The 166565-nt window shown below is 63.2% G+C and carries 116 protein-coding genes and 1 tRNA gene (1 of these 117 cut by a window edge); 62 read left to right on the plus strand and 55 right to left on the minus strand.

Features of this window, described 5'->3' with window-relative positions; translation table 11 throughout:
- The 5 genes in view from OKA05_RS12520 to OKA05_RS12540 are tightly spaced (at most 11 nt apart) and all read right to left on the minus strand, a layout consistent with a single transcriptional unit that may run on beyond the window.
- A protein-coding gene (locus tag OKA05_RS12520; RefSeq protein ID WP_264487485.1) for a cbb3-type cytochrome c oxidase subunit II crosses the window boundary here: on the minus strand, positions 1 to 2149 show its 5' portion. It extends 1223 nt beyond the left edge of the window; 2149 of the gene's 3372 nt are visible here — the first part of the coding sequence; its start codon is at positions 2147 to 2149; the stop codon falls past the left edge of the window.
- On the minus strand, positions 2150 to 2827 hold the full coding sequence (locus OKA05_RS12525; RefSeq protein ID WP_264487486.1) for an ABC transporter ATP-binding protein: 678 nt from the start codon (positions 2825 to 2827) through the stop codon (positions 2150 to 2152).
- Positions 2824 to 3930, minus strand: a complete 1107-nt coding sequence (locus OKA05_RS12530; RefSeq protein ID WP_264487487.1) for an ABC transporter permease — start codon at positions 3928 to 3930, stop codon at positions 2824 to 2826. Before OKA05_RS12530 ends, OKA05_RS12525 begins: the two co-directional genes overlap by 4 nt.
- A gap of 11 nt (positions 3931 to 3941) precedes the next feature.
- Positions 3942 to 4868, minus strand: coding sequence for a polyprenyl synthetase family protein (locus OKA05_RS12535; protein ID WP_264487488.1), 927 nt, complete (start codon positions 4866 to 4868; stop codon positions 3942 to 3944).
- A gap of 4 nt (positions 4869 to 4872) precedes the next feature.
- On the minus strand, positions 4873 to 5406 hold the full coding sequence (locus OKA05_RS12540) for a YceI family protein (RefSeq protein ID WP_264487489.1): 534 nt from the start codon (positions 5404 to 5406) through the stop codon (positions 4873 to 4875).
- Between the two features lie 102 nt (positions 5407 to 5508).
- Between OKA05_RS12540 and OKA05_RS12545 the strand changes: the two genes are divergently transcribed.
- Positions 5509 to 5994 (plus strand): hypothetical protein, encoded by a 486-nt coding sequence (locus OKA05_RS12545; protein WP_264487490.1) that lies wholly within the window; start codon positions 5509 to 5511, stop codon positions 5992 to 5994.
- Between the two features lie 40 nt (positions 5995 to 6034).
- On the opposite strand, the gene OKA05_RS12550 is transcribed toward OKA05_RS12545, so the two are convergent.
- The 4 genes from OKA05_RS12550 to OKA05_RS12565 form a co-directional block, all read right to left on the minus strand.
- Entirely contained in the window at positions 6035 to 8440 is a 2406-nt protein-coding gene (locus tag OKA05_RS12550; protein WP_264487491.1) for an InlB B-repeat-containing protein, read from the minus strand.
- 141 nt (positions 8441 to 8581) lie between these two features.
- Entirely contained in the window at positions 8582 to 9385 is an 804-nt protein-coding gene (locus OKA05_RS12555) for an MBL fold metallo-hydrolase (RefSeq protein ID WP_264487492.1), read from the minus strand.
- Between the two features lie 264 nt (positions 9386 to 9649).
- Complete coding sequence (locus tag OKA05_RS12560) at positions 9650 to 11074, minus strand: hypothetical protein (protein ID WP_264487493.1); 1425 nt, start codon at positions 11072 to 11074, stop codon at positions 9650 to 9652.
- Positions 11075 to 11185: 111 nt separating this feature from the next.
- Positions 11186 to 13822, minus strand: coding sequence for a choice-of-anchor tandem repeat GloVer-containing protein (locus tag OKA05_RS12565; RefSeq protein WP_264487494.1), 2637 nt, complete (start codon positions 13820 to 13822; stop codon positions 11186 to 11188).
- 157 nt (positions 13823 to 13979) lie between these two features.
- On the opposite strand from OKA05_RS12565, the gene OKA05_RS12570 reads away from it, so the two are divergent.
- Positions 13980 to 15422, plus strand: a complete 1443-nt coding sequence (locus tag OKA05_RS12570) for a hypothetical protein (protein WP_264487495.1) — start codon at positions 13980 to 13982, stop codon at positions 15420 to 15422.
- Between the two features lie 24 nt (positions 15423 to 15446).
- On the opposite strand, the gene OKA05_RS12575 is transcribed toward OKA05_RS12570, so the two are convergent.
- The 4 genes from OKA05_RS12575 to OKA05_RS12590 form a co-directional block, all read right to left on the minus strand.
- On the minus strand, positions 15447 to 16799 hold the full coding sequence (locus OKA05_RS12575; RefSeq protein ID WP_264487496.1) for a HAMP domain-containing sensor histidine kinase: 1353 nt from the start codon (positions 16797 to 16799) through the stop codon (positions 15447 to 15449).
- Positions 16796 to 17479 carry a response regulator transcription factor gene (locus OKA05_RS12580; RefSeq protein WP_264487497.1) on the minus strand — a complete coding sequence of 228 codons (684 nt, stop codon included), beginning with the start codon at positions 17477 to 17479 and terminating at the stop codon, positions 16796 to 16798. Before OKA05_RS12580 ends, OKA05_RS12575 begins: the two co-directional genes overlap by 4 nt.
- A 253-nt stretch (positions 17480 to 17732) precedes the next feature.
- Entirely contained in the window at positions 17733 to 19637 is a 1905-nt protein-coding gene (locus OKA05_RS12585) for a PAS domain-containing hybrid sensor histidine kinase/response regulator (protein WP_264487498.1), read from the minus strand.
- A gap of 225 nt (positions 19638 to 19862) precedes the next feature.
- A complete protein-coding gene (locus OKA05_RS12590) occupies positions 19863 to 21242 on the minus strand; it encodes an aldehyde dehydrogenase family protein (protein WP_264487499.1) in 1380 nt (459 codons plus the stop codon).
- Between the two features lie 117 nt (positions 21243 to 21359).
- On the opposite strand from OKA05_RS12590, the gene OKA05_RS12595 reads away from it, so the two are divergent.
- The 3 genes from OKA05_RS12595 to OKA05_RS12605 are packed head-to-tail and all read left to right on the plus strand — an operon-like array spanning position 21360 to position 24341.
- Positions 21360 to 22838, plus strand: coding sequence for a phytoene desaturase family protein (locus tag OKA05_RS12595; RefSeq protein ID WP_264487500.1), 1479 nt, complete (start codon positions 21360 to 21362; stop codon positions 22836 to 22838).
- The gene (locus OKA05_RS12600; RefSeq protein ID WP_264487501.1) at positions 22823 to 23869 is read left to right on the plus strand and encodes a glycosyltransferase family 2 protein; all 1047 of its coding nucleotides are present in this window, start codon (positions 22823 to 22825) and stop codon (positions 23867 to 23869) included. Before OKA05_RS12595 ends, OKA05_RS12600 begins: the two co-directional genes overlap by 16 nt.
- Positions 23859 to 24341: a glycosyl-4,4'-diaponeurosporenoate acyltransferase CrtO family protein gene (locus tag OKA05_RS12605; RefSeq protein WP_264487502.1), complete on the plus strand. Its 483-nt coding sequence runs from the start codon at positions 23859 to 23861 to the stop codon at positions 24339 to 24341. Before OKA05_RS12600 ends, OKA05_RS12605 begins: the two co-directional genes overlap by 11 nt.
- Here OKA05_RS12605 and OKA05_RS12610 read toward each other — a convergent pair.
- The 15 genes from OKA05_RS12610 to OKA05_RS12680 all read right to left on the minus strand — a co-directional run bounded on the left by OKA05_RS12610 (position 24322) and on the right by OKA05_RS12680 (position 51702).
- Positions 24322 to 25839: a phytoene desaturase family protein gene (locus tag OKA05_RS12610; protein ID WP_264487503.1), complete on the minus strand. Its 1518-nt coding sequence runs from the start codon at positions 25837 to 25839 to the stop codon at positions 24322 to 24324. The genes OKA05_RS12605 and OKA05_RS12610 overlap by 20 nt on opposite strands.
- A 176-nt stretch (positions 25840 to 26015) precedes the next feature.
- Positions 26016 to 26912 carry a ribokinase gene (locus OKA05_RS12615; protein WP_264487504.1) on the minus strand — a complete coding sequence of 299 codons (897 nt, stop codon included), beginning with the start codon at positions 26910 to 26912 and terminating at the stop codon, positions 26016 to 26018.
- Positions 26909 to 27592, minus strand: a complete 684-nt coding sequence (locus OKA05_RS12620) for a transaldolase family protein (RefSeq protein ID WP_264487505.1) — start codon at positions 27590 to 27592, stop codon at positions 26909 to 26911. The genes OKA05_RS12615 and OKA05_RS12620 overlap by 4 nt, the downstream gene beginning before the upstream one ends.
- 4 nt (positions 27593 to 27596) lie before the next feature.
- Positions 27597 to 29171, minus strand: coding sequence for a sialidase family protein (locus OKA05_RS12625; RefSeq protein WP_264487506.1), 1575 nt, complete (start codon positions 29169 to 29171; stop codon positions 27597 to 27599).
- An 85-nt stretch (positions 29172 to 29256) separates the two neighbouring features.
- A complete protein-coding gene (locus OKA05_RS12630) occupies positions 29257 to 30741 on the minus strand; it encodes a sulfatase (RefSeq protein ID WP_264487507.1) in 1485 nt (494 codons plus the stop codon).
- Positions 30738 to 32312 carry a ribulokinase gene (locus OKA05_RS12635; RefSeq protein ID WP_264487508.1) on the minus strand — a complete coding sequence of 525 codons (1575 nt, stop codon included), beginning with the start codon at positions 32310 to 32312 and terminating at the stop codon, positions 30738 to 30740. The genes OKA05_RS12630 and OKA05_RS12635 overlap by 4 nt, the downstream gene beginning before the upstream one ends.
- The gene (locus OKA05_RS12640) at positions 32309 to 34813 is read right to left on the minus strand and encodes a sialidase family protein (protein WP_264487509.1); all 2505 of its coding nucleotides are present in this window, start codon (positions 34811 to 34813) and stop codon (positions 32309 to 32311) included. The genes OKA05_RS12635 and OKA05_RS12640 overlap by 4 nt, the downstream gene beginning before the upstream one ends.
- Positions 34814 to 34820: 7 nt before the next feature.
- Positions 34821 to 36605, minus strand: a complete 1785-nt coding sequence (locus OKA05_RS12645; protein WP_264487510.1) for a sialate O-acetylesterase — start codon at positions 36603 to 36605, stop codon at positions 34821 to 34823.
- Between the two features lie 113 nt (positions 36606 to 36718).
- A complete protein-coding gene (locus OKA05_RS12650; protein ID WP_264487511.1) occupies positions 36719 to 40384 on the minus strand; it encodes a LamG domain-containing protein in 3666 nt (1221 codons plus the stop codon).
- Between the two features lie 134 nt (positions 40385 to 40518).
- A complete protein-coding gene (locus OKA05_RS12655) occupies positions 40519 to 41877 on the minus strand; it encodes a DUF3748 domain-containing protein (protein ID WP_264487512.1) in 1359 nt (452 codons plus the stop codon).
- Positions 41874 to 42815: a dihydrodipicolinate synthase family protein gene (locus OKA05_RS12660; RefSeq protein ID WP_264487513.1), complete on the minus strand. Its 942-nt coding sequence runs from the start codon at positions 42813 to 42815 to the stop codon at positions 41874 to 41876. The genes OKA05_RS12655 and OKA05_RS12660 overlap by 4 nt, the downstream gene beginning before the upstream one ends.
- Positions 42812 to 44410, minus strand: a complete 1599-nt coding sequence (locus OKA05_RS12665) for a sodium:solute symporter family protein (RefSeq protein WP_264487514.1) — start codon at positions 44408 to 44410, stop codon at positions 42812 to 42814. Before OKA05_RS12665 ends, OKA05_RS12660 begins: the two co-directional genes overlap by 4 nt.
- A 135-nt stretch (positions 44411 to 44545) precedes the next feature.
- The gene (locus OKA05_RS12670; protein WP_264487515.1) at positions 44546 to 45232 is read right to left on the minus strand and encodes a GntR family transcriptional regulator; all 687 of its coding nucleotides are present in this window, start codon (positions 45230 to 45232) and stop codon (positions 44546 to 44548) included.
- A 593-nt stretch (positions 45233 to 45825) separates the two neighbouring features.
- Entirely contained in the window at positions 45826 to 47724 is a 1899-nt protein-coding gene (locus OKA05_RS12675) for an alpha/beta fold hydrolase (RefSeq protein ID WP_264487516.1), read from the minus strand.
- Positions 47725 to 47775: 51 nt separating this feature from the next.
- Positions 47776 to 51702: a hypothetical protein gene (locus OKA05_RS12680; protein WP_264487517.1), complete on the minus strand. Its 3927-nt coding sequence runs from the start codon at positions 51700 to 51702 to the stop codon at positions 47776 to 47778.
- 801 nt (positions 51703 to 52503) lie between these two features.
- Here OKA05_RS12680 and OKA05_RS12685 point away from each other — a divergent pair.
- From OKA05_RS12685 to OKA05_RS12700, 4 genes are all read left to right on the plus strand, one after another.
- Positions 52504 to 57543, plus strand: coding sequence for a glycoside hydrolase family 98 domain-containing protein (locus OKA05_RS12685; protein WP_264487518.1), 5040 nt, complete (start codon positions 52504 to 52506; stop codon positions 57541 to 57543).
- Between the two features lie 79 nt (positions 57544 to 57622).
- Complete coding sequence (locus OKA05_RS12690) at positions 57623 to 58822, plus strand: alpha/beta hydrolase (protein ID WP_264487519.1); 1200 nt, start codon at positions 57623 to 57625, stop codon at positions 58820 to 58822.
- A 29-nt stretch (positions 58823 to 58851) separates the two neighbouring features.
- Complete coding sequence (locus OKA05_RS12695) at positions 58852 to 59985, plus strand: endo-1,4-beta-xylanase (protein ID WP_264487520.1); 1134 nt, start codon at positions 58852 to 58854, stop codon at positions 59983 to 59985.
- A gap of 139 nt (positions 59986 to 60124) precedes the next feature.
- Positions 60125 to 62056, plus strand: a complete 1932-nt coding sequence (locus OKA05_RS12700; protein WP_264487521.1) for a sialate O-acetylesterase — start codon at positions 60125 to 60127, stop codon at positions 62054 to 62056.
- 448 nt (positions 62057 to 62504) lie between these two features.
- On the opposite strand, the gene OKA05_RS12705 is transcribed toward OKA05_RS12700, so the two are convergent.
- From OKA05_RS12705 to OKA05_RS12720, 4 genes are all read right to left on the minus strand, one after another.
- Entirely contained in the window at positions 62505 to 64106 is a 1602-nt protein-coding gene (locus OKA05_RS12705; RefSeq protein ID WP_264487522.1) for a glycoside hydrolase family 43 protein, read from the minus strand.
- A gap of 42 nt (positions 64107 to 64148) precedes the next feature.
- Complete coding sequence (locus tag OKA05_RS12710; protein ID WP_264487523.1) at positions 64149 to 65192, minus strand: LacI family DNA-binding transcriptional regulator; 1044 nt, start codon at positions 65190 to 65192, stop codon at positions 64149 to 64151.
- 75 nt (positions 65193 to 65267) lie between these two features.
- Entirely contained in the window at positions 65268 to 66788 is a 1521-nt protein-coding gene (locus tag OKA05_RS12715; protein WP_264487524.1) for an MFS transporter, read from the minus strand.
- Positions 66789 to 66905: 117 nt separating this feature from the next.
- Positions 66906 to 70379: a PVC-type heme-binding CxxCH protein gene (locus OKA05_RS12720; RefSeq protein ID WP_264487525.1), complete on the minus strand. Its 3474-nt coding sequence runs from the start codon at positions 70377 to 70379 to the stop codon at positions 66906 to 66908.
- 179 nt (positions 70380 to 70558) lie between these two features.
- Here OKA05_RS12720 and OKA05_RS12725 point away from each other — a divergent pair, with 179 nt between their 5' ends.
- Both OKA05_RS12725 and OKA05_RS12730 read left to right on the plus strand, forming a co-directional pair.
- The gene (locus OKA05_RS12725) at positions 70559 to 71842 is read left to right on the plus strand and encodes a Gfo/Idh/MocA family protein (RefSeq protein ID WP_264487526.1); all 1284 of its coding nucleotides are present in this window, start codon (positions 70559 to 70561) and stop codon (positions 71840 to 71842) included.
- A gap of 86 nt (positions 71843 to 71928) precedes the next feature.
- Positions 71929 to 72690, plus strand: coding sequence for a type 1 glutamine amidotransferase domain-containing protein (locus OKA05_RS12730; RefSeq protein ID WP_264487527.1), 762 nt, complete (start codon positions 71929 to 71931; stop codon positions 72688 to 72690).
- A gap of 200 nt (positions 72691 to 72890) precedes the next feature.
- Here OKA05_RS12730 and OKA05_RS12735 read toward each other — a convergent pair.
- Both OKA05_RS12735 and OKA05_RS12740 read right to left on the minus strand, forming a co-directional pair.
- Positions 72891 to 72963: transfer RNA gene (locus tag OKA05_RS12735), tRNA-Lys, on the minus strand.
- Positions 72964 to 73042: 79 nt separating this feature from the next.
- Positions 73043 to 73723 (minus strand): HAD-IA family hydrolase, encoded by a 681-nt coding sequence (locus OKA05_RS12740; protein WP_264487528.1) that lies wholly within the window; start codon positions 73721 to 73723, stop codon positions 73043 to 73045.
- Between the two features lie 238 nt (positions 73724 to 73961).
- Between OKA05_RS12740 and OKA05_RS12745 the strand changes: the two genes are divergently transcribed.
- The 10 genes from OKA05_RS12745 to OKA05_RS12790 all read left to right on the plus strand — a co-directional run bounded on the left by OKA05_RS12745 (position 73962) and on the right by OKA05_RS12790 (position 89116).
- Complete coding sequence (locus OKA05_RS12745) at positions 73962 to 80195, plus strand: PA14 domain-containing protein (RefSeq protein WP_264487529.1); 6234 nt, start codon at positions 73962 to 73964, stop codon at positions 80193 to 80195.
- Positions 80196 to 80391: 196 nt separating this feature from the next.
- The gene (locus OKA05_RS12750) at positions 80392 to 81036 is read left to right on the plus strand and encodes a 3-keto-alpha-glucoside-1,2-lyase-like domain-containing protein (RefSeq protein ID WP_264487530.1); all 645 of its coding nucleotides are present in this window, start codon (positions 80392 to 80394) and stop codon (positions 81034 to 81036) included.
- Positions 81037 to 81181: 145 nt separating this feature from the next.
- Entirely contained in the window at positions 81182 to 82447 is a 1266-nt protein-coding gene (nusA, locus tag OKA05_RS12755; RefSeq protein WP_264487531.1) for a transcription termination factor NusA, read from the plus strand.
- 53 nt (positions 82448 to 82500) lie between these two features.
- Entirely contained in the window at positions 82501 to 84660 is a 2160-nt protein-coding gene (gene infB / locus OKA05_RS12760) for a translation initiation factor IF-2 (RefSeq protein WP_264487532.1), read from the plus strand.
- Positions 84661 to 84759: 99 nt separating this feature from the next.
- Entirely contained in the window at positions 84760 to 85128 is a 369-nt protein-coding gene (gene rbfA / locus OKA05_RS12765) for a 30S ribosome-binding factor RbfA (RefSeq protein ID WP_264487533.1), read from the plus strand.
- Between the two features lie 57 nt (positions 85129 to 85185).
- Positions 85186 to 85560, plus strand: a complete 375-nt coding sequence (locus OKA05_RS12770) for a hypothetical protein (protein WP_264487534.1) — start codon at positions 85186 to 85188, stop codon at positions 85558 to 85560.
- A gap of 53 nt (positions 85561 to 85613) precedes the next feature.
- Positions 85614 to 86051, plus strand: a complete 438-nt coding sequence (locus tag OKA05_RS12775) for a hypothetical protein (RefSeq protein ID WP_264487535.1) — start codon at positions 85614 to 85616, stop codon at positions 86049 to 86051.
- Positions 86048 to 87061: a chorismate-binding protein gene (locus OKA05_RS12780; protein ID WP_264487536.1), complete on the plus strand. Its 1014-nt coding sequence runs from the start codon at positions 86048 to 86050 to the stop codon at positions 87059 to 87061. The genes OKA05_RS12775 and OKA05_RS12780 overlap by 4 nt, the downstream gene beginning before the upstream one ends.
- A gap of 47 nt (positions 87062 to 87108) precedes the next feature.
- On the plus strand, positions 87109 to 88575 hold the full coding sequence (locus OKA05_RS12785; protein ID WP_264487537.1) for a carboxypeptidase M32: 1467 nt from the start codon (positions 87109 to 87111) through the stop codon (positions 88573 to 88575).
- Between the two features lie 22 nt (positions 88576 to 88597).
- Positions 88598 to 89116 (plus strand): hypothetical protein, encoded by a 519-nt coding sequence (locus OKA05_RS12790; RefSeq protein ID WP_264487538.1) that lies wholly within the window; start codon positions 88598 to 88600, stop codon positions 89114 to 89116.
- A 100-nt stretch (positions 89117 to 89216) separates the two neighbouring features.
- Here the strand turns inward: OKA05_RS12790 and OKA05_RS12795 are convergent, their stop codons facing one another.
- On the minus strand, positions 89217 to 89828 hold the full coding sequence (locus tag OKA05_RS12795; RefSeq protein ID WP_264487539.1) for a hypothetical protein: 612 nt from the start codon (positions 89826 to 89828) through the stop codon (positions 89217 to 89219).
- A gap of 135 nt (positions 89829 to 89963) precedes the next feature.
- Here OKA05_RS12795 and polA point away from each other — a divergent pair, with 135 nt between their 5' ends.
- Positions 89964 to 92750, plus strand: a complete 2787-nt coding sequence (gene polA, locus OKA05_RS12800; RefSeq protein ID WP_264487540.1) for a DNA polymerase I — start codon at positions 89964 to 89966, stop codon at positions 92748 to 92750.
- Between the two features lie 474 nt (positions 92751 to 93224).
- On the opposite strand, the gene OKA05_RS12805 is transcribed toward polA, so the two are convergent.
- From OKA05_RS12805 to OKA05_RS12815, 3 genes are read right to left on the minus strand one after another with little or no spacing between them, the layout of a single operon-like run.
- A complete protein-coding gene (locus tag OKA05_RS12805) occupies positions 93225 to 96848 on the minus strand; it encodes a hydantoinase B/oxoprolinase family protein (RefSeq protein WP_264487541.1) in 3624 nt (1207 codons plus the stop codon).
- A 46-nt stretch (positions 96849 to 96894) separates the two neighbouring features.
- Positions 96895 to 98136, minus strand: coding sequence for an FAD-dependent oxidoreductase (locus tag OKA05_RS12810; protein ID WP_319800652.1), 1242 nt, complete (start codon positions 98134 to 98136; stop codon positions 96895 to 96897).
- Positions 98133 to 98381: an acyl carrier protein gene (locus tag OKA05_RS12815; RefSeq protein ID WP_264487542.1), complete on the minus strand. Its 249-nt coding sequence runs from the start codon at positions 98379 to 98381 to the stop codon at positions 98133 to 98135. The genes OKA05_RS12810 and OKA05_RS12815 overlap by 4 nt, the downstream gene beginning before the upstream one ends.
- A gap of 217 nt (positions 98382 to 98598) precedes the next feature.
- Here OKA05_RS12815 and OKA05_RS12820 point away from each other — a divergent pair, with 217 nt between their 5' ends.
- The 5 genes from OKA05_RS12820 to OKA05_RS12840 all read left to right on the plus strand — a co-directional run bounded on the left by OKA05_RS12820 (position 98599) and on the right by OKA05_RS12840 (position 104259).
- Positions 98599 to 98952, plus strand: coding sequence for a hypothetical protein (locus OKA05_RS12820; protein ID WP_264487543.1), 354 nt, complete (start codon positions 98599 to 98601; stop codon positions 98950 to 98952).
- A 270-nt stretch (positions 98953 to 99222) separates the two neighbouring features.
- Positions 99223 to 100425 carry a glycosyltransferase family 4 protein gene (locus tag OKA05_RS12825; RefSeq protein ID WP_264487544.1) on the plus strand — a complete coding sequence of 401 codons (1203 nt, stop codon included), beginning with the start codon at positions 99223 to 99225 and terminating at the stop codon, positions 100423 to 100425.
- Positions 100426 to 100454: 29 nt separating this feature from the next.
- On the plus strand, positions 100455 to 101633 hold the full coding sequence (locus OKA05_RS12830; RefSeq protein ID WP_264487545.1) for a glycosyltransferase: 1179 nt from the start codon (positions 100455 to 100457) through the stop codon (positions 101631 to 101633).
- The gene (locus OKA05_RS12835) at positions 101630 to 103003 is read left to right on the plus strand and encodes a hypothetical protein (RefSeq protein ID WP_264487546.1); all 1374 of its coding nucleotides are present in this window, start codon (positions 101630 to 101632) and stop codon (positions 103001 to 103003) included. The genes OKA05_RS12830 and OKA05_RS12835 overlap by 4 nt, the downstream gene beginning before the upstream one ends.
- Complete coding sequence (locus OKA05_RS12840; RefSeq protein WP_264487547.1) at positions 103000 to 104259, plus strand: glycosyltransferase; 1260 nt, start codon at positions 103000 to 103002, stop codon at positions 104257 to 104259. Before OKA05_RS12835 ends, OKA05_RS12840 begins: the two co-directional genes overlap by 4 nt.
- Here the strand turns inward: OKA05_RS12840 and OKA05_RS12845 are convergent.
- Positions 104246 to 104932 carry an MBL fold metallo-hydrolase gene (locus OKA05_RS12845; protein ID WP_264487548.1) on the minus strand — a complete coding sequence of 229 codons (687 nt, stop codon included), beginning with the start codon at positions 104930 to 104932 and terminating at the stop codon, positions 104246 to 104248. The genes OKA05_RS12840 and OKA05_RS12845 overlap by 14 nt on opposite strands.
- A 117-nt stretch (positions 104933 to 105049) precedes the next feature.
- On the opposite strand from OKA05_RS12845, the gene OKA05_RS12850 reads away from it, so the two are divergent.
- The 4 genes from OKA05_RS12850 (at position 105050) to OKA05_RS12865 (ending at position 114126) form a co-directional block, all read left to right on the plus strand.
- Entirely contained in the window at positions 105050 to 108523 is a 3474-nt protein-coding gene (locus OKA05_RS12850) for a PQQ-dependent sugar dehydrogenase (protein ID WP_264487549.1), read from the plus strand.
- 129 nt (positions 108524 to 108652) lie between these two features.
- Complete coding sequence (locus OKA05_RS12855) at positions 108653 to 109183, plus strand: hypothetical protein (RefSeq protein WP_264487550.1); 531 nt, start codon at positions 108653 to 108655, stop codon at positions 109181 to 109183.
- 146 nt (positions 109184 to 109329) lie between these two features.
- Positions 109330 to 112713 (plus strand): 1,3-beta-D-glucan phosphorylase, GH149 family, encoded by a 3384-nt coding sequence (locus OKA05_RS12860; protein WP_264487551.1) that lies wholly within the window; start codon positions 109330 to 109332, stop codon positions 112711 to 112713.
- Between the two features lie 15 nt (positions 112714 to 112728).
- Positions 112729 to 114126: an MFS transporter gene (locus tag OKA05_RS12865; protein ID WP_264487552.1), complete on the plus strand. Its 1398-nt coding sequence runs from the start codon at positions 112729 to 112731 to the stop codon at positions 114124 to 114126.
- A gap of 266 nt (positions 114127 to 114392) precedes the next feature.
- Here OKA05_RS12865 and OKA05_RS12870 read toward each other — a convergent pair whose 3' ends face one another.
- Complete coding sequence (locus tag OKA05_RS12870; RefSeq protein WP_264487553.1) at positions 114393 to 115439, minus strand: LacI family DNA-binding transcriptional regulator; 1047 nt, start codon at positions 115437 to 115439, stop codon at positions 114393 to 114395.
- A gap of 168 nt (positions 115440 to 115607) precedes the next feature.
- Between OKA05_RS12870 and OKA05_RS12875 the strand changes: the two genes are divergently transcribed.
- Positions 115608 to 116888 (plus strand): PKD domain-containing protein, encoded by a 1281-nt coding sequence (locus tag OKA05_RS12875; protein ID WP_264487554.1) that lies wholly within the window; start codon positions 115608 to 115610, stop codon positions 116886 to 116888.
- A gap of 25 nt (positions 116889 to 116913) precedes the next feature.
- Here OKA05_RS12875 and OKA05_RS12880 read toward each other — a convergent pair whose 3' ends face one another.
- Positions 116914 to 117201, minus strand: a complete 288-nt coding sequence (locus tag OKA05_RS12880) for a hypothetical protein (RefSeq protein ID WP_264487555.1) — start codon at positions 117199 to 117201, stop codon at positions 116914 to 116916.
- 175 nt (positions 117202 to 117376) lie between these two features.
- Between OKA05_RS12880 and OKA05_RS12885 the strand changes: the two genes are divergently transcribed.
- The 3 genes from OKA05_RS12885 (at position 117377) to OKA05_RS12895 (ending at position 128206) form a co-directional block, all read left to right on the plus strand.
- Complete coding sequence (locus tag OKA05_RS12885) at positions 117377 to 119212, plus strand: SLC13 family permease (RefSeq protein ID WP_264487556.1); 1836 nt, start codon at positions 117377 to 117379, stop codon at positions 119210 to 119212.
- Positions 119213 to 119386: 174 nt separating this feature from the next.
- Positions 119387 to 123793 (plus strand): DUF11 domain-containing protein, encoded by a 4407-nt coding sequence (locus OKA05_RS12890; RefSeq protein WP_264487557.1) that lies wholly within the window; start codon positions 119387 to 119389, stop codon positions 123791 to 123793.
- Positions 123794 to 123808: 15 nt separating this feature from the next.
- Positions 123809 to 128206, plus strand: a complete 4398-nt coding sequence (locus tag OKA05_RS12895; RefSeq protein ID WP_264487558.1) for a hypothetical protein — start codon at positions 123809 to 123811, stop codon at positions 128204 to 128206.
- Positions 128207 to 128611: 405 nt separating this feature from the next.
- Here OKA05_RS12895 and OKA05_RS12900 read toward each other — a convergent pair whose 3' ends face one another.
- The 5 genes from OKA05_RS12900 to nuoB all read right to left on the minus strand — a co-directional run bounded on the left by OKA05_RS12900 (position 128612) and on the right by nuoB (position 133157).
- The gene (locus OKA05_RS12900) at positions 128612 to 130753 is read right to left on the minus strand and encodes a polyribonucleotide nucleotidyltransferase (protein WP_264487559.1); all 2142 of its coding nucleotides are present in this window, start codon (positions 130751 to 130753) and stop codon (positions 128612 to 128614) included.
- A 187-nt stretch (positions 130754 to 130940) separates the two neighbouring features.
- Positions 130941 to 131198 carry a 30S ribosomal protein S15 gene (gene rpsO / locus OKA05_RS12905; RefSeq protein ID WP_264487560.1) on the minus strand — a complete coding sequence of 86 codons (258 nt, stop codon included), beginning with the start codon at positions 131196 to 131198 and terminating at the stop codon, positions 130941 to 130943.
- Between the two features lie 94 nt (positions 131199 to 131292).
- Positions 131293 to 131997, minus strand: a complete 705-nt coding sequence (locus OKA05_RS12910) for a rhomboid family intramembrane serine protease (RefSeq protein WP_264487561.1) — start codon at positions 131995 to 131997, stop codon at positions 131293 to 131295.
- Between the two features lie 46 nt (positions 131998 to 132043).
- Positions 132044 to 132613: an NADH-quinone oxidoreductase subunit C gene (locus OKA05_RS12915; RefSeq protein WP_264487562.1), complete on the minus strand. Its 570-nt coding sequence runs from the start codon at positions 132611 to 132613 to the stop codon at positions 132044 to 132046.
- Positions 132614 to 132620: 7 nt separating this feature from the next.
- Positions 132621 to 133157 carry an NADH-quinone oxidoreductase subunit NuoB gene (gene nuoB / locus OKA05_RS12920; RefSeq protein ID WP_264487563.1) on the minus strand — a complete coding sequence of 179 codons (537 nt, stop codon included), beginning with the start codon at positions 133155 to 133157 and terminating at the stop codon, positions 132621 to 132623.
- 124 nt (positions 133158 to 133281) lie between these two features.
- Here nuoB and OKA05_RS12925 point away from each other — a divergent pair, with 124 nt between their 5' ends.
- The 16 genes from OKA05_RS12925 to OKA05_RS13000 all read left to right on the plus strand — a co-directional run bounded on the left by OKA05_RS12925 (position 133282) and on the right by OKA05_RS13000 (position 142636).
- Complete coding sequence (locus tag OKA05_RS12925; protein WP_264487564.1) at positions 133282 to 133899, plus strand: Uma2 family endonuclease; 618 nt, start codon at positions 133282 to 133284, stop codon at positions 133897 to 133899.
- A gap of 52 nt (positions 133900 to 133951) precedes the next feature.
- The gene (gene trpA, locus OKA05_RS12930; RefSeq protein ID WP_264487565.1) at positions 133952 to 134746 is read left to right on the plus strand and encodes a tryptophan synthase subunit alpha; all 795 of its coding nucleotides are present in this window, start codon (positions 133952 to 133954) and stop codon (positions 134744 to 134746) included.
- A 40-nt stretch (positions 134747 to 134786) separates the two neighbouring features.
- Complete coding sequence (dapF, locus tag OKA05_RS12935) at positions 134787 to 135599, plus strand: diaminopimelate epimerase (RefSeq protein ID WP_264487566.1); 813 nt, start codon at positions 134787 to 134789, stop codon at positions 135597 to 135599.
- Between the two features lie 30 nt (positions 135600 to 135629).
- Positions 135630 to 136187, plus strand: a complete 558-nt coding sequence (locus tag OKA05_RS12940) for an ATPase (protein ID WP_264487567.1) — start codon at positions 135630 to 135632, stop codon at positions 136185 to 136187.
- 32 nt (positions 136188 to 136219) lie between these two features.
- The gene (locus tag OKA05_RS12945) at positions 136220 to 136366 is read left to right on the plus strand and encodes a hypothetical protein (RefSeq protein ID WP_264487568.1); all 147 of its coding nucleotides are present in this window, start codon (positions 136220 to 136222) and stop codon (positions 136364 to 136366) included.
- A 65-nt stretch (positions 136367 to 136431) separates the two neighbouring features.
- Positions 136432 to 137316, plus strand: a complete 885-nt coding sequence (gene dapA / locus OKA05_RS12950) for a 4-hydroxy-tetrahydrodipicolinate synthase (RefSeq protein ID WP_264487569.1) — start codon at positions 136432 to 136434, stop codon at positions 137314 to 137316.
- Between the two features lie 55 nt (positions 137317 to 137371).
- Positions 137372 to 137605 carry a type II toxin-antitoxin system VapB family antitoxin gene (locus tag OKA05_RS12955; protein ID WP_264487570.1) on the plus strand — a complete coding sequence of 78 codons (234 nt, stop codon included), beginning with the start codon at positions 137372 to 137374 and terminating at the stop codon, positions 137603 to 137605.
- Positions 137589 to 138020: a PIN domain-containing protein gene (locus OKA05_RS12960; RefSeq protein WP_264487571.1), complete on the plus strand. Its 432-nt coding sequence runs from the start codon at positions 137589 to 137591 to the stop codon at positions 138018 to 138020. The genes OKA05_RS12955 and OKA05_RS12960 overlap by 17 nt, the downstream gene beginning before the upstream one ends.
- A complete protein-coding gene (gene dapB / locus OKA05_RS12965; RefSeq protein ID WP_264487572.1) occupies positions 138017 to 138754 on the plus strand; it encodes a 4-hydroxy-tetrahydrodipicolinate reductase in 738 nt (245 codons plus the stop codon). Before OKA05_RS12960 ends, dapB begins: the two co-directional genes overlap by 4 nt.
- A gap of 79 nt (positions 138755 to 138833) precedes the next feature.
- Positions 138834 to 139349, plus strand: coding sequence for a 2-amino-4-hydroxy-6-hydroxymethyldihydropteridine diphosphokinase (folK, locus tag OKA05_RS12970; protein ID WP_264487573.1), 516 nt, complete (start codon positions 138834 to 138836; stop codon positions 139347 to 139349).
- 44 nt (positions 139350 to 139393) lie between these two features.
- Entirely contained in the window at positions 139394 to 140176 is a 783-nt protein-coding gene (panB, locus tag OKA05_RS12975; RefSeq protein ID WP_264487574.1) for a 3-methyl-2-oxobutanoate hydroxymethyltransferase, read from the plus strand.
- A complete protein-coding gene (locus tag OKA05_RS12980) occupies positions 140169 to 140573 on the plus strand; it encodes a peptide chain release factor family protein (RefSeq protein WP_264487575.1) in 405 nt (134 codons plus the stop codon). Before panB ends, OKA05_RS12980 begins: the two co-directional genes overlap by 8 nt.
- A 35-nt stretch (positions 140574 to 140608) precedes the next feature.
- Positions 140609 to 141424 (plus strand): thymidylate synthase, encoded by an 816-nt coding sequence (locus OKA05_RS12985; protein ID WP_264487576.1) that lies wholly within the window; start codon positions 140609 to 140611, stop codon positions 141422 to 141424.
- A 3-nt stretch (positions 141425 to 141427) separates the two neighbouring features.
- Positions 141428 to 141784, plus strand: a complete 357-nt coding sequence (locus tag OKA05_RS12990; protein ID WP_264487577.1) for a hypothetical protein — start codon at positions 141428 to 141430, stop codon at positions 141782 to 141784.
- Positions 141781 to 142245, plus strand: coding sequence for a dihydrofolate reductase (locus OKA05_RS12995; protein WP_264487578.1), 465 nt, complete (start codon positions 141781 to 141783; stop codon positions 142243 to 142245). Before OKA05_RS12990 ends, OKA05_RS12995 begins: the two co-directional genes overlap by 4 nt.
- A 13-nt stretch (positions 142246 to 142258) precedes the next feature.
- On the plus strand, positions 142259 to 142636 hold the full coding sequence (locus OKA05_RS13000) for a DUF3127 domain-containing protein (RefSeq protein WP_264487579.1): 378 nt from the start codon (positions 142259 to 142261) through the stop codon (positions 142634 to 142636).
- Here the strand turns inward: OKA05_RS13000 and OKA05_RS13005 are convergent.
- Genes OKA05_RS13005 through rsfS form a run of 3 tightly spaced genes read right to left on the minus strand, consistent with a single transcriptional unit; the run spans position 142633 to position 144895 of the window.
- A complete protein-coding gene (locus OKA05_RS13005; RefSeq protein WP_264487580.1) occupies positions 142633 to 143862 on the minus strand; it encodes a competence/damage-inducible protein A in 1230 nt (409 codons plus the stop codon). The two genes, OKA05_RS13000 and OKA05_RS13005, sit on opposite strands and share 4 nt — an antisense overlap.
- A 59-nt stretch (positions 143863 to 143921) precedes the next feature.
- The gene (locus OKA05_RS13010; protein WP_264487581.1) at positions 143922 to 144488 is read right to left on the minus strand and encodes a hypothetical protein; all 567 of its coding nucleotides are present in this window, start codon (positions 144486 to 144488) and stop codon (positions 143922 to 143924) included.
- 53 nt (positions 144489 to 144541) lie between these two features.
- A complete protein-coding gene (gene rsfS, locus OKA05_RS13015; RefSeq protein WP_264487582.1) occupies positions 144542 to 144895 on the minus strand; it encodes a ribosome silencing factor in 354 nt (117 codons plus the stop codon).
- A 112-nt stretch (positions 144896 to 145007) separates the two neighbouring features.
- On the opposite strand from rsfS, the gene OKA05_RS13020 reads away from it, so the two are divergent.
- The 6 genes from OKA05_RS13020 (at position 145008) to OKA05_RS13045 (ending at position 154242) form a co-directional block, all read left to right on the plus strand.
- A complete protein-coding gene (locus OKA05_RS13020; RefSeq protein WP_264487583.1) occupies positions 145008 to 145769 on the plus strand; it encodes an exodeoxyribonuclease III in 762 nt (253 codons plus the stop codon).
- Positions 145770 to 145814: 45 nt separating this feature from the next.
- Entirely contained in the window at positions 145815 to 146474 is a 660-nt protein-coding gene (locus OKA05_RS13025) for a hypothetical protein (protein ID WP_264487584.1), read from the plus strand.
- Entirely contained in the window at positions 146471 to 151534 is a 5064-nt protein-coding gene (locus OKA05_RS13030) for a DUF1800 family protein (RefSeq protein WP_264487585.1), read from the plus strand. The genes OKA05_RS13025 and OKA05_RS13030 overlap by 4 nt, the downstream gene beginning before the upstream one ends.
- Positions 151535 to 151542: 8 nt before the next feature.
- Positions 151543 to 152994 carry a DUF1501 domain-containing protein gene (locus OKA05_RS13035; protein WP_264487586.1) on the plus strand — a complete coding sequence of 484 codons (1452 nt, stop codon included), beginning with the start codon at positions 151543 to 151545 and terminating at the stop codon, positions 152992 to 152994.
- A complete protein-coding gene (locus OKA05_RS13040) occupies positions 152991 to 153521 on the plus strand; it encodes a hypothetical protein (RefSeq protein WP_264487587.1) in 531 nt (176 codons plus the stop codon). The genes OKA05_RS13035 and OKA05_RS13040 overlap by 4 nt, the downstream gene beginning before the upstream one ends.
- Before the next feature lie 76 nt (positions 153522 to 153597).
- The gene (locus tag OKA05_RS13045) at positions 153598 to 154242 is read left to right on the plus strand and encodes a PEP-CTERM sorting domain-containing protein (RefSeq protein WP_264487588.1); all 645 of its coding nucleotides are present in this window, start codon (positions 153598 to 153600) and stop codon (positions 154240 to 154242) included.
- Positions 154243 to 154553: 311 nt separating this feature from the next.
- Here the strand turns inward: OKA05_RS13045 and OKA05_RS13050 are convergent, their stop codons facing one another.
- The 4 genes from OKA05_RS13050 to OKA05_RS13065 are packed head-to-tail and all read right to left on the minus strand — an operon-like array spanning position 154554 to position 159306.
- Positions 154554 to 155354: a DNRLRE domain-containing protein gene (locus OKA05_RS13050; protein ID WP_264487589.1), complete on the minus strand. Its 801-nt coding sequence runs from the start codon at positions 155352 to 155354 to the stop codon at positions 154554 to 154556.
- 9 nt (positions 155355 to 155363) lie between these two features.
- The gene (locus OKA05_RS13055; protein WP_264487590.1) at positions 155364 to 157682 is read right to left on the minus strand and encodes a TonB-dependent hemoglobin/transferrin/lactoferrin family receptor; all 2319 of its coding nucleotides are present in this window, start codon (positions 157680 to 157682) and stop codon (positions 155364 to 155366) included.
- Between the two features lie 12 nt (positions 157683 to 157694).
- Positions 157695 to 158603 carry a DUF6607 family protein gene (locus OKA05_RS13060; protein WP_264487591.1) on the minus strand — a complete coding sequence of 303 codons (909 nt, stop codon included), beginning with the start codon at positions 158601 to 158603 and terminating at the stop codon, positions 157695 to 157697.
- A 10-nt stretch (positions 158604 to 158613) separates the two neighbouring features.
- Positions 158614 to 159306, minus strand: a complete 693-nt coding sequence (locus tag OKA05_RS13065; protein ID WP_264487592.1) for a hypothetical protein — start codon at positions 159304 to 159306, stop codon at positions 158614 to 158616.
- A 199-nt stretch (positions 159307 to 159505) separates the two neighbouring features.
- Here OKA05_RS13065 and OKA05_RS13070 point away from each other — a divergent pair, with 199 nt between their 5' ends.
- The 4 genes from OKA05_RS13070 to OKA05_RS13085 all read left to right on the plus strand — a co-directional run bounded on the left by OKA05_RS13070 (position 159506) and on the right by OKA05_RS13085 (position 165010).
- Positions 159506 to 160363, plus strand: coding sequence for a helix-turn-helix transcriptional regulator (locus OKA05_RS13070; protein WP_264487593.1), 858 nt, complete (start codon positions 159506 to 159508; stop codon positions 160361 to 160363).
- A gap of 82 nt (positions 160364 to 160445) precedes the next feature.
- Positions 160446 to 160640, plus strand: a complete 195-nt coding sequence (locus tag OKA05_RS13075; RefSeq protein ID WP_264487594.1) for a hypothetical protein — start codon at positions 160446 to 160448, stop codon at positions 160638 to 160640.
- Positions 160641 to 160723: 83 nt separating this feature from the next.
- Positions 160724 to 161110, plus strand: coding sequence for a hypothetical protein (locus tag OKA05_RS13080; RefSeq protein WP_264487595.1), 387 nt, complete (start codon positions 160724 to 160726; stop codon positions 161108 to 161110).
- Between the two features lie 165 nt (positions 161111 to 161275).
- Complete coding sequence (locus OKA05_RS13085; RefSeq protein WP_264487596.1) at positions 161276 to 165010, plus strand: phosphoribosylformylglycinamidine synthase; 3735 nt, start codon at positions 161276 to 161278, stop codon at positions 165008 to 165010.
- A gap of 97 nt (positions 165011 to 165107) precedes the next feature.
- Here the strand turns inward: OKA05_RS13085 and bamJ are convergent, their stop codons facing one another.
- Positions 165108 to 165647: a BamJ family beta-barrel-assembly machinery protein gene (gene bamJ, locus OKA05_RS13090; RefSeq protein ID WP_264487597.1), complete on the minus strand. Its 540-nt coding sequence runs from the start codon at positions 165645 to 165647 to the stop codon at positions 165108 to 165110.
- 62 nt (positions 165648 to 165709) lie between these two features.
- Entirely contained in the window at positions 165710 to 166060 is a 351-nt protein-coding gene (locus tag OKA05_RS13095; RefSeq protein ID WP_264487598.1) for a nucleotide pyrophosphohydrolase, read from the minus strand.
- Between the two features lie 93 nt (positions 166061 to 166153).
- Between OKA05_RS13095 and OKA05_RS13100 the strand changes: the two genes are divergently transcribed.
- A complete protein-coding gene (locus OKA05_RS13100) occupies positions 166154 to 166396 on the plus strand; it encodes a hypothetical protein (protein ID WP_264487599.1) in 243 nt (80 codons plus the stop codon).
- Positions 166397 to 166565: the final 169 nt, after the last annotated feature.

Here is a 166565-nt window from a genome sequence, read left to right on the forward strand (position 1 = left end):
GCGCGGTGAAAGCGGCGATCACGGCGATCATTCCATGGCGCGCTGGTACGTTTCCGCTGAGCGAAAAGATCGCGGCCCTCCGGGGAACCAACGCCGCGCCAAGGAGCGCGAAGACCGCGCCGAAAGCCGCCTGCTGCACGGGGCTGGCGAGGAAGACCGGCGGAAAATTGCAGAGCGCATAGCCGACGCCGGTGCCGAGTCCCACCCAGGCGAGGCCACACCATCGGGGTAGCAGCGGGGCCAGCGAGACGGTCATCGTGCCGATCGCCGCACCCGTTAGCAGCGAGACGCAGAGAGCCGCGGGCATGGATGCCGCCCAGGACGACGCCGCCGCGGAGATGGCAGCGGCGACAAAGGCGGCCTGAAGTACGGCAGGCGTGGTATTTCGTCGAGCCGTGAAAAAGCCGGCCGCGATGCCCGCCAGAGCCATGGTTCCCAGCGCGATCTTCTCCGTCGTGGGAGTTCCACCAGCCGCCCGCATCAGCTCGACCCACGCGAACTGGGCGAAGATCAGGAAATGCGCATAGACCATTGCCACCACACCGGCGGCACGCAGCGGCAGCCTTACGCCCGCCAGCAACCCGCCCTCAGCCCGATCGCCTGAACCGCGGCCACCGCGGCGTCGGTCGCCGCCACCACCCACCAGGCTGCCGGTAGCGCGCCGGTCGCGATGTTGACGGCGAGAAACACGGCGACCGCCGCGCGAACGATCGCCGTGGTCGTCCATACGGCTTCCGCGGTCGTCCCTTTCCGCAAGCACAGCGCGTAGCACAGCCCCGTGGACAGAACGAAGGCTCCGATCCACCCCATGAAGACCTCCGCTCCCGCAGGCAGGGGCGGGAGCGAGAGCAAACTCATCACCAGCGACGGTGTCAGGATCAGCAAAAGTCCCGTCGCGGCGTCCATCCCGCCGACGGCCAGGCTCAATGGCAAGGCGATTCGTTTCATGAGTGAGAGGGAAAGGTTCGGGACGCCACGAGATCCACCAGTGGATTGATGCGCCGAACATGACCAGGCCACATAGCGCGCGCACGACGAAGGCCACGGTCCGCCATGGCGGTGCCTCTGCCATCCACGCCACGCCGGCGCTCTCCGCCCACCCGGTGGCGGCAAGTACGACGACCATGGTAAGTGCGGCGATATTCCATGCGATGGCCGAGGAAAGGCCGCCAAAGCGGTTTCCCGTCAGCCGAAGCAGCAGCGCACAAAAGGAGGTGGTGAAGCCGGCCATGGCCAGATGCGAGTGGGCGACCAGACCGTGGGTGAATTTCATTCGGTCCAGAATGCCGGGCAGGAATGCTACCCACGCCGAGACCACCAGCAGCGCCCACCACAGCAGCGTGGCGACGCGCCAGCCATGGGGCCTTTCCGGCCAGCGAAAGGTCCGCCAATCGCGCAGCACCAGCCAGGGCCACGGTAGCAGCAGGCCGAGGGCGATGATCTGAAGCGGATCATGATGGCTGCCGCCGATGGCCTCCGCCACGATGAAAGTGATCCAGCAGGCACCGAAGTACACGAGCGTCTTCCATGGTGCGCCGGGGTGCTTCACATCCAGGCGGCAGGCGCGAGGCAAGAGCATCAGCAGGCCCACCACCAGCAGCGTGGAACCCAACAGGCTCGCGCCCGTGGGTCCGCCGCTACCCGGATTGACCGGCGGATAGACAGCGGGGGAACTCGCCTGGATCATGCCCCACGGGACGAGGGCCAGCGCGGCGAGCCCGGCAAGCGTCGAGCGCGCCTTCACGCGACTCCACGCCTCGCGATGTCTCCACCAGCCGAGGACGAGGACGCACCAGAGGAACACCAGCGCGCCGGTGAAGGCCAGCAGCGGCCCGCCCTTCCAATCGAGGAAGATCTTGCCGGAGGTGATCCCACCGAGCCACGACCACGTGCCGGCGGCGAGAGCCGCGGTCCACGCCCATGTGGCGGCCGAGCCCCATCTCCGAGGTACATCGTAGATCGCCAGCAGCCAGCCGACCAGCGGCAGCGCGGTCCAACCGTAAAGCTGGAGATTCAGGTGAACCGGCATCCAGCGACCGTAGGTCCACTCGCCGTGATTCAGCCCGGGGAAAAGCAGTAGCAGCGAAAGCCACAGGCCGGCGGCATTCCCCGCCACCAGCCAGCCGAGCGCGTGTCGTCCCGCATTCATTCAGGCGGCATCCAGGATGTGGCCGTCTCGCATCCGCAAGACCCGGTCACAGCGCTTCGCGAGGTCCAGGTCATGGGTCGCCATCACCAGCGTGCGACCTTTCGAGCGGACGAGGTCGAGCAGGATTGCGAAGACCTTCTCGCGATTCGCCTCGTCGAGCGCGCCGGTCGGCTCGTCGCCTAGCAGAAGCTCGGGCTCGTTCATCAGCGAGCGCACCAGTGCGCCGCGCTGGCGCTCGCCGCCGGAGAGTTCGCGCACCCGTTGCTTCAGACAGTGGGAGACGCCGGTGGCTTCCGCGAGTTCATGCAGCAGTCGCATCGCATCGTCCCGTTTGCCACCTGCAGCGATGACGGGGACGAAACAGTTCTCCTCCAAGGTAAGATCCGGCATCAGGTGATGGAGCTGGAATACGAAGCCCACCTTGTGGCGCAGCAGATCCACGCGTTCGCGCTCGCTGCCCACCATTCGGCCGGCAGTCCGCACACTGCCGCTCTCGGGATACTCGAGGCCTGCGATCACATTGAGCAGCGTGGACTTCCCGCAGCCGGAGGTGCCGCACAGGGCGACGGTCTCACCGCGGCGGACCCGCAGGTCCACGCCCCTCAGCACCTCGATCCGGCCGCGGTCGAAGCTCTTCCATACGTCGTGAATTTCCACCATGTCGGGGTCTCCTTTCATTCAAATCTGAGTGCTTGTGCCGGGTTCAGGCGTGCGGCGTACCACGCGGGGTAAAGGGCTCCCGCCAACGCGGTGCCGAGTGCGAGCACCGCTGCCGCCACGATCTCCTGCCAGCCGATATTCGGCTCGATGTAGCCTTGTAGCTGCGGAATCGCCCGCAAGAGTCGAAGACCGCCCAAGCTGAGCAGCCAACCCCCGGCGATGCCGAAGGCGCAGACGGCGAGCGACTCGCCGAAGATCATGCCAGCCACTTGAGCACGGGAAAATCCGCACACCCTGGCGATGGCGATTTCCTTGATGCGACTGAAGACCGAAAGGATCATCGTGTTCGTCACGCTCAGTCCTCCTAACAAGAATGCGCAGCCGCCGACTACCCAAGCGGTGGTTTTCAGAATCTTGAACTGCGAGTAGCTGCGGCTGAATTCCTCGTTTTCCAGCGCTGTCATGCGCGGGTATTCTTCTTCGATCCACTCTTTCACCTCGGATGAATCGTGGCCGCCGGCAAGCGCCACGGTGATCACCGAAGAGCCTCCTTCCTTGTGAAAAGCGGTCTGGCAGGCGGCCAGCGGCATGAAGACACCGCCATTCTCAAAGCCGTTCTCCATCCGGATCACGCCGGCGACCCTGTGCTTGCCTTGACCGAGCTCGACCTCGTCACCCGCCTTCGCCTTCAGGAATTCCGCGGCGCGTTCACCCAGCACGATATTCTCGCCTTGAAACCCGGCGATGGATCCGGAAAGCCACTCCGCTTTCTTCAGCCGTCCATCCTCCGCACGGATGCCGAAGCAGGTGACCACCGGCCGGTCGGGAGCGGTGACGATCGCGAAAAGCACCGGCTGCGCCTCTTTCACGAAGGGCTGCTTTTCGAGTTCATCGACCAGGCTGTTAGGGACGTTGCTGAAGAACAGGTCGGAGACGTTCTTCTCGAAAACCACGACCTCGGCATCGCTGCGCAGGATACGCTCGAACATTTTCACCGCGCCGCCGAGCAGGCCGACGACGCTGAGTATGGTGGCCACGCCGAGGGCGATGCCGGTGGCACCGATAGCCGTGCGCACGCGATGACGCCGCAGGTTCGTGAAGATAAGGCGCCAGAGGGACATGCCACAGGGTGTTAGACGGCGGCAGATGCCATGGATAGCTCCTGGCCAGAGGCGGGGGGCGCGACCCGTAGTGGCCGCAACATTCCCCAGCGTTCCACGGGGCCCGGAAGGGCGGCCTCGACGCGGTCGCCGGTCTCCTGCAAGCGGGTGAACCGTTTGAAGGCAGCCTCGGAACCTTCCGCCGCGACCAGATTGGGGCGGCCGAGTTCTTCATCACGCCCTGCGGATTTTCCGGAAACCGACTCGTGGGAGTGCACATCTTTCAAGTCATCGGCCGCTTGGTACGCCAATCCTCGTAGCAAGGCCAGGCGATCCAGGAGCTGGATCTCACGGTGCGTGGCACGACCGCACAGGGCTGGCAGACCTACGGTAAGACGGAGCAGCGCGCCCGTCTTGCGCGCCGCCACCGCGGCGACTTCAGCGGGATCCTGCCGGCCACGCCAGCCGCCGAGATCATACGCCTGCCCGCCCGCGAGCCCGTTGATGCCGAGACATTCATCGACCAGTTCGCTGGCTTCGTCGCGGCGCGCCAGACTGACACTTCGCATGCCTTGCCAGAGCAGGAAGTAGCCACGATTGATCAGAGCGAGTGCTGCCAGCAGCGCCATCGCCTCGCCGTGGACCACATGAAGGCACGCTGCGCCGCGGCGTGTGCGCGCGTCATCCATCGCCGGCAGATCATCGAACACCAGCGAAGCGGTGTGGAGATACTCAAGGCCGCAGCCCAGCGCCCGTGCCGATTCTTCGGCCAGTCCCATTTCAATGCTGAGCAGGTAAGCGACCACGGCGCGCACCAGCGATCCCGGCCGGGCCAGCAAGTCACCGACCGCCCCCGCCAGCCGGGGCTCGCCAATCGGCCCCATGCCCCGCCGGAAGCTGGCCGCCAGCATCTCGCGCGCACAACCGGCGCGTCGTTTCCACCAGATTTCCGCGTTCATGCTGTCAATTCACTTCACCGGTCAGATGGAAGCGCACCGTGAGCTTCGGATTCACCGTCATCACGGCCATCGACCGGATCAGGGGCAGGCCGAAGTCCTCGTAGTCGAGAGATGCCGTGCCATCGATGGTCATCCAGTTGCCCTCCTTTCTAGAGGTGTAGGGAAAGGAGATTGCCTTCGAGATTCCATGAATCTTGAGATTGCCCATCGCGTAGGTCTTGCCCTTGTCGGTCCACGTCTTGGTAAAGGTGAAGCTCCCCTCCGACCCGCCACCGCCGAGCCACTTGATCATCTCCTTGTCACGCTTGTCGTCCTCCGTCTTCAGATCGGAGAACTTCCAGGTCAGGTTCACGGAAGTCGGCGTGAGGGCCGTGTCATCGCCGGTGACCTTCGCGTCGAAGGTCGACAGCGTACCCGTGAACTCGTGGCCAGTGGCCTTGGCATCGACCTGGATACGGCTCTTGGTCTGATCGATCTTGAGCGTGCCGGCGGACGAAAGTAGAGGAAGAAGAATGAGTGAGCCTAGGAGCAGCTTCATGGTGTTACGGAGATTTGCTTGCTCCGTGATTCACCCGGTTCCAGCTTCTGTCCCGGCGAATCAGAGCACCAGGCTCACTGTTTCGTAACCAACCCGTTACCGATGAAAGTCAGTCTCAACAGCAAGCCGATGTCCATCCTCTTTGCCGTGGCCTTCGGAGCGTTAAGTGCCCACGCCGATCCCTACAAGACAGGGGATTCGGTGAAGCCCTTCACCGCAAAGGATCAGCACGAGCAAGCCTACACCTTCGATGCGAAATCGACTCGCTACCTGCTGGTCAGCCACGACATGGACACCGGCAAGAAGGCCAACGGCGCACTGACCGCGCTCGGCAAGGATCACCTCGCTGGCAAGAAGGCCATCTATATCGCGAACATCCATGGCATGCCCGGCGTCGGCCGCATGTTCGCCCTGCCGAAGATGAAGAAATACAACCACCGCATCATCCTCGGGGACGACGCGGCGTTGATCGCGAGCTTCCCCGAGCAAAAGGACAAGGTCACCGTGATCGGACTGGAAAACGGCAAGGTGAGTTCCGTGCAGTATTGGGATCCCGCCACCGAAGGCGTGAACAATTTCCTGAAGTGAAGAACAAGGAAGGGGGCACGTCGGTGCCCCCCTTCCCGGGTCAAGGGTGGCGCAGACGGAAGAACTTTCGCTCCGAATCCGGCACGATGTGTACCCGGCATTCGCCGTCCGCAGCTTCAATCTCCAACTCGCATTCCGTCCACCCCCCCGAGGAGAGGTCAGAGCATTCCTCGAGCACCCAGCCGGGCAGGCCGGCCGGCCAATGGAAGCTCAGGCTGCTTCCATCGTTCGTCATCACGGGATCGGGGACCACGAGATCGAAGTTGGCCGTCAGATTGCGAGCCGGGTTGGCCTTGAACTGGTAGGTCGAAGCACTGCTGACCACCGTGCCGTTCTCCGTCCAGTTGACGAAGCGATAGCCGGCTGCCGGCGAAGCCACCACTACGACGTTATTACCGTCCTCGAAGGTTCCACCACCACTGGTTCCTCCTGCGGTGGCAGGCCAGCTGCTTGTGCTGATCGCGTAGCCCCGCACAAAGCGAGCGGTGAGCGAAAGGTCGTCATCGAGCGTGAAGCGATAGGTCGCCTTCTCGCTCACCTTGCTGTTGCCGCGCTCCCATCGCTTGAAAAGATACCCCGGATTTGGCGCGGCAATGACAGTGACCTGGCTCTCATCGGCATAGTCGCCACCGCCGCTGACGGTTCCGCCGACAGATGGAGAAGCATTCAATGCGAGAGCCCACGTGCTGCCATCGTTGACCACGAAGTTGGCGGTGAGGTCGCGGTCCACCGACGCGGGAAAGGAATAGGTGGAAGTCGTCGCGACCTGCACGCCGGTCTCCGTCCAGTTCACGAAGCGATAGCCGGGACCGGCAGAGGCGACGAGTGTGACCGCACTGCCGTCTTGAAAGCTGCCCGCCCCCGAAACACTGCCACCAACCGCGGGAAAGACATTCGCAAGGATTTCCCAGGCCGGGACCTCCGCAGCGAAGTGGGCCACCACGGCGTGATGTACGTCCGCGGTAAATGTGTAGCTCGGCTGGTCACCCACCACGATGTCTTGATCCGTCCAATGGACGAAGTGATAGCCGGGATTTGCGACCGCCGTTAGATTGACCGCTTGGCCGGGGTCATACGCACCGCTTCCCGTGGTGATCCCGCCTGCCACCGGCTCCGCGATGGTATCGACCACCGCTTGCGGTGCCAATGCCGCACCCGCTTCCGCCACCATGATGGTATAGGTCTTCGCGACTGCCGGCAGGACAGCATCCGCGGCCTCGATGGTAAAGCTGAACTCACCCACCGCTACGGGCGTGCCGGACAGTATCCCCGTCACTTCATCGAATGCCAATCCATCCGGCAGATCCCCGCTGCGCATGCAGCTAAAGGGTGTAGCCCCCGGAATAACGACGAGCCGGTCGGGATAGGGCTCTCCCACCTCGCCATTCTGAAGATGTTCGGCAAGACCAACCTCCGCATCCGGATTGAATGCGGACATCTGCGAGCCGAGGAACTTGCCCACCACCTCGATGGTGGAGAAGTCGGTTTCCACCCCGTTCACCTCACCGACTCCGTCGCCGTGGATGCCATCCGGTCCCACGCCGTCGGTCGCCACCTCGCCGCTCTCCGCATCGAGCGGCCCCACATACTCGAAGAATTCATAACGGCGTGTTACCACTTCATCGCCATCCGGCAGGTCTTCCCCAGCCGCTTCCAGTTTTCCCTTCCTGCCACCGCCCACCGCATTGAACTCGGTCTGAAGAATCTCCCACTCGAACTCCACCTCGTCGGGCTCGTCGTTGCGCCAGTTGCGGTCGCCCGCATCTCCAGGATCGTCTGACACCAGGTCGCGCAGTTTCACCTCGCGGTTGTTGTGAGTGGTGGTGCGGATTTCCTTCACCCACACCGCGGGGCCGAATTCCTTCACGTGCACCTCGGGAGCCTCGGGCGGCTTGATTGCCGCCTGCACTTGTGCGGCTGCTCCCGCGACTGGCGGCGGGTAGTAGGTGAAGCTAGGTGTGGAAACCTGCACCGCGGGACCGCGCACCAGGGCTCCCGCGCCGTCATCCACCAGCCAGAAATACTTCACCGATGCAGCGTTCGCATTGATCCCCACGCCGAAGTGCTCGCCGCCGAAATTTACCGCCGGATTGGTGAACATGTGACCGTCCGTCGGCAAAATGGGCGCGGTGGGGACGGCGGTGTATGCCGACCAGGTCCCATCCGGCTTTCTAACAGCCGACCAACGGACCAGGCATCTCGGATGGCCCGGAATGGAATCGTCCTGCGTGATCTTGCAGGTGCCGTAGTGGTTCCAGTCGTAGGTGTAGGTGATACCCGTGCTCGGGCAGTCCTCGATCTCGACCTCGAAACCATGACACGCGGTGCCGGTATCGTTGACGACATCGAAGTTGTTGATGGTGCCGTAGGCAGTGCTGCCGCGTGCGGCGCTGCAGGCGACCAGGGCCGATCCCAATGAGGCGAGGAAAAGGCGGGAGGCATTCATGATAGTGGTTTCTTCTGGAGCGAAAGGCCCGTCGCCCATGGCGGGCGGCGGTTGAGCCTTCCGGAACGACTCCACAAAAACGCCCGGCACGCGGCGTCCACAAGGGCAGCCTGGTAACGAAATGGTAGGGTAACCAATCAGTTACCGACGAACATCCCATGACTCCCCCACCCTCCCCACCATGAACCGTCCCGACTGGATTCCTTTCCTCTCCAGTCCGGCGACTAGCCGCATGGGAGGCTCGCCGAGCGGCTCATCCGTTAGCCGGAAAGTCCCCCAGTGCATGGCCACGGCTCGACGGCAGCGGGTGTCTTCAAAGACCTGCACCGCCTCCTCCGGTATCATGTGCATCGGCTTCATGAACCAGCGCGGAGAGTAGGCTCCTATCGGGATCATTCCGAAGTCGATGGGTCCGAATCGCTCGCCGATCTCGCGAAAGACCGGGCAATAACCGCTGTCCCCCGCGTGCCACAGCTTCACCCCGGCATGCTCTAGCAGCCAGCCGCACCAGTGCCCGTGATTCCGGTCGAATGGAGTGCGCGCGGTAAAATGCTGTGCCGGCGTGGAAGTGACCCGGAGGCCCTCGAAGATTTCCGAGGAGCTGAACCACGGGAGTTCTAGTACTTCAGTGAAGCCTTTGCGGGCGAGCCATCCCGCATGCCCTTCCGCCACCACCAGCCGTGTCTGGTATCCCAGCGTGCGCAAGGTCGGCAGATCGAGGTGATCGTAGTGGGAATGCGTGAGCAGCACGGCATCGATCCCGGGCAGCTCGTCCAGACTGCACGGCGTGGGCACCAGCCGCTTCAGCGAGGGAAAAGGAAGCGGCGCGCAGTGCTCCGAGAAGACGGGGTCGATCAGCAGGTTCCTGCCGCCGCCCTGCAAGAGAAACGACGAGTGCCCGAGCCAGGTGACCCGCCAGCCAATCTCTGGCGGCCCGGCTGACATCATAGGGACTGAACTCGCGGAAACATCGGACGCTGAAGAAGGCGAATCTTTCGCCGCGATCCCGAACTTCCAGCGGAACACGTCGCTGAAGCGGTGCTCATCGTGAAGCCAGGGATTGGAGAAGATCCGGCGCATCGCCCGGCGCAGCATCCGCAGGGACGAGCCGCACGCAAGCCCCGCACGCAAGACGCCCCGGCCTTTTTCGGACCGGGGCGCCTGCCACCGAATTTCAGCTTGGAAATACGGAGTTCATTTCCGTCACAATCATCCCCCCCGGGGGATTGTGCCGGAAAAAAAGAGCGTCTCGCCTTGGCGAATGGTCACCGGCAAGCCGATGACCGGAAAATCGAGTTCAAGGTCATCGCCCTCCGGTTCGGTCTCGAAGCGGAGTTCCCCGCGCGTTTTCTCGGGAAGTTGGATCACGTCCAGCGTTCCGCGCAGGGCACCGTCCACCCTGACGTCGTAAGCCCCGACCGGCAGATCCTCCGCCTCGACTTCGAAGACGATCACGCCGGCCACGCCGACGTCGATTTCCGCCTCCCCCTTTGCTTCCGGGGGGGCACCAGCACCGCGGACGAGCGGGCTGATGTAGGTGTGATTGTGATGGTCGTCATCAGCCCCCCCGGTAGGAGGGGGTGGAGGCGCAGGAATCGCGCCGCTGAAGAAAGTGATGCCCTCCCTGACGATGGATATCGGAGCACCTGCCACGGCGAAATTCAGTGGCAACTCGTCTTCATCCAGGTCGTTGCCGGTTTCAAACTCGGTCTTCCCGCGGGTTTCATCATCATCCTGCTGCATGGTCAGCAGACCGCGGACGGCTCCTCCGATGAGGATCTGGTAGTTACCCACGGGAAGGTCCCTCCCCCGGATCTTGAGCTCGACCTTGCCCGTTGCCATGGATTGGAGTTCCACCTTTACCCAGCTTCCGGCGGGGGCTTGCACGCTGGCTGCCAAATCCGCGCGCTGCTCGATCTCGTCCTCTTCGTCGTGATGACCGTCGTCGTCGTGATCCTTGATGCCGTCGTTGTTGTCATCGTCGTCGTCGCGGTCCCGCGCTCCGTCGCCGTCGTCGTCATCCTCGTTGTCGGAATCGTTGAGCTTGCCGTCGCCATCGACGTCATCGTCATTGGTCACGGCATTGCCGCGCGAGTCTCCGTCGATGTCATCGTCCATCGAGTCGGACGAATTGTCGCCGTCGATGTCGTCCTCGGCAAAGTCGTCGTCGTCGAGGCTGTCGCCATCGATGTCATCCTCGCTGGAATCGTCATCAAGCTTCCCGTCGCCGTCCATGTCCCGCTCGGACGCGAGCGTATCGTTACGTCCGTCTCCGTCCGTGTCCGCCTCGTAGGGACTGCTGTCGGACTTGCCGTCGCCGTCCACGTCGGTTTCGCCCAGCGAGTCATCGGCCAGGCCGTCATCGTCGATGTCGCGCTCCGCCGGGTTGTCGTTGTTGACGTGATCCCCGATGTATTGGCCGGCGTAGGGGCCGGTCTTCGCGATGCCGCCGTCGATGTTTTCGTCCAGCGCGTTCGGAATGCCGTCGCCGTCGATATCGGGATCGACGAGATTCGGAACGCCATCGCCATCAAGGTCCGGTGCCGTGCCGGTGGCGTGGACTTCCATCGCCGACAGACCCAGACTGGCGGCGGCGAGCAGCCTCAATCCCGCGCGGGTGCGGATGAGAGACATTGGTTTCATATTCTCGGGAAATTCCAAGGATTCGGTTTTGGCGCTCGGCAAACGATTTACGAAGGAGGACGGGAAGCGGCAAAGGGATTGGCGTAACAGAGTGGTAGGAAATCAGTGGGTCACTTTCACGCGCAGGAAGCGGGCGGTTTCGGAAGGAAGCGCGAGGTCACGCACCAGGATCGATTTCACGCCTGGGCCTCCAGTTTCGCCCGAAACGTATCCCGGTCCGGCGAATGCGGAGCCATGCTCGCTTGAGGCAATGGCAGACCAATTGACCAGGTCTCCGGAAGCTTCCACGACGAAAGCGATGTCATTCCTCGACGGATCCCGCGGGATCATCAGGTCCAGCTTTCCACCATGGAGCACCGGGGTAGGAGCGGGATCAGGTGTGGTGGGAATCGTGAGCAGCGCGTACTCGACCAAATTCGCGAGCCCGTCGCCGTCCGGGTCCCCGTCATCGGCAGCGGCCGGATTGCCGAGGTGCTGGGCCTTCCACGCGGCAAGCGGGGAGTCCGGCACGATGCGGAAGAAGACTCCGCCTCCCGAGGAGCCTCCTCCTGCCGCAGTACCATAGATGGTGCCATCGGCCGCCGTGGTCACGCCACCGGTGAAGATGAGACCCGCTCCATCATCGGCCGTGGCGCTGATGCCATTGAAGGCAGCGAGCCTTGAGAGTCCGCCCGCCGTGGTGTAGCGGAAGACCCCGCCGTTTCCGGGCCCGCTCGCCAGACCGACCAGATATCCGTCTGCCGCGGCGTGGAGATCGCTGTCTGGACCCGCAAGCGTGGTGCCATCGAAGGATGCGACGGCCGTCCACGAGTCATTGGCCGGGTTGAGCCGGATTATGGCACCGGCATCTTCCGTGCCGCCGCTGCGGCAGGTGCCGTAGATCATTCCGTCGGTAGCCGCGACCAGCCCGGCGGAGGGCAGCCGTGGTCCGTTCGCAGCGAAGTGCGCGAGCACGGTGTAGGCCCCCAGAGATGACAGTTTGAAAAGAACCCCGCAGTCTGCCGTGCCGCCGCGACTGGTGACACCGTAGTAGCTCTGGTTCCCGGCCAATACCAGCGGCCCCCGTGGCCCGCTGCCGGCGAAGGCTCCGGCATTGCCGGTAAAGGAGACGATGCGCGTCCGCACGCCGGCGGTGGTCACCTTGAAGAGCGTGCCCCGTGCGCTGGTCCCACCTTCACGGCTGGCTCCGTAGAGCGCGCCATCCGAGCCGTTGATGAGCCCTCCATCGGCGAGCGATCCGCCGGTCGAGGTGAAGGAGTTGACGAGAGATATGCCAGAGGCAGGGTCGTAGCGAAACGCCGATCCGCGCCCCGATGCCGCTCCCTGGCTGGCCAGACCATAGAAGACACCGTTTTTAGTCATCAACTGTCCGTCCGGAGCGGAGCCGGCCGCGCCGCCAAGCGTGGCTGCCACCGTGAGCGAACCTCCCGCCCACTTTGCCAAGGTGCCGCCGCCACCACTTCCCCCCGCGGCGAGCGGAAAAAGCCAGCCGCCCGCGCCATCCGGCACCGGTGCGCCGGACGGCATCCAGCCGTTGGCAGGCGAAAGGCTGGCGACCGGGGTAAAGTTCCCGGCCGCAGAAACCTTGAAGACCGTACCAAGATTTCCCGCTCCTCCGGCCGAGGTACAGCCATGATAATACCCGTCGTCGCCCGCCGCGATGCCCGCCCTTGGTACCGCACCCGGGGTGATGCCACTTTCCCCGGTGAAGGAAGCGAGCATGGTGAAAGCCCCGCCGGTGGTGAGCTTGAAGATCCCGCCCCATCCCGAGGCCCCACCTGCCGCCACCGTGCCCAGCAGTGTGGAGGCATCCACCGTCACCATTTCACCGACCGGCTGCGAGCCCTCCAAATCGGAGAAGCTACGGAGGGGCGTGAAAACAGGACTCGCCCCGGTCGTCAGACTGAAGGCGGTCCCGAAACCCTCCGCGCCGCCGAATTCCGTGGTGCCGAAAAGTAGCCCGCCGCCGATCAATACCAGACCGCCCGCCGGCCGGGCTCCGGGTCGAGCGCCCGTGTTGCCGGTGAATTCGACCAGCGTCGTCACCGTGCCGCTGCTGAGGCGATACACGGTGCCCAGGTTGGAGGTGCCGCCAGTACGACAAACCCCGTAGATGGTGTCCCCGGAAACGACCAGCGATCCACCGGGCTCGCTCCCCTTGGCCGCTCCAGCCATGCCAGTGAACTCCGCCAAGGTCGTGATCGCGCCCGCCGGGCTCACCTTGAAAACAGTCCCGAAGCCTCCCGTGCCGCCAGCCGCAGTCGTGCCGTAGAAAAAGCCGTCCGTGTGGAGGACCAGCGGCCCCGGCACCGAGCCCCGTGCCACACCTCCGGCACCGGTAAAGTCGGTCAGCTTGGTCAGAACTCCTGTGGTCGTGACCTTGAAAACCGTCCCGAAGCCCCCCGCCCCGCCGGCCGAAGTGGTGCCATAGAGGGCTTGGTCCGGCCCCTGCACCAGGCCCGATGTGGGCGCACTGCCATTGGAGCCGCCAAAGGAGGCCACCGTTTCCACCGCACCGCCCGGGGTCACGCGGAAGACAGAGCCTGCTCCCTCCGCGCCGCCGCTACTACAAGTGCCGTAGCTCTCCCCACCCGCCAGCGGCAGCAGCTCGCCCACCGGCTGGACGCCCGGTTTCTGGAACGAGTGCAGCACCTCGAGACCGGCATGAGCCGGTAATAACAGGAAAAGAAAGCACGCCGCAGCGGCCGTCCGTTTCCGGCGGTTCGAGGGGGAATTCATGAATGATGCGCTCTGGCGTGGCGAAAAGTCTCCTTCACGCCGCGCGTGCTTGCGGTCTAGCATGCAGCGGTTGGGTTGCCATCCGGCGACCGTAACCGATCGGTTACGGAGATCCCGTTGCCCGGACTCCTCCCCCTTCCCTAGCCTGACCGCGGTCATGAGACTCCCGCAAAACGGTTCCCCCGCCGCCAACGCCATGTGGGCGGTATGCGGAGCCGTGGCGGGCACGACACTCACGTGGTGGACCGTGCCCCGTCCGGGAGGGCCCGACGGTTTCGGCCACGTGCCGGACACAAGGTCGTCGGTCCGGGATGCTGCGCTCCAGGTCCGGGCCGATGACCGACCCCTTTCCCAAAATAAATCAGCTATCCCCCCGAAGCTCCGCGATGCGCTGGAACGCGGCGAACACTTCCGCAGGGCCGGCGCGGAAGCCGCCCGCGAAAACGTCGCCGGGGCACTCGACGAAGCCTATGCGATCGAGAATCGCCAGGATCAGCTCGACTTCTACCGCGGTCTCTACGGCATTTGGTCGGAGGAGGATCCCTCCGGAGCCGCCGGTCACGCGCAAGCAAGCTTGCCTGCCGGCCAGCTCCAGTCTGACGCAATCGGCATCGCCGTGAACAAGTGGGCGGAAAACAGCCCGCGTGAGGCATGGCTGTGGGCGGAACAAAATCTAACAGGCCCATTGAAGGAGCGCGCCCTGACCGACTTGATGGTCGGCTGGTCACGCCGCTCGCCCCAGCAGGCGGCCGAGTGGCTGCAGATTACCGGCGTCACTTCCCAACCGCTCTTCAATGCGGTGGCGAGCACTTGGGCGGAGGACAACCCGTCCGCCGCGGCGGATTGGGCGAAGTCATTGCCCGAAGGACCGGCACAGGACACCGCCGAGGTGGCGGTGGCGAGCACCGTTGCCAATCAGGATCCGCAAGAGGCGGTCGAGATTTTCCAGCAAGAGATCGCCTCGGGCAAGGAGCTGAATCTGGTCATCGCCATCGCCGACGTGTGGGCGACGACCAATCCTGCGGAAACCGCAGGCTGGATCTCGAAGTTGGCCGAGGGTCCCGCAAAGGAAGAAGCCGCTGCGACCCTCGCGACCGTGTGGGCTGCCAGCGACATCCAGTCCGCCGTCGCGTGGAGCCAGACCCTTGGACCCGGTGAAATGCGTCGTGAGGTCATCGCACACCTCGGCACCACTTGGGGAGCGATCGAGCCGCAAGCTGCCCTCGGCTGGCTCGATGACTTGCCCGCCGCGGATGCGAACGAAGGAATCACCGGTGCCTTGTATTCGTGGGCAGGCACTGACCCTGTTGGCATGCGCGAGTGGCTCGGTGGGGAGGTCGATGACACTCTGGCCGATCGGGCCCGACAGAGCCTCGGGGACGTCCTTAGCGAGACCAGCTTGCCGGATACGATGGATCTCGCGCTTGGGATGACCTCGGAGAAGGCACGCAACGAGGCCCTCGCCCGCTATTTCCGCGAGTGGCGGAAGCGCGATGACGAGGGCGCACTGGACTGGCTTCAAACCAACTGGGACACCTTGCCGGAAAGTTCGCGCACTCAGCTCACCGCAGAGCAATCGCGCGCGGTGACGCCTAAGTGACGAGGCATCAGGCCCCGCGAATCTTCAAGATCCATCCGGCACCCGGAACTCGAACTCCGTCCAGTCGGCGTCTGAGCGCTTCAGTTCCAGATCCCCTCCATGGGCGCGCACCAACTCGCGCGCAATGTTCAGTCCCAACCCATAGCCCCTCACATTCTCGCCAACAGCAGGTCCGCGGCGGAATCGTTCGAAGATCTCTTCCCGCGCCTCCTCCGGGATCGGTGGGCACGTGTTTGCCATGCTGACCGCCACCCAGCCAGTGTCTCTCCGCGCGCTCAAGCGCACCTTGCCTCCGGAAGGAGTGTACTTCGCCGCATTCTCCACCAGATTTTGCAGGACCAGTGACACGCGCCGGCCGTCGGCTTTTGCGGGTAAGGTGTCCGGCACGCTTTCCTCCAGCGTGATATCGCGGTCGGCGACTAACGTTTGCAGGTCATCGCTTGCCGCCGCGATCAGGGGAGCCAAATCGATTTCCTCGGCCTCCAGCACCAAACGGCCGGCATCGACTTGGGCGAGCAAGAGCAAGTCTTCGATTAAGGCCGTCAATCGTCGCGTCTGTTGGCGTAGCACGTCTACCTCGGCGGCCTGGGCGACGGACAGTCCGCCGTTGCGGGAGAGTTCATCGAGTCCTGCGCGCAACACCGTCACCGGCGTTTTGAGCTGATGCGAGGCATCGGCAGAAAAACGCGTCGCCGCTTGATAAGACGTTTGCAGTCGGTCGAAGGTCCGGTTCAGCACTTCCGTCAGCCGCGCAATCTCGTCATTCGCAGGGGGCATTGGCAAACGTTCGTCCGGTGCCGCCGCGCTGATCCGCTCGGCAGCTTCACCAAGCTTCGCCACCGGGGCCACGGCACGCCTGCCTAACAAATGCCCGCCGAGAAACACCACTAGCCCTACGACCGGCAGCGACATCAGGATTCCGCGCCGCAGGTCACGCTGGAAGCCCTCGATGGTGCCGAGCCGTGTGCCGATATGGACGTGATAGGGTCCCTCCTGCCATGACCCCACGCGGCAGTTCCGACCGAATAGCTCGATGGTCCGCATCTTCCCGTCGTGGCCCGGCATGTACATTCCCCGCAGGTTGGGCGACTGATAGAGGAACTGGTGCTCGGGCCCCTCGATGATGAGGTAGCGGCCGCGCAGCGACAGGGGGATGAACTTCGCGCTCAGCGGCCGTCGCGGATCCACCGGTGCACCTCGGAAATTCTGCAAGTCCCGCAGCAACTCGTCGGCATCGTTTTTGAGCGACTCATCCAGTTGCGCGACCTGATGATAATAGAGCACCGGCATTAGCACCGCCGCGCCAACCGCCAGCGCCACCACGGCGAGCAGCGCCGCATACACGCCGACTTTCACCTTCAGGGACCAGCGCTTCATCTTGGAGACTGCATCACATAGCCGACCCCCCGCACGGTGCCAATCACCGACTCGGTACCCGGGCGATCCAGCTTCTTCCGCAAGCGCATGATGAAGATCTCCACCGTGCGGGTGTCATATTCATGCTCACGCGCCCAGATGCGCTCGCAGATCTCGTCCCGTGTGAACGTTCGACCGGGCTCCCGCATGAAAACCATCAGCACCTCGAACTCCCGGGGCGACAGCTCGATCTTTTCCTCCCCGCGCGTCACCCGTCGCTTGCCAGCATCCATGCAAATGGACCCCACATGCAACACGGCGTCAGGAACCTCGGCCCCGACAGTGCCGCGGCGGCCCAGGACTTCCACCCGGGCCAGCAGCTCTTCGAGGGCAAAGGGTTTCGTCAGATAATCGTCCGCCCCCGCTTTCAAGCCCGCCACGCGGTCGCCAATCTCTGACCGCGCGGTGAGCATCAGCACCCGGATGGGCAAGCCTGCCAGCCTGACTCGCCTCAATACCTCGAAGCCATCGAATCCCGGCAAGTTCACATCCAGCAGCATCAAGTCGAAGCGCTTGGCCGTCACCTGCTCCATCGCGGCGGTCCCATCGCCCACGGTGTCCACCGCATGACCCGCCCGCACCAGGGCGCGGCTGACTTGGCTGGTAATCTGCGGTTCGTCTTCGACTAGCAGGATGTCCATGTTCTGTGGGGAGCCCCCTCAGGGAATCCAAGTTGTTACGAAGTCGCAAGCGGTCCTTCCGTAACGGATCGGTTGGAATTGCCCTCTGCTCCGATTCTCGCCGAATGGTTACCAGAGTCTCCTCGTCTTGCGATTTCCCCGCAACAAAGACTTCCGCTCCATGAAAACCTCCCCCCCAGGCTTTCCTCCGCTGTTCTTGCAGTGTTGGCCGCCTCCGTCCTGACCGGGCTGAACATTCCTGACTCCGAAAGGGTTAAGGCAGCCCCCCCGGCTCCTCATGGGCAAGCAGTGGCCAGAGCTCGCTCAGCTTGACGGGTTTTACCAAATGATGCGCGAACCCCGCCTCCCGGGACCGCGCCCGGTCTTCCTCCCCGCCCCAACCCGAGACGGCAATAAACACGGTGTCGGGACACTGCTCAGAGACCCTTCGAGCGACTTCGTAGCCGTCTATCCCAGGCAGGCCGATATCGCAGATACAAAACCGGGGGCGAAGTTCGAATGCCGCGGAAACTGCTGAAATGCCGTCGGCGGCGGTTCTCACGATCATGCCGTGCGCCTCCAGCATGGTCTTCAGCAACTCCGCCGCATCCACATTGTCATCCACTACGAGAATGGTCCCGGAGACTGATAGCGGATATTGAATCTGCCCCCCGGGTGGAGCTTCCGCTGGCGGGGTGTTCGCCGCCCTCGGAATCTTCATTGAAAATTTGCTGCCCAGCCCGGGGCCGGGGCTTGCAGCGCTGACGCTTCCGCCATGCATTTCTGCCAAAGATTTCACCACCGCCAGTCCGATTCCCAAGCCCCCGCGTGAACCGGCTCCTTGGGTAAACATGTCGAAAACCGCCTCAAGCTCTTCGGGTTGAAGGCCCACGCCGCTATCTGCCACGATGATCTCTGCGGAATCCTCGTCGGTGTGAAGAGTGACCTCGATCCGTCCATCGCGGGGAGTGAACTTGAGCGCATTCAAGAGGAGGTTGACGACGCATTGCTCCAGACGAACTGCATCTCCGTTGACCCACACGGATTCTTCAGGAGCATCGACGGGGATTTCCCGGTCATTGTGATCAGGCGCGTTCAGGCATGCCGCCACTGCGGAGTGAATCACGTCTCCCAGATTCACACGGTCATGCTTTAGTTGGATCTTCCCCTGCGTGATCCTTGAGATTTCCAACAGGTCGTCCACCAGATGCACCATGGTGTTCATCTGGCTCTCCATGATTCCGAGCACCCTCTCCCGGACTGCATCCGGAGTTTCCTGCCGCGAAAGCAGTTCGATCCCTGTCCGAATCGGCGCCAACGGGTTGCGAAGCTCATGAGCGAGCGTGGCGATGAATTCATTCTTCCGGCGGTCTGCCTCCCCCAATGCATCTTCGATCAGCTTTCGCGAGGTGAGATCCCTGGCGATCTTGACGAATTTCTGCGGGGTGCTCCCTCTTACCGGCGACACGGCGCCGCTGGCATAAAAACGACTGCCATCCTTTCTCAAATGCCATCTTTCGTCAGAGGATCGCCCCTCACGGGCAGCCACGATCAACTCTTGCCCGGGAATGCCGGCAGCGCGGTCCTCCGGCGTGAAAAGGACGTCAAAGGCACACCCCAGGATCTCGTGCTCTTCGTACCCGAAGATCCTTTCGGCACCTGCCGACCAGGAGACCACCTTGCGCTCGTGGGAAATGGTGAAAATGGCAAATTCAATCGCGCTTTCGATCATCTCCCGCTCGAAGTCCGGATCGCCTCGCGACGGGCTCCGTTCCTCCTCCTTGGGACCAAGAACGACAGAGGTTCCGAAATACAATGCCGGACCTTCCCCCGAGACCAGCGGCACCACGTGATTGGAGATCCTTTTGCAGTTCCCATGGGCATCGAAAAGAAGGTGCTCGATCACGAAGGATACCCCGGTCTCAAACGATTGCCGGAAGCGCTGTTGGCAGCTTGCCTTGTCACGGGGATCCAATCCGGCTGTCCAGCCATCCTGAATTTCCTGGGAAGGATCACGGCCGGAGAGGTCCGACCAAGCCTGGTTAAGCCAGATCCTGTTCCCCGAACTGTCGGATATCCACGCGGCAGTCTCCCAATCGTTGGCCGACTCCCGGAGCACGGCAATGTGCCCTGCCTTGAGATCCGCCGCGCTGTCGGACTGGGAGTGATCGGGGGGCATGGTTGATGGGAATCTTCGCACAATATAGGCCCACGCCAGTCAAATTTCACCCCGGGACTCACACCTCCGGTGCCACAAAGGGAAATTCCGACCGTAGCGTTCAGAGGGCCCGCGAAGGGGGGCGGGCCGCGGGACAGAATCCCCGTGCAGCCCGCGTCGCTCTGGACGCACTTTGCACGAGGTTTGAGGAGCAAAGGTCGCCTTTCCAGCCCTTGCGAGACACCCTCATTTCCCCGAAAATCGCATCAGAGCCTTGAGCCTGTCGACCGTCACTCTCGGTGGCGGGTATCGGAAGGGCAAATCGATCCAAAGCGGGCGGTGCATGACGATCCTTTCACGAGTGAAAGTATCGAAACTTGCCTTGCCCCGATACCGTCCCATGCCGCTCTCACCGACACCACCGAAGGGCATGCTTTGGCCGGTGATATGAACCACGGTGTCATTGAAGCACACGCCGCCGGAGGTAGTTTCCCGGACGATGCGGTCCATGAGTTCCCGGTTTTTGGTGAAGGCATAGAGGGCAAGTGGCGCAGGCTGGGAGCGGAGCCGGGTGAGAGCTTCGTCAGGACCCTCGCATGGAATCACCGGCAAGATGGGTCCGAAGATTTCCTCCTGCAGCACCGGAGCGTCCGCGGGGACATCGATGAGCACCGTCGGATCGATGCGAAGCGCGTCGTCGTCGTAGCCACCCCCGTGGAACGCCCTTCCGTCCCGCAGGAAGGCCTTCACTCGCTCATAATGAGGGCGGTTCACGATCCTTGCATGATCTTCCAGGCCGAAGCTGCGGAAGGCCTTGCCAAGCGCAGCTACCAGCGGGCCGTGGTGTTCGCTCGCCACCAGCACATGATCCGGTGCCACGCAGGTCTGGCCGGCATTGAGATACTTTCCCCACGCGATGCGGCGGGCGATGACTTCCAGCGACTCTCCAAGTCGCCCGTCCTTGCCCGGAAAGACCAGCACCGGGCACTTCCCACCCAGCTCCAGGGTGACGGGTGTTAGATTGGCGGCGGCGGCGGCCATGACCTTGCGTCCCGTGGGTGCGCTGCCGGTGAAGAAGATGTGGTCGAAGGGTTCCCGCAGCAGGCTCTCGCTCACGGCGGCATCTCCACTCACCACTGCCACATGCCCGAGGTGGAAAGATTCCGCGATGAGCCGGGCGATCACGGCAGCCACCCGGGGTGAATGTTCGGAGGGCTTCAGCACCGCCGTGCCACCCGCTGCCAGCACCCCGACCAGCGGCGTGAGCAGCAACTGCAGCGGATAATTCCATGGCCCGATGATCAGCACCGCCCCGCAAGGTTCCCGATCGACCCTGGCGCGGCCGGGCCAAGCGAGGAAAGGCACGCGGTGTCGCACCGGCTTCATCCATCGGCTCAGGTTTGCCATGGCGTGCCTCGCCTCCCCTATCACCACGAAGAGTTCCGAGGTGTAGGCCTCCACCGCCCCCTTTCCCAGATCCGCATGCAGCGCCGCGATCAACTCCCCCTCATACCGATCCAGCCCTTGGAGCAGCCCGCGCAGGGCATCCCGCCGGGCCTCGAAGCTGCGGGTGGCGCCGGTGGCATAGTGGGATTTCTGCTGCTGGAGGAGGTCGGCAGGTGCCATCGGGACCCACGATCCGTCACTTCCCGGGAATCTCTAGCAATAATCCAAACCCGCGACATAATCGCCCATTCCCGGCGCAGGAAATCCTCGCGTCCGCCTTATTGCTGAAAATCTCCCATGAGCAAACAAGTCATCGTGCTAGGCGCCGGCCTCGGCGGTCTTTCGGCTGCCATCTCGCTCGCCCAAGAGGGCTACCGGGTGACCATCCATGAGAAAAACGACAAGATCGGCGGCAAGCTGAACATGATCAGGAAGGACGGTTACACCTTCGACCTCGGCCCCTCGATCCTGACCCTTCCGCACATTTTCGAGCGCCTGTTCGATCGCTCCGGCCTGACGATGGCCGACTACATCCCGATCCGGCCGGTGCGCCCGCATTGGCGGAATTTCTTCGAAGACTCGGAGCCCATCGACCTCCACCCGGACCCTGCGGTGATGGCGGTGGAAGCGCGGAAGGCAGGCGAGGATCCCGCCGCCGTGCAGCGCTTCCTCGATTACTCCTACAAGCTCTACGATCTGGTCAACGAGGGCTACTTCGAGAAGGGACTGGATACCGCCAAGGACTTCTCCGAATACTACGGCTTCTGGAAGTCCACCGGCTTTGACCTCCTGCGCACCATGCACGGCGGTGTGCAACGCCACCTGAAGACCCGGAAGATGCGGGATATCTTCGACTACTTCATCAAATACGTGGGCTCCTCCGCCTATCAGGCCCCTGCGTTCATGAATTGCCTGCCGGCGATTCAGTTCCGCTATGACCTGTGGTACGTGGATGGCGGGATGTATGGCATTGCAGTCGGTCTTGGGAGACTGATGGAAACCCTCGGGATCGAAGTAAGATTGAATAGCCCGGTGCAGGAAATCCGCCGCGACGTGGACCGCGTCATCGGCATCGTCACCGGTGATGGCACCTTCCACCCTGCAGACATCGTGGTCTCGAATGTCGAGGTGATCCCCGCCCACCGGGATCTGTTAGGCGAAGATGAGGTCTTCATGAAGACGCTGGAGAAATACGAGCCCGCCTGCTCCGGCCTAGTTCTGGAGCTGGGGCTGGATACGACCTACCCTCAGCTCGCGCATCACAATTTCTTCTTCTCCGCGGACCAGCGAAAGCACTTCCACAGCGTCTTCCGCGAGCGCCGGCTGCCCGATGACCCGACGATCTATCTGGTCGCGGCCTCGCGAAGTGACCCGACGGTGGCACCACCCGGCTGCGATTCGCTGAAGATCCTTCCCCACATCCCCTATATCGACGACCGTAATCCTCTTACCCAGGCGGACTACGAGACCTTCAAGGAGCGGGTGCTGGACAAGCTTGAGCGCATGGGCCTGACCGACCTCCGCCGTCACATCGTGGTGGAGCACCTGTGGACACCGCTGGACATCCGCGAGCAATATAACTCGAACAAGGGCTCGATCTACGGGGTGGTCTCGGACCGTTTCAAGAACTTCGCCTTCAAGGCCCCGAAGCAGAGCAGCCGCTATCGGAATCTCTTCTTCGTCGGCGGGTCGATCAATCCCGGTGGGGGGATGCCGATGGTGGTCCAGTGCGGCCAGAACGTTTGCCAGAAGATCGTCGCATGGGACCGGAACTGATCGTTCTGTCGCTGGGCGCTCTTCACTGGCTCATCTCGCTGCGGATGTTCGCCGCGCTGCGCGCCTGCGGTCGGGATCGAGAAAGCGGCGCTGCATTGTTAGAGAAGCTATCGATCATCATCCCCGCCCGCAACGAGGCGCACCACCTGCCACGCCTCCTGGATTCCCTTCGTTCACAGACGGCTGCTCCACTCGAAGTCCTTGTAGTGGATGATGATTCCACGGATGGCACCGCAGAGGTAGCTGCCGCTCATGGTGCCACGGTGATCCAGTCGAGCCCGCTTCCCGCGGGCTGGCGCGGCAAGAGCTGGGCTTGCGAGCAGGGTGCAGCGCGCGCGCGTGGCGAGCTGCTGATGTTCCTGGATGCGGACTGTTGGTTTGAAAGCGGAGGCTTGGAAGCCGTGCTCGCGCGTTATCCGGGAGGGGCCTTCTCCGTGGCACCGTATCACCGGGTCGAGAAGCCCTATGAAGAACTCTCCGCCTTCTTCAATCTGATCATGATCGCCGCCACCGTGCCGGTTAACCTGTTGGGCCAATGCCTGCTGATCCGCCGCGAGGATTACCAGCTCGGCGGCGGCCACGCCTCCGTAAAGGACAAGATACTGGAGAATGTCTGCCTCGCGAATAAGCTACGCGAGGCAGGTGTCCGCACTTCCAGCACCACCGGAAAGGGTACGCTGGCCTTCCGCATGTATCCGGATGGGCTCCCCTCTCTCATCGCCGGTTGGACGAAGGGCTTCGCCGCCGGTGCCGCCGCCACGCCACGATCCACCTTGATACTTATCTCGACATGGATCAGCGGACTCATACTTGGCCTCTTCGGCTGTCTCATCACGCCGTGGGCCCTTCTCATCTATCTGGCCTTCGCGGTCCAATTGGCGGCCATGCTTCGCCGAATCGGGAATTTTTCCTCCCTCACCGCCCTATTCTATCCCCTGCCGCTGTTTTTCTACATCGCCGTATTTGTCAGGTCGTTGGGAGGTGCGGGCAAAACCGTGAAATGGAAAGGACGGGAGGTAAATGCCGGGTGAACTGCCGGTCGCGGCGGTGATCGCCATGAATGCCGCCGGCCTTCCCGCGCTCCAACTCGGCTGCGCGTGGCTCTTCACGCGGCTGCCGGAGCGATGGTTCAACCGGCCTTACCGCCCACAGGCAAGCCGGCCCGGCCGCGGCTTCCTAAGCATCCACCGTTGGAAGGATGCGATCCCCGATGGCGCGAGTTGGTTCCGCGGCGGATTTGCCAAGGCTACCTTGACCGCGCATGATCCGGCCTACATCCGCCGCTTCATCGCCGAGACGCGCCGCGGTGAAGCGTGCCATTGGACGGTTCTCGCCGTGATCCCCCTCTTCTTCCTCTGGAATCCATGGTGGGGAGACCTGATCATCGCGATCTATGCCCTCGCGGCCAATCTCCCGTGCATCCTCATCCAGCGCTACAACCGCTGCCGGCTGCAGCACGTGCTAGGGCGATACACCCGCACGCCTACAGCAGCGCGCTCGTGAAGTCCGCCTTCTCGTAAGCCACGCCGCGGCGGTCGCACAGCAGGTTCGAGGAAATACGACCGCTCTCGTAGATCGTGGGAAGCCCGCTCCCGGGATGGGTGCCGCCACCCACCAGGTAGAGATTGTCGTAGCCGCTCATGCGATTGTGCGGCCGCAGGTAGAGCATCTGGTCCAGAGTGTGGGCGAGGTTGAAGGTGGCCCCCATGAAGATGTCCAGATCGTCACGCCAATCCACTGGCGTGATCATCCGCTCTTCCACGATGTGCTTCCGCAGGTCTTTCAACTCGGAGCGCTGCTCGATACGGCTGAGCACCTTCTCGCGGAACTCCGGCGCGTGGCGTTCCCAATCGAAGCCGTGCCGGGTATTGATGGTGGGCACCAGCACGTAGATCCCGGATTTCCCCGCGGGTGCCACCAGCGGGTCGTTGATGCTGGAGTTCCGGATGTAGATCGACATGTCGTCCGAGGCGAGCCGCTCGCCCTGGATCTCCGAGACATTCCGGCGGTAGTCATCCGCGAAGAGGATGTGATGGTGCGGTTGCTCCGGGAAGATGGTGTCGAGCCCCAGGTAGAGCATGAAGGTGGAGCAGGAGAACTTCTTCTTCTCCAACTGCTTGGTTGCCCGAGAGCGTTTGCCCATGAGTGAAGTCACCGCGTGCGCATAATCCGCATTCATGATCGCATCGTCACACTCGATCTTCTCGCCGTCCTCGAGGATCACGCCCGTGACTGAGGAGCCCTCGAACAAGACCTCCTGGACCCCGTTCCCCAGGCGCAGCGTGCCGCCGTGCTCCTCAAAGACCTTCGCCATGGCATTCGAGATCTGGCACAAGCCACCCTTCACGTGGTAGATCCCGTATTTATACTCGGTGTAGGAAAGTATGCTGAAGAGCGCCGGACAACTCCACGGTGACATTCCAAGGTACTTCGCCTGGAAGGTGAACGCCAGCTTCAGCCGGTCGTCCGTAAAGTAGCGGTCCAGCACATCCACCACTGAGGCGGCCGTCGCGACGTAGGGGAAGGCCTTGAAGAGCGTGGCGCTGAGGTAGGATCGCCACTGGTGATAGGGCCGCTGGAGGCAGGGATAGATGGTGCGCATCTTCACCTGGTGGTCCGCCATGAAGCGGCGGTGTCCCTCTGCGTTCCCGGGAAACGCCTGGCCGATCCGCTGGGCCATCTTCTCGACATCCGAGGTCGTCTCAAGCGAGGTATCCCCCCAGGACAAGCGTGCCATGGGATCCAGCAAGAGGAAATCCAAGTAATCTTCCGATTTCCGGCCCGCCTCCGCAAAGACCTCATCGAGAGTAAACTTCTGGTGGAGGAAGGTGGGACCGGTGTCGAAGGAGAAGTCCCCCGCCTTGAGTTCGGCATTCCGACCGCCGACCCGATCCTTCTTTTCCACGATCGTCACATCGAAGCCACGCCGGGCAAGAATCATCCCCGCGGTCAGTCCTCCCGGCCCTGCTCCGATGATAACCACCCGTTTGTCCGTTCGCATCGCCGCTTCGATAGCGCAGATCCGTGCAGATTCTAACCAAAATAGCCGGTTCCGGGCAAATCGCCCAAGCGCAAGGCCCGACCGTGAAGCGGGAGGCAAATCGTATGCCTCAGGTTCAGCTGGAACGAAGGTTCAGTGGCCCCTTTGGACAGATGAAGGGAGTTCGGCAGGCGCTTTCACGGAACCTCTCTCCCCCACGGCATGGCCGAGGAGGTCCCCCGGCGCGTGACTTGGATGGCAGCATAGCGAACCGCAAACAGGCATGCCTGTTCAAGCGTGTGCCCTGAGGCCAACCTGGCCACCAAGGCACCATTGAACGCGTCTCCCGCACCCGACGTGTCGATGGCGTCAACCGTGGGGGCGGGCAAGTGCAGCTCCATGGCCCCATGCAGCAGCCCCACGCCACGTGATCCCAGCGTGATCGCAACCGCTCCCGGCCCCATCGATTGGAGCCGGCGAGCCGCGACCCGCCAGTCCCCATCCACGCCATATCCGGTCAGTGCGGCAGCCTCGGATTCATTGGGAGTGATCACATCCGTCAGGGCCAGCAGCTCATCCGGCAGCGGGACGGTTGGCGCGGGAGCGGGATTGAGCACCGTCATGACGCCCGCGGCGCGGGCCAGGCGAAATGCCCCTAAAACCGCCGCTACCGGACATTCAAGCTGCGCGAGAACAACGCTCGCGCTGGCGATGTGGCTCTGGGCGGCTCCGATGTCACTTTCGTCGAGCAGGGCATTGGCTCCCGGGTCGATGGCGATCGCATTTTCACCGTCGTCCCCCACAAGGATCACTCCGCAACCCGACGGCACCCCTACCGCTGCCTGGTTAACGTGGTCGCAGGATATGCCCTCGGAACGCAGGAAATCGGTAGCCTTGGCGGCATAGGCATCCGTCCCGAGCTTCATCACCGGAAGCACCTCGGCGCCACAGCGGCCGGCCGCAATGGTCATGTTGAACCCCTTGCCGCCCAGTCCTTCGCGGAACGCGCCCGCCTGGGTTTCACCCGGTCTCATCAATCGCGGGACCCGGAATATGAGTTCGCTCACATAGCTGGCGATGACGACCACTTTCATGTGCATAGGATGCTTCCCGAACACTTCGTCCACGCCGGCTCGAATCCATCCATCGCGCGAAGCACGTTGTCGTGTTCCAGCATCTCCCGAAACAGACCGGTGAAGACGATGCCACCGGTGCTTCCCGAGCGCAGGGCGAGTTCGAAATCGTCCACCGTCCGGAGGCTCGCCGGGACCAGTTCCATGGCGGCACTGAGCCGCGAGGCCTCAAAACAAAGCCGCGCTGGATCCATGCCCAAGTCCCGCATCCGCGCGAAGTAGGGGCAAAGGAACCGCGCACCTGCGGCGGCGGCAGCGGCGGCCTGGGCAAGCGTGGCCACCGCCGTGATCAACACGGGCGCGTCCCGCAATGCGGCGGCAGCTGAGAAGCCCTCCGCCGTCGCGGGTATCTTCGGCAGCAGCCGTGGGTCCAATGCCCGGATGGCCGCGGCCTGACGAAGGAAGCTTTCCCGGTCGGGCCCGCGGAGCTGAAGAAACACCGGGAGGCCGGTATCGCCGGCGATTCTCGCCGCAGTCCTTTCGGGAGGCACTCCGTCGGCTTCGCGCCACGAAGCGAGCACGTCGGGATTGGTGACCACCGCTTCCACCAATCCCGTGGCAGCGGCAGCGAGGATCTCATCCACCGGGCCGGCAACCCAGAGGCGCGGTCTGACAGCGGGCGTTACAAGCAGATCGGACATCGATTCAATTTTCGTCGAGGATGAGGATGGCTCCTGTCCAGTTTCCTCGTGGCAACCGGAGGGTATTGCCTTTTTCGAGCGGGCGGGAATGCACGACGACCCTCGTCCTACTGGAGTCATCGTAGGAAAATTCCAGTTTCTCGGCCGTCCAGCCGGCCAGATCGATCGGCGTCTGTCCGGTGGCGATGGCAATGCGGACCACGGTGTCGCGCTTGGCGGTCACCTCGAGTATTTCCTTCGCTCCGCCATTGAGCCGGGTGAATGACTTTCCTTCCAGCGCTTGTGGCACGTTTTGCCAGCGGTAGCCGCGGTTCGAGAACGCCTGCGCGCCGGTTTCCAGCCGCCCGATGGCGTAGGAGACGCCATTCAAGGTCAACGCTCCCGTTTCCTGGATGCGGCCGGTAAACTCCGGCATCGGGACGTCGTCTTTCCTCGACAGCGTGCGGAAGCTTTTCCAGCGGTGAAAGGTCAGGAAGTTCGCATCGTGATTGTTTCGCGCGCCTCCTTCCTTGTCATCCCACGCGGTTCGGCAGACGGCGATCAGATCCTCGCCCTCGAACTGCCAATCGACATACTGGAAGCCATGCCGGACGACATCCGGATGATAGAGCAGCACGCAGCGAGTTTCCCACGTGCGGAGATCCTTGCTGTGGATCAAGGCCAGCGTGTTCCGGATGCTGGCGGGCCGTCCGGCATCCCCATGTCGCTCCGGGATGATGGAGGCGATGGACCAATAGCCGCCACCTTGCGGGTCCTGGCGGATGGTGAATTTCTTCGCCCCACCCGGAAACTCGATGAAGTCCTTGTCGGCATCGAAGGTTGCAGTGGTTCCGTCTTTCGACAGGCGAACGATGGCAGCCTTCTCGGGAGGCTTGGAATTGTCGACCCGCAGAAGGTTCACGACGTTCCCCTCTGGATCGGCAACGGCATTTCCTTCCAACCACGCGGCAAAATCATTGCCCAGCCAGGTGGAATTCCGCGCCAGTGGATTGCTGAAAGTCCAGCTCTTCGGGTCAAGCAGGTCGGCATCCACCGGAGCAGACATCATTCTCGCCCGATAGCGTTCTCCCCATTTGGTGCCGCCCATCGCATCCTCGATCGCCCGCCAGATCCGGCCCTGATGCTCGATCACGGGCATGGGCGCGGTATGCCACTCGCCTTCCGCGAGGACGACCGGGGCCGTCCAGGTTTTCCCGGAATCCACCGAGCGGCGGATCACGACCTTGCCGTGATGCATGTCCGTTCCGAGCGTGAAGGCGGCACCGCGGTGGACGAAGATGCCGGTCCAGAAATAACCGTCAAAGTCGGTGACATGCTGCCAAGTCGCGCCTTTGTCGGTCGAGCGGTAGAGGCGGGCCTTGGCGAGTTCGTACTCCTTGCTCCCGGGACCGAACAAATCGTGCGACGCAACATAGCTCCCATCCGGCATCACGCAGAGCGAGGGCGAGCCGATGTAGAGACGGGAAGAAGCGGGCGAGTGGTGGATGACCTGACCCGGCGGTGGCGCGGGTGCCGCCTGCACATGGAGGGAAGCGGCCGACAAGACGGCGGCCATGATGGCGGGAAGCCGGGCTTTCACGGGTTTGGCGCGAGGGTGAGAGGTTTCATGACGATCATACCGCTTTCGGGAGTGGGTCTTTTCGCGAGTCCTGTCCGGGCAAGCTTCAAGGTCGCGGCCGTGGCATGCGGGCACCGGCGTCGCTGAGTTGGGAAAAGAGGCGTTCACGCATCGCGGCGGCCCGTTGCGGCTCTTGGCGCGAGAGATCCTTCTGCTCGGAGGGATCGGCGGCGAGGTCGAACAACTCGTCGCGACTGCCCTCATAATGATGGACGAGCTTCCACCTCCCCTGTCGCAAGGCAGACTGCGGCCGGGTCTGCGAGACCGCGAAGTCATTCACCCCAATGTCCCGCTTCGCTTTCTCGAAACCTGTTTCCGGCTGATAGAACGGGAAGTGCCACACCAGTTCGCGATCCAGTGAAGTGCTTTCCGGGGCCCGTCCTTCAAGCTGCGGCAGAAAGCTGCGGCCATCCGTGGCCTGAGCGGGATCAATCCCTGCCGCTGCGAGCAGGGTGGCGGCGAGGTCGCTGCCGATCACCGGGTCAGCGCAGCGGCTGCCGGCCTTGACGACGGCCGGCCAGCGGACCAGCCACGGCACCCGCAGGCCGCCTTGGTAAAGGTTCCACTTCGAGCCGCGCAGCGGGCCGTTGGCCGAGACTTCGGGGTGCCCGCCGTTGTCGGAGGTGAAGATGACCAAGGTGTCCTTTGCCTTGCCGGTGGCGTCGATCGCGTCAAGCAGCCGACCCACTTCGTGGTCCAGGGTTTCCACCATGGCGGCATAGCGTGCACGCTTCGGGTCCGCCCCTACGGGGAGCCTCGCCTGATGCCAGGCAATGCGGTCAGCGCAGCGCGAATGGAAGGGATCGTGTACCTGGTAGTACGACATCCATAGGAGAAAGGGGCGGTCGTGATCGCGGCGGAGAAATCCGACCGCGCCATCGGTCAGCCGGTCGGCGGGGAAGCTGTCGCCGTCCACCGGCGGCGGAGTCTTGCCGCCGTAGCTGTACGGATGTGCGCCAAGGTCGTCGATGCAATGATCAAAGCCGAAGGATTCCGGACCATGGCCGGGCCGCCACCCGAGGTAGCGGCCCTGATGCCGGTTGAGATGCCATTTCCCTGCAAAGGCGGTGGCATAGCCAGCCGCCTTCAGCGCGTTCCCGACGGTCGGCGTGTCCGACGGCAGTTCGGTCGGATAGTCCGGAGTCACCAGCGGCCACGGACCCTTCTGACGGCCGGTCTCGAACTTCGGCACGAATTCATACTTCAACCGCGCGGGACTGCGGCCGGTCAGCAAGGCGGCCCGTGAGGCCGAGCAGATGGGTGCCGCCGCATTTGCGTCTGTGAACTGCATCCCCGCTGCCGCGAGGCGGTCCAGGTTCGGGGTGCGGTGCTGCCCATGTCCCGTGCAAGCGAGATCGTGCCACCCGAGGTCATCGGCGAGGAGGACGATGATGTTAGGCCGCGGGTCTTTCGCTGCGGCGGGGACGAGGAAAGCAGCGGCGATGACGAGATTCCGAAGCGTTTTCATTCCCGCAAGGTGCCGCACAGCAAGTCGGTTGACCACGAGGTGAATCTGTTTGCGGTCGTTCATGACGGTTGGAAGGTTTCGCCCCATCTACGATACTCATCGTAGATGGGTTCGTAGCTGGCAGCATCCTTGCCAGGCACGACCACCCGCGCCGTGGCATTGCCCAGCGCCGTCATCGACTCGATGGCGCTTGCCGCGTCCCGGAACTCGCCGGCGGCGAGAGCGCCGAGAATGGCGGCACCGAGGGCGGGACCATGCCGCGAGGGCGGGATGGTGATGCTCTCGCCGAGCACGTCGGCATAGATCTGCATCAGGAAGGGATCGTGATGGGGCAAGCCCCCGGTCGCGCAGAACCGCTCGACGGGAACGCCCGCCCCGCGGAAGAGATCGACGATCCAGCGGACGCCGAATGCAGTAGCTTCCATCAGCGAACGGTGCAGGTGCGCCGGGCCGTGACGCAGCGAGAGACCGGTGAAGGCCCCTCGCAGCGAGCCATCCATGTACGGGGTCCGGCAGCCGTTGAACCAATCGAGGCAGCGCACGCCCTCCGCACCGGCGGGCAAGGCGGCAGCCTCTTTCGAGAGTCGCGAGAAGCCGGTCTCGCCGGTCATGCAGCGGAGCCAGTCGAAGGCGTCCCCCACCGCTGCCTGGCCGGTTTCATAGCCATAAAAGCCCGGAAGGATGCCATCGCGCACCACGCCCGCAACGCCCGGGATGGTGGTGTCCACCTCGCTGTTGAGCATGTGGCATGAGCTGGTTCCGAGCACCATCACCAGCGTGCCGGGCATCGACGCACCTGCTCCAGGCACGCCCGCGTGGGCATCGATAATTGCGGCGCTCACCGGGATGCCGGAGCGGATACCGAGCCGCTCTGCCATCCGCGCCGAAAGCACTCCGGCCGCGTTTCCCGGGGCGATCGTGAGGTCGGGGATCTTGCGGGCCGCCGCAGGCAGGGCCGGATGAAGGGCGGCCAGAAAGTCGTCGGAGGGACCTCCGTCCTGCGCGCTCCAGAGTCCCTTGTATCCCGCCTGGCAGGTCGAGCGGACAAGTGGCACGGCCGAACCTCCGATGAGTTGCCATACCACCCAGTCGCCGGCTTCCATCCAGTGGGACGCGGCCTCCGCGACCTCCGGTGCGTTCTCGATGACTTCCAGGATTTTGGGGAACAACCACTCCTCACCGATGGTGCCGCCGTAGCGCGCCAGGAAGGATTCGCCGCGTTCGCGTGCCAGTGCTGTCATCCTCGCGGCTTGCGGGATGGCACCGTGGTGCTTCCACAGCTTCGCCCAGGCATGGGGCACTAGCGTGAACTCCCGGTTGAGGCACAGGGGAGCGCCGTCCCGATCCAGCGGCAACATCGTGCAACTGGTGAAATCCACGCCGATCCCCACCACCTCATGACCCTCTGCCTGCCGGATGGCATCGCGCGCCGCCTCCACCGCCGACTCCAGCCAGTCCAGCGGATGCTGCAAGGCGAAGTCAGGCGGTAAGGCAAGGTCGCTTCCCGGCAGGTGATCGCAAATGGCCCCATGCGCGTAGTCGCGGGTCGCGGAGCCAAGCTCCCGACCGTCCAGACCCACCACCAGCGCACGCACGGAAAGCGTGCCGAAATCAAGACCAAGCGCTGCTTTCATGGCGATGAATCCACCCACTCGATCCGATAGAAACGGGACACCGCAGGATCTGGCTGCGAATCCCATTGGGCCCGGGATTCACCGGCCGCCCCGCTCACGACCGCCTCGATCAGCGTCCAGTCTTCGAGGTCCGTACTGCTCCGGATCGTAAATACCGCATCAGGAGAGCTTGGCCATGAAATGCGCAGCGCTCCTCCCGGCAGAAGCGCCGCAGTCGCTTCAAAGCGCGAGGTGCCGTCAACGGGATTCCACCCTAACAAGAACTCCAGCCGGTTGGGCACTCCATCACCGTCGGGATCGTCCCGCCCGTCCGTCTCCGTCAATCCATCATAGCCAGCAATCCATCTGTCGAATGGATCGGCCATCGGCAGCACGGCCATGGCGGCATGCAGTGAACTCGTCGGCGCATGGACCTTGGTCAAGGACGAGCGGTCGCCGTGTTTCCAGATGCCACTCTGGTAAGTGACGACATGGACCTCGCCGAATAGCTCCGTGGCACTCATTGAGATCATCGAGGGCAACCCGGAGACCAGTCCCTCAATGGTGCCGGGTGAGTTTTCAGCGGTATCGTAAGAGCCGAGCGTCCCGCTGTAGCCAGCCACTCTCAGGTCATTCCCGTCGGCAAGCAGTCCTTGAGGGGCCCTCAGATCCCCGCGCAGCAGGCGGACGACTTGTCCCGCAGCGTTGAACTCGTAGATCGGCCGGTTGGTGCTGGCGGTGCCGGCCCGCGACGAGACGAAGCAGCGCGAACCAATCCACGCGAGGCCGCGGGCATTGTTGAGATCCCACGCCGTGGCTCCGCTGCCGCCACTTCGGTCGATGAAACGCGCGAACGCCGTCCCGTCGGTCGCCAGCCGGAACACGCCTTGGCCGGCAGATGCTCCGAAGGCAGTGGCAAAATACAGCAGGCCATCCGGACCGAGAGCGAGCTGCTGGGTATCCGCCGTGGTCCAGCCCGCGGCCACGGCGCTGCCGGCATTGCGCGTGACCAGGGTAGTGGCGGCACCGGATTGAGGGTCGATGCGGTCGATGTGGTTGAAGCCCGCGCCGAAAAGGAATCCTCCATGATAGACCAACGATTGGTACGTGCCGACTGTCAGTTGCCGCTCCAAGGTCCAGGAGCCGGTGGCCGTGACCTGATAGAGATCGACCCCGGAGGCACCGGCTAAAGCGACCCGTGCCTTTTCCTTCATTCGGGCCGGGGTGTTACCCGCCCGCCGCGGATTCGAGCCTGCAAGAAACTCGTGACGGTTGGTGAAGCCATCGCCGTCCTCGTCGCCGCTTGCATCGAGATCGCCGTCGGTCGAGTAGGCGTGCCGCCACGGACCCGGCAGGTCGCTCCCCGCGAAGTCCCGGAAGTTGCGGACCCGGTGAAAGGTCAGGTGATTGGCGTCATGGTAATTCGCCGCACCGCCCGCGGTGTCATCGAAACCGGTGCGCGACGTGGCAATCAGGTCGTCGCCGTCGAACAACCACTCCACGTACTGAAAGCCATGGCGGGTGATGTCGGGATGCGAAATCACGGTGCCGTGATCGATCCAGTCACGGAGATTCGCCGAAGAGACCAGCGACAGCGTGTTGCGTGTGCTGCCCGGATGGCTGCCACCTTGGAAAGCGGCCGGCACGCGGTTGGCCAGCGACCAGTAGCGGTTGCTCTCGGGATCGTGGCGGATGGCGAACTTCTTCGAACCGCCCGGCAGATTGACGAAGCCTGTGGCAGGGTTAAAAGCGATCGTCTGTCCATTGGCCGATACGCTGAGCATGGCAGCCTTCTCCGGATGATCGGGGTGATCGACCCGCAGCAGATTCACAAGATTACCCGCCGGATCCACCACCGCGTTGCCCTCCAGCCACCCGCCGAACTCGCCACCGAGCCAGGAGGGCTGGCTGGGAAGCAGGTTGCTGAAGGTCCACTGGCCTGCGTCTAACAAATTCGCATCCGCGGGTGCCGACATCATCGCCGCGCGGAAATTCGGTGCCCAGCCGCTGGCCGGATCGCGCCGCTCCATGGCCCGCCAGAGCCGCCCCGCGTGCTCGATCACAGGCATCGGTGCGCCATGATACTGGCCGCCCCCCGCGAGCAGGCCGGTGGTGGCGCTGCCGGGATTGGTCCAAGTGAGGCCGCCATCGGAGGAACGCCGGATGACAACGTCGCCGTACTGGCGATTCTCGCCCAGTAGGTAGAGCGCATCGCGGTGGAAGAAGAGACTGCTCCAGAACGCCCCGTTGATCACCGTGGCAGGTGTCCAGGTGAGGCCACCGTCGGTTGAGCGGAACACGCGAGTGACAGCACTCGTGTTCATCGAGCTTCCCCCGCCAAACTCATCATGCGACGCCACCAGCGTGCCGTCCGGCAGCTTGGCCAGCCCCGGCGAGCCGACATATTTGGCGGACGAAGACGGTGAGTAGGAAACAAGCGTGCCGGGCAGGTCGGGCGACACCTGCGCGAGGGCAGAGCCAGACAGCGAGAGCAGGAGCCAGAATGAAAGGCGGCAGGACATGGGGTAATCAGCGGATGCGGAGAAATAGCCGGTCGCCGTCTCCCGGGTCGGGAAAGATGTCCGTGGTCGTAGGGCCTGCGGCAGCGGGGACGATGCGGAAAAGACTCCAATCAACGAGGTTCACAGAGGATTCAACGCCGTATTCAAATCCGGCTTGGCTGCTCCACTCGAGCTGGCATGTGCCCCCGGGGATGATCTGCGAGCTTTCGATCTCGAGCGGGTCCGTGACCGCATGATTCAGAACGAGCACATCTCCGATCATGCCTTCGTAGTTCCCATTGAAGGCCCGCATGCGCCCGATCATCCATTCGACGGTCTGGTCGATCCCCCTTGCTGAGTTAACCGAAGCTACAATCTCCCCATCGCGTAGCAGGCTCCAGGCGTCCCCTTTACGCATGATGCCGACGCGGTGCCACTGGCCGTCGAAGATCGGACTGGCCGGTTCGCTCAGGCTGACGCCGCCTTCCACGAACCAGCTCAGCGCGCCGTTCAGGACATACAGGCCGGCCCGGCCGGGCTGCCCGTTGTTGTTGGAGAAAAGATGGCCCTGCGCGGTGTGCAGGTGGGTCGTCTTCATCGACACCAGCAGCGTGAAGTCGCCCTTCGCCGGCAGGGCGTCGGGGCGGTTGGTATTGATGCCCGCGATTCCCGCGTCCGGCGCGAAGTCGTAGGCGCGGTCTCCACCGGCTTCCGGGCCGTCGCGATTGACCACGGTGCTGTTGACCGCCACCTGGTCGGACTCCACGTAGCCGTAAAGAATGCCCTCCGTCCCACTGACCGAGTCGGGAATGCCGTCGTAGGCACCTGTCCAAGGCAACGTCGTTTCATCGAGCTTCCAATGCGCGATTGCCCTCCGCATGGCGGGGCCGACCTGGAGCATCCGCTCGGCGTAACGACGGCCGAAGTCGAGCTGGCCGGTCGTGTCGAAGTGGATCGCGGTGCTGTCGCCTTTCAATGTAACCGACGAAATGAACGCCGCGTCGGGCACCTCCGCGGCGGCCTGCTGCTGGGCGGCCCGGGTATTGGCGTAGGAAGTCTGGATCAACTCGCCGACAAGAAAAGGCAGTTCCGGCTCGTCGAGATCGCTGCGGATCGCGCCGATGAATTCCTTCAATCGGTCCTTGTAAACCGCGGTGCTCAAGCCGCTGTCGTTCTCGCCCTGATGCCACATCATCCCGCGAACCTCGTGGGTGTGGCCCTGCTGCGTGAGCGTCTGGAGAGAACCTTCCACCAGCTCTAACAGGCCGGCGTAGCAATGGCCCGCATTGGCATAGGTGGAGATGTCGTAAGCTCTCCCCGCCGCCGGATCCCAAGCACCCGGCGCGGCGGCGGTGCCGAAGCCGGTGGCTCCTTGCGAATACTTGATGATGGCCACCTTCCTCCCGGGACGCCCCTCGCGAATCCGCTCGGCGAAGGTCACTTCCGCGCCGAAGGGATGGTTGGCGATCTCAGTTCCAAGCTGCGCCGGATTCGCGCTGTTGTAGCCGTAGAGGGAGTAGCCTGCCCTCATCGGGATCCAACCGTCGCTGCGGGCGTCCCACAGCACGGGCCGCGCGGCGCTGGGATTTCCCCCGCGCCAGTGAATGAACAAGGCATCGGGCTGCGGCTGCAAGTACGACGACTTTCCGAGTTCCTCCAAACCCTCGTCCCCTTTCGGACTGAACTGCGAGAACTCGCGGCTGACATAGCCATGACCGCCGGCATTCGACTGGCCGGCCAGGATGTAGACGTCGAAGTGATCCGCCTGCGCGAGAAGCGGTAACCAAGCGAGCCAGCGGACGTGGGAAAGCATGGGGACAAGAGGTGAAGAAATTGGCCCCTTCCCGAACCCAAGCAGGAAGGAGCCCTTTCGACGACGTCCACGATGACCCGATTGAACATCGCAGACGTGGTTGCCGAAGCTCTTCAGGGATTGAATTCGACGCGATAGAACTTTCGCAGTTCCGAGGCCGGCGGCGTGGTCCAAGTGGCCGTGGTCTGTGAGGCCTGACCGACGATCGTCGCCTCCAGCACCGGGAAGCTCAAGAGGTCGATGCTGCTCTTGACCTGGAAGGAAATACCTTCCGCGCTGGGCCAGGTGAGCGTCAGGCCTGTCGCAGCCGTGCCGGTGATGGTGATGGCAAAACGTGAGGCACCGCTCGTAGGATCGAGATCCAGGGCGAACTCGACGCCGTTGGCGGTTCCGTCGCCGTCAAAGTCCTCGGCCGAGCCACCGTTCGGGCCGCTTGGATCGATGCCGTAGCCGGCGGCCCAAGCGTCGTAGTCGTTGAGCGCAGGATACGACTGATAGAGGGCCAGCACGTTGGCGGGCGAGAGGCCTCCGTCGTAAAAGCGGAGGTCGTCGACCTTTCCGTTCACCTGGTCGATTAAGGTCAGCGGGCGGGACCCTACCGAGATCTGGGTGGATGCGCTCAAGGCCGCCTTGCTGGACAGCGCGAGCATCGGGTCGCTTGCGCTGGCCCCGTTGATGTAGATGTCGGTCAGCCCGGTGCCGCTGCGGGCAACCGTCACGTGAACCCATTCGTTCAAGTGGTCGTTGAAGTTGAAGCCCGCCACCGCACTCAGTTGGCCGACGCCGCCGTTGTGGAACCAGAAGAGGCGGGCATCGACCGCCGCTGTCGCGTCGGCGTCATAGACACCGAAGTTCCAACGCCCTGCCTGGCCATTGTTGGCGGACAGGAAATGGAGCTGCGCCCCATTGGCCAGCGGTCCGGCGAGGCGGACCCAGGTGCTGAAAGTGAAAGGCGAGGCTCCCGTCGGGATCAGCGAGGATGGCAAGAGCACCTTCGAATTCGCGGTCGCGATGGCCGGAAAGGTGACCGCATTCCCGTCCCGTCCTGACTGGCCGAGGATCACATCGGTTCCAATCGTGCCCACGTTCGCGCTTTCGCTATCCGCGGCGGAAGTTCCCGCGGTTTCGTCGAACTTGAAGCGATGGATGAGCGCGCCGCTGTAACCCGGAAGATTCGACGGCGTCGACACCGCGACCAGCGGGTCGGAGGCGGCGGCAATCTCGACATTGTCGTTGAAGGTATCACCGTCGGTATCGACGAGAGAAGGGTTGGTGCCATGGATGTTCACCTCATCCCCGTCCACCAGCGTGTCCCCGTCCTTGTCCGCGTTTGCGAGGGGATTCGTCACGTAGGTCAGCACTTCGAGCCCGTCACTCAGACCGTCACTGTCGGTGTCCGCAACGTTGGGGTCGGTACCCGTCTGGGTGGTGGACACAAAGGTGCCGTCACCGGTTTCGGCACCATCGAGCAAGCCATCGCCATCGGTGTCGGCCTTCAGGGGGTCGGTCCCGGTGCTAGAGGGTCCCGCGAAGGAACCGCTCCGCGTTTCCACGTGATCCTGCAACCCGTCTCCATCGGTGTCTCCGGCCAGCGGATTGGTACCGGCGGTGAATTCCTGGAGGTTGTTAGAACTGTCGCTGTCGTTTTGCAGGGAGGCATCGGCTCCGTTGCTGTCACTGAGGCCATAGAAGGTTTCCCACCAGGCCGGGATCCCGTCGCCATCGCTATCCGCGATGCCGAGCTCCGCCGGAGTCAATGCGCGGTCAAGGATTTCCACCTTCGAGATCGTGAGCGATGCGTTCACGCCACCGGTCGCGGACAGTGAACCATTGGCAGCGGTGTTCCCGCCGATGCGGAAGGGTAGTGGCCGGGCAGCATTGGTATTGTCAACCGCCCAAGTGGCCAGCACCGAGGCAAAGGTTTCCTGGCGCGTCAGGACGCCATCGACATAAACCGTGCCCTGCCTCGGCGCGGCAGCATCGTAGGTGTATGCGAGGTAGGTCCAGCGGCCTGCCTTCACAACTTCGCCGATCTCGAATGCGTCATCGCCCCATGGCATGTCGGCATCGGCACCCCATTGGCCGGCCGCTCCGAAGGTGGTGCTAGTACCGTGGAGGAAGGAGGCATTGGTGCTGTTCGGCCCGTCGCGGCGGCCCCAGGTCAAGATGGTTTCCTCACTGGCCACGGTGGGATTGAAGATCCACGCGGTGATGGTGCGGGAGCTGTTTCCTGTCAGCACCGGCGGGGCGGCCATTCCTACCAACACATCGTCGCCACTGAAGGTGACGCCTTTCACTCCATGGATCGTTTGCACCACCGGCGAGTCCAGGGTTTCCACATTGAAGGTGCTTCCGATGGTGCCGAGATTGCCCCAAGACGAGAGTGGCCCGGCGGCGAGCGCCGAAGCATCCAGGCGGACGATGGGTGACGGGGCACTGGTGCCGGGAACACTCCCCACCAGATTGGGGTCGGAGGCGCGCGCGATCTCCACGTAGTCGGCGAAGGTGTCACCATCGCTATCCGCGGCGAGCGGATTGGTGCCGGTATCGGCAAGTGAAACGAAGGTCCCGGTGTGGGTTTCCCGGTTGTCAGTCAGACCGTCGCCATCGGTATCGGCAAGCGTGGGATTGGTCGGGGCCGGCGAACCGGAAACGAGGCGATTCGCCTCCGTCCCATCGGCAACGCCATCACCGTCCGTGTCGGGTGATGCTGGATTCGTTCCGGCAGCGTACTCCTCGCCATGGGTGAGGGTGTCCCCGTCGGTATTCCCCCCCGGGCCTTGGCTGATGTCGCCGAGTTTGGCGATCTCCCAACTGTCCGGCAGGCCATCGGGCTCGGAATCGACGTCTGGATAGACTACAAAGTCGTTTGCCGTGCGCACCGTCGGCGTATTGAAGGCAACCATCGGCGTCGAGGAGCCATCCGCGTTGAGGCGGTTGATATCCCCTGCCCCACCCGTGCCTTGGTTGAAGGTAAGATAATTCCGCTGACCTTCGATCAGCCCGATCTCCAAGCCATTCGACTTTCCGGTGGTCGTGAGCTGGCCGAGAACCGGAGCCGTGGCGAAGGCGTCGATCTTCCGCAGGGAGTTCGGAGCGGCGACGTTCGTCGTGACCAACAAGGTGGTACCATCCACGGCCAATGCTGTCGCGCCGGTGGCGGCGGTGGTCAGCGTGGATTGGTAAACTCCGGCCGAACTAAACTTGTACACCGCGTTTGAGTTCCGCGACGCGACATAGAGATTGCCTCCGCTCCAGATCAAGTCCCGTGCGTTGGCCAGGGTGAATCCCGTGCCGGACACGGGGATGACCTGGGTGAAGCTGCCGCCGGCCGTGGTGAGGCTGAAGACGCCGTTGCCAACATTGGCACCCCCCCCGAAGGCGGTGCTGAAGTAGAGCTTGCCGTCGGGTCCAACCTCGATGCCCTGCGGATCGGCGTTCGTCCAGCCGGTGGTACCGGTTCCACGGATGACCAGGTCACTGACCAGCCCGGCGCGGGTGATCTTGACGACCTTCCGGAGGGAAGCCGTGGTGACTGTGGCGTAGAAGCAGTCGTCGCTCGGGTTGTAAGTAACGGCAAAGATGCCGGGGACATTGGCGATGGTTCGCACGCGGGACCACGTGGCCGCCGCGTTGAAAGTGCCTTTGGCCACGTAGTACTCGTCAATGTTCCCGTCCGAAAGTGCCACCGCGACCAAGGAGTCGGCGAGGACCGGGGCTGTGGTCGCCCAACAGGCACTTACTACAAGAAGGAGGGGACGAAAGGCTTCGGATTTCATGGGTTTGGATCTGGGTTTCCGGGGTAGGGTCGTATTCGTCGGGCAAGGTGTGGGTGGACCCGCGTGTCGTCAAATATATTCGGCTACATTAAGATCGACCGGACGGTGTTTGTCAGTGGGAGGAGTCTCCGAATTCAACGGCCGCCAAGCTCTAACACACAGACTTGGAGGAACTTTCTCCCATCGGGCTGGGCCAGCCGGCGATTGAATGCCAGATGCTTTCCGTCCGGCGAAAAGATCACGCCATGGCAGGGCGACTGGTCAGCTGCAAGCCGGGAGGTGAGAGGCTCGGAAGCTCCAGTGCGAGCATTGATCCGGATAATCCTGCCTCCCGCCGAGCAGGCAAGATGGAGACCATCAGGAGACCAGGTGAAGGGAGTTTCAATGGACTCCTTCAACCGCGAAAGTGTCCGGATCTCTCCACCGGCCGGAGATATGCCGAAGATTTGCACCACACCATCGGCATCCTCATCGAGAAATGCGATGGTCGATCCGTCGGGAGACGAGCGGATCCAGTGGCGCGGGCCCTGCAGGCCCGGCCGGGCGGTGTTCTCGGTGTGGGTGAGCCGCCGGATCGTCACTCCCGCTGGCGGGCTCGGGAGGCGGTCGCTAGCACCCTCCAGCGGCCCCTCCGCCCCTACACGGGAAAACGTTTCCGGCAGGTCGGCGAGAAAGACCTCTGAAACCGGGCTGCCGTTCCGCGCCACGGTGGTTCCGAGGAATGCGATCGCCTTGCGCTGCCGCCTTCCGTCCCCTCTGAGATAGCCATCTGTCCCGACCCATCCTTCCTCGCAGGCACGGGAAAGCTCATCGCTTCCCGGTCGGGGATCGGGCTTCACGGGAACCACGACCACGGTGAACCCTTTGCCGGAAAACTCGTCACCCGCGCGGGCATCGGCGACGGTCACGGGCGAGTTTATCTCGATCACCCCGATCGTCCGCAAGTCGCCGGGAGCAGGGCCGGGGGCCGGAACAACGGCATCGTTGTAGGTGAAAGAAAGCATCGTCCCGTCACCCGACCAATGGTGGGCATGAGTGCCACCGCGCAGCGCTCCAGGCGTGAAAGGGGGCGTGACGTCGCGGGCATCGAGCCGGGACATCTTGCCCGGTGCTCCCAGCGAAACGATGGCAGCCGAACGCCGCTGCGCAGCGTAGGGATGGTCCGCGCTGGCATTGTCGAGGCCATGGATGAAAACGATATCATCCGAAGACGGGCTGAAGGTCGCCGCGCCGACTCCGGGGCCCTGTGGTGAACTACGAGAAGTCTCGTAGATCACCGTCTCCTCGCCGGTGACGATGTTTACCACCCCGATGCGGGCGGAGGACGCGAGCTGGGTCTCGTCGTTCCGCGAATCAAAGACGATGTGCCGTCCATCGCGGGAGAAGACTTGCGAATTGTGGATCAAGTGACCGGCGGCACTCCGGGTAAGCACCCGTTCGGTTACTCCCAAGACGGGGAAACTGGCAGCGAGCATGACCAACAGGACTTTCACGCGACCGCGAAGATGGGGAACGCCGGCATCCTTGCATCCGAACCCGCCAGGACCAGACGCAAGGCATCCATCTGGTCTGCGCTGCAGGGGGTCAATGGCGGAGCCATGTGTGGCTCGCACAAGCCGAGACCGGCCATCGCTGCCTTGATGGTCACGAAGACGGAGGTAGGACGGCCCGTGAGATCGTAGGTCTCATCCGCGAGACGGGAGATTCTGGCTTGGGCCGCTCTGGCGGTATCGAGGTCGCCTTCTTCGAAGGCGTCCTGAAGGGACCGGAATAACGACGGATAGATGTTCCCTCCCCCGCCCACCACCCCGTGGGCACCGAGCTTGAGTGCGGAAAGATACAGATACTCGTTTCCGACAAGCACGGTGACCTCCGGCCGGACCGAGGCGATTTCGATCATGCTCTGGAGATACGCCAGATCACCGGAGGAGTCCTTGAAGCCAATCAAGTTCGGATGTCCGAGGGCGGACTGGAGGCAAGCTTCGTCCAGCACATGGCCGGTCAGCCAGGGCATGTTGTAGAGAAGGACCGGCAGTTCGAGTTGGGGCAGCAGGTGGTCGAAGTGGCGCTGCAATTCATCGGAAGACAATTCGTAGTAAGACGGCGCGGCGGCGACCACGGCATCGGCCCCAAGGTCGAGTGCCAGTCGCCCCAGATCGACACTGGTGGCGGGGCAGTTGTCGGCAATTCCCACCAGCACGGGAATGCGGCCGGCAGAAGCGGCGACCGCCTCACGGATCACCTCGCCACGGTGACCGGACGGCAAGGACGCGAGTTCACCTGTCGAGCCAAGCACGAAGGCGGCATGCGCGCCTCCGGCCACCAGATGATCGAAGATTCTTTGGAATGCGGCGGCGTCCACCGCGCCGGTGGCGGTGAGAGGCGTCGGGACGGGCGGGACGACGCCGTGAATGCGGAGCGCAGGAGTCATGAGCGGATTTGCTTTCGGTGGAACAGGGTGCTGAAGGCGACGCCGCCAAACAGGATGACCAGCGTGCCGAGCACGATGGCAAGGAAGGCGTGGAAGGGAGCGCGCGTGGCGCTCATCGACTCCGGCCACAGGCCGGCGGTGGAAAGCGTGATCCAGGTGATGATCCCCAGCCCGCAAATCACCGCCGCGATGGCGGCAGGGTTGGACGCGCGACGGGAGACCAGGCCCAATAGGAAGAGACCCAGGATGCCTCCGGAGAAAATGCTCGAGAGGGTCCACCACGCGTCGAGCGCGCTCGCGATATTCAGCAGCAGGAAGGAAACCGAAGTGCCAACGACGCCAAACACCAAGGTCGCCCATCGCAGCACCCGCAACGATCCACGGTCCCCGGTATCGGGACGAAAGAAGCGGAGGAAGAAGTCGGCGTGAAACACGGTGGCGGCCGAGTTCAGGGAGGTCGAAATGGTGCTCATCCCGGCTGCGAAAACCGCAGCAATCAGCAGGCCGGTGACGCCGGATGGCAGATGCTTGCCGATGAAATGCGGGAACACCCCGTCGCCAATGTCTGCGTCCGGGAGGGTCGCCGCTTTTGTGGCCACCGCACTCGCGAAGCCTGGAGCGGCGGGATCGAAGCCGTCAGTGATCAAGCGTTGCGATGCCACGGCATCACGAACCTCCGCGAGGTCGCCGGGACGCGACAGATAGAAAGCGAACAGCGCGGTGCCGATCAGGAAAAATACCGCGCTCACCGGCAGATAGAGCATGCCTCCCAGCCACACGCTCTTGCGGGCTTCCTTTTCCGAGGACGAGGCGATGTAGCGCTGCACGTAGCTCTGATCGATGCCGAAGTTTTGGAGGTTCACAAACAGGCCGTTCAGGAGGACCACCCAGAAGGTTTGCCGCGACCAATCGTCGAGCGCCATCGATCCCATCGAGAACTTCTGATGCTCCCCCGCCACGCGGAATAATTCCCCAAGCCCGCCCGGGAGTTGGAAAATCATCAGCGCCAGGCAGGCCAGCGCGCCGCCGATCAAGACGAAGGCCTGCAAGGCATCCGTCCAGATGACCGCGACGATGCCCCCCACCAGCGAGTAAAGGGTGACGACCATCCCCGTGATCACCAGCACACTCCCGATGGGCACCCCCATGATCACGGCCAGCGGCAACGCCATGAGATACATCACCATCGCGATCCGGGCGACTTGGGTCAGCAGGTAGAAGCTGCTCGCATACACCCGGGCCCAAGGGCCGAAGCGGTGTTCCAAGTGGGCGTATGCCGAGACCTCACCGCTGGCCCGGTAAAAGGGCAGGAACCAGCGCGCGGCGATCCAAGTCGCAAGGGGGATCGAGAGAGAGAAAGCAAACGGCGTCCAGTCGCTGCCGAAGCTTTTTCCCGGTAAGGCGAGGAAGCTGATGCTGGAAAGAAAGGTCGCGAAAATCGACAGCCCGCAGACCCATCCCGGCAACGAGCGGTTCGCTGCCGTGAAGCCCTCCGCCGAGCCGCTGCCGCGCGACAAGAACAGCCCGACCCCGAGCGTGGCCGCGAAGTAGGCCAGCAAGACAGTCCAATCCAAGGCGGTGAAATGCGAGGTCATGAAATTGCACTCACGGCCCTCCCGGCACCGTTCCGAGCAAGAATCCCCACCCTCAGCCAGCGGTCAAATATATTCGGATATTGCTGAATTTTTCCGCATCGATTCCACCCTTCCTGCATGGAAAATGGAAGCCCTTCAGACCTCGATGGCAGTCTCGAGGTGATCGAGGGTAAATTGGAGCGAAGTCTGGATGTGGTGCCGCATCGCCTCCGAAGCGCCGCGCCCATCCCTGATTTCCAGCGCCGCTAGAATCGCGCCATGCTGCTCGCAAGCCAACCGCAGGCGGACTAGATCGTGAATTCCGCGATCAGCGAAAAAGATCCGCGACTGGATGTGGCTCTCCTCCACGGTCCGCGCCAGTGCTGGATTACGGGCACCCAGCAGGATCGTCTTGTGAAATGCCAAATCGGCATCGAGGAATTCATACAACGCCGGCGCGTCCAGTTTGTCGCCGCCCCGGTCCCGGACCTCCGCGAAAAGCCGCTCCATGATGTCCAGCTGCTTGCGCAACATCTCCAGATGGCGCGGCGACAGCCTCTCGGCGGCTTTGAGCGCGGCGAAGGTTTCCACCGCTTCCCGCACCTCGTAGAACTCACGTGCCGAGTTCTGATTGAGCGACCGCACCACGGCACCAAGACGAGGCACGAGCTCCACGAAGCCTTCCGAAGCTAGTTGGGTCACCGCCTCGCGCACCGGCGTGGTGGATACCCCTAGCTCTTTGGCCAGTAGTTTGTAATCCAACCTGCTTCCCGGCGACAGGCTGCCATCCAGCAGCTTGGTCCGGATGGCGCCATGGACCTGTTTCGGGAGCGGTTGCTTCATGGCGCGGATATTATCGAATATAGCCGATCGAACAAGCACTTGGGAAGAAGGCTTTGGCTCGCCCTGAATTACCAGTCTTGGACTACCGACTTGGCCCAAGAGAAGCGGCAGATGATGATCGACTCCCTCCGATCCTTCGAACTGGTCTTCTCGACGGAATCGCCCACTCAGGGAGTGACGCGGCTACAGGTTTTCCCGGCTTGGTTGAACGGAATCCTGGCCGGGAAAACGTCGCATGGTACTCGTCACCAGATCCGCCATGATCACGGTCCCAAACGCATCGATCCTAGCGAAATAGATCCTGGCGAAATAGAAAAAGCGATCATTACCTCCCGGACTCCGTTCTGTCCACAAGCGGCAAGGCGGTTGACGTGAACCGCGGCAGCGCCCCCAACGGGGCAACGTTCTCCGATGGACCTACAGCGGCGCTGATAACCAAAAGTGGCGGGTCTCCACCGCGCCCTGACACGCCCGAACTGTTTTTTGGCACCCAGCCGGAAATGCTGAAGGGGGAGATCGTTATCTTCCGGGCCTAGAGCGAAACGGGAGAATGTCCAGCATCGGGAGATTCCCAGCAATCCTCAACCTGGGAATCATTTGAAGAAAAGTGGCAACGTTTCGGCCAGGTAGCGACGGGCATTCATCCAAGTGTGACCACCCTCGGTAACGAGCCACTGATGAGCGATGTTCCGGCCCTTGAGGTAGCTATCAAAGTCATGCGCCGGCTTATAGAGGAAGTCGTCCTTGCCGACACCGAGCCACAGTAGCTTGGGTTTCTTGTCCGCGTCTCCAAGGTCAGGAAAATACTTGTCACAGACCTCAGGCGTGAGGTAGGCGGCATACGAGGCCACCGATGCGAACTTGTCCGGATGCTTGAAACCGGCGAACAAGGCCTGTCCGCCGCCACGCGAAAATCCAGCGATGGCACGTTGCTCGCGATCAACGATGGTGCGGTAATTTGCTTCGACGTAAGGGACGATATTGCCGGTTAGCTCGGCATCGAAGATTTTGTACATGTCGGCAGCTTGCATTGATGAAGGCGGCGGCGTACCGGCCATCATGTTGCCGTACGGCATGACCACGATCATCGGCACGGCTTTCCTTTCGGCAATCAGGTTGTCGAGGATGACATTGGCGCGGCCGGCCTTGACCCAAGTCTCCTCGGTATCGGTGGTGCCACTGACCAGATACAGCACCGGATAGCTGTCGGTGCCGGCGCGATAGCCCGGAGGCAGGTAGACGACCAGCGGCCGGGTGCGGTTCAACGTCTTGGATTCATAGGAGCAGTAGTTCAGCTCGCCTCGCGGAACGTCGCGAACGGCGTGGAGCAGCGGCGGGTTGGCTGGTATGTCAATCATACTGGGCTTGAAAAGCTCGTTGGGAAACAAGTCGGGATTTGACGGGTCTGCCACCCCCACCCCGTCGACGACGAAGTTGTAGGGATAGAGGTTCGGCTCAATCGGGCCGACGGTAATGCTCCAGAGGCCGGCTTCATTCTTCTCCATCAGCTGGTTCCCCTTGAGGAACTGACCGCTCAATTCGACTTCCTTCGCCTCGGGCGCTTGAAACCTGAAGGTCACCTTGCGGTCGGGATGCACCTCCGGCGATTGGAGACGCGCTGACGACGGGACCACTGCAGCGAGCGGCGTGTTCTTGTCGCCGACCGCCTCCTCCATCAGCGTCGCCACGCCGCGCGGATCCTCCTGCTGGGCGACATGTCCACCGGGAAAGGTGCGGATGGTCCAGCCTCGGGAAACCGCACGCTGCCAGCTTTTGTCCGTCTTGGCTCGCTCCGCAGCCGACTTGTCTTTCGGCACGAAAGCCACGTAGGTGACGTCCAGCGCCTTGGCCACCGGATTCTTGTAGGACACCGGTTGGTAAAAGCACTTGATGGATTGCTTCACATTGTGAGGCGGCTTGGTGTCGGGCGTAACCCAAGGCACTTGCATGAAGCCATCGGCGAAACGCGAGGGATCCTGCGGACCCTTTCCGCCGAAAAGATCCCAAATCGACATGCCATCGTCCGGCACCGCGGCATCGAGAAAGACGACATGGCGGATGCGCTCCGGCACGCGGTCCATCACGCCGGTGATCACCATGCCTCCGTAACTGTGGCCGGTGAGCACGATGTCATGAAGGTCTTCGAAGAGGATCAGGTTTACGACATCGTCGATGTGAGTATGGAGACTGATGTCGGGGCTGTTGAGGTGCATGCGCTCACCCAGGCCGGTGAGCGTGGCTCGATAGACCTCATGGCCATCCTCCGAGAGGAAGTTGCCGGTCTTCTTCCACTCCCAACCGCCGGCGGTCGCTCCGTGGACAATGACATACGTGTGTTTTTCCTTGGAGTCAGCCGCGCGCACCCCGCCGGCGATCAAGAACAGGAGGCACACGAAACGGAACATACGAGGCTTCATGGTGGTGGGAAAGACGAGCGATGAATCGTAGGTCGCGAGAATGCGGGCCCGGGCCAAAGCCCGGACCCGCTTCACGGATATTGCAGGTTGTCAGGGACTACGTGAGCGTCCCGCGAGCTGTCAGCCTCAGGGCTGCGTTCCCTGAAGTTGACCGAACAGCTTGCCACCAACCGCGTTCGACTTCGGCAGTTGGATCTCGATCAGGTCGTAGTCGGAGGTGGCGCCTCCATCCTCCGTCACCGTGATGATCACCCCGTTCGCGTCGGGGCCGGAGCTGGCAGCGCCTACTGCCACCGTGTTCCAAGTGGCAAGATTGGTTCCCCAGCGGAAGTTCAACGTCGTGTCCGTCTCCGAGGCATCGAATCGATCGAACGTAAGGATCATGTGGGTGGTGCTGCTGGTGGCAGTCACCAAGTCCCCGTCGAACGCCAGCGGGCGCCCGCCAAGCTGGTACTCAAGGACGTTAGAGTATGAGTCAAACTCCGGATTCTGCTCGGCCCCTTCGTTCAGTCCGGTGGTGAGGCCGGAGGTTCCGGCCCATGCCACATAGCCCGGAACCGTTCCGAGGAAGCTCAGCACGCCCGTCGCTTCGTCGAATCGATAGTCTCCGTCGCCACTGGTCCATATCCGCGCTCCGGCGGCACCGGCACCCGGCGTGAAGCCGCCCACGAGGGAAGCAGGGTCAGCAACCGTGAAGCCAGGATCGTAGCTCAGCGTCGATGTGCTTACGAGGGTCCAGGCAGCTCCGTCCGACAAAGTAACGGCAATGAGGTCTATGTTCAGCGTGCCCGCCAGATTGAGCGTGCCGGTTCCTCCGATCGAATTGGACACTCCCGCGGCTTGGGGCCGCACGTTGTAAACGCTACCCGTCCCAGGGCTCAGCACCCCATCGACGATCAGGCTCGCAGTGGGGCTCATCGTGAGGTTGCCCGTCCACGTGTTGGTGGCGTTGGTAAACTGCACCTGGTGGACGACGGAGACATTCCCATTAAGGGTAAGCCCGCCGCTGCCGGTCACCTTCGCGGAAACAACAATGTTTCCGTTGTCGGCAAGAAGCGTGGACGGATCGACCACCGAGGCATTACCGGCCAGGGTGACGGGTTGCCCGGCGTCCTCGCCATTGCGGACCGTCACTCCGTCGAAGACGTAGTTCGCCTGCACAATACTGTTTCCGCCCTTCAGCAAGAGTTGACTCTCAGCCAAAGCCAACCGGCTGCCTGCGAATACAGTGGTCTGGTTTGCGACGTTTGGAGTGCGAAGAACCCGCCCGCCATTGACCAGGTAGTTCTTCCCCGCCACCGGAGCCACGGCTCCCGGCCAGTTCGTCCCGGCGTTGAACGAAGTCGCGCCAAATCCATCCGAGGCCGACAGCAGGATGCCATCGTAGAAGCCGTCGGAATTCGTATCCTTGAAGCTATTTCCATCCGCTGGATTGGTGCCATCCGCGAACTCTTCCGCGTTGGTAGCTCCGTCCGGTTCATAGTCTTGGGAAGGAACGACGATGTTCAGATAATTCGCTCCCACCAGCGGCTGGAAGTAGAAGAACTCCCAGTAGTCCGGCAGACTGTCGCCCGCACCGCTGTTTTCGGTGTCTCGTCCAGAGAAGCGGTTCATCGGATCGAACCCGCCCTGGAACTCCTCAAGATCGTTGTCGAAATCATTGTCCTGGTTGGTATTCGTGCCTCCCGACCGCAACGTCGAATCGGCGGTGAAGAGATCCGGGAACCAGGTGAGTTCCCAGCCATCGGAGATCCCGTCACCATCGGTATCAGGACTGGAGGCCGCATTCGCGGGATTGGTGCCATAGGCTTCCTCCGACTCGTTGTTGGCAAAGTCCCCATCCGGGTCTTCGTCGCCGACCTTGAGCAGGTTCTTGAAATACTGCAGTTCCCAAGTGTCGGCGAGATTGTCCTTATCGCGATCCGCACCGGTCGAGAGGATGTCGTTCGGATTCGACTCCGCGGCATACTCGACCTCGTCGTTCTCGCCGTCGCCATCGCTATCCACACCCGTCGTGGCTGACGTGATGTTGCCGAAGCGTGCCATTTCCCAAGAATCCGGGAACCCATCCGGCTCAGAATCGGCGCGGTCGATGTTGTCCGGGCCAAGCAGTTGAAACAACTCCCGCTCGGTTTCGCTTAGCGAGCCTTTCCAGATTCGCACCTCGTCGTAGGTCGCGGCGGCCGTGTTATCGGGATAGAGGGAGCGCCCCAGCGTGAATGCGCTGTCGATCAGCGTCCGCAGATCGGTGCCCGCGTTGGTATTGAAGGTACCCTTGGCTCCATAGAGGGGATGGCCGGTCGGCTGGCTGTCGCTTGCCGGAGCGGAGTACCACGTGACCTGTGCGCCGGTGGTGATCGCACCGTTGGTGAAGACCGCCGGGACGATGGTCATCACGATGTGATAGGGAGCAGCCGGAACATAGGGAGAGTTGCCCGGTGCCCATGAGGTGGTGGGCTCCCAGCACACCTGATCGAGGTTGACGTCCGTTCCCTGGCTCCATGTCATGCGCAGGGACTCATTCGGTCCGGGGTTCGTGTTGTCATTGACCCCGACGTCGAAGATACGGGCCCAGTTTTGCACCGCCTCCTGGGTCGCCCACAATTCGATCGTCACCGGCTTCACCCCACCGCTCTGCAGGCTGCTGAGGAGGTTCGCACCAAGCATCACGTAGTCGCTGGTCGCCTTGCCACCGCCGAGCAGTTGGAGGCCGGTCGGACTCTGGACCGACGAGAGACCGACATTGGCCGGAGCATCGTTCAGAATCTGCGCTGTACTCCCCCCTGCCGAATCCGAGAGGTCCCCGCTGAAGCTCCAGCGGTGAGCGAGCTTGGCATTCCCGGGAGCCCATGTCGCGTCCTGAGGACTCGTTCCCGCTTGGAATTCCTGTAGATTGGTAAAGCCGTCGGCATCCGCGTGCCCCCCAGCATCATTGGTCCCGACGATCAGACCATTGGCGGTTTCCCAGGCATCGCTCATCAGGTCGGTATCGCTGTCAGGCCAGGAACTCGAACTCGTGGGCGACGTGGCCGCTGTGACTTCCGCCTGGTTCGTGGCGTAGTCGCCGTCGTAGTCGCCGCCAGGCGTTTGGCTGAGATTGCCAAAGTTGGCGATCTCGATGGTGTCCGTGAAGCCGTCTCCATCCACATCTCCGGGGACCGATGCCGCGACGGTCGGATTCGAGCTGCCAACGCCGCCGTTGAACTCGGCAAAGTCGGTGTGGCCATCACCATCCCAGTCGCCCGAACCATTGCCAGAGCCGGAGGGTGTAGTGATCAACCCATTGAGTTGGGTCAGGCTTGTGATGCCCGGCCAACTGAGTTCCCAGACGTCGGTCAAGCCGTCAGCGTCGGCATCCGGGTTTCCGGTCTGCACGAACGCCAGCGAAACCTCGCCATCATTCCCGGCAGTCCATCCGAGCGTCTTGGAACCTGTCGGTCCCGAGCTGTTACTGAAGCCGCGGAACAGCGCACCGCCACCAATCGCGCCGTTGAGGTCGTAGATCGCAGCATTCGCGCCCGGTATGATCGAGCCCGACGCCGGTACCGTGCCGGAGCCGTTGCTGTTGTTGATCCCCTTGAAATTGATCACGAACTTGTCGGCACCCGTGGTAGTAATCGCCGCACCGGTTCCCGCGTCGATGGCCGCGGCACCGCCAGAAGTATCGACGCCGGCCAACTCGTAAACGAAGAAGCCCGCGGTGGGAGCGCCCGCACCGGACAAGGTGGCAGTGATCGCGATGGTCGCCGGAGCGGCCCCGGGGAAAACGTAGCAGGCGATCGCCGTCCGGCCTTGCGTGGCGAATTTGGTCGCGGCATTGCCGCCGAAGGTCATGCCGGCTGTCGCCGTGCCATTGTCATTGTAGTAGCCGGCCACGATCACCTTCGCGGTCGTGGGATTCGCGAGTGTGTAGGTGTAGTTCGTGGTGCCCGGGTTGGTGGCGTTGCTATTCGACACCGAACTGCCTGTCCCGTTGACGGTGACTTGAGCCGGGAGGTTGCACGTGAGCGCCACGAGGAATGCGGCGGCGGGTACTGAGGATTTTGGTTTCATGTAGCTTGGGTCTTGGAAGGGGTCTTATGGCTAACGGATAGGGACTGATTCTGGAATATGCCGTGGTCCGGCTGCCACGCGCGCTCCATGCCCGGATCAGGAGGGAAGTTCCATTACTCGGGATTCGACGTTTAATTTCTATGGACGAAGAAGGGAGATTTTGACTTTCGCGAAGCCGCTGCCAGGCGCGACTTGCGCTGGATGGTCTCGTTCAAGAATCTTCCTCCTACGACAACCAGTCGGTAGTTGCCGTGGCCGGAGATGGGTCTGGGTTGGATTTTCAACAACGTCGACGATGCCAATTCGACGATTAATCACTATCCAAGCCACCTTGCCACCTGCTGTCTAGAAGAAACCCAAATTTTCTGTATGACGGCTTTGGTCGACAGCGCTCCAGGCCTTGGCCAAGCAACCTCCCGCTAACTCCGAACCTGAGGTCGCTCGGGGCTACAGGGGGGGGCGTAACGCAGGCAGATGAGGAACTGCCTAGGCGGGGCGCCACATGATCGCCCACCCACTTCGCCGATTCCGGGGCCACAATACGACGATGCCGCGAATCTCCGAAAGATCGCCGCGCAACCCCGAGAACATTAATCGGTTAATTTCATGCTTGCCCTCCATAGGACCTCATCGCAGACATTCATCGATTGTCGGAAGGCACTGCCCTAGCTCCTGAAACCCTTCACCATGAGGCGGATCGACTTCCGCTGCGACAGCTCCAGCGGCGTCCGACTGATTCCGCGCGGGCGACGCGCTGCCACCACCAAGTGACTTTCGCTTCATCTGCCACGAAAACCCGACATGAAAACCCCCGGTTCCGGAAAGAGACTTCCCCTGCGTCTGGTCGCGACGCTCTTCGCTGCACTTTTCTTTCTGTTAGGGATTCTTGCCGAAGCCGCCCCTCCCCTTCGGCGTCCGATCTCCCCGGAGCAGCCGATGTGGCTGATCCATATCGACACGTGGAACAACGCCGACCCGCAGAAGATCATCGCGCTGATCCCGCCCGACATCCGGCCGTACGTGGTGATGAATATCTCGCTGTCGATCAGCCACAACGAGACGACAAGCCAGTTCCAGGTGGCGGAGTATGGCTACGAGGTCGCCAAGTCGTGGCTGAGAGCCTGCGCCGAAAACCGGATGTGGGCGATGGTCCAGCCGTCGAGCGGCGGCTTCAGCCAGTTCTCCGACTTCGATTTGTCCATCTACGAGGAGTTCTACCGGGACTACCCGAATATGATCGGCTTCAACTACTGCGAGCAGTTCTGGGGCTACGACAGCCCGACCGATCCGCTGTCCGCGAAGTGGGGCGACCGCATCAATCACTTCGCAAACCTGCTGGCACTGAGCAACCGCTACGGCGGCTATCTGGTCGTCAGTTGGTGTGGCAACCAGTGGTCGCCGAACATCAATCCGATCGCGATGCTGAAGCGCATCCCGGCCTTCGCCGCGGCCAGCCGGGACTACACGGAAAACTACATCCTCTGCGAGAAGTACACCCAGCAGTCCTACCAATCCGACATGGAGAGCGTCTGCCTGGGCGCGTGGCTATCCGGCTACGCCGGCCAGTATGGCATGCGCTATGACGACACCGGCTGGACGGATGCCAGCGGTGTCCACGCGAACTTCACGATGGCGACCCAGGGCGCACCGTTTCTCGAACACGTGATGCTCACTGGCCAGACCGTATTCGATGGCCCCGAGCTGATCTGGACCCAATGCTTCCGCGAATTGTCCGCGGGCGCGACGACCGACGGCTACTCCATGCGGCGCTGGGGAACCTTCCCGCAGTTCGACAATGTCAGCATCGATCTGTTCCGGAAGGTGGTGGATGGCACGGTGCGCATCCCGGGACGCAGGGAGGTCATCGACCGCACCAAGGTGGTCGTCATCAACAACGTCAACTCCGGCGGCATCGACACCATCTACAGTTCGCCCGATACCCTGTTCGAAGGACTCTATCGCATGGATGGCGACGGCAATCTGCTGAACAACAAATCCTTCTTCAAGAAAACGGGACGCTACCCGACCGTGCCGACCGTCTATCAGCTCGACGATTCCGATGCGAATGCGTTCCCGGTAAAGGTGAACCGCTCCGCCTACGCGACGCGCTGGCCAACGGTCACCACCAAGGTCAACGAGTTCAACAGCCTCTTTCCCCAGCAATCCACCGGCGACCTCTTCGCCGGCCGCCACGAGAACGGCTGGGTGATCTACAATCCCTACAAGACCGCCCAAACCGCGAGCGGGAGCATTCCCTTCCAGTATAACACCTGCGACCGCATGGAGCTGACCTGCTCCCAATACACAGCCGGGGTGGTAAAGGAATTCGCCGACAAGCTGACCTTCTATCTGAGCAACTACGACAACGTCATCGATACCGGTCTCAAGACCGACACGATCGCCATCCACGGTGCTTCCAGCGAGCCGACCTACACGTGGGCGGACCGAGGCAGCCACACGGCCAGCGTGGTGACCAAGAGCTGGTCGGGCGGAGTCTTCACCCTGACCATCCAGCACAATGGTCCGCTTGACATCACAGTGAACTGCGCCGGCACTGCGACTGGAAGGCTCACCCAATTCACCCCCGCCGCGCCCGTCGCGCCGGAGCCGCCACCCGCCTTCGCCGGTCCACGCCAATATGAAGCGGAGTGCTTCGACTACAAGGGCATCGCCGGCACGACGAACGCTGGTCAGAACGGCAGCATCCGCAACTACCGCGGCCAAGGATATCTGAACTTTGGCACCGGTGCTACCGCCGCGGTCAGGGATACGGTCAGCGTCTTGTCTTCCGGCACCTACCGGCTCGAAACCCGATACGCCGTGACCGGAGCGGATATCGGCACCGTCGATCTCTACGTAAACGGGACCAAGGTCGCGACCTCCGCTTTCACGCAAACACCCACTCTGAGCGACTGGGCCATTCACAAGCAGGACATCGCGCTCAATGCCGGCTCTAACACCATCGAGTTCCGCGCCACCACCACTCGCCCAAGCCCGCTCTATTTTGACAGCATCGCGGTGATCCCGACGGCTTACGAAAACGGCCTCGTGATTCAGGAAAACGACCCGGGTTTCGGCGGAGTGGACGGCACGGTCAGCAATAGCCACGCGGGATACACGGGAAGCGGCTTCGCCAACACACAGGACGCCGCGGGCGCCGGCATCGATTGGTGGCTGGATTTCCCCGCCGCGGATACCGCTGCCTTCACCTTCCGGCATGCTGGGACGGAGGAAAGGATCGCCGATCTCCACGTCAACGGCGTCAAGGTAGTCTCTAACATCCGGTTCCCTGCCACTGGCTCCACGTCCACGTGGGAACTAGTCGCGGTTCATGCACCGGTGCCCGCGGGACTCTCCCGGGTGAGGCTTCAGGCGGTGTCCGCCTCGGGACTGCCGGACATCGATTTCCTCGGAATCGGCGGGGACCAGGCCGCCGGAGAGATCGCACCGCAGTCCGATGCCTACGTGCGAGGCGGCGGATCGGCGGGGACGAACTTCGGAACGAGTAACCAACTGGTCGCCAAGCACGACGTGACCGATGCGAACTTCAACCGCATCACCTACATGAAGTTCGATGTCAGCGGCCTGGCAGACGTCCAGAGCGCCAAGCTGAAGCTCGTGCCCTTCCAAGTCGATGGCGCGACCAACCTCACCTACGAGCGGATTGCCGACGACAGTTGGAGCGAGGCCGCCACGAACTGGAACACCCGGCCCACCGCGGCCGGCTCGCTGGCCGCGACCGTTGGCGGATACGGGGTCGGCCAGCAGATCGAAATCGATCTAACAAATGCCGTGAAGAGCGAGGCCTCCGGTGACGGTATCCTTTCGCTGCGGATCGCCAATGAAAGCTGGAACTTCATCGGCTTCCATTCGCGGGAAAGCACCACGGCTTCATACCGGCCGGTGCTGACCTACACCGTCGCCGTTCCCACGGTGAGTCCCGGCGCGGTGAAGATGGCCCATCTGCCTTTCGACGATGGCTCCGGCATCACCGCGGCGGACTCGACCGGCAACGGTTGGAGCGGCACGCTGGTAAATGGCCCCGCGTGGGTGGGCGAAAACAACGCACGGATCAACGGCGCGCTCGCTCTCGGCGGCGGCAGCCACGTCGCGCTGCCCGTCGGCATCATGAGTGGCGTTGGCGATTTCACCGTCTCGTTCTGGGTGAAACCCGGCTCGCTTTCCGAGGGTGCACGCATCCTCGACTTCAACGACGGCAGCACCCTCAACCGCATGGATTTCACACCACTCACCGCGGGTGGAACGATGCGCTTCGCGCTCACCGTGAACGGGACGACGCAATCGCTCGAGGCAGCATCCGCTCCGCACTTCACCGCCGGCACCTGGACGCATGTAACGGTGATCTTGCGTGACAACGCCGCGAAGCTCTACATCAACGGAACAGAGCTGGCCACCAATGTAGCGATGACTCTCCGGCCGTCGCAGTTGGGAGTCACGCCTTACAACTTTATCGGGAAATCCGCCGCGCCAGCTGATCCGGCCTTCTCCGGAACGGTGGATGATCTCCGTATCTACAAGGGAGCACTCCATTCGTCGGATGTCGCCAAGCTGGCAGGGCCGCCCTCCGCACCGGCGAACATCATTGCCAAGGCGGGTAACGCAAAAGTGGCTCTAAGCTGGAGTCCGGCAGATGGCGCGACGGGTTACATCATTCATCGTGCCACAAGCAGCAGCGAACCCTTCGTCGCGGCAGGCTCGCTGACCGGCACGTCCTTCGTCGACACCGCCGTCTTAAATGGCACCACCTACCACTACCGGGTCACGGCGAGCAACGGCATCGCCGAGAGCGGCAGCAGTGCGGTCGTGAGCGCCACGCCAAAGGCCTATCGAGAATCCGGCGGCATCGTTTCCATGGAGGCGGAGAACGGGAATATCGGCAACCGCTGGCGCACCACCGCCCACCCAAGTGCCTCGAACGGAACGTATATTGAGGTCCTTCCCGCTTACAACAGCACTGGCGGAGTGCCGGATGGGGAGACGGCCGAATTCGTCGCAGCCTACGACTTCAACATCGCGTCCGCCGGCAACTACCGGTTCTGGTTCCGGGTGTTCGCTGCCAATGCGGACGACGATTCGTTCTTCTGGCGAATCGACGGTGGCTCCTGGATCATGGAAAACGGCCGTGTCGGCAGCGGCACCTGGTATTCCGTGGATAGCGTGGCGCTCGACAACCTCGCTGCGGGCGGTCACTTGCTCGAAATCGTTTACCGAGAGAATGGCGCCGGCTTGGACAAATTCGTCATCCAGCTCGACAGCCTGGCCGCACCGGCGGGCGCAGGTCCCGCCGAGACCATCGTGCCAGCCACTCCCTCCGGCCTGAACGTGACTGCGGTCCTGCCGTCGCGTGTGGACCTCGCGTGGATACCTTCGGCCGGTGCGGCCAGCTATCAGGTGAAGCGCTCCACCACCAGCGGCTCCGGTTACACCACGATCGCCAGCGGTGTGACACCGGCGAGTTTCAGCGATACCACGGTGGCCCCCGGGATAACCTACTTTTACGTCGTGACGGCGTCGAACGTCATCGGTGAAAGCGGCACCTCCACCCAGATCAGCGCGACCCCTCCGATTCCGCCCATTTCAGAAGAAGAACTGAGGGCGCCGGGAATCGAAGTATCAGGTGGAACCTCCACCATCACGACCGCAGTCTCAGTTGTCGGGCACTCCTATCAGCTCCAGTACAACGTCGGCCTCACCCCGGACCAATGGCAGCACCATGGACCCGCCCAAGCAGGAACCGGCGGCCCCTTGAACTTTGTCATCCCGATAGATCCATCCGCCAGCCAACGCTTCTATCGTTTGCTCATACTTTCCCAACCGTGAAACTCCTCCCCATACCCGCACTCCGCTCGATACCCTGACGGCTCATTTCCCGACTTATCTACCCATGACAAAAACATCCATGCTTCTTCTCTCAGGCGCTCTCGGCCTGCTTGCCCTGCCCGCCGGGGCCGCCGACGTGAATGGCCAGTGGCACGCTGACTTCGAGAGCCGCCGGGGCCGCCAGAAAATCCAGTTCGAGTTCAAGGCTGGCGATGGGAAGCTCACCGGCAAGACGCTCTCGCAATTCGGCGGAGAAACCCGCGAAGCGGAGATCAAGGAAGGCAAGATCGAGGGCGACACCCTGAGCTTCGTGCAGGTCATGGATTTCCAGGGAAACGAGATGCGCATCGAATACACCGGCAAGATCGGTGACGACGGCATCGCCTTCACCCGCAAGGTGGGAGATTTCGGCACCTCGGAGTTCAAGGCTGCCAAGGGTGCCGCACCCGAAGTCCCCGCCGAGCCCTCCATTCCCGCCCGGCCGGGGCAAGCCGCGGAAATCGGGCCGGATGACAAGCCAGCCTATGACGCCCCACCCGCCGGCTTCAATTCCAAGCGCGACGACATCCCCCACGGCAAGCTGGAGGTGATCGAATACGAGTCCAAGACCGTGGGCACCACGCGCAAGATGCAAGTCTACACGCCGCCGGGTTATTCCAAGGACCAGAAGTATCCCGTGCTCTACATCCTCCACGGCATCGGGGGTGACGAAACCGAATGGCAGCGCTTCGCCCGTGTGGATGCCCTTATGGACAACCTCATCGCCGACAAGAAGGCCGGGCCGATGATCGTCGTCATGCCGAACGGCCGCGCCCAGAAGGATGATCGAGCCAATGCCGGCATGCAGGCGGCCCCCGCCTTCGCGGTGTTCGAGCGGGATCTGCTGGATGACGTGATCCCTGCAATCGAATCGCGCTACAGCACCCGCACCGACCGCGAGAGCCGTGCGCTGGCCGGCCTTTCGATGGGCGGCGGCCAGACACTGAACTTCGGCCTCGGCCACCTGGACACCTTTGCATGGATCGGCGCGTTCTCCTCGGCACCGAATACCAAGCCACCCGCGGAGCTCCTGCCTGACCCCGCAGCGGCAAAGGAAAAACTGAAGCTCCTCATGGTCACCTGCGGCAACAAGGACGGGCTTTTCAATATCAGCAAGGGCGTCCACACCCACCTCAAGGAGATAGACGTCCCGCATGTCTGGCACGTGGATGGCCAGGGCCACGATCCTACCCACTGGGCGAACGCGCTCTACAACTTCTCCCAAAGAATCTTTCGCTGAATGCCGTAATCCCGAATCCCGCCCGCCCCATGACTTCCATCACACGTTCCGCATTCCTCCTCCTGGCCGCAGCCGGTCTCCACTCTCCCGCCGCTGCGGAACCAACCCTCCGCGACGTGTATGAAAAGGACTTCCTCATCGGAGTCGCGCTCAACACCCGCATGGTCAACGGCCAGGACGCGAGGGCCGCGGACCTCGCCGGCAAACAGTTTTCCTGCCTCACCGCGGAGAACGACATGAAATGGCAACTGATCCATCCCGGGCCCGACCAGTTCAATTTCACCACCGCCGACGCCTACTTCGAGTTTGCGAGGAAGCACAAGATGGAGGTCATCGGCCACACGCTGGTTTGGCACAGCCAGGTGCCCGGATGGGTATTCCAAGGAGAAGACGGCAAGCCCGCCATCCGCGACGAGCTCCTCAAGCGGATGAAGGACCACATCCACGCCGTCGCCGGCCGATACAAGGGCAAGGTCAGGGGCTGGGACGTCGTCAATGAAGCACTCTCCGACGGAGGTCCGGACATCCTCCGCGACTCTCCGTGGCGGAAGATCATTGGAGACGATTTCCTCGATCACGCCTTTCGCTTCGCCAAGGAAGCGGACCCGAAGGCCGAGCTCTACTACAATGACTACAGCCTTGAGAATCCCCGCAAACGCGAGAACTGCGTGAAGCTCGTGAAGGGCATGCTCGAGCGCAAGGTGCCGATCGATGGCATCGGCACTCAGTCCCATTTCCAACTGAACGGACCGCCGGTCGAAGAGATCGAGAAAACCATCAAGGAGTTCGCCGCACTGGGGCTCAAGGTGATGATCACCGAGCTGGATGTCGATGTGCTTCCCGGACGCGGCCCCCAGGGAAATGCCGATGTGAACCGCCGCGAGCAGGGCGACTCCACCACCAATCCCTACACCAAGGGACTGCCGGCGGACATGCAGGAGAAGCTCGCCAAACGTTACGCCGAGATCTTCGACGTCTACCTGAAACACCGGAAGTCGATCTCCCGCGTGACGTTCTGGGGCCTCGGCGACGGCCAGACCTGGCTGAACGGCTTCCCGATCCGCGGACGGACCAATCACCCGCTCTTGTTCGACCGCGAACTCAAGCCCAAGCCCGCCTTCGAGGCACTGATCAAGAAGGGCGAGGAGAAGCGCCCGCGCTGAGGCCGCCCTCGTCCAACGTAGGCGCGGTGGCGACACCTGGGCAGCTACCCTCAAGCAAGCCTCTCCCATGGTTTCGTGCGCTCACGAACGCTCCCACGGATCAAGGAGCCGCACGATCTATCAAATCCACCCCTTTCCCATGAAACTCACAATCCTGCTTATCACCCTGAGCGCCGTCTCGATTTGTCGGGGCGATGACGCCCTGCCCTTCATCAGCCCGGTCTTCGGCGACCACATGGTTCTCCAGCGGGACAAGCCGAACACGATCTGGGGCTGGACCCGGCCGAATACCGAGGTGCGGCTGGAGTTCGGAGGCAAAGGCATCCAAACCGTGTCCGGCGACGACGGACGCTGGTCGATCCGTTTCATCCCGCCGCCCGCGGGAGGCCCCTACACCATGGTGGTGGATGGACCCCAGCATCGCGAACTGAGCAACGTGTTGGTGGGCGATGTCTGGCTATGCAGCGGCCAGTCGAACATGGAGTTCCCGCTCCACCGGACGATTGACGCCGGCGATGCCATCAAGAATGCCGGTCATTCCAGCATCCGGTTTTTCACCGCGACCAGCCAGGTCGGCTATCGCCCGCTGGCCGTGCCGAAAGGATCGTGGGGATCATGCACCCCCGAATCGGCGGCAAACTTCTCCGCTGTGGGCTATCATTTCGGCTTGAGAATCCACGAGGACCAGAAGGTTCCGATCGGCCTGGTGCAGTGCGCCATCGGCGGCACCCCCGCCGAAAGCTGGACCAGCGAAAACGCGCTGCGACCACTTGGTGATTTCAACCAACCACTCGATGAGGTTGCTCGCCTGCGTGAGCGCGGCGGCCCGCAGTACGGCAATTTCATCGCCCATTGGTACGACGAATATGACCGGGGCCATAAAGACAATTCATGGTTCTCGCCCGATCTCGACGACAGCGACTGGGCTCCCGTCACGCTGAAAGGCGGCTTCTCGCAACTCGGCGTTCCCGACACCCCGGCTGTCGCGTATTTCCGAAAGACGATCACGTTGCCGGACAACGCCCCAACTCGCGGGGCGAAGATTCACCTCGGTGTCGTCGAGCGCATGGACACCGTCCACATCAACGGTCGCTGGACCGGTGCCAGCGCCTGGGTTGAAAACCCGCGCGCCTATTCCATTCCGGAGGGAGCGCTTCGCCCCGGCAAGAACGTCATCGTGATCCGCGTGCTCAAGAGCCTGCCCGACGGCGGCTTTCGCTCACCGGGCGGACAACTGAAAATCTCACTTGCCGACAAATCTGAGATCCCGCTGGATGGCGACTGGCTCGGCAAGATCGGCGTCGATGCCCGCCCGCCACACCCGCTACCGGCAGGCTTTGAAAACTGGCCGGTCATGCCCTCCGTCCTCTACAATGGCATGATTGCCCCGCTTTCCCCGCTGTCTCTAACAGGAGCGATCTGGTATCAGGGCGAGGCCAACGCAGGACGCGCCGCGCAGTATCGAAAGCTCCTGCCTGCGATGATCGGAGACTGGCGCCGTACCTTCGGACAGGGTGACTTCCCCTTCTACATCGTCAGCCTCGCTGCCTACATGCCGCACCGCGACCAGCCGGGAGGGACCGACGCTTGGGCGGAATTCCGCGACGCGCAGGCATTCATCTCCGGCACGGTGAAGAACAGCGGCCTCGCGCTGGCGATCGACAAGGGCGACGGAGGCGACATCCATCCGCGGGACAAACGTGACGTCGGCGAGCGGCTCGCTCTCTGTGCCCTGGCGGGTCACTACGGAAAGGAAATTCCGTGCTCGGGGCCCGTGTTCCGGTCGGTCGAACCTGCCGGGTCCGGCGAATCCTTGCGAATTCATTTCGACCACGCCGAGGGCGGCATGGTTTCGAGCGGCCCGACCTTGGAGGAATTCTCCGTCGCCGGTGACGACTTGAAATGGACATGGGCAAAGGCACGCATCGAGGGCAATGCCGTGGTCGTCTCCTCCCCGACAGTCCCACGTCCGAAGTACGTCCGCTACGCCTGGCAGTCCAATCCGAAGGCCACGCTCTACAACAAGGCCGGGCTACCGGCGGTCCCCTTCAGAACGGATGGGAACCCCTAGCCCACCGCCGCCCCCAATCAGCGAAGGCAGCTCCCAGCAGGTCCGTATTTGCCCCCATGGTTGCCGCCGACAAGCCGGAGCTTACCCGCTCCTCCCGCGCTCTAACAAAAAGACCTGCGGAGACAATCGCCTGAGTTCGACAAAAGCATCGAATTTTAATAAAACGATTAATTTTTCCTTGTGATCATTCCCCGGTTGAGATGATTCTCGTGAAGAATCCGGCAGGAATGGCCGGATTCGGATGTCGCCGGTGTGCGACATTCTCTCCTGCAGGAGAACGTGTGGTCGCCGCGGGCTTCAACGGGTTTCCCGCGGCGACCACCTCACACCTTCCGGTGAAAGAGAAGTCAGTGGGTTACCCCCCTTCGGTATCCACGAATGGGGCATCCTCCTTCGACACGGAAACCCCGATGGCGAAGTGACCGCGAGATCCCTCCCTCCACCAAGGTCAGGAGTTCTCCCGATAGACGAAGCGGCTGAAATCGGCCTGCCGCTTTTGTCCGCTGATGTCCTGGCAGCACATGCCGACGAAAGCCCCGGTAAAGCCGAGGTGGCTGTAATCGTCGGAAAGGATCGCGCCATTCAAGACAGGACCAATCTTCCGCCAATCGCCGCCGGCAATGGCGAACTCAAACTGGAGCGCGGCACCTTTCAAGGTAAGTCGCATGCCAATCCCTCCGGTCGCTGGCACCGGCACGTCGTCCAGCAAAACCTCGCAACTCTCCGCTGCGTCGGTGACAATGATATTGAGGTTGCGGCCGAGCGTCTCATCGTGGCTCAGGCGGAGATAGCAATGATTCTCGGTATCGTACCAGGCGATGAGACCGGCCATCTGCTGAAAAGTCTCCGGTTGGAATTCGACGGAAGTCTCCACACTGATGTCGAAGGACTGGACGCGCCGTGCGAGGAGGCTCTGGCGGAAGCTGCTGATCGTCGGTTCCATCCCCTTGAGCCGCAGGTAGCCCGGGCGTTCTGTTAGACTGAGCCAGTCTTCGCTTACCGGCCGACGCAGGCTTTGGAAATTGAGATTGAGCTCCGGCGAGTCGAAATTGCCATCCCAAGTGGCTTCAGGGAAGGGAGCCTCAGGAAGTCCCGCGGGGCCCTTGGTAGTGACGCTCGGAATCATGCCGCCTTGTTCGAGATAGAGCCAGTCATCCGCCCCCCAGATGCATTTCTGGATCGCAGTCTCGCGGCCGAGTGTGCAATGCCTGCCATCAATGGGACGGCCGCACAGATGGGCGAGATACCACTCGCCCATATGCGTTTCGACCAGCGACGCGTGGCCGGCCTTCTGCAATTCCGCCTCAAGGCAGCCATACGTGCTGAGCAGATGTTTCTGCGGATGCAGCTCGTAGGGGCCGTCAATAGCGCGCGAGCGGGCGAGGGTCGCGGCGTGGGCATACACGGTCCCACCCTCGGCCGTAAGCAGGTAGTACCAGCCGTTTCGCTTGTAGAGATGCGGACCTTCCACCAGACCACGCTCCGTCCCTTTGAAGATCTTCTTCACCGGACCGATGAGCGTCCGCGATTCCGAACAGAACTCCTGGAGCAGGATGCCTGAGAAGCGGTTGTTCTGCTTGCGGTGATCCCACTCCATGTTGAGGTACCACTTGCGTCCATCGTCGTCATGAAAGAGCGAGGGATCAAAGCCACTGCTGTTCAGGAACACCGGCTCGGACCATGGTCCCTCGATCGCCCTCGCGGTGACGAGGTAGTTGTAGGCGATCTTATAGGGCTCCCGCTTCCAGTACTTCACGTCGGTGTAGATCAGGTAAAACACGCCGTCCGAGTAGGACAGGCACGGTGCCCAGATGCCACCGGAGTCGGGGTTCCCCGTCATATCGAGCTGACTGGCGCGGTCGAGCGGACGCGTCAACAAGCGCCAATTCACGAGATCACGCGAGTGATGAATCTGCACCCCGGGAAACCACTCGAAGGTCGAAGTCGCGAGATAGAAGTCGTCGCCCACCCGCAGGATCGAGGGATCGGGATTGAAGCCCTTCAGCACAGGATTGCGGATGACTGTGGCGGATGCAAGCGGCGCGGTCATGGGAATGAAACGTTTTATTAGAAGACCAAAAAAGAGATGAATTCAAGTCGTCTGTCCGACGATCAGGGTGGGGCGATAGGCAACGGACGGAATCGCCGTCTCCGCCCCCCCCTTCGAGAGCTCGAATGCCATCCCCGCCGCTCTCTTCCCCATCTCGTATGAGGGAATCTGCATTGTGGTAAGTCGCCGCCACGCAGACAGCGAGGCATAGTCGCCATTGAAGCTGGCTATCGCCAGCGACCTCGGAACCCGCACACCCCGATCGTAGGCGGTGCGACCGACGAGGTTGGCGAGGTCATCGTCATAAGCGATCACCGCATCATGCTGGCGGATCATTTTCCAGTCGGCGGCGGACAATTCGACATCGAGACCGACCACGCCCTTGGTGGTGACCGTGTGGCACGACACTGGCAGCTTCGCCCTGCGCATGGCCTTGCGGTATCCAGACTCCCGGTCGGAGGCGCTGTGGTGCATCTTCTTCACCGGCGGATCGCCTTCGGTGTGACGGTGGAGGAACCCGATGCGCTGGTAGCCCTTTTCAATGAGATGGCGGGTCAACTCCCCGGCTGCCCACTCGTCGTCCACATAGACCGAATTCGTCTCGTGGCGGTCATTGAGGAAAACCAGCGGCAGCCGCGAGAGCTGCACCCGATCATAGATCTGGCGGGCCAGGTCGCTATAGCTCTCGATGACCAGCGCATCCAGGTTGCGCTCACTGAAGACTGCCGGCATTGCCTTGGTGATGTCGTCAACGTCTGCCGGCAGCCGGATCAGCGTGATGCGCGACCCATGACCCTCAGCGATGTCGTGAACACCCGCGAGGTAGCCCGTCGGGGAATTCACGAAAAGACCGGTCTTCGCGGTGAAATAGCCGATGGTGTCGAAGCTATTGGAGCGGATCGACCGGGCACCGGCATGCGGTTGGTAATTGAGTTCGCTGGCGACCCGTTTTACCCGCTCGATGGTCTCGGCTTGGAGCTTGATGTTGGAATTAGGGTGCGGTCGCAGCGCCTGCGACACCGCGGCCGTGCTCAGGCCGGCGGAGAGGGCAATGTCCTTGATCGTTGCTCTTCGGGATGGGATCATGGGCGTTTTCCAACGATGCTAGGGCTACCCCATTGATGCTTATGAAATCGATTCGGTGCAAGCTGCAAACCCCCATCAGGCCAAGGTCGCCTCCCTTGTCGCGAGGGCCCGTCGGCGCGCGAGTTCATCAGCCATCTCGATGGTGGCGTTCTTGTTAAGCTTATACCGCGCTAATAACACCGTGCAGGCTGCGAACATCAGCCCCACGATGATGGAGACGCTGAAACGATAGCCGCCCACCGCCTCGGAGGCACCGGGAAACTTCGTGTCATAGTTGAACAGCCCGGCCATGACCCACAGGAAGGACGCCTGCCCGAAGGCAAGGCCTGCCTTCAGGCAGAAGCCGATGGTCGCGAAGACGGTACCAGTAAAACGGCGGCCCGTGGTCAATTCAGAGTAGTCCGCTACATCCGCGAACATCGCCCACACCAGCGGAACCGTCGGGGCATACACGACCGAAGTAAGGATCGTAAGGGCGATCATGCCGCCGATATCAGCCGGCCTTAGCAGATAGAAGGCGAACGCACAGACCGTCGAGAGGCCGAACCCCGTGACGGCCACCGCTTTCTTTCCGAAACGGCTGGCAAAGGATGCGGACAACATGATTACCAGGATGGTTGTCGCAGTGCCAGCCATGTTGATGATGCTGTTGAAGACATCCGCCACATTCGATGCGGCGAGATCGTCGCGCGCACCGTGGACGATGTAGCCAAGCCACTCCATCAGCCCGCCGGGCTTTGATTGGCCAGGAGCGAGGGGTCCCGCCGTGAGACCGATCTTTTCGAGGAAATCATACATCGCCCCACGGTCCGCGTACTGGTGGTAGTAGTTGTAGTTCGCCCCCCCGCGGAACGAAAGGATGGCAAAATGGATAAGCGTCATGGACGCCATGACTTTCCACGGGCTATTCTTCAGAAGGTCTTTGAAGTCCTGCTTCGGCGGGGCGTGCGACTCGCTCACCGGCCGGATGCGCTCGCGGGTCGTGAAAAATGTCACGAGGAACAGCACAAGGCAGAGCACCGCCCAGATCGTCATCGTCATCTGCCAGCCATGCGCGCGGTCATGGCCTTCCGAAAACTTCGCAACCAGCGGCAGGGTAAAGCCGCCGACGATGAATTGCGCGATGTTGACCGCGACGAAGCGGTAGGAGTTGAGCTTCGCCCGCTCGTTGAGATCCGCCGTCATCACCCCGCCCAGCGCCGAGTAGGGCATGTTGTTCATCGAGTAGAGGGTCATCAGCATCGTGTTGGTGATCGCGGCGTAAGCGATCAGCGAAGCCGTGCTCCAGCCCTTCGGCGTGGTATACGCGAGGACCATCACCACCGACCACGGCACCGCGGTCCAAAGGATCCATGGCCGGAATTTCCCCCAGCGAGTGTTCGTGCGATCCGCCCAGATGCCCATGATGGGATCGAAGATGGCGTCCCACAGTTTCGGCCACAGCAAGATAGCGGCAGCGACGCTCGCGGTAAGACCGAAGGTGTCCGTGTAGAAGTTCGTCTGGAACAGAATCATCGTCATGAAGACGAAGTTCGCCGCGGCATCGGCGCCGCTGTAGCCGATCTTCTCGGTGACGGTGAGCTTGGACGGGTTCATGTCAGGTCGTGCCGATGCGGCGTGCTTGGGGCGCAGGTCAAGGTGAGGGACGAAACCAGTTTCCGTGGAAACGACATGAGGCGCAATCGTGGGCGATGGAATGAATGCGAGAAGAATTCAGCGGCTCAGTTCCGCGGCGGTCCAAGGCGTGGTGCGGTCCTTGTGGCGCTCCCGGATCTCCTTTACCTGCACCGGCGTGACCGGTGATGCATCGTTCGACCAACTCTGCCGCACGTAGGTCAAGACATCGGAGACCTTCTGGTCATCAAGGTCCACATGAGCCGGCATCACCGCGTTGTAGTCCTTCCCCGCAACCTTGACCGGCCCCTGAAGGCCGCCAGTGACAATGCGGATCGGCACGCTCGGATCACCCGTCGCCCAGTCGGAACCATCAAGCGGCGGGAATGCGCCGTCCAGTCCCGCGCCGGTCGGCTGGTGGCAAGCGATGCAGGTCAGCCCGTAGATCTCGGCACCGCGCTTGTGGACTTCAGGATCGGGCGCGAATTTCTTCGCCGTAGCCGAAGCCGCCGGGTTGGCCGCCTTTGCCGCAAGCTCCGCGAGCAGGCCTTTCGCCCCGCTGGCACCGGGAATCTCGGTGAGGGATATGTCGTCGAAGATCACCGTGCCGGTCGCGCCACCGAAGGCACCGATCAGGCAATGCACCAGCAGGCGGCTACGGTCGCCGGTATCGAGTTCCGTGGAGAGCTGCGTCCACTCGGAGTCCCCCTTGACGTTGCCGGACCGCTCCCCCCCTTCGCAGAAAAGCATCGCGCCGAGCCCATCGCCAACTGGCTGGAGGCCCACCGCTTTCGCCCATACCGACAGGCGGTAGCGCGTGGCCGGCTTGACCCGCAGGTTGACGACCGCTCCGCCATCGACCGCCTTGGCAGTGGACGATAGCGCAAGACCCGGCGTGCCATTCCGACCGTCCGCGGTGGTGCTCACGTCGAAAGGCGTACCATCGCCATAGACGCGGACTTCATTCCAACCGGTCGGCTTGCCATCGACCACCTCGTTGAAGCCGGGGTTGGGCATCTGGTTCGGCATCTCCAGTTTCTCAATCACCTCACCGGTGTATCCCGCAGCCTTGGCGGCAGCAGTCACACTGGCGGCATGGCGATGCGCCGCGATGAGCCAGGCGTCTTTGAGAGTGACCTCCTCAGTAATGCGCGACTCTTCCTTGGTGATCAGATTGAAGAGCGCCTTGCCGAGCTCCACATCCTCCGGAAGCCGGGAAAGCGACACCAGCGCATCTGCCAGTTCGCGGTCATCGGCGACCGTGAAGGCACCCTCGGCGATGTAGGCCTCCTTGAGCTGTTGGGGCGTCGCCACCTTGATACCGGCGCGCTGGATCGCACGGACCTTCGACTTGAGCGCGGTGCTCGCGGTGTCCTCGTTCATCGCGCCAAGTCCTGCCAAGGCATACACCGCATGCGCCGAACCCCTGGTGCCGGCGGCGGCGAGAGAGCCAAGCTTCTCCGCGAGCTGCTTGTTGCCGCTCTCGATGATCAGTCGTTGCGCGTGCAGCCGCCAGAGCAAGTTCGGGTGATCCAGCGCGGCGATCAAGGTCTCCGGCTTCGCGGGATCGAGGCCCGGAGTCGCGTCGTCCGGCGAACCCTTCGGATAGATCCGGTAGATACGGCCATACTGGGTGTCGCGCAGCGGCGTCTCGTAGGCGTTGCCCTTGCCGTTCTTCGCATCGAGGCCGGCGGACCGCTTGTTAGGCGTCGGGTTATGCTGGATGATCAGGTTGTACCAATCGCAGATCCACATCGCGCCATCCGGCCCGACTTCGGCGCAGACCGGGCCGGACCAGGCATCCGCGCTGTTGTAGAGGTTGTTGAAGCGCTGCACCGCCTTGTAGCCGGAACCCTGGCGAGTGATGTCAAAGGTGCCCACGAGCTTGCCGGTGGCTTCCGTGACGAAGGCGGCCTTCTCGCGCCACTCCGCAGGAAAGCGCTCCGCCGTGTAGAAGGCGTGGCCGGCCCCCGCGGTGTACTTCTCATGCTGGTCCACCTGGCGGATGTCGGTGGAGCTGGGATTGAAAATCGGATTGTCATCGGCGCGAGGCGTCCGCGGCGCGCGACGACCGATCGACTCGTAGGCCGCCTGCGCATGGGTCGGATAGAAGGACGGGTTGCCGTTCGCGGTGGACCCCATGACATCGAAGTCCGAGGTGGTCCCCAGACCCCAGGTGTTGTTGGTCGTCGGCTGGAGGTATTCGAGCTCGGAGGCGTCGGGCTTGAAGCGGAAAATCCCCTGCGTGAACTGCTGTTGCTTCCCTCCCACGTAGCCGCGGAAGCCGGAGTAACCCACGGTCGCGTAGATCCAGCCGTCGTGTCCGTAGCGCAGGTTCGAGACACCGGCGTGGGTGTCGCCCATGCTGAAGCCGGTGAAGAGCACCTTGCGGACGTCGGACTTGTCGTCCCCGTCGGTGTCCTGCAGGAAAAGCATGTCGGTGCCGTTGGTGCAGATCATGCCGCCGTTGGCGAAGACCAGCGAGGTCGGGATCGAAAGCTTGTCGGCGAAGGTGGTAAACTTGTCGGCCCGCCCGTCCTTGTCGGTGTCATCGCAGATGATGATCTTGTCATTGCCCAGGTTGCCGGAGTGCAGGTTGTTAGGGTAATCCACCGTCTGGATGACAAAGGCGCGGCCCCGGTGGTCCCAATTTACGAAGATCGGGTTCACGATGTCCGGCTCGCTGGCGAACAGCGACAGCTCGAAGCCCGCGGGCACCTGGGCCAGCTTCATCGAATCCTCAGCGGACAGGGGCTTCTGCGCCTTGGTGATGAGCTCGCGCTTCACGTAGCCGGGCAGCTCCACCTCCTGTTGCTCCAGCACCGGCAACTCCAGCGCTGCAAGCTTCGCCTGCTTCTCCGGACCCACGCTCCACAAGATCGCCCGCTTGATCAGATCACGGAATGCGGGCTGGTCCCACACCCGGTGGTCATGCCCCGCCGCCGTGTAAAAGATGCGGCCTTTCCCTTGTTCTCGCACCCACGTCCACGGCTCTTGATCGCGCTTCTCCAGAATCACCCGGTCTTCGCTCTGGGTGTCGTGCACATACGTTTCATCCCATGCCTCGAAGCCGCCGTAACTGCGCATGATGGGATGCTCCGGATTGACGTTGGTCGCCTTGAAGACTCCCGCCGTGTGGCCCTTGAAGCGACCGCCGACCAGCTTGATGAACTCCGGGGACTTACCGTAGCAGGCAGAGGCACAATGAATCGGCAGGAAGGCGCCGCCATTCTCCACATAGGCTGTTAGAGAGCTGAGCTGTGCGGTAGGCATCGGTCCGTTTTGCTCCCAGTTGCCATACATCAGCACGGCGTCGTACTTGGCGAGCGTGCTAGGGCTGAGCGCTTCGGCAGGGTTCTCCGAGTAGGTGAAATCAATTCCCTCCGTGCCGAGGTTGCGCTTGATCGCCCGGTAGCGGGTCACCGGGTCGTGGCCGGGGCCATTGGCCGTGGGCGCTCCGAAGAAGAGGACCTCCAGCCGCCGTGCCTCCGGCTTCGGCGCGATCAGGGGCTTGGCCAGGACCGCACCGAGGGCGGCCAGCGGCAGGAGGAGCGTCAGGCGGATGGCATGCATGGTTTTTCGGGACGGCAGGGGTTCTCCCTCACGTGACGGAACGCGAGCTTGGGCAGGCAAGTTGCTGCCCGCACGCAATGACAAATGCAAGCCTCAAATTAATCGGTTAATTTTCACTCGTCATCCGCCGGTGCCCCGGCTATTTCCCGCCAAGACCAAGAATCCAGGATCGCACCTCCATGACCACGCTTCGCCGACGCAGTTTCATTGGCACCGCCGCCGCCGCGGCTGCCTTCACCACCCTCCGGTCCCGCGCGCAAGAGGATCCCGGCCCGCCCATCAGGCTCGGCCTCATCGGCTGCGGCTGGTGGGGAATGGTCGATGTGAAGGCCACATTCAAGGCCGGCGGCGTACAAGTCGTGGCGATTTGTGACGTGGACAGCGAGCACCTCGCCAAGGCTGCGGATGAAATCGAAAAGCTCCAGGGCAGCCGCCCGAAGACCTTCAAGGAATACCCCGCCCTGCTCGCCGAGGAAAACCTGCAGGCCGTGATCATCGCCACTCCGCCGCAGTGGCATGCCCTGCCCTTCATCGCTGCCTGTGAGAAAGGCCTGGCGATCTACTGCGAGAAGCCCCTCGCCTATGACATCCGCGAAGGCCGCGCGATGGTCGATGCCTCCAGGAAAGCGGGCAATATCGTGCAGATCGGCTTCCAACGCCGTCACGCAAGCGGCTTCGTGGAGGCGCGCAAATACATCCAGGAGGGCAAGGCCGGCCGCATCCTCTCCGCCGAAGCGCAGATCCACTACACCGCGCCGACACCCGATCCCACGGCCACCGACCCGCCCGCCTCGCTCGATTGGGACCAGTGGTGCGGACCCGCCCCGCTCATCCCCTACAGCGCGGCCGTCGGCCACATGAACTGGCGGCTCGAGAAGACCACCGGCCACGGCCACCTCGTCGATTGGGGTGCACATCTCATCGACAGTGCGCGCTGGATCCTCGGCGCGGGCGCACCGCTGTCCGTCGCCGCCGCAGGGGGCTTGTATCACCTGAAGGGCAAGATCACCACGCCGGACGTCCTGACGGTGCACTTCGAGTTCGAGGACTTCCCGCTCACCTGGCGTCATCGCATCTGGGGAGCACAGGACATGAACCCGGAGACTTCCAACGGCATCTTCCTCTACGGCGAGAAGGAGACCGTCTTCTGCTCCGATAACAAATGGATCGTCCTTCCCCAAGGCCGCGGCCAACAGCCGAAGGTGAATGAAGTCCGCAACGACTCCAGCGCCGAGCACCTCGCCGAGTTCCTGGCAGCCGTGCGCTCGCGCCAGCAACCGTCGTGCACGCCGGAAGAAGGCCACCTTTCCACGACGGCGGTGAAGCTGGCGATGATCTCCTACGACACCGGCGCGAAGATCACCTGGGACGCGAAAACCGAACAGATCACGGGCAATCCCGAGGCCTCCAAGCTGCTCAAGCGCGAATACCGCGCACCGTGGAAGCATCCCTTCCCCGGCTGACCCCATCGGTCTGCCCGACCCGCGGCGCGGCGATGAAATCCAACGCGCCCTCGCCATCCCCCGCCCCGGCATCGCAATCTCCATCCATGAACACCACCCCACCCCAAGCCGCCGCCTTCTCCCGCATGCAACAGCTCATGACACCGTCGCCGGTGCCTTCCATCTCGACCGAGCTGCTGGCCACCGCCGATGGCGAACTCAATCGCGAACTGAACGCCTTCCTCTTCGACCCGCCGTCCGACCCCGCCTTGCTCGCCGGCAAGCGCATCGCCATCTGCTGCACCAATGGCGTCGAGGAAGTGGAGATCATCGGCGCACAGCGTTGGCTCGCCGAACATGGCGCGACCGTCCACGTGGTCTCCCCACGCATCGGCGAGTTTCACCCCACGCTCGGGCTGCGCTTCCCACCGGTCGCCGCCACCCATGTGCTCGCCATCCGGCTGATGGAAAACGCCGGCTGGATCCCCATCGACCGCTATACTGACGAGGTGACGGCCGCAGACTACGACGCGGTGATCCTTCCCGGCGGCTGCTGGAATCCCGATGCCCTGCGCATGGACGAACTGGCGCGAGCCTTCGTCCGTGACATGCACAGCGCGGGCAAGCCGACCTGCGCCATCTGCCACGGCCAGTGGGTCATGGTCAGCGCCGGCATCCTCAAGGGCAAACGCGCCACCGCCGTCTGGAACATCCATGTCGATCTGGAGAATGCGGGCGCGACCGTGCTCGACGAACCGTGCGTGGTGGACGGCAACCTGATCACCTCTCGTTTTCCTTACGACCTGCCGCGCATGGTGCAGGCCCTAGTGCAGCAGTTGGTGCCGCCGATCCAGCAAACCGGCCGATAAGCCACGCGAGACGGAAGCCGGCGAGATGGACAGTCGGCGCTCAATGGCAGACCTAGCTCGGGGGATTGCTTGAATCCAGCGAAGGTCAGGCCAGGCGCGGCTTTCGGTCTACGGAAATTGTTCAGATCCTCCAGCCGACAGATGTAACAACAATGGGAAACCCGAGAAACCCGACTCCCACAAGTTGCTTATTCTGAAAGTACGAGGACTGGGACTCGAACCCAGGACCAATTGGTTAAAAGCCAACTGCTCTACCGACTGAGCTATCCTCGCTTTTTTCCGTTCCGGATCCGGTGACCTTGGGGGCCGCCGGGGCGCGGATGGGTAGAGGCGGGGTCAGGGTTTGGCAAGATCATTTTCCACACCGCCCGAGAGCTCCGGAGAGGAAAGTGCGGAGATCGCTGGCCGGACGCTCAATGAGACAGGCCTCGATTCCCGCAGCGCCGGCCCCCTCCATGTCCGCCACAGGCGAGTCGCCGGCATGGAGGACTTCGTGGGGGTGAAGCCCGAGCCGGTCGAGAGCCATGCGGAAAATCGCGAAGTCCGGCTTGCGGGCGCAGGCGTCGGCGGAGGTGATCACCTCATCGAAATGCAGGCCATGGCCGGCGAGGATGCCACGCAGGCGGAGATCGAAATTCGAGACCACCGCCAATCGCAGGCCAGCGGCCCGGGCGTCTGCGAGGACGCCGGGGACTTCCGGAAATACCCGCCACGCGGCCGGGTCGGCATAGTGCGCGAACAGCGCTTCAAAGCAGGGTCGGAAAAAACCCTCCGGCAGCGGTGTGCCCAAGCTCTTGTTAAAGACGGTAAGAACCACGTTCCCCCACCACTCACGCTCTGCCGCATCGCCATCCGGGTAGGCAGCGTATTCCGGATCGCCAATGCCACCAAAGGCCAGGCGGAACCATTTCTTCACCAGCGCCGGTTCGACCGGCTGACCGAAAGCGGCGGCCGTCCGGGCATAGACCTCGGCGACCGGCTCGGCGGGCTCGATCAAGGTGCCGGCGGCATCGAGAAAGAGGGCTTGGATCACGGGCGCGAGGATGAAGGCCGGCGGTCCGGTTTCCTAGATGTTTTCACAGGATGCGCTTTCGCCCGCTGTAGTACAGAATGACCGGAATCCAAGAAAGTGAGAGGCCATGCACCCCGACGGCCACCTAGCTCCCTTACTAACAGTCAAAAATGAGGACTAAGCCATCGGGAGACAAGCGACGTTACCCTAAGCCTCGACTCCCCTCCCCCGGCTGGAAGTCGGCTCGTCCCAAAACCCAATGAAGAATTCGACCAAGGTCTTGCTCGCGTCCCTGACGTCCGGAGCCAGCTTGCTGGCGCTCGGCTGGCTGCAGGAGAAACCGGAGGCCGCCGCCCAAGCGACCGCCCCTTCCGCGGCGGCGGATGCGAAGGAAAATAAGGCCGATGCAGCGTTGCCGGTCACCCGGCCGGAACCGGTGACCCCGGAGAACGCCGGGCCTTTCGGTGACATCGGCGCTCTGGAAAAAGGAACGGTCATCCGCTTGCCCCTGCCGGACGGCAGAGAGGCGGCCGGCCGACTGAACTACGTAAACCGCTATCCAAACGGTGCCGCCGCGGCGGGAGGTGACTTGGAAGACGGCAGCGGCACCTTTGAAATCGGCGGCGAACCGTGGGGTTACCGCGGCTTCATTCTGCAAAAGAAGGATCGTAGCGCATTTGTTTACTCCAGTGGCCCGGACGGCGGCTTGCAGGTCGCAAGACGGCCGATCGGCGAGGTGATTTGCGAGCCGGAGCCGAACTGGAAGCCACTGGCGAAAGTCGAGGGGCCGGATCCCGAGAAGGCGGCGATCTACAATGGCGGGCGCTCGGTCGGGATCATCTACGAAGCGATCCCCATCCTGAGCAGCCTGCCACGCGCGGAGGCGACGGTTTATCTCGATTTCGACGGCGAGGTGATCGAGGGCCATTCGTGGGAAGGCGGGCGGCGGATCATCGCGCCGGCCTACAACCTGCCGGCCAGCGAGGTGACCGATATCTGGCGGCGGGTGGCAGAGGACTTCGCGCCCTTCGAGGTGAATGTCACCACCGACCTGCAAGCCTACCTGCGCGCGCCGCAGGGACTTCGGATCCGCTGCATCACCACCACGAACAACTTCGCCTCGGCCGGTGGCGTGGCATTCAACAACACGTTCCGCGAATCCGGCGACCCAGTGTGTTGGAACTTCTACCGCGGCAACGGCGGCGCGGTGGTGATCTCGCATGAGGTCGGCCATACCTTCGGCCTTCATCATGACGACACCACCACCCAGGGCTACTACGGCGGCCATGGCAGCGGTGCGATGACCTGGGGGCCGATCATGGGCGCTCCCTACAGCCAGAACATCTGCCAATGGAGCAAGGGCGACTATGCGAATGCCGCCCAGCAGCAGGACGACTTGATCCAGATCGGATCGTCCGTGGAGCGGCGGCTCGATGACCATGCACCGGACGCCGTGCAGTCGACGCCACTGGCCATCGGCGCGGGCGGCAGCGTTTCTAACAGCGGCGTGATCGCCAGCCCGGATGACCTCGATGCGTTCACCTTCACCACCGGCGGCGGAAACCTGAATCTCCAGTTCACCGGTGCGGTCAATAGCCCGAACCTCGACATCGAGGCCAAGCTCTACAACTCCACCGGCACGCTGGTGGCGACCGCCAGCCCGGCGAACCAACTGAGCGCCACGCTTTCCTCCGCGCTCGCCGCGGGCACTTACACGGTGACGGTGGATGGTGTCGGCAACGGCACCTGGGCCTCGAATGGCTACGATGACTATGGCTCGATCGGCGAATACACGATCAGCGGCACCGTCCCCTCACCCGGCTGGCGATTCCGCGTCCCGGTCAATGCCCTGAATAGCGCGGTGCTCGGCACGGTGGCCCCGGGAGGTTCCGCTTACTCGATCACCGCGGGCAACACCGGCACGGCGTTCGCCATCCAGAGCGGCAGCGGCGTCTTGAGCGTGGCCAATGCCTCCGCGCTCACTGGAACCCCCGTGTTCACCTTGACCGTGGCCTACACCAGCGGTGGCTCGCCGCAGACCGCAGCAGTGAATGTGCGCGTCGGCCCGCTTGGCGGCTTGAAGCGGGAAATCTGGATCGGGCTGAGCGGCAACAATCTCGCGGGACTGACATCGAATGGAAACTATCCCAATACCCCGAACGCCGCCCGACATGCGGGCACCTTCCAAGGTGCCTGGCCTGCGGACAATTACGGTCAGAAGTTCAGCGGCTACCTGATCCCGGCCGAAACCGGCAACCACGTCTTCTGGACCGCGGCGGACGACATCAGCGAGCTGTGGCTCTCCACCGACAGCAATCCCGCGAACAAGGTGCGGGTCGCTTACAACAACGCGAACACCAACGTGGACTGGGCCAATCAAGCCTCACAGCAGTCCGCCAATGTCGCACTGGTTGCAGGCCAGCGTTACTACATCGAGTACCTGCACCGGGAGAATGCCGGCGGTGATCACGCGGCGGTGGCGTGGCAGACACCCACGCTGTCACGACGACTCATCGGCATGGAGTATCTGGAATTCCCGGGCACCATGCCGAACCGCGCGCCGTGGCTGGCGAACATGACCTTCCGCGTGCGCGAAGACAGCACGGCCGGGACCGCCGTCGGCACCTTGCTGGCAGGCGATTTCGAGCCGGGATCGGTCGTCTCCGCCTACACCATCACCGGCGGGAATACGGGCACGGCCTTCTCCCTGAACGCCACCACCGGCGCCCTCACGGTGAATGGCGCGCTATCATTCGCAACCCTGCCGAAATACCTGCTGGACGTGCGGGTGACGGACCCCGGCGGACTGCAACGGACGGCCCAGATTGCCGTGGAAGTCGAGCCGCGCGCGGTCAAGCGCGAGTACTGGTCCGGCATCAACGGCAACCAGATCACCAGCCTCACCTCCAACGCCAATTTCCCTAACAGCCCGACCGCGGTCACTTACCAGGCCTTCTTCGAGACGCCTTCGGACATCGCCGACAATTACGGCCAGCGCCTCAGCGGCTACCTGCGCGCGCCTGACACGGGCAGCTACACCTTCTGGATCTCGTCGGACGATTACGGTGAGCTGTGGCTCTCCACCGACAGCAATCCCGCGAACAAGGTGCGGATCGCCTGGCATACCGGTGCCACCGGTTCGCGCGAGTGGGGCAAGTACGCCACCCAGAAGTCCGCGGCGATCACGCTGGAAGCCGGCAAGTTTTACTACATCGAGGCGCTCCAGAAGGAAGGCGCGGTCTCGGACAATCTCGCCGTGTCGTGGGATGGGCCGGACTTCGACCAGGTGATGCTCGGCGCACCCCACGTCACCCAGCAGTTCTACAATCACGCCGCGCCCGTGCTCAATGACAAGTCGGTCACCGTCTTCGATCGCGATGACATGGTCACCACCTTGGAAGCAAAGGACTGGTCGGATCCGGGCACCACGTTGACGTACTCGATCACCGCTGGAAATGCCGACGGAGCCTTCATCATCGACCCGGCGACGGGAACGATCCGCCCGGCCGGTTCGCGGCTGCCCGTGGGCGCGCGCGTGCTCACGGTCACCGTTTCCGACAACGGGCCGACGCCACTGACGGACACCGCATCGGTCACGGTGAATGTGGTCAAAGCGGGCCTGAAGCGCGAGGTCTGGACCGGTCTTGCGGACGGCCAGGGGCTCGATGGACTCACCGGCTCGCTGTATTTCCCGCAGTCGCCGGACGACAGCGGCTACGTCCAGCACTTCGAAGCGCCCTCGGGTTGGGGCGAAAACTACGGCCAGCGCCTGAGCGGCTACCTGATCCCGGCAGCGACGGGCAACTACACCTTCTGGATCGCCTCCGATGATGGCGGCGAGCTGCGGCTCTCCACCGACGCGAATCCATCTAACAAGAAGACCATTGCCAGTGTAAACGGTGCCACCGGCAACCAGAGCTGGACTGATCAGACGAGCCAGCAATCAGCCGTCATCGCCTTGATCGCCGGGCAACGCTACTACGTGGAAGCTCTCCAAAAAGAAGGCAACGGTGGCGATCACCTCGCAGTGGCTTGGCAAGGACCGGGCTTCGCCCGCACGCGGATCAGCGGCAACAACCTCGAGTATCCCGACACCTATCGCCCCGCCATGAGGCGCGAGATCTGGCTCGGCAATGCCACGACCACACCGCCAGCCACCCCGCCAAGTTCGGAAAACGCGCTCTTCACGTTCAAGTCATCCGCCGGCATCGCGGACAACTACAGCGATCGCATCTCCGGCTTCGTCGTCCCACCGGTCACCGGCAGCTACACCTTCTGGCTAGCCTGCGACGACGATGGACAACTGCGGCTTTCCACCGATGAAAACCCGGCGAACGCGGCGCAGATCGCCTCGGTGGCCGGCTCCACCGGTGTCGAAGCCTGGGATACCGGAGCTTCGCAGAAATCGGCCGCCCGCACCCTGATCGCGGGCAAGCGCTACTACATCGAAACACGCCACCGGGAAGGAACCGGCGGAGATCACGTCGCAGTCGCATGGGAAGGCCCGGGCATCACGCGAAAGGTCATCGCCAACGAATACCTTGAGCACCCGACCACCCCCGCGGATCGCTCGCTGCTGAAGCGCGAAGTGTGGAATGGCATCGCGGGTGCAAACGTCACCGACCTCACCGGAAATGCCGCGTTCCCGGCGACGCCATCGACCGTCACGACGTTGGCCGCGGGCGCCGGATTGGCGACGGGCACCGATGTCGCCGAGACCTTCGGCCAGCGGCTGAGCGGCTATCTCATTGCGCCGGATCACGGACGCTACACCTTCTGGATCGCCTCCGACAATTCCAGCGAGCTGTGGCTCTCCACCGACAGCAATCCGGCCAACCGGATCAAGATCGCCGCGGTGGACAATGTGGTCGCCGCCCAGAATTGGGACGTGCAGGCCGGGCAGAAATCGGTGCCCGTCGCGCTGGAAGCCGGCCGCCGCTACTATCTGGAGATCCTGCACAAGGAAGACCTCTTCGGCGACCATCTCGCGGTAGCGTGGCAAGGCCCTGGCTTCGCGCGGCGCGTCATTCCGAACCAGTTCCTGGAGCATCCGCTGGTCATCCCCGGCACTCCATCGATCCGTCGCGAGGTGTGGGCGGGCATCAATGGCGAGCAGGTTTCCAATCTCACCGGAAATGCCGCCTTCACCGCCGGCACACCGACCGCACGCGGCCAGCTAACCACCTTCGAAACGCCCGCCGCCCACGGCGACACCTATGGCCAGCGTCTCACCGCGAAGCTGGTGGCTCCGGAGTCGGGCAACTTCAAGTTCTGGATCGCCTCCGACGATGCCAGCGAGCTGTGGCTTTCCACCGATGCCAATCCCGCAAACAAGGTGCGCATCGCCCACACCACGGCATTCACCGACCCGCGCCAGTGGAACAAGTATGCCACGCAGGAATCCGGCAGCCTGCCACTGATCGCAGGCACGACTTACTACATCGAGGCCTTGCACAAGGAAGGCGGCGCGATCGACCACCTGTCGGTGGCGTGGCAAGGGCCATCATTCCCACGGCAGATCCTCGACGGGCGTTTCCTGCAATACCCCGGCAACCCTCCCGTCAGCGTCGCGCTCAAACTTGAAATCTGGACCGGCATCGGCGGCAACAACGTGACCGACCTCACCAACAAGCCGAACTACCCCGGCACGCCAAACCAGACGCTCACCGTGGACAGCTTCGAAACGCCGGTAAACTGGGGCGACACCTACGGCCAGAAGGTCAGCGGCTACCTGATCGCACCGCGGACCGGCGACTATACGTTCTGGATCGCTTCCGACGATGGCGGCGACCTGATGGTGGCGACCGATGGCAATCTGGCGAACAAGGCCCGCATCGCCTTCACAACCGGGGCCACCGGACATCAGAACTGGACCAACAATGTGAACCAGAAGTCAGCGGTCATTCCGTTGGTTGCCGGCCAGCGTTGTTACATCGAGGCGCTTCACAAGGAAGGCGGCGGCGATGACTACCTCTCCGTGGCGTGGCAGGGACCAAGCTTCGACCTCCAGATCATCCGGAAGGAATTCCTGGAGTATCCCGGCCTGATGCCGGCGGACACGCAGCCAGGCAATCCGATCTCGGTGCCCCCCGGCGATCCGAGCTTCACCTTCTGGCTGGACTACATGGGCTTGGGCGGTGCCGACCGCCTCGCCAGTGCCGATCCAGACAAGGACGGCATTCCGAACAGCCTCGAATTCGTGCTCGGCGGTAAGCCATCGGGCAGCGGGGCCGCCTCCATCGCGGTGCTGCCGGAACTGACCACGGATACCGACTGGGCGACCTTCGTCTTCCGCCGCGCCGACGTCTCAGCGGCGTCCGGTCCCTTCGTGCAATATGGAGATCTGGACAGTTGGACCCCGGCCGTCGATGGCACCGGCGGCGTCCAAATCATCGTCACCGACGACGGATTCGGAACCGGCATTGACCGCGTCACCGTGAAAATCCCACGGACTGCTGACAAACTGTTCATCCGCCTGAATGGGAACCTATAAAGTGGCGGCGTCAGCCACCCCGGAGTGCGGTGACTCGTCACCGCTTTCCGGCAGGCGACTTGTCCGAAAGCTGCGACGAGTCGCAGCACTCCAGGGAGCGGGCACAGGGAGCTACGCCTCACACTCGCCAACCCGGGATTGCGTTTGCTTCCCCCCGGCTATCTCATGTCGCAGCCACTTACCCACACGTTCTCCGATGAATCGCCGCGGCTGGCTCCAGCTCACCCTCGCCACCCTCCCTGCAGCCTGTCGGCGGCCTGAACCGCCAGCCGCTCGAGCGGAGGCAGAGCCGGAGATCCCGTGGCAGCCGCTCGTCGACAGTCACTGGACACCCGCCATGGGCGGCGAGCTGTCGTCTCCCTCTTCCGGCGTCCTCCGCCTCCAGTGGGGGGAGAGCCTGAGCGCCGCAAAATGGACCGGACCACCTCTGACGGTGCCCTTCGAGATGGAACTCGAAGCCCGCCGGATCGACGGCACCGATTTCTTCTGCGGCCTGACCTTTCCCGTTGGAGCCAGCGGCGAGTGCGTGACCTGGGTGGTCGGCGGCTGGGGCGGCAGCCTCGTCGGTCTATCGTCGATCGATGGCAAGGACGCGTCCGAGAACGACACGACCCAGCACCGCGCCTTTGAGAAGGAACGGTGGTACCGGCTGCGGGCAAAATGCACCGGGGAACGCATCGAAGCATGGATCGACGGCGAGCGCGTGATCGACCTCCCGACCGCCGGCCGGAGCCTCACTCTGCGCCCCGGACCGATCGACGTCTGTGCCCCTTTCGGGCTCGCCACATGGCAGACCACCGGTGAATTCAGGAGCTTGCGATGGCGCCCCGTTTCTCCCTGAGGCTGGTGGGAGATTCGGCTTGCAACTCAAGGTTTTCCGCCGTATCCCCCCGCCGATCAATCTTCCGACGCGACAGAGCGGGTCGAAACACCCGCTCTTTCGCGTCTCTGGACATACGGAGCGCAAACGCGCCGCACTGCCCGCCATGACCAACGACATCGTCGCCCTCATTGACTACTACGAGAAAGAAAAAGGCATCGACCGCGACAAGGTGGTTGCCGCGCTCGAGTACGCCTTCATTTCCGCCTACCGCAAGATGGTCCCAGGGGCCGATGCCATCGAGACCTTGCGCGCCGATGTGAATACCAAGAAGGGCGAGACCCGCATCTTCGCCGTGCTGACGGCCGTCGCCGACGAGGATTACAAGGACAAGTTCAACGAGGTCCCGCTTGCCACCGCGCTCAAGAAGAATCCCGAGACCCAGCCGGGTGATCAGGTCGAGTTCAACGTCACGCCGAAAGACTTCGGCCGCATCGCCGTGCAGACCGCGAAGCAGACGATGATGCAGCGCCTCCGCCAGGCGGAGAAGGAGATGATTTACGAGGAGTTCAAGGACCGCGCCGGCGACATCGTCTCCGGCACCGTCCGCCGCTTCGACCGCAGCGACGTGCTCATCGACCTCGGCAAGTTCGAGGGCGTCATGCCGTCCCGCGAGCGCGTCCAGACCGAGGAATACAACATCGGCGACCGCATCCGCGCCTACGTCGTGGCCGTGGAAAACGAAGGTCGCGGCCCCGAGATCATCCTCTCCCGCAGCCACCCGAATTTCGTCCGCCGCCTCTTCGAAGCCGAGGTGAATGAAATCTCCGACCGCACCGTGGAAATCCGCGGAATCGCCCGCGAAGCCGGCTACCGCACCAAGGTCGCCGTCTTCAGCACCGACGACAAGGTGGACCCGGTGGGTGCCTGCGTCGGCCTGCGTGGCGCCCGCGTGAAGAACATCGTCCGCGAGCTCAACAACGAGAAGGTCGACATCATCCGCTGGAGCGATGAGCCGGAGGAATTCGTCCGCGAGGCTCTCAAGCCGGCCGTGCTCCGCACCATCACCGTGGATAAGGAAAACCGCGTGGTCCACGTGACCGTCGACGAGGAAGACCTTAGCAAGGCGATCGGCCGCCGCGGCCAGAATGCCCGCCTCTCTTCCCGCCTGATGGGCTGGGACGTCCAGGTCCGCAAGGACGAGAGCAAGCTGGAGCAGTTCGAAAAGAAGATCGCCGGTGCCGCCCACTCGATGGCCGAGCAGCTCGGTCTCGATGACGATCTGGCCGCCAAGCTGTTCCGCGCCGGTGGCATGTCCGCCGAGATTGTCGCGGAGATGCCGGTGGACTATATTGCCGCCAACCTCGAGATTTCCGAAGAGCGCGCCCAAGACATCCTCGATCGCGCCAAGACGAACTCCCCGTCTACTTGAATACTTTATTTCCCGGAGCCGGAAGTGCTCCGAAACGACGACACACCTGCCTGATGGCCCCAAAAGACAAGGATAGCACGCCTCCGAAGAAAAAGGTCCTCGATCTGATCGAGGAACCAAAGGTCCAGTCGCGCCGCGATCGCCAGCGGGCCGCCCAAACGGTCGCGGATACCCCGGCTCCGCCAAGCGCACTCGACAAGGCCAAGGCTGCCGCCCTCGACATCTTCGAAGACGCCGGGAAGAAGAAGCGCACCACCGTCCGCAAGACCGAGCAATCGGGCAAGTCGGCGCTGCCCACGATTTCGAAGCTCCTCGAAGAGGAGCCCGCACCCGCTCCGGAGGTGCCGGCCACTCCCCCGCCGTCAGCGGCTTCCGTCTCACCGGTCGTCCCGGTTGCCGAGGAACCTGCAGCAGAAGAGGACACTGGCAACATCATCAGCATCAAGCCGCCGATCATCGTCAGCGAGCTTGCCGCGCGGATGAGCCTCAAGCCTTTCGTGCTGCTTGCCGATCTGATCAAGCTTCAGATCTTCGTCGCACCGCATCAGGCGATCGAGCCTGACATCGCGGCCCGGGTCTGCGAACTCCATGGCTTCATTTTCGAACGCGAGAAGCGCGAAAAGGGCGGTGGCGTTCACAAGATCGAGGAAGTCGTCGTCGAGCCGGCAGCCCCGCAGGACGAGCCGGAGGACCTCCTCCAGCTCCGCCCGCCGATCATCACGATCATGGGTCACGTCGACCACGGGAAGACCTCCCTGCTCGACTACATCCGCAAGTCCACCATCACCAAGGGCGAGGCCGGCGGTATCACCCAGCACGTGGCCGCCTACAAGGTGGAGCACGAGGGCAAGCCGATCACCTTCATCGATACCCCGGGTCACGCCATCTTCTCCGACATGCGCGCCCGCGGCGCGGACATCACGGACATTGTCGTGCTCGTGGTAGCCGCCAATGACGGGATCATGCCGCAGACCTTGGAAGCCATCGAGCACGCCAAGAAAGCGAAGAAGACCATCATCGTCGCCATCAACAAGGTCGACCTGCCGTCTGCCAACGTGATGCGCGTGAAAACGCAACTCGCGGAAAAGGGCCTGCAAACCGTGGACTACGGCGGCGACGTCGAGGCCGTGGAAATCTCCGCCCTCACCGGTGTCGGGATTCCCGCCCTGCTCGAGCTGCTCGCCCTCCAGGCGGAAGTGCTCGAACTCAAGGCGAACCCGAAGGGCAATGCCCGCGCCGCCATCATCGAGGCTCGCGTGCAACCCGGTCGCGGTGCGACCGCCTCCGTCATCGTCGAGACCGGCACGCTCAAAACCGGCACGCCATTCATCTGTGGTCCCTTTGCCGGCAAGGTGAAGTCCCTCATCAACGACCGCGGCGAATCCGTCAAGGAAGCCAAGCCCGGCACGCCCGTCGAAGTCATCGGCTTCGACGAAATGCCGAACGTCGGCGACAGCCTGGTGGAAATGGACTCGATCCGCGCCGCCCAGAAGCTGGCCGATGAACGCCAGCTCGACCGCCGTAACGATCGCCTCCAGTTGACCCGCAAGAGCCGCATGGAGGATCTCTTCTCCAACGTCATCGATGGCACCGGCAAGGCCGCCCTCAAGATCGTGCTGAAGTGCGACGTCCAGGGCTCGGTCGAAGCGATCAAGAACGCGATCGGCGACATCAAGTCCGACAAGGTCAACACCCAGGTCATCATCGCCGCTGCCGGCCCGATCACCGAAGGCGACATCCAGATGGCCAGCTCTGCGGATGCAGTGGTGCTTGGCTTCAACGTCAAGGTCGAGGCCAACGCCGTGAAGGCGGTCAAGTCCGAGGGCGTCCAGGTGAAGCTCTACTCGATCGTTTACGAACTGATCGATCAGGTCCGCGAGGCCATGCTCGGCCTGCTTGAACCACTTACCCGCGAGAACATCATCGGCCACGCCGAGGTGCGCATGGTATTCAAACTCTCCAAGTCGAAGGGCCGCGCCGCCGGTTCCTACGTCACGGATGGCAAGATTCACCGCAAGTCCCACGCCCGCGTCATTCGCGGTGGCGTGCCGGTCTTCGATGGCAAGATGTCCACTCTCCGCCGCTTCCAGGACGAAGTGGACGAGGTCAAGTCGGGCATGGAGTGCGGTATCCGCCTGGGCGAGTTTAACGAGTACCAGGAAGGCGACATCATCGAGTGCTACACGCTCGAGAAGATCCCGCAGGGGCTCTAAAGAAGTTGAGAGTCCGGGGTGGAGGGTTGAGAGTAAGACCTCAGCCTCTGCTCCGGTTTTCCTTTCTCTCAACTCTCAACCATCGACTCTCAACTTCCCATGAGCCTCCGCATCGACCGGGTCAATGAGCTGCTGAAGCGCGAGATCGGCACCGTGGTCCAGAAGGACTACGAGTGGAACGGCTCGCTGGTGACGGTGGCTGCCGTGGAAACCACGCAGGACATCAAGGAGGCGAAGGTCTGGATCAGCGTGCTCGGCGGCCGCGTGGAGTCGGTTCTGGAAAAGCTCAACCGTGACCACGGCAGCATCCAGAAGAAGATCTCCAAGCGCGTGGTGCTGAAGTCGCTGCCCGTTCTCAGCTTCCGCCACGACGGATCCGCCGAGCGCGGCGTGGAAATCGTGAACCTCTTGGATGAGGTCGCGAAACTGCCGACGGCGAAGGATGACGACGAAACGTCGGATCGTTGACGCGGCCCCTGCTCCGGGGTTGTTGACGGAAGTGACCTGGAAAGATTGGATCATAGGGTGTTATCCCTCCTCTCCCTCATCGGGCTGCCCGTCATCATCGCCCATTGGGTGGGCATCATGGGCCTTCGCCGCGGACGACGCGGCGTAGCTTGGGTTTTGATGGTCGTCGGCATGACGATCAATTCCCTGATGCTCGTGTTGCCATTCCTCTACTCGCTTACCGGATTTCAAAACCTTGGCTGGACGGGGATGGCTTGGGTTTACATCCCTTACGCCATCTCAACCTTGGGTTCCCTCCTGTTTGCCACGGGATTTGCCCTTCACGGGCTTGGATCGGCTCGGGCCACGGAGCGCCAGGGCGACCTCGAGCAACTGGTGGCCGCGATGTCCGAAGAGATCGACCGGCTCAAGGATGAACGTGCCAGACCCTGAAAGCCACGCCGTCCGCGGTTGACTACATCCTCAGCCGCGGCCTTGGATGCCGCATGGCCACCGCATCGTCTTTGTTCGGGATCCTTTCGCTGGTCCTCTTTCTGGGGCTGATGTCCGGCTTCTGGGCGGGAATCGTGGGCCTACATCGAGCCGGCCGTCGCGGAGCGGCCTGGTGGCTGATGATGATCGGGATCGGTCTCTGCACGGTCGGGCCGATCCTCTATGCCGTGGGCACTTGGATCTTCTTTGATGCGATGCGCACTTCGATGGCCGGCAGCGGCACGTTGTCGGGCGGAGGATCCGCCGCCCCCACCGTGATGGTCGTCGGCGGAGCGATGATTCCGTGCGGCTTGATTCTTCTTTCCGTGGGCTTCGCCCTTCATGGATTTGCGGCGGCGCGGATGGCCAATCGGGCCGGGGAACTGGAGCAACTCACCGCCGCGATGTCCGAGGAAATTGACCGCTTGAGAGCAGGAGGACCCGCATCGTGAGTTCCCATAGCTTCGCCTTCCTCGACCTGCCGGATGGTCGCTCGCTTGTCGGTCACGGGCCCTTCGTATCCTCGGCAAGCCCGCCAACCGGTGGTGCCGCCTTCTACCGGAATGACTTCGGCCTGACGGCTCCCGAGCCATGGCTGGTTCCACAACACTGGGAGGTTGTTGGACGCGAGGATGTAGCCGCCCGCATCGGCCCGGTCGGCGAGCCGCTGTCCTGCACGTGGTTGCCTCCCGAGGCCTCCGACTTCGCCTCGGTCTTCCAGGAGATCAGCGCCGCGATCCGTACCGGTGCCTTCGAGAAAACCGTGCCCGTGGTGGTGGAACGCGGCACCCTTCAAGAACCACCGGGCCATCGTCTCCTCGCTGCAGCCACCGGAAGCAGCGAGCCATTGTTGGGCTATGGATTCTCTGACGGCAGCTCGGGCTTCGCCGGGGCCTCACCCGAGCGCCTGCTATCCGTCACCGGCGGCGTCTTGAAAACCATGGCGCTCGCCGGCACCGCCCGCACCGAGGAGCGCGACGTGCTCGCCGTGGATGAAAAGGAGATCCGCGAGCACGAATACGTCGCGCAGTCGCTGGTGTCGAAGCTCGGCGACATCGGCCACGTCCGCCGCGGCCCCCGGGGCATCATGGAACTCGGCTCGATCGTTCATTTCCACACGCCGATCGAAGTCGATCTCGCGGGCGACGAAAGTCCGGCCCAGTTGGTTCGCCGGCTCCATCCGACCCCCGCGCTCGGCCCCCTGCCCCGCACGCCGGAGACCCTCGGCCAGCTCATCGGCTGGCGTCGCCGGCTGGGCACGCCGGAGGACTTCGGGGCTCCTTTCGGAGCGATCCTCGATGGCGAATTCCACGCCATCGTCGCCATCCGCGGCCTCTGGTGGCAAGATTGTGACGTCATCCTGCCCGCCGGCTGCGGCGTGATCGAGGCCAGCCGGCTGGTCAATGAGTGGCGCGAGCTGCGGCTGAAACGTGAGGCGGTGAAAGCGCGCTTCCGCCTCTAGCACTCTCGGGCATTGCACGGCCTCGCTTGTCCTTTCAAGCTCGCCCCGTGAGCACTGCCCTCGAACGCCTCCGCACCTTGGCCCGCGAGCGGGCCGTCGTCGCCACCTCCGCCGCCACCATCGGCTGGGATCAGGAAACCTACCTGCCGGATGAGGGTCACGAGTGGCGCGCCGACCAGATCGCCTGGCTTTCGGAACGCGCCCATGAACTCGGCACCTCCGCCGCCTGGGGTGAAGCTCTCGCCACCGCCGAAGCCGAGTCCGCCGCGCCCGCACTGACCGTCGTCATGCGCCGCGACTTCGACCGCGCCACCAAGCTCCCCGGCGAACTCGTCGCCCGCGAAGCCCAGGCATCGTCGCTGGGAAAGCAAGCATGGGCCGACGCCCGCAAACGCTCGGACTTCGCCTCCTTCGCTCCCCATCTGGAGACCCTGCTCGGAATCGCCCGTGAGAAGGCCGACCGCTGGGGCTATGAGGCCGAGGCCTACGACGCGCTGCTCGATACCTACGAACGCGGCTCCACTTCCGCCGGCATCGCGTCCTTGTTCGGAGCATTGAAGCCACAACTCCGCGAAATCGCCGCCGCGGCCGTCGAACGATCTAACAAGCGCAACGCCACCCTTCCCACTGGCGTCTATCCCATCGCCGCCCAAAAGGAGTTCAACGCCTTGGTCGCAGAGTCGCTCGGCTTCGATTTCAAGGCCGGCCGCATCGACACCACCGCGCATCCGTTTTGCACCACCCTCGGCCCCCGCGACATCCGGCTGACGACGCGCTACGACGAAAGCGATTTCACCTCCTCGCTCTTCGGCGTCATGCATGAGGCCGGTCACGGGCTCTACGAGCAAGGGTTGCCCGTCAGCGAGGTCGGCCTGCCCTCCGGCGATGCCGCTTCGCTCGGCATCCACGAGTCGCAGTCACGGCTGTGGGAAAATCACGTCGGCCGCTCGCGTCCGTTCTGGGAAAAATGGTTGCCGGTCGCGGTCCAACATTTCCCGGCGCTCGCTCACACCTCGCTCGATGACTTCCTCGCTGCCATCCACCGCGCGGAGTTCTCCTTCATCCGCGTCGAAGCGGATGAGGCGACCTACGACCTGCACATCCTCCTGCGCTTCGAGCTGGAGCGTCGTCTCGTCGCCGGCGAGCTTTCCGTGAAAGACGTGCCCGCCGCATGGAACGAAAGCTTCCGCGACCTCTTCGGCATGACCCCGCCAGATGACGCCCACGGCTGCCTCCAGGACATCCACTGGGCGATGGGAGGCCTCGGTTACTTCTCGACCTACACACTCGGCAACCTGAATGCCGCCCAGCTCTTCGCCGCCGCCACTGCCGATCCCGCCATCGCCGCCGGCGTCGCCAAGGCCGAGTACGCCCCCCTGCTCTCCTGGCTGCGCAACAAGGTCCACGCCAAGGGTGCCGTGCTCACCCCAGCAGAAATCGTCACCCAGGCAACCGGCAAGCCCCCCTCCCCCGAAGCGCACCTCGCCCACCTGAAGGCCCGCTACCTCGGCTGAAAAACGCCAAGCCATCCTTACCATGTCGTTCCGCCGCGTCTGGATCGTTCTGCTGGTCACCGGCCTGGTTGTCTTCCTTTGCTCTCGTTTTGTGAAAAACAGTATCACGGAAACCAGCAAGTCCGCTTCTGGAACTACCGGAGCTCACGATGAGAAAGGGAAGCCGCACTCAGCCGAAGAAGTCTCCTCAAGCCACAAGGTCCGCGAGCGGGAACCGGAGAAGCGTCCCGGCATCAGCGACATGCTGGCCTCGTTCAACACGCCCCTGCCGGGATTGATTGAATTTCCCCAGCAGACCCTACAAGAGCGCATCCTCGCTACGAATGCATTACTAAAGAAGACCGGCATCGCCCTACGCTTTGGAGTGGATGAAGAGCAGGACCCCTCACAAAGCTTGCTTGAGCTACAGGTACCGGCCCTCTTGCTGGAGAATGCGACTCCAAGGCTGATCCTGCTCCACGACGTCAACGCTTTGAAGAAGGACTTTTTCTTCAACGAAGAAGAAGGTGAGGTCTTGTTCCGCGAGAACTTCGGCGGATAAACAGGGGCGACTTCCCTCAAGGTGAGATCGACACGAAAAAACGGCGGCCATCGGCCGCCGCTCTCAAGTCTTGCGTCTTGGCTCTTCGAGTCTTTCGTCTCTACTTGATCTCCATCCCGCTGTTCGGCCAGATCCACTTGGAGACCTTGCCGTCCTTGATGAGGGCTTTCGCTTGGATGGTCTTCACTCCGAAAATCGTCTCGGCCTTATAGGCCGCTTGGCCGGTCTGATACTTTGCGCCGTCCACTTCCTCTTCCTCGCCGGCCTTCCAGCCGAGCACCTGCTCGAAGGTGAATTCCTTCACCTGCTTCTCTTTGATGCTATCCTGCATCACCTTCACGATGTCGTCGGCGCTGAGGGTGCCGGAGGCGACGGGTGCCGGTGCGGGCTCCGGAGCTGGTTCAGGCGTTGGGGTGGGTGCGGGTTCGGGAGCCGGATCAGGCACCACGGGAGTGGGCTCCGGCGTAGGTTCCGGCGTGGGAGTCGGCTCCGGATCGTTTTTGACCACCGGTGGTGGCTCGGGAGCGGGCGTCGGCTTCGGAGTTGGATCCGGCTTTGGTGGGGCCGGGGTTTCCTCCGCGTCCTCGGGAGTCTCCTGCACCACGATCGAGACAGTCGTCCTCCCAGTCAAAGTAGAGCGCAAGGACGGCTCTAGGAAGTAGCCAGCCGCTCCAGCAGCCACGACACAAAAGATCGGGAAAACAACGTTCATGTGACTGCGGATACGTAGGATCTCAGGCCGGTCTTTGACGAGAAATTTCACCGGGCGTTTCCCCCGGTCCATTTCCACCTCCCGCGCCGCCCTTTCCGCTTCCCGGCTCGCCACGACGCCCCGTAGCCTCCGCCCATGCCCCGACTTTTCCTGCTGGATGGGATGGCGCTCGTCTATCGCGCGCACTTCGCCTTCATCCAGAATCCCATTCGCAACTCCAAGGGTATCAACACGTCAGCCCTCTACGGCTTCATCAATACGCTGCTGACGATCTTGGAAAAGGAGAAGCCGTCCCACCTCGGCGTCGCATGGGACACCTCCGCCCCGACCCCGCGGCACGTGAAATTTCCGGCCTACAAGGCCCAGCGCGACGAAATGCCGGAAGAGCTGGCCGCCGCGATTCCAAACGTCAAACGGCTCTGCCAAGCCTTCCACCTCCCGCTGCTCGAAATCGACGGCTACGAGGCGGACGACCTGATCGGGACGCTGGCCAAGCGCGCCGAAGCCCAAGGTTTCGAGACCTACATGGTCACCCCCGACAAGGACTTCGCCCAGCTTTTGAGCGACCGCACCTTCATGTGGAAACCCGGCAAGAAGGGTGCCGAGCACGAGGTCATCGGCGTTCCCCAGCTCATGGAAATCTGGGGAGTGCCCGAACCGCACCAGATCATCGACCTGCTCGGGCTGATGGGCGACTCGGTGGACAATATCCCCGGCGTCCCCGGCATCGGGCCGAAGACCGCCCAGAAACTCATCGCCGACTACGGCTCGGTCGAAAACCTCCTCGCCAATCTCGCCTCTCTCAAAGGCAAGCAGAAGGAGAACCTCGAAACCTATGCCGAGCAGGCCCTGCTCTCGAAGGACCTCGCCACCATCATCATCGACGCGCCGATCGAGGTCACTTGGGCCGATCTCGCCCTGACCTCCCGCGACGACGACGCGGTAAAGGCGCTCTTCACCGAGTTCGAGTTCCGCACCCTCACCAAGCGCCTCTTCGGCGACTCCGGGAACGCCGCGAGCGCGGACTCCACTCCGCCCGAAGCCGGTGAGCAGACCACGACCGCCCCGGTCTTCTCCCACCTCAAAACGATCGCCGAGGTCCCGCACACGTATCACCTCGCTGACACCCCGGACAAGCAGGCCGAGCTTTTCGCCCAACTCGCCAAGCAGGAGCGCTTCTGCTTCGACATTGAAACCACCTCGCTTGATCGTTTCGAGGCCAAGCTTCTTGGTGTGGCGTTTTCCTGGAATGCTCATGAAGGGTGGTACCTCCCCTACTCCGATCCCTTGCTTCCGGCTCTGCGCACGGCGCTCTCCTCACCCGTGGAAAAGATCGGCCATAATCTCAAATACGACCTCTCCGTACTTCACCGCTACGGCATCGAGGTGGCCGGACCGATCTTCGACTCGATGCTCGCGCATGGCCTGGCCTTTCCCGACCAGCGCCACAACATGGACTACGTGAGCGAGACCATGCTCGGCTACACGCCGGTCAAGCTCCGCGAAATCGCCAGCGCCATTCCTTCACCCGAAGCGAGCGAAGATCTCTTCGCCTTCGCGGAAACCAAGAAGGCTTCCAAGAACCTCGATATCGCCGCCATCCCGCTGGCCACACTGGCCGAATACGCCGCCGAGGACGCCGACGTCACCTGGCAGATCGCGGAGAAACTGCGGCCTCTGTTAGATGGCCAGCAGCACGTGTTCCGCGACATTGAATGCCCGCTCTCACCGGTGCTGGTCCGGATGGAGATGGAAGGTATCGCCGTCGACCGCAACGCCCTCAGCGAGATCGGTGTGCAACTCCAGCAGCGGATCGACGAGCTTTCGCTTTCGATTGCGACCCTCGCCGGACGCCCGTTCAACCTCAACTCCCCCAAGCAGCTCGGCGAGATCCTCTTCAACGAGCTCGGCCTCGCCGACAAGGCGAAGAAGACCAAGACCGGCCAGTTCAAGACCGATGAGTCCACGCTCGCCTCACTCGCCGGCAAGCACCCGATCATCGACGAGATCCTCGAATACCGCGAAGCCACCAAGCTCAAGGGCACCTACCTGGACGCGCTTCCCGGCCACATCGTCCCGAAGACCGGGCGCATCCACACCCAGTTTCACCAGCTCGTCGCCGCAACCGGCCGGCTCGCCTCCACCGATCCGAACCTGCAGAACATCCCGATCCGCTCGGCGCTCGGCCGTCAGATCCGCAAGGCCTTCGTGCCCCGCGAAGGCTGCACCCTGCTTTCGTGCGACTACTCTCAGATCGAGCTCCGCGTCATGGCCGGGCTGGCGAACGATGTCTCGATGATCGAGGCCTTCCGCGAGAACCGCGACATCCACACCGCCACCGCGGCCAAGGTCTGGGGCATCTCTGAAACCGAGGTCACCCGCGAGCAACGCAGCGGCGCGAAGATGGTGAACTTCGGCATCATCTACGGCATCTCCGCCTTCGGCCTCAGCCAGCGCCTCGGCATTCCGCGCGGCGAAGCGGGCGAGATCATCGACAACTACTTCAAGCAGTACCCGGCGATCAAAGAGTTCATGGATCGCACCATCACCGAGGCGCGCGACTGCGGCTACGTCGAGACCCTCAGCGGCCGCCGCCGCTACTTCCCGGATCTGACTTCGGCGAACCAAACCATTCGCGGCAATGCCGAGCGCGCGGCCATCAATACCCCGATCCAAGGCACCGCCGCGGACATGATCAAGCTGGCGATGATCCGCATCGATGCCCTGCTCCGGGAAACGCCCCACCAGACGAAGATGCTGCTCCAGGTCCACGACGAACTCGTCTTCGACCTCGCGCTCGGGGAGCAGGAAGAACTCGTCCCGAAGATCCTCCACGCCATGGAAACAGCGCTCCCGCTTCCCGGCGAGGTGCCAATCTTGGTGGAGCACGGCACCGGCCCGAACTGGTTAGCGGCGCATTGATGCCCATTGAGGCCAGCGGGGCTTGCTCCGCCGATCTTGACTGCGCGTTTGGCAATCTTCCGCGGGGAGGATGGGCTCGTTGCACCCCTGCCGGTTATGTGATTATAAAAAATTCGTTATCATGGTCTATTGATTATAGGGAAATTCGGACGATAGGTGCCAAAGCCATGAACGCGCCTTGTCTTTTTCGCCGTCGCGCGATTTCGGAGGTTGTCGAGAAGGAAGACTTCTCCAATCCCCCTCCCCGAGCTGCCGGAGGGGGTGGGAAAACCGCTCGTCGCGGGTTTCCGGCCAACCCTCCGGCACTCCGAGAGCTTTCCTTTGTGTGTGATAGAATAGTTGGGTGAAAACTTCCGGTCCGCCGCTGGTGTGAAGCCAAAGAGGAGGCTTCCGAATGGCTGGCGCGGCGGTCCGGCGGGACAGAAAACGCGGCGGCATCGGCTGGGGGGCCGATGCCGCCGCGAACCGTTTCGCTCAGATCGCTCCGTAGCCACCACCGCCCGGCGTCTCGATGACGACGCGCTCGCCGGCCTCGGCCTGGTAGGTCACCGCCCCCGGCAAAGTTTCGCGGCGACCACCGGGATGCACACGGACCTGCTTCCCCGGTGAACCGCCGCTTCCGCCGTGAAGTCCGCGCGGCCCAGCCAAGCGACGCTCGGTGAGAAAGGAGACAACCAGCGGCTTGAGGAATTCCACCTCGCGGGTCACGCCATCCCCGCCGTGGTGCTTTCCGGCACCGCCTGAGCTACGGCGAATCTCGTACTTCCAAAGCCGCACGGGAAAGCGGTGTTCCATCACCTCCGGATCGGTGATCGCGGTGTTCGTCATGTGAACGTGGCGACCGGAACTGCCGTGGTGATGCGGCCCCGCGCCGGAGCCGCCCGCCAGGGTTTCGTAGTAGCCGAAGCGTTCATCGCCGAAGAGGAAGTTGTTCATCGTTCCGGGGCCGTTTGCAGCCAGATCCAGCGCCTCTAACAAAAGGTCGGTGAGCCGTTGGCTGGTCTCGACATTGCCGCCGACCACGGCGGGTGCCCGCGCCGGATCATCGCCGAACTCCGGAGACAAGATGCCCGGCGGGATCACCGTCTCGACCGCTTCGAGCAGGCCCTCGTTGAGCGGCACGTCTTCACCCAGCCACAGCCGCAACGCGAACAGCACCGCGCTGCGGACGATGGCAGGCGTGGCATTCAGATTGCGCGGATGCACGCCTCCGGTGCCGGTGAAGTCGAGGACCAGCTTACCAACTTCTACGATCATGCGGAGTTGTAGCGGAGTGCCATCGTCAAAAGAAGAGGACACCGTTCGGTCGAGCGTGAGCCCTTGCAAGCGCGCTGCCATCAGGACGGCGGATCGATCAATGATGCCCCGCAGCTCATCGCGCACGATGTCTCCCCCGTTTGCCGAGGCGAGTTCCTCCAACGCGCCCACCCCGTGGTGGATCGAGGCGAGCTGCGCTTCGAGGTCGGCGAGATTGTCGGAGATGCGACGCGATGGCCACGGAGCGTCGCGCAGCAGCGTCTCGATCTCCGGGAATCGAGGCACTCCGCCTTGGACCAACAGCCGAGGCGCAATCACGACGCCTTCCTCGGCGAGGAAGCGTGCATCCGCCGGCATTGAGCCCGGGGCCTTGCCGCCGATCTCCGCGTGATGGGCGCGGTTCGCGACAAAGCCGATCCGCTTTCCGTCCCGGTCGAAGACCGGAGCGATGAGCGTGACATCCGGCAAATGCGAACCACCGAAGCCGGGATGATTCGTGATGACCACATCGCCGGGCCCCGGATCGAGCACGCGCAGAACCTCGCGGACACATACGCCAAGCGCCCCGAGATGAACCGGCACGTGCGGTGCACTGGCAACGAGATGGCCGGCGGCATCCAGCAGCGCACAGGAGTAGTCGAGCCGCTCCTTGACGTTGGTGGAAAGTGCCGTGCGCCGGAGCATCTCCCCCATCGCGGTGACGATTCCTTCGAAGCGGCTGCGGAAGAGACCGGCGGAAACCGCGGAGGGAAGATGGTGGATGGAAGATGGGAGATCGTCGGCCGCCGATTTTTCTAACAGCAACGTCCCCCGTGTGCCACGCCGCATCGTCCAGCCTACGGGGATGAAGCAAGTGGAGAAGCGATCCTGAAGCAGGATCGGCCCCGGAGCCCTCTCTTCGGAAAAGCTCTCCGAAATGGCCTCATCGCCTTTTTCCTCGGCGACCACGCGCAGAGCAACAAGCTCCACCGGGCGACCCAAAGGCGGCGGATAGCCGTAGAGCTTCTGATACTCGGCGGCAAAGGCCTCGATAAGTTCTGCGGTCGAAACATCGGCGGAGGACGATTCGACGGTGAGAGAGCTATCTTGCCCCGTGAGCCGGAGGTCGGCGATCCATCGATACGCCGCCTCGGGAATCGTGACCCTGGCGGCCAGCGCCTCCCATTCGGACGCGAGAGACGCCCTGCCTTCCAACGGCTTCAAAACCTGCTTCACCCGCTGCTCCTGCCGGCGGGCCCGCTCAAGACCCCAGGCGCTGAGCAACCCGGCGTCCGCTGGAATGAGCACACGGGAAACACCGAGGCGATCCGCGACCGCGCAGGCGTGCTGCGGCCCGGCTCCGCCGAACGCGAGCAAAGCAAAGTCCCGGGGATCGCAACCTTCGCGCACGCTGACACCGCGGATCGCTTCGGCCATGGTTTCCACGGCGATGTCGCGCAGGCCGGAAAGCAGGTGATCGGCCGTCGTTTCCTCACCCGCATCGCGGAGGTCGGCGAGGAGCTGTTGGAGACGCACCTCGGCCGCCGCGCGGTCCAGCGGAATGCCAGCCTTGGCCGGGTCCATCAGATCTAACAGCAGGTTCACATCCGTCAGCGTCAGTGGCCCGCCACGGCCGTAGCACGCTGGCCCGGGATTGGCACCGGCGCTTTCGGGTCCGACCTCGAGGCGACCGTTCCGCCACTGGCAGATCGAGCCGCCGCCGGCAGCCACGGTCTCGATCTTCAAGGCCGGTGCGAACACCCGCGCGGAACCGATCTCCTGCTCCTGCCGCCACGTGAAGGGCCCGTCAATGCGCGCGACATCCGTGCTGGTGCCGCCCATGTCGAAGGTGAGGACTTTCGGAAAGCCGGCCCTCCGTGCGAGTTCGGCAGCACCGACGAGACCGCCCGCCGGACCCGACAGCAGCGAATCCTTCGGTCGGAAATCGCCAGCGGGCACCAAGCCGCCGGCACTCGTCATCAGCCACGGCTCCGCTCCCAGCGGTCCCGCCACGCGGCGGACAAACCGCTCCATCACCGGCGCGAGGTAAGCATCCATCACCGCGGTTTCCGCCCGGGGCAACAGGCGGATCATCGGCGCGACCTCTGAGGACAGACAGACGTGGGAGAATCCTTCCTCACGCAGCATTTCCCCGACCCGGCGCTCATGGTCGGGATTCGCCCACGCATGAATCAGCGCGACGGCAGCAGTCTCAAGCCCCTGTGCCCGCAAGGATCTCACCTGCTCACGAAGCTCCTCCGGATCCAGCGGCTCGATCTCCGCGCCCGAGGCATCCAGCCGTCCCCCACACTCGCAGACCGCACTGGCAAGCGGCTGGCGTCTCGGTTGGTCCAGCGAGAAGAGCAACTCGCGCCGCTGGTCACGGATCTCTAACAAATCACCGAAGCCGCGGGTAACAACGAACAGCACCGGCGCGCCCTTCCGCTCTAACAAGGCATTCGTCCCACGGGTAGTCGCCACACGGAAATCCACCGGCGGTAACGGTTTCCTCGCCGGCGTGCCGGTGAGAAGCCTCGCCGCAGCGACCGGGGCCTCGTCGCCACAAGAGAGTTCAAGGATGCCACCAGCTACGAGATCCGTGGTAGTTCCTCCGAGCTTCAGGCAACGCGCGCCATCGCGGCTGTCGAGCACGATGACATCTCTTCCCGCCCACCCGGCAAGCGTGCCATCGCTCAGGGATAGTTCCGAATCGGTGATCCACCAGCCATCTTCTTGAGACACGAGCCGGCAACGAAGGGTTCCGTCGGAAAGGATCTTCGCCCGCCGTTCGGCCCCATCCGGACCGAGCGCCCAGGCATCGGTGAAGGTCCCGCCGGTATCCACTCGGATGCGCCACTGCATGCGCCCAGTGGAAAGCGTGATGGCCGATCAGGAAAGACCCGAGTGCTCAAACCCCGAACGGAAACTGCCGCCGGATCGCTTGCGCGAGACCGTCCGTCTCGCCTTTCGCCACGAGCGCCGCCGCCAGCCCCGCCGCTTGGCCGGTGGCGAAGCAAGTGCCCATCACCCGCACCGAGGCCTGCGCCCCGTGGTCGCACGAAATGCAGCGACCTGCGACGAACACCCCATCCAGCGCTTCCGGCATCAGGCACCCAAGCGGAATGCCGGCCGCCTGGTCATTCTCCGGATACCGCAACTTCGGCCCCCGGTTCGTCTCGCGGAACTCCAGCGGCCAGGTCGCCAGCGCAATGTCATCCTCGTGCCGCACGCCGCCGAGCACCTCCACCTCGGTCAGCACGTGCCGCCCTTTCCAGCGACGGCTCTCTCGAACCCCCGCACGGACCGGCCACTGGGAAATACAGGCGCCTCCCCAGCCCGCCGCTTCCTTCCGCAGAAAATCCACCGCCGCCGCCGCCACACTCCGGCCGGTAACTTCCAACCGCGACAGGCAGGCAACATCCAAAGGATTATAGTCACCCTCCTCGGCACCACTCAGGTCGATGGTCCCGAAAATCTCCCCCGCCCGGCCGCTGGCCCTGAAATGCAGCCCGAGAGTCTCCTTCGAGAGCAACCCGCGCCGCACGCCATCGACGATCCGCCCTGCCAGCGCCAGCCCTTCCTCTCCGCCGGCCGCGCCCTGCACGCCGAAAACGTAGGCCGGTCGCTGCAGGCGGGACGACTCGGTCATTTCCGACCCCGCACCCAGCAAATCCGCCAGCACCGCATCGCCCGATGCATCGATCAGAGCCTTCGCCCACAACTCACGGCGTTGCCCGCGGCACATCGCATCCACGACCCAAGAATCACCCTCGTGTGCCGCATCAAGCGCCTCGGTATGGAAAAGCACCTCCACACCGCTTTCGCGCAGCAGTTCATCGGCGATCCTCACAAACTCGACCGGGTGCTGCCGCAGCACCCACACACGGCCCATTTTCACCGGGCCGCTCTCGCCGGTCGCCCGTAGCATCCGCTCCGCCATCTCTGAGGGAAATCCAGCGTTCGCGATCACCGGCGCGCCGTCTCCTAACAGATAGAGCCCGCAAAACGTGTGAACCAGCGACGCCGTCCCCATCCCGCCGGCGAAGCCATATCGTTCCACCAAAATCACCCGCGCTCCCGCACGCGCCGCCGTGACAGCCGCCGCCAATCCGGCGCTGCCTGCCCCAAGCACCAGCACATCGGCAGTCATGCCCGCTTCCTCCCGATCAATTCCGCCAGCGCCGCGGGGGTGCCGAGGCTCTCCCGACCCGCATCTTCGGGGCCGATGACCGCGCCGAAGCGCTCCTCCGCCACCACGATGAGCTGCATCACCGCCATCGAGTCCATGCCCGCAGTAAACAGGTCTCCATTCGCCGGAAAGTCCGGCGCCAGATCGACTAGTCCCTCATCGCGCAGCATTGCCATCACCTCGTCCGCCGTCGGCGTTTGATTCATCCCGCCGCCACGGGAACAAAGGCAGACAATCGCTGCAAGTTTCCTTCCCGTCCGCGTCCTCCTTCTGGATGGCTCTCCGTGCATCCTGCATCCCACTTTCATGCAAGGAGCCGCATTCCTCGCCCGAAATTCGTCGTAACTCATTGAAAATCGAACGGCACTCGACGTGCCAAACTAAGGTATGAGCCGTTAGGCCCATCAACCATATACGACCATCATGAAAATGCCCCTTATTCCCACGCTGATTGCTGCTGCTGCCTACACCTTCGCCTTCACTTCGTGTGATTCGCGCCAAGAAGAGGTTCGTGAAGACAGCCTCGAAAACAAGGCCGACAACTTGGAACAGAAGGCTGACGCGGTCCGCAAGGACGGTGAAGCCGCTGCCGACGCCACCGAAAACGCCGCTGACCGCGTGCGCAATCAGGCCAAGGACGCGATCGATACCGAAAAGGAAACGGCCGAAGCCCGCGCTGACGCAGCCGAAGAAAACGCCGATACCATTCGCAAGGCCGCCGAACAGAAGGCCGATGCTCTGGAAGAAGAAGCCGACGCCAACCGCGAGGCCAAGTGAGGCCTCTCCTGCACTCCATCTAGTCCTGCTAGCTCCGGCTGGCAGGACTTCCCACCCCCTATCAGTCATGAAAACTCAACATCACCAGACCTCGTCTTCGACTGCCGAAACCGTAGTGCTCACGTCCATTTATACGGCGTTGGTGCTCGGCTACGTCGTCCTGGCTTTCCTTTTCCAGTAAGGCCCACGCGATCGCGTGAAGGCAGTTCGTTGACCTTGAGGACCATAAAGGTAGGATCGGCCCGGCCCTCCCCGGCCATCCCCCCTTAAATGAAAATCCTGGTCCACGATTACGCCGGCCACGCCTTTCCGACGTCTCTGAGCCGAGCGCTCGCGGCGCGAGGGCACCAAGTGGTTCACGCCTTTGCCGGCTCACTGCAGACGCCGCGCGGCGATTTGCAGCGGCATCCCGCGGATGCTCCGACGCTGGAATTCCGCGAGATCCCGATGGATCCGGATTACCCGCGGTTCAAATATTCGTTCCGGCGTCGCCGCGACATGGAGATCCGCTACGGCAAGGCCGCCGCGGAATTCGTGCGCGAATGGAAGCCCGACGCCGTCCTCTCCGGCAACACCCCGACCGAGACCCAGGAGCCCATCACCCGCGCCACCGTCGAAGTGGGCGGTCGCTTCTATTACTGGGTCCAGGATTTCTATAGCCTGGCAGTCGACAAGCTCCTGCGGAAGAAGATCCCGGTCGCCGGTGGCTTCATTGGCGCTTGGTATCGTCTGCTTGATTCGCGGCAGTTCAAGCGCAGCAGCGGCATCGTCGCAATCACCGCCGACTTCACTCCCATCCTTGCGGGTGAATTCGGCGTCGATCCCGACCGCGTCTCGGTGGTTCCCAACTGGGCGGTCATCGAGGAGATCCCCGTCCATCCCAAGGACAACGCGTGGTCGCGCCGACATGATCTCCACGACAAGTTCGTCTACCTCTACTCCGGCACCATCGGCATGAAGCACAATCCAGCGATGTTGCTGGAGCTTGCGAAGAAATTCAAAGACGACGACTCGGTGCGCATCGTGATCGTCTCGGAAGGCATCGGTGCCGACTGGCTTCGACGCGAGTCCGCCGCCGCAGGCCTGACGAACCTACTACTCCTACCGTACCAGCCATTCGCCGAGCTGCCGCAAGTGCTGGCCAGCGGCGACGTGCTGGTGGGCATCCTGGAGGAAGAAGCCGGCGTCTTTTCCGTCCCGTCGAAGACCCTCAGCTATCTGTGCGCTGCCCGTCCGCTACTCTTGGCAGTCTCGAAGCAGAACCTGGCGGCCCGCATCACCCGCGAGCACGGTGCCGGTATCACCGTCGAGCCAAAGGACATGGAAGGCTTCCTCGCTGCCGCGAGCTTCCTCCATGCCTCGCCCGAAGAGTGCAAGGAGTTCGGACGCAAGGCCCGCGCCTACGCCGAGGCGACCTTCCCGATCGAGAAGACCGCCACGACCTTCGAGAAGATTCTAACGGCCAAGCCGTGAGCCTTGCGGTAAACGTTGCCCGCCCGCCCATGCGCTGCCTCTGGATCACCCGGCAAGACCCCCGCCCCGCTGACAGCGGCGAGCTGATCTACACCCTCGGCCTGCTGACGTCGCTGGCCGCCCGGCCCGGCCTGGAGATCACCGTGCTCGCGCATCATGGAAAAAAAGATGGCATCGGTGGCCCCGCAGTCATTTGGGAACTCCATGGCACCATCCCGAGCGGACGGCTTCGCAGCCTCGGCTCCACTTTGCCCGGTGATGCCTTCCGCCTCGGCAATCCCGTCCAGCGTGCCGAGCTGACACGCCTGTTAGAAAAACAGTGGGACTGGATCATCATCGACCAAGCCGCCTGTGCCTGGGCGCTCGACCAAGTCGGCAATGACCGCCGGGTGGCCTACCTTGCGCACAATCATGAGACCTCGGTCCGGCGTCAGGTCGCGTCCGATGGCAGCGGCTCCTTCCCCATGAGGATGGCCCTCAAATGGGACTCCGCCAAATACGGCCGCATGGAAAGCGCTCTCTGCCGGCGCGCCATCCTCATTTCCGCAATCACCCCTCGCGATGCCGGGGCCTTCCGCAGCGAAAACCCCGGCAAGCCGGTCTGCATCCTGCCACCGGGCTACACTGGCGAAATTCCCGATGGCCCGCCGCGCCCGATCACGGCCGAAACCCCACGCACCGTGGTGCTCGCAGGTGCCTTCGAGTGGCTCGCCAAGCGCCGCAACCTCGAATCCTTCCTCCGCGCCGCGACGGGTCCGTTCCAGCAAGCCAAGATCGGCTTCCAGGTCGTCGGGAAGGCCGACCCCGAGTGGTTTGCAGCGCTCGCCCGCGAGCACCCGTGGGCAACCTTCACGGCCAATGTGCCATCGGTCACCCCCTACCTCGACCAAGCCCGCATCGGCTTGATCCCCGAGGCGCTCGGCGGCGGCTTCAAGCTCAAGGCGCTCGACTACATCTTCCGCGGTCTGCCGCTCGCCTCGGTCGAGGCGGCGCTCAGCGGCGTGCCGGTCGACCCCGCCACCGAGGCCATCGCCGCGCCCGATCCCGAGTCGCTCGCCCGGGCGGTAGCGGAGAAGATCGACGATCTCGCCTTCCTCAATTACGCCGCCAGCCGCGCCCTCGCAGCCTGCCGCCACGCCTTCCGTTGGGAAGACCGCGGCGATCTGTTAGGCCGGGCCTTGGAAAACCCCGACGCCTTCCGCGCATGACGGCGACGACCCACGACGCCATCGAAGTGCCATCCACCGCCGCCGCGCCGTGGGTGGAGCGGCTGTTGTGGGTGTTCATGGCTTCCTTCGCCTTTGACTACCGCGCTTCCCAAGCGCGCGAGGCCAGCGGCGGCGCAGGCATCGATCAACTCGTCTTCCTCGCCCTCGCGGTCTTCTCCACGGCCGGCATCCTCTTGTTAGGCTGGCGACATTTGCTGGTCCGCCCCGGTGCCTGGCTGATCCTCGGCTGGGGTGGTTTCCTCGCCTTCATGGCGGCGAATGCGATCCTGCAAGGCGTCGCACCCGGACGCTCCCTGCGAATCATCCTGCCGCTTGTCCTTTGCCTGGCGGGCATCATGAACGCCCACATCGCCGGCTGCGTGGGCGTGAAACCATCGCACATCATCGCGCCGGTCTTCGCCGCAGCCTGCACGAATGTGCTGTGGCGGATCTTCCACGGCTTCGTCTTCAAGGGCGTCACCATGGAGACCGCCCGCGTGGAGGTGCAGAGTTCGGCCAACAACTGGCTCGCCGCATGGATCGGCTGCGCGCTGCTGCTCCGCTCGCGTTTCCACTGGCTGTTGCCGCTGGCAGTGGGCGTGCTGTTCTTCGGCATCTTCATTACGGTCACGCGCTCGCTGCTGTTCCCGGTGATGGCGTCGGCCTGCGCGAGTTCACTGTGCTTCCTGCTCGGTGTCCGCTGGGGCATTTATCAGCCCATCGATGCCTTGAAGCGGTTGTGGCCGGGCTTTGCCATCGGCGGGCTGGCGATCGGTGCCATCGGCATCGCGGCGCTGGTGGAGCCGCACCAGATCGAGCGCTGGAACGAGCGGCTCTTCCACCACGCGGAGGACCGCAATACCACCGCCGACATCTCATTCCTGACCCGGGTCGCCGAGGCGGACGCCATTTTCGAAATCCTCAACCGCGAGCCGGTCCACTACCTGCACGGCAAGGGCATTGGAGCCTCCTACTACTGGCATCCATCCTACATTCCGGAGATCCGCCTCGTCTTCCCGCCCGATGTCGAGCTGGGCGAGGACGTGTGGTTCGCCGGACACTCGACGTGGACGTATTCGCTCTTTTCCGGCGGCCTGATCGGGCTGCTGGCCCACGTCGCGCTGATCGCCGGAACGATGGTCGCCTCGCTCGCCGCGGCCCGCGCCAATGCCTCCGATCCGGGCCCGGACCAGTGGCTGGCATTTCTCCCCTTCATCGCGGCATGCTGCCTGCTCAGCGAGACGCTCACCTCAAATCCCTTCGACGAACGCCTCGCCGCGATGATTTTCGGCGTGATGGCCGGGCTATCGCAGGCTTTTCTGGTGCGGGCCTCCTGGATTCACGCCGGGCAGCCCCCCACCCTCCGATGACTTCCGATCCGCCGCCGAAGACCGTCGCCCTGGTCGATCCGCTCTGGATCGGCCACCATCCGATGTACTTTTCGCAATTCACCGCGACCTTCCTTCGGCTGGGCACCTTCGTCATCGGCCTCTGCCCGGAACCCGGCGAGGCCTTCTCCGCCGCACGCACCGCCTCGATCAGTGCGGTGGCGGACTTCGACCGCCGCGTCTCCACCCACAAGCTGCAGGGCGGGAAAAAAAGCTGGTTTGGTGGCCGCTTCGAGGGTGACCCGATGCGCACCTACCAACGCTGGAAACGCTGCGCCGACACGTTGTTCGAAGCCGAGCAGGCGACCGGCCGCAAGGCGGACCTCGTATTCTTCCCCTACCTCGACAGCTACCTGCGCTTCCTGCCCTTTCCGACGGTGCCGCACCTGACGATTGACCGCCCTTGGAGCGGTCTCTACCTGCGCAATCACCACCATGGCGAAAGCGCCTCGCCGGTGAAGTCGCTGCGCCTGCTCGCAAAGGGCGACGCCATCATCCGCAGCTCGCTGTGCCGTGGCATCGGCGTGCTCGACGAGCGTTTCATCGACCCGATGGAGCGCTACACCGGCCAGGACGTGCATGCCTTCCCCGACGTCACCGATGCCTCGCTGCCAAGCCGCCCCTACGCACTCTCCGAAGAAATCCGCCACAAGGCCGCCGGGCGCAAGATCATCGGCCTGCTCGGCATGGAGCGCCGCAAGGGCCTTCTCAATCTCCTGCGCGTCGCCGAAAAGGCCCGCGAACTACGACTCCCGTGGTACTTTGCCTGTGCCGGCCACTACGAGCGGCCGGAGTATTCCGACGAGGAACACGCGCTGGTCGAGCGAACCGCCCGCGGCGTCGCCAGCGGTGAAATCGACAATCTCCACTTCACCCTGCCCGGCGGCCGCATTCCTGCGGAAGAGGATTTCAATGACGTCTTCCGCACCTTCGACGTCGCGTGGGCGGCCTACGAGGGTTTTCAGGGTAGCAGCGGAACGCTCGGCAAGGCCGCGGCTTTCGACATTCCCTGCCTGGCATCCGAGGGTGAGTGCATCGGCCACCGCGTGGAAGGCTATCGTACCGGCCTGACCATCCCCGAAGGCAACAGCGAGCGGGCACTGGAAGCGCTCCGCCGCATCCTCGACGGGCGCGATTGGGACGACCGCCCCTTGCAGAGCGACTTCGCCCGTTTCCGCGCCGATCATGGCGTGCTTCGGCTTGAGTCGCTACTGGGTGGAATCCTCAATCGCCTTTGAGGCGACCGGCGAGAATCCGCAAACGTCGCAAGTGCTCCTCCGCTTCCGCATCGTCCGCGTGATTGGGGATGACTCCGGCCAAATCGAGCGAAAGTGCCTTGTGAATGCTCTCCGCCATTCTCTCGGGCTCCGCATTCAGGATGGCCGGTGGAAAATGAGACCACCGGCTGAAGCTGGCGAAAAGGTCACCGCAGAACAGCAGCTTGCGTGACGCACAGTAGTAGCCGGTGTGCCCCTCGGTGTGCCCCGGCAAATGCACGGCCCGCAAGCCACCCCATAGCTCGAGCTCATCCCCGTCATCGATCCAGCGGTCCGGAACAAACGGCCGGAATCCCAGCAACGGGCGGCCAATCCCCTCCAAAGCACCCGCAATCCGCGACCAGCCGAGGGATCTCGTCCGGCCAAGATAACGGCCACCGTCCAATCGCGGAGCCGCAATCCACGCCCCGGTTTCCTTCGCCAAGCGAGCGACATTCAGGCTGTGATCGAGGTGCCCGTGGGTGAGCAGGATGCCGCGGACCGGTTCGTTTTCCCAGCCGCGTTCAGCCAAGGCCCGGCGCAGGCTACGACTCGCTCCCAAGAACCCAGCATCGAGCAGCACTAAACCAGACTCGTCCTTCAGCACGTGAAAGTTCACGAGCGGCGTCCGGACGCGCAGAAGATCGGCAAACACGCTGTCGATTGAATCTCACCGCTTCATGGCGTAAAGGAGCGATGCCCGAAACAAACCCGATACGCCCGCCGCCGGGGATCCGGGTTGAAGCGAATGTCGCTCATTCCCTGAAAAACCATGAATGCCTTTCAATCCGTCATCTGCACCGGACTGCTCCTGTCCGCCCCCGCCCTCGCCGCGCCCCCTACCGGCGGGATCACGCGGCATGTCTGGACGGGCGCCGGCGGCTCGGAAGTCGCGAACCTGACCTCGTTGGCGACCTTTCCGAACACCCCCAACCAGACGAGCGTGCTCACCACGTTCGATGCGCCGCGCGACGCTGCGGACAACTACGGCTCCCGGGTTTTCGGCTGGGTTCATGCGCCAGTCACGGGGAACTACCGTTTTTACATCCACTCCGACGACAGCAGCCAGCTCTGGCTCAGCACGAACGAATCGCCGGATCAGAAGCGCAGGATTGCCGGCGTTTCGGGCTGGGTGCCGGCGGGACAGTGGACCAACTCACCGGACCAGACCTCGGTGGAGATCCCGCTGGAAGCCGGCCGCTACTATTACATCGAGGCCCTGCACAAGGAGGGGGGCGGCGGCGACCACCTTGGCGTGGGCTGGACCTATCCGGGACAAGCATCCATCGCCTACCTGCCCGGCAACCGCCTCAGCACCTGGCAAAACGTCGCGCCCATCGCGAACAACGACTCCGATTTCGTGCGCCCCGGATCATCCGTGATCCTCCGTGTGCTCGCCAATGATCTCGATCCCAACGGCCGGGACACCCTCAACCTCTCGTCGCTCGCCATCGTTTCCCCTCCCACCCACGGCACCGCGACCGTCCGTTCCGATGGCAAGCTCGGCTACACCCACACTGGCAGCGGCACCGGCACGGATTCGCTGACCTATGAGATCCGCGATACCACCGGGCTCGTTTCGACCGCGACCGTGTCCCTGCAGATCACCGATGCCATGCGATTGCCGCTCGCCGCATCGAAGATGCCGGCCAATCCCCCTCTCCAGCAGATCGCCGCCGTCAACGCCTTCCCCTCCATCGGTTTCTCCGAGCCGCTGGCCATGGCAACGCCCCCGGGTGAGACGAACCGCTTGTTCGTCGTGGAAAAGGGCGGGGACATCGAGGTGATCGCAAACCTCGCTGCACCGGCGCTGGGCGCGCAGCCATTCCTCAACCTCGACTCCATCGTCAACGCGCGGGAAGCAGTGCCACCCGATATCCCGGACGAAACGTTCGAGAATGGCGGCGAAGCGGGACTGCTGGGTCTGGCCTTCCATCCCAACTACGCGGCGAACGGCCGCTTCTTCATCTTCTACTCGGTCTATCTGGGCACGGCCCCGAACCGTGTCCGTTACCAGCGCCTGTCGGAGTTCGCGCGCTCGACCGGCAATGCCAACCTTGCTGACCCGGCATCGGAGAAGATCCTGCTCCAGCAGGAGGACGCGCACGACAACCACAACGGCGGTGACGTCCATTTCGGCAACGACGGCTACCTTTACGTCAGCTTCGGCGACGAAGGCAGCCAGAACGACGCGGAAGACAACTCGCAGCGCATCGACAAGGACTTCTTCTCCTCGATCATGCGCATCGACGTCGATTTCGATCCGTTGAACTACAACTTGGACCCGAGCCTGCGTCCTAACAGCCACACGGCGGTGATGATCGATTCCTTAACCGGCAACCCGCACTACAAGGTGCCAGCCGACAACCCGTGGGTGAACGCGACCACTTTCAACGGGCTAGCCGTGACACCGGCCAACGTTCGCACCGAGTTCTGGGCCGTGGGCCTGCGCAATCCATGGCGCTTCTCCTTCGATCGGCCCACCGGTGACCTGTGGTGTGGCGATGTCGGCGGCGGAAGCTGGGAGGAAATCAGCAAGATCGCCAGAGGCGGCAACTATGAATGGGCCTTCCGTGAAGGTTTCGACACCGGCCCCAAATGGAACTCGCGGCCGAGCGGCTGGACTGGCGCGCAGGCACCGCTCTACGCCTATGGCCACGGCTCGGGAACTTTCCAAGGGAACTCGGTCACCGGCGGTGTGGTCTATCGCGGCACGGCCTTGCCTTCTCTAACAGGCCGCTACATTTTTGCCGATTTCTCGTCGGGGCACATCTGGGCGATGAACACGACCACCGCGGCCGTGGAGCGGATTGCTGGAGAGGGTGGCATCGCAGGCTTCGGTCTCGATCCCTCGAACGGCGACGTCCTGATCGCCGACCTCAACGGCCAGATCCGGCGACTCGTCAGCCAAGCGGTCGACACCGGCTTCCCGGCCACGCTCGACGATACCGGCTTGTTTGCCGATGTGGCGACGCTCGTTCCATCCGCAGGCATGGTCGCCTACGACGTGAATCTCCCGTTCTGGTCGGACCATGCGAAGAAGCGCCGCTGGTTTGGCATTCCCAGCCCATCGGCCACCCTCGGCTTCCACGAAGAAGGAGCATGGGACACGCCCGCCGGGACGGTGTGGGTGAAGCATTTCGACATGGAGATGCAACGGGGTACTCCAGCCTCGGCAAAGCGGCTCGAAACGCGGATCTTCGTCCGCAATACGACCGGAGCCTACGGAGTCTCCTACCGCTGGAACGCTGCCGGCACCCAGGCCACGCTGGTCAACGAAGCCGGTGAGGAATTCGACCTCACCATCGATGTGAGCGGCACCCCGACCGTCCAGCGCTGGCGAATCCCATCCCGCGCCGAGTGCATGACCTGCCACTCCTCCCAAGCGGGTCTGTCGCTCTCGTTCCGGACGCGGCAGTTGAACGCACCGGGACAAGTCGGACTCGAAAACGGCAACTTTGTGCAACTTCTCGCGGATGCCGGCTACCTAAGCGGGCTCGATGCCTCGCCATTGACCTTGGCCAAGCACGTGGCTCCCGACAATGCGGCCTACTCCCTGGAAGCACGCGCGCGGGCGTGGCTCGATGTGAACTGCGCCTATTGCCACATGGACGGCGGCACCGCTCCAGTGAACTTCGACGCCCGCGCCGAGCTGCCGCTCTTTTCCACCGAAACGGTGAACGTCATCCCGAGCAGCGGGGTGTTTCATCCGGACGACCGGCTGCTCGTCCCCGGCCAGGAAGAACGGTCCGTGCTCGTCCATCGCGCGGCCGTCCGCAATGGCTACACCCGCATGCCACCGCTGGCATCGAACGTGGTCGACGCCGCTGGAGTCCAGTTGCTCAAGGACTGGATCGAGTCGGAACTCGCCAGCCGCCAAAGCTTTGCGGCTTGGACCGCAGAGAATCTCGGAGCCCGTCCACCGGCAGACCAGCTTGCCGCCGCCGATCCGGACGACGATGGCCGCGACAACCACACCGAGTTCCTGGAACACACCGATCCGCTCGGTTCCGACGGCAGTCCGGTGCTCGGTGCCTCCTTGAGTGGGGGTGATTTTCACCTGACCATGCCCTCGCTTCCCGGGCGCGGAGTGCTGCTTGAGGCTTCGCCCAATCTCGTGGATTGGAGTGTCTGGGAGATCCCCGGAAACGACGGCGTCGAGCGCGCCATCGGCATGCCTTGGGAGATCGCAGTGCCAGTCTCCGAAGAGCGCCAGTTCTTCCGCGCACAAATCGAGGAGCGGTAAACTTACAGCCGCAAGCGGATCCCCGGCAACTGCAGCGTCACGTGCAATGCAATTTTATGCACTTCAAGCTTGCGCGAGGATCCCGGCACGCCCATCTTTCCCACCGCGAACCCAACCAACATGAAACCAATGACCCGCACTGCCCTCCTCGCTGCCACCGCCCTGCTGATGATCCCGGCCTTTGCCCAGGAGACCAAGCCGAAGGAAGAGTCCGCGCCAAAGAAGGAGGAAGCCAAGCCGGCTGAAACGCCCGCCACCACGCCGACCCTTGATTTCGGCGACCACAGCTCGTCGGCCATCACCACAAAGGCATGGCAGGCCCTGACTGCCGCCAAGCATGCCGAAGTCGATGGCTACGTCGCCAAGTGCATCGAGCTCTACGAAGCCAAGGCGCTCGAAATGCAAAAGGGCCTCAGCGAAGCGGCACCCAAGGAAACCGCGGCTGAACAGTGGGCGCTCAACGACGTCGGCACCTGCTACTTCATCCGCGGCCAGTCGAAGGAAGCCCGTGGCAAGAAGGACGAAGCCATGGCCGACTACAAGGTGCTCGTCGAGAAGCTCCCCTTCGCCCAGTGCTGGGACACCAAGGGCTGGTTCTGGAAGCCGGCCGACGCGGCCAAGGACAAGCTGAAGAGCCTCGAGTTCGACTCCTTGAAGTGAACGAAGCAAGCCGCTTCCCCGAACGCAGCGGCAGCCGGGGAAGCTCGTCCGATTTACCTCCGCACCCGTTTTTGAAGAAGGCCCGTCCCCGGGCCGCCTGCATGGATTGATTCCGCCGGTCCTCCTCCCGTCCGGTCGCTTGCCTTATGTCCGCTCCGCCCACCGCCCCCCAGCTTCCGCCCGCAATCGGCATCGGCCCCTTTCCACCCGCCAATCGCTGGACCAGCGAAGCGGGGCAGGACTACGCGCTGATCGAGGGCCTGGAAGACATGGCTCCGTTCTTCCTCAACATCGTCAGCTCGGACGACCATTGGCTGTTCTGCGCGAGCAACGGCGCCCTGAGCGCGGGCCGCGGCACCGCCGATTGCGCGCTCTTCCCCTACGAGACCGTCGACAAGATCATCGAGGGCTGGAACACCACCGGCCCATGGACGGCAATCATGGCCGGGGATGTCCTATGGGAGCCGATGCGACCGGCGACCCTCCCCTCGCCCGCGGTGAAACGCCGGCTGCGCAAGAACATGACCGGCGACGAGGTCGTCTTTGAAGAAGAGCACGAAGGTCTCGGCCTGCGCTTCTCCTACCGCTGGCAATGCTCGGCGCGCTTTGGCTTCGTCCGCCGCGCCCGGCTGGAAAATCTCGGCAAGCGTCCCGTCCGGCTGCGCCTGGTGGACGGCCTCGATAGCCTGCTACCACCCGGCGTGGACAAGCGCATGCAGAGCCAGCTCAGCTGCCTGGCCGATGCCTACAAGCTCAGCGAACTCCAAGCCGGTGGGCGGCTGTTGATCCACCGGCTCGCTGCGGGAATCATCGACCGCGCGATTCCATTGGAGAGTCTCCATGCCACCACCGTCTGGGCTCATGGCCTCGACGGAGCACGCACTTGTCTCACGCGCGGCGAGGCGGAGGAATTCCTCCGCGGCACCGCGCCACGCCCGGCCTCGGTCGTCCGCGGTCAGCGGGGAGCGATGTTTCTCGCCCGCAGCTTCCAACTCGAGGCCGAGGATTCCGTCGATTGGATGATGGTCGCGGAGGTCCGTCAGTCGCAGGCCGAAGTCTCCGAATTGGCCCGACAGATGGACGATCTGGAAACGCTCGCCGCGGAGGTCGATGCCGACGTGCTCGACGGCCGCGCCCGCCTGCAACGGCGCGTCGCTTCAGCCGACGGCATCCAGCACGGAGCCGACCGCGACGCCACCCTCCACCACTACCACAATACCCTCTGCAACATCCTCCGCGGCGGCGTGCCGGTCGAAGGATCCAAGATCCGCCCGCAGCAATTCGCGGCCTATCTCACCAAGCACAACACTCCCCTGCGCGAACGCTATCGCTCGTGGCTAAGCCACCTGCCCCCCGTCTTGCCCCGAGAAGCTTGGCTGGAGGAAGTCCGCGCCCTCGGTGAGCCGGACCTTGAGCGGCTCGCGGTGGAATACCTGCCGCTCGTGCTGAGCCGCCGCCATGGCGACCCGAGCCGGCCGTGGAACCGCTTCGACATCCGCGTCCGCGATGAAAACGGCGAGCGCATCCAACATTTCGAAGGCAACTGGCGCGACATCTTCCAGAACTGGGAAGCGCTCGCCTGGAGCCACCCCGGCTACCTCGATGCCTTCATCACGAAGTTCCTCAATGCCTCCACCATCGACGGCTACAACCCGTACCGGATCTCCTCCGATGGCCTCGACTGGGAAGTCCCCGATCCCGAAGACCCGTGGGCCACGATCGGCTACTGGGGCGACCACCAGATCGTCTATCTGCTGAAATTCCTGGAGCTGCAGGCGGCGGTGCGGCCGGACTTCCTCGCCGGCCAGCTCGACCGGGCGGCCTACGTCTTCGCCGATGTCCCCTACCGGCTCTGCGGCTGGGAAGAAACCCTGGCAGATCCGCGACACACGGTGCGCTTCGACCAAACGCGCCATGCCGTGCTGATGGAGCGGAAAGCAGAGATCGGCTCCGATGGGCTGCTCCTGCGCGACCAGCAAGGCAATCTCTGCCGCGTGACCCTTGCGGAGAAGCTCTTGCTGCCCGCCATGGTCAAGCTCGCCAATCTGGTGCCCGGCGGCGGGATCTGGATGAATACCCAGCGCCCGGAGTGGAATGACGCCAACAACGCGCTCGCCGGCTGCGGCCTCTCGGTCGTGACAGCCGCGTATCTGTTCCGCTACCTCGCCTTCGTCGAAGCACTCGTGGCCAGCCACCGGAGTGAGACTCTTTCCCTCTCCGCTCACCTCACCGACCTCATCGCCGCGCTGGATGAGGTCCTGGCCGACCCGCGCTGGCAGTCGAACGATCCCGGAGCGCGCTTCGAGCTCGTCGCATCGGCCGGCAGGGCCGCGGAACGGCATCGCGAACAAGTCTATCGCGATGGCCCCGGTGAAACCGTGGAGCTGGACCGGGAAGAACTCCTCGACTTCCTCCGTCGCGCCGGATCCGCCGTCCGCCGGACCCTCCAACAAAACCGCCGGCCCGACGGGCTCTACCACTCCTACAATGTGCTGGAGAGCGATGATTCCGGCCGCCGCATGGAGCTGGCCCGTCTCTCGGAAATGCTCGAAGGCCAGGTCGCCATCCTCACCTCGGGTCTGCTCGATGCCGGTGAAGCGGCAGCGTTGTTAGAAGCATTGCCGCAGAGCCAGCTCTACTCCACCCGCCACGACAGCTACCTGCTTTACCCCGACCGCGAGCTCCCCGGCTTCCTCGATTTCAACCGCGTGGACGAGGGCCAGGTGTTCGGCATCGCGGCCCTGTCGGAGATGCTGGCTGCCAAGGACCATCGCATCCTCGTGCCCGATTCGGCCGGCGGGTTCCGTTTCCATCCCTCCTTGGTCAATGACTACGAGCTCGCCGCCGCGCTGGAGCGGGCCGGAGTGACCGGAAAGGACCGTTCGGCCATCCACGCGCTTTATGAGGCGGTATTCAATCACCTCGCATTTACCGGCCGGAGCGCAACGATGTTTGCCTACGAGGGCCTCGGTTGCATTTATTGGCACATGGTCTCGAAGCTCATGCTCGCCGCGCAGGAATTCGCGCTGAAGTCGGATGGCGACCTGCGCCGCCGGCTGACCGTCTCCTACTACGGCATCCAGCGCGGGCTTGGCTTCCGCAAGTCGCCGCAGGACTACGGTGCCTTCCCCGCAGAGGCCTACTCGCACAGCCCTGGCTATGCCGGTGCCCAACAGCCCGGCCTGACCGGCCAGGTGAAGGAGGGCATTCTCTGCCGCTTCGGTGAGTTGGGCGTGAGCTTCGACCGCGGCGCGATCCGCTTCCGCCCCCGCCTGCTGCGCGCGGCCGAGTTTGCCACCGATCCAAGGGGCGAGAGCACGCTGTCCTTCACGCTGGCTGGAACGCCGGTGGTCTATCAATGCCGCGATTCGCTGAACGATGCGACCTTGACCGTCCGTTCCAGCGACGGCCGGTGCGACACGATCCCCGGCAGCATCCTCCCCGTGGAGCACGCTGCCGAAATCATCCGCCGGTCCGGCCGGATCACGGGCATCGCAGTGGATGTCCCCACCACTTGGCTTCTCCACTAAACCCTAAAGACCCTTGTGGATTCCTCCACCGCGAAACTCCCGATACGGGAGAAAATCGGCTACGGCCTCGGCGACGTCGCGTCCAACTTCGTCTTCCACAGCGTTAACGTCCTCCTGCTCTTTTACTACACGGACGTCTTCGGCATCTCCGCCGCCGCCGCGGGCACGCTCTTCGTGGTGGCCCGCGTCTGGGATGCGATCAATGACCCGTTGATGGGCGCCATCGCGGACCGCACGAATACCCGCTGGGGGAAATACCGCCCCTATCTCCTCTGGCTCGCCATTCCCTTCGGCATCTGCGGCTACCTCGCTTTCGCGAATCCCCAGCTCAGCGGCGATGGCAAGCTCATCTACGCCTATATCACCTACTTCCTGTTGATGACCATCTACACTGCCATCAACGTGCCCTACTCGGCGTTGATGGGAGTGATGACGCCCTCGTCCGTCGAGCGCACCTCGCTTGCCAGCTACCGCTTTGTCGGTGCCTTTTCCGGGCAGTTGCTCATCGGCATGGCCGCGCTGCCCTTGGTCAAGAAGCTCGGAGCCGGGGACATGGCCACCGGTTTCAAGTACACGATGGCCCTCTTCTCCGTCGTTGCCGTGGTGCTCTTCATGATCACCTTCGCGACCACCCGCGAGCGGATCGCGCCGCGACATGAGGAGCCGGGTAGCGTCAGCATCGGCAAGGACCTGCTCTTTCTTTGCAAGAACCGGCCATGGGTCATCATGGTGATCGCCGCCATCCTCACCCTTTCGAATGCCGCGATCCGCTGGGCGGTCACCCCACATTTCTTCAAATACCATGTGGGCGACGACGGCAGCACGGCCTTCTGGTTCCTCGATCGCACGTCGCTGATGATGACCACTGGCTCGCTCGCCTTCATCGCCGGCATCTTTTTCACCGGCATACTGAGCAGGAGATTCGGCAAGCGGAACTCGCTCATCGGCCTCACGATCCTGAACGCGCTCACGCTGCTGGCCTTCTATTTCATCCCGCCTTCCGCCTATGGCACCATGCTCGTCGTGAATGCCATCGGCTGCCTGATCGCCGGCCCCACCCCCGCCCTCGTCTGGGCCATCTACACCGATGTCGTGGAATACGGCGAATGGCGCTTCGGCCGGAGCACTCCGGGCCTCGCTTTCTCGGTGGCCACGCTGGCCCAGCAGCTCGGCATCGCCATCGGTGGCGGCACCGCCGGATGGCTGCTTCATTTCTACGGCTTCCAGGCAAACCAGCAGCAATCCGAGTCCGCCATCTCCGGCCTCCGTATCCTCTTTTCCCTCCTACCTGGTGCCTTGGCCCTGCTCAATGGCATCGTGCTCCTGTGGTATCCGCTCACGGACGCCATGGTGAAAAAGATCGAAGACGAGCTCGCCGTTCGCCGCCGCGATGCCGCGCCAGATCCGGTCTGATCCGGTCTAATCCGGCCTGATCCGGGTTGTTCAGGTGGCAAGCTCCCCTCTTCGTCCCAACGGGACGGCTCATAAAAGCCTGGCACGAAGTGCCAGGTCCGTCAGTCGAGCGCCTCGTGTCCCAACGGGACACCTCATGCGGCTGGCGGCGGTCTGTTAGCCGAGCATCGAAGCACCAGCTCGGCTCGCGGTAAGGCTGTCGGAAATCGAACTACGGGACGTCCCGTCCTTCAGGCTCCATCTCGGCCTCCACGCCGATTGATGGATCACGCCGGAGGAGAAGACACCGTGTTCCCCTCACGCAGGCGACCCGCGATGTAGACGTGCTGGGACTGGTGGAAGCGCTTCTTCAACCGCGCGGCGAGCCGCTGCGTTCCGCTGGCCCCGATCTCGCGAAAGGGAATCTCCACCGTGGTCAATGCGGGTCGGTTGCCCCGGCGCTCGATCCCGTCGAATCCGCTTACCGACACGTCGCCGGGCACCTTGACGCCGCGCTTCTTGAAACCGGCAATGAGATCATAGCCCTGATGGTCCGCCGCACAGACCCAGGCCGTCACACCCGCGCGAGTGCGCTCGGTCGCGGAATCAATGCCTTCCTCCACCGGCAGCTCGACGCGTGGGAACACGCCGATCACATCCTGCGGATCCACCTTCAACTTCAGCCGCGCCATCTTCTCCACGAAGGCTCCGTAACGCCGGAAGGACCAGCCGGCCTCGACCGGATAGGAGCGCGTGTAAAATCCAATCCGCCGGTGACCAGCCTCGGTCAAGTGATCGATCAGCATGGAGATGCCCTGATAGTGGTCCACGTCCACGCAATCGATCGCGTTGTGCTCATACTGGTCGACCAGCGAGACCAGCGGGAAGCGGGTCGCCAATTCATCGACCACCGCCACCGGGAACGGATAAATCAAGAGCACGCCATTGGTCTTGCGGCGGGCGAGGTTGCGGATGCGGTCGAACTCCGGGCTATCGACGCTTTTCACGTCCGGCGGAATAAAATGCACCTCCACCAGCGCGCCGTGCAATTGAGCGTATTCGGAAACCCCTTCAAGAATCTGTGCACCGGGGCTTTCGTATCCACCGCTGAAGTACTCCTTCGTCTCCGTGCAAATCAACGCGCAGAAATTGACCTGCGAACTCGGCGGCTTGTTCGTGCGCACCCGGGTCTCCATATGCGCGTAGCCGAGTTCGGCGGCGATCTGGAAGACCTTCGCCCGCGTCACCGGGCTGATACCCGCATGATTGGTGAAACAGCGGGATACCGTGGCCCGGGAAATCCCGAGACGGTCGGCGATCAGTTGTTGGTTCACGTCGGCCACTTTCGCAACATACCCTTTCCGGGCTCACCAAGGATGGCCCTTGTGACGGTCATGTGGCAAGAACGGCCTGCGCGGACCCAAAATCCGCCCTTGTCAGGGTTTCGCCGCTTAATGTAATTTTGTGCAACATTAACCGACGGAGCACCGTTGATGAAACCCATGAAAACCCTCGTTCCCATTCTCCTTCCCGCCTTGCTCGCCACCGCTGCCGCCGAACCGGGGCCGATCACCATGCGCCGCAGTGGCAATGGCACGTGGGAATTGATGCGCGAGGGAAAGCCTTACTTCATCCGCGGTGCCGGTGGCCAGCGCAACCTCGACGTACTGGTCGAGTCCGGCGGCAACTCGCTCCGCACCTGGGGAATCGATTCGCTTGCGGAGAAGACCGACGGCAAGCCCTTGGTCCAGCGGGCACGCGAGCTCGATCTCACGATCGCCGCCGGCCTGTGGGTTGGACATGAACGCCATGGCTTCAACTACAGCGACGCCGCTCAGCTTGAGACCCAGCGGAAGACGATCCGCGCTGCGGTGGCGAAATGGAAGCACGAGCCGGCCATCGGCTTCTGGGGACTGGGCAACGAAATGGAAGGACCCACTGCCGACGGCAAGGACCCACGCATCTGGAAGGAGCTCGAAGTGCTCGCGAAGATCGTGAAGGAGGAAGACCCGAGCCGACTCGTCATGACGGTCATCGCCGGTGCCGCACGGGCAAAGATCGAGGGCGTAAAGGATCATTGCCCCAGCATCGATATCCTCGGAGTGAATGCCTATGCTTCCGCCGCGGGCGCAGGCAAGGCCGTCAAGGACGCAGGATGGAACAGACCGTTCGTGCTTACCGAATTTGGTCCCTCCGGCCACTGGGAGGTCGCGAAGACCTCGTGGGGCGCGCCCATCGAGCCAAGCAGCCGCGATAAGGCCGCGAAGTATTACTCGACTCAACAACTGGTGACCGAAGAGTCGCACGGACTTTGTGTCGGGTCCTACGCCTTCCTGTGGGGCCAGAAGCAGGAATGCACTGCCACCTGGTACGGCATGTTCCTCAAGAGCGGCGAGAAACTGCCATCAGTGGATGCGATGTCCCGAGCCTGGACCGGCAAGTGGCCTGCCAACCGCTGCCCGCGCGTCGAGACCTTCAGCTCCCCCGCCAAAGGCAACTCGGTCCGGCCCGGGGAGAGCGTGGCGGTCACTCTCGACGTCGCCGATCCCGAGGGCGACAAGGTCGAACTCCAATGGACACTGGCCGGTGAATCCACCGACCGCCAGACCGGCGGCGATGCCGAACGCGCACCTGAGGAAAAGAAACTCACCATGGAGTCTGCCGGCACAAACCAGTGGACCTTCAAGGCCCCCAGCAAGCCGGGAGCCTACCGCGTCTTCCTCGTCGTTCGCGACGGGCGCGGAGCAGCGAGCGCGGAGAACATCCCCTTCCAAGTCCGCTGACCTCGAAACACCTAGGATTGCAAACTCAACAACCGGAATACGACTGCCGGACGAGCCGCAGGAAGCCGTCGAAACCGGCAATCCCGCTCAGCAGGGCGGCGGAGACGAGGAATCGTTCCATTCCAATCCGGCGGAAGAACTCGAGGACCACCGAGGGGAACCAAGCGATCGCGACAAAACACCACCCGGATTCAACAACTGCCCGCGATTCGCCCGAGACGATGATCGCGGCGGACACACCCGCCGTGAAAGCCACGAAGACGACGAAGTGCTCGTAACTTCGCGGCAACCGACGGGACGGCAACTCGACCATGGCCTCTTTCTATCGAAAACCGGAGTGCATGCAAGGTGATCCACGGCCGGGCACCGTTCCACGTTGAATCGGTTGCTGTGAGTGCAGGCCCTCGCGGTTCCCGAGGCCCGGCCCAGTGATCGCAACCTCGACAGGCCCGGCCATCCGCGTTGAGGTGCGAGCACCACTCTCGCCGATGAATCCTCAACTCGCGCTCGTCCTGGGACTGCTTGGTCTCTGCGTCGTCATGTTCGTGACGAACCGGCCGCGCATGGACGTGGTGGCCCTGCTCGCGATGGTCGTGCTGCCGCTGGCCGGCATCGTCACCGTGCCGGAGGCGCTCGCCGGTTTTGCCGATCCGAACGTGATCCTGATCGCGGCGCTCTTCGTGGTCGGAGAAGGCCTGGTGCGCACCGGCGTGGCGAACCAGATCGGCGACTTCCTACTCAGCCGCTCGGGTGGCAGTGAGACGCGCCTATTAGTGCTGCTGATGCTTTCGGCGGCGGGCTTGGGATCCGTGATGAGTTCCACCGGCGTGGTGGCGATCTTTATCCCGGTAGTCCTGTTAGTCGCCGCCCGGCGCAAGCTCTCGCCCGGGCGACTGATGATGCCGCTCGCCTATGCCGGCCTGATCAGCGGCATGCTCACCTTGGTGGGCACCGCGCCGAATCTGGTGGTCGATAGCGCCCTGCGTCACGCCGGGCACAAGGGCTTCGGCTTCTTCAGCTTCACGCCGTTCGGTGTCGTCATCCTCGCCGCAGGAGTCGGTTACCTGCTCTTGGCCCGCCGCTGGCTGAATCGACGCGACAACGACGGTGGCACGGAGAAGCGCCGGCGACAGATGATCGACTTTGTCCGCGACTACCGGTTGGAAGCCCGGGAATACCGGCTGCGCATCGGGGCGGACTCACCCTTGGTCGGGAAGACGCTGGAAAGCATCGGCATTCGCCGCAGCGATGCCGCCAACGTGGTGGCGATCGAACGACCGAAGAGCGGGCACCAGAACGAGCTGTTAGAACCCCGGGCAGGCCTTGCCCTGCAAGCGGACGACGTGCTGCTGATCGACGTCGCGCAACCTCCCGACGAGGAGCGTTTGCAGTTGCTCGCCGAAATGAGGCTGGAGCCGCTACCCCTGCGCGGCCGCTATTTCACCGATCGCTCGCGGGACATTGGCATGGCGGAGGTGCTGCTGCCGCCGGATTCCGACTTGGTCGGCCGCACCATCGTCGAGGCCACGTTCCGGACTCGCTTCCGCCTGAACGTCATCGGCCTGCGCCGCGGTCGCGAGGCGGTCGGTGGATTGATCTCCGAGGAAAAGCTCCGCTCGGGCGATACGCTGCTCGTCATCGGCCGCTGGAAGCACATCCGCAACTTGCAGAAGCGCACCCATGACTTCGTGGTGCTGACCTTGCCGGCGGAGATCGACGAGGCTGCACCTGCCGCGAGCAAGGCACCGTGGGCACTCGCCTGCCTGGCGGTAATGGTCGTGCTCATGGTCACAGGTTGGGTGCCGAACGTGATCGCCGCGCTGCTCGCCTGCCTCCTGTTAGGCGCAACCCGCTGTCTCACCCTGGATGCCGCCTATCGCTCGATCCAATGGCCGAGCCTGATCCTGATCGTGGGCATGATGCCCTTCTCCGCGGCGCTCCAGAAGACCGGCGGCGTCGATCTCGCGGTCCACGGCCTGCTGCGGGTCTTCGGGGAATCCGAGCCGCGACTCTTGCTCGCCGCCGTGTTCGCACTCACCTCCCTGATCGGCCTGTTTGTCTCGAATACCGCGACCGCTGTGCTGATGGCTCCCATCGCGCTCAGCGCAGCCCAAGCGCTGGGCGTCTCCCCCCACCCCTTCGCAATGACCGTGGCGCTCGCAGCCTCCGCCGCCTTCATGACGCCGGTCTCTTCCCCGGTGAACACGCTGGTGATGGTGCCCGGCAAGTATCGCTTCGGCGACTTCGTGCGGATCGGCGTGCCCTTCACGATCGTCGTGATGATCATCACCGTGCTGCTGGTCCCCTGGCTGCTGCCACTTTGAAACTCAGCGGCACTTCCGTCACCAAACGTCATGAATCCGCCCCGCGAATGGGTCTTGTTATCATGTCGTCTTATAATTCAGACTTCGCGGGTTGCCCGATCCCCACACGGAAGTGGGCATTCAAAGTCGGCAACTTCTTCTTGTCCCCCCTGATCGAGGCACGCGTCCCTCTCCATGACCTTATCTCACCTGTCCCTTGCCCTGACCACCTGCTTTCTTGCCGTGGCCGGGGCACAGCCTATTTTTCAAGATGGTTTCGAGTCCGGTCTCAATTGGACGGTGACGAAGACCAATGACGGTCGCGCCCGTGCCACCGGCGATGAAGGACCCGCGGCAGGAGCCGCCCACCTGATTCTGGATGACGACGCGAACGACGCGGTTTTCTCCGTGGCCGAAGCGAGCTTCGACCTCGATCTCACGGACAAGAAAAACGTAACTCTCAGCTTCGTCGCAAAAAGCTTGGGCAACGAGGCCCACACCCCACCCACTGGAAACTTCACATCCACTCGCAACTATGACGGGGTGGCGGTCAGTTGCGACGGCGGCGCAATCTGGCGCAGCGTCCAATCCCTTGCCACGCTCGGTCCGAACTGGACTTCATTCTCGCTTCCGCTCGACAGCAGCGTGACGGCCCTCGGGGGTAGCTACGGCGCAGGCTTCCGGATTCGGTTTTCGGCTTATGACAATTCCCCAGCACCCCTCGACGGGATCGCCATTGACAGCGTTTCAGTGACCGCCGATGAGGATCCGCGCATCACCATCGAACTTCCGGGAACGGTTGCCGAGGCTAGCGGTCCTCACCTCGGCTTCGTGTCGCTCAATATCGTCCAAGCGACCCCAGTAACGGTCACCCTGTCGGGAAGCTCGACGGCCCTCACCATCCCGGCATCGGCAACAATCGAAGCTGGCGAACTATGGGCGAGCTTCGAATTCAGCGCACCGGAGGACAGCGTGGTGACGCTCAGCCGCAGCGTCACGGTCAACGCGAGCGCAGCTGGCATTTCCATCACCCCCGGAATCATCGTGGTGACGGACAATGAAACGGCCAATGCAACGCTGACGGTTCCTGCCCAATTGCAAGAGGGAAACATCTCTACGAACAACGCCACCATCAGCATCACTCCGGCACCCGCCATTCCGGTGATCTTCTCGCTGTTGGCGGACCCGGCCGCCGAGCTCACCATCCCCGCCACCGTCACCATCCAAGCCGGCCAGACACAAGCGGCGTTCTCCGCAAGGGCGACCAATGACACCAAGATCGATGGCAATATCGCCGTGAACGTTAGCGCCGCTGCCCCGGGGCTTCCACCAGCGACCGCCGTCACTACGACACTCGATAATGAAACCAAGACCCTGACGCTCACCGTGCCGACCTTCGTGATGGAAGGCACTTCCGGCAGCGGCACCATCGCAATTACCGGCACCCTTGCGGACGCGCTGTTGGTGAACCTGGAGATCGTCAGTGGCGGCAATGTGAGCGTACCGGCTTCCGTCTTAATTCCTGCCGGGGCGACCCAAGTCACCTTCCCGATCACAGCGGTCAACAATAGCCTCGCGGATGGAACCCGCACGATGGCGCTCACGACCACCGCGGCGGGCTTTACCGCCGCCACCAGGAATGTCGTGGTGCGTGACAATGATCCCGCAAGTTACAGCCTGAGCGCCCTGACCGATCTCGTTCCCGTCGGCACCCCGCAGAGCGTCACGGTGACTGCGCTGGACTCCGCGGGAAATGTCATCAGCGGCTACGCCGGCACGGTGAATCTCGACCTGCTCGTACCTGGCGGAGGCGTTCTTCCGGCCTCTCCGGCCAGCCTCACCTTGGGGGGCTCCGGCTGGACGGGAACGGTCACTCTTCCGGCGATAACCGCATCCGGACTGCAACTGCGGGCGAGCGATACGGGCGGCCGCAGCGGCCTCTCCACCGCCTTCGATCCGATCCGCTCGCTGGAGCTGGTCACGGCGGACCTGCTCTGGAGTCCGTTGCGTGAAGTCATTTACGCCAGCGTGCCATCGAGCGCCACCAGCCCCTACGCGGGCCACGTTGTCGAGATCGACCCGGTTTCCATGGAGATCCGGCGTGGGGTCCTGACCATTCAGAATCCCGGCCAGCTTGCCCTGACCAGCGGCGGCGAATTCCTCTATGTCGTGCAGAATGGCAATGGCAGGGTCGCGAAGATCGACCCGGTCACCATGACTGTGGTCTCGTCCTTCGCCATCGGATTGGACTCATTTTACGGAACCCTTTTTGCGGGCGACATCTGCACGGTGGCCGGCCAGCCAAACCTTCTCCTGGTAACGCTGAAACGCGACGGCTACTCCTCCGGATACAATGGAGTGACCGTCTTTGACGACGGGATTGCGAGACCTGTCAGTACCGGCGAAAACGTCGATGCTCTTCGCATCGAGCCTTCCTCGATTCCCACTCGGTTCTGGTGCAACTCTGGCAATTGGTTCCGGACCCTGACACTGGATGCCAATGGCCTCTCGGTGGCTTCCTCCACCAATAGCCTGCCTGGCGGAGACATCACATCCGCCGGGGACCGCATCTACTCCTCCACCGGCGATGTCATCAATGGCCTCACCATGACCAAGGCCGGCACCATTGCTTCCTCCGGACCGCTGCGCCCCGACCCGATCCTGAACCGTGTCTACTTCCTCGAGAAGACATCCTCTTCCACGGCCAATTACAACCGCATCGGTAGCTACGATGCCTCCAATTACTCCCTGATCCGGCAGTCGGTGATGCCGGGCGTTGGCAACACGGCAGCCTCGCTGATCCGCTGGGGAAGCAATGGCCTCGCTTTCCGAAGTACAACTCACGTTTACCTTGTTAGCAGCGGAACCTTGGTCCCCTCCAGCCAACCGGCGAATCTGGCGGTCACCGTCAGCGCGTCCCCGGCACCGGCGACGGCAGGGCAGCCGCTTACTTATACGGTGGAGGTGAAAAACCTCGGACCGAACCTCGCACGCGGCGTGGTGCTTTCGGCGACCTTGTCCAGCGGACAGACGCTGCTGACCGCGACCTCTTCCGCGGGCAACCGCGCTGTCAGCGGTTCACTCGTGACCTTGCTGCCTCCGGACATGGCCAACAATGCCACGGCAACGCTGACGCTCACCGTCCATCCTGAATCGGCTGGCGGGGTCAGTTGCACTGCCAAGGCCGTCTCCAACGTCGTGGATCCTGACTTTTCCAACAACTCCACGGCGCGCTTGGTAAGCGTCGGCTATCTCACGGCGACCGACTCGGTGAACTCCATCCGACTGGTGGCAAAGTCACTGGTTCCTGATCCGACACGCAATCTGCTTTGGGCGGCACTTTCCCCACAGATGGAGGCACCTTTCCGCAATTCGGTGGTATCGATCAATCCTCTCAATGGTTTGGTCTCCGATCCCATCCCGCTTGACGCGCCGCCATTCGAGGGGTCGATCGCCCTGTCCGGCAATGGCCGCTACCTCTACGTGGGACTTGAAGGAACCTCCAGCTTCGCCCGCATCGACCTGTCGCAGGCGACACCGGTTGCAATCCGGATTCCGTTTTCCGTACGCTCGTCTTCGGGCCAACTCGTCCGGGACTTCGAGGTGCTGGATGGCGATGGCACCAGCGTGCTGCTGGTAACTTCGAATCAGGCCCTCCAAGTCATCGACGACCAAACCCCGCGCCCGGTCGACACTTCAATCTACGAAGTCGGCGACATTGAACGCACGGCCACCCCGGGGATTTTCTTTGGTCACGATGGTTACACCGGCACCTATAGCGGTTCGCGCGTCGCTGTCACTGCCACGGGAGTCGAAGTAATCCATTCGATGAACGATTTCCTCAGCGGAGGCAGCTATGCAGTTCAAATCTCCTCAGCTGGCGACCGGATGCTCTCCGACGGCGGGCATCTCTTTGACGCCGGCACCATGAGCATGATCGCCACCTTGCCCGTCTATGGGGCTGAATGCCTCGATGGCGAACATAACCGCGCCTACATCGTCAACGGAAACGCCCTCCACAGCTTCGACTCCGACACCGGGGAAGCGAAAGGAAGCTTCTCTCTCCCCGTCACGACGAGTGGCGACTGGGCACTGACATGCTTGCGCTGGGGCATCGATGGCATCGCCATCCTTGGCGAGGATGGGAAGGTCTTCGTCGGCCGCTGGTCGGGCATCATTCCGGAGGATACCGATGGAAATGCGGACGGTATCTCCGACGCCTGGGCCGCCGCACAGTTTGGCACCACGCTGGTGGACCCCGAAGGCGATGGCGATGGCGACGGTCTGGCCGATGCCTTCGAGTATCTCTTTGCGACTTCTCCCGTCACCGCCGGGGCGAATCCCCTGAAGCCAAGCGTCGAAGCCGTCCAGGACGCCCGGAGTATCCTCCTGCGCTTCCCGCGCCGTGCGGGTGTGAGCCCCGACTCCTACCGCTACCAACTGAGTGAGGATGCTTCCGGGTGGTTTGACGTTCCCAGCGCCACCGAGACCGTACTCTCCACCGCAACGGTGGACGGCGTGACCGTGGAGCAAGTGCAAGTGCGAATCCCAACGGCCTGGCCGGATCGCGGCTTCGCCCGCATCAAGTGGCTTCATCCTTGACCCCCCAAGCAGACGATGCACGCCTACCTATCCCGAGCCACTTGGCTCGCCCTGCTTGCCAACGGATCGATCGCGAATGGAGCCACCCTTTTCGAAGATGGCTTCGAACAAGGCCTCACCTGGACCGTCGAAACCAACCAGCAAGGCCGTGCCCGGACAACCACGGAACACGACCCGGCCACCGGCACCTCTCATCTGGTGTTGGACGATGCTCTGAATGACTCCACCACTTCGGTGGCGGAAGCATCCTTTCCCCTCGATCTGAGCTTCAAGAAGAACCTCGTCCTTCAATTCAAGGCCAAGAGCCTGGGAAACGAGCCGCACTCACCCCCGGCAGAGAATTTCACGACCTTCAGAAACTACGATGGCGCAGCCATCAGCACCGATGCTGGCGCGACATGGCGCAGCCTCCAATCGCTGGCTGCCGCCGGAACGACGTGGACCACCTACACGGTCCCCTTGGATGCAGCAGTCAGCCAGCTCGGAGGAAACTTTGGACCGAACTGCCGGATCCGTTTCTCGGGCTATGACAACGCCCCCGCTCCGCTCGACGGCATCGCCATCGACGATGTGACCGTGACTGCCGATGTGGATCAGAGATCCATCGTGGAACTCCCGGGTCCTGTCAACGAGGGCGGCGGAACTTACACCGGCTATGTGGTGCTCCTCTTTGCGGCGGATGCGCCGCTGACGCTGGCACTATCGGCGACGCCCGGGTCTCCACTAATCGTCCCTCCCTCCGTCACGATTCCCGCGGGTGCCACCTTCACGAGCTTCCAATACTCGATCGAGGACGACAGCTCGGTCACGCTCACCCGCACCGCGAGCGTGACCGCTTCTTCACCGGGCATCACGGCGACGGCCGGAAACGTGACGGTCATCGATGACGAGGTGCCCGTGGTCTCCCTCACCCTGCCGGCGTCACTCAAGGAAGGCGAGCTCCCCTCCGACAATGCCACGCTTTCCTTCAGCCCCGCACCGTCCATCGCGCTGACCCTGGGCCTTTCCTCAACTCCGTCTGGTGAGTTGACCTTGCCGGCCACCCTGACGGTGCCGGCAGGCCAAAGCCAACTGACCTTCACCGCGCGAGCAAACAACGATACCGCCATCGACGGGGACATTCCCGTGGTCGCCACCGCCACCGCCCCAGGGATGACGCCGGCGAGCACCACCACGGTGGCGACCGACAATGAGACCCGCGCTCTCACATTGACGATTCCCACGACGATCCTGGAAGGCGCCAGCCCCACGGGAACGGTCGCCGTGACCGGAACCATTCCCGATCCGCTCGTCGTTACCCTCGCGATTGAAAATGGCGAGGGGCTGACGGTTCCATCCACCGTCACCATTCCCGCGCGGTCCACCAGCGCGACCTTCACGATCACGACTACTGACAACTCGGTCCAGGACGGGTCGCGAACGTCGCCGCTGCAAGCCACCGCGGTAGGATTCACCTCGGCGACGAAGAATGTGGTGGTGAAGGACAACGAGATCGCTTCCTACGCCTTCACCTCGGCGTTCACCGATCTCATGAATCTGGGCATCCCGGTCACGGTGGCCGTCCGCCCGCTTGATGTCGAAGGGACGATCATCCCCGGGCTGAGTGGTTCCGTAGATCTTGAGTTGGTTTTGCCCGATGGCAGCGCGCAGGCGGCCTCACCGGCGTCGGTCAATCTCACCAATTCGATCTGGACCGGCTCCATAACGATGCCCGCCATCGATGCCACCGGACTGCGGTTGCGGGCGCGGGATGCAGCCGGGAATTCCGGAATCTCTCCCTCCTTCGACGCCATCCGGACGCTGGCCATCAAGGCCTCGGATCTTGTGTGGGATCCGGCTCGCAACGTGATCTATGCTGGCGTGCTCGCCAGCGACACGGGCATTCACAAGAACAAGGTGATCGCGATCGATCCGGTGACCCTGCAGATCACGGGCAGCGTGACCACCAATCAGGATCCGCGGAGGATGGCCCTGACTCCGGACGGGCAGTTCCTATATGTCGCGCTCTACGCCAATGGAACCATCGGAAAGATCGATCCGGCGACCATGACCATGGTGAGCACTTTCCCGGTGGGATCGGATCCCTCCTGGGGCATGATGTACGCCGACGACATCTGTACCGTCGCGGGGCAACCTGACACCGTGATTCTCTCGCGGGGAGCCAAAAGCACCACGGGCTTTTATGGCACTGCGGTCTACACCAACGGGGTGCAGCGTCCCCAATTACCTGCTGGAACCAACAGCGAAATCGAACCTTCGGCGGATCCCACCATCTTCTTCGGATACAACAACCGGGACACGGGTCACGGGCTGAGCAAGTTGCAGCTTCATGCCAACGGCCTGACCCGGGTCACAACTACCAGTACCGCGATTGATGGCTTCCTCCCCGACTTCCAATCGCAGGGAGACCTCATCTTCGGAGGCAACGGAAAAGTCGCGGACGGCTCCACGATGCAGGCACGCAGCACCTTTCCCACCGCCGGAATCGCACGGGCCGAAATGGCGGCAAGCCGCGTCTACTTCCTGGAGAAGTTATCGTTCCTATCAGACTATTCAGCGATCACAGTGTGCGATCCGGCGATCAACGCCGTGGTGCGACGGGTGAGTATCCCGCCCGTCACGGACTACGGCGTCGCTTCCTTGATTCGCTGGGGCAAGAAGGGCCTCGCCTTCCGGAGCGACAGTAAGGTCCGCTTGGTGAGCACCTCCGTGGTCTCAAGCGAAGCTCCGGCGAATCTGGAGGTTGAGTTGACACCTCCCCCGGGCCCGGTGGGAACCGGCGCACCGATGACCTACAGCGTGGTGGTGACCAATCACGGGCCGAATCCCGCAATCGGTGCGGAAGTGACCGCGACACTCTCGAGTGACCAGGCGCTGAATGGCACAACGGCATCGAGCGGAACACCGGTCGCCGCCGGCCTGGTGGTCAAACTGCCGCTGGGAGACTTGGCATCAGGTGCATCGGTCACCTTGGGCCTGACGACGACACCGCTCTCCGCCGGGAACCCGAGCTGTCAGGTGATTGCGACCTCAAGCGCTGCCGATCCAGACGGTACCAACAACGTGGACATCGGGTTCGCCCGCGTGTCCTACCAATCCGCACCCGAGACGATCAATACCCTCCGCCTGGTGTCGAAGTCCCTGACCTACGACGAGAGCCGCAAGCTCTTCTGGGCGACCGTGCCTTCGAGCGAAGCGCCGCCGCTCGGAAATTCCGTCGTGTCCATCGATCCCAGGACGGGAGCCATCTCCTCACCGATCCCCCTTGGCGCGACGCCGATGGAGAATGCCATCGCCCTGTCCGACAACGGACGTTACCTTTACGTCGGCTTCTCCGACACCCCGCAACTGTGTCGACTCGATCTTGAAGCCAACCCACCCTCCATCGCCCGGGTGCCGATGGTCACTGGCCCATCGGGACGGGGTGGCTACGTCACCGATATTGAAGTTCTGGAGGGAGACGGGAGAAAAGCCGTAGTGGGCACCACCGGTAGTTCCTCAAGCATGGTGCTCGTCGATGACCTCACGACGACACCCACGAATATCTACGGGACCGTCATCGAGCCCACCGGAACGCCGGGAATCATCGTCACTTCAGATGCGAGCAACAGCGTCTACTCGATCCACCGCTTCCGCGTCGCCCCGGAGGGACTTCAGCTACTGGAAACCCGGAGTGCTTCAAGTATCAGGAAGATGCATGCCGACGGCGATACCCTGCTCACCTCCGGCGGAACCCTCTTCGACAGTTCCCATCTCACCCCGAACCTGAAGTTGGCAAGCTCCGGCAGCCCCTGCCTCGACGGTGCCAGGGGTCGAGCCTATCTGGTGAACGGGAAGAGTCTCCGCAGCTTCTCAACGAGCACCGGACTTGCTTCCGCATCGCTGACGCTTCCCACATCCGGCACCGACGACTGGTCCTTGAGTTGCACCCGCTGGGGGGCCGATGGCATGGCCATACTCGGTGGGGACGGCAAGATCTACATCCTCCGTTGGTCCGAAATCGGAAGCATTGACGAAGACCATGACGGCGTGGCGGACACCTGGGAGAACATGCACTTCGAAACCTTGGATTCAGAGCCGGACGCCGATGCCGATGCCGATGGATTGCAGAACCTGATCGAGTACTTGTTTGGCAGTTCACCTGAGGAAGCCTCGGAGAACCCATTGAAATTCTCATTGAAGGAGGAGCCGGACGCGCCGGCCATGATCCTTGAGTTCCCGCGCAGGAATAATCTTCCGCGTTCCTATCAGATCCAGACATCGGAGAATCTCGACAGCTGGAGCAACGCCATCGGAGTCGTGGAAACCGTCGTTGCGACCCAGGCCAGCGGTGACGCGACCATTGATACCGTCCGCGCGGAAATCCCCCTGCCCGAGGGCCACCGTTTCGCGCGGATCCAGTGGCAACCTTAGGCCTTCCGCCGTGGTCGGCCGCTCCTCCTTAACCCAAGCGGCAGGCGAGATCCCAACCGACGAGTGCGGGAAGGATGATAGATGCCGGGAGAACGTATGCGTCGCTCCTGCGGCGGAACACCACAACGCAAGCCGAGGGAAACCATGCTACAGCTACCGTCTGCCACGCCAAATCCAAGTGGCGCCAGTCATTGTGGACTGCAATGGTGAGCAGAAAGCTCACGGACATTGCTCCGAACGCCATACCATGAAGGCAGGCGCGCGGGATCCTGAGCTTTGGCACCAAGTCAGTCTCGATGACTCCCTCAGGGTAATAAGCGCCCAATGCTTGGGCAAGATGGATCCCAGCGCAAAAAAGCCCGGCCTCCCTCGCGGAAGACCGGGCTTTTGTTAGAGCAATCGAGCTTACGCGTTGGCAGCTTCGGTCTCAGCGTGCTGGGCCTTTTCTTCGCGGAGGGCGGCCTTGCGACTCATCTTCACGCGGCCCTTTTCATCGACGCCGAGGCACTTGGCGGTGATCACGTCGCCCTTCTTGACGATGTCTTCGACGTGCTCGGTGCGGCCTTCGGCCAGCTCCGAGACGTGGATCAGGCCGTCCTTGCCGGGGAGCACTTCCATGAAGGCGCCGAAGTTGGTGATGCTGACCACCTTGCCGGTGTAGATCTTGCCGACTTCGATTTCCTGGAACATGCGCTCGATGAGCGACTTCGCGCGCAGCAATCCTTCTTCCTTGGAAGCGTAGATGTGCACGGTGCCGTCGTCCTCGATGTTGATCTCGGCGCCGGACTCGGCCTGGATGCCCTTGATGTTCTTGCCACCAGGCCCAATGAGTTCGCCGATGCGGTCGGCGGGGATCTTCACGGACACGATGCGCGGGGCATGCGGGCTGAGAGCCTGCGGACCGGACACGGCCTCGGTCATCTTGGCGATGATCGTGGTGCGTGCGGCCTTCGCCATGTGGATGGCTTCCTCGAGGATCGCGATCGGCAGGCCGGGGAGCTTCAGGTCGAGCTGGTAGCCGGTGACACCTTCATCGGTGCCACAGAGCTTGAAGTCCATGTCGCCGTAGAAGTCTTCGGAGCCGATGATGTCGAGCAGGGGCTTGTAAGCCTTGAGGGTGCCGTCATCGTTCAGCTCGGTCACGAGACCGACGGAGATGCCGCCGACCGGAGCCTTGAGCGGGACACCGGCGCAAAGGAGCGACATGGTGCCGGCGCAAACGGTGGCCATCGAGGTGGAGCCATTCGACTCCATGACTTCCGACGAGACGCGCATGGCGTAAGGGAAATCCTCGACGTCCGGGATGACCGGGGCGATCGAGCGCTCGGCGAGGGCGCCGTGGCCGATTTCGCGGCGGTTCAGGCCACCCATACGGCCGGTCTCACCCACCGAGAACGGAGGGAAGTTGTAGTGGAGGATGAAGCGCTTGCTGTCCTCGCCACCGGCGTAGTTGTCGAAGAACTGCTTCTCGTCGGCCGGGGCCAGCGTGCAGATGCCCATCGCCTGCGTTTCGCCGCGGGCGAAGATGGCGGAGCCGTGGACGCGGGGCAGGCTGTTGGCTTCCGCGAACAGCGGGCGAAGATCGCCAACCTTGCGACCATCGGCGCGCACGCCCTTTTCCATGATGGAAATGCGGAACGCCTTCTTCTGAATGTATTCGAAGACCTGCTCCACATCGAAGTCGTTCGACTCCGGGTAGCGGGCCTTGATGGCAGCTTCGACTTCGTCGCGGAGTGCGCCGACCTTCTTGCTTCGCTCCATCTTGGTCGGAGCGTAGATCGCGTCTTCGATGCGGGAACCGGCGATCTCGTAGCCGATCTCAAGGAGTTCGTCCTTGGCAAGGGTGAGGGCGTAATCGCGCTTCGTCTTGCCGGCGAGGCGGACCAGTTCTTCCTGGGCTTCCACCAGCTTCTGCACTGCACCTTGGGCGAAGTGGAGGGCCTTGATGAAGTCTTCCTCAGGCAGCTCGTTGGCAGCGCCTTCGATCATGATGACGTCGTTCTTGTTGCCGACATACACGAGGTCGAGGTCGCTTTCGGCGCGATCGTCGAACACCGGGTTGATGATGAATTCACCGTTCACGCGGCCGACGCGCACCGCGCCGATCGGGCCGGCGAAGGGGATATCGGAGATCGCGAGGGCGGCGGACGCACCGTTCATCGAAAGGATGTCGGAGTCGTTGATCTTGTCGGCGGCTAGGAGCAGCGCGACGATCTGGGTGTCGTAAAGGTAGCCCTTCGGGAAGAGCGGGCGCAGCGGACGGTCGGTCATGCGCGAGGTGAGGATTTCCTTCTCGGTCGGACGACCTTCGCGCTTGAAGTAGCCGCCCGGGAATTGACCGGCGGCGGACGCCTTTTCCTTGTACTCGACGGAAAGTGGGAACCAGGTCTGGCCGGCTTTCACTTTGGTTTGCGACACGGCGGTCACGAGGACCACGGTTTCGCCGCAAGTCACGACGACGGCGCCGTCGGCGAGCTTTGCGATTTTCCCCGTTTCAAAGGTGATGGGGTTCGAGCCGACCTGGCTCGTTACGGTATGGATGTTCATCTTGTCTGTCTTTCAGTGTGTGCCCGCGGCGACATGCCCCGGGCGGTGTTGGATTTCGGACAGATCCCATAGTGCAAAAAAAGTTCGCGGGGACTGTCCGGCGGCGGAGGGGAAAACATTTCCCGGTGCCCGCCGTTTCATGCGCGACGGCCACGGGGTGAACCGTGGCCGTCGGAGGAAAGGGGTCTTACTTGCGGAGGCTGAGACCGGCGAGCAGCTTCTGGTAGCGCTCTTCGGAGTTGGCCCTCACGTAGTCCAGCAGCTTGCGGCGCTGCGCGACCAGTTTCAGGAGGCCGCGGCGGGACGAGGTGTCCTTCTTATGCAGGCCGAGGTGGGCGGTCAGGTGGGTGATCCGCTGGGTAAGCAGGGCGACTTGGTAATCGGCGCTGCCGGTGTCGGTTTCGTGGATCTTGAAGTCCGCGACGTTGATGGTGCTTTCGCTCATTGATGTATTTGATTCAGTCCAGCCACCTTGGCCGGTCCGCCCTTGTTCGGGTCCGCGGAAGAAAGCGGATTCCCCGGGCATTGCAAGCACCGATTCAGGAGTCGGGAGCTGACTCACGGCGGGCACGCGCTTTCTGCAAATCTGCCAAGGTCAGCGGCTCCCTTGTGTTCCTACGGGCAATCAACCAACCCGTTAGCGCTCCGCCGAAATGACAGGAATGTGAAACGACCAGATCTCCGGCGGGCAACCACGGCACCGCCACGGCGAGCGCCCCCGAGGCAATCAGGACTCCCAACCCCAGGTTCTTCGCAGAAATCGGCACCAGCACCATCCGCGACTGAGGCGACATCGTGGTCATCCACAGGAACAGCGCGAAAATCCCTCCCGAAGCGCCGACCAATACCATGTCAGACATCGGCATCGGCATGAGGAGAAACGCCACGCCTCCTACCAGCGACCCGATCACGAAAACCCGTGCCGCGGTCTTCCATCCGTCGATTCGTTCCACCCGTGCTCCCGTGGTGATCAGAATCAACACATTCAGCAGCGCGTGCCACCACACCCCGTGGATCAGCGCATGACTGCCGATTTGCCACACCCACCCTTTCCGAATGCCGTCCCGGCTCAATCCCAGCGCCTGATAGACCTCCGGAATGGCATTCGCCCCACCGAGCAGGGTCAGCGCAGCCTCGATCGCCAGTACCACCCCAGCCAAAGCGAGCGAGAACCGCGCGGAGCGAATATCCTCCCACCACCATTTCAGCCGCTGGCTCCGTCCGGGCACGAACGGAGAGTGCATGGCTGGGAGCGAGGTGGAGAGTCGAAAGTGGCGGGCGAAGACCGGCTTACTTCACCACGCGGGCGCGCGGCTCGCGCTTCACGGAGTCATTGGTGCCGGGGCTGGTCACGAAAGGACCACCTTCCAGCGGAGCAATGCCCGTGAAAGCCACGTCCGGCATTTCGCTCGGGCGGCCGGCCAGCGGGAAATCCTTCCGCAGCGGGTAGAAGGGATAGCCCTCCCACATCAGGATACGGCGGAGGTCCGGGTGCCCCGTGAAACGGATGCCCATCATGTCGTAAACCTCGCGCTCATGCCAATCGGCACCCACCCAGACGTCGGTGCAGGTCGGCACTTCCTCTTCCTCGGAGACCTTCGATTTCACCCGCAGGTGCTTCGAATCGTCCACGGTGACAAGTTCATAGACCATCTCGAAGCGCGGATCCTCGCCGAAGTGGTCCAGACTCGAGATGTCGATGATCATCTCGTAGCCGAAATCCTTCTTGGCGGTCGCGAGCACGTCATGCAGCACGCCGAGCTTCACGCAGATCGTGTGCTCGCCACGAAACTCCTTCGTTCCGACGACATCCGCGCCGAATTTCGCGCAAAGCTTTTCAATATCCTGGGCAGCGGACATGGGAAAATCAGGCGATGTCTTCCAAAAACTCCTTCTTCTGATTCGAGAAAGCGGGATCTCCCTCGATCTTCGCCTGGAGCTTCATGAGGCCCTCGATGAGTGCCTCGGGCCGCGGCGGGCAGCCGGAAATGTAGACGTCCACCGGGATCAACTTGTCGATGCCCTGCAGCACGGCGTAGGAGCGATACATCCCACCGGAGGAGGCGCAGGCGCCCATGGCGATGCACCACTTTGGCTCCGGCATCTGGTCCCAGATCCGCTTCACGGCGAGGGCCATTTTGTAGGTCACAGTCCCGGCCACGATCATCACGTCGGCCTGGCGCGGAGAAAAGCGCATCACCTCCATGCCGAAGCGGCTGAGGTCGAAGCGGCTGCAAGCGGAAGCCATCATCTCGATCGCGCAGCAGGCGAGTCCCATGGGCATCGGCCACATGGAATTCTTTCGCATCCAATTCATCGCGGCATCCACACGGGTGAAGATGATGTTGCCCTCGATCTTGGAATCGTAGGCCGCGTGGGCCGTCTGGGTGGAGTCGCTGACCATGGTCGTGCGGCCAGACGATGCCCCCCCCCTGCCCCGCTCTCAAGCCCGTTTGTGAAATTTTTCACAAGCCCGCCCGAGGGTTGCCGCCTTGCCTTGAGCTGGAAGAACGCTATTCTAACCCAACATGGCCGTCCTCGAAAAAGCCCCTACCCCGCCCTTGCAGGCGGGCGACGTACTTTCGCGCGCCGAATTCGAGCGGCGTTATGCGGCGATGCCGGAACTCAAAAAGGCGGAACTCATTGATGGCATTGTTTATATGGCTCCTCCCGTCCGCGCCGAACATCATGGGATCCCCCATGTGAATCTAGCAACCCTCCTGCAGGTTTACGCGGCGAGATACGCGGACCTGAAAGTCGCCGACAACAGCACCGTCCGGCTCGACATGCTCAACGAACCACAGCCCGACTTGCTGCTCATGCGTGACGGTGGACAGGCCAGGATCGACTTGGACGGCTATATCTGCGGGGCACCGGAATTGGTCGCGGAGATTGCCTCCAGCTCTGCTTCCTACGATCTCCACCAGAAGAAACGCACTTACCTCCGGTCCGGCGCGCTTGAATATCTGGTGTGGATCGTGGCCGAAAAACGTATCGTCTGGTGGCAACTCCAGGGGGATGATTTCGTGGAAATCCAGCCCGCCGCCGACGGGTCCCTTGAGAGCCCGAATTTTCCGGGCCTCGTGATCGACGCCCCCGCGCTGGTCGCCGGAGACTTCGCCAAGGCTTTGGCCCGGGTCGCCTGACCCCGCCTCCGCGCTTGTCAGAGGCACGGCAAGCGACAAGTCTCCGCGGCCCATGAACCGCATCGATGCCGCCTTCGATAGGCTCCGCTCGGAAGGAAAGAAAGCCTTCGTCGCCTATGTCGCCGCCGGCGATCCCTCCTTCGAAGCCTCGCTGGAGGTGATCAAAGCCCTCGCCGACGCCGGCTCGGACGTGATCGAACTGGGGCTCCCCTTCTCGGACCCGCTGGCCGACGGCATCGTCAACCAGATGGCCGCCGACCGCGCGCTCAAGGCCGGCATGACCACGCCGCGCTCGCTGGAGCTGATCCGAAAATTCCGCGAGACGCACCAGACGCCGATCGTGCTCTTCACCTACCTCAATCCGATTTTTACCTACGGCTTCGAGAAATTCCACGCCGATGCCGCAGCGGCCGGAGCGGACGGGATCCTGCTGCTCGACCTTCCACCAGATGAGGCGAGGGAAAACGACGACCTCGCCCGCGGCGAGGGCTTGAAGCACATCCGCCTGATCGCCCCGACGACGCCGGACGACCGGGTGAAGCTACTTGCCGAAAGCGCCGAGGGTTTCATCTACGCGCTGTCCCGCACCGGCGTGACCGGGGCGCATGGTGTTCCTTCCGAGGGCATCGGCGAACAGGTCGCGAAGATCCGCAGGGACGCGAAGGTGCCGGTCTGCGTCGGCTTCGGCATCACCACTCCCGACCAGGCGACCATGGTTGCGAAATCGGCGGACGGGGTGATCGTCGGCTCGGCCATTGTGAAACAGATCGAACTCAATCCCACCCGCGCCGCCGAGGCCGTCCGGGACTTCGTTTCCCCGCTGATCGCCGCCACCAAGGCTGTCTGATGCCCCCCAATCATCTCAATTTCCCAATCGCCCAATCTCCATGTTGCTGCATTTCTACAAGATGAACGGAGCCGGCAACGACTTCGTTGTCATTGACAACCGCGATCTCGCCACCTCGCTGACCAAGGACCAGATCGAGCATCTCTGCGACCGCCATCGCGGCGTCGGGGCCGATGGATTGCTGGCCGTGGAGCCCGCGGAGAACGGTGCCGATTTCAAGTTCCGCTACTACAATGCCGATGGCGGCGAGGCCGAGATGTGCGGCAATGGTGCACGCTGCTTCGGACGCTTCACCGCGGCCCTGATGGAGGGAGAAGCGGACCGGGTGACCTTTGAAACGATCGCCGGCAAGCTCGCCGCGGAGTTGGTGGAAGACGACATCCGCATCGCGATGTCGGAGCCGAAGGACCTCAAGCTCGACACCGGCGTCGTGATTCCCGGCCTCGAGGGCACGCTGCGCTTCATCAATACCGGCGTGCCACATGTGGTCGTCTTCGTGGCCGATCTGCCCGGCACCGAGGTTGTCCGCCATGGCGCGGCGATCCGCTACCATCGTGGCTTCGCACCGGCCGGGACGAATGCCAATTTCGCCACCGTGCTCGCGCCCGGCCACATCGCAATCCGCACCTACGAGCGCGGCGTGGAAGACGAAACCCTCGCCTGCGGCACCGGCATGGTGGCCTGCGCGCTGATGCACCACCTGCTTGATGGCGCGCCGTCGCCGATCAAGGTGGATGTGAAGGGCGGTGACACGCTGGAGATCGGTTTTGAGAAAACTGGCGAGACGACGTTCAGGAACGTGACCCTCACCGGCCCAGCGGATTTCGTGTTCGAAGGCGACATTGAGATTTGAGACCGGCTTTATTCCTAACGGCTGCGCTCCATGAAACAGCCCAAGCTCATTCTGATCGGCGGTCCGAACGGCGCGGGGAAGACGACGTTCGCGAGAGAAATTCTCACAACCGACCTCAAGGGCTTGAGGTTTTTGAATGCCGACGAAATCGCGCGCGGCCTATCGCCCTTCGACCCGGACCGGGTTGCTCGGAAAGCTGGCCGCATCTTGCTGGGGGAGATCGCCGAGCTTACAAGCTCCGCCGAAGATTTCGCCTTGGAGTCCACGCTTTCGGGTCGTTCCCACGCTCACATTCTCCAGCGCGCCAAGGATGCCGGTTACTGTATTACGCTGCATTTCCTATGGATTCCCAGCGCCAAGGTGTCGTTGGCGCGGGTGCGCCAGCGGGTGAAGAAAGGCGGCCATAACGTCCCCATCGTCGATATCATGCGCCGCTACGACCGCATCATGAAGAATCTCATCGAACTTTACCTCCCCTTGGCGGATCGCTGGGGGGTGTGGAGTTCCGAAGCCCTCCGGTTTAGCGCCTTGGCAAACTCCGAAACCCACGCTATCACTGACGTCGAAGCCTTCCTCACAGGTTCATGATTGCGCCGAAACAGCCCACGCCATTGCGGCCGATGAAAATGTCCGAACTTCCGGACGACATGCGGCAAGCGCTGCTGGCCCAGCACCGCGCTGCTCGCAAGCTCCGCGCCGAGCACCGGCGCTTGGGCCTCCCCATCATCGTTTGGAGAGACGGCAAGGTGGTCGAGGAGCCGGCCTGATTTTCCGCGGCGAAACCGCCATCAGGGGTTGAAGAGCGGCGCGGGATGTTCATTCTCCGCGCGCCATGACCTTCCGAGGCACCTACACCGCGCTCATTACACCCTTCCGCGAAGACCGAGTCGATACGGCCGCTTTCAAAGCCCTGATCGACCGTCAAGTCGCCGCTGGAATCACGGGCATCGTGCCGGTCGGAACCACCGGTGAGTCGCCGACCGTCGATACGGACGAACACATCGAGATCATCCGCCTCGCCGTGGAGTACGCCGCCGGCCGCTGCCAAGTCATCGCTGGCTCCGGTGCGAATGCGACCAAGGAAGCGATCGAGCTCACCCAGGCCGCGGAGAAGGTCGGCGCGACCGGCACCCTGCAGGTCTGCCCTTACTACAACAAGCCCTCCCAGGAAGGCCTCTACCTTCACTTCCGCGCCGTCGCAGAAAACACCTCGCTGCCGGTGATGCTTTACAGCGTTCCCGGCCGCAGCGGCATCGAGATCGGCGTGGAAACCACCGCCCGCCTCGCCGCGGATTGCAAGAATATCGTCTCGATCAAGGAAGCCGGTGGCTCCGTCGAGCGCGTGAACCAGCTCTTCCAAGCCGTCCCCGCGGACTTCTCGATCCTTTCCGGCGATGACCCGCTGACCTTGCCCTTCATGTCCTGCGGCGCGGTCGGCCTCGTGTCTGTCGCCGCCAACCTCGTCCCGGAAGTGCTCGTGAAGCTCGTCCAGACCTGCCTCGACGGTGATTTCCCCGCCGCCCTGGCCCAGCAGAAGAAGTGGTATCCCCTCTTCCGCGGGCTGATGTCGCTGGAAGTGAACCCCGTCCCGATCAAGGAAGCCGTAGCTCTCCAAGGCCACTGCGGCAGAGAACTCCGCCTGCCCCTTGCGCCGCTCGATGACGCACGGCTCGAACAGCTCCGGAAGCTTCTTCGTGATTTCTCGCTGCTTTCTTGAGGCTAAAGCATGATTTCAGCATTGGATTTTTCATCTATTTGAGGAATCTTTCCACATGCGACTCACCATCGACATTGACGAGAAGGTCCTCGACGAGGTGATGAAATACACCGGCGAGACCAAGAAGGGTCCGGCCGTGCTCAAGGCCGCCACGGACTTCCTGCGTCGTGGAAGAATCAATGAGTTCACCCGCCGGGTCATGGCAGGTGAATTCGATTTCCCGATGACCAACGAAGAACTGGAGTCCGCCCCTTTGGAGGACCATTCCGCCGATGGTGCTGATCGATAGCAGTGCTTGGGTGGAATTCTTCCGCAAGAAGGGCGATCTGGGCGTGAAGCTCGCGGTCGCGAACCTGCGGAATGAAATGCAGGCCGCCGTTTGCGGGCCGGTGGCGATGGAAATCCTCGGCGGGGCCTTGGAAGAACACCGCGAAGCGATTGGCAGGGACTTTTCCCTGCTTCCTTGGCTCCGCACCGATGAACGCCTTTGGCTCGACTCCGCAGCGCACTACGCGAAGCTCCGCACCCACGCCGTGACCGCGCCTTGGAATGACGTGCTCATCGCGACCTTCTCGCTCTGGAAAGGCTGCCGCCTTTACGCTCCTGACAAGCATTTCGCGCTAATGGCACCCATCCTTGGACTCAGGCTTTACGAACCGGGCCCCAATGGCAATTACAGCCCTGAAAGAGACGCTTCCTTATGATCCAACTTCTCGTCACCGGAAAGTCCGGCCGCATGGGCCAAGCCGTCATCCAGGCTGCCAGCCATGAACCCGCCGTCCTGGTTACCGCGACCCATGACGCCGGCGAAAACCTCGTCGCGGCGATCGCCCAGGCGAACACGGTCATCGACTTCACGATGCACAAGTTCACCGGCGAGCTGCTGGAGGCTGCCCTGAAAAGCGGCACCCATCTGGTGATCGGCACCACCGGCCACACCGATGACGAGCGCGCCGCGATCCGCGAGGCCTCGGCGAAGCTGCCGATCGTCTACGCGCCGAACTTTTCGATCGGCGTGAACACGCTCTTCTGGCTCACGCAAAAGGCCGCGCAGATCCTTACGCAGGATCGCTTCGACATCGAGGTGACGGAAATGCACCACCGCCACAAGATCGACGCCCCGTCCGGCACGGCGCGCCGCTTGTTGGAGATCCTCAACGAGGAAACCGCCACCAGTTACGACAAGGACGTCGCCCACGGGCGATTCGGCAATGTCGGCCCGCGCCCGCCGCGGGAAATCGGCATGCACACCTTGCGTGGCGGCGATGTCGTCGGCGACCACACCGTGATGTTCGCCGCCGATGGCGAGCGCGTGGAGCTCACCCACAAGGCCAGCTCGCGACTGACCTTCGCCGCCGGTGCCGTCCGCGCCGCGGTCTGGCTCTACGACAAGCCGGCCGGCCTCTACGACATGCAGGACGTGCTGGGGCTGAGGTGAGACAACAGACGCCACACCTGAAGACCTCAGACTTGAGAAAGGCCACGTCGATCCAACCTCCAGTCTTCTGCCTGTCCTCTTGAAGTCTTCTGTCTCCAAAGTGGGCGTCGCCCTCGGCTCGAATCTCGGCAACCGCCTGCGTCACCTGCAGGACGCCCGTGACTTGCTGAAGAATCTCGCCGCGCCCGGCAGCTTCCGGCAGGCCCCGGTCTATCAGACCGAACCGGTCGCGTGCCCGCCCGATTCGCCGGACTTTTACAATACCGTGGTCGAGTTCGATTACGCGGGAACCGCCCATGACTTGTTGGACGCAACCCAAGGGATCGAATTCCGGCTCGGCCGCGCGGCAAATCCAGAGCGCAACGCCCCGCGCGTCATCGACGTGGACATCCTCTACTTCGGCGACGAGCGGATCGATGGCGGAATCCTCGATCTCCCCCACCCCCGGCTGACCTCGCGGCGCTTCGTGCTCCAGCCACTGACCGACCTCCACCCGGAACTGGTGCTGCCGGGCGATCAAGTTTCGATTGCGGAACACCTCCGCCACCTTGATTCTGAGGAGCCGCCGCTCGCCACCGTGCAGGCAGTGTGGTAGTGGAAATCCCCGATCTCCCCAATCTCTCAATTTTTTCCAAACCCTTGTCCGCTCCCGAAAAAGCCGCTGCCCTCGCCGCCCGGAAGCACGCCGGTCCGCCAGTGACGATGCTGACCGCCTACGACTACCCCACCGCGCGGTTGTTCGACGAAGCGGGCATTGACGCCCTGCTGGTCGGCGACTCACTGGGCATGGTCGTCCTTGGCTACCCGAACACCACCCACGTCACGTTGGAGCACATGCTTCACCATGTGGCGGCAGTCGCTCGTGCGAAGCCAAAGGCGCTGGTGATCGGCGACCTCTCCATCGGTACCTACCCCGATCCCGCGACCGCCTTGGCAAACGCCCGCAAGCTCGTCGAGGCCGGTGCCGAGGCCGTGAAGCTCGAAGGCGGCCTCCGCCAGGCCTCCAAAGTCCGGGCCATCGTCGAAGCCGGCATTCCCGTCTGCGGTCATCTTGGCATGCTGCCGCAGCGCGTGCTGGAGGAAGGCGGCTACCGGAAAAAGGGCAAGACCCCCGAGCAAAGCGCTGCCCTGCTCGAGGGAGCGCAGGCCCTCGTCGATGCCGGAGTCTTCGCCATCGTGCTGGAAAGTGTGGTGCCAAAGACCGCCGAATGGCTCACCTCGCAGCTTGCAGTGCCCACCATCGGCATCGGCTGCGGCGACCATACGTGTGACGGCGAGGTCGCGGTCGCCACCGACCTCATCGGCACCTTTCCTTGGTTCGTCCCGCCGTTCGCCAAGCCTGAAGCGAACCTTTCCCCGCAAATCACCGCTGCGGCAGCCGCCTACAAAGCCCGCGTCCAGAACTGCCCTGCCCTTGGTTAGTCCCGAAAAGCAAGCCGCCCTCGACGCCCGGATGGCCAAGCTGCGCATCGCGGAGGACGATCTTGTCGAAAAGTTCGTCCTCGGCTCCGGCGCTGGCGGGCAGAAGATCAACAAGACCTCGTCCTGCGTTTACCTCAAGCATGTCCCGAGCGGCATCGAGGTGAAGTGCCAGGCCCACCGGTCGCGGGAAATGAACCGCTTCCAAGCCCGGCACGACCTGTGCGACCGGCTGGAGGGCATCCGCAAGGAAAAGGTCCAGGCTCAGATCGACGCCGTCGAAAAGCTCCGCCGCCAGAACCGCCCGCTCTCCCGCCGCTCGAAGCAGCGCTCGGTCGTGGAGAAGCGCAAGACCTCGCAAAAGAAGTCGATGCGCCGCTCGCCCGGACGAGACGATTGATTGATTTTCCGCCAACCACTGCTCATTCTGCTTTCATGAAAGCCTACCTCGACTTGATGCGCGATGTCCTCCAGCACGGCGAGGAACGCCGCGACCGCACCGGCACCGGCACGCTTTCCGTCTTCGGCCGTCAGGCCCGCTACGATCTCCGCGAGGGCTTTCCCTGCCTCACGACCAAGAAGCTCCACCTCCGCTCGATCATCCACGAGCTGCTATGGTTCCTGAAAGGCGACACCAACGTCGCCTACCTCCAGCAGAATGGCGTGCGCATCTGGGACGAGTGGGCCGATGAAAGCGGCGAACTCGGCCCGGTCTATGGCCGCCAGTGGCGCTCCTTCCCCACGCCGGATAAAGATGGCCGCACCGTCGATCAGATCGCCGAGCTCGTCCACGGCCTGCGCGGCGACCCGCATTCGCGCCGCCATCTCGTCGTCGCGTGGAATCCCGGCGAGGTCAACCGCATGGCGCTGCCGCCTTGCCATTGCCTGTTCCAGTTCTTCGTCCACGAGCCGGACTCGGATCGCCCCGGCCTCTCCTGCCAGCTCTACCAGCGCTCGGCCGACCTGTTCCTCGGCGTGCCCTTCAATGTCGCCTCCTACGCCTTGCTCACGATGATGCTGGCTCAGGTCTGCGGCTACGAGGCGCGCGAGTTCATCCACACCTTCGGCGACTTGCACCTCTACAAGAACCACCTCGACCAGGCGAACGAGCAGCTCACCCGCGCACCGCGCGCGTTGCCGAAAATGTGGATCAATCCGAAGGTCCGCGAACTCGACGACTTCACCTTTGACGACTTCCGGCTCGAAAACTACGACCCGCACCCGCACATCAAGGCGGAGGTCTCGGTTTGACCCATGTTCCGCTTCGAGCACCGCGAGCAGCCCCCGATCAGTAACCGCCACTTCGTGCTGCGGATGCTGCGCAGTGCGGCGATCGCCGGCGGCATCATTTGCTCGGCGCTGATGGTGGGCATCGCCGGCTACCACTGGATCGGCGGGCTCGGGTGGGTCGATGCCTTTCTCAATGCCTCGATGATCCTCGGCGGCATGGGACCGGTCGATCCCATGCCGAATGACATGGGAAAAATCTTCTCCGGCTGCTACGCGTTGTTTTCCGGGCTGGTCTTCATCGCGCTGGCAGGTTTCCTCGTCGCGCCGGTCGCACATCGCGTGCTGCACCGATTCCACTACGACGCCGAAGAAGACTCATGATGCGCCTGATCGCCATCGTCGCCATGACCCCGGAGCGGGTGATCGGGCGTGACGGAACCTTGCCGTGGCACCTGCCCGAGGACCTCGCGTTCTTCAAGCGCACCACCTCCGGCCACCCGATCGTCATGGGCCGGAAAACCTACGATTCGATCGGCCGGCCGCTGCCGAAGCGCCGCAATATCGTCGTCACCCGCGATCCATCGTGGTCGGCGGACGGGGTGGAAACAATCCAAGGGCCAGAGCAGCTTTCCACGCTCGACCTCGACGGCGACGTCTTCATCATCGGCGGGTCCGGCATCTACGCGGCGTTCCTTCCGCAGCTCGACGAACTCCTCGTTTCCCACGTCCACCATCCCTACCCCGGCGACACCCGCTTTCCCGAATTCGCCCACCTTTTCCAAGAACCCGAGCCCGTCGAATCGCACGATGCCTTCGAGGTGCTCCGCTACCGCCGACTCTAACATTTCTCTCGCCATGGCCCAAACATTCGAACTCGAAGGCACCCTCAAGCACCTCTACGACACGCAGACCTTTGCCAGCGGCTTCGCCAAGCGCGAATTCGTCGTGGAAGTCCCGGACGGCAAGTATCCGCAGATGCTCAAGTTCGAGTGCGTGAAGGACAAGATCTCGATGCTCGATGGCGTGAGCATCGGCGACTCGGTGAAGGTCGCCTTCGACATCCGCGGCAGCGAATACAAGGAGCGCTTCTACGTGAACCTGAACGCCTGGAAACTGACCAAGGCCGACGGGTCCGGCGGCAGTTCCGCCAGCGACGACGGCGGACGCCACAATTCCAGCTTCGACTCCCAGTTCGACAACGAACCGGACGCCTCGGACGACATTCCGTTCTAAGGAATCAGCCGGCGGATTCCGTCGAGCGCCGCTTGGCTGACGGCCAGCTTGAAGTCCTTGCGGTTGCGCGGGGTGATCTGTTTCAAAGCGATCGTCTCGCGGCCTTTCGCCGCCCATGCCAGCCAGACGGTACCGACCGGCTTTTCCGGCGTGCCGCCGTCCGGGCCGGCGATGCCGGTCACCGCGACCGCGATGTCCGCGCCGCTCACACGCAGCGCGCCCTCGGCCATCGCCTGGGCCACCGGCTCGCTGACCGCACCGTGGGCATCGAGAAGTTCTTGCGGAACTCCGAGCACATCGCGCTTCGCCTCGTTTGCGTAGGTGACGAATCCATGCGTGAAAACCGCGCTGCTGCCGGCCACGTCGGTGATCCGGTTTGCGATCAAGCCCCCGGTGCAGCTTTCCGCGGTGGCCAGCTTCAGGCCGCGCTCGGTCGCCCGCCGGACCACGGTGGCTTCCAGTGACGAGCCGTCCTCGGAAAAGATGTTCTTTGCGAACTTCGCCATGGTAATCTCCCGGCCCGCTGCGATGGCCGGCGGGTCACCGATCAGCCGCAGGTCCACTTCGCCAACCCGCGCGCAGTAGCCGACCTCCAAGCCGGGAATCGCGGCAAGCTCGGCATCGATTTCCTGCTGGAGATCGCTTTCCCCCACCCCGGTGATCTTCATTTCAAGGAGTCCCGGCGGCATCGCCAGGCCCGCCAAGGCGATCAGCCGCGGCGCGACCTCGGCCCGGAACATCGGATAGAGTTCACGCGGCGGCCCCGGCAAAAGGAACACCGCGCAGTTCGCCGCACCATTGAGCCGCGGCGGAATGTAGAGCCCCGGTGCCGTCCCATTGGGATTGGGAAGGACATCCGCGCCCACAGGCACCTGCGCCTGCTTGCGGTTCGAGTCGGCCATCACCTTGTTCCGCACGGCAAAGAAAGCTTCCAGCGAGCGGATCGCCGCTTCGTCCTCGATCAGCTCGATCCCCAGCACCTCCGCCGCCGCCTCGCGCGTCAGGTCATCGCTGGTCGGCCCGAGGCCGCCGGTGACGATCACGGCATCGGCTCGCGACACGCATTCCCTCAAGGCCTGGGTGATCGCCTCGCCGTCCGGCACGGTGGTCAGGCGCTGGACGCGCATGCCCAGCTTGAACAGCTCCTCACCGAACCACTTGCCGTGGGTGTTGAGGACTTTTCCCAAGAGCAGCTCCGTCCCGGTCGTCAGAATCTCGATGCGCACAGGCGGAGACAGAAGACCGGACGGCGAAAGACGCAAGGCTGGAAGCCCAAGATTCCCAATCACAAACCCTCCGAGGGCGTGAAGAACTCCTTGCTGCGGTCATGCGCATTGAATTCCTCGACGATCTTCCCCAGCCACTCCTTGTCCGCCTCACCGCATTTGAGAATTACCGGTGCCTTGGCTCGCCGCTCGCCCAGACATCGGCGAACACATTCCAAGGATGCGCAGACGATCTTCCCTTTGATCCTGTCGCGATCCTCGGCGAGGCCGCTGGCTAACCCCTCGGCCAATACAAACTTCGTAGCGTCCAGCGTCACCTCTGGCGGCGGAGGGTTCTGAGCCCCCTGATCGTTCAGCGAAAACTTCAATCCGCAGATCGAAGCCAGATTCAAATCCTCCTTGGCCTGCTCCAGATTATCCGTCGGCGGGACGTTCCGCTGGTCGATCAAATCCAACGACGACGACGCACTGCTCGAATACCAATGGAGGCAGGTCACCTCCGCGATCACGATGTCGATCGTCGAGTGCCCAATGAGCGGCTGATAGGTCGCCGTGAGAGTCGAATGTCCGGCCGTGGCAGTCTGAATGAAAGCCCACACAGGGGCGATCCATCGGAGTATGTTCATGTTTCAGCCTCATCCCTAGCGCATGCCCGCGCCCGGAGGAAGCGGCCAATCGCTCACCCTTTCCAATCGATCTCCTTCGCGTCCGCCCACAGGTCTTCCAGACCGTAGTAGTCGCGCAGTTCCTCGTGCATCACGTGGACCATCACATCGATGTAATCCAGCACGACCCACTTGGTGTCGGCGTTGCCCTCGGAATTTGCCGGTTTCGCGCCGTGCCATTCTTCCACGTGGCCGCGGACGTCCCGCAGGACCGCCCGCAGGTGCGGCATCGAGGTTCCCGAGCAGACGACCATGAAATCGGTCAAATTCGAGAGCCCGCGCAGATCCCACACACGGATTTTGTCCGCCTGGATTTCGTCCGCCGCTTTCGCGCACGCCTTTGCCAATTCGAGTCCTTCTACAGCCATATCATCCCGCTCGGGGCGCGGACCCTAGCGCGTCCGAGCGGCTTGGCCAATCAATTTCAAAGTGTGTCTCCGGGGTTGATTCGCCCCCCGGCTTCCGCATTTCTTCGTGGCCGTGAAACTCGTCTCCTGGAACGTCAATGGCATCCGCGCCACCCTCGGAAAAGGCCTCCCCGAATTTGTCGCCTCCGAGCGCCCGGAAATCCTCTGCCTTCAGGAAACCAAGGCCCGCGAGGAACAGGTCGCGTTGCCGCTGGAATTCGGCGGCTACCACAGCTTCTGGAATTCCGCGGAAAAACCCGGCTATTCCGGCGTGGCCGTTTTCACCCGCGACAAGCCCATCGCCGTGAAGCACGGCATGGATATCGCCGATCACGACCGCGAGGGCCGCGTGCTGACCCTGGAATATCCCGACTTCTACCTGGTGAACGTTTACACCCCGAATGCCCAGGACGAACTCCGGCGCCTGCCCTACCGGTTGCAGTGGGACGAGGCCTTCCGCCTCTACCTGCTGGCGCTCGAGGCGGCCGGTAAACCGGTCATCTTCTGCGGCGACCTAAACGTCGCCCACAACGAAATCGACCTCGCCCGGCCACGGGAAAACCGCAAGAACGCCGGCTTCAGCGACGAGGAACGCGCCAGCTTCACGAAGCTCCTCGGCAGCGGCTTCCACGACACTTTCCGCCACTTTTACCCGGACAAGGCCGGTGCCTACTCGTGGTGGAGCTTCCGCGGCGCAGCCCGCACCAACAATGTCGGGTGGCGGATCGACTACTTCGGTGTGACCAAGGGCATGCTCGGCAACCTCAAGGAGGCCTCGATCCTACCGCATGTCACCGGCTCCGATCACTGCCCGGTGACATTGACGCTGGGTTGAAAGCGAGCGCTTGGAGAATTGCGGGCGATTTGCCATGGTGCCACCATGAAGGCGATTCCCCTCCTCGCGCTCCTGTTTGCTTCCAGCCCTTCCGTGGCCCCCGCCGCCGTCACGCTGTTTCAAACCGATAACTTCGACGCCCTCGGCGGATGGACCAGCGGCGGCCCGAATCCCAACCCGCCCGTCATTTTCGCCGACTCCGGCCCGCTCGGCGGCGGCGACTCGTCGCTGCGGGTCACCGCGAATGGCGGAGGTGCCGGCGGGCGATTGGTGACTTTCAACCGCACGACTTGGACTGGCGACTTCACCGGCGAAGGCGTCACCACGATCATGGCGGACCTCCGCAACCTCGGAACCAGTTCGCTTTCCGTCCGGATCGCCTTCAACGGTCCCGGCGGCTGGTGGATCACGGCCGCGGAATCCGTCCCCGCCTCTGCCCCCTGGGGGAATTTCGACTTCGACATCCGCGCCGTCTCACTGGTGGCCTCCGATAGCGGGACGAATGCCGTGGCGACCCTCGCCAACGTGACCGAAATGCGCATTCTCCACTCGCCCGACCCCGACCACACGGGCGTGGCACTCTCCAGTTCGATGCTCATCGACAACATTACCGCGGTCCCCGAGCCCTCGGCACTGATCCTGCTCGCCTGGAGCCCTCTGCTTCTGAAACGGAAACGTCGGTTTGCAAAAAATGCGATTCCGTGAAGCATTACCCGCTCATGCTGCGGTTCCTCTTACACCTGCCCGTGCTCCCGGTGCTGCTTGTCATGGCCGAGCCCGTGGCCGCAGTGCCCTATTTCTACGGCATCTGGCAGCTCGGGAATGACGAGGGCACGCCGAATGAATTCGGCAATCCGACCTGGTCGTCCAACCCCGCGCCCGGTTCGAATATCGCCAGGGACGACGACTTCTACCGCGCCGGCACCTACCCCGGCTTCGGCCCCATCGGGGACGAGCCGCTCTCAAATTTCGAGCGCGAGATCACTTCCGGCGATCCGCGCAACCGCATCCACTTTCCGCTCACCGTCGCGCAGGCGGCGTCATCCTCGCGGCTAAAGCTGACCCTCGACCTGATCTGGGGCGGCTGGTCCACGCCGGGCTTCGGCACCCACAATGTGGTCGTCACCATGAACGGCCAGCCGGTGGCCACGTTCAACGGCATCACGTGGAATCGCACGCTGGAGATGACCTTTCCGGCCGCCTCGGTGAATGCGGTCACCGGGCCGAACGTCATCCAGATCGAACGCACCGGCGGCACGGCCGGCGGCTGGGTCGGCTTCGATTACCTGAAGCTCGACCACGATCCCACTGGCATGGCGGATGCGGATGACGATGACTTGCCGCGGTGGTATGAGGAGAGCTTCGGCCTCAGCGAAAGCAATCCCGCCGATGCCGCCGCTGATCCGGATGGCGATGGGCGGACCACGTTCGTCGAGTACCAAGCCGGCACCAATCCAACCGACGCCGACACCGACAACGACGGCATTTCCGACTCCGCGGAGATCCCACTCGGCACCAATCCCCTGCTCCGCGATACCGACGGTGACGGGATTTCCGATGGTGCCGAAACCACCACCAATCGCCTGCTCACGGACAGCGATGCCGACGGCTACCCCGACAACATCGAGCTCGAGCAAGGCAGCAATCCCGCTTCCGCCGCGTCGATGCCCTTTGGCTTCTCCGGCTCGATCGCCCTCCAGTTTGTGGCCGAGTCGCAGCAGTCCGCCATCCTGCCCGCGGGCGATCCCGCCGGTTTCTTCCGCTTTCCCCACTGGAATGTATCGCCGCCGCTACCCCAGTGGCGGGCGGACGGGGTCACCACCCCGGGCAGCCTGTCGTCACTGAAGAACAACCGGGGCCAGGCCACGGATGCCGCCGCGAGTTGGAGCTGCCACTACGCCAGCCCCGGCCTGCACAAGGGCACCAGCAATGAGCGGCTCTACAACGGGATGATTCACACCCAGGTAAAGGGCACCGTGAATTCGAACGGTGTCGTCACCACCGCGTTCAATCTGCCCGCGACCCTTTCGCTCACCGGCATTCCATACTCCTCCTATGACCTTCTTGTGTATGTCGGCTCCACCTACCCGGGTGAAAAGTCGATCCTCACCCGCCAAGGCGAGGCGGCCGGTCGCGCCATCCTCTCAGCCTCCAATCCTCCTTTCCGCGGGTTCACTGAAGTCACGTCCACCACTGCCTTCCAGTCCGGGAACTTCGTCCGCTTTCGCGGCCTGACCGGGGCCAGCCAATCCCTCACCCTCACCACCGTCGCCACGCCGACCCCGCCCTTGCCCGGGCCGCAGGGACAGTTGGTCACCGTGGATTACTACAACAGGTCCGGCTTCCACGGCATTCAGATCATCGATACCTCGACCGATGCCGATGGCGACGGAATGAAGGACGCGGTGGAAATTGAACACCGCCTGAATCCCACCGTTCCCGATGCCCTCGCGGATGCCGATGGCGATACGGTTTCGAATGCCGCCGAACTCGCCGCGGGTACCGACCTCCACCATCGCGACACCGACCGCGACGGCATCCCGGACAACAGCGATGCCGGCCCGCTCGATCCGGACCGTGATGACGACACGCTGCTGGATGGCGACGAGGTGAATGCCTCCCCTTTCCCCTCGCTGGCCAATGATGCCGATAGCGATGACGACGGCTACAATGACGCACTCGAACGCGCCGCGGGCACGAACCCGATGTCCGCCGCGAGCGTCCCGCCGCCAGTGCCCACTTGGAATGCCGCCACCCGGACCTGGCGCTGGCAGATTGACAATATCCGCCTGCTCTGGAACCACTCGCAGTCGATGGTCGGCGCGCTGGAGGGCAGCGACACCATGCTTGGCGAGGCAGTGGCCCAGGTGAACCATGGCGGCTGGAGCAAATCGGTCGGCATCGGCCTGCGCTATCGCGATGGCCGCGTGACCTACCGCTTCCGCTGCATTGAGGGACTGTTCCGCGTTCCGGAGATCCCGGACAATCCCCTCGATACGGATGATGGCTACTGGGGCAGCGACTGGAATGTTCCGCCCTTGGACCGCACGAAGGATTTCGGCTTCAGCGGCTTTGGCACGGGCGACGACTCCAAGCCGCTGCGGATGGAATTCTCCGCCACACAACCCAACGCAGGGACGAACGCGTGGACGCTGAATTTCCTGATCGCCGATCTCACGGTTCCCGACGTACCCGTGACCCTCGCATCCCAATCGTGGACCGGTGCCCAAGCGATGGAGCCATCCCTCTCGAACGGCACCGCGGTATGGACCAATGCCAATGGAGTCGCCGGCGCCTTCGACGTGACACTCGAAACCGGAGTGGACGCCTACATCTCTCCGAGCGCCCTCGGAGCCATCGACACCGACAACGACGGCATGCCGGACTCGTGGGAAACCACCCACACCTTCAACATCGGCAGCGCCGCCGATGCCACGTTGGATGCCGACGCCGATGGCCTCACCAACTTGAAGGAGTTCCTCGCCGGCACCAACCCGCGCGACTCCGACAGCGATGACGACGGTGCATCCGACGCCATCGAACTCCATCGCGGGGCCAATCCCCTATCCGCCGCGAGCAAGCCCGCCTGGTTCAACTTCACCGGCAATCTCGCCGACCTCGATGGCAACGGACTTTCCGATGCCTGGACGCTGTGGTCCGGCGGCATTTCACGCGCGGCAGGTGCCGATGATGACGGCGACGGCATGAGCAATCTGGAGGAAAGCGAAGCGGGCACCGATCCCGATGATCCCTCTTCAAGGATCGACCTCAAGACGTGGCGCGAGAATGGCAACCTCGTCCTCTCGTGGACCGACTTGCCGCTGAAAGCGTTCGGCATCGAGACCAGCCCGACGCTCTCCGATTGGCAAAGCGCGACCGGCTTGCCGGCCTCCAGCATCGCCGACGGCCGGCGGAAACTCGTGATCCCGGCCGGAATGCTGCCCGCCGGGAGCAACTACTATCGCACGGAGATCCTGCCGAAGGATTCCGATGGCGACGGCGTCGAGGACTGGGCGGAGACCACCGTGATCGGGTCGTCTAACAGCACCACCGACACTCTCTCCCAATCGATCGTCCGCGCGAATGGCCAGACCCTTTCGGGCGATGCTGCAGCGCTGTTGGATAAGGTCCAGGGTTCGTCTCCTTCGGGCGGTTCTTCCGGTTCAAGCGCACCCGGCACGCCGTCACCGGTGAATGCCTCGCGGTTCCTGATGCAATCCACCTTCGGGCCCACCCCCGATGACATCGCGAAGGTCCGCCAGCTCGGATATGCAGGATGGATCAACGAACAGCTCACCCTGCCCACATCCTTCCACACGCCCTACATCGTCGAAGCGAAGCGCGATGCCGTCGGTGCCCACATCGACCGGACGTACAACTACAGCGACCAGGACAAGTTCCTCTTCGGCAACAATGCCACCACGCCCTTCGCCCGCGCCGCCATCGGAGGTCAGGACCAGCTCCGCCAGCGCATCGCTTTCGCCCTGTCCGAAATCCTCGTCGTTTCACGCCGCGACGCGAATCTGGAGGAGCGCTCCGAAGGCATCACGCACTACTACGATACTCTGCTCCGCCATTCGTTCGGTAACTACGGCGACCTGCTTCTGGATGTCGCGATGCATCCGGCGATGGGCGCTTACCTGAGCCACGCCGGCAATCAGAAAGCCGACCCGGCCATCCCCCGCTACCCGGACGAAAACTTCGCCCGCGAGCTGATGCAGCTCTTCACCATCGGCCTATGGGAACTCAATCCCGATGGCAGCCGCAAGCTCGACGTCCACGGCGAGCCCATCCCGACCTACGACAATGGCGACATCACCGAGCTCGCCCGCGTCTTCACCGGACTCTACTACGACTCTCCCTATGGCTGGAGCGGCGGAGGCTGGGCCGACGAGCACTACACGAAGCCGATGGTGATGCATGCCGATCGCCACGACTTCGACTCGAAGATTCTCCCCCACGGCTTCGTGGTCCCACCGCGTGAAGCGACCGAAAGCAACGGCCTCCAGGACGTGCGCGACGCCATCGATGCGCTCTTCCGCCATCCGAACACGCCGCCCTTCGTCTGTCGCCAGCTCATCCAGTTCCTGATCACGGACAACCCCTCGCCCGCCTACATCCAGCGCGTGCAAGACGTCTTCGTGAACGACGGCACCGGCAAACGCGGCAACCTCGGCGCGGTGGTGAAGACCATCCTGCTCGATCCCGAAGCGCGCGAGCAACCGCTCTCGCCCACCTTCGGAAAGGTCCGTGAACCGGTGGTGAAGACGATGCACCTCGGCCGCCTCTTCAAGCTCGCGGAGACCCATCCCAACTTCGTCTGGTGGAATTGGACCGAGACCTACTATGGCTTTAGTAAGCAGGAACCGACGAATTCGCCGAGCGTCTTCAATTTCTACACGCCGGTCTATCAGGCCCCAGGCGAAATCCGCAATGCAGGACTGGTCAGTCCCGGCTTCCAGATCGTGGATACTTACTCGTCCATCTCCTTCCCGAACCTGATCTGGGAATACCTTCACCGCGGCTTCCGCTCGTCCTATGACTGGTATTACCCGCTCGACTACTCCGCCACGCTGCTGCTGGCCGAGAACCCGGCGGCACTGGTCGATCACGTGAACCTGCTGGTCTGCGCCGGCACCATGACGGCCCGCACCCGCGGCATCCTGCTCAATGCCGTTTCCCAGTCCTCGCTCGCACCGAAGGAGCGCGTCGCCCTCGCGATCTGGACCGCCATGACCTGCCCCGAGGGTGCCATCCAACGCTGAAGCCCACCATGAACCGCCGCAAGTTCCTCGGAGAAGCCAGTTGCGCCGCGATCGGCTCAACCTCCGTCCTCTCGACGCTGCTCAACCTGACGATGGCGAATCACGCCGCGGCCCAGGGCGGCTTCGGCACGCAGCGCAAGACGCTCGTCTGCGTCTTCATGTCGGGTGGCTGCGACACCTTCAACCTGCTCATCCCCCGCGGCGCTGGCTATGGCGAATATGCCGCCGCCCGGTCGAACCTTGCGATCCCCGAGGGGCAGTTGAAAGCGCTGAACGGCACCAACTTCGGCCTCCATCCCTCGTGCCCGAAGCTCGCCGATCTGTTCAATGGCACCGGCACCGGCGTGCTGGCAGGCAAGAAGCGCGTGAGCATGCTGGCGAACGTCGGCACCTTGATCCAGCCAATCCCTAACAAGAGCGCCTATCTCAACGGCAGCGTCGCCGTGCCCAAGGCGCTCTTTTCCCACCGCGACCAGATCGAGCAGTGGCAAACCTCGGTACCACAAGGCATGCAGGTCCTCTCCGGCTGGGGGGGACGTGCCGCAGACGTCATTCACTCTACCATCAACACCGAGCAAACCGGCAACTTCTACATGCCGATGAATTTCTCGGTCGCCGGCAACTCCGCCTTCCAGATCGGTCAGAGCGAAGGACAGTTCGTCATCACTGGCGGCGGCGCGCTCGCGTTCACGGGCTCGATCGAAAATTCCGCTGCCCTCCAGGCGAAGAAACAAGTGATCGAGCAAACGGTCGCCAGTCCGGTCGAGCAGCATTACTCAAATCTCTTCCACCGCACCCACGGCCGCATCACCGCGAACTCGATGGACCGCGGCAAGGAGTTCCAGCAGCACTTTGCCAATCCCGGCACGCTCAACACCCAGAACGTGACCAACGTGGTGAACAACGCGCCCTTCCCGAACCATTGGATCTCCTCGCAATTCCGCGCCGCCGTGAAGACCATCGCCATCCGCCAGCAGCTCAAGCTGATGCGCCAGACGATGTTCATCGACTTCGGCGGCTGGGACCATCATGCGGAGCTGTTGGAAAACCATGGCAACATGCTCGCGATCCTCGATGGCGCACTCTACGCCTTCCAGTTTTGCCTGGAGACCTTGGGCCTGGCCAACGACGTGATCACCTTCACCGCCTCCGACTTCGGTCGCACGCTGCGCTCGAACGGCCAAGGCACCGACCACGCATGGTCGAGCAATCAGATCGTGATGGGCGGACCGGTCGCGGGGGGACAGGTCCGCGGCACCTTCCCGTCGCTGGTCATCGAGGGCGCGGACGACGTCGGCCGCGGCGGACGCATCTTCCCGAAGCTCTCCGCCGACCAGTATTTCTGCGAGCTGCTGCGCTGGTTCGGCGTCACCCCCGGCGACATGGACATGGTGCTGCCGAACATCGGGAACTTCTACGATCCCTATAGTAGTTCGAACCCGGTCGGCTTCCTCGCGTGAAATCCGGTCGCCGGTTATCCGCCTGGGCATGGGTCGTCGCGCTCGCAGCCCTCGCCCCGCTCACGTGGATGTTCCTGAAAGCACCCCCGGAAGCACCGCGGACCGCTGAAGAATCCACGATTCCGGACCGCACGCACGCCCCCACGCCTCGCACTCCCACTGCCGCCGAGCGACTCCTTGAAGGCTACGCAGATCCTGCGACGCCTCCGATCGAAGACCTGCGGAAGATCCACCGCGTGGCCGCCGGCTACTTCTCCGTGGTGAAGGATGCCAGCCGCTTTCCCATCGGTGGCAACGCCGACCTTTCCGCGGCACTACGTGGCGAGAATTCCAACCGCGAGGTCCTCGTGCCGGAAGGACATCGGGCATTCTCAAAGGAGGGATGGCTCATCGACCGTTGGGGCACACCGTTGGTCGTACATCCGGAAGGATGGAAGCAGCTTGAACTCCGCTCGGCCGGCCCGGACAAGACCCCCTACACTCCGGATGACCTCGTCTTGAAGCCATCCGGTGCCGCTTCCAAATGAGCTTCGCAATCGCGCGCCAAGATTCCGCAAGCGGGCGTTAGCGCCTTCACCGCATGTTCTTCACGCTCTTCCGCGCATGAAGAAACGATTGATCGCCCCCTTGATGGCACTGGCCTTGTCCGGGATGACAGGCAGTGCCGTCGCCTCCACCATCGGCTTGGCCGGTGGAACCATCGTCACCACCTGGGATACCTTCCCCAATACCCCTCCGACTCCCGTCGTATTCTCCAACGATGCGCCGGACACCAACACCGGCCAAGTCAGCGCCACGCTGAGCGCCACGATGACCGGAGGAAACATCACCGGCGCGGGACAGCGCCTCTACGCAGGCAGCTTCGGCCCGGACTCCTTTCCATTCGACCTCGCGATCAATGGCACCACCAATGAGACGATTCCGATCATCGGCCTTGTCCTCAAGTTCACCCCGCCGTCGGGCGGAGTGGCAGCTTCCGCGAACTTCTTCACCGTGTTGCTCAATGGTGTGGCTGCAAGCCAGCAGGTCTTCACCGGTGCCTCCGTGGAAGGCATGAACAACTTCCAGATCTATCACTGGTATTGGACCGATGCCAATCTGGCCTCCGGCGCGGAAATCCAGTTCACGATCGACAGCGCCGCCGATCACGTGACGCTGGATGCCATTCAGATCGTCCCCGAGCCCGGCTCAGCAGTACTCGGTGCGCTCGGTGCCGCGATGCTGGTGATCCGCCGTCGCCGCAAATAAGCGATACTGCTTTCACCCACGCCGCGCTCGCAACTCCCGTTGCCGGCGCGGCTTCTTCTTCTCTAACAAGAACCGCTCTTCCTCGTCACAACGGGATGCCTCCTTCTTCGTCCCAACGGGACGGCTCATAATAGCCCGGCACGAAGTGCCGGGTAAACCGGCGTCGAGCATCGTGTCCCAACGGGACACCTTATGCGTCTGGCGGATGTCTGTTAGACAGGCTCCGAAGCCTCGGCTGAGGGCTTTTCGCTGGGGCGTCCCATCATCCCATACATCCCCGTCCCTCTCAACAAACCCGACCCACCTCCCCCCTACGGCTTCGACAAACGAAAGAACCCACGGCCCGAAGCATTCGGCGCGGCACTGACCTGCCAGCTCCCTGAACTCTGGGTCGCTCCAATCACCTGCGTCCACGGCCCTGCCAAGCTCTCCGCGGTTTGCAACACCCAGCCGCCACTATCCGCCACCGGCCAGCGAAGATCGAAGGAATTACCCGTCGCCGTGAGCGTCAAAGCCGGAGGAGCCGCAGGCGCCACAGCTCTCGTGATCACCAGTTGCGGCGCGTAGCCCGGGAACTCCATCGAGGCGAACGTCACATTGAGCGCAATGCTCTCGCTTTGCGCCTGCAGCGCAAAGCCGTGATTCGCGACACCGCCCGATGCCCATGCGACCACCAGCGGCGTCACATCGATCTCCGTCCACGACCCCGACGAACCCGCAGGCACCACCAGCAGACCGGCGGAGTCCGCAGCCAGGAAATGATTCCAACGCAACGTGGGATTCGTGATCGTCCACGCCGCAGTTTGGCGGAAGACCTCGACATTTCCCGGAGTCAACGCGCCAAACGCGGGATCCGGCGGAACCACGAAAAGCCGCAGCTTCGCGGCGCCGATCTCCCCGGAAGGAATCGCGAGGCCGGTGAGGTTGAACTGGATCAGCGAGCGCTGGGAGTGCGGCGATCCCGCGCCGCTGGAATTGATTCCCAAGGTGGATGTCGTGCCCGTGGGCCGGTCGCTATAGGAATAAATGTCACTGTCCTTCGCGGAAGTCAGCGTGACGGTATCACCGGTGGCAGTCAGGCTGCACGCGAGCATCAGGATGGCGGATCTCATGAAGTCTTGTTAGAAGGTTTTGGTGAAGGACAGGCTGAAGTTCCGGCCCGGTGCCGTGGAGCGATCGGAGGTGGCGTTGCCGCCGAGATGACCGTTGCCGCGACGCACGGAGCCCCATGCCCAGTACTTCTCGTCGAAGATGTTGTTGAAGCCGGCATGGATGGCCACCGTCTCCGTCGGTTCCCACCACGCGGCGAGATCGAGGGTGAACCAGGCGGGCGGCCGGAAAAACGCTCCCTGATTGGTGGTATCGTCCACCCGCGTCACCTCCGCGGTGTAGATGCCTGACAGCCGCGCGCCAAAGCGCCCCTCGGGATCCTCGTAGCCGATGAAGCCGGCGGTCTTCCACGGCTCGATCGAGTTCAGCGGGACGTCGTCGGTCAGGTTGTTGCCGATCGACTTGCCGGTGGCCAATCCGAGCTGCCAGCCCTCGGCCTTGTCGTGGAAATGACCCGCCTCCAGCATGCCGCCGAGTTCGAAGCCGTAGATCTCCGCTTCGCCGCGGTTCACCGTCGTGACGATCTCCCGGCCATCGTCATCCAGCTCGCCGGTCGGCACGCCATTCTCGATGAAGTCGCGGTAGTTCGTGTAGAAGACCGACGCTTGGAAACGCCCGGCATCTCCCTCCGCCTTAAAGCCGAGCTCGAAGGCATCGCTTTGCTCTTCCTCCAGCGAGGGATTCGGGATCGTCAAGGCACCCGCGGGATTCCCACCGGAGGGCGGGTGATCGAAGACCATCGACAACTCCTCGGCAGTCGGATTCCGCACGCCGTGGGCATAGGTGCCATACCATTGGACGATCTCCGTGGGCTTCCACGCGAGATTCAGGCGGGGCGAGACGGAGAAGTTCTCGTAATCGGTCGGCGGCTCCTGACCAAAGCGACCGAGCGCAGCGAGACGATCGAGATAGGCTTGGTTCGGGTCCGGCTTGATCCCCTGCCAATCGAGCCTGAGCCCGGGAGTGACGAACCACTGGCCGTCGATCTTGATCTCATCCTGCAGGAACACACCCGTGCGGATGGTGTCCGTCGGAGCGAAGGACGTGCGGTTCACGTCATCCGACATGCCGGAGTCAAGACGGGTGAAGCGATTGCTTCCGCTCTCCAGCGAGAGATCGATGCCAGCCATCCCGGCGTGGGTCACGCGACCGCTGCCGCCGAATTCACGGCGAGCCACCGACGATAGCCCCATGATGTCGGTGTCGAAACTGATGCGCTGCTGGCGAGGCCGCTCGGTGCCGGGAATCGGCACGCCGTCGATCACAAACGGCTTCGAGGCCGAGTCATTCTCGCTGACGGTGCCGGCATGCTGCCAGTAGGCGTGGCTGTCGAGCTGATCGACCCAGGCGGACTCGGACTGCGGCGTCCATTGCCACTTCAGGCTCGCACGCTGGCGATCCAGGAGCTGATTGTTATAGACGTAGTCGTTGAAGACAGGAAACTTCGACGACGCTGCGCTGCGGACATCGGTGAAGGCCTCGCGCTCGAATGCTTCCAACGCGAGCCGGAAGACATGATCACCGAGGACGTGCTCCGCTTTCAGCAACGCGGAGTTCGAAGTGAAGTCCGCCGGGTTCGGCGGCTCGACGCCATTGTTCGCCGTCTCCTCACCATGGCGGCCGGCATAGAGCAGCATCACCGAAGTATCCCCCTTCCTCACGGCTCCCCCCACTTGACCGGCAATGCTCTCATTCGCGGAGAAGTACTGCGTTCGCAGTAGTCCACCGGCGTTGCGTCCGGTCAGCATGCTCGCCGGATCCGGCGTGCTGAAGGCGACCACGCCACCCAGCGCATCACTGCCATAGAGGGCACTCGCACCGCCCTTCAACACCTCGACCAAGTCGAACAACGCCGGGTCGAAGTAGTCGCGGCCGATGCCACCGGCTCCGTCGCCGCTGCCCATGTCGAAGGACGTGGAGACATACTGCGGCGGCTGCCGGATGCCATCGAGCTCGATGGCGATACGGTTTCCTTCCGCGCCGCGGATATTGATGCTGCCGTAGCCGGACTGGCCGTAGCCGAAGGCCCCGTCGCCGCTCGAAAAGTCGAATGGCAACGAAACGGTCGGATCGTACTTCGCGAAGCCGGAGAGATCCTGGCTGCCGGTGCGCAGCAGGTCTTCGGAATCCGCACGAAGCGTGGTTCCGGCGGCATCAATCCAACGCTGCTCGGTACGGGTGCCGACGACCACCAACTCGCCGAGGTCATGGACCACCGACCCGTCGTCCCCGGCGGCGGATACCTCCTCAGGATCCGCCGCCGGGGCCGATTGCAGCGCCATACCGATGGCGAACGTCACCTGGAAAACAATGGAACGGGGCACGATCACGGAATCCGTGCGCTATTGCGCGACGACGAAAGGCTTCAAGGTCTCGCGGATCTTCTCCACGGCCGGGGTCTTGCCGTCTTCGGCATCATCGACGAGTTCTGAGACCAGGTCCTGAAGCCGTCCTTCGTCCGCCTTGGTCAGCACCTTGATGCTGCCTTGATCCGGATAGAGTTCGTCCCACACGCTGCGGACGTCCTTCCAGAATGGCGCGGTCTTTTGCCAGTAGTCGTTGGCCTTCGCGAAGTCGTGGTCCTTGACCCGCAGATAGGGATTGAATCCGATCTCGCGGCACAGCGGATACTCCTTTCCCTCCCGCTTCACCCACTTGGTGTTGTCCTGCTCGTGGAACCAACCCTGCGAGGTGATGGTGTGGCGGTTGGTGACGACGAGCAGATCGTAATCCTCGCGCTTTTCCTCACGCCGTGGCTTGGGACGATTGGCGGCAGCGGTCCACTCGCTGGTCTCTCCGCCATGCATCCACGCGGCGATTCCCTCGTAGCGCGGCGAGTCATCCACCTGGGTGACGCGCTGGCTCCACTTGCCCTTCGCCTCCTCGGCGCTGATCTTCTTCGAGGTCCACACGCGCCCGCCTTGGAACTCGAGGATCTCGGTATCCTCGTAGGTCCAGATTTGAGCCCAGTGCTTCACGACCATCGGGCCGGCCTGGAGGATGTGCTGGAGCACGATGCGCTTGCCGCTATCCTCGACGACCTTGACGGTCTCGAAGGCGTTTTCCTCGTAGGGCTTCTCGACGGCTTCGTAGCCTTCGTGCATCGAGAAGGTTTCCTGGAAATGGAAGCCGACCTTGAAGTCGCCGGCCATCGAGAGGATGGCCTTGCGATCTTTTTCAAACGTCGCGTCGTCGGCGAAGGCGGAACTGCCGATCAGCAGCACCGCAAGCAGGGATGACAATGGTTTCATGAATGATTTGTTAGACAGTCGTCCGGCGGCGGCGCGCGAGGAGCGGCAGGGCGGCGAAGGACAGCAGCACTGCCGAGGGCTCCGGCACGACCTGGAGGAACGAGTTCGCAACTTCGATCTGCGACGCGGTGACCGAGGTGTGGACCGGGATGGGTGCGGTCAGGGTGATCGAGGCGATCGTCTCGTCGATGGACGAGAGGTTCCACTGCCAGGCGAACGCCGTGTAGAGGATGGGCTCCGGGCCGAAGTTGTCGCGGAACTCGGAGTCCCCGCTTCGAAACGCCACCGGCGCCAGCACCTCGCTGCCCGACTCCGTGACCACCGTCAGGAATGGCCCGCCATCGTAGGGCCACGCCAAGTCGGGATTCGGCGAACACTCGATCTGCCACACCACGCTGGCGATATCGAACGAGGCCGTCTGGGTGGCGGTGACCGCATAATCGGAGGTAAAGCTATAGAAGCCAAAGGTGCCTTGGAACGCCGTTGGCGAAATCGTGATGGTCCCGGTTCCGGCAATGGGCGTGCGGGACGGGTTGCCTTCGAAGGTGAAGTCATGCCAGGCCGTCGTCGTCTCAAGCGAACCGCCCAAGTCGAAGTCCGACAGCAGCACTGCCGCTTGCGAAGAAGCACCCGCAAGCAACGCCGCGAGGCAAGGAAGCGCCATCAGCGGACGGCGGCGATGAGTGGAACGGGTGGTCGGCATGGCGTGCGGAAGAACGCCCCGACCTTCGTTCCCCCACCCCCTCCGCGCTCACGGCCGTTTGCCAATTCGTGGCGCAGCATTGCCATCACCGCCCTTCGAAGACAACCAGCCACCAACTTGAGATAATTCAACGCCAATCCCATTCTTATTCTTGAGACTCAATTGCAATTAATCTCTCCTAACGGGCGACAGCTTGCTGATGGCCGCCACATTTCACCCCATTCTCCTCCACGATGCTCCCGGCGTGGCGGTAAAGGGCGTGGATTCGGAGGTCGTCCAAGCCGCCGATTGGAGCAACCTCTTGACCCCCGGAATGGGCCATTTGGTCCTGAACCTCAATGGCCACGGCGTGGTGCTGGGCCTTCACACCCGCCTAGGAATTGTCCCCGGCACGGTGTCTCTTCTGAAAACCGCCGCGGGCGAAATGATCCACGCGAGTCGCCTGGCGGGCGACGGCAGGCACCGGTTCGTGGTCCTCTCCGCGAGCACCGCGTGGCTGACCGCGAATTTCGGCGAGTCGAGCATGGCCATGCATCCCGTCCTCCGGGAGGCCCCGTTGCCTAGCCCCCCGAATACCGGCCATCTCCGGTCCATGACCCTAGCCGAGCGCGATCTCTGTGAATCGCTGCTCCAGCCGCCGGTCCCGCGCGCCCTGCGGCCCGCGTGGTTCCGCGGAAAGCTCCTGGAGTGTTTCAGTCTCTTCGGTGGCGCACCGAGGGAGAGCAACTCCGGCGGTGACCCCCTGCGCCAGCGCATCGACGCCGCGACGCAATGGCTGCGCGACCATTTCCGGGAGGATCTCGACCTCCTCGCCGTCGCCAAGCACGTGGGTTGTGCCCCCCACTACCTGAGCCGGCTTTTCAAGCAACACAGTGGGAAAACCCTCAGCCAGAAGCTCCGCGAGATCCGTATCGACCGCGCGGCGGCATTGCTGCGCGACGGGGGCAACAACGTCACCGAGGCGGCCTTCGAAGTCGGCTACAATAGCCTTAGCCACTTCACCAAGGCCTTCGTCGCCGAAAAGGGCATGCGCCCGTCCGACTGGCGCGCAGGCTGAGCCCCCCCCCGCCCGGAGCTTTTGCGTCTTGCGGGCAAGAACGATCCGCCTTACGCAGGGAATGGTATTTCCCACGACTGCCATGAATACGAAGACCGCTCATCGCGCCTGCGAAGCCTGTGCTTTTTGGAATCCGATGGAGGACTCGCACGGCGAATGCCGCCGTCACGCGCCTCAGACCGTCGCCTTCGAGGTGGACGATGAGGTGAAGTTCGAGTCGATGTTCCCTGTGACCGCCGGGGACGACTGGTGCGGGGACTTCGAAAAAGCCGATTGATCCCAGTCAAAGCACTCGAAAGGACTTCTAACCGTTGGCATTTTCTATTGCGACAACGTCTCAATTGGGCTTTTGTCCGCCGCGTGACGCTTTCGCCTCAGGAAATTGATGCCCTGCTGTTGCCCTTGGCCCCCTCCTTGGCGAGGGAAGCCGATACCATCCTCGATCTCCGGGAGCTGTTGATGAGCAAGGGTCATCCCGGCAAGTGCGTGCGTTGCTTCTTCCGGCTTTTCAACGCTGCCGGCGTCGAGTCGATGCCTAAGTTGACCCCCCTCCGCGACTTCATGGAGCGGTATCTCGAGATCGCCGTCCGGGCCGATGGCTCGGAATTGGAAACCATCCCGGTGAGACTTCGCCAAGGCGAGGATCTGGAAGATTTCTGCCTGCGCTCGATGAAGCAGGTGCGCTTGGACCGCACCTACCAGGCCCAGCGCGTGAATCTCGCTTTCCGCTACAAGGCGGCGGCTTGAGAAATCTTCGTAGCGGAAATGCTGCGCCGTACAGACTTCTAGCGGCCGGCTTAAATTCCCCGGCATGCGTCGATGGGCGACTTCCGCGGCAATTCGGCAATCACCCGTCTTGCCCTCCCCCGGGTCGTGATTAGCATCCCACGCCTCCGCAGGTCCCAGCCGCCCATGAACCGCATTTTTGTCGAGAAGCAGCCCGCCTTTAACTCCGAGGCCCGCCACCTCCTGCACGATCTCCGCGAATCCCTCGGCCTGCCCGCCCTCGAAGGCGTCCGCATCGTCCAACGCTACGACATCGACGGGCTCACCGACGCGCAGTTTGAGCAAGCAGTCCGCCTGATTCTTTCGGAACCACAGGTCGACGTGATCACCGAGACACTTGCGATCTCGGCCAATGAAACCGCCTTCGCCGTCGAGTATCTTCCCGGCCAGTTCGACCAGCGCGCCGACTCGGCCGCGCAATGCGTCCAGATTCTCACGGGCCAGGAGCGCCCGCTTGTCGCCTCCGCCAAGGTGGTGGTGCTGAAGGGCAGCGTGTCCGCCGACGACATCGCCCGCATCAAGGGCTACGTCATCAACGCCGTGGATTCCCACGAAGCCCGCATGGACTTTCCGGAAAGCCTTCAGCCAAACATCCATCCCCCGGCCGATGTCGCAATCCTCACCGGCTTCACCACCAAGCCCGCCGTCGACCTAGCCGCGCTGCGAAAGGAACTCGGCCTCGCGATGTCCGATGCCGACCTCGCCTTCTGCCAGACCTATTTCCGCGATGAGGAAAAGCGCGACCCGAGCATCACCGAGATCCGGATGCTCGACACCTATTGGTCCGACCACTGCCGCCACACGACCTTCCTGACGAAGATCGACGAGGCCACCTTTGCTCCCGGTGCCGAGCCGGTGGAGCGCGCGTGGCAAAGCTATCTCGCCACTCGCAAGCAACTCGGCCGCGAGGACAAGCCGGTCACGCTGATGGACATCGCGCTCATCGGCATGCGCGAACTCAAGGCGAGCGGCGAACTCGATAACCTCGAGGTCTCCGACGAGGTCAATGCCGCTTCGATCGTGGTGCCGGTCGAGATTTCCAAACTCTCAACCCTCGACTCTCAACTCTCAACTTCGGTCGAAGAGTGGCTCGTGATGTTCAAGAACGAGACCCACAACCACCCGACCGAGATCGAGCCCTTCGGCGGTGCGGCGACCTGCCTCGGCGGTTGCATTCGCGATCCGCTCTCCGGCCGCTCGTATGTCTATCAGGCGATGCGCGTCACCGGTGCAGGCAATCCCCTCACCCCCTTCGCCGAGACCCTGCCGGGCAAGCTTCCGCAGAAGAAGATCTGCCAGATCGCGGCACACGGCTACTCGTCCTACGGCAATCAGATCGGCCTCGCCACCGGCCAGGTCGCGGAGGTCTATCACCCCGGCTACGTCGCCAAGCGCATGGAGATCGGCGCCGTGGTCTCCGCCGCGCCGCGTTCGCAGGTCTTCCGCGGCACGCCGGCTGCCGGCGATGTGATCCTGCTCATCGGCGGCCGCACCGGACGCGACGGCGTCGGCGGTGCCACCGGTTCCTCCAAAGAGCACACCGACACCGCGCTGGAAAACTCCGCCGAGGTCCAGAAGGGCGACGCGCCCACCGAGCGGAAGATCCAGCGCCTGTTCCGCAATCCGGAACTCACCAGGAAGATCAAAATCTGCAACGACTTCGGCGCTGGCGGCGTGTCCGTGGCCATCGGTGAGATTGCTCCCTCGCTCGACATCGATCTCGATGCCGTGCCGAAGAAGTATGACGGCCTCGATGGCACCGAGCTGGCGATTTCCGAGTCGCAGGAGCGCATGGCCGTCTGCATCGATCCCGCCGATGCCGCCTACTTCATCGCCGAGTCCGACAAGGAGAACCTCGAGTGCGTGAAGGTCGCCGTCGTCGGCGATCACGGCCGTCTGCGCATGAACTGGCGCGGCAAAACCATCGTCGATCTCAGCCGCGCCTTCCTCGACACCAATGGCGTCCAACAAACCGCCAAGGTCCACGTAAGCGCGCCCGAGGGCATCTTCCAGTCCGCGTTCAATCTGCCTCAGTCGGCGACCAAGCTGCTCTCTGACCTCCACCACTGCTCGCAAAAAGGCCTCGGCGAACGCTTCGATGGTTCCGTCGGCGCGGGCACCGTGCTCTGGCCCTTCGGCGGCAAGCACCAGCTCACCCAGCCCGATGCGATGGTGGCGAAGCTCCCGCTGTTAGAAGGCGACACCGACGTCTGCACTTACATGAGCTGGGGCTTCAATCCCTACCTCTCCGCATGGTCGCCCTTCCATGGCGCCGTGTATGCCGTCACCGAGTCGGTCTGCAAGGCCGTCGCCGCCGGCGCGCGCCTCTCGGATGTTAGACTCACCTTGCAGGAATACTTCCCGAAGCTCGGCGGCGATCCGTCACGCTGGGGCCTGCCTTTCGCGGCGCTGTTAGGAGCCTTCCACGCCCAACACGGCCTGCGCCTCGCAGCCATCGGCGGCAAGGATTCGATGTCCGGTTCCTTCAATGACCTCGACGTGCCGCCGACGCTCGTCTCCTTCGCCCTCGCTCCCGGCCAAGCCAGCCTCGCGCTGTCGCCCGAGTTCAAGAAGCCCGGCAGCACCCTCTCGCTGGTCAAGGTCAGTCGCGATGACGACCAGCTTCCCGATTTCGAGAATCTCTGCGAAGTCGCCGCCGCGCTCCACGAGCTGAATGCCACCGGCAAGATCCTCTCGATGAAGGCCCTCGGCTCCGGCGGCCTGATGCATGGCATCGCCACCAGCGCCTTCGGCAACCGCATCGGCGCGAATATCACCGCCGATCTCCAGCCTTACGCCGAGCGCTACTTCTGCTTCCTCGTCGAGCACGATGGCGAGCTCCCCGCGTCGCTCTTCGCCCGCGTCCTCGGTGAAACGGTCGCCGAACCCGAACTCACCTTCCCCGGCGAAAGCCACAAGCTCGATGAGCTGCAGGCCGCCTGGCTCGGCACGCTCGAGCCGGTTTATCCGACCAAGGAAGACGCCACCGTCGCCAACACCCCACACCTCTCGCTCGCCGCATCGTTCACCGGCAGCAAGCAGACCTCATCGGCCAAGCATCCGAAGCCGAAGGTGTTGATTCCCGCCTTCCCCGGCACCAATAGCGAATACGACTCGGCAAAAGCCTTTCGCGAAGCCGGCGCCGAGCCTGAGATCCTCGTCTTCCGGAATCTAACATCCCGCCACATCGAGGAATCGCTCGCAGCCTTCGCGCAGCAGATCCGCGAGTCGCAGATCCTCATGTTCCCCGGCGGCTTCAGCGCCGGCGACGAGCCCGATGGCTCCGCCAAGTTCATCGCCACCATCATCCGCAACCCGCGCGTGGCCGATGCGATCATGGACCTGATCAAGAACCGCGACGGCCTCGTGCTCGGCGTCTGCAATGGCTTCCAAGCGCTGATCAAGACCGGCCTCGTCCCCTACGGCGAGATCCGCGACCCGCACGCCGATGCCCCTACGCTCACCTTCAACGACATCGGCCGCCACGTCTCCTGCTACGTCACCACCCGCATCGCCAGCACGCTGTCGCCGTGGATGGCCGGCATGGAAGTCGGCGACCTGCACAGCGTCCCCGTGTCTCACGGCGAAGGCAAATTCCTTGCCAGCCCCGCGGTCATCGCCGAGCTCGCGGCCAAGGGCCAGATCGCCACGCAGTACGTCGATACCGAAGGCACCTACTCGATGGAGATCGACATCAATCCGAACGGCTCGCTGTTCGCCATCGAAGGCATCACCAGCCCCTGCGGCCGGGTCTTCGGCAAGATGGCCCACACCGAACGCAGCGGCACCCGCGTGGCCAAAAACATCCCCGGCGATAAGAAGCAGCCGATCTTCGCGGCAGGCGTGAAGTGGTTCGCGTAAAAGTGGTCCGCACACTCCGTGTGCGGGAAGAATTCGCGGGTGAGCCGACGGCAGACCTGGTCGCTAGTCCGCACACGAGTGTGCGGGCCACGTGGAGTCACTGGATCCCCAACAGCTCCACCTCGAATACCAGCGTGCTGTTCGGCGGGATTGCCGGGGTCGGGCTTTGTGGGCCGTAGGCGAGGTTGGCCGGGACCTCGAACTTGAACTTGTCGCCCACCACCATGAGCTGCACGCCCTCGGTCCAGCCGGGGATCACCCGGTTGAGCGGGAAGCTCGCGGGTTCAGCCCGGTCGACGGAACTATCGAAGACGGTACCATTGAGCAGCGTGCCGTGGTAGTGGACGGTGACCGTGTCGGAGGCCTTTGGGTTCACGTTGCCGGTGCCTTTCTTGAGCACCGTGTACTTCAGTCCGCTGGAGGTCGTCTTCTGCTCCGGCTTTGCCTTCTCCTCGCGCGGCCCGGTCTTCCCGGGTTTGCTTTCTTCAGCACCTGACCCTTCATGCGAGCTGCCTGCCGTGGAACTGCCGGAAGTGGAATCCGAGGTCGAGGTGTTGCTGGAGGTATCGGACTTGGAATCGCAAGCGGCGACGAAAAGAGCGGCGGCACCGGCGAGGGCAAAGGAAATGGTCTTCATGGTGGATCGATTGAAACGTAGCACAACATCCGGCGCGATGGGCGCCGGGGTCAAGCAGGTGATCAGAGTTCGTTGTATTTGAGATTGTTCCCCCTGGACTTGTCCTCCGGGTAGCGTTGCTCGTTGCGGGCGATCTTCGTCTCCATCACCTCACCGAGATTCATGCCGAGGAGATCCGCCATTTCAAACAACAGGATCCCCACGTCCGCGATCTCCGAGGCGATTTCGTCACGCCGCTCGTCCGCCCGTTTTTCCACCTGGTCCGGCTGCTGCCAGACGAAGTGTTGCAGCAACTCGCCCGCCTCGGCGGCGATGGCCACGGCCATGTCCTTGGGGTTGTGGAACTGCTGCCACTCGCGCGCGGCCACGAAGGACCGGATGCGGACGGTGAGTTCGGCGATGGAGTCGGACATGCGCGCATCCAATACCCGCAACCATCCAAACGAAACCGCAATTTCCATTCCCCCCCAAGTTGCACCGCATGAACACCGGGTGAATATTGATCCATGACAAGCACCCCTCATGCGTGGAATGACCCGCTGAAGTGCCATGTGGGCGATTGGATTCCTTCGTCCGCTTCGGTGGTTCGGAATTGGGACAGGAAAAAGGGCATCTACTGGTATCTGGTGGGCGGCTTCATCCGCCGCAGGATGACAGGCGCGGGACCGGTGAATCCGGCCATCCCGTGGGGCTTCGAATTCCGCCTGCTTCCCACGCTGGGCAAGTGGGCGTGGGTCCGCTGCTGCTGAAGCCGGGGAATGCACCAGCAGAGTTCGTACAGCGTCTCACTGACACAGGTGGTGCTGTAAGGGCCGAGCCCACCAAGAATAAGGAGCCGGGACGAATGGCACTTACTTAAGGCCGATTTCGTTGAAAATTAGAGACGGAAAGCCGGTCCTGGCAGGGTTTGAAAGTGTG

The organism is Luteolibacter arcticus (assembly GCF_025950235.1).
In the GTDB taxonomy this organism is placed as follows: domain Bacteria; phylum Verrucomicrobiota; class Verrucomicrobiia; order Verrucomicrobiales; family Akkermansiaceae; genus Haloferula; species Haloferula arctica.

Bases quoted from the DNA above. Each gene is read 5' to 3' on its own strand.
- OKA05_RS12525 (WP_264487486.1), bottom strand. From the start codon at position 2,827: ATGAAAGGAGACCCCGACATGGTGGAAATTCACGACGTATGGAAGAGC.
- OKA05_RS12530 (WP_264487487.1), bottom strand. From the start codon at position 3,930: ATGTCCCTCTGGCGCCTTATCTTCACGAACCTGCGGCGTCATCGCGTG.
- OKA05_RS12535 (WP_264487488.1), bottom strand. From the start codon at position 4,868: ATGAACGCGGAAATCTGGTGGAAACGACGCGCCGGTTGTGCGCGCGAG.
- OKA05_RS12540 (WP_264487489.1), bottom strand. From the start codon at position 5,406: ATGAAGCTGCTCCTAGGCTCACTCATTCTTCTTCCTCTACTTTCGTCC.
- OKA05_RS12545 (WP_264487490.1), top strand. From the start codon at position 5,509: ATGAAAGTCAGTCTCAACAGCAAGCCGATGTCCATCCTCTTTGCCGTG.
- OKA05_RS12550 (WP_264487491.1), bottom strand. From the start codon at position 8,440: ATGAATGCCTCCCGCCTTTTCCTCGCCTCATTGGGATCGGCCCTGGTC.
- OKA05_RS12555 (WP_264487492.1), bottom strand. From the start codon at position 9,385: ATGTCAGCCGGGCCGCCAGAGATTGGCTGGCGGGTCACCTGGCTCGGG.
- OKA05_RS12560 (WP_264487493.1), bottom strand. From the start codon at position 11,074: ATGTCTCTCATCCGCACCCGCGCGGGATTGAGGCTGCTCGCCGCCGCC.
- OKA05_RS12565 (WP_264487494.1), bottom strand. From the start codon at position 13,822: ATGAATTCCCCCTCGAACCGCCGGAAACGGACGGCCGCTGCGGCGTGC.
- OKA05_RS12570 (WP_264487495.1), top strand. From the start codon at position 13,980: ATGAGACTCCCGCAAAACGGTTCCCCCGCCGCCAACGCCATGTGGGCG.
- OKA05_RS12575 (WP_264487496.1), bottom strand. From the start codon at position 16,799: ATGAAGCGCTGGTCCCTGAAGGTGAAAGTCGGCGTGTATGCGGCGCTG.
- OKA05_RS12580 (WP_264487497.1), bottom strand. From the start codon at position 17,479: ATGGACATCCTGCTAGTCGAAGACGAACCGCAGATTACCAGCCAAGTC.
- OKA05_RS12585 (WP_264487498.1), bottom strand. From the start codon at position 19,637: ATGCCCCCCGATCACTCCCAGTCCGACAGCGCGGCGGATCTCAAGGCA.
- OKA05_RS12590 (WP_264487499.1), bottom strand. From the start codon at position 21,242: ATGGCACCTGCCGACCTCCTCCAGCAGCAGAAATCCCACTATGCCACC.
- OKA05_RS12595 (WP_264487500.1), top strand. From the start codon at position 21,360: ATGAGCAAACAAGTCATCGTGCTAGGCGCCGGCCTCGGCGGTCTTTCG.
- OKA05_RS12600 (WP_264487501.1), top strand. From the start codon at position 22,823: ATGGGACCGGAACTGATCGTTCTGTCGCTGGGCGCTCTTCACTGGCTC.
- OKA05_RS12605 (WP_264487502.1), top strand. From the start codon at position 23,859: ATGCCGGGTGAACTGCCGGTCGCGGCGGTGATCGCCATGAATGCCGCC.
- OKA05_RS12610 (WP_264487503.1), bottom strand. From the start codon at position 25,839: ATGCGAACGGACAAACGGGTGGTTATCATCGGAGCAGGGCCGGGAGGA.
- OKA05_RS12615 (WP_264487504.1), bottom strand. From the start codon at position 26,912: ATGAAAGTGGTCGTCATCGCCAGCTATGTGAGCGAACTCATATTCCGG.
- OKA05_RS12620 (WP_264487505.1), bottom strand. From the start codon at position 27,592: ATGTCCGATCTGCTTGTAACGCCCGCTGTCAGACCGCGCCTCTGGGTT.
- OKA05_RS12630 (WP_264487507.1), bottom strand. From the start codon at position 30,741: ATGAACGACCGCAAACAGATTCACCTCGTGGTCAACCGACTTGCTGTG.
- OKA05_RS12635 (WP_264487508.1), bottom strand. From the start codon at position 32,312: ATGAAAGCAGCGCTTGGTCTTGATTTCGGCACGCTTTCCGTGCGTGCG.
- OKA05_RS12640 (WP_264487509.1), bottom strand. From the start codon at position 34,813: ATGTCCTGCCGCCTTTCATTCTGGCTCCTGCTCTCGCTGTCTGGCTCT.
- OKA05_RS12645 (WP_264487510.1), bottom strand. From the start codon at position 36,605: ATGCTTTCCCACGTCCGCTGGCTCGCTTGGTTACCGCTTCTCGCGCAG.
- OKA05_RS12650 (WP_264487511.1), bottom strand. From the start codon at position 40,384: ATGAAATCCGAAGCCTTTCGTCCCCTCCTTCTTGTAGTAAGTGCCTGT.
- OKA05_RS12660 (WP_264487513.1), bottom strand. From the start codon at position 42,815: ATGACTCCTGCGCTCCGCATTCACGGCGTCGTCCCGCCCGTCCCGACG.
- OKA05_RS12665 (WP_264487514.1), bottom strand. From the start codon at position 44,410: ATGACCTCGCATTTCACCGCCTTGGATTGGACTGTCTTGCTGGCCTAC.
- OKA05_RS12670 (WP_264487515.1), bottom strand. From the start codon at position 45,232: ATGAAGCAACCGCTCCCGAAACAGGTCCATGGCGCCATCCGGACCAAG.
- OKA05_RS12680 (WP_264487517.1), bottom strand. From the start codon at position 51,702: ATGAAACCAAAATCCTCAGTACCCGCCGCCGCATTCCTCGTGGCGCTC.
- OKA05_RS12685 (WP_264487518.1), top strand. From the start codon at position 52,504: ATGAAAACCCCCGGTTCCGGAAAGAGACTTCCCCTGCGTCTGGTCGCG.
- OKA05_RS12690 (WP_264487519.1), top strand. From the start codon at position 57,623: ATGCTTCTTCTCTCAGGCGCTCTCGGCCTGCTTGCCCTGCCCGCCGGG.
- OKA05_RS12695 (WP_264487520.1), top strand. From the start codon at position 58,852: ATGACTTCCATCACACGTTCCGCATTCCTCCTCCTGGCCGCAGCCGGT.
- OKA05_RS12700 (WP_264487521.1), top strand. From the start codon at position 60,125: ATGAAACTCACAATCCTGCTTATCACCCTGAGCGCCGTCTCGATTTGT.
- OKA05_RS12705 (WP_264487522.1), bottom strand. From the start codon at position 64,106: ATGACCGCGCCGCTTGCATCCGCCACAGTCATCCGCAATCCTGTGCTG.
- OKA05_RS12710 (WP_264487523.1), bottom strand. From the start codon at position 65,192: ATGATCCCATCCCGAAGAGCAACGATCAAGGACATTGCCCTCTCCGCC.
- OKA05_RS12715 (WP_264487524.1), bottom strand. From the start codon at position 66,788: ATGAACCCGTCCAAGCTCACCGTCACCGAGAAGATCGGCTACAGCGGC.
- OKA05_RS12720 (WP_264487525.1), bottom strand. From the start codon at position 70,379: ATGCATGCCATCCGCCTGACGCTCCTCCTGCCGCTGGCCGCCCTCGGT.
- OKA05_RS12725 (WP_264487526.1), top strand. From the start codon at position 70,559: ATGACCACGCTTCGCCGACGCAGTTTCATTGGCACCGCCGCCGCCGCG.
- OKA05_RS12730 (WP_264487527.1), top strand. From the start codon at position 71,929: ATGAACACCACCCCACCCCAAGCCGCCGCCTTCTCCCGCATGCAACAG.
- OKA05_RS12745 (WP_264487529.1), top strand. From the start codon at position 73,962: ATGAAGAATTCGACCAAGGTCTTGCTCGCGTCCCTGACGTCCGGAGCC.
- OKA05_RS12750 (WP_264487530.1), top strand. From the start codon at position 80,392: ATGAATCGCCGCGGCTGGCTCCAGCTCACCCTCGCCACCCTCCCTGCA.
- nusA (WP_264487531.1), top strand. From the start codon at position 81,182: ATGACCAACGACATCGTCGCCCTCATTGACTACTACGAGAAAGAAAAA.
- infB (WP_264487532.1), top strand. From the start codon at position 82,501: ATGGCCCCAAAAGACAAGGATAGCACGCCTCCGAAGAAAAAGGTCCTC.
- rbfA (WP_264487533.1), top strand. From the start codon at position 84,760: ATGAGCCTCCGCATCGACCGGGTCAATGAGCTGCTGAAGCGCGAGATC.
- OKA05_RS12775 (WP_264487535.1), top strand. From the start codon at position 85,614: ATGGCCACCGCATCGTCTTTGTTCGGGATCCTTTCGCTGGTCCTCTTT.
- OKA05_RS12790 (WP_264487538.1), top strand. From the start codon at position 88,598: ATGTCGTTCCGCCGCGTCTGGATCGTTCTGCTGGTCACCGGCCTGGTT.
- OKA05_RS12795 (WP_264487539.1), bottom strand. From the start codon at position 89,828: ATGAACGTTGTTTTCCCGATCTTTTGTGTCGTGGCTGCTGGAGCGGCT.
- polA (WP_264487540.1), top strand. From the start codon at position 89,964: ATGCCCCGACTTTTCCTGCTGGATGGGATGGCGCTCGTCTATCGCGCG.
- OKA05_RS12805 (WP_264487541.1), bottom strand. From the start codon at position 96,848: ATGCAGTGGCGCATCCGAGTGGATACCGGCGGGACCTTCACCGATGCC.
- OKA05_RS12810 (WP_319800652.1), bottom strand. From the start codon at position 98,136: ATGACTGCCGATGTGCTGGTGCTTGGGGCAGGCAGCGCCGGATTGGCG.
- OKA05_RS12815 (WP_264487542.1), bottom strand. From the start codon at position 98,381: ATGAATCAAACGCCGACGGCGGACGAGGTGATGGCAATGCTGCGCGAT.
- OKA05_RS12820 (WP_264487543.1), top strand. From the start codon at position 98,599: ATGAAAATGCCCCTTATTCCCACGCTGATTGCTGCTGCTGCCTACACC.
- OKA05_RS12825 (WP_264487544.1), top strand. From the start codon at position 99,223: ATGAAAATCCTGGTCCACGATTACGCCGGCCACGCCTTTCCGACGTCT.
- OKA05_RS12830 (WP_264487545.1), top strand. From the start codon at position 100,455: ATGCGCTGCCTCTGGATCACCCGGCAAGACCCCCGCCCCGCTGACAGC.
- OKA05_RS12835 (WP_264487546.1), top strand. From the start codon at position 101,630: ATGACGGCGACGACCCACGACGCCATCGAAGTGCCATCCACCGCCGCC.
- OKA05_RS12840 (WP_264487547.1), top strand. From the start codon at position 103,000: ATGACTTCCGATCCGCCGCCGAAGACCGTCGCCCTGGTCGATCCGCTC.
- OKA05_RS12850 (WP_264487549.1), top strand. From the start codon at position 105,050: ATGAATGCCTTTCAATCCGTCATCTGCACCGGACTGCTCCTGTCCGCC.
- OKA05_RS12855 (WP_264487550.1), top strand. From the start codon at position 108,653: ATGACCCGCACTGCCCTCCTCGCTGCCACCGCCCTGCTGATGATCCCG.
- OKA05_RS12860 (WP_264487551.1), top strand. From the start codon at position 109,330: ATGTCCGCTCCGCCCACCGCCCCCCAGCTTCCGCCCGCAATCGGCATC.
- OKA05_RS12875 (WP_264487554.1), top strand. From the start codon at position 115,608: ATGAAAACCCTCGTTCCCATTCTCCTTCCCGCCTTGCTCGCCACCGCT.
- OKA05_RS12880 (WP_264487555.1), bottom strand. From the start codon at position 117,201: ATGGTCGAGTTGCCGTCCCGTCGGTTGCCGCGAAGTTACGAGCACTTC.
- OKA05_RS12885 (WP_264487556.1), top strand. From the start codon at position 117,377: ATGAATCCTCAACTCGCGCTCGTCCTGGGACTGCTTGGTCTCTGCGTC.
- OKA05_RS12890 (WP_264487557.1), top strand. From the start codon at position 119,387: ATGACCTTATCTCACCTGTCCCTTGCCCTGACCACCTGCTTTCTTGCC.
- OKA05_RS12895 (WP_264487558.1), top strand. From the start codon at position 123,809: ATGCACGCCTACCTATCCCGAGCCACTTGGCTCGCCCTGCTTGCCAAC.
- OKA05_RS12900 (WP_264487559.1), bottom strand. From the start codon at position 130,753: ATGAACATCCATACCGTAACGAGCCAGGTCGGCTCGAACCCCATCACC.
- rpsO (WP_264487560.1), bottom strand. From the start codon at position 131,198: ATGAGCGAAAGCACCATCAACGTCGCGGACTTCAAGATCCACGAAACC.
- OKA05_RS12910 (WP_264487561.1), bottom strand. From the start codon at position 131,997: ATGCACTCTCCGTTCGTGCCCGGACGGAGCCAGCGGCTGAAATGGTGG.
- OKA05_RS12915 (WP_264487562.1), bottom strand. From the start codon at position 132,613: ATGTCCGCTGCCCAGGATATTGAAAAGCTTTGCGCGAAATTCGGCGCG.
- nuoB (WP_264487563.1), bottom strand. From the start codon at position 133,157: ATGGTCAGCGACTCCACCCAGACGGCCCACGCGGCCTACGATTCCAAG.
- OKA05_RS12925 (WP_264487564.1), top strand. From the start codon at position 133,282: ATGGCCGTCCTCGAAAAAGCCCCTACCCCGCCCTTGCAGGCGGGCGAC.
- trpA (WP_264487565.1), top strand. From the start codon at position 133,952: ATGAACCGCATCGATGCCGCCTTCGATAGGCTCCGCTCGGAAGGAAAG.
- dapF (WP_264487566.1), top strand. From the start codon at position 134,787: ATGTTGCTGCATTTCTACAAGATGAACGGAGCCGGCAACGACTTCGTT.
- OKA05_RS12940 (WP_264487567.1), top strand. From the start codon at position 135,630: ATGAAACAGCCCAAGCTCATTCTGATCGGCGGTCCGAACGGCGCGGGG.
- OKA05_RS12945 (WP_264487568.1), top strand. From the start codon at position 136,220: ATGAAAATGTCCGAACTTCCGGACGACATGCGGCAAGCGCTGCTGGCC.
- dapA (WP_264487569.1), top strand. From the start codon at position 136,432: ATGACCTTCCGAGGCACCTACACCGCGCTCATTACACCCTTCCGCGAA.
- OKA05_RS12955 (WP_264487570.1), top strand. From the start codon at position 137,372: ATGCGACTCACCATCGACATTGACGAGAAGGTCCTCGACGAGGTGATG.
- OKA05_RS12960 (WP_264487571.1), top strand. From the start codon at position 137,589: ATGGTGCTGATCGATAGCAGTGCTTGGGTGGAATTCTTCCGCAAGAAG.
- dapB (WP_264487572.1), top strand. From the start codon at position 138,017: ATGATCCAACTTCTCGTCACCGGAAAGTCCGGCCGCATGGGCCAAGCC.
- OKA05_RS12985 (WP_264487576.1), top strand. From the start codon at position 140,609: ATGAAAGCCTACCTCGACTTGATGCGCGATGTCCTCCAGCACGGCGAG.
- OKA05_RS12990 (WP_264487577.1), top strand. From the start codon at position 141,428: ATGTTCCGCTTCGAGCACCGCGAGCAGCCCCCGATCAGTAACCGCCAC.
- OKA05_RS12995 (WP_264487578.1), top strand. From the start codon at position 141,781: ATGATGCGCCTGATCGCCATCGTCGCCATGACCCCGGAGCGGGTGATC.
- OKA05_RS13000 (WP_264487579.1), top strand. From the start codon at position 142,259: ATGGCCCAAACATTCGAACTCGAAGGCACCCTCAAGCACCTCTACGAC.
- OKA05_RS13010 (WP_264487581.1), bottom strand. From the start codon at position 144,488: ATGAACATACTCCGATGGATCGCCCCTGTGTGGGCTTTCATTCAGACT.
- rsfS (WP_264487582.1), bottom strand. From the start codon at position 144,895: ATGGCTGTAGAAGGACTCGAATTGGCAAAGGCGTGCGCGAAAGCGGCG.
- OKA05_RS13025 (WP_264487584.1), top strand. From the start codon at position 145,815: ATGAAGGCGATTCCCCTCCTCGCGCTCCTGTTTGCTTCCAGCCCTTCC.
- OKA05_RS13035 (WP_264487586.1), top strand. From the start codon at position 151,543: ATGAACCGCCGCAAGTTCCTCGGAGAAGCCAGTTGCGCCGCGATCGGC.
- OKA05_RS13045 (WP_264487588.1), top strand. From the start codon at position 153,598: ATGAAGAAACGATTGATCGCCCCCTTGATGGCACTGGCCTTGTCCGGG.
- OKA05_RS13050 (WP_264487589.1), bottom strand. From the start codon at position 155,354: ATGAGATCCGCCATCCTGATGCTCGCGTGCAGCCTGACTGCCACCGGT.
- OKA05_RS13060 (WP_264487591.1), bottom strand. From the start codon at position 158,603: ATGAAACCATTGTCATCCCTGCTTGCGGTGCTGCTGATCGGCAGTTCC.
- OKA05_RS13065 (WP_264487592.1), bottom strand. From the start codon at position 159,306: ATGCCGACCACCCGTTCCACTCATCGCCGCCGTCCGCTGATGGCGCTT.
- OKA05_RS13070 (WP_264487593.1), top strand. From the start codon at position 159,506: ATGGCCGCCACATTTCACCCCATTCTCCTCCACGATGCTCCCGGCGTG.
- OKA05_RS13075 (WP_264487594.1), top strand. From the start codon at position 160,446: ATGAATACGAAGACCGCTCATCGCGCCTGCGAAGCCTGTGCTTTTTGG.
- OKA05_RS13085 (WP_264487596.1), top strand. From the start codon at position 161,276: ATGAACCGCATTTTTGTCGAGAAGCAGCCCGCCTTTAACTCCGAGGCC.
- bamJ (WP_264487597.1), bottom strand. From the start codon at position 165,647: ATGAAGACCATTTCCTTTGCCCTCGCCGGTGCCGCCGCTCTTTTCGTC.
- OKA05_RS13095 (WP_264487598.1), bottom strand. From the start codon at position 166,060: ATGTCCGACTCCATCGCCGAACTCACCGTCCGCATCCGGTCCTTCGTG.
- OKA05_RS13100 (WP_264487599.1), top strand. From the start codon at position 166,154: ATGACAAGCACCCCTCATGCGTGGAATGACCCGCTGAAGTGCCATGTG.